At 70.2% G+C, this 230,686-nt stretch carries 203 protein-coding genes, 4 tRNA genes, 3 pseudogenes, 1 CRISPR repeat array and 1 riboswitch (1 of these 212 cut by a window edge); of the genes and pseudogenes, 134 read left to right on the top strand and 76 right to left on the bottom strand.

All coding sequences use genetic code 11. The features are described from left to right. Window positions 1-688, top strand: partial view of a sulfite exporter TauE/SafE family protein gene (locus ABD169_RS14180; RefSeq protein WP_425560975.1) — the 3' portion only. The gene continues 92 nt to the left of window position 1, outside the view; only the last 688 of its 780 coding nucleotides appear in the window; its start codon lies off the left edge, out of view; the stop codon is at window positions 686-688. Between the two features lie 12 nt (window positions 689-700). Here the strand turns inward: ABD169_RS14180 and ABD169_RS14175 are convergent, their stop codons facing one another. Next, window positions 701-1,705, bottom strand: a complete 1,005-nt coding sequence (locus ABD169_RS14175; protein WP_344033247.1) for an Lrp/AsnC family transcriptional regulator — start codon at window positions 1,703-1,705, stop codon at window positions 701-703. A 161-nt stretch (window positions 1,706-1,866) separates the two neighbouring features. On the opposite strand from ABD169_RS14175, the gene ABD169_RS14170 reads away from it, so the two are divergent. From ABD169_RS14170 to ABD169_RS14145, 6 genes are all read left to right on the top strand, one after another. Continuing rightward, window positions 1,867-3,288 carry an amidase gene (locus tag ABD169_RS14170; RefSeq protein WP_344033245.1) on the top strand — a complete coding sequence of 474 codons (1,422 nt, stop codon included), beginning with the start codon at window positions 1,867-1,869 and terminating at the stop codon, window positions 3,286-3,288. Between the two features lie 32 nt (window positions 3,289-3,320). Beyond that, a complete protein-coding gene (locus ABD169_RS14165) occupies window positions 3,321-3,629 on the top strand; it encodes a hypothetical protein (protein ID WP_046456802.1) in 309 nt (102 codons plus the stop codon). Beyond that, a complete protein-coding gene (locus ABD169_RS14160; protein WP_046456803.1) occupies window positions 3,626-5,071 on the top strand; it encodes a sodium:solute symporter family protein in 1,446 nt (481 codons plus the stop codon). Before ABD169_RS14165 ends, ABD169_RS14160 begins: the two co-directional genes overlap by 4 nt. Window positions 5,072-5,096: 25 nt before the next feature. Beyond that, entirely contained in the window at window positions 5,097-6,305 is a 1,209-nt protein-coding gene (locus ABD169_RS14155) for an amidohydrolase (RefSeq protein ID WP_344033242.1), read from the top strand. 99 nt (window positions 6,306-6,404) lie between these two features. Further along, window positions 6,405-7,628, top strand: a complete 1,224-nt coding sequence (locus ABD169_RS14150; protein ID WP_344033240.1) for a CaiB/BaiF CoA transferase family protein — start codon at window positions 6,405-6,407, stop codon at window positions 7,626-7,628. Further along, a complete protein-coding gene (locus tag ABD169_RS14145) occupies window positions 7,625-9,163 on the top strand; it encodes a carboxyl transferase domain-containing protein (RefSeq protein WP_344033238.1) in 1,539 nt (512 codons plus the stop codon). The genes ABD169_RS14150 and ABD169_RS14145 overlap by 4 nt, the downstream gene beginning before the upstream one ends. On the opposite strand, the gene ABD169_RS14140 is transcribed toward ABD169_RS14145, so the two are convergent. From ABD169_RS14140 to ABD169_RS14125, 4 genes are read right to left on the bottom strand one after another with little or no spacing between them, the layout of a single operon-like run. Further along, on the bottom strand, window positions 9,142-9,783 hold the full coding sequence (locus ABD169_RS14140; protein WP_344033236.1) for a VanZ family protein: 642 nt from the start codon (window positions 9,781-9,783) through the stop codon (window positions 9,142-9,144). The genes ABD169_RS14145 and ABD169_RS14140 overlap by 22 nt on opposite strands. Continuing rightward, entirely contained in the window at window positions 9,783-10,955 is a 1,173-nt protein-coding gene (locus ABD169_RS14135) for a sensor histidine kinase (RefSeq protein WP_344033234.1), read from the bottom strand. Before ABD169_RS14135 ends, ABD169_RS14140 begins: the two co-directional genes overlap by 1 nt. Continuing rightward, complete coding sequence (locus tag ABD169_RS14130; RefSeq protein ID WP_344033232.1) at window positions 10,948-11,637, bottom strand: response regulator transcription factor; 690 nt, start codon at window positions 11,635-11,637, stop codon at window positions 10,948-10,950. Before ABD169_RS14130 ends, ABD169_RS14135 begins: the two co-directional genes overlap by 8 nt. 50 nt (window positions 11,638-11,687) lie before the next feature. Next, on the bottom strand, window positions 11,688-12,431 hold the full coding sequence (locus ABD169_RS14125) for an HAD-IIA family hydrolase (RefSeq protein ID WP_046456953.1): 744 nt from the start codon (window positions 12,429-12,431) through the stop codon (window positions 11,688-11,690). 186 nt (window positions 12,432-12,617) lie between these two features. Between ABD169_RS14125 and pgm the strand changes: the two genes are divergently transcribed. The 5 genes and pseudogenes from pgm to ABD169_RS14100 all read left to right on the top strand — a co-directional run bounded on the left by pgm (window position 12,618) and on the right by ABD169_RS14100 (window position 17,453). Beyond that, window positions 12,618-14,270 (top strand): phosphoglucomutase (alpha-D-glucose-1,6-bisphosphate-dependent), encoded by a 1,653-nt coding sequence (pgm, locus tag ABD169_RS14120; RefSeq protein ID WP_344033230.1) that lies wholly within the window; start codon window positions 12,618-12,620, stop codon window positions 14,268-14,270. Between the two features lie 60 nt (window positions 14,271-14,330). Next, entirely contained in the window at window positions 14,331-15,290 is a 960-nt protein-coding gene (gene pheA, locus ABD169_RS14115; protein WP_344033228.1) for a prephenate dehydratase, read from the top strand. A gap of 104 nt (window positions 15,291-15,394) precedes the next feature. Then, window positions 15,395-15,703 (top strand): annotated as a pseudogene (locus tag ABD169_RS14110) (PadR family transcriptional regulator); the annotation flags it as partial. A gap of 119 nt (window positions 15,704-15,822) precedes the next feature. Further along, window positions 15,823-16,986 carry a DUF1700 domain-containing protein gene (locus ABD169_RS14105; RefSeq protein WP_344033224.1) on the top strand — a complete coding sequence of 388 codons (1,164 nt, stop codon included), beginning with the start codon at window positions 15,823-15,825 and terminating at the stop codon, window positions 16,984-16,986. A gap of 116 nt (window positions 16,987-17,102) precedes the next feature. Then, window positions 17,103-17,453, top strand: coding sequence for a YciI family protein (locus ABD169_RS14100; protein ID WP_046456812.1), 351 nt, complete (start codon window positions 17,103-17,105; stop codon window positions 17,451-17,453). Window positions 17,454-17,483: 30 nt separating this feature from the next. Here ABD169_RS14100 and ABD169_RS14095 read toward each other — a convergent pair whose 3' ends face one another. Continuing rightward, a complete protein-coding gene (locus tag ABD169_RS14095; protein WP_344033222.1) occupies window positions 17,484-18,491 on the bottom strand; it encodes a diacylglycerol/lipid kinase family protein in 1,008 nt (335 codons plus the stop codon). An 81-nt stretch (window positions 18,492-18,572) separates the two neighbouring features. Here ABD169_RS14095 and serS point away from each other — a divergent pair, with 81 nt between their 5' ends. The 6 genes from serS (at window position 18,573) to ABD169_RS14065 (ending at window position 23,254) form a co-directional block, all read left to right on the top strand. Beyond that, window positions 18,573-19,844, top strand: a complete 1,272-nt coding sequence (gene serS, locus ABD169_RS14090) for a serine--tRNA ligase (protein WP_344033220.1) — start codon at window positions 18,573-18,575, stop codon at window positions 19,842-19,844. Between the two features lie 3 nt (window positions 19,845-19,847). Beyond that, window positions 19,848-20,714, top strand: coding sequence for an HAD family hydrolase (locus ABD169_RS14085; RefSeq protein ID WP_052961572.1), 867 nt, complete (start codon window positions 19,848-19,850; stop codon window positions 20,712-20,714). Between the two features lie 10 nt (window positions 20,715-20,724). Beyond that, window positions 20,725-20,812, top strand: a tRNA-Ser gene (locus tag ABD169_RS14080). Window positions 20,813-21,004: 192 nt separating this feature from the next. Then, window positions 21,005-22,255, top strand: coding sequence for an LCP family protein (locus tag ABD169_RS14075; protein ID WP_344033218.1), 1,251 nt, complete (start codon window positions 21,005-21,007; stop codon window positions 22,253-22,255). Between the two features lie 109 nt (window positions 22,256-22,364). Then, window positions 22,365-22,456, top strand: a tRNA-Ser gene (locus tag ABD169_RS14070). A 108-nt stretch (window positions 22,457-22,564) separates the two neighbouring features. Next, window positions 22,565-23,254: an SOS response-associated peptidase family protein gene (locus ABD169_RS14065; RefSeq protein ID WP_344033215.1), complete on the top strand. Its 690-nt coding sequence runs from the start codon at window positions 22,565-22,567 to the stop codon at window positions 23,252-23,254. Here ABD169_RS14065 and ABD169_RS14060 read toward each other — a convergent pair. From ABD169_RS14060 to upp, 4 genes are all read right to left on the bottom strand, one after another. Then, the gene (locus ABD169_RS14060) at window positions 23,251-24,468 is read right to left on the bottom strand and encodes an aminotransferase class I/II-fold pyridoxal phosphate-dependent enzyme (protein WP_344033213.1); all 1,218 of its coding nucleotides are present in this window, start codon (window positions 24,466-24,468) and stop codon (window positions 23,251-23,253) included. The genes ABD169_RS14065 and ABD169_RS14060 overlap by 4 nt on opposite strands. A 113-nt stretch (window positions 24,469-24,581) precedes the next feature. Then, entirely contained in the window at window positions 24,582-25,247 is a 666-nt protein-coding gene (locus ABD169_RS14055; RefSeq protein ID WP_344033211.1) for a magnetosome magnetite crystal formation protein family, read from the bottom strand. A gap of 156 nt (window positions 25,248-25,403) precedes the next feature. Next, window positions 25,404-26,129, bottom strand: a complete 726-nt coding sequence (locus ABD169_RS14050; protein ID WP_052961574.1) for a winged helix-turn-helix domain-containing protein — start codon at window positions 26,127-26,129, stop codon at window positions 25,404-25,406. Window positions 26,130-26,505: 376 nt separating this feature from the next. Beyond that, window positions 26,506-27,141 (bottom strand): uracil phosphoribosyltransferase, encoded by a 636-nt coding sequence (gene upp, locus ABD169_RS14045; protein ID WP_344033208.1) that lies wholly within the window; start codon window positions 27,139-27,141, stop codon window positions 26,506-26,508. 97 nt (window positions 27,142-27,238) lie between these two features. Between upp and ABD169_RS14040 the strand changes: the two genes are divergently transcribed. Continuing rightward, window positions 27,239-27,673, top strand: a complete 435-nt coding sequence (locus tag ABD169_RS14040) for a nucleoside deaminase (protein WP_344033286.1) — start codon at window positions 27,239-27,241, stop codon at window positions 27,671-27,673. Window positions 27,674-27,703: 30 nt separating this feature from the next. On the opposite strand, the gene ABD169_RS14035 is transcribed toward ABD169_RS14040, so the two are convergent. The 5 genes from ABD169_RS14035 to ABD169_RS14015 all read right to left on the bottom strand — a co-directional run bounded on the left by ABD169_RS14035 (window position 27,704) and on the right by ABD169_RS14015 (window position 32,987). Next, window positions 27,704-28,783 carry an ABC transporter ATP-binding protein gene (locus tag ABD169_RS14035; protein ID WP_344033206.1) on the bottom strand — a complete coding sequence of 360 codons (1,080 nt, stop codon included), beginning with the start codon at window positions 28,781-28,783 and terminating at the stop codon, window positions 27,704-27,706. Then, entirely contained in the window at window positions 28,773-29,669 is an 897-nt protein-coding gene (locus ABD169_RS14030; RefSeq protein ID WP_344033203.1) for an ABC transporter permease, read from the bottom strand. Before ABD169_RS14030 ends, ABD169_RS14035 begins: the two co-directional genes overlap by 11 nt. Continuing rightward, window positions 29,666-30,511 carry an ABC transporter permease gene (locus tag ABD169_RS14025; RefSeq protein WP_344033201.1) on the bottom strand — a complete coding sequence of 282 codons (846 nt, stop codon included), beginning with the start codon at window positions 30,509-30,511 and terminating at the stop codon, window positions 29,666-29,668. Before ABD169_RS14025 ends, ABD169_RS14030 begins: the two co-directional genes overlap by 4 nt. A 183-nt stretch (window positions 30,512-30,694) precedes the next feature. Beyond that, a complete protein-coding gene (locus tag ABD169_RS14020) occupies window positions 30,695-31,837 on the bottom strand; it encodes an ABC transporter substrate-binding protein (RefSeq protein WP_344033199.1) in 1,143 nt (380 codons plus the stop codon). A 187-nt stretch (window positions 31,838-32,024) separates the two neighbouring features. Then, window positions 32,025-32,987 (bottom strand): cation diffusion facilitator family transporter, encoded by a 963-nt coding sequence (locus ABD169_RS14015; protein ID WP_344033197.1) that lies wholly within the window; start codon window positions 32,985-32,987, stop codon window positions 32,025-32,027. Window positions 32,988-33,091: 104 nt separating this feature from the next. Between ABD169_RS14015 and proC the strand changes: the two genes are divergently transcribed. Next, window positions 33,092-33,955 carry a pyrroline-5-carboxylate reductase gene (proC, locus tag ABD169_RS14010; protein WP_344033195.1) on the top strand — a complete coding sequence of 288 codons (864 nt, stop codon included), beginning with the start codon at window positions 33,092-33,094 and terminating at the stop codon, window positions 33,953-33,955. Between the two features lie 7 nt (window positions 33,956-33,962). On the opposite strand, the gene ABD169_RS14005 is transcribed toward proC, so the two are convergent. Together ABD169_RS14005 and ABD169_RS14000 are read right to left on the bottom strand one after the other, a co-directional pair. Next, window positions 33,963-34,628 carry a potassium channel family protein gene (locus tag ABD169_RS14005; RefSeq protein WP_046456825.1) on the bottom strand — a complete coding sequence of 222 codons (666 nt, stop codon included), beginning with the start codon at window positions 34,626-34,628 and terminating at the stop codon, window positions 33,963-33,965. Further along, entirely contained in the window at window positions 34,621-35,994 is a 1,374-nt protein-coding gene (locus tag ABD169_RS14000) for a TrkH family potassium uptake protein (protein ID WP_046456959.1), read from the bottom strand. Before ABD169_RS14000 ends, ABD169_RS14005 begins: the two co-directional genes overlap by 8 nt. Window positions 35,995-36,153: 159 nt before the next feature. Between ABD169_RS14000 and ABD169_RS13995 the strand changes: the two genes are divergently transcribed. The 5 genes from ABD169_RS13995 to ABD169_RS13975 all read left to right on the top strand — a co-directional run bounded on the left by ABD169_RS13995 (window position 36,154) and on the right by ABD169_RS13975 (window position 39,533). Next, entirely contained in the window at window positions 36,154-36,609 is a 456-nt protein-coding gene (locus ABD169_RS13995; protein WP_046456826.1) for an ArsR/SmtB family transcription factor, read from the top strand. Between the two features lie 106 nt (window positions 36,610-36,715). Continuing rightward, the gene (locus tag ABD169_RS13990) at window positions 36,716-36,814 is read left to right on the top strand and encodes a 30S ribosomal protein bS22 (protein WP_005504750.1); all 99 of its coding nucleotides are present in this window, start codon (window positions 36,716-36,718) and stop codon (window positions 36,812-36,814) included. Between the two features lie 162 nt (window positions 36,815-36,976). Then, a complete protein-coding gene (locus ABD169_RS13985) occupies window positions 36,977-37,273 on the top strand; it encodes a glutaredoxin family protein (protein WP_046456827.1) in 297 nt (98 codons plus the stop codon). Between the two features lie 57 nt (window positions 37,274-37,330). After that, entirely contained in the window at window positions 37,331-37,633 is a 303-nt protein-coding gene (locus tag ABD169_RS13980) for a Dabb family protein (protein ID WP_046456828.1), read from the top strand. Between the two features lie 130 nt (window positions 37,634-37,763). Further along, window positions 37,764-39,533 carry a cell wall-binding repeat-containing protein gene (locus tag ABD169_RS13975; protein ID WP_344033191.1) on the top strand — a complete coding sequence of 590 codons (1,770 nt, stop codon included), beginning with the start codon at window positions 37,764-37,766 and terminating at the stop codon, window positions 39,531-39,533. Window positions 39,534-39,547: 14 nt separating this feature from the next. Here ABD169_RS13975 and ABD169_RS13970 read toward each other — a convergent pair whose 3' ends face one another. Beyond that, window positions 39,548-40,372, bottom strand: a complete 825-nt coding sequence (locus ABD169_RS13970; protein ID WP_344033189.1) for a helix-turn-helix domain-containing protein — start codon at window positions 40,370-40,372, stop codon at window positions 39,548-39,550. A 121-nt stretch (window positions 40,373-40,493) separates the two neighbouring features. Here ABD169_RS13970 and ABD169_RS13965 point away from each other — a divergent pair, with 121 nt between their 5' ends. Next, window positions 40,494-41,003 (top strand): VOC family protein, encoded by a 510-nt coding sequence (locus ABD169_RS13965; RefSeq protein WP_344033186.1) that lies wholly within the window; start codon window positions 40,494-40,496, stop codon window positions 41,001-41,003. Window positions 41,004-41,018: 15 nt separating this feature from the next. On the opposite strand, the gene ABD169_RS13960 is transcribed toward ABD169_RS13965, so the two are convergent. Next, on the bottom strand, window positions 41,019-41,588 hold the full coding sequence (locus tag ABD169_RS13960) for a helix-turn-helix domain-containing protein (protein ID WP_344033184.1): 570 nt from the start codon (window positions 41,586-41,588) through the stop codon (window positions 41,019-41,021). An 81-nt stretch (window positions 41,589-41,669) separates the two neighbouring features. Here ABD169_RS13960 and ABD169_RS13955 point away from each other — a divergent pair, with 81 nt between their 5' ends. Both ABD169_RS13955 and ABD169_RS13950 read left to right on the top strand, forming a co-directional pair. Continuing rightward, window positions 41,670-42,677: an NAD(P)/FAD-dependent oxidoreductase gene (locus ABD169_RS13955; RefSeq protein WP_344033182.1), complete on the top strand. Its 1,008-nt coding sequence runs from the start codon at window positions 41,670-41,672 to the stop codon at window positions 42,675-42,677. After that, complete coding sequence (locus tag ABD169_RS13950) at window positions 42,674-43,387, top strand: class I SAM-dependent methyltransferase (protein ID WP_344033180.1); 714 nt, start codon at window positions 42,674-42,676, stop codon at window positions 43,385-43,387. The genes ABD169_RS13955 and ABD169_RS13950 overlap by 4 nt, the downstream gene beginning before the upstream one ends. Here the strand turns inward: ABD169_RS13950 and ABD169_RS13945 are convergent. The 3 genes from ABD169_RS13945 to aspS form a co-directional block, all read right to left on the bottom strand. Continuing rightward, window positions 43,384-43,794 (bottom strand): type II toxin-antitoxin system VapC family toxin, encoded by a 411-nt coding sequence (locus ABD169_RS13945; protein ID WP_344033178.1) that lies wholly within the window; start codon window positions 43,792-43,794, stop codon window positions 43,384-43,386. The two genes, ABD169_RS13950 and ABD169_RS13945, sit on opposite strands and share 4 nt — an antisense overlap. Beyond that, window positions 43,794-44,030 carry a type II toxin-antitoxin system VapB family antitoxin gene (gene vapB / locus ABD169_RS13940; protein ID WP_344033176.1) on the bottom strand — a complete coding sequence of 79 codons (237 nt, stop codon included), beginning with the start codon at window positions 44,028-44,030 and terminating at the stop codon, window positions 43,794-43,796. The genes ABD169_RS13945 and vapB overlap by 1 nt, the downstream gene beginning before the upstream one ends. A 128-nt stretch (window positions 44,031-44,158) precedes the next feature. Continuing rightward, the gene (gene aspS, locus ABD169_RS13935; protein ID WP_231580921.1) at window positions 44,159-45,502 is read right to left on the bottom strand and encodes an aspartate--tRNA(Asn) ligase; all 1,344 of its coding nucleotides are present in this window, start codon (window positions 45,500-45,502) and stop codon (window positions 44,159-44,161) included. 279 nt (window positions 45,503-45,781) lie between these two features. Between aspS and ABD169_RS13930 the strand changes: the two genes are divergently transcribed. From ABD169_RS13930 to resB, 21 genes are all read left to right on the top strand, one after another. Continuing rightward, window positions 45,782-46,768 carry an ABC transporter substrate-binding protein gene (locus ABD169_RS13930; protein ID WP_344033174.1) on the top strand — a complete coding sequence of 329 codons (987 nt, stop codon included), beginning with the start codon at window positions 45,782-45,784 and terminating at the stop codon, window positions 46,766-46,768. Between the two features lie 12 nt (window positions 46,769-46,780). Beyond that, window positions 46,781-47,563 (top strand): ABC transporter permease, encoded by a 783-nt coding sequence (locus ABD169_RS13925; protein ID WP_344033172.1) that lies wholly within the window; start codon window positions 46,781-46,783, stop codon window positions 47,561-47,563. Then, complete coding sequence (locus ABD169_RS13920; RefSeq protein ID WP_344033170.1) at window positions 47,524-48,333, top strand: ABC transporter permease; 810 nt, start codon at window positions 47,524-47,526, stop codon at window positions 48,331-48,333. Before ABD169_RS13925 ends, ABD169_RS13920 begins: the two co-directional genes overlap by 40 nt. A gap of 35 nt (window positions 48,334-48,368) precedes the next feature. Beyond that, a complete protein-coding gene (locus ABD169_RS13915) occupies window positions 48,369-49,226 on the top strand; it encodes an ABC transporter ATP-binding protein (RefSeq protein WP_344033168.1) in 858 nt (285 codons plus the stop codon). Then, window positions 49,223-49,717, top strand: a complete 495-nt coding sequence (locus ABD169_RS13910; RefSeq protein WP_344033166.1) for a MarR family winged helix-turn-helix transcriptional regulator — start codon at window positions 49,223-49,225, stop codon at window positions 49,715-49,717. Before ABD169_RS13915 ends, ABD169_RS13910 begins: the two co-directional genes overlap by 4 nt. Window positions 49,718-49,719: 2 nt before the next feature. Next, entirely contained in the window at window positions 49,720-50,847 is a 1,128-nt protein-coding gene (locus ABD169_RS13905) for an aryl-sulfate sulfotransferase (protein ID WP_344033164.1), read from the top strand. Then, window positions 50,844-51,725, top strand: coding sequence for an MBL fold metallo-hydrolase (locus ABD169_RS13900; RefSeq protein WP_046456841.1), 882 nt, complete (start codon window positions 50,844-50,846; stop codon window positions 51,723-51,725). The genes ABD169_RS13905 and ABD169_RS13900 overlap by 4 nt, the downstream gene beginning before the upstream one ends. A gap of 1 nt (window position 51,726) precedes the next feature. Then, complete coding sequence (locus ABD169_RS13895) at window positions 51,727-52,587, top strand: alpha/beta fold hydrolase (protein WP_344033160.1); 861 nt, start codon at window positions 51,727-51,729, stop codon at window positions 52,585-52,587. 8 nt (window positions 52,588-52,595) lie between these two features. Then, complete coding sequence (locus ABD169_RS13890) at window positions 52,596-53,405, top strand: IclR family transcriptional regulator (protein ID WP_344033157.1); 810 nt, start codon at window positions 52,596-52,598, stop codon at window positions 53,403-53,405. Between the two features lie 126 nt (window positions 53,406-53,531). Continuing rightward, complete coding sequence (locus tag ABD169_RS13885) at window positions 53,532-54,659, top strand: cupin domain-containing protein (RefSeq protein WP_344033155.1); 1,128 nt, start codon at window positions 53,532-53,534, stop codon at window positions 54,657-54,659. After that, complete coding sequence (locus ABD169_RS13880) at window positions 54,656-55,513, top strand: fumarylacetoacetate hydrolase family protein (RefSeq protein WP_344033153.1); 858 nt, start codon at window positions 54,656-54,658, stop codon at window positions 55,511-55,513. Before ABD169_RS13885 ends, ABD169_RS13880 begins: the two co-directional genes overlap by 4 nt. Beyond that, window positions 55,497-56,267 carry a maleylpyruvate isomerase family mycothiol-dependent enzyme gene (locus ABD169_RS13875; RefSeq protein ID WP_344033151.1) on the top strand — a complete coding sequence of 257 codons (771 nt, stop codon included), beginning with the start codon at window positions 55,497-55,499 and terminating at the stop codon, window positions 56,265-56,267. Before ABD169_RS13880 ends, ABD169_RS13875 begins: the two co-directional genes overlap by 17 nt. A 124-nt stretch (window positions 56,268-56,391) precedes the next feature. Then, the gene (locus ABD169_RS13870; protein ID WP_344033149.1) at window positions 56,392-57,258 is read left to right on the top strand and encodes a transporter substrate-binding domain-containing protein; all 867 of its coding nucleotides are present in this window, start codon (window positions 56,392-56,394) and stop codon (window positions 57,256-57,258) included. A 9-nt stretch (window positions 57,259-57,267) separates the two neighbouring features. Further along, entirely contained in the window at window positions 57,268-58,068 is an 801-nt protein-coding gene (locus tag ABD169_RS13865; protein WP_344033147.1) for an amino acid ABC transporter permease, read from the top strand. Next, a complete protein-coding gene (locus ABD169_RS13860; RefSeq protein WP_344033144.1) occupies window positions 58,065-58,826 on the top strand; it encodes an amino acid ABC transporter ATP-binding protein in 762 nt (253 codons plus the stop codon). The genes ABD169_RS13865 and ABD169_RS13860 overlap by 4 nt, the downstream gene beginning before the upstream one ends. A gap of 55 nt (window positions 58,827-58,881) precedes the next feature. Further along, entirely contained in the window at window positions 58,882-59,919 is a 1,038-nt protein-coding gene (locus ABD169_RS13855; protein WP_344033142.1) for an LLM class flavin-dependent oxidoreductase, read from the top strand. Further along, a complete protein-coding gene (locus ABD169_RS13850; protein ID WP_344033140.1) occupies window positions 59,916-60,437 on the top strand; it encodes a GNAT family N-acetyltransferase in 522 nt (173 codons plus the stop codon). Before ABD169_RS13855 ends, ABD169_RS13850 begins: the two co-directional genes overlap by 4 nt. A 59-nt stretch (window positions 60,438-60,496) precedes the next feature. Beyond that, on the top strand, window positions 60,497-61,141 hold the full coding sequence (locus ABD169_RS13845) for a histidine phosphatase family protein (RefSeq protein ID WP_046456850.1): 645 nt from the start codon (window positions 60,497-60,499) through the stop codon (window positions 61,139-61,141). Continuing rightward, window positions 61,138-61,773 carry a TlpA family protein disulfide reductase gene (locus ABD169_RS13840; RefSeq protein ID WP_046456851.1) on the top strand — a complete coding sequence of 212 codons (636 nt, stop codon included), beginning with the start codon at window positions 61,138-61,140 and terminating at the stop codon, window positions 61,771-61,773. Before ABD169_RS13845 ends, ABD169_RS13840 begins: the two co-directional genes overlap by 4 nt. Before the next feature lie 4 nt (window positions 61,774-61,777). Continuing rightward, window positions 61,778-62,554: a cytochrome c biogenesis CcdA family protein gene (locus ABD169_RS13835; RefSeq protein WP_344033137.1), complete on the top strand. Its 777-nt coding sequence runs from the start codon at window positions 61,778-61,780 to the stop codon at window positions 62,552-62,554. A 46-nt stretch (window positions 62,555-62,600) separates the two neighbouring features. After that, complete coding sequence (gene resB, locus ABD169_RS13830) at window positions 62,601-64,274, top strand: cytochrome c biogenesis protein ResB (RefSeq protein WP_425560974.1); 1,674 nt, start codon at window positions 62,601-62,603, stop codon at window positions 64,272-64,274. Window positions 64,275-64,405: 131 nt separating this feature from the next. Next, window positions 64,406-66,667: a CRISPR direct-repeat array (repeat unit 29 nt; unit sequence CTCAGCTCCGCGCGTAGCGCGGATGGTCC). Between the two features lie 246 nt (window positions 66,668-66,913). On the opposite strand, the gene ABD169_RS13825 is transcribed toward resB, so the two are convergent. Continuing rightward, the gene (locus tag ABD169_RS13825; RefSeq protein ID WP_344033133.1) at window positions 66,914-67,147 is read right to left on the bottom strand and encodes a hypothetical protein; all 234 of its coding nucleotides are present in this window, start codon (window positions 67,145-67,147) and stop codon (window positions 66,914-66,916) included. 498 nt (window positions 67,148-67,645) lie between these two features. On the opposite strand from ABD169_RS13825, the gene cas3 reads away from it, so the two are divergent. The 7 genes from cas3 (at window position 67,646) to ABD169_RS13790 (ending at window position 76,683) form a co-directional block, all read left to right on the top strand. Then, window positions 67,646-70,522, top strand: a complete 2,877-nt coding sequence (gene cas3, locus ABD169_RS13820; protein ID WP_344033130.1) for a CRISPR-associated helicase Cas3' — start codon at window positions 67,646-67,648, stop codon at window positions 70,520-70,522. Continuing rightward, window positions 70,512-72,161, top strand: coding sequence for a type I-E CRISPR-associated protein Cse1/CasA (gene casA / locus ABD169_RS13815; protein ID WP_344033128.1), 1,650 nt, complete (start codon window positions 70,512-70,514; stop codon window positions 72,159-72,161). Before cas3 ends, casA begins: the two co-directional genes overlap by 11 nt. Beyond that, window positions 72,158-72,844, top strand: coding sequence for a type I-E CRISPR-associated protein Cse2/CasB (gene casB / locus ABD169_RS13810; protein ID WP_344033126.1), 687 nt, complete (start codon window positions 72,158-72,160; stop codon window positions 72,842-72,844). Before casA ends, casB begins: the two co-directional genes overlap by 4 nt. 66 nt (window positions 72,845-72,910) lie before the next feature. After that, window positions 72,911-74,041 (top strand): type I-E CRISPR-associated protein Cas7/Cse4/CasC, encoded by a 1,131-nt coding sequence (cas7e, locus tag ABD169_RS13805; RefSeq protein WP_344033124.1) that lies wholly within the window; start codon window positions 72,911-72,913, stop codon window positions 74,039-74,041. A gap of 2 nt (window positions 74,042-74,043) precedes the next feature. Beyond that, the gene (gene cas5e, locus ABD169_RS13800; protein ID WP_344033121.1) at window positions 74,044-74,805 is read left to right on the top strand and encodes a type I-E CRISPR-associated protein Cas5/CasD; all 762 of its coding nucleotides are present in this window, start codon (window positions 74,044-74,046) and stop codon (window positions 74,803-74,805) included. Further along, on the top strand, window positions 74,806-75,504 hold the full coding sequence (gene cas6e / locus ABD169_RS13795) for a type I-E CRISPR-associated protein Cas6/Cse3/CasE (RefSeq protein WP_344033119.1): 699 nt from the start codon (window positions 74,806-74,808) through the stop codon (window positions 75,502-75,504). A 696-nt stretch (window positions 75,505-76,200) separates the two neighbouring features. Then, a complete protein-coding gene (locus ABD169_RS13790; protein WP_344033117.1) occupies window positions 76,201-76,683 on the top strand; it encodes an SRPBCC domain-containing protein in 483 nt (160 codons plus the stop codon). Window positions 76,684-76,923: 240 nt separating this feature from the next. Here ABD169_RS13790 and ABD169_RS13785 read toward each other — a convergent pair whose 3' ends face one another. From ABD169_RS13785 to ABD169_RS13770, 4 genes are all read right to left on the bottom strand, one after another. Next, window positions 76,924-77,730, bottom strand: a complete 807-nt coding sequence (locus ABD169_RS13785) for an ABC transporter permease (RefSeq protein WP_344033115.1) — start codon at window positions 77,728-77,730, stop codon at window positions 76,924-76,926. A 15-nt stretch (window positions 77,731-77,745) separates the two neighbouring features. Further along, window positions 77,746-78,660, bottom strand: coding sequence for an ABC transporter permease (locus tag ABD169_RS13780; RefSeq protein ID WP_344033113.1), 915 nt, complete (start codon window positions 78,658-78,660; stop codon window positions 77,746-77,748). An 81-nt stretch (window positions 78,661-78,741) separates the two neighbouring features. Further along, complete coding sequence (locus ABD169_RS13775) at window positions 78,742-79,926, bottom strand: ABC transporter substrate-binding protein (RefSeq protein ID WP_344033111.1); 1,185 nt, start codon at window positions 79,924-79,926, stop codon at window positions 78,742-78,744. 104 nt (window positions 79,927-80,030) lie between these two features. Continuing rightward, a complete protein-coding gene (locus ABD169_RS13770; RefSeq protein ID WP_344033109.1) occupies window positions 80,031-81,077 on the bottom strand; it encodes an ABC transporter ATP-binding protein in 1,047 nt (348 codons plus the stop codon). Between the two features lie 117 nt (window positions 81,078-81,194). Between ABD169_RS13770 and ABD169_RS13765 the strand changes: the two genes are divergently transcribed. From ABD169_RS13765 to ccsB, 3 genes are read left to right on the top strand one after another with little or no spacing between them, the layout of a single operon-like run. Beyond that, window positions 81,195-81,950 (top strand): GntR family transcriptional regulator, encoded by a 756-nt coding sequence (locus ABD169_RS13765; protein WP_344033107.1) that lies wholly within the window; start codon window positions 81,195-81,197, stop codon window positions 81,948-81,950. Between the two features lie 13 nt (window positions 81,951-81,963). Further along, a complete protein-coding gene (locus ABD169_RS13760; RefSeq protein WP_052961579.1) occupies window positions 81,964-82,767 on the top strand; it encodes a cache domain-containing protein in 804 nt (267 codons plus the stop codon). Between the two features lie 42 nt (window positions 82,768-82,809). Beyond that, entirely contained in the window at window positions 82,810-83,784 is a 975-nt protein-coding gene (ccsB, locus tag ABD169_RS13755; RefSeq protein ID WP_231580923.1) for a c-type cytochrome biogenesis protein CcsB, read from the top strand. Window positions 83,785-83,862: 78 nt separating this feature from the next. On the opposite strand, the gene ABD169_RS13750 is transcribed toward ccsB, so the two are convergent. The 4 genes from ABD169_RS13750 to ABD169_RS13735 form a co-directional block, all read right to left on the bottom strand. Continuing rightward, window positions 83,863-86,250: a cell wall-binding repeat-containing protein gene (locus tag ABD169_RS13750; RefSeq protein ID WP_344033104.1), complete on the bottom strand. Its 2,388-nt coding sequence runs from the start codon at window positions 86,248-86,250 to the stop codon at window positions 83,863-83,865. 152 nt (window positions 86,251-86,402) lie between these two features. After that, window positions 86,403-86,735, bottom strand: a complete 333-nt coding sequence (locus tag ABD169_RS13745) for a metal-sensitive transcriptional regulator (RefSeq protein WP_344033284.1) — start codon at window positions 86,733-86,735, stop codon at window positions 86,403-86,405. A gap of 51 nt (window positions 86,736-86,786) precedes the next feature. Beyond that, on the bottom strand, window positions 86,787-87,704 hold the full coding sequence (gene rarD / locus ABD169_RS13740; RefSeq protein ID WP_344033102.1) for an EamA family transporter RarD: 918 nt from the start codon (window positions 87,702-87,704) through the stop codon (window positions 86,787-86,789). Window positions 87,705-87,809: 105 nt separating this feature from the next. Next, entirely contained in the window at window positions 87,810-88,262 is a 453-nt protein-coding gene (locus tag ABD169_RS13735; protein WP_344033101.1) for a GNAT family N-acetyltransferase, read from the bottom strand. A 136-nt stretch (window positions 88,263-88,398) separates the two neighbouring features. Between ABD169_RS13735 and ABD169_RS13730 the strand changes: the two genes are divergently transcribed. From ABD169_RS13730 to ABD169_RS13720, 3 genes are all read left to right on the top strand, one after another. Beyond that, window positions 88,399-89,838, top strand: a complete 1,440-nt coding sequence (locus ABD169_RS13730) for a sugar porter family MFS transporter (RefSeq protein ID WP_046456863.1) — start codon at window positions 88,399-88,401, stop codon at window positions 89,836-89,838. A gap of 70 nt (window positions 89,839-89,908) precedes the next feature. After that, a complete protein-coding gene (nagB, locus tag ABD169_RS13725) occupies window positions 89,909-90,679 on the top strand; it encodes a glucosamine-6-phosphate deaminase (RefSeq protein ID WP_344033099.1) in 771 nt (256 codons plus the stop codon). Window positions 90,680-90,866: 187 nt separating this feature from the next. Then, window positions 90,867-92,081: an NADP-dependent isocitrate dehydrogenase gene (locus ABD169_RS13720; protein ID WP_046456864.1), complete on the top strand. Its 1,215-nt coding sequence runs from the start codon at window positions 90,867-90,869 to the stop codon at window positions 92,079-92,081. A 72-nt stretch (window positions 92,082-92,153) separates the two neighbouring features. Here ABD169_RS13720 and ABD169_RS13715 read toward each other — a convergent pair whose 3' ends face one another. Continuing rightward, window positions 92,154-92,969, bottom strand: a complete 816-nt coding sequence (locus ABD169_RS13715) for a heme ABC transporter ATP-binding protein (protein ID WP_344033097.1) — start codon at window positions 92,967-92,969, stop codon at window positions 92,154-92,156. Then, entirely contained in the window at window positions 92,969-94,045 is a 1,077-nt protein-coding gene (locus tag ABD169_RS13710) for a FecCD family ABC transporter permease (RefSeq protein ID WP_344033095.1), read from the bottom strand. The genes ABD169_RS13715 and ABD169_RS13710 overlap by 1 nt, the downstream gene beginning before the upstream one ends. 133 nt (window positions 94,046-94,178) lie before the next feature. Between ABD169_RS13710 and ABD169_RS13705 the strand changes: the two genes are divergently transcribed. From ABD169_RS13705 to ABD169_RS13690, 4 genes are all read left to right on the top strand, one after another. Beyond that, the gene (locus ABD169_RS13705) at window positions 94,179-95,318 is read left to right on the top strand and encodes a heme/hemin ABC transporter substrate-binding protein (RefSeq protein WP_344033093.1); all 1,140 of its coding nucleotides are present in this window, start codon (window positions 94,179-94,181) and stop codon (window positions 95,316-95,318) included. Window positions 95,319-95,422: 104 nt separating this feature from the next. Beyond that, window positions 95,423-96,100, top strand: coding sequence for a LytR C-terminal domain-containing protein (locus ABD169_RS13700; RefSeq protein ID WP_344033091.1), 678 nt, complete (start codon window positions 95,423-95,425; stop codon window positions 96,098-96,100). A gap of 182 nt (window positions 96,101-96,282) precedes the next feature. Then, entirely contained in the window at window positions 96,283-97,902 is a 1,620-nt protein-coding gene (groL, locus tag ABD169_RS13695) for a chaperonin GroEL (protein ID WP_046456867.1), read from the top strand. Between the two features lie 337 nt (window positions 97,903-98,239). Next, entirely contained in the window at window positions 98,240-99,067 is an 828-nt protein-coding gene (locus ABD169_RS13690; protein WP_344033089.1) for a DUF559 domain-containing protein, read from the top strand. 41 nt (window positions 99,068-99,108) lie between these two features. Here the strand turns inward: ABD169_RS13690 and ABD169_RS13685 are convergent, their stop codons facing one another. From ABD169_RS13685 to ABD169_RS13665, 5 genes are all read right to left on the bottom strand, one after another. Then, entirely contained in the window at window positions 99,109-100,659 is a 1,551-nt protein-coding gene (locus tag ABD169_RS13685; RefSeq protein ID WP_344033087.1) for a sensor histidine kinase, read from the bottom strand. A 1-nt stretch (window position 100,660) separates the two neighbouring features. Beyond that, the gene (locus ABD169_RS13680) at window positions 100,661-101,362 is read right to left on the bottom strand and encodes a response regulator transcription factor (RefSeq protein ID WP_046456869.1); all 702 of its coding nucleotides are present in this window, start codon (window positions 101,360-101,362) and stop codon (window positions 100,661-100,663) included. 148 nt (window positions 101,363-101,510) lie between these two features. After that, window positions 101,511-103,151: a DNA repair helicase XPB gene (locus ABD169_RS13675; RefSeq protein ID WP_344033084.1), complete on the bottom strand. Its 1,641-nt coding sequence runs from the start codon at window positions 103,149-103,151 to the stop codon at window positions 101,511-101,513. Between the two features lie 57 nt (window positions 103,152-103,208). Next, entirely contained in the window at window positions 103,209-105,128 is a 1,920-nt protein-coding gene (locus ABD169_RS13670; RefSeq protein ID WP_344033082.1) for a helicase-associated domain-containing protein, read from the bottom strand. Window positions 105,129-105,135: 7 nt separating this feature from the next. Then, on the bottom strand, window positions 105,136-105,402 hold the full coding sequence (locus ABD169_RS13665) for a hypothetical protein (protein WP_052961582.1): 267 nt from the start codon (window positions 105,400-105,402) through the stop codon (window positions 105,136-105,138). 179 nt (window positions 105,403-105,581) lie between these two features. Here ABD169_RS13665 and ABD169_RS13660 point away from each other — a divergent pair, with 179 nt between their 5' ends. From ABD169_RS13660 to ABD169_RS13640, 5 genes are all read left to right on the top strand, one after another. After that, window positions 105,582-105,962 (top strand): cold-shock protein, encoded by a 381-nt coding sequence (locus ABD169_RS13660; protein WP_046456879.1) that lies wholly within the window; start codon window positions 105,582-105,584, stop codon window positions 105,960-105,962. Continuing rightward, window positions 105,955-106,809 carry a DUF3027 domain-containing protein gene (locus tag ABD169_RS13655; protein ID WP_344033078.1) on the top strand — a complete coding sequence of 285 codons (855 nt, stop codon included), beginning with the start codon at window positions 105,955-105,957 and terminating at the stop codon, window positions 106,807-106,809. Before ABD169_RS13660 ends, ABD169_RS13655 begins: the two co-directional genes overlap by 8 nt. 305 nt (window positions 106,810-107,114) lie before the next feature. After that, the gene (locus ABD169_RS13650; protein ID WP_344033077.1) at window positions 107,115-110,618 is read left to right on the top strand and encodes a SpaA isopeptide-forming pilin-related protein; all 3,504 of its coding nucleotides are present in this window, start codon (window positions 107,115-107,117) and stop codon (window positions 110,616-110,618) included. Between the two features lie 104 nt (window positions 110,619-110,722). After that, window positions 110,723-112,186, top strand: a complete 1,464-nt coding sequence (locus ABD169_RS13645) for a SpaH/EbpB family LPXTG-anchored major pilin (protein WP_344033075.1) — start codon at window positions 110,723-110,725, stop codon at window positions 112,184-112,186. A 76-nt stretch (window positions 112,187-112,262) separates the two neighbouring features. Further along, a complete protein-coding gene (locus ABD169_RS13640) occupies window positions 112,263-113,297 on the top strand; it encodes a class C sortase (protein WP_344033073.1) in 1,035 nt (344 codons plus the stop codon). Window positions 113,298-113,383: 86 nt separating this feature from the next. Here ABD169_RS13640 and serC read toward each other — a convergent pair whose 3' ends face one another. Beyond that, the gene (gene serC, locus ABD169_RS13635) at window positions 113,384-114,502 is read right to left on the bottom strand and encodes a phosphoserine transaminase (protein ID WP_344033071.1); all 1,119 of its coding nucleotides are present in this window, start codon (window positions 114,500-114,502) and stop codon (window positions 113,384-113,386) included. Between the two features lie 107 nt (window positions 114,503-114,609). Here serC and ABD169_RS13630 point away from each other — a divergent pair, with 107 nt between their 5' ends. From ABD169_RS13630 to ABD169_RS13610, 5 genes are all read left to right on the top strand, one after another. Further along, window positions 114,610-115,320 (top strand): iron-dependent transcriptional repressor DtxR, encoded by a 711-nt coding sequence (locus tag ABD169_RS13630; RefSeq protein ID WP_344033069.1) that lies wholly within the window; start codon window positions 114,610-114,612, stop codon window positions 115,318-115,320. A 78-nt stretch (window positions 115,321-115,398) separates the two neighbouring features. After that, complete coding sequence (gene gdhA, locus ABD169_RS13625; RefSeq protein WP_344033067.1) at window positions 115,399-116,748, top strand: NADP-specific glutamate dehydrogenase; 1,350 nt, start codon at window positions 115,399-115,401, stop codon at window positions 116,746-116,748. A 270-nt stretch (window positions 116,749-117,018) separates the two neighbouring features. After that, complete coding sequence (locus tag ABD169_RS13620; RefSeq protein ID WP_052961585.1) at window positions 117,019-117,759, top strand: NlpC/P60 family protein; 741 nt, start codon at window positions 117,019-117,021, stop codon at window positions 117,757-117,759. A 104-nt stretch (window positions 117,760-117,863) separates the two neighbouring features. Then, window positions 117,864-117,936, top strand: a tRNA-Arg gene (locus ABD169_RS13615). A gap of 127 nt (window positions 117,937-118,063) precedes the next feature. Continuing rightward, on the top strand, window positions 118,064-118,906 hold the full coding sequence (locus ABD169_RS13610; protein WP_344033065.1) for a cytochrome c oxidase assembly protein: 843 nt from the start codon (window positions 118,064-118,066) through the stop codon (window positions 118,904-118,906). On the opposite strand, the gene ABD169_RS13605 is transcribed toward ABD169_RS13610, so the two are convergent. After that, window positions 118,903-119,475 carry a hypothetical protein gene (locus ABD169_RS13605; RefSeq protein ID WP_344033063.1) on the bottom strand — a complete coding sequence of 191 codons (573 nt, stop codon included), beginning with the start codon at window positions 119,473-119,475 and terminating at the stop codon, window positions 118,903-118,905. The two genes, ABD169_RS13610 and ABD169_RS13605, sit on opposite strands and share 4 nt — an antisense overlap. Before the next feature lie 58 nt (window positions 119,476-119,533). Here ABD169_RS13605 and ABD169_RS13600 point away from each other — a divergent pair, with 58 nt between their 5' ends. The 8 genes from ABD169_RS13600 to ABD169_RS13565 all read left to right on the top strand — a co-directional run bounded on the left by ABD169_RS13600 (window position 119,534) and on the right by ABD169_RS13565 (window position 129,292). Continuing rightward, entirely contained in the window at window positions 119,534-120,499 is a 966-nt protein-coding gene (locus ABD169_RS13600) for an EamA family transporter (protein ID WP_344033061.1), read from the top strand. A 44-nt stretch (window positions 120,500-120,543) separates the two neighbouring features. Next, window positions 120,544-121,335: a CYTH domain-containing protein gene (locus tag ABD169_RS13595; protein WP_344033059.1), complete on the top strand. Its 792-nt coding sequence runs from the start codon at window positions 120,544-120,546 to the stop codon at window positions 121,333-121,335. A gap of 16 nt (window positions 121,336-121,351) precedes the next feature. After that, a complete protein-coding gene (locus ABD169_RS13590) occupies window positions 121,352-121,528 on the top strand; it encodes an HPP family protein (protein ID WP_156174901.1) in 177 nt (58 codons plus the stop codon). A 237-nt stretch (window positions 121,529-121,765) separates the two neighbouring features. After that, window positions 121,766-123,187, top strand: a complete 1,422-nt coding sequence (locus ABD169_RS13585; protein ID WP_344033057.1) for an NAD(P)/FAD-dependent oxidoreductase — start codon at window positions 121,766-121,768, stop codon at window positions 123,185-123,187. Between the two features lie 34 nt (window positions 123,188-123,221). After that, on the top strand, window positions 123,222-123,596 hold the full coding sequence (locus tag ABD169_RS13580; protein WP_344033055.1) for a cupin domain-containing protein: 375 nt from the start codon (window positions 123,222-123,224) through the stop codon (window positions 123,594-123,596). 109 nt (window positions 123,597-123,705) lie between these two features. Then, window positions 123,706-125,082 (top strand): uracil-xanthine permease family protein, encoded by a 1,377-nt coding sequence (locus ABD169_RS13575; RefSeq protein WP_344033053.1) that lies wholly within the window; start codon window positions 123,706-123,708, stop codon window positions 125,080-125,082. A 207-nt stretch (window positions 125,083-125,289) separates the two neighbouring features. Further along, complete coding sequence (locus ABD169_RS13570; protein WP_344033052.1) at window positions 125,290-129,021, top strand: AAA family ATPase; 3,732 nt, start codon at window positions 125,290-125,292, stop codon at window positions 129,019-129,021. A 4-nt stretch (window positions 129,022-129,025) separates the two neighbouring features. Continuing rightward, window positions 129,026-129,292 (top strand): hypothetical protein, encoded by a 267-nt coding sequence (locus tag ABD169_RS13565; protein WP_344033050.1) that lies wholly within the window; start codon window positions 129,026-129,028, stop codon window positions 129,290-129,292. A 40-nt stretch (window positions 129,293-129,332) separates the two neighbouring features. On the opposite strand, the gene mscL is transcribed toward ABD169_RS13565, so the two are convergent. The 3 genes from mscL to ABD169_RS13550 all read right to left on the bottom strand — a co-directional run bounded on the left by mscL (window position 129,333) and on the right by ABD169_RS13550 (window position 130,703). After that, window positions 129,333-129,728 carry a large conductance mechanosensitive channel protein MscL gene (gene mscL / locus ABD169_RS13560; protein WP_046454137.1) on the bottom strand — a complete coding sequence of 132 codons (396 nt, stop codon included), beginning with the start codon at window positions 129,726-129,728 and terminating at the stop codon, window positions 129,333-129,335. A 79-nt stretch (window positions 129,729-129,807) separates the two neighbouring features. Next, window positions 129,808-130,101 (bottom strand): FmdB family zinc ribbon protein, encoded by a 294-nt coding sequence (locus tag ABD169_RS13555; RefSeq protein ID WP_344033048.1) that lies wholly within the window; start codon window positions 130,099-130,101, stop codon window positions 129,808-129,810. Between the two features lie 11 nt (window positions 130,102-130,112). After that, window positions 130,113-130,703 carry a 5-formyltetrahydrofolate cyclo-ligase gene (locus tag ABD169_RS13550; RefSeq protein WP_344033046.1) on the bottom strand — a complete coding sequence of 197 codons (591 nt, stop codon included), beginning with the start codon at window positions 130,701-130,703 and terminating at the stop codon, window positions 130,113-130,115. A 122-nt stretch (window positions 130,704-130,825) separates the two neighbouring features. Here ABD169_RS13550 and ABD169_RS13545 point away from each other — a divergent pair, with 122 nt between their 5' ends. The 4 genes from ABD169_RS13545 (at window position 130,826) to ABD169_RS13530 (ending at window position 133,775) form a co-directional block, all read left to right on the top strand. After that, entirely contained in the window at window positions 130,826-131,755 is a 930-nt protein-coding gene (locus tag ABD169_RS13545; protein ID WP_344033043.1) for a UTP--glucose-1-phosphate uridylyltransferase, read from the top strand. 7 nt (window positions 131,756-131,762) lie between these two features. Beyond that, window positions 131,763-132,401 carry a GNAT family N-acetyltransferase gene (locus tag ABD169_RS13540; RefSeq protein ID WP_344033041.1) on the top strand — a complete coding sequence of 213 codons (639 nt, stop codon included), beginning with the start codon at window positions 131,763-131,765 and terminating at the stop codon, window positions 132,399-132,401. A gap of 5 nt (window positions 132,402-132,406) precedes the next feature. Beyond that, window positions 132,407-133,435, top strand: coding sequence for a hypothetical protein (locus tag ABD169_RS13535; RefSeq protein WP_344033039.1), 1,029 nt, complete (start codon window positions 132,407-132,409; stop codon window positions 133,433-133,435). A 264-nt stretch (window positions 133,436-133,699) separates the two neighbouring features. Further along, window positions 133,700-133,775, top strand: a tRNA-Ala gene (locus ABD169_RS13530). Window positions 133,776-133,837: 62 nt separating this feature from the next. On the opposite strand, the gene ABD169_RS13525 is transcribed toward ABD169_RS13530, so the two are convergent. Next, window positions 133,838-135,016 (bottom strand): MarP family serine protease, encoded by a 1,179-nt coding sequence (locus ABD169_RS13525; protein ID WP_344033037.1) that lies wholly within the window; start codon window positions 135,014-135,016, stop codon window positions 133,838-133,840. A 120-nt stretch (window positions 135,017-135,136) separates the two neighbouring features. Between ABD169_RS13525 and ABD169_RS13520 the strand changes: the two genes are divergently transcribed. From ABD169_RS13520 to ABD169_RS13505, 4 genes are all read left to right on the top strand, one after another. After that, window positions 135,137-138,070 carry a DNA polymerase III subunit gamma and tau gene (locus ABD169_RS13520; RefSeq protein ID WP_344033035.1) on the top strand — a complete coding sequence of 978 codons (2,934 nt, stop codon included), beginning with the start codon at window positions 135,137-135,139 and terminating at the stop codon, window positions 138,068-138,070. Window positions 138,071-138,081: 11 nt separating this feature from the next. Beyond that, window positions 138,082-138,678, top strand: a complete 597-nt coding sequence (gene recR / locus ABD169_RS13515) for a recombination mediator RecR (protein ID WP_344033033.1) — start codon at window positions 138,082-138,084, stop codon at window positions 138,676-138,678. Between the two features lie 114 nt (window positions 138,679-138,792). Further along, window positions 138,793-140,070, top strand: a complete 1,278-nt coding sequence (locus ABD169_RS13510) for an aspartate kinase (RefSeq protein WP_046453792.1) — start codon at window positions 138,793-138,795, stop codon at window positions 140,068-140,070. Window positions 140,071-140,085: 15 nt separating this feature from the next. Next, window positions 140,086-141,153 (top strand): aspartate-semialdehyde dehydrogenase, encoded by a 1,068-nt coding sequence (locus ABD169_RS13505; RefSeq protein ID WP_344033031.1) that lies wholly within the window; start codon window positions 140,086-140,088, stop codon window positions 141,151-141,153. A 363-nt stretch (window positions 141,154-141,516) separates the two neighbouring features. Here the strand turns inward: ABD169_RS13505 and ABD169_RS13500 are convergent, their stop codons facing one another. Next, a complete protein-coding gene (locus tag ABD169_RS13500; RefSeq protein ID WP_344033029.1) occupies window positions 141,517-142,473 on the bottom strand; it encodes a metallophosphoesterase in 957 nt (318 codons plus the stop codon). A gap of 2 nt (window positions 142,474-142,475) precedes the next feature. Continuing rightward, entirely contained in the window at window positions 142,476-145,067 is a 2,592-nt protein-coding gene (locus tag ABD169_RS13495) for a transglycosylase domain-containing protein (RefSeq protein WP_344033027.1), read from the bottom strand. 127 nt (window positions 145,068-145,194) lie between these two features. On the opposite strand from ABD169_RS13495, the gene sp36 reads away from it, so the two are divergent. Together sp36 and ABD169_RS13485 are read left to right on the top strand one after the other, a co-directional pair. Continuing rightward, on the top strand, window positions 145,195-145,371 hold the full coding sequence (gene sp36, locus ABD169_RS13490) for a Sp36 family protein (protein WP_143469771.1): 177 nt from the start codon (window positions 145,195-145,197) through the stop codon (window positions 145,369-145,371). 3 nt (window positions 145,372-145,374) lie between these two features. Next, window positions 145,375-145,848, top strand: a complete 474-nt coding sequence (locus tag ABD169_RS13485) for a RidA family protein (RefSeq protein WP_099723943.1) — start codon at window positions 145,375-145,377, stop codon at window positions 145,846-145,848. A 75-nt stretch (window positions 145,849-145,923) separates the two neighbouring features. Here ABD169_RS13485 and acs read toward each other — a convergent pair whose 3' ends face one another. Next, complete coding sequence (gene acs, locus ABD169_RS13480; RefSeq protein WP_344033024.1) at window positions 145,924-147,906, bottom strand: acetate--CoA ligase; 1,983 nt, start codon at window positions 147,904-147,906, stop codon at window positions 145,924-145,926. A gap of 215 nt (window positions 147,907-148,121) precedes the next feature. Between acs and ABD169_RS13475 the strand changes: the two genes are divergently transcribed. The 8 genes from ABD169_RS13475 (at window position 148,122) to ABD169_RS13440 (ending at window position 155,967) form a co-directional block, all read left to right on the top strand. Next, complete coding sequence (locus ABD169_RS13475; RefSeq protein ID WP_344033023.1) at window positions 148,122-149,117, top strand: TadA family conjugal transfer-associated ATPase; 996 nt, start codon at window positions 148,122-148,124, stop codon at window positions 149,115-149,117. Between the two features lie 32 nt (window positions 149,118-149,149). Beyond that, complete coding sequence (locus tag ABD169_RS13470) at window positions 149,150-150,055, top strand: type II secretion system F family protein (protein ID WP_344033021.1); 906 nt, start codon at window positions 149,150-149,152, stop codon at window positions 150,053-150,055. 370 nt (window positions 150,056-150,425) lie between these two features. Next, window positions 150,426-150,560, top strand: coding sequence for a DUF4244 domain-containing protein (locus ABD169_RS16195; RefSeq protein ID WP_231580878.1), 135 nt, complete (start codon window positions 150,426-150,428; stop codon window positions 150,558-150,560). Further along, window positions 150,557-151,039, top strand: coding sequence for a TadE family type IV pilus minor pilin (locus ABD169_RS13460; protein ID WP_344033017.1), 483 nt, complete (start codon window positions 150,557-150,559; stop codon window positions 151,037-151,039). Before ABD169_RS16195 ends, ABD169_RS13460 begins: the two co-directional genes overlap by 4 nt. Continuing rightward, on the top strand, window positions 151,036-151,833 hold the full coding sequence (locus ABD169_RS13455; RefSeq protein WP_344033015.1) for an Rv3654c family TadE-like protein: 798 nt from the start codon (window positions 151,036-151,038) through the stop codon (window positions 151,831-151,833). Before ABD169_RS13460 ends, ABD169_RS13455 begins: the two co-directional genes overlap by 4 nt. Window positions 151,834-152,056: 223 nt before the next feature. Further along, on the top strand, window positions 152,057-154,885 hold the full coding sequence (gene topA, locus ABD169_RS13450; protein ID WP_344033013.1) for a type I DNA topoisomerase: 2,829 nt from the start codon (window positions 152,057-152,059) through the stop codon (window positions 154,883-154,885). Next, entirely contained in the window at window positions 154,885-155,517 is a 633-nt protein-coding gene (gene tmk, locus ABD169_RS13445; RefSeq protein WP_344033011.1) for a dTMP kinase, read from the top strand. Before topA ends, tmk begins: the two co-directional genes overlap by 1 nt. Window positions 155,518-155,601: 84 nt before the next feature. Beyond that, window positions 155,602-155,967: a hypothetical protein gene (locus ABD169_RS13440; protein WP_344033009.1), complete on the top strand. Its 366-nt coding sequence runs from the start codon at window positions 155,602-155,604 to the stop codon at window positions 155,965-155,967. A 99-nt stretch (window positions 155,968-156,066) separates the two neighbouring features. Here ABD169_RS13440 and ABD169_RS13435 read toward each other — a convergent pair whose 3' ends face one another. Both ABD169_RS13435 and ABD169_RS13430 read right to left on the bottom strand, forming a co-directional pair. Beyond that, complete coding sequence (locus ABD169_RS13435) at window positions 156,067-156,987, bottom strand: universal stress protein (RefSeq protein WP_046456239.1); 921 nt, start codon at window positions 156,985-156,987, stop codon at window positions 156,067-156,069. After that, a complete protein-coding gene (locus ABD169_RS13430) occupies window positions 156,984-158,411 on the bottom strand; it encodes an APC family permease (protein ID WP_344033007.1) in 1,428 nt (475 codons plus the stop codon). Before ABD169_RS13430 ends, ABD169_RS13435 begins: the two co-directional genes overlap by 4 nt. 236 nt (window positions 158,412-158,647) lie before the next feature. Between ABD169_RS13430 and ABD169_RS13425 the strand changes: the two genes are divergently transcribed. The 6 genes from ABD169_RS13425 (at window position 158,648) to ABD169_RS13400 (ending at window position 164,835) form a co-directional block, all read left to right on the top strand. Then, window positions 158,648-159,682, top strand: coding sequence for an iron-siderophore ABC transporter substrate-binding protein (locus ABD169_RS13425; protein ID WP_344033005.1), 1,035 nt, complete (start codon window positions 158,648-158,650; stop codon window positions 159,680-159,682). Window positions 159,683-159,761: 79 nt separating this feature from the next. Continuing rightward, the gene (locus tag ABD169_RS13420) at window positions 159,762-160,799 is read left to right on the top strand and encodes an iron-siderophore ABC transporter substrate-binding protein (RefSeq protein ID WP_344033002.1); all 1,038 of its coding nucleotides are present in this window, start codon (window positions 159,762-159,764) and stop codon (window positions 160,797-160,799) included. Between the two features lie 74 nt (window positions 160,800-160,873). Continuing rightward, window positions 160,874-161,959, top strand: coding sequence for a FecCD family ABC transporter permease (locus ABD169_RS13415; RefSeq protein WP_425560973.1), 1,086 nt, complete (start codon window positions 160,874-160,876; stop codon window positions 161,957-161,959). Beyond that, a complete protein-coding gene (locus ABD169_RS13410) occupies window positions 161,956-162,999 on the top strand; it encodes a FecCD family ABC transporter permease (protein ID WP_344033000.1) in 1,044 nt (347 codons plus the stop codon). The genes ABD169_RS13415 and ABD169_RS13410 overlap by 4 nt, the downstream gene beginning before the upstream one ends. Beyond that, window positions 162,996-163,796: an ABC transporter ATP-binding protein gene (locus tag ABD169_RS13405; protein WP_344032998.1), complete on the top strand. Its 801-nt coding sequence runs from the start codon at window positions 162,996-162,998 to the stop codon at window positions 163,794-163,796. Before ABD169_RS13410 ends, ABD169_RS13405 begins: the two co-directional genes overlap by 4 nt. Beyond that, complete coding sequence (locus ABD169_RS13400; RefSeq protein ID WP_344032996.1) at window positions 163,786-164,835, top strand: siderophore-interacting protein; 1,050 nt, start codon at window positions 163,786-163,788, stop codon at window positions 164,833-164,835. Before ABD169_RS13405 ends, ABD169_RS13400 begins: the two co-directional genes overlap by 11 nt. Window positions 164,836-165,158: 323 nt before the next feature. Here the strand turns inward: ABD169_RS13400 and purL are convergent, their stop codons facing one another. After that, a complete protein-coding gene (purL, locus tag ABD169_RS13395; RefSeq protein WP_344032994.1) occupies window positions 165,159-167,489 on the bottom strand; it encodes a phosphoribosylformylglycinamidine synthase subunit PurL in 2,331 nt (776 codons plus the stop codon). 142 nt (window positions 167,490-167,631) lie between these two features. Here purL and ABD169_RS13390 point away from each other — a divergent pair, with 142 nt between their 5' ends. From ABD169_RS13390 to ABD169_RS13370, 5 genes are all read left to right on the top strand, one after another. Then, window positions 167,632-168,585 (top strand): hypothetical protein, encoded by a 954-nt coding sequence (locus ABD169_RS13390; protein WP_344032991.1) that lies wholly within the window; start codon window positions 167,632-167,634, stop codon window positions 168,583-168,585. Window positions 168,586-168,658: 73 nt separating this feature from the next. Continuing rightward, a complete protein-coding gene (locus tag ABD169_RS13385; RefSeq protein WP_344032989.1) occupies window positions 168,659-170,359 on the top strand; it encodes a deoxyguanosinetriphosphate triphosphohydrolase family protein in 1,701 nt (566 codons plus the stop codon). 153 nt (window positions 170,360-170,512) lie between these two features. Further along, a complete protein-coding gene (locus tag ABD169_RS13380; RefSeq protein WP_344032987.1) occupies window positions 170,513-173,008 on the top strand; it encodes a M1 family aminopeptidase in 2,496 nt (831 codons plus the stop codon). Between the two features lie 378 nt (window positions 173,009-173,386). Next, the gene (locus ABD169_RS13375) at window positions 173,387-176,101 is read left to right on the top strand and encodes a choice-of-anchor A family protein (RefSeq protein WP_344032985.1); all 2,715 of its coding nucleotides are present in this window, start codon (window positions 173,387-173,389) and stop codon (window positions 176,099-176,101) included. 285 nt (window positions 176,102-176,386) lie between these two features. Further along, window positions 176,387-179,008, top strand: a complete 2,622-nt coding sequence (locus tag ABD169_RS13370; protein ID WP_344032983.1) for a LuxR C-terminal-related transcriptional regulator — start codon at window positions 176,387-176,389, stop codon at window positions 179,006-179,008. 18 nt (window positions 179,009-179,026) lie between these two features. Here ABD169_RS13370 and ABD169_RS13365 read toward each other — a convergent pair whose 3' ends face one another. Beyond that, complete coding sequence (locus ABD169_RS13365; protein ID WP_344032981.1) at window positions 179,027-179,974, bottom strand: diacylglycerol/lipid kinase family protein; 948 nt, start codon at window positions 179,972-179,974, stop codon at window positions 179,027-179,029. Window positions 179,975-180,154: 180 nt separating this feature from the next. On the opposite strand from ABD169_RS13365, the gene ABD169_RS13360 reads away from it, so the two are divergent. Then, complete coding sequence (locus ABD169_RS13360; protein WP_344032979.1) at window positions 180,155-180,781, top strand: class II aldolase/adducin family protein; 627 nt, start codon at window positions 180,155-180,157, stop codon at window positions 180,779-180,781. A 107-nt stretch (window positions 180,782-180,888) separates the two neighbouring features. Here ABD169_RS13360 and ABD169_RS13355 read toward each other — a convergent pair whose 3' ends face one another. Continuing rightward, window positions 180,889-183,015, bottom strand: a complete 2,127-nt coding sequence (locus ABD169_RS13355; RefSeq protein WP_344032977.1) for an alkaline phosphatase family protein — start codon at window positions 183,013-183,015, stop codon at window positions 180,889-180,891. Between the two features lie 402 nt (window positions 183,016-183,417). Here ABD169_RS13355 and ABD169_RS13350 point away from each other — a divergent pair, with 402 nt between their 5' ends. Further along, window positions 183,418-183,915 (top strand): hypothetical protein, encoded by a 498-nt coding sequence (locus ABD169_RS13350; RefSeq protein ID WP_344032975.1) that lies wholly within the window; start codon window positions 183,418-183,420, stop codon window positions 183,913-183,915. A gap of 120 nt (window positions 183,916-184,035) precedes the next feature. Here ABD169_RS13350 and ABD169_RS13345 read toward each other — a convergent pair whose 3' ends face one another. From ABD169_RS13345 to ABD169_RS13315, 7 genes are all read right to left on the bottom strand, one after another. Then, window positions 184,036-185,586 (bottom strand): hydantoinase/oxoprolinase N-terminal domain-containing protein, encoded by a 1,551-nt coding sequence (locus tag ABD169_RS13345; protein WP_344032973.1) that lies wholly within the window; start codon window positions 185,584-185,586, stop codon window positions 184,036-184,038. Further along, window positions 185,583-186,710: an S-methyl thiohydantoin desulfurase family protein gene (locus ABD169_RS13340; protein ID WP_336653391.1), complete on the bottom strand. Its 1,128-nt coding sequence runs from the start codon at window positions 186,708-186,710 to the stop codon at window positions 185,583-185,585. The genes ABD169_RS13345 and ABD169_RS13340 overlap by 4 nt, the downstream gene beginning before the upstream one ends. Further along, a complete protein-coding gene (locus ABD169_RS13335) occupies window positions 186,707-188,146 on the bottom strand; it encodes a cytosine permease (RefSeq protein WP_344032971.1) in 1,440 nt (479 codons plus the stop codon). Before ABD169_RS13335 ends, ABD169_RS13340 begins: the two co-directional genes overlap by 4 nt. Continuing rightward, window positions 188,143-188,745, bottom strand: a complete 603-nt coding sequence (locus ABD169_RS13330) for a TetR/AcrR family transcriptional regulator (protein ID WP_344032969.1) — start codon at window positions 188,743-188,745, stop codon at window positions 188,143-188,145. The genes ABD169_RS13335 and ABD169_RS13330 overlap by 4 nt, the downstream gene beginning before the upstream one ends. A gap of 77 nt (window positions 188,746-188,822) precedes the next feature. Then, window positions 188,823-189,509 (bottom strand): NUDIX hydrolase, encoded by a 687-nt coding sequence (locus ABD169_RS13325; protein WP_344032967.1) that lies wholly within the window; start codon window positions 189,507-189,509, stop codon window positions 188,823-188,825. Between the two features lie 8 nt (window positions 189,510-189,517). Next, entirely contained in the window at window positions 189,518-189,793 is a 276-nt protein-coding gene (locus tag ABD169_RS13320) for a hypothetical protein (RefSeq protein WP_344032965.1), read from the bottom strand. Between the two features lie 13 nt (window positions 189,794-189,806). Continuing rightward, complete coding sequence (locus ABD169_RS13315; protein WP_099723973.1) at window positions 189,807-191,417, bottom strand: acyl-CoA carboxylase subunit beta; 1,611 nt, start codon at window positions 191,415-191,417, stop codon at window positions 189,807-189,809. A 122-nt stretch (window positions 191,418-191,539) separates the two neighbouring features. Here ABD169_RS13315 and ABD169_RS13310 point away from each other — a divergent pair, with 122 nt between their 5' ends. Further along, complete coding sequence (locus ABD169_RS13310) at window positions 191,540-192,379, top strand: biotin--[acetyl-CoA-carboxylase] ligase (protein ID WP_344032963.1); 840 nt, start codon at window positions 191,540-191,542, stop codon at window positions 192,377-192,379. 171 nt (window positions 192,380-192,550) lie between these two features. On the opposite strand, the gene ABD169_RS13305 is transcribed toward ABD169_RS13310, so the two are convergent. Next, window positions 192,551-193,990 (bottom strand): APC family permease, encoded by a 1,440-nt coding sequence (locus ABD169_RS13305; RefSeq protein WP_046456259.1) that lies wholly within the window; start codon window positions 193,988-193,990, stop codon window positions 192,551-192,553. Window positions 193,991-194,034: 44 nt separating this feature from the next. After that, entirely contained in the window at window positions 194,035-195,666 is a 1,632-nt protein-coding gene (locus ABD169_RS13300) for an amidohydrolase (protein ID WP_344032961.1), read from the bottom strand. 194 nt (window positions 195,667-195,860) lie between these two features. Here ABD169_RS13300 and ABD169_RS13295 point away from each other — a divergent pair, with 194 nt between their 5' ends. After that, entirely contained in the window at window positions 195,861-196,583 is a 723-nt protein-coding gene (locus ABD169_RS13295) for a TetR/AcrR family transcriptional regulator (RefSeq protein ID WP_344032959.1), read from the top strand. A gap of 6 nt (window positions 196,584-196,589) precedes the next feature. On the opposite strand, the gene purU is transcribed toward ABD169_RS13295, so the two are convergent. Further along, window positions 196,590-197,474 (bottom strand): formyltetrahydrofolate deformylase, encoded by an 885-nt coding sequence (gene purU / locus ABD169_RS13290; RefSeq protein ID WP_084821177.1) that lies wholly within the window; start codon window positions 197,472-197,474, stop codon window positions 196,590-196,592. Between the two features lie 103 nt (window positions 197,475-197,577). Then, window positions 197,578-197,663: riboswitch (ZMP/ZTP riboswitch) on the top strand. A 53-nt stretch (window positions 197,664-197,716) separates the two neighbouring features. Here purU and glyA point away from each other — a divergent pair. From glyA to ABD169_RS13260, 6 genes are all read left to right on the top strand, one after another. Then, entirely contained in the window at window positions 197,717-199,000 is a 1,284-nt protein-coding gene (gene glyA, locus ABD169_RS13285; protein ID WP_046456261.1) for a serine hydroxymethyltransferase, read from the top strand. A 3-nt stretch (window positions 199,001-199,003) separates the two neighbouring features. Further along, window positions 199,004-199,891 carry a bifunctional methylenetetrahydrofolate dehydrogenase/methenyltetrahydrofolate cyclohydrolase gene (locus ABD169_RS13280; protein ID WP_099723978.1) on the top strand — a complete coding sequence of 296 codons (888 nt, stop codon included), beginning with the start codon at window positions 199,004-199,006 and terminating at the stop codon, window positions 199,889-199,891. Window positions 199,892-199,931: 40 nt separating this feature from the next. Next, window positions 199,932-200,054 (top strand): hypothetical protein, encoded by a 123-nt coding sequence (locus tag ABD169_RS13275; protein ID WP_255350870.1) that lies wholly within the window; start codon window positions 199,932-199,934, stop codon window positions 200,052-200,054. Window positions 200,055-200,235: 181 nt separating this feature from the next. Next, complete coding sequence (locus ABD169_RS13270) at window positions 200,236-200,940, top strand: VTT domain-containing protein (protein ID WP_344032954.1); 705 nt, start codon at window positions 200,236-200,238, stop codon at window positions 200,938-200,940. A 137-nt stretch (window positions 200,941-201,077) separates the two neighbouring features. Further along, complete coding sequence (locus ABD169_RS13265; RefSeq protein WP_344032953.1) at window positions 201,078-201,422, top strand: ArsR/SmtB family transcription factor; 345 nt, start codon at window positions 201,078-201,080, stop codon at window positions 201,420-201,422. A gap of 83 nt (window positions 201,423-201,505) precedes the next feature. Then, the gene (locus ABD169_RS13260) at window positions 201,506-202,501 is read left to right on the top strand and encodes an SRPBCC family protein (protein WP_344032952.1); all 996 of its coding nucleotides are present in this window, start codon (window positions 201,506-201,508) and stop codon (window positions 202,499-202,501) included. A gap of 63 nt (window positions 202,502-202,564) precedes the next feature. On the opposite strand, the gene ABD169_RS13255 is transcribed toward ABD169_RS13260, so the two are convergent. The 5 genes from ABD169_RS13255 to ABD169_RS13235 form a co-directional block, all read right to left on the bottom strand. Then, entirely contained in the window at window positions 202,565-203,803 is a 1,239-nt protein-coding gene (locus ABD169_RS13255) for a cation:proton antiporter (protein ID WP_344032951.1), read from the bottom strand. A 13-nt stretch (window positions 203,804-203,816) separates the two neighbouring features. Beyond that, window positions 203,817-204,986 carry a low temperature requirement protein A gene (locus ABD169_RS13250; RefSeq protein WP_344032949.1) on the bottom strand — a complete coding sequence of 390 codons (1,170 nt, stop codon included), beginning with the start codon at window positions 204,984-204,986 and terminating at the stop codon, window positions 203,817-203,819. Between the two features lies 1 nt (window position 204,987). Further along, on the bottom strand, window positions 204,988-205,557 hold the full coding sequence (locus ABD169_RS13245) for an HhH-GPD-type base excision DNA repair protein (protein WP_046456266.1): 570 nt from the start codon (window positions 205,555-205,557) through the stop codon (window positions 204,988-204,990). A 64-nt stretch (window positions 205,558-205,621) separates the two neighbouring features. After that, window positions 205,622-206,884: an MFS transporter gene (locus tag ABD169_RS13240; protein ID WP_344032946.1), complete on the bottom strand. Its 1,263-nt coding sequence runs from the start codon at window positions 206,882-206,884 to the stop codon at window positions 205,622-205,624. 37 nt (window positions 206,885-206,921) lie between these two features. Further along, entirely contained in the window at window positions 206,922-208,403 is a 1,482-nt protein-coding gene (locus ABD169_RS13235; protein ID WP_344032943.1) for an MFS transporter, read from the bottom strand. Window positions 208,404-208,576: 173 nt separating this feature from the next. On the opposite strand from ABD169_RS13235, the gene ABD169_RS13230 reads away from it, so the two are divergent. The 3 genes from ABD169_RS13230 (at window position 208,577) to ABD169_RS13220 (ending at window position 213,202) form a co-directional block, all read left to right on the top strand. Further along, window positions 208,577-209,851, top strand: coding sequence for a thioester domain-containing protein (locus tag ABD169_RS13230; RefSeq protein ID WP_344032941.1), 1,275 nt, complete (start codon window positions 208,577-208,579; stop codon window positions 209,849-209,851). Window positions 209,852-210,122: 271 nt separating this feature from the next. Further along, window positions 210,123-212,495, top strand: a complete 2,373-nt coding sequence (locus tag ABD169_RS13225; RefSeq protein WP_344032939.1) for an ATP-binding protein — start codon at window positions 210,123-210,125, stop codon at window positions 212,493-212,495. After that, on the top strand, window positions 212,492-213,202 hold the full coding sequence (locus ABD169_RS13220; protein WP_344032937.1) for a response regulator transcription factor: 711 nt from the start codon (window positions 212,492-212,494) through the stop codon (window positions 213,200-213,202). The genes ABD169_RS13225 and ABD169_RS13220 overlap by 4 nt, the downstream gene beginning before the upstream one ends. Before the next feature lie 201 nt (window positions 213,203-213,403). Here ABD169_RS13220 and ABD169_RS13215 read toward each other — a convergent pair whose 3' ends face one another. From ABD169_RS13215 to ABD169_RS13205, 3 genes are all read right to left on the bottom strand, one after another. Further along, window positions 213,404-214,069 (bottom strand): GntR family transcriptional regulator, encoded by a 666-nt coding sequence (locus tag ABD169_RS13215; RefSeq protein WP_344032935.1) that lies wholly within the window; start codon window positions 214,067-214,069, stop codon window positions 213,404-213,406. An 80-nt stretch (window positions 214,070-214,149) separates the two neighbouring features. Beyond that, window positions 214,150-215,271 (bottom strand): sensor histidine kinase, encoded by a 1,122-nt coding sequence (locus ABD169_RS13210; RefSeq protein ID WP_344032933.1) that lies wholly within the window; start codon window positions 215,269-215,271, stop codon window positions 214,150-214,152. A gap of 35 nt (window positions 215,272-215,306) precedes the next feature. Next, complete coding sequence (locus tag ABD169_RS13205; protein WP_344032930.1) at window positions 215,307-215,981, bottom strand: response regulator transcription factor; 675 nt, start codon at window positions 215,979-215,981, stop codon at window positions 215,307-215,309. Between the two features lie 246 nt (window positions 215,982-216,227). Here ABD169_RS13205 and ABD169_RS13200 point away from each other — a divergent pair, with 246 nt between their 5' ends. Genes ABD169_RS13200 through ABD169_RS13185 form a run of 4 tightly spaced genes read left to right on the top strand, consistent with a single transcriptional unit; the run spans window position 216,228 to window position 219,768 of the window. Next, window positions 216,228-216,728, top strand: coding sequence for a hypothetical protein (locus ABD169_RS13200; RefSeq protein ID WP_344032928.1), 501 nt, complete (start codon window positions 216,228-216,230; stop codon window positions 216,726-216,728). Window positions 216,729-216,731: 3 nt separating this feature from the next. After that, window positions 216,732-217,868, top strand: a complete 1,137-nt coding sequence (locus ABD169_RS13195) for a peptidoglycan-binding protein (RefSeq protein ID WP_344032926.1) — start codon at window positions 216,732-216,734, stop codon at window positions 217,866-217,868. Beyond that, the gene (locus ABD169_RS13190) at window positions 217,865-218,581 is read left to right on the top strand and encodes an ABC transporter ATP-binding protein (RefSeq protein ID WP_344032924.1); all 717 of its coding nucleotides are present in this window, start codon (window positions 217,865-217,867) and stop codon (window positions 218,579-218,581) included. The genes ABD169_RS13195 and ABD169_RS13190 overlap by 4 nt, the downstream gene beginning before the upstream one ends. Next, window positions 218,578-219,768 (top strand): ABC transporter permease, encoded by a 1,191-nt coding sequence (locus ABD169_RS13185; protein ID WP_344032922.1) that lies wholly within the window; start codon window positions 218,578-218,580, stop codon window positions 219,766-219,768. The genes ABD169_RS13190 and ABD169_RS13185 overlap by 4 nt, the downstream gene beginning before the upstream one ends. Here ABD169_RS13185 and ABD169_RS13180 read toward each other — a convergent pair. The 4 genes and pseudogenes from ABD169_RS13180 to ABD169_RS13165 all read right to left on the bottom strand — a co-directional run. Continuing rightward, window positions 219,762-219,986, bottom strand: a pseudogene (locus tag ABD169_RS13180) (sensor histidine kinase); the annotation flags it as partial. The gene ABD169_RS13185 and the pseudogene ABD169_RS13180 overlap by 7 nt on opposite strands. A gap of 194 nt (window positions 219,987-220,180) precedes the next feature. Beyond that, window positions 220,181-220,746: pseudogene (locus ABD169_RS13175) on the bottom strand (Pr6Pr family membrane protein). 368 nt (window positions 220,747-221,114) lie between these two features. Then, entirely contained in the window at window positions 221,115-221,339 is a 225-nt protein-coding gene (locus tag ABD169_RS13170) for a hypothetical protein (protein ID WP_344032918.1), read from the bottom strand. A 325-nt stretch (window positions 221,340-221,664) separates the two neighbouring features. After that, window positions 221,665-223,620, bottom strand: coding sequence for a carboxypeptidase regulatory-like domain-containing protein (locus tag ABD169_RS13165; protein ID WP_344032916.1), 1,956 nt, complete (start codon window positions 223,618-223,620; stop codon window positions 221,665-221,667). 217 nt (window positions 223,621-223,837) lie between these two features. Between ABD169_RS13165 and ABD169_RS13160 the strand changes: the two genes are divergently transcribed. Continuing rightward, window positions 223,838-224,434: a GntR family transcriptional regulator gene (locus tag ABD169_RS13160; RefSeq protein WP_344032913.1), complete on the top strand. Its 597-nt coding sequence runs from the start codon at window positions 223,838-223,840 to the stop codon at window positions 224,432-224,434. 46 nt (window positions 224,435-224,480) lie between these two features. Here the strand turns inward: ABD169_RS13160 and ABD169_RS13155 are convergent, their stop codons facing one another. Then, window positions 224,481-225,386: an ankyrin repeat domain-containing protein gene (locus ABD169_RS13155; protein WP_344032911.1), complete on the bottom strand. Its 906-nt coding sequence runs from the start codon at window positions 225,384-225,386 to the stop codon at window positions 224,481-224,483. Window positions 225,387-225,512: 126 nt separating this feature from the next. Here ABD169_RS13155 and ABD169_RS13150 point away from each other — a divergent pair, with 126 nt between their 5' ends. From ABD169_RS13150 to ABD169_RS13140, 3 genes are all read left to right on the top strand, one after another. Then, the gene (locus tag ABD169_RS13150) at window positions 225,513-226,181 is read left to right on the top strand and encodes a GntR family transcriptional regulator (RefSeq protein ID WP_344032909.1); all 669 of its coding nucleotides are present in this window, start codon (window positions 225,513-225,515) and stop codon (window positions 226,179-226,181) included. Between the two features lie 61 nt (window positions 226,182-226,242). Beyond that, window positions 226,243-228,372, top strand: coding sequence for a hypothetical protein (locus ABD169_RS13145; RefSeq protein WP_344032907.1), 2,130 nt, complete (start codon window positions 226,243-226,245; stop codon window positions 228,370-228,372). Next, window positions 228,369-229,298 carry a DUF4436 family protein gene (locus ABD169_RS13140; RefSeq protein WP_344032905.1) on the top strand — a complete coding sequence of 310 codons (930 nt, stop codon included), beginning with the start codon at window positions 228,369-228,371 and terminating at the stop codon, window positions 229,296-229,298. Before ABD169_RS13145 ends, ABD169_RS13140 begins: the two co-directional genes overlap by 4 nt. A 72-nt stretch (window positions 229,299-229,370) precedes the next feature. Here the strand turns inward: ABD169_RS13140 and ABD169_RS13135 are convergent, their stop codons facing one another. Further along, on the bottom strand, window positions 229,371-230,174 hold the full coding sequence (locus ABD169_RS13135; RefSeq protein ID WP_344032903.1) for a carbonic anhydrase: 804 nt from the start codon (window positions 230,172-230,174) through the stop codon (window positions 229,371-229,373). Window positions 230,175-230,686: the final 512 nt, after the last annotated feature.

Below are 230,686 nucleotides of genomic sequence, written 5' to 3'. Positions count from 1 at the left end.
CATCGTCCTCGTGCCGCTGCTCGTCCTCCTGCTGCAGTTCCCGCAGCGGCTCGCCGCGGGCACCTCGGTGGCCGCGATCCTGCCCGCGGCCATCGTGGGCGGCATCGGGTACGCGGTGCAGGGCAACGTCGACTGGATCGCCGCGCTCTGCCTCGCGATCGGCATCGTCATCGGCGCGCAGATCGGCAGCTACCTGCTGTCGAAGGTCCCCACGGGATTCCTGCGCTGGATGTTCATGGTGTTCCTCGCGGCGGTCGCCGTCAGCCTCTGGTTCGTGGTGCCCCAGCGCGATTCCGAGATCGGGATCACCTGGTTCTCGGCCGTGATGCTCGTCGTCACCGGCCTCATCACCGGCGTGCTCTCAGGCCTCCTCGGCGTCGGCGGCGGTGTCGTCGTGGTGCCGATCCTGATGTTCTTCTTCGGCGCCTCGGATCTGATCGCGAAGGGCACCTCGCTCATCATGCTGATCCCCGGATCGATCTCGGGCACGCTCGGCAACTTCCGCCGGCGCAACGTCGACCTGCGCGCCGCGGCCGCGCTCGGGATCTCGGCGAGCGTGCTCTCGCCGCTCGGATCGGTGCTCGCGACGCACATCTCGCCGCTCTGGTCGAACATCGCCTTCTCGATCCTGCTCGCCTTCGTGCTCGTGCAGATGGCGCTGAAGATGCGGAAGCCGAAGACGAAGTAGGCGCTCGAGCCGCTACGGGGCGGGGTCGCCCGCGACGGGGAGCACCACGTCGCTGCGCTTGTAGTGGGTGAGGAGCGGGCTCGACTCGATCCGCAGCGCACCCCGGTCGGCGAGGCCGGCCTCGAGGTCGTGGAGCAGCCCGAAGAGTTCCCGACGCGATGACAGGGTGAGCAGCGCGCGCACGCTCGGCCCCGTCGGCAGCTCGGCGGCCCAGCGGGTGCGCCAGTCCTGGGCGAGGAACGCCGCGACCTCGTCGACGCGCGACGCCGGCGCGTGCACGGTGATCAGCGACTCGAGCGGGAACCCCAGCAGCGCGGGATCGATCACGGCGCGGATGCTCAGGTAGTCGGTGCGCTGCATCTGCGCGATGCGCTTGCGCACGGTCGGCTTCGCGATCCCCACCGCGCTCGCGATCGCGTCGATGCTCAGTCGGCCGTCGACGCTCAGCAGGCGGATGATCTCGGAGTCCGTCTGATCCGGTTCGAGGCCCTCGTTCCGGTGCTCCGCGGCGGCCCGGAGCGCCCGGCTCTCGTCCTCGCCGAGCATGTCGAGCTGCTCGGAGCTGAGGATGTCGGGGTGCCAGCCGCGCACGGTGCGGCGGAAGCGATCGATGTACTCGAAGGAGTACCCGGTGACCGGCTGGGTCGCGAGCTCCTCCTCGATGAACCGGGACCTGTCGTCCGAGCGGATGTAGACCTCGGAGATGATCGCGCTCTCGCCGATGAGCGTGGCGACCCACAGCGTTTCGGGTCGGTGCGCGAGCCAGCCGGCGACGGCGCCGAGGTCGGCCGGACGGCACTCGATCCGGGCGAAGTAGCCGTCGCCGCGGTCGATGAGGTGGGGCTGGGACAGCCCCCGGACCCGCACGAGGCCCTGCTCGATGAGCCGCGCGCCGCGGCGTGCGACGGTGCGTTCCTGCAGGCCCGTGGTCTGGGCGATGAGGCGCCACGAGGCGCGCCCGTTGCGCAGCAGCGCGGCGCAGATCTCGCGGTCTGCCTGGTCGAGCGGCTCGGTCATCGCGCACCTCCTGCTCAGGAGCCTAACGGCTCGAAAGGTGGCTTTTCGGACACGAAAGCTATTCGAGGTTGACAGAATCGCCACGATGTCCCACGATCAATACCTAAAGAGGACACTTCGGGGGCGAAAGTTTCCCGATCTACTCATTCAAGGAGGAGTGAGTGACTGAAACGGACATCGATCTCTGCCGCGGCAGCGCGCTGGAGCAGATCGAAGCACTCGACCGCGGCGAGCTCTCGGCACGCGAGCTGCTGAGCGAGACGCGCGAGCGCTACGAGCGGATCAACCCCGTCATCAACGCCGTCGTGACGGTGGACTTCGACGCGGCGGAAGCCGCGGCCGCCGAGTCCGACCGCCGACGCGCGGCGGGCGAGCCCGTGCGCCCGCTCGAGGGCCTCCCCATTGCCGTCAAGGACCTCGAGGACACCGCCGGCCTGCGCAGCACCTACGGCTCGCAGCTGCACGCCGAGCACGTGCCGGTCCGCGACAGCCTGGTGGTCGAGCGCATGCGCGCGGCGGGCGCCGTGATCTACGGCAAGACCAACACCCCCGAGTTCGGCACCGGATCGCACACCTACAACCGGGTGTTCGGGACGACCACGAACCCCTACGCGCCGGACCGCAGTGCCGGGGGATCGAGCGGCGGTGCCGCCGCCGCGCTCGCCGCGGGACTGTCCTCGGTGGCCGACGGCTCGGACATGGGCGGCTCGCTGCGCAACCCGGCGGCCTTCTGCAACGTGGTCGGCCTGCGCCCCTCCATCGGGCGCGTGCCGAACTGGCCGTCGAAGGACGCCTGGGAGTCCCTCGCCACCAACGGTCCGATGGGCCGCACCGTCGGCGACGCGGCGCTGCTGCTCTGGGTGCTCTCGGGCGGCGACGCCCGGTCGCCGCTCGCGTTCCCCGACGCGCTCGCACCCGGGATCCCCGAGCTCGCGGGGCCGCTGCGCATCGGGTGGAGCCGCACGCTCGGCGGTCTCGACATCCAGCCGGCGGTGACCGAGGTGCTCGACGGCGAAGGACTGCCCGCGCTGCAGCGGCTCGGGCACGCCGTCGCGGATGTCGAGCCCGAGCTCGCGGAGGCGGACCCCGCGTTCCGCGTGCTGCGCGGTATCGGCTACGCCCGGGGCTTCGGCGCGCTGATCGACGAGCACCGCAGCATCCTCAGCCCCGAGCTCGTGGCGAACACCGAGTACGGGCTCGGACTCGGGATCGCCGATTTCACCGAGGCGCGCGAACAGCGCACTCGCGTCTACAACGGCATGGTCGAGCTGTTCGAGCGCATCGACGTGCTGGCCGCTCCGGTCACCACGGTGCTCCCGTTCCCCGCCGAGCAGCACTGGCCGAGCGAGATCAACGGCGTCGCGCAGGCGGACTACCTCGACTGGATGCGAGCGAGCTGGAGGATCTCGGTGACCGGCTTCGCCGCGATCAGCGTGCCCTGCGGGTTCAGCCCCGAGGGGCTTCCCGTCGGCCTGCAGCTCATCGCGCCCCCGCGCAGCGAGGCGCTGCTGCTCTCCCTGGCCCGCCAGTTCGAGCGCGAGCTCCCCGTCTGGCGCAGCGCACCGATGGCGCTCTCCCGCTGACCCGAACCGCCCAGCTATTGCAAAGGAGCAATATGAAACCCCGACTGCTGACGCCCGGACGGGCCGCCATCATCGGCATCCCGATCCTCGGCTTCTTCTCGACCCCGTTCTGGACCTTCGCGCAGGAGCCGACCCTGTGGTTCGGCCTGCCGGCCGTGCTCGTGTGGATCGCGGTCCTCGTGGTCCTCACCGTCGTGAGCATCCAGATCGTCGAGTCCCTGTACCTGCGCAACGGCGGCCGCGAGGCCGACCTCGCCGAGAAGGAGCGTCTCGAGACCCAGCAGATCCAGCTGCTGCGCCTCGAGCGCATCGCCGCCGAGGAAGAGGAGGGGATCCGATGACCGTCGCGATCATCATCATCGTCGGGATCCTGATCATCGGGGCGCTCGGCATCGGCCTCCGACGCAGGCAGACCAGCGCCTCGCACTGGGTCGTCGGCAAGCGCGACATCCCGAAGTGGACCACCTGGTTCCTGCAGGCGGGCGAGTCGCTGACGACCTTCAGCTTCCTCGGCCTCGCGGGCCTCGCCTTCGGCGGCGGCGCGAGCGCGGTCTACGCCATCGGCTACCTGACCATGGCCTGGCCGATCAACTACTTCGTCGCTCCGCGCATCCGCGAGCTCGCACAGCGCCGCGGCTACCTCACCATGGCCGACTACTTCGAGGACCGGTTCCGCGCCCGCTGGCTCGGCAAGGTGGTCGCGATCATCGGCGCCATCACGCTCATCCCCTACCTGCAGCTGCAGATCACGGGGCTCGGCATGATCGTCGAGCTCGCGACCGGCAGCTCCAGCGCCCGCGGCCTGAGCATGGTCATCGCGAGCATCCTGGTCGCGATCTTCGTCGCCTGGTCGGGCATCAAGGGCATCGCACGCGTCGCGATCCTGAAGGACATCCTGATGGCGCTCGCGCTCATCGTCGTGATCGCGGGGGTGGCGATCAGCTTCAACGGCATCAGCCCCGTGTTCGCCGAGATCGCCGACCGCACGCCGACGCTGCTCACGCTGCAGGCCGACGGCTTCGGTCCGGTCTGGTTCGTCACCTCGATGCTCGTCACCGTGATCGGCGCGGGCTTCGCGACGCTGCCGCACCTGTGGCCGCCCATGCTCGCCGCGAAGAGCGGCGAGGTGCTGCGGAGCAACTCGAAGTGGCTGCCGATCTACCAGCTGCTGCTGTTCATCCCGATCATGGTCGGCATGGCCGCCGTGCTGCGGCTGCCCTCGGACACCCCCGGCAACGCGGTGCTGCTCACCATGACCGGCAACATCGTGCCGGACTGGGTGCTCGGCCTCGTCGCAGTCGGAGGCGCCTCGGCCGCGATGGTGCCGGCCGCCGGCATCGTGATGGGCATCTCGACCCTCGTGAGCTCCAACGTGCTGCAGAACGTGAGCCCCGCGCGCAAGATGACCGTCAACTACGTCGTCATCGTGGTCGCGCTCGGACTGTCGCTCGCCTTCGGCCTCGTCCGCTCCGACATCGGCGCGCTGCTGCTGCTCACCTACGGCGGTACGACGCAGCTCGCGCCGGGCATCGTCCTGGCGCTGCAGCGGAAGGTGCGCGTGGGGGCCTGGCCCGTCGGACTCGGCGTCCTCGTCGGCGTGGTCACCGTCGCGACGATCACCTTCGCGGGGATCCCGACCGGCGGCATCGACTCCGGCCTCATCGCGCTCGTCCCGAATCTCGTGGTGCTCGTCGTCGCCGAGGCGATCCGACGCGCGCGCGGCGGCACGGCGGTCGAGCAGGTCGAGTTCGAGGACGACGCGGCGGTCCCCGTCGCGCGATGACCCCGGATCACGGAAGGAACCGAGCATGCTGAACACCCGCCTGACCGACGCCGAACGCGACACGCTGCACGCGGACTACCGGCACCTGCACGCGAACCCGGAGCTGTCGATGCAGGAGCACCGCACCGCCGAGTTCATCGAGGCGCGCCTCGGCGAGCTCGGGATCGAGCACTTCCGCTGTGGCGGTACGGGGGTCGTCGGCATCCAGCGCAACGGCGACGGCCCGGTGATCGGGTTCCGCGCGGACACCGACGGGCTGCCGATCCGGGAGGACACCGGGGCCGACTACGCCTCGTCCGCGACCGGCACGCTCGCGGACGGCAGCGTCGTCCCGGTGATGCACGGGTGCGGCCACGACACCCACGTCGCGGTCGCGCTCGCCGCGGCCGCCGCGATGGCCCGGCAGCCGGGCTCCTGGGCGGGGACGGTCGTCTGGCTGTTCCAGCCCGGCGAGGAGACCGCCGCCGGTGCCGCGGCGATGGTCGCCGACGGGCTGTGGGATCGGGCTCCGGTGCCGGAGCTCGTGCTGGGGCAGCACGTCTTCCCCGAGACCCCAGCGGGAACCGTCGCGCTCGCGACGGGCCCCGCGATGGCCATGGCGGACTCGCTGCGGGTCACCGTGCACGGCAAGCAGTCGCACGGATCGCAGCCGCAGGACTCGATCGATCCGATCGTGCTCGGCGTGCACATGGTCGCCCGACTGCAGACCATCGTCTCGCGCGAGCTGCCGCCGCAGTCCCCGGCGGTCGTCACCTGCGGCACGTTCCACGCCGGGCTGAAGGAGAACATCATCCCGGACCGGGCGGAGTTCACCCTCAACATCCGGACGCTCACGGAGGACGTGCGCGAACGGGTGCTCGCCGCGATCGTCCGCATCGTGAACGCGGAGGCCGACGCCTCGGGTGCCCCGCACCCCGAGATCGAGGAGCTGTACCGGTTCCCCCGTCTGCACAACGACGAGGTGCGTGCGGAGGAGGTGCGCGCAGCCCTGCGGGAGGAACTGGGCGAGGAGAACGTGTTCACGGCTCCGCCCGCGATGGGGTCGGAGGACTTCGGCACGCTCCCCGACAGCGCCGGTGCACCGGGCGTCTACTGGGTCTTCGGCGGCTTCCCGGCGGACCTCCCGGCCCCGCCCGTGAACCACTCGCCCCACTTCCTGCCCGTGCTGGAGCCGACGCTCAGCACCGGGGTACGCGCGGCGCTCGCCGCGCTGGGGTACTCCCTGGGCCGCTGAACCGGCCCGTCGGCCGCCGGGCCGGGCCGGTTCCGGACCCGGGCCGGTGGCCGGCACCCACGACGCAATCGAAACGCAGAAACGCAGAGAGGACGCACCATGAACGAGGGCTCGCTCGAGGACCTGCTGGTGGTCGATCTGTCCCGCGCGCTCGCGGGACCGCACGCCGGGCAGATGCTGGGGGATCTCGGCGCCCGGGTGATCAAGGTCGAGTCGCCGGGCAGCGGGGACGACACCCGGTCGTGGGGGCCGCCGTTCGTCGACGGCGCGGACGGCCGGTCGTACTCCACCTATTTCCTGTCGTGCAATCGCAACAAGGAGTCGATCGCGCTCGACCTGAAGAGCGACGACGGTCGCGCGGTGCTGACCGGCCTGCTCGAACGCGCCGATGTGCTCATCGAGAACTTCCGCACCGGCGTGATGGACCGCCTCGGCTTCGGCACCGCCGCGCTCGCGGCGCTGAACCCACGGCTGGTGCAGCTCTCGATCACGGGCTTCGGCCACGACGGGCCCGAGGGCGGGCGTGCGGGCTACGACCAGATCGTGCAGGGCGAGGCGGGGCTCATGTCGATCACGGGACCGGGCCCCGAGGACCCGCAGCGGGTCGGGACCCCGATCGCCGACCTGCTCGGCGGGATCCATGGCGTGGTCGGCGTGCTCGCCGCGCTGCACGAGCGCGAGCGCACGGGCCGTGGGCGCGTGGTGCGCACCTCGCTGCTGTCGTCGATCGTCGGCGTGCACGCGTTCCAGGGCACTCGGGTCACCGTGGCCGGCCAGACTCCGCAGGCGCAGGGCAACCACCACCCGTCGATCGCGCCGTACGGCCTGTTCCGCTGCCGCGACGGCGCGGTGCAGATCAGCGTCGGCAGCGAGCGGCTGTGGCAGGCGTTCTGCGCCGAGTTCGGCCTGGACCCCGAGACGCCGGGGCTCGGGACGAATCCGGAACGCGTCGCGCGCCGCGGAGAGACCATCGCGTTCGTCGAGGACGCCTTCGCGGTGCACGATGCGGTCCCGCTGCTCGATCGGCTGCGTGCCGCGGGGATCCCCGCGGGCAAGGTGCGCGATCTCACCGAGGTCTACGAGTGGGATCAGGTCCGCTCGCAGGGGCTCGTCGTCGACGTGGAGCACGCGGCGCTCGGCAGCATCTCGCTGCCGGGGCCGGCGATCCGCTTCTTCGACGTCGATGCGGCGGGGGAGACGGAGCGCGCGCGGACCGAGCACCAGGCGCCGCCCGTGCTGGACCAGCACGGCGAAGCGATCCGCGCCTGGCTCGCGAGTACTCCCGTCGCGCCGAGCGCTCCGGTCGCGGAGGAGGCGGCATGAGCGCCGTGGTCGGCGGCGCCGCCGCCGAGCGTCCGCGCCGCCTCTCGGCCGCGCAGCTCATCGAGCTCATCTCGGATCCTGGCAGCTACGTCTCGTGGGACGCGCCGCCGGTCGAGCCCGACCTCGGCGAGGCCTACCGCGACGAGCTCGCCCGCGCGGCCGAGAAGAGCGGGGCCGACGAGTCGATCATCACGGGCGAAGCGCTCATCGACGGACGCCGGGTCGCGCTCATCGCCTGCGAGTTCGCGTTCCTCGCGGGGTCCATCGGGGCGGCATCGGCCGAGCGATTCGTCGCCGCGATCGAGCGGGCCACCGCCGAGCGGCTGCCGGTGCTCGCCTCGACCGCGTCGGGCGGCACCCGCATGCAGGAGGGGACGGTCGCGTTCGTCGCCATGGTGAAGATCGCGGCGGCCGTCGCGGCGCACCAGGCCGAGGGCCTGCCGTACCTCGTCTACCTCAGACATCCGTCGACGGGCGGCGCGCTCGCCTCGTTCGGCTCGCTCGGGCAGGTCACGGTGGCCGAGCCGGGCGCGCTCGTCGGCTTCCTCGGCCCGCGCGTCTACGAGGCGCTGTACGGCGAGCCGTTCCCGGCCGGGGTGCAGTCCGCCGAGAACCTCGCGCGGCTCGGGATCATCGACGGCGTGCTCCAGCCCGACGCGCTGCGCGAGGTCGTGCAGCGGACGCTGCGGTTGCTCGAGCGGCCGACGCACGCGGCGCTCGTGGAACGCGCCGCCGATCCCGGGACCGCTTCGGCCGATCCCGCTGGGTCCGCGGCGACCTGGGAATCGGTCACGCGCACGCGGGATCGCAGACGGCCTGGCCTGCGCGAGCTGCTGCGCCACGCCGCCAGCGACATCGTCCCGCTGTCGGGCACGGGGCAGGGCGAACGGGATCCGGGCCTCTCGCTGAGCCTCGCCCGGTTCGGCGGCATCCCAGCGGTGGTCGTCGGGCAGGATCGCCGCGCGCAGCGCGCGTACGCTCCGCTGGGCCCGGGTGCGCTCCGTGCCGCCCGCCGAGCGATGCACCTGGCCGAGGAGCTCCGGCTGCCGCTCGTCAGCGTCATCGATACCCCGGGGGCGGCGTTGTCACGCGCCGCCGAGGAGGGCGGGCTCGCGAGCGAGATCGCCCACTGCCTCGCCGACCTCGTGAGCCATCAGGGCCCGACGCTGTCGGTGCTGCTCGGCGAGGGGACCGGCGGCGGGGCGCTCGCGCTGCTGCCGGCCGACCGGACGATCGCCGCCGAGCACGCCTGGCTGTCCCCGCTCCCGCCCGAGGGCGCATCCGCGATCGTGCACCGGGACACGGCGCACGCGGCGGAGCTCGCCGAGCAGCAGGGCGTCGCCTCGGCGGCGCTCCGCGCGAACGGCATCGTCGACCGGATCGTAGCCGAATCGCCCGACGCCGCGCGGGAACCGGTCGACTTCTGCGGGCGGATGCGCGACGCGATCGCGCAGGAGCTCGCGGGGCTCATGCTGCAGCAGGGCGACCGGCGCCGGGTCGCACGGCTCGACCGCTACCGGCGGATCGGGGTCTGAGGGGCGGGGCCGGACGCCGCGACGCAGCTGGCGGGATCACCCGGGACGGCGCAGGAGACGTCCCGCTGCCGGAAATGGAGCGGCGAGACGAGCACCGCGACGGCGAGCACCAGCGCCAACGCGGTGCCGGCGACGCACGCGCGGCCCAGAACCGGATCGGCTCGTCCGCCGAGCGCCCGGCGGGCGAGCTCCAGGATCCCGAGCCCGGCGAGCCCGCCCGCGGTGTTCACCAGCACGTCGGTGATGTCGGAGACGCCGACCGCGAGGGCGAACTGGGCGGTCTCGAGCAGCAGGCTGATCGCTGCGGAGACGCCCGCGGTGGCCCGGAACAGGTGCCGCTTCGACCGGCGCCGCGGTGCGAGGAGCCCGAGGTGCCACCCGAGCGGGAGGAAGAGCACGAGGTTCGCGAGGATCTCGAGCGGGAAGCTCGCCGTCGCCTCGTTGTCGGCCCCGAACGGGACCAGTTTGATCACGCGCAGCCCGCCCGCGCCGATGTGCGGGACCTCGAACTTCCACAGCACGGCCCAGGTCAGCACGAGCAGATAGACGCCGAGGCTCGCGATCAGCGCGTTGCGCGAGACGGGACGCCGGGCCGCACGGTCGGCCGGACGTGTCGGCATCAGCGCTCGCGGTCCGGTGCGTTCGGGCGCGACGTGCGGTGCGCGCCGGCGGGATTCCCCGTCGGCAGCACGACGGTCGCGCGCAGGCCGCCGTCCGGCAGCGCGGTCAGGTCGAGGGCGCCGTCGTGCGCCGTGACGATGCTCTGCACGATCGCGAGGCCCAGGCCGACTCCGGCCTGATCGCTGCGGATGCGCCCGGTGCCGCGCCGGAACGGCTCGGTGAGGGTCGACACGAGCTCGGGGCTAATCTGCTCGCCCGTGTTCTCGACCGAGATGCGCGAGGTTTCGGCGCCCGCGGCCGTGCGGATCAGGACGGTCCCGCCCGACGAGAGGTTGTGCACGATCGCGTTGTGCACGAGGTTCGTCACCGTCTGCAGGAGGAGCGGGGGAGAGCCGAACGCGAGCGCGATCTCGCCCTCGGTCTCGACCGCGACGCCGTGCTTCTCGGCGAGCGGCAGCAGCGTCTCGGCGGCCTCCTCGCCGAGCAGCGACAGGTCGACCCGTTCGCGATCGAAGGATCGCCGGTCGGCGCGGCTCAGCACGAGCAGCGCCTCGGTCAGCTCGATCGCCCGTGCGTTGACGGTGCGGAGGCGTTCCAGCAGTTCGTCGTCGGCGCGGGCGGGCTCGCTCTGGGCGACCTCCAGCATGGTCTGGGTGATGGCGAGGGGCGTGCGGAGCTCGTGGGAGGCGTTCGCCGCGAAGCGCTGCTGCTCGGCCACCTGGGCCTCGAGCCGATCGAGCATCGAGTCGAAACCGTCGGCGAGCTCGCGGAACTCGTCGCGGCGGCCCTCGAGTTCGATGCGGTGCGAGAGGGATCCGTCGGAGACGCGACGGGTCGCGGCGGTGATCCGGCGCAGCGGGCCCAGCATGCGACCGGCGAGGACCCAGCCGCCGACCAGCCCGATGACGAGGAGGGCGATGAGCGCCCAGATCGCGGCGGGGACGAATGCGCGGATCAGATCGTTGCGCCCCGGGAAGAACATGCTCGGGAACTCATCGGGCGAATCGGAGTGGGAGCCGACGAACGCATCGGCCGGCACATAGCGCAGCAGGAAGACCCAGACGACCGCGAGCAGCAGCGCACCGGTGAGCAGCACGACGGCCGCGTAGCTGAGGGTGAACTTCAGCCGGACGCTCAGCCCGGGCTCGCGATCCACCGCCGGTCTAGGCACCGCCGGGCCCTTCGGTGCTCGGCTCGACGTCGATGCGATAGCCGACGCCCGGGACGGTCGCGATCAGCCACGGTTCGCCGAGCCGCTTGCGCAGCGCCGACACCGTGATCCGTACGGCGTTCGTGAACGGGTCGGCGTTCTCGTCCCATGCCCGCTCCAGCAGCTCCTCGGCGCTGATCACGCCGCCCTCGGCGGCGACGAGCACCTCGAGCACGGCGAACTGCTTGCGGGTGAGGGCGACATAGCGGCCGTCGCGGTACACCTCGCGGCGGAACGGGTCGAGGCGGAGCCCTGCGATCTCGCGTACGGGCGGCCGGTGGTGCGCGCGGCGACGGTCGAGCGCGCGCAGACGCAGCACGAGCTCGCGCAGCTCGAACGGCTTCGTCAGGTAGTCGTCGGCGCCGAGCTCGAAGCCCGAGGCCTTGTCGTCGATCCGGTCGGCCGCGGTGACCATCAGGATCGGGATCCCGCTGCCGGACTCGACGATGCGCCGGGCGATCTCGTCGCCCGACGGGCCGGGCACGTCCCGGTCGAGCACCGCGATGTCGTAGCTGTTGATGCTCAGCAGTTCGAGCGCGGTGTCGCCGTCCCCCGCGATGTCGGCCGCGATCGCCTCGAGCCGCAGACCGTCGCGAACGGCCTCGGCCATCAGGGGCTCGTCTTCGACGATCAGTACGCGCATGCCCCCATGCTAGGAGCCCGCGCGTATCGTCGGCGTATCGGATCCGAGCGCTACGCGATCGGGTCGAGCAGCTCCGCGACGGATCCGAGCACCTCGTCGGGGCGGAACGGGAACCGCTCGATCTCCTGCTGATCCGAGATGCCGGTCAGCACGAGCACCGTGTGCAGGCCCGCCTCCATGCCCGCGACCACGTCGGTGTCCATCCGGTCGCCGATCATGGCGGTGTTGTGGGAGTGCGCGCCGATCCGGTTGAGGGCGGAGCGGAACATCATGGGGTTCGGCTTGCCCACGATGTAGGGCTCGCGCCCGGTCGCCTTGGTGATGAGCGCGTTGATGGCGCCCGTCGCGGGAAGCGGCCCCTCGGGGCTCGGCCCCGTGGCGTCGGGGTTCGTCGAGATGAAGCGCGCGCCGCGCTCGATCAGGCGGATCGCCTTGGTGATCGCCTCGAACGAGTAGTTGCGGGTCTCGCCGACCACCACGAAGTCGGGATCGGTCTCGGTCATCACGTAGCCCGCATCGTGCAGCGCCGTGAGGATCCCCGCCTCGCCGATCACGAACGCCGAACCGCCGGGCTTCTGCTGCTTGAGGAACGCCGCGGTGGCGAGCGCGCTCGTCCAGATGCGATCCTCGGGGACGTCGAGGCCCGACGCCGAGAGCCGGGCGCTGAGATCGCGGGCGGTGAAGATCGAGTTGTTCGTCAGCACGAGGAACGGAGTGCCGTCCGCCTGCCAGCGCCCGATCAGCTCGGCGGCGCCCGGGATCGCGCGGTTCTCGTGCACGAGCACGCCGTCCATGTCGGTGAGCCAGCACTCGATCCGGGCGCGGGGGTGCTCCTCCGCGCCGGCGGGGGCGGTCTCGGCCGAGGGCTGCAGGACGGCGTCGCGTGCTTCGCTCATAGCCACAGAGTAGTCCCGGCCGGTGAACGCGCGGTGCCGCGCGGCCTCACCGGTTCTGCGGGGGACCGGTGGGAGACTGGATCCATGCACGACCGAGCCGCCGCACCCGCGCGCCCCGAAGACCTCGTCGACCTCGAAGCGCTGCTCGCCGCGTTCGACGAGCGCGTCCCCGACCCGAGCGATCCGGCGCAGCGCGTCGTGTTCGGCACCTCCGGGCACCGCGGGTCCTCGCTCGACGGGTCCTTCAACGCCGCCCACATCATCGCGATGAGCGCGGCCATCGCCGAGTACCGCGCCGAGCAGGGCATCGCGGGGCCGCTCTTCCTCGGCGCCGACACCCACCCGCTCTCCGCGCCCGCCGAGCGGATCGCCCGCGAGGTGCTCTCCGCCGCGGGCGTCCGCGTGCTCGCCCGCTCCGGAACGGGCGATGAGATCTACGTGCCGACCCCCGCGGTGAGCCACGCGATCCTCACCCACAATCGCGGCCGCGACGCCGCCGATCCCGATCGGGCCGACGGCATCGTCGTCACCCCGAGCCACAACCCGCCGCGCGACGGCGGCTTCAAGTACAACCCGCCGCACGGCGGCCCCGCCGACACCGACGCGACGGGCTGGATCGCCCGCCGTGCGAACGAACTGCTCGAGCGGGGCGTCGACGCGATCCCGCTGGCCGGCCGCGACTCGGTCGCGGGAGAGCCCGTCGGCCGCTACGACTTCCTCGGCGAGTACGTCGAATCGCTCGACCGCGTCATCGACCTCGACGCGATCCGCCGCTCGGGGCTGCGCATCGGTGCGCACCCGCTGGGCGGTGCCAGCGTCGCCTACTGGGCCGCGATCCGCGACCGCTACGAGCTCGACCTCACCGTGCTCGGCCCCGGGGTCGACCCGCGCTGGTCGTTCATGCACCTCGACTGGGACGGCAAGATCCGCATGGATCCCTCCTCGGCGCAGGTCATGTCGACCGTGACCGGCTACCGGGACGACTTCGACCTCGTCACGGGCAACGACGCCGACGCCGACCGCCACGGCATCGTCACCGCCGACGCCGGCCTCATGAACCCCAACCACTTCCTCGTGGTCGCCATCGACTACCTGCTGAGCCACCGGCCCGACTGGGCGCCCGAAGCGGGCATCGGCAAGACCCTCGTCTCCTCCGGGCTCATCGACCGCGTCGTCGCCGCGCACGGACGCACGCTGCTCGAGGTGCCGGTCGGATTCAAGTGGTTCGTCCCCGGGCTCGTCGACGGCTCGGTCGTGTTCGGCGGAGAGGAGAGCGCCGGCGCCTCCTTCCTGCGTTTCGACGGCGCACCCTGGAGCACCGACAAGGACGGGATCCTGCTCTGCCTGCTGGCCGCCGAGATCCAGGCCGTCACCGGGCAGTCGCCCTCGCAGCGCTACCGGGAGCTCGCAGACCGACTCGGCGACCCCGCCTACGCGCGCGTGGACGCCCCCGCGACGCCGGAGCAGAAGGCCCGCCTCGCGGCCCTCGCCCCGTCCGACGTGACCGACACCGAGCTCGCGGGAGATCCCATCACCGCCGTGCTCACGACCGCTCCCGGGAACGGGGCGGGCATCGGCGGCCTCAAGGTGCAGACCGAGCACGCCTGGTTCGCCGCGCGCCCCTCGGGCACCGAGCACGTCATGAAGATCTACGCCGAGTCGTTCCGCGGCCCCGAGCACCTCGCGCAGGTGCAGGAGGCCGCGCGCCGACTCGTTGACCGGGTGCTCGGCGCATAACCCGAACGACTGCGGCGCTCGCCGCATGTTCGCCGCCGCGGGATGGGTACGCTTGACCCCATGAACGAGCGCCCCGCAGGATCACGCCGGTACAGCTACCTGGGCCCGGCCGGAACCTTTACCGAGGCCGCGCTCAAGCAGGTGCCCGAGGCGGTCGGCGAGGACTGGCGACCGGTGGCGAACCTCGGCGAGGCGCTGAACGATGTCGTCACGGGCGTGAGCGACGCCGCGATGATCGCGATCGAGAACTCGATCGACGGCGGCGTCACCGTCGCGCAGGACGCGCTCGCCACGATCCCCGATCTGCGGATCGTGGGGGAGTACCTCGTGCCCGTCAGCTTCGTGCTCGTGGCGCGGCCCGGGGCCCGCCTCGAAGACGTCGAAGTCGTCGCCGCGCACCCGGTCGCTTACGGGCAGTGCCGCGCCTGGCTCGACGGCAACGCTCCGGGGCACCGCCACCTGCAGGCCACCTCGAACGTGCAGGCGGCCGCCGACCTGTTCGACCCTGAGAAGGGGATCGACGCCGCGATCGCGCCGCCCGGTATCGCCGACCACTACGACGTCGAGGTACTCGCCGAGGGGATCGCCGAGAACCCCGACGCCGAGACCCGCTTCGTGCTCGTCAGTCGCACCGTGCCCGTCGGCGAGCCCACCGGGGCCGACAAGACCTCGCTGATCGTCGAGCTGCCCGACGATCGGGCGGGCGCCCTGCTCGATCTGCTCGAGCAGTTCGCGACCCGCGGGGTCAACCTGACGCTGCTCGCCTCGCGACCCGTCGGAGACCGGATGGGACGGTACCGCTTCGTGATCGACGCCGAGGGGCACGTGAAGGACGAGCGGGTCGCCGACGCGCTGCTCGGCGTGAAGCGTTTCAGCCCCAACGTGGTGTTCCTCGGCTCGTACCCGCGAGCCGACCGCATCGCCGCGTCGATCCGCGATGCGCACGACGACGGCACGTTCCGCGATGCGCGCGACTGGCTGCGCGGCGTGATCGAGGGCACCGCCGACAGCGAAGGGTAGCCGCCCGCTCGCGCCGTCCCGGGGTCGGTGTCTTCAAGAGTTCTTGACGGCACACTATTGTGTAATGCACACTAGTGCGCAACAGAAGAAACGTGAGGAACGCGATGGATCCCACCCAACTGCTCAAGGGCGTGCTGGATGCCGCGGTGCTCGCCGTCGTGCAGCACGAGGACGGCTACGGCTACGACGTCGTGCGGCGCCTGCGCGACGCGGGCCTCGAAGAGGTCGGCGACGCCTCGGTGTACGGCACGCTGCGCCGGCTCTACGCCGCGGGCGCGCTCTCCACCTACGTGGTGCCGTCCGAGGGCGGCCCGCACCGCAAGTACTACAGCATGACCCCCGCGGGTCGCGCCCTGCTCGACGAGCAGCGTGCCGGGTGGCTCCGATTCTCCGCCGTGCTCACCGAGCTCGTGGCGGGCGACCCGCGATCCGGTCGGCCGGCTGCCGCGCCGCAGCAGACCCCGGAACCTCAGATCGTTTCAGAACCCCAGCACGTTCCAGAACCGCAGCCGCTCACGACGGGAGTCGACGCATGAACGCCACCACCGCCTCCGACCAGACCGCGCCGACGCGACCGATCGCCGGGATCGGGGCCGAGACCGGATCCGGGACTGAAACCGGCTCCGGGTCCGCCACCGACCGCGCGGCGGCATTCGCCGACGCGGTGCGCGACCAGCTCGCCGATCTCCCCGCCGATGAGCGGGACGAGCTCCTCGACGGGCTCGAGGCCGACCTCGTCGAGCGCATCTCGGACGGCGGGGAGCCCGGTGACCCGATCGCCTACGCCGAGGAGCTGCGCCGGGCCGCGGGCCTGCCGCCGCGCGGCGAGGCGGTGGGCACCTGGACCCGGCCCACCCTCCGGGAACGCGTCGACGCGATCGAGGCGCGGCTCGGTACCTGGGCCGAATCGACGGCGGCGCGCCGGGGGATCTGGGGCTTCGTGCGCTCGTTGCGTCCCGCATGGTGGGTGTTCCGCGGGCTCGGGGTGGCGTTCGCCCTCATGTTCTTCGCCGGGTTCATGGTGTACCTGAACGGGTTCCCGTACCCACGGTCGATGACCATTGCGGTGCTGCTCAGCCTGGTGACGACCTTGCTCAGCGTGCAGTGGGGGCGCGGTGAGTGGCTCCCGAAGCGATGGATGGTCTGGCTCCGTCGTATGGGCGATGTGATCGCTGTGTTCGCACTGGTGTTCCTGCTCGGGAGCATCGCGAATCTCGGAGCCGTTTCCTCGGACGTCTCGGAACAGCCGCAGGGGCAGCCCGGCCTGAACGCGAATGCGGACCAGCGCATCTCGAACATCTACGCCTACGACTGCTCGGGCAAACTGCTCGACGGTGTCCGGCTCTTCGACCAGGACGGTCGGCCGCTGACCACGACCACGGGCGGCCCTTGGGGCGACGGGCAGCAGGTCGACGGAGGTTGGGACGAGCAGAAGCAGCAGAGCATCGAGTACGGCGTGAACCGTCTGGCCGACCCGGGGGCTTGGAATGTGTTCCCGCTCGCCGAAAAGCGGATCGATACGCAGGGGAACGCCGTATCCGACGATGCGGGCCCCATCGCAGCGGCTCCGCGCGATGCGGTGGCCCCGTTGTCGACGAGCTGCCCGGCGCCAGGCGCGACGCAGGAGCAGGCTGGGGCCGGTACGAGTGCGACTCAGACCCCCGCACCCTCCGCGACGCCGACGTCGAAGCCGTGATCCCGCCGCCTCCGGGTTCGTTCCGCGAGCCGCCCCTCGACAGCGCCGGACCCCGCTGGGAGGATGGGAACCCCGGGGCGCGGCCCGGCCGCCCCGGACCGACGGAGGAGGCGACCATGCGCTACCTGCTGCTCTGGCACACCGACGAGACCGAGCTCCGCGAACGCAGCCCCGAGTGGCACGAGGAGATCGCGGCGTTCCTGACCCGCTTCGAGGACGAGCTGGCGAGCACCTCCGAGCTCGAGTGGACCGAGGTGCTCGCGCCCGAGTCGCAGGCCGTGGTGGTCGGCCCGGGGCCGGTGGCCCGCGACCGCGACCCCGCGGTCGAGGGGAAGCCCCTCGGGCGCGTGTGGGCGGTGCGCGCCGAGACCCGCGACCGCGTCGTCGAACTCGCCTCCGAGCTCGCGGGCGAGCTCGACGCCTGGATCGAGGTGCGCGCGGCGCTGCCCGGATCCCAGCGCCCGTAGGCGGAGCCGGCGCCGAGGCGCGGGAGCCCGCTAGCGTTCGAGCGCGGGCACGCTCCAGCCCGGGAGCACGCGCACGGTGAGCGCGCCCGGATCGACGGCGCCGCTCGCCGCGAGCGCGAGCCCGAAGTCGTCGCCGTCGAGCTGGATCGGCTCGGGCGATCGCACCGACAGCGCGTACTGCTTGGCGCGCAGGTAGCTGACGCTGCGGGTGTCGTGCACGAGGTCGATGATCCGGCGCCCGGCCTTCGTCTTGCGCAGCACGCCGTTCTCCCAGCCGATCTTGTTCCAGATGCGCAGCCACGAGAACGGGCCGAGCGGCCGCAGCGCGACGACGTCGAGCCGCCCGTCGTCGATCTGGGCGTCGGGGATCAGCAGTACTCCGCCGGGCATCAGCCCGCAGTTGCCGATCATGACGGTGTAGACGGAGAGCGACTTCGAGGCCTTGCCGTCGACGGAGTAGAGGATCTGCAAGGGGGACTCGCGGATCATGGTGCGGAGCCCGGCGTCGACGTAGGCGAGCCAGCCGACGCGCTTCTTGAGCGACGAACTGGTCGAGCGGATCGCGCGCGCGTCGAGCCCCATCCCCGCGAGCACGAGGAACACGTGCTCGTCCTCGCTCTCGTCCTGGCGGATGATCGTCATGACGCCGAGGTCGATGGGGCGGTTCGTGCCGCCGAAGGCCGCGCGCACGGCCGCGCCGAGATCGTTCAGCGGGATCCCGATGTTGCGGGCGAGGAGGTTGCCGGTGCCCTGCGGGATCACGGCGAGCGGGACGCCGGTGCCGCGGAGGGCCTCCGAGACGGCGCGGATCGTGCCGTCGCCGCCCGAGCCGAGGATCACGCTCGCCCCGTCGGCGATGGCCTGCCGGGTCGCGGCGACCCCGGCGTCGTCCGCGTCGGTCTCGTACCACCGGGTCGGCGCCCAGCCGGCATCGGCTTCCTGCCGGCCGACCTCGCGGCGGAGCGCGACGATGTCGGTCTTGAACGGCTGGTAGACCACCGCCGCGGCGGGCTGCGTGCGCGCGGGCGTTCGGGTCATGCGCCCAAACTACCGCGCCGGGAGCCGTCCGCGCCTGAGCGCTCCGCCCGGATCAGGCGTCCGGCTGGCTAGACTGGGGTCGTGATCGATCCAGTACTCCTCCGCACCGATCCCGAGCAGCTCAAGCGCTCCCAGCGCGCGCGCGGAAACGACGAGGCGGTGGTGGACCGGGCCGTCGCCGCAGACGAGGCCCGGCGCAGCGCCCTCTCCGAGTTCGAGCGCCTGCGCGCCGAGCAGAAGGAGTTCGGCTCCCGGGTCAAGTCCGCCTCGAAGGACGAGAAGCCGGCGCTGATCGCGCAGGCTCAGGAGCTCGCGGCCCAGGTCAAAGCGGCCGAAGCGCTGGCCAAGACCCGCGACGAGGAGTTCTCGGCGGCCGCGATGCGCATCGAGAACATCGTCGTCGACGGCGTGCCCGTCGGCGGCGAGGAGAACTTCGTGACGCTGCGCGAGGTCGGCGAGGTGCCCAGCTTCGACTTCGAGGCGCGCGACCACCTCGAACTCGGCGAGATGCTCGGGGCGATCGACATGCAGCGCGGGGCCAAGGTCTCGGGCGCTCGCTTCTACTTCCTGAGCGGCATCGGCGCGCGCCTCGAGATCGCGCTCATGAACATGGCGCTCGACCGCGCGCTGTCGCACGGCTTCACGCCGCTCATCACGCCGACGCTGGTCAAGCCCGAGATCATGCAGGGCACGGGCTTCCTCGGCGAGCACGCCGATGAGGTCTACCACCTGAAGGATCAGGACCTGTTCCTCACCGGCACGAGCGAGGTCGCGCTCGCCGGGTTCCACTCCGACGAGATCATCGATCTCGATGGTGGGCCGCTGCGCTACGCCGGCTGGTCGACCTGTTACCGCAGCGAGGCGGGCTCGCACGGAAAGGATACCCGCGGGATCCTGCGCGTGCACCAGTTCAACAAGCTCGAGATGTTCGTCTACGCCGACCCGGCCGAGGCCGAGGCCGAGCACGACCGCCTGGTCGGCTGGCAGGAGGAGATGCTGCAGGCGCTCGAGCTGAGCTACCGCGTGATCGACGTCGCCGCGGGCGACCTCGGTTCCAGCGCGGCGCGCAAGTTCGACATCGAGGCGTGGATCCCGACCCAGGGCACCTACCGCGAGCTCACCTCGACGAGCAACTGCACGACCTATCAGGCGCGCCGGCTCTCGACCCGGTTCCGCGGCGAGAGCGGCAAGACCGCTCCGGTCGCGACGCTGAACGGCACGCTGGCGACCACGCGATGGATCGTCGCGATCCTCGAGACGCACCAGCAGGCGGACGGCAGCGTGCGCGTGCCCGAAGCGCTGCGTCCCTACCTCGGCGGACTCGAAGTGCTGACCCCGATCGCGGGAGCCTAGACCGTGGCGGCCGGCATCGCGGCGAACGAGCGCCACCTCATCGCGCTCGATCTCGACGGGACCGTGCTCGACAACGAGCACCACGGCACCGCCGGGACCGACTGGGACGACCAGATCCCCGAGCGGGCCGGGAACGCGATCCGTGCGCTGCACGCCGCCGGGCACGAGGTCGTCATCGCGACCGGGCGCTCAGTCGACGCGACGCTGCCGGTCGTCGAGGCGCTGCGGATCAAGCCCGAGTGGGTGATCGCCGCGAACGGTGCCGTGACGCTGCACCGCGACGCGCTGGCGCCGCGTGCCTACCGCCGCGAGTACGTCGAGGCGTTCGACCCGAGCGAGGCGCTCGTCAAGATCCGAGCGCAGCTCGTCACCGCGCGGTTCGCGGTCGAGCTCGCGAGCGGCGGGTTCCTCTACACCGAGCCGATCCCCACGGGGACGCTGCCGTCGCAGCAGCGGCAGGTGCCGTTCGAGGAACTGCTCGGCGTGCAGGCATCGCGCGTGGTCGTCGTCTCGCCCGACCACCGCCTCGAGGAGTTCCTGAGCGCCGTCGAGACGCTCGGGCTCACCCACGTGTCGTACGCGGTCGGCCGCACCTCGTGGCTCGACATCGCGCCGAGCGGGGTGACCAAGGCGAGTGCGCTCGAGGTCGTGCGCTCCCGCGTCGGCATCGACCGCTCCCGCGTCTTCGCGGCGGGCGACGGTCGCAACGACATCGACATGCTGCAGTGGGCCGGGCGCCACGGCGACTCGGTCGCGATGGGCCAGGCGGTGGCCGATGTGCGCGCCGAAGCGGGTCGCGTCACGGCTCCGGTCGACCAGGACGGCCTGTTCGAGGCGCTGCGCGACCGGTTCCCCGCGCTCCTCGGCTAAGCTCTTCTGCGGTGGGTTGTCCGAGCGGCCGAAGGAACTTGTCTTGAAAACAAGCAGGCGGTAACCCCGTCTCAGGGGTTCAAATCCCCTACCCACCGCTGCGAACGCCCGGTCAGAACACAGTTCTGGCCGGGCGTTCCCCGTTTCCCGGGCGTTCGCCGTGTTCGCCTGGGAGCTCACCCGGGGCGGGCCGACCCCCAGGATCCTCCGGTACTCTCGTTCTGACGTATGCGCGTCTCCGCCGGAAACCTGCGGCGGCGCGCGATCCGACAGGTGGGGAATCGAACGGCATGGCGAAACGGCGGCGGGACGCGGCAGGGGAGTGGGCGAGCGCTCGGCACGGCAAGCTCCGGCGCTCGAGCGCCTGGCTGAACTCCGGCCGGATCCTGCTCACCATGGCCGTCGTCGTGCTGCTCAGCGGCGCCTCCATCGCCGCCTACGCGGTCTGGGGTCTCGCGACCAGCGTGCACACGGTCGACGGCCCCGACGCCGTCGCCGCGGGCGAGGACTCGTTGAAGGGCGAGGTCAACATCCTGCTCGTCGGATCCGACTCCCGGCAGGGCCAGGCGATCAACGACGGCGAGACGGGCGAGCTCAACGACGTGACGCTGCTGCTGCACGTGTCCGCCGATCACAAGAGCGCGACCGTCATCAGCTTCCCCCGCGACCTCATGATCGGGATCCCGGCCTGCCCGGCGCCCGGTGGCGGCGAGATCCCGGCGATGAGCGAGCAGCAGCTGAATTCCACGCTCTCCGAGGGCGGTCTGCCCTGCGTGATGCTCACGATCGAGAAACTGACCGGTCTCGACATCCCGTACGGCGGGCTCATCACCTTCGACGGCGTGATCGGCATGTCGAACGCGCTCGGCGGCGTCGAGGTCTGCCTCGCCGAACCCATCGTCGACCCGAACACCGACCTCAACCTGCCGAAGGGCGAGGTGACGCTCAAGGGCATGGAGGCGCTGCAGTTCCTGCGCACCCGCCACGGCGTCGGCGACGGCGGCGACACGAGCCGCATCAGCAACCAGCAGATCTTTATGTCGAGCCTCGTGCGCAAGATGAAGAGCGCCGACACGCTGTCGAACCCGCTGAAGGTCTACGCGCTCGCGAAGGCCGGCGTCGAGAACATCAAGCTCACCAGCAACATGGCGTCCGCCGGGTTCCTGCAGGCCCTCGCGGGCACGGTGAAGGACATCGACCTGGATCGCATCACCTTCGTCCAGTACCCGAGCTTCCCGCACCCGTACCAGCAGGGCCGCCTCACTCCCGACGAGGCGTCGGCGACCACGCTGTTCGACATCCTCAAGAGCGGCAAGCCGTTCGAGGTGGCGAAGGTGGGCGAGGGCGTCCAGACCGAGGGCGGTACGCCGACGCCCACGACGACCGCGCCCCCGGCGACCACGCAGGCGCCGAGCACCACGGCCCCGTCGACGACGACGCCCTCGACGACCACGCCGCCCACCACCACGAAGCTGCCCGACAACATCTCGGGGCAGAGCAGCGCGACGCAGACCTGCTCGCAGGGGCGGACCGTCCTCTAGCGCGAGATCCGTTCCGGCGCGGAATCCCGCGCCGGAACGGTCGCCGCGCCGCGCCGATTTTTCGTGGGGCCTCCTCCTCCCCTATGATGGAGTTCGCGTGCAAACGCTAGGAGACGTGCCGGAGCGGCCGAACGGACTTCACTGCTAATGAAGGGTCGGGCTTAAACCTGACCGGGGGTTCAAATCCCCCCGTCTCCGCCAACACCATCGAAGAAGCCCCCGCTCAGGCGGGGGCTTCTTCGTGTTCCGGCTGGACGAACAGCGGCTCGTCGCGCGTGGTCCGCGCCCGAGTCCGCATACGCTGGCGGCATGTGCGGCACCTACGGATTCGATGAGGTGCGCGCGAGCGGGGCCGGGCAGCGCCGCGTCTCGTTCGTCGCGGTCGACGAGGCCGTCCACTCGGAGCGGCTCGGCCAGTGGGCCACCGCGCTCGGCGGAACCGCGCAGATCACCCGGCGGAAGGCCCGCAACCTGAACCCGCTGGTGCACGAGATCGCCGGCGAGCGGCGCGTGGACCCGGCCTGGTGGTGGCTGTGGCAGAACGGCGCCCCGGCGCCCTTCAGCGCCTTCAACTCGCGCGACGACGCGCTGATGCGCAGCTGGCGGGCTCCGTTCCAGCAGCGGGCGATCCTGCCGGCCACCTGGTACCGGGAGCAGGGGGTGCGGTTCGGGTTCGACGGCGAGCCGTTCGGGATCGCCGCGATCACGAGCACGGTGCCGCAGCGCGACGGGAGCCCGCTGGTCACCTATTCGATGGTGACGCGCGCGGGCGTCGGAGCGGCCGCATCGGTGCTGTCGTCGCGCGGCCAGGCGCGCATGCCGCTGATCCTGCCCGAGTCGATGCACGACGAGTGGCTCGCCGCGGATCGACCCGGCGACCAGGAGCTGGTCGCGCGCGCGGTCGCGTCCTCCGAAGCCCTGTGCCGGACGATCGTGGGCGCGGAGCCGGAACCCGAGGCCGAGCGCCAGGATCGGGTCCCGGCGCTCTTCGAGCTCTAGCGGGACGCGGAGGAGGCGACCAGGCGCTCCACCGCGGTCTCGAGGGTCGCCCGATCCTTCACGAAGGTGAACCGCAGCCAGGGTGCGAGCGCGAGCGCGGTCGGGGAACCCGGCACGCAGAACGCTGACAGCGGGACCGTCGCGACTCCCGCGGCCTCGGGCAGCGCCCGGGCGAAGGCGGCGCCGTCCGCGTGCGACCCGAGCAGCGCCGTGGCGTCCGCGCAGACGAAGTAGGTACCCGACGGGACCACCGCGTCGAAGCCGACCCGTCGCAGGCCGTCGACGAGGAACGCCCGTCGAGCGTCGAGGTCGTCGCGCAGCGCCGCGACATCGGGATCGCCCTCGTCGAGCGCGCGGGCGACCGCCGGTTGAAAGGGCGCGCCGCCGACGAAGGTCGTGAACTGCTTGATCGCGAGCACCGCTTCGATCAGCTCGGCCGGTCCCGAGATCCACCCGATCTTCCAGCCGGTGAGCGAGAAGGTCTTGCCCGCCGACGAGACGGTGAGCGTGCGCTCGCGCATCCCCGGAAGGGTCGCGATGGGCACGTGGGTCGCGCCGTCGAAGGTGAGGTGCTCGTAGACCTCGTCGGAGAGCACGATCGCGTCGGCGGCGACGGCCGCTCGTGCGATGGCCGCCAGCTCGTCCGCGCTCAGTACGGCTCCGGTCGGATTGTGGGGCGTGTTCAGCAGGATCAGCCGGGTGCGCGGGGAGACGGCGCGTTCCAGCGCCTCGAGGTCGACGCGGAATCCGTCGGGGCCCGGGACGAGCGGAACGGTGACGTGGGTCGCGCCGGCCATCGCGATGTTCGCGGCGTGCGAGTCGAAGAACGGCTCGAGGGTGACGACCTCGTCGCCGGGGCCCGCGAGCGCGAGCACGGCGGTCGCGAGGGCCTCGGTCGCACCGGCCGTGACGAGCACCTCGGTATCGGGATCCAGTTCCAGGCCGTAGTGCCGCTGCTGGTGCCGTGCGATCGCGGCCCGCAGCTCGGGGATCCCGCGTCCCGGCGGATACTGGTTCGCGCCCGAGCGGATCGCGGCGACCGCGGCCTCCCGGATCCACTCCGGCCCGTCGGCGTCGGGGAAGCCCTGCCCCAGGTTCGCGGCGCCCGTGCGCGCGGCGAGCGCGCTCATCTCGGCGAAGATGGTCGGCCGGGTCGTGCCGTCGGGAGCGGCGAGGCCGGTGGCTGCTGCGACGGTGCGCCAACGTTCGGTCATCGCCCCAGTCTAGGAGCCGGGTTCTGCCGCGCCGGGCACGCGCGTCGCACGGAGAAATGCGAACGGGCGCCGAACCGCGAGGGTTCGGCGCCCGGAGCGCGTGGGGCCAGTGACTACTTCACCATCGGGATGTTGAAGAGGAAGCCGGGCTGCTGGCCGGTGCGGTAGTTCTCGGGAGCCTTCACCGCGGCGATGATGTGGAAGACGAACAGCACGACCGAGCCGATGCCGAGCAGCGGCGCGAGGACCCAGCCCAGGTAGGGGATCACGCCGAGGATCCAGGTCGCGACGATGACCATCACGCGGAGCAGCGAGAAGTTCAGGTTCGCGGCGTGGTAGGCGCGGGCCTGGGGGTTGCCCTTGTCCTTCTCGATGAGGAAGAAGATGAGGGCCGGGAGCCAGCTGAAGAACACCGACAGCCAGTAGTTCAGCGTGATGTTGCTCACCGGATCGGCGACCGGCTGCGCGTAGCCGGGCTGCTGGTAGCCGCCGGCCGCGGGCGGCGGGGTCTGGTAGCCGCCGGCCTGGGGCGCGGCGTAGCCGGGCTGCTGCGGCGCGGCGTAGCCGGGCTGCGGGGCCGCGTAGCCGGGCTGGGGCGCTGCGGGCGGAACCTGCGGAGCCTGGGGGGCCGCGGCCGGGGGCACCTGCGGTGCGACCGGGGGAACCGGGGGAGCCGCGGGCGGCGGAACCGGTGCACCGGCGGGGGGAGGGACTGCGGCGCCGGAGCCGTTCTCGGGGCCCTGCTGGCCGTCGTTGGCCTCGGGAGGCAGCGTGGTCATGTGAGTCTCCTCAACTTGGGTGCTTGCTATGTGCTCCCCGACGCTACTCCTGCTTGCGCCGAAACGGGAGAGCAGCACCGAGAATTCGTCTGATTGGCAGCAGATCGTGACCCGTCGGGCCGGCGCTGCGCGGCCGCGGGGATCGGACCGGGACGATCAGAACAGATCGGGGCTCGGCGCCGAGGTGTGCAGGATCGAGACGTCGGCGTGCCGGTCGAAGCGGTAGCCGATGCCGCGCACGGTGCGCACGATGTCCTGGTACTGCGCGAGCTTCACCCGCAGGCGGCGCACGTGCACGTCGATGGTGCGCTCATTCGGGATCTCGCTCTCGGGGGCGTCGGCCCAGAGCGTCGTGATGATCTCCTCGCGGCTGACCGTGCGGCCCTCGCGGAGCACGAAGTACTGGAGGAGCTCGAACTCGCGGAAGGTGAGGGGCGCGGCGACGTTGTCGAGCAGCACCCGCTTGCGGGTGAGGTCGATCGTCACGCCGCTGGCGGCGCGATCCTCGTCGACGGGCTCGTCCTTCTTCTGCCGGGCGATGGCGGCGGGATCGCCGAGCGCGAGGCGGACGACGTCGACGTCGCGCCCGCCGGCGCCCTCGGGTGCCAGCGCCACGGCGGCGTAGGTCTCGGCCGCGGGGGAGAGCTGCGCGACGAGGTGCTTGATCTGCGCGACGATGGCGCCGAGCGCGGGGTCGCCCGCGGCGATCTTCTCCTCCGACAGGCCGACGTAGAGCGCGAAGCCGCGGACTTCGGTGCCCTCGGGGACCCGGCGGGCCGGGGCGGCCTGCGGCTCGGCGTCGCGCGGGGCGAGGTCGGGGCGGGCGGCGCGCAGATTCTGAGCGGTCGAAGCGGTGCGAGCGGGAGCGGTGAGCGTGGTCATGATGATGTGCGTCCTTGCGGTGCGCCGAAAGCGGTTCGGCGGAATGTGCCTCGTCGGTGACGAGCGGTGCGGCGGATCCTCGTTGAATCGGATCTCACCGGGGAGTGCAGGCCTGCTCCCGATCGGGGCGGCGTGCGAGGGCACCTGCGGTTCGCGTCACTGCGCAGAACCTCGGTGCGGCTACCGGTTTCTCAGATGCACATTCGACAGCGCATGACACCACGGCGGCACATCATCATGCCGTTCATCCCAAAGTTCACCTCGAGGGCGGACTGGGGTCGCGTGGTTGCGGTCATAACGCAAAGTTAAGCAAAGTATTTCGCCCCGTGTCAAGCAGAATGCTCGGCACGGGGCGAAAAGGCGGTCTGACCTGGGATCAGTCGGCGGTTCCGTAGAGCCGGTCGCCTGCGTCGCCGAGGCCGGGAACGATGTACGCGCGGTCGTTGAGGCCCTCGTCGAGCGCCCCGAGCACGAGCGTCACCTTGCGGTCGCCGGCGGCTTCGCGGATCGCCTCGACGCCCTCGGGGGTGCCGAGCACGCAGATCGCGGTCACGTCGTCGGCGCCGCGGTCGAAGAGGAACTTGATGGCCGCCGCGAGCGAGCCGCCCGTGGCGAGCATCGGGTCGAGCACGAAGCACTGGCGCCCCGCGAGCGACTCGGGCAGCCGCTCGGCGTAGGTGGTGGGCTGCAGCGTCTCCTCGTTGCGAGCCATGCCGAGGAATCCGACCTCGGCGGTCGGGACGAGCTTGACCATGCCCTCGAGCATGCCGAGGCCCGCCCGCAGGATCGGGACGATGAGGGGCAGGGGCTCGCTCAGACGCACGCCGGTGGTCCTGGTGACCGGGGTCGTGATCTCGACGGGCTCGACCCGGACCTCGCGGGTCGCCTCGTACGCGAGCAGGGTCATGAGCTCCTCGATGAGGAGCCGGAAGGTGGGCTGCGGGGTCCGCTCGTCGCGGAGAACCGTAAGCTTGTGAGTGATGAGCGGGTGACCCGCAACGACGACGCGCATACCTCGATTCTAGAGGGCGCGGAGCTGCGAGGGGAGTGGGATGCCGAGCACCGCATCTGCCGCGCCGATTCCCCCGACCGCCGAGGAGCTGCGTCTCATGGGGCTCGCCCTCGCCGAAGCGCGACGGGCGTCCGCCGAAGGAGAGATCCCCGTCGGCGCGATCGTGGTCGACGCGACGGGCGCCGTCGTGGGGACCGGCCGCAACGCGCGCGAGGCGGTGCCGGATCCGACGGCGCACGCCGAGGTGCTCGCGATCCGCGCGGCGGCGGCCGGCATTGGCGACCGCGTGCTCGACGGGTGCACGCTCGTGGTCACGCTCGAGCCCTGCGCCATGTGCGCGGCGACGATCCTCGCCGCCCGGATCCCCCGCGTCGTGTTCGGCGCCTGGGACGAGAAGGCGGGCGCGGTGGGCAGCGTCTACGACCTGCTCCGCGACGGCTGGCTGCCGCACGCGGTGCCCGAGGTCGTCGCCGGCGTGCGCGCAGACGAGGCCGTCGAGCTGCTGCGCGATTTCTTCGAGCAGCGCCGGTAGCCGATCCCGATCCCGGGCAGCGGCCCTGCGCTAGCTCCGCGGAGCCACCGTCACGGCCTCGGGCGCGAACGTGACCCGCACCGAGTCCCCGGGGCGCAGCACCGAGTCGGCGCCGTGCTGCGAGGCGAGGGTCGCCCCGTCGGCGAGCTGCACGACCGTGCGACGGATCGAGCCGAGGAACCCGCTCGAGACCACGACGGCGTCGAGCGGGTCGATCCGCTCGGTCACCGGCTCCAGCCGGACGTGCTCGGGGCGGACGTAGGCCGTGACCTCGGCGCCGACGCCGGTGAGCTGCGGCGCCTCGAGCACGGGGATGCTCGCGCCGTGCACCCGCACCACGCCGCCGTCGAGCCGGCCCTCGACGCGATTCGACAGGCCGACGAAGTCGGCGACGAACGGCGAGACCGGGCGGCGGTAGAGCTCCTCGGGCGTGCCGAGCTGGGCGATCCGGCCGCCCTCCATCACGGCGACCCGATCCGAGACGGCGAGCGCCTCCTCCTGGTCGTGGGTGACGAACACGGTCGTGATGCCGAGCTCGGTCTGGATCGCGCGGATCTGCTCGCGCAGGCGCACCCGCACCTTCGCATCGAGCGCCGACAGCGGTTCGTCGAGCAGGAGCGCGCGGGGGCGGGTGACGAGCGCGCGGGCGAGCGCGACGCGCTGCTGCTGGCCGCCCGAGAGCTCGTGCGGGAACCGCTCGGCGAGGTGCTCGAGCCCGACGATCTCGAGCATCTCGCCGATGCGCGCGGTGCGCTCCGGCTTCGAGATGCGGCGCATCTGCAGCCCGAACTCGACGTTGCGCGCGACCGAGAGGTGGGGGAACAGCGAGTACTGCTGGAACACCATGCCGACGTCGCGCCGGTTCACCGGCACGTCCGTGACGTCGTCGGAGCCGATGGTGATGCGACCGCCCGACACCTGTTCGAGGCCGGCGATGCAGCGCAGCGCGGTGGTCTTGCCGCAGCCGGACGGGCCGAGGAGGCAGATGAGCTCTCCGGGCGCGAGCGACAGGTCGACGCCGTGCAGGACCGTGGTCGAGCCGTAGGACTTGGTGACGGACTCGAGGCGGACGGGCGAGCCTGCGGAGGAGGAGCGGGGATCAGCGGACACTGGGGGACTCTTTCGACGGGACGGGTGCGGTGGCGGATCCGGTGACGGCGGGCGCGGGCAGCGCGGGGGACGCCGCCCGACGGGCGCGGCGGCCGCTGCGCCGAGCCGAACCGGTGGCGCTGACGAGCAGCAGCACGACGAACGCGCCGACGAGCGAGAGCAGCGACACGATCACGGCGACGAAGGGATCCGATTTGGAGATCTGCAGCAGGGCGGTCTGCAGGGTGGTGCGGTTGAGCAGCGACGACACGGTGAACTCGCCGAGCACGATCGCGACGGTCAGCAGCGACGCGGCGAGCAGACCGCGGCGCACGCCGGGCGCGATCACCCGGGCGAGCACGGTGCCCCAGCCGGCGCCGAGCGATCGGGCGGCCTCGGCGCGGACCCGCGCGTCCATGCCCTGCAGATCGGAGACGATCGCGCGGTAGGCGAACGGGAGCACGAGCACCCCGTAGGCGAACGCGAGGGTCCAGACGCCGGATCCGAACACCTGCCCGATGCTGCGGTAGATCGGCGCGAACCCCACGACGAGCACGATCGCAGGGATCGCGATCGGCAGCACCGTGAGCAGGTCGAGCGCTCGCTCCAGCTTCGGGAAACGGAGGTGCACGAGCACGATCGTCGGGAAGAACAGCACGAGCACGATCCCGAGCGTGATCACGGCGAGCAGCACCGAGTTGCCGAGGCCCTGGAACAGGATCCGGTAGCCGCGCGACTTCTCGGGGTCGAAGAGGGCCGCCCAGTGCTCGAGCCCGTAGCCGCCGGAGGTCTGGCGCAGGGTGAACTCGACCATCGCGCCGAGCGGGATCAGGAAGACGAGGCCGATCACCGTGACGACGGTGATGGCGAGCCCCTTCGAGGGGCGACCGGGGACGCGCGCGCTCATCGCTGCCACCTCGCGGCACGGGCCATCAGGCGGCCGTAGGCGAGCATGACCGCGGTCATGACGATGATCATGCCGAGGGCGAGCACACCCGCGGTCGACGCCGTCGTGCCGCCGGTCTCGCCGATCAGGGCGGCGCGGATCTGGAGGGGGACGATCTGCGACCCCTGGCTGATGAGGGCGGCGGCGGTCGCGTACGAGGAGAACGCGTTCGCGAACAGGAGCAGCAGGGAGCCGAGGAAGGCGGGGGCGAGCACGGGCAGGCCGACGCGGGTCCAGTAGCTCCAGCTGGAACCGCCGAGGGTGGCGACCGCCTCGGCCCAGCCCGGGCGCAGCGCTGCGACCGCGGGCAGGAAGGTGATCACCATGAGCGGCACCTGGAAGTAGAGGTAGGGGAGGATCAGGCCGGGCAGCTCGTAGAGCCACACGCCCTCCTCGAAGATGTTCACGCCGAGGTGGTCCTTCAGCAGCACCGTGATGACGCCCTGGATGCCGATCGTGGCGATGAACGCGAAGGCGAGCATGACGCCGCCGAACTGCGCGAGCACCGAGCTCGCGGAGTCGATCACGCGGCGGATCGCGCCGCCTTCGGGGAGCGCGGCGAGCGCCCAGCAGAGCACGGCACCGACGGCCGCGCCGACGACGGCGGTGAGCGCGCTGACCCAGACGCTCGCGCCGAAGGCCTGCAGCGTGTCCGGGTGCACCAGCACCGAGAGGCTGGCGAGGGAGAAGCCCTGCGCGGTGCTGAAGCCGCTCGCGACGGCGAGCAGCGTGGGAACCGCGAGGAAGAGCAGGATGTACGCGCCGAACGGCGCGAGGCCGAGGGCGGGGAGCAGTCGTTTCATGGGGTCCGTCTGGTCGGAGGCGGTGGGAGTGGAGATCCTGCGACTCGCAGGCTCGCGCAGGATGACGAACGGGATCGCGCAGGATGACGAACGGGGTCGCGCAGGATGACGAACGGGGTCGCGCAGGATGACGAACGAGCGGGTCCGTCATCCTGCGCGAGGAACGAGTCGCAGGATCGGCGACTACTTGACGGCCGCGGCCCAGCGGTCGGCGAGCACCTTGTTGGCGGCCTCGACCTGCGTGGCGTCGGGCGAGATCCAATCGCTCGACTGGGTGCCGAAGGTGGCCTGCTCGATGAGCTTCTCGTCGGCCGAGCCGGCCTTCTTCAGCGCCTCGACGCGCACCGGGACGGCGTTCGCCTCGAGGTAGAGGGCCTGCGCCTCGTCCGAGAAGATCCACTCCTGCCACAGGCGCGCTGCGGCGGGGTTCGGGGCGTCCTTGCTGATGGCCTCGTTGTAGAACGAGACGTAGGCGGCGCCGGGGAGCACGGTGGTCTTCCAGCTCGGCTTGCCCTTGGCCGCCGCGACGTTGTTGAACGACCAGTCGAAGACGACCGGGGTCTCGCCCGAGGCGATGGTCGCGGGGGTCGGGTCGACGGTGAGGAAGTTGCCGGCCTGCTTGAGCTTCGCGACGAAGTCGACGCCCGGGCCGAAGTCCTTCACGCCGCCGCCGTTCTGCGCGGCGATGAGACCCACCGCGGCGAACGCGGCACCGGCCTGCGTCGGATCGCCGTTGAGCGCGACCGCGCCCTTGTACTTGGCGTCGAGCAGGTCGTCGAGCTTCTTGGGCTCGGGCACCTTGGCCGAGTCGTAGCCGATCGACATGATGCCGGAGTAGTTGTTGACCCAGAGGCCGGTCTTCTCCTTGTTGGCGTCGGGGATCTCGTCCCACTTCTCGACCTGGTAGGGCGCGAACTTCGCGGTGTTCGCGAGGGCGACGGCGGCGCCGAGGTCGAAGACGTCGGGCGCGGTGTCCTGGCCCTTGAGGTTGTCGGCGGCCTGGATCTCCTCGGCGCTCGACGCGTCGGGGGAGGCCGAGTTCACGGTGATCCCGTACTTGTCCTCGAAGCCCTTGATGATCTTGCCGTAGTTGGCCCAGTCCTCGGGGAGGGCGATGACGTTGAGCTGGCCCTCCTTCTTGGCGGCCTTCACGAGGCCGTCGATCCCGCCGAAGTCGGCCGCGCTGATCGCCTTCGCTGCGTCGACCGAGCCGCCCTTGGCGTCCGAACCCGAGTCGGACGACGAGCAGCCGACGAGCGTGCCGCCGAGGATGAGCGCTGCCGTCGCGCTGAGGGCGACCGTTCGCAGCATCGCGCGTGAGTTCACGTGGAGTTCCTTCTATCACCAGAGGGGCCACCCTGGCGGGTTCGATCCGGCGATGCCGGGTCGGTCGGCGATGCCGGGCCCGGGATCTCAAGCTACGTTCGGCGAGTAGCCGGAGTGCGAAGCCCGGGTTACGGGAAGGTGACCGCTCGGTGCGGTCTCAGCGCGTCGTGGGAGCGGCCGGGGCGACTCAGTCGCTCGACAGCATGACGATGGAGCCCGTGGTGGGCTGCACCGTGTTCGGATCGAGGTAGACGTCGGGCTCGACGTAGATAATGCGGGCCGCGGGCACGGCCTCGCGGACCCGGCGCTCGGCGAGGTTCACGATCACCGAGACTTCGCGCATGGTGCGGTCGGCGGCGACGCCGATCTTGGCGCCCACCATGAACTCGTCGGGGCCGAGGTAGAGGGTCTTCATGTGGACGATGCGCTCGACCTCGGAGTTGGCGAGCAGGGCCTGCTCGATCTTCGCCACGTCCTCGTCGCTCGCGCCCTCGCCGACGAGGAGGCTCTTCACCTCGATGCCCACGATGATCGCGACCGCGATGAGGAGCACGCCGATGAGGATCGTCGCGATGCCATCGAAGACGCTCTCTCCGGTGATGATGGTGAGCCCGACGCCGAGCAGGGCGATGACGAGGCCGGTGAGCGCGGCGAGATCCTCGAGCAGCACGATCGGGAGCTCGGGGGCCTTCGACCGGCGGATGAACGAGAACCAGCTGGCCGTGCCCTTGTGCGGACGGCTCTCTGCGATCGCGGTGCGCAGCGAGAAGCTCTCGAGCCCGATCGCGATGAGGAGCACGAGGATCGGCAGCCACGGGGCTTTGAGGTCGTGCGGGTTCTGGATCTTCGAGATGCCCTCGTACACCGAGAACACGCCGCCGATCGAGAACAGCACGATCGCGACCACGAATGCGTAGACGAAGCGCACCCGGCCGTAGCCGAACGGGTGCTCCTTGTCGGGGCGCTGCTTCGCACGGCGGCCGCCGAGCAGCAGGAGGAGCTGGTTGCCGGAATCGGCGAGGGAGTGCACGCCCTCGGCGAGCATCGAGGAGGAACCCGAGAACGCCCAAGCGATGAACTTGGTGACGGCGATCCCGAGATTCGCGAGGAATGCCGCGATGATCGCCTTGTTGCCGCCGGTCGCGCTCATCGCCGGATCCCCTCCACACTGACTCCACCGGATCCGCGGCCGCGCGCTGGGCGGCGACCGTCGACTCCGTTCGCCCCGTGCCGGAGCGGTGCATCCATCCTAGGATGGGCGGCGTGAGCGACTCGAATACTTCCGCCGTGCGTCTTCCTCGAACCGTCCTCCTCGGAGTCGGATCGATGGGCGGCGCGATCCTCGAAGGCCTGCGCGCACCCGAGGTGCGCATCGACGGCCCCATCACCGTCACCACCCGATCCGCGGCCAGCGCTGCGGCGTTCGACGGTGCCGACGACGTGCGCGCGTTCGCGAGCGAGACCGACCCGGAGGCGAACCGGATCGCCGTGCGCGGCGCGCGCATCGTGATCCTGGCGGTCAAGCCGTGGATGATCCACGACGTGCTGCGCGAGATCGCGGGGGACCTCGAACCCGGCGCGATCGTCGTCAGCGTCGCCGCGGGAACCACGATCGCGAGCATGGAGGCCCTCGTGCCCGCCGTGAACCCGGTCGTGCGCGCCATGCCCAACACCCCGTCGGTGATCGGCAAGGGCGTCACCGGCATCGCGGGCGGAGTGGCCGCCGACGCCGAGGTCATGGACACGGTGCGAGCGGTGTTCGAGACCGTCGGCCGGGTGCTCGCGGTCGACGAGGATCGGATCAACGCCGTCGCGGCCGTCTCGGGATCGGGGCCCGCCTATCTCTTCCTGTTCGTCGAGGAGTTCGTCGCCGCGGCGAAGCGGCTCGGTTTCGACGATGACGCGGCGAAGCTCCTCGCGGAGGGCACTGTCGCGGGCGCCGCGGCGCTGCTCGAATCCTCCGGTGAGGATCCGGCCGAACTGCGCCGCCGGGTCACGAGCCCGAAGGGCACGACCGAACAGGCCGTGCTCGTGCTGCAGTCGGGCGGCTGGGCCGATCTCTTCGATCGCGCGCTCGCCGCGAACATCCGCCGCTCCGAGGAGCTCGCGGCGGGCTGATCCGCGACTACGCGATCGCGGCGAACCGCTCCACGTCCGACGCAGTCCCGGACACGATGATGAGGTCGTGGGACGACACCACGGTGCTCGGCGTGGCGTAGGTGAACGGCTGACCGGGCGTCTTCACGCCGACCACCGTGACCCGGTAGCGGGAGCGCACGCCGCTCGACTCGAGGTCGAGGCCGCGGATCGAGCGCGGCGGGTACATCTTCACCAGCACGAAGTCGTCGTCGAACTGGATGAAGTCGAGCATGCTGCCGCTCAGCAGGTGCGCGACGCGTTCGCCGGCCTCGCGCTCGGGGTAGATGACGTGGTGCACGCCAATGCGCTCGAGGATCTTGCCGTGCGAGAACGAGATCGCCTTCGCCCAGATCTGCGGCACCCCGAGGTCCACGAGGTTCGCGGCGATGAGCACGCTGGCCTCGATCGAGGATCCGACGGCGACGACGGCGATCTGGAACTCGTCCGCGCCGATCTGGCGGAGCGCCTCGATGGACCGCGCGTCGGTCTGCACGGCGTGGGTGACGCGGTCGGCCCACTTCTGCACCAGGGTGGCGTCGGTGTCGACCACGAGCACCTCGCGGTCCTGGCGGTCGAGCTGGCCCGCGGTCGCGGCGCCGAAGCGTCCGAGTCCGATCACCAGCACGGGGGCATCGCTGCGGATATCAACCAACGATCGGCCTTTCTTCGGGGAGGCGGAACATGCGGGAACGGCTGGTCGCCGCGACCGCGGCCGCGAGGGTGACGGTGCCGACGCGGCCCGCCCACATCGTCGCGGCGAGCACGTACTTTCCGGCGTCGGGCAGGTTCGCCGAGAGGTCGGTGGAGAGGCCACACGTGCCGAACGCCGAGATCACCTCGAACAGCACGATGTCGAGCGGTTGGCCGGTCATGTGCATGATCGTGATCGAGGCGATGGCGACGATCGTCGCGCCCCAGATCACGACCGAGACGGCGACGCGCAGCACCTCGTTCGGGATCCTGCGGCCGAAGGCCTGCATGTCCTGGTACCCGCGGGCCTCAGCGTACGCGGCCAAGAACAGGACCGCGATCGTCGTCACCTTGATGCCGCCGGCGGTCGATGCGGAGCCGCCGCCGACGAACATCAGCATGTCGATCACGAGCAGGGTCGAGCCGTTCATGTCGAGCGGATCGACGATCCCGAGGCCGCCGGAACGCGTCATGACCGACATGTAGCCGGAGCTGAACAGCGTCTGCCCGAGGTTCTGGGAACCGAAGGTCGACGGGTTGTTCCACTCGAGCCCGGCGATGGCGAGCCAGCCAAAGATGACGAGCACGATCGTGGTGGTCAGCGTGAGCTTGGCGTGCAGGCCGAGGCGCTTGTGGGCGCGCCAGCCGCCGCCGGCCAGGTAACGGTAGAGCGCGAAGATGACGGGGAAACCGATGCTGCCGAGGAACACGCCGATGGCGAGCACCGACAGCAGGTACCCGTCGGTCTCGTAGGGCGCGAGGCCGCCCGGGAGCGGCACGAAACCGGTGTTGGTGAATGCCGAGGCCGCGAGGTAGAAGCCGTTGCCGAGGGCGTGCGGGAGCGAGTAGCCCTCGAGCAGCAGGCGGGGCGCGATCATCAGCGTCAGGGCGGCTTCGATCACGAGGAGGCTGATCGCGACGGCGCCGAGCAGTCCGCCGATGTCGCCGAGGCCGACCGCCTGGCTCTCGCTGACGCCGCGACCCGTGCGCATGGGGTTCGTGTCGGTCGCGGCGAGGAGACGCTGGCGCAGGCCCAGGCGCCGGGTGACGGTGAGCCCGAGGATGCTGGCGAGCGTGAGCACGCCGATGCCGCCGATCTGGATGCCGGCGAGGATCACGAGATCGCCGAAGATCGACCAGTGGCTGGCCATGTCGACGGTCGAGAGGCCGGTCACGCAGATCGCCGATACCGCGGTGAACATGGCGTCGGCGAGCGGGGTGATGGTGCCTGCCGCCGAGGAGATCGGCAGCGAGAGGAGCGCGGTCCAGAGCAGGATGAGAGCGGAGAAGACCAGGATCGCGAATCGCGCGGGCGACGACTGGATCATGCTCTGGATCCAGGACTTCTGCGCCAGCGGAGCGGACGTCCTGCGCATCGCGCGCTGTGCCCTCACGTCTCCTTCTTCCGACTCGCCCGACGATTCGGTGCAACGGCCCCGAGGTTCGCGGTTGTCATGCTACACACCCGGCGGGCTACCCTGGTGGCTATGCCTGACATTTTCGGAGTCATCGCCGACGCGACCCGGCGCGACATCCTGCAGATCCTGCTCGAGCGGCATCTGGAGGGTACGGAGATCAGCGTCTCCGAGATCGTCGCCCGGCTCGAGATCAGCCAGCCCACGGTCTCCAAGCACCTGAAGGTGCTGCGGGACTCTGAGCTGGTCACCGTGCGCGAGGAGGGGCAGCACCGCTTCTACTCGCTGGATCCCGAGCCGCTCGAGATGATCGAGGACTTCGTGATCCCCTTCCTCTCGGCCGGGTTCGAGACCGAGGTGTCGGTCGAATACCTGACGGAATCGGGGGAGCCGGTGCCCGGCCCGGACTCGGACGAGGAGGTACTGCCCGAGGGCGTGGCGGCCGCGGCAGAGGGGATCGGTCGTGTCGCGGCCAAGGCCGAGCACCAGGTGAAGGAGCTCGTGGCACGCTTCCGGCTCCGCGGCTGAGCGCATACCTGCGGCCCTCGGTTGGCTTCATGCGGCGCGCCGATGTTAGGATGTGTGTTTTGTGGGCCATCGACCCGATGCGACCCTGAGACGTTGTGAGGTACCGATGGGTTCAGTTATCAAGAAGCGCCGCAAGCGCATGTCGAAGAAGAAGCACCGCAAGCTGCTTCGTAAGACTCGTCACCAGCGTCGCAACAAGAAGTAGTCGACTCGCGCCACGAGGCGCATGATCGACGAAAGGCGTCGGGCTCTGCCCGGCGCCTTTCTTGCGTCTCGGCCGCTTCGCCCGGTCATCCTGCGCGTTGACCGGGCGGTCCCACCCGGTCATCCTGCGCGAGGGACGAGTCGCAGGATCTACACTGGCTGAGTGCCGAATCCCGTCTCGATCCGACTGCTGAGCAAGCCCGGGTGCCACCTGTGCGATGACGCGCGAGCGGTGGTCGAGACCGTGCGATCCGAGACCGCGGAGCGGGGGATCGCCTCCGAGCTCGAGGAGCTCGACATCCTGCAGGATCCCGAGCTGGCCCGACGACACTCGGAGGACATCCCGGTCGTGCTCGTGAACGGCCGGCGGGTGGCGATCTGGCGCGTCGATCCGGCGAAGCTGACCGCCGCGATCGAACGCGCGGCGAACGGCCCGAGACTCGCGCTGTTCCGGCGCTGAGCTCCGAGCGACCGTCCCGAAATCCGAACCATCGATCCCGAACCGAGGAGAACTCGAATGACCCTGCGCCATGTGGTGAGCTGGAAGCTGAACGGCGAGACCCGCGAGGAGCGCGATGAGCAGGCCGCTCGCGCGATCGCCGCGATCGAGCCGCTGCGCGAGAGCGTTCCGACGGTCCGCGCGCTCGACGTGCGTCGCAACGAGCTCTTCGACGGCGACAACTTCGATGTCACCCTCATCGCCGATTTCGATGACGCCGAGGGGCTGGCCGTGTACGCCGGTCACTCCGAGCACCTCCCCGTGGTCGCGCTGATGAAGCAGATCACCGCGGCCCGGGCCGCGAGCGACTTCACCGTCTGAGCGACCGGGGCGAGCGCGGGGCGCCGCTGTTGGTTGAACCGTCCACTAAGGTGAGTCGTGTACGCGACTGGCGCGTGCGTCGATCCTGGAGGCAAGGGTGCCCGTACGACCGATCCGCAGACTCACCGGCTTGGCACTGAGTCTCGCGCTGGTGCTGACGGGCGCGGCGACCACTGCGCCTGCGTTCGCCGAAGACGCTCCCGCCGCCTCGGCTGCCGAATCGGGAACCTCGAAAGCGTCTCGCGCGGACGCTCCGGCGGAGCAGACTCCGACGAAGGCGCTCGAAGACGCTCGCGAGCGCAAGCTCAAGAAGCGGCCAGTCGCGAGCATCGCGGGCGGAACGGCGCTCCACGGCACCATCGACGTGCCCGCGGGGTTGCTCGATCCGGATACGGACATGGCTGCGGTATTCCTCGCCTCGACCGACGGGACCGAGTACTTCGTCGGGTCCCCGATCGAGGCGAACGGCGGCTACGAATTCCAGGGCATCGAGCCCGGCGACTACGTGCTCATCGCGTCGGGGCTCTGCGACTGCGAGCAGGGCTGGTTCAGCCAGCTGCTGCTCACGAAGAACGGTTCGGCGACCGTTCCGGTCGCCGACGGAGTCGACACCGCATGGGACACTGCGATGGCCATGCCCGACGCGCAGATCGAGGGGAATGCGACCGGTCTGCTCGATTCCTTCGACGCCGATGCCATCACCATCCCCTACGCGAAGGCGGAAGGCCGCTGGATCCAGCTCGACGCAGGATTCGTGGCAGAAGGCCCGTTGTCGTCCCGTCCCTACGCGCTCCCGATGCTGCGCGGCGGCGAATACACCGTCGGGCTCGGAGAAGGTGCAGCCGGTACCGGCATCGATCGCATGGTCTGGCTCGGAGGGGCATCGGAGCTGCAGTCAGCCAAGCCCGTCGCGCTCGCGGCGGCGCAGAAACGCACCGGCGTCGGTCTCGGGTTCCCGGGCAGGCCGGTCGTGACCGCCGCGAACCTCGCGGTCAAGCGGTTCTCCGGGGCGGATCGCTTCGATACCTCGGCGGCGATCTCGCGGGCGGCCTACCCGTTCGGTGCGTCGACTGTGTACGTCGCGAACGGGAACGCGTTCCCCGATGCGCTCGCCGGTGCGGCGGCGGCCGGTGCGGAGGGTGCGCCGGTGCTGCTCGTGCGGTCGGGCTCGATCCCCGCATCGGTGCGCACGGAGCTCTCCCGGTTGCGGCCCGACAACATCATCGTGCTCGGCGGAGCCGGGGCGGTCAGCGTCTCCGTGCAGGTCGAGCTCGAGCAGTACGCCGACTACGCCGTGCGACGCATGGCGGGTGCGGACCGCTACCAGACTGCGGCGACCATCTCGCGGAAGACCAGCGGGACTGAGGTGCCCGCGGCCTATGTGGCGAGCGGCATGAACTTCCCCGACGCGCTCGCCGGAGCAGCCGCGGCCGGCGCGGCGGGCGCTCCCGTGCTGCTCGTGCCGCAGGGGACGATCCCGGCGGCGGTGAAGACCGAGCTCGCTCGGCTGCGACCGGAGCAGATCATCGTGCTGGGCGGAACCGGTGCGGTGAGCCGCACGGTCGAGTCCCAGCTGCGGCGGTACGCGAGCGGTGAGGTGGCGCGGATCGATGGCGCCGACCGCTTCGAGACCTCGGTCGCGATCTCGGAGTCGACGGTGGAACCGGGCGTCCCGATCGCGTATGTCGCGGACGGCATGAACTTCCCGGACGCGCTCGCCGGGGCCGCGGTAGCCGCGGCGCAGGGCGGCCCGATCCTGCTCGTACGACAGGGATCGATCCCGTCGACGATCGGCTCGGAGCTGTCGCGGCTCCAACCGCAGCGCATCGCGGTGCTCGGCGGAACGGGCGCGGTCGGATCCGGCGTGCAGGCGCAGCTGAAGCAGTACCTCGTCCCCTGAGCCGGGGCCGCCGCTCAGCTCCGTCCGGTGTCCGAGGCCGCGCGTCGGTAGACGCTCGGGGTGCGGCCCAGCACCGCGACGAAGTCACCCGTGAAATGGGCGTGGTCGGCGTAGCCGAGCTCGATCGCGAGGTCGGCGATCCGGAGCTCCGGGTGGTCCCGCAGCCGCTGCGCCGCTTCCTGCAGACGGCGGCGGCGGATCAGCGCGAGGGGCGGAACGCCCAGGAAACGATCCGCGAGGCGCTGCAGACTCCGCACCGAGAGGTGCATCCGTTCGGCGAGCTGCTCGACGCGCGTGATCGAGGGATCCTCGACGAGCGCCGCGAGGTGATTCGCGAGGGCGCCGTCCGACCCGGGCGCGGGGGCGGGGACGCGGTCGGTGATCCACTCGATCAGGAGCGCCGCGGCTGCGGCACGACGCGCGGCGCCGTCCGTCGTCGGCGCGGTCATCGCGCGGACGACCCGATCGCGGAGCTCCTCCGCTCCCGGCGCGGTGAGGGGGATCGCACGGTCGCGGAGCTCCGCGGGACGCCCGAGCAGCGTCGGCTGCGCGGCGGGCCTGAGCAGCGCGCCCACCGCCCAGCCCCGGCCGCGCAGCACGCGCTCCGAGCGGCGGGTCGGCGGGCCGACGAGTATCGAGCCCTCGGATTCGATCACCAGGTTGCCCGCGGGGAACGGCAGCACCTCCTGCCGGGACTCCTCGCCGGGGGTGAGATCCCACTCGGGGATCCAGATCCAACGCATCGCGTAGGCCGCTGCGGGCGGCGCGGGCACGCGGTGGAACTCGGGGAGCCTCGACGGGAACAGGGTCCCGCGCTCTGCGTCGTCGCGTCCGGTCATGCTGCTCCGAGGGGTGTCCGGCCGAGGGCCGCGGCGCCGTTCGGCGAGCCGGTTCCCAGTGTCGCGGGATCTGGCGCGAATGTTCAAGTACGGCGCGCGGCGGCGGATCTACGCTGGCGCCATGACTGAAGAACTCACCCGGGCTGCGACCGGATCCCACACGACGAACGGCATTCCCCACGGCGTGACCTCGCTCACGCCCTTCCTCGCGATCCCGCGCGCCGGCGAGGCGCTCGCCTTCTACCGGGACGTGTTCGGCGCGCGCGTCGTCGACACGACCGAGTTCGGCGGAGTCCTCGCGCATGCCGATCTCGACTTCGGTAACGGCCGCCTGCAACTCGGCGTGCCGATGCCGGACTACCACCTGGTCGCCCCGCCGGAGGGTGAGGACGACGTCTGCTATTCGATCGCGCTCTACGTGCCCGACGTGGACGCGGTGGTGGAGCGGGCGGTGGCGGCCGGTGCGGTGGTGCGCGAGCCGGCTGCGCACTTCGTCACGGGAGATCGGTTCGCGAGCATCCGCGATCCGTTCGGCGTGCGGTGGTCGATCATGACCCGTGTCGAGGACCTCTCCGAGGAGGAGAGCGTGCAGCGGGTACGCGATTGGGCGAGCTCGTTCGAGGCCGAGTAGCGAGAACGCGGCTCCCTACTCGGGTTCGGCCGCCGCGGCGGGCGCGTGCAGGTGCAGGCGCTCGCCGCTCGTGTTGAGCAGGCTGATGGTCTCGGCCGGCCGGTCGCCCTCGGCGCGCATCGCGTGCGGGGTCCGCGTGTCGAACTCGGCGGCCTCGCCGCGTTCGAGCACGAGCTCCTGATCGCCGAGCAGCAGCCGGAGCCTGCCGGACAGCACGTACATCCACTCGTGGCCGTCGTGCGTGCGGGGCGTCATCCGGGGAGCGTCGGGGTGGTAGGTGATCTTGAACGCGCGAACCTCGGACTCCTCGCGGGTGAGCGGAGCGATCGTCATGCCGTCCCGCTGCACCGATGGTCGACGGACCCGGGGGTCGCGATCCCGCGGGTCGAGCAGGTCGTCGATGCGGATCCCCAACTGCCGAGTGAGGGGGAGCAGGAGTTCGAGGCTGGCCTGGCGCTTGCCCGATTCGAGCCGTGAGAGCGTGCTGGGCGACATCTGCGCCCGCCCGGCGAGCTCCTCGAGGGTCCATCCGCGGGCCTGGCGCGCGGCCCGCAGGCGGGGGCCGAGCCGGTCGAGTTCGGGCATGGAGTCTCCTCGTCGGGGAACGTTCTTGCTGCTTTCGCAAACATGATTGCAGAACCTGGATGCCCCGGCAACCCTGGAAGCATGACAGCAGAGTGGATCGAAACCATCATCGTCGGCGGAGGGGCCGCGGGCCTCAGCGCCGCGCAGTCCCTCGGCCGGGCCCGTCGCGGCGTGCTCGTGCTCGATACCGGGAGGCCCCGCAACCGCTTCGCGGACCGCATGCACAACGTGCTCGGACACGACGGGATCGCCCCCGGGGAACTGCTCGAGATCGGCCGGCGCGAGGCGGCCGGGTACGGCGTGCGGATCGAGGCGGTCGGCGTGCGCGCCGTGCGGGAGCCTCGCCCGGACGAGGCCGCCGACGGCGCGGGCGGACCCGACCGTCCGGGCGCGGGCGAGACCCGACTGGTCGTCGAGCTCGAGGACGGCCGGAGCATCGGTACGCGCGCCGTGATCCTCGCCTCGGGCGTCACGGACGTGCTGCCCGAGATTCCCGGCCTCGCAGGGCAGTGGGGGCGCGGTGCCGCGCACTGCCCCTACTGCCACGGCTGGGAGGTGCGCGGCGAGCGGATCGCCGTGCTCGGGACCTCGCCCATGAGCCTGCACCAGGTGCAGCTGCTGCGGCAGTGGACCGACGAACTGACGGTGTTCACCGCCGGGATCGGGGAGCTGGCGGACGCGACCCGAGCCGAGCTGCTGGCGCGGAACATCCGCCTGGTCGACCGGCCCGTGGCCGAGGTCGTCGGCGATGAGGACGGGGTGCTGCGGTCCGTGCGCACGGACGACGGGCGGATGCACCTCATCGACGCACTGTTCACCTTCGGTGCGATCCGCCCGAACGACGACGCGATCGCCGCGCTCGGTCTGGCACGCACGGAGGCGCCGTTCGGCAGCTTCCTCGCCGTCGACCCGCTCGGACGGACCAGCCACCCGCGCATCTGGGCCGTCGGCAACGTGGTCAATCCCTCGGCGGCGGTGCCGCTCGCGGTCTCGAGCGGCAGCATGGCCGGAGGCGGGGTCAACCTGGCGCTCGCGGAGGCGGACTTCGCCCGCGCGGCGGAGACGGCGGAGACGGCGGTCGTGCGATGACCGCGTCGCACGGTGCCGGGCACGGGCATGGGCACGGCTCGGCGGCGGCCGACGGTGGAGCCGGGGACGGAGAAGCGCCCATCGCGTTCTGGGAGCGCCGCTACTCGGGTGCCGAGCCCATCTGGTCGGGACGGGTCAACGCGACGCTGGCCGCCGCGGTCGGCGATCTCGCGCCGGGGTCCTCGCTCGATCTGGGCTGCGGAGAAGGCGGTGATGTGCGCTGGCTCGCCTCTCGCGGGTGGCGGGCCGTCGGGATCGAGCTCTCGCCGACCGCGGTGTCCCGCGCGGAGGCCGCCACGGTCGAGGCCGGGCTCGGCGGCGACCGGGCGCGATTCGTCGTCGCCGACCTGGGGGAGTGGGCCGGCGACCCGGCCGGGATCGACGGCGGGGAGGATCGCGGCTTCGACCTCGTGACGGCGAGCTTCTTCCAGTCGCCCGTGGAGCTCCCCCGTCAGCGGATCCTGCGAGCGGCAGCGGGTCGCGTGGCTCCCGGAGGGCGCCTGGTGCTCGTTTCCCACGCAGCGGCACCTTCGTGGGCCCCGGGTCACGGCGGCGACTTCCCGTCGCCCGAGTCCGAGCTCGCGATGCTGGATCCGGCTCCGGACGGCTGGGAGACCGTGACCGCCGAGGTGCGCACCCGGGCCATCACCGGGCCGGATGGAGCACCCGCGACGCTCGACGACACCGTGGTGGTGCTGCGCCGCCGCTAGGACTCGGTGCGCATCCAGTCCGCGGCGCGCAAGCCGGGAACCCGCGCGAACTCCCGCTGGTTGCCGGTGACGACCGTGAGGCCGCGGGCTCGAGCGATCGCGGCGATCTGCAGATCGTACGCACCGATCGGGGTTCCGGCTCGGGCGAGCTCGGCCCTGATCTCGGCCGCGTGCGATGCCGCTTCCGTGTCGAAATCGATCAGGGAGACCAGGGAGAGGAACTCGTCGACGGCGTGACGGTTGCGTACCGGATCGCTCGACCGCTCGGCGCCGAACCAGAGTTCGAACGCCGAGACCGAGGAGAACGCGATCTCGTCCGCGTGCTGTTCGCACCGGGCGACGAGATCCGGGGTTCGCCGACGGAGCAGCTCGATCGCGATGTCGGTATCGAGCAGAAAGCGCAGCATCAGGCCTGCCAGCTGCGTTCCTGCGGAGCCGGCTGGTCGCGGTTCGCGCAGAAGTCGGCGGTGACCTCGGTGCCGTTCTCGGCCCAGTAGCTCCAGTCGGACCCGGCCGGGGTGAGGACCCGGGCGTTGCCGATCACGCGCACGTCGACCACCTGGACCTCCTCGGGAAACGCTGCGGCCTTGGGGAGCCGGACGGCCTGGGTCCGGTTGTTGCGGAAGACCGTGGTGCGGGTCATCGTTCCTCCTTGCTGTTGGGATATACATCGAGTATATCCCAACAGCAAGGAGGAACGGGAAGCGAGTCGAGGCCCGTCCCGCTGATGCGGGACGGGCCTCGACTCGTGCTTCGATCGCGCGCTGCGGGCTAGGGCAGCAGGCGGTTCGGGCCGCGGAACAGGTAGGTGACCTCGCGGATCGACGACTGCTGCAGCATGAGCATCAGCACGCGGTTCAGACCCATGCCGAACCCGCCGTGCGGCGGCACGCCGTAGCGGAAGAAGTCGAGGTAGAACCCGAGCTCGGCGGGATCCATGCCCTTCTCGACGGCCTGCGCCTCGAGCACCTCGATGCGGTGCTCGCGCTGCGCGCCCGTCGAGATCTCGGTGCCGCGGTAGACGAGGTCGTAGCTGTTGGTCAGCTGCGGGTTCTCGCTGTTGCGCATGTGGTAGAACGGGCGGATCGACACGTCGTAGTCGGTGAGGAATACGAAGTCATGGCCGTACTTCTGCTTGACGTGCGCGGCGATGCGGCGCTCGCCCTCGGGGTCCATGTCGGCGTCGGCGCGCGGCACCTCGTAGCCCTCCGCCTTCACGATCTCCTTCGCCTCGGCGAGGGGGATGCGCGGGAACGGGCGGGACGGGACCTCGAGCTCGATGCCGAAGAGCTTCTGGATCTCCTCGCCGTGCTTCTCCTTGACCGCGGAGAGACCCGCGACAATGAGCTCCTCGTGGAGCTCCATGACGTCCTCGTGGGAGTCGATCCAGCTGAGCTCGGTGTCGATCGAGGTGAACTCGGTCGCGTGACGCGACGTGAAGGAATGATCCGCGCGGAACGCCGGGCCGACCTCGAAGATGCCGCCGAAGCCGGCGGCCTGGGCCATCTGCTTGAAGAACTGCGGGCTCTGCGCCAGGAACGCCTTGCCCTCGAAGTACTCGACCTCGAACAGCTCGGCGCGGGACTCGGACGCCGAGGCCATGAGTTTCGGGGTCTGGATCTCGATGAAGCCGCGGTCGACCCAGACGTTGCGCAGCGCGTGCAGGAACGTGGTCTGGATGCGGAACACGAGGTTCTGCTCGGGGCGGCGCAGGTCGAGGAAGCGCCAGTCGAGGCGCACGTCGATGCCGCTGTCGGCCGCGATCGGGTTGTCGGGCAGCGCCGCGGTGACGACCTCGATGGTCTCGATCTGGATCTCGACGCCGCCGAGCTTGACGCGCTCGTTGTGCTGCAGCTCGCCCTCGACGGTGACGAAGGTGCCCTGCGTCAGCTCGGAGATGGTGGTCGTGCGCGGGACCAGGATGTCGGAGCGCGGGTTCTCGGGGTCGGGCTCGCGCAGCACGCCGCCGTTCACCAGCTGCACCGCGCCGCTCTCGTCGCGGAGCACGACGAACTGCACGTACCGCTGGTCGCGCACCTTCTCGACCCAACCGGAAACACGTACGGGGCCGTCCTCGCGGGCGGCGAGATCCTTGATCAATACACGCTCAGTCACCCGGCCAGTCTAGTCGCGGCGGAGGGTGGCGATGCGCGGGGGAGGGCCTCGGGGGACCTGCTGCCGGGCGATGCGTCTCCGCGGCGTGGATGGTGGGCTCGAAGCGACATGAAGGTACGTGTACGAACCTCCTGATTCTTTGCGCAGAATTCCCTTTGACAGAGCGCATTTCGGCACGTATGGTGAGGGAAGTTCGCAGATGGTACGTATACGTACTAGTTCGAAATCGCGGTACGCGAGATCGAAAGCGGCACACCCCTGAACTCAAAGGAGAGGTTCATGTTGAACGTACGTGGAGCGGCGCTCGTCGCCATCGCGGCGGCGGTCGCGCTGCTCGCCTCCGGCTGCTCGAGCGCCGGAGAACCGGCCGGCGGCGGGAGCACCGCGGTCGATCAGGTCAAGGTCGCCTCGATCGACGTCGAAGGCACCATTCCGCTGCTCATCGGCGAGGAGCAGGGAATCTTCAAGAAGCACGGGATCCAGGTGACCTCGACCATGTCGCCGGCCTTCGATGGCACCCTCGCCTCGGTGATGAACGGCCAGGCCGATGTCGGGTTCGCGGCGTCCCCGCCGATGATCCGGGCGATGGTGAAGGGAGCGCCCATCACCGCGGTCGCGCAGACCGCGATCATCAGCGGCGAGGAGCAGCAGGCCGCCGTCGTGGCGAAGGACCCGTCGCTCAAGTCCCCGAAGGATCTCGTCGGCAAGCGCGTCGCGGTCGCCTCCCTCAACGATCTGGCATCCATCGGCATTCGCGTCGCGGTCGCGAAGGACGGCGGCAACCCGGACGGCGTGCAGTTCGTCGAGTTGCCCGGGCCGCAGCGGCTCCCCGCGCTCACCGACGGCAAGGTCGACGCGGCGATCTTCATCGGGGCTCCGGCCGTGTCCGCACTGAAGATCGACGGCGTCCACCTCGTCTTCCAGTACACCGAGGCGCTGCCGGCCGGCAGCCCGCTCGACATGTACTTCTCGAAGGCCGACTTCGCGACGGGCAACGCCGATCTGCTGAAGCGGTTCCGCGCGGCGATGACGGAGGCCTGCGAGTACGCGAACGCGAACCCCGATCTGGTGCGCGAGCACATCCGCAAGCTCCTCACCGATGTTCCCGAGCAGGCGGGAGTCGTGGATCAGCTGGAACTCACGAAGTACCGGACCGACATCAACCCGAAGGCGCTCATGGAGCTCCAGGACGCGCTGGTCCAGTACGGAGGGCTCGAGAAGACCGTGTCCGCGGATCGCTTCTTCTCGTTCGAGAACGGCAAGTAGGAACGGAACCCCATGGACAAGCGAGTGCGTGCGCTCTGGCTCGGTGCGGTCGGCATCGTCGGCGCGATGCTGCTGTGGGAGGCGATCGCCCGCCTCGGGCTCGTCTCCGAAGCATCGCTGCCGCCGTTCACCACGGTGTTCGGCAGGCTGCTCGGTGAACTCGGCAAGGCAGCGACCTGGGGCGCGACCCTGACGACCCTGCTGCAGGCCGCTGCGAGCGTGGTGATCTGCACGGTCGTGGCCGTACCGCTCGGGATACTCATCGGACGGGTCCCCGCCGCCGACCGGTATACCCGATCGACGATCGACTTCCTCCGTGCCGTCCCGGGCGTCGCGCTCGTGCCGCTGTTCCTGCTCTTCATCGGGGCGACGAACGAGATGGTGGTGCTGCTCGCCTCGTTCGTCGCCTTCTGGCCGCTGCTGATCCAGGTGACGGAGGGCGCACGCTCCGTCGAGGAGCAGACACTCGACATGGCGAGGAGCTTCCGGCTCGGGGCGAGAGTCCGGTTCTTCCGGGTCGTGCTCCCCGCGACCATGCCCTCCGTCATCACCGGGCTCCGGCTCGCGGTGACCGTCGCGCTGCTGGTCTCGATCGGCGCCGGGCTGCTCTCCGGCGCTCCCGGGGTCGGCCAGCTGATCTCCGTGGCCAACGTGAACGGCGACGGGCTCGGAGTCTTCGCCTTCGCCGTGTGGTCGGGGGTCCTCGGTATCGCGGTGCTCTCGGCGCTGCGCCGGCTCGACAGCAGGATCCTCGCGTGGCACTACGCGCGTACTCGGATGGAACGGACGGCTTGACCATGAAACGGATCCTCGGATCGCCCGCGATCGCCTTCCTGGCGCTCCCGGTGCTGCTGCTCGTCGCGGTGACCGCTTACGCCGCGCTCGCGAACAACATCTTCATCTCGACCCCCGCGGACGTCTGGGCCCGATTCCAGGAGTGGTGGCCCACCGGTCTCCAGCGTGATCTCCTCCCGAGCCTGATCAACGTGGCGGTCGGCTTCGCGGCGGCGGTCGTGGTCGGCACGGCCGCCGGACTGGTACTCGGCCTGTTCCCCACGGCACGGGCGCTCTGGAGCCCGCTCATCGACTTCATCCGCGCGATCCCCGACGCGGCGATCGTGCCGGTGCTGCTGCTCATCTTCGGTCTCGGCCCGGGAACCAGAATGCTCGTCGTGTTCCTGAGCTCGGTCTGGCCGATCCTGATCGGAGCGATGGATGGGGCCCAAGCCATCGACCCGAGGCAGCGGGAGATGGGGCGCGCCTTCCGCGTGCCGCGTACTCGCGGCTTCTTCGCCGTGATCCTGCCCGCGACGAGTCCGCAGATCCTCGCGGGGATCAAGATCGGCCTGTCGGTCTCCTTCATCGTCGTCATCATCAGTGAGATGTTCGGATCGACCGAGGGCATCGGGCACTTCGTGATCGCGTCGCAGCGCCAATTCGACATCGCGGGCGTCTGGGTCGGCACTCTGGTGATCGCGATCATCGGCTACCTCCTGAACACCGTATTCGGCCTCGTGCAGCGGCGGATCCTGCACTGGCACCCGTCATCCCGGAGCCTCGCATGAGCCCCGAACTCGCACATCCCCTCGAGGAGAGAGAAATGAACACTTCAGCGGAATCCGCAGGAGCGGCGGTGCTCGAAGCCGTCCACCTGAGCAAGGCGTACGGCTCGGGGGATCGGCGGCGTACGATCCTGTCCGACGTGAACTTCGCGCTGCACGACCAGGAGTTCGTCTGCGTCGTCGGTCACTCGGGAACCGGGAAGACGACGCTGCTGCGCTGCCTCACCGGACTGCTCGCGCCGACCGACGGAGAGGTCCGCTTCCGCGGTGACCGGGTCGCTGCGCCGCCCGAGGGGCTCGCGATCGTCTTCCAGGACTATTCGCGGTCCTTGCTCCCCTGGATGAGCGTCGCGCACAACGTCGCCCTTCCTCTCGAAGGGAAGGGCCTGCCGAAGTCGGATCGCGCAGTGCGCGTCGAACGTGCGCTCGAAGCGGTCGGGCTGTCGGCCCACGCGAAGAAGCTGCCGCACGAGCTCTCCGGCGGGATGCAGCAGCGCGTCGCGATCGCCCGGGCGCTCGCCTACCAGCCCTCGGTGCTCGTCATGGACGAGCCCTTCGCGAGCGTCGACGCGCAGACGCGCGCCGAGCTCGAGGATCTGACCCTGCAGCTGCGCGAGGAGTACCGGACCTCGGTGCTGCTCGTGACCCACGACGTCGACGAGGCCGTCTATCTGAGCGACCGCGTCGTGGTTCTCGGCGGCTCGCCGGCAGGTGTGGTGCGCGTCGAGGAGACGGGACTCGGTCGAGAACGGGATCAGATCGAGACGAAGACCCTGCCTCGCTTCGGCGAGGTGCGCGCGGAGATCCTCCGGGAGATCCGCTCGCAGTCGGCGCAGACTTCGCCGACAGAATTGTTGCAGGTGGCCTTGGGCGGAACGAAAGCAGGACAGCGATGAACGAGACGAACACGACCGACGGGACGACGGTGCCCCGGGCCGAGCAGACCGTGGGCGGGACCGACCCCACCTGGGCCTTCATGCTGCGGTTGCGCCGCCTGACGCAGCTCTACACGGCATCCTGGGGCCGGGCGGTCTCCGCCGAGGTGACCTCGACCCAGTTCGGTGTGCTGACCTTCCTCGAACGGTTCCCCGGAGAGAGTCAGAAGGACATCGGCGCGCACCTCTCGATGGACAAGTCGAACATGACCGACGTCGCGAACCGTCTCACGCGGCGCGGCTACGTGCGCGTGCTGAAGGACCCGCGGGATCAGCGGCGCAACGTGCTGGTGCTCACCCCCGAAGGGCGGAGCCTGCTCGCGGAACTACGTCCGCGCGTCGACGCACTGCGAGCGGACACGTTCGCGGAATTCTCCGGCGGGGAACTGCTCGAGTTCCTCGGCGGCATGGATCGGCTGATCGCCCGCCTCGAGACCTTGAGCGGGGAGTGACGATGGCATTCACCGCGGTTCCGGAACGGAGGCGGCTGGGCGGCGTCACCCTGCTCGACCCCGAGCGCGTGGACAAGGGGCTGACTCTCATCGCCTCGAGCTGGGGCGGGACCCGAGTCCGGCTCGTCGACGAGGCCGGTGCGGAAGTGCACGGGTGGGATCTGCCGTGGCCTCCCGGGCTCGGACAGACGATCACGAGCCGGGGCACCCTGCTCGCGAACGGCAAGGTCCGCGACGACCATCCATTCCTCTCGGGGCTCCCGTTCCAAGCCGGTGCGATCGCCGAGTTCGACTGGGATGGGCGCAAGCTCTGGGAGGTCCGGCACTCCGGCCATCATCATGACGGGATCCTGCTCGCCAACGGGAACGTGCTGCTGCTCGGCATCGGAGCGGTTCCCGAGGAGATCGCCGCGCGGGTGCGCGGGGGAATCGGGGAGCCGGGAGCGACGATGTGGGCCGACACCCTGGTCGAACTCACCCGGGAGGGCGATCAGATCTGGGAGTGGCGCAGCTGGGAGCACCTCGACCCCGAGGTCGACGTGATCGGTCCGGGACCCATGGACCGCGAAGAATGGTTGCACGGCAACGGGATCGCCGAGCTGGAGACGGGGGAGATCCTGCTCAGCGCGCGGCAGACCTCGACCGTGCTGCGCATCTCGCGGGAGACGGGGGAGATCACCCGTCGCTACGGCTCAGGAACCCTCGCGGGGCAGCACTCGCCGTGGATCACCGACGACGGAACAGTGCTGGTCTTCGACAACGGCTTCAACCGCCTCGACGGCGCCCCGCCATACTCCCGCCTGATCGAGTTCGATCTCGAGACCGGGGAGGAGGTGTGGCGGTACACCGACCCCGTGCCGTGGGAGCTGTTCAGCGCGCTGCAGTCGTCGGTGCAGCGTCTGCCGAACGGCAACACCCTCGCCTGCGAGGGCCTGGCCGGACGGGTGCTCGAGGTGACCCGCGATGGCGACACCGTCTGGGAGTACGTCAACCCGCACATGGAGTTCCGGGCCTTCCAGGACTCCGGGGTGCGGTCGAACCGCATGTTCCGTGCGCGCAAGTTCCCGCGGGACCTGTTCCGTACGGCCGGGGTGACCCTGCCCGAGTCCGAACGAGGAGGAACGCGATGAGACTCGTCATGCTCGGTACGGCGGGCGGGCCCCGGCCCGTCCCGAAGCGTGCCGCACCGGCTCAGGCCATCGTCCACCGCGGTGAGGTGCACGTGATCGATTGCGGCAACGGCGTCGCCAGGCAGATGGCGATGGCCGGGATCGCGCGCAGCGATCTCGCGGCCACCTACATCACGCACCACCACGCAGACCACATGCTCGACCTCGGTGCGCTGCCGCTCATCGCCTGGACCGACGGGCGTGAAGAGGTGATCGACCTTTACGGGCCCCCCGGCACCACGGCGATGACGCACGATTTCCTCAGCATGGCCGCCCCCGAGATCGCCGCGAGGACCGCGACCACCGGCAGGCGAGCGTTTCCCGAGATGCTGCGCAACACCGACATCCACGATGCGCGTGTGGTCCGGGAGCGCAACGGCCTGCGGGTCTCGACCGCGCTCGTCGACCACCCGCCGTTCGAGGTGGCGCTCGGGTACCGCTTCGACAGCGATCAGGGGTCGGTGGTGTTCTCAGGGGACACGTCCTACAGTCCGGCGCTCATCGAGCTCGCCCGGGGAGCCGACGTGCTCGTGCACGAGGCGATCTTCCCGGAGGCTCTCGCCGCCCAGACAGAGGGAGCGAACGCGGGGACCCTCATGGATCACCTGCTCGGCTGCCACACCACGGCCGCCGATGCGGGACGCGTCGCGGCGGAGGCCGGGGTGGGCACGCTGGTGCTCTCCCACCTCGTACCGGGTGGGGACGTGGTGTCCGAGGAGATGTGGCGCGATGCCGCCGCATCGACGTTCGATGGACGGATCGTGGTCGCCCGCGATCTGCAGGAGATCCCGGTCGGCAGCGGAGCCGACCGGATGATGACGACAGCGAAGGAGCGTTGACATGGACGGATACGGGAAGCGGATCGGGACGGCGAAGGTGCCCGGCGCGGAACTGCACTACGAGCTGCGGGGGTCGGGCCGGCCGCTGCTGCTGATCCCGGGGGCCAGCGGTGACGCCGGCATGTACGAGCGCGCCGCCGCGGCGCTCTCGGGCGAATATACCGTGATCACTTACGACCGCCGAGGCAACTCCCGCAGCGCGGTCGCGGGCGGGCTGGGGCCGACCGACATCGATCAGCAGGCGGACGATGCGGCCGCGCTCATCGAGACGGTGGGCCTCGGTCCGGCCCTCGTGTTCGGCAACAGCAGCGGGGCCACGATCGCGATGGACCTGTGCCTGCGCCACCCGGACGTGCTCCGAGCGGTCATCGCGCACGAGCCGCCGAAGATCGGCACGCTGCCGGATCGCGACGCGTTCCTGCGCGGTCTGCAGGATCGGATGGAGGCGGCGGTGGCCCGAGGCGGCTACCCGGAGGCCGTTCAGGACTTCCACGGGTGGCTCGTCGGCGACGACAGCGATGTGCCCGAACCGGAGGGACTGCGCGAGCGCGTGCGCGGCAACGGCGAGCAGTGGGTACGTCATGAGCTCGGCGTGCTCGACCGCTACGACGCGCCCGACGAGCTGATCGATGCGCGGCGGACGCCGCTGCTGATCGGGATCGGCACTGTCGGCGGCACGGAGCAGCACACCGAGCTCCTCGGGATCTACCGCGAGAGCCTGCGGCGCATCGCCGACCGCTACCGTGCCGACTTCGCCGAGTTCAGCGGTGCCCACGTGCCGTACGAGACGATCCCCGAGGTGTTCGCCGCCGAGGTCACCGCGGCCTTCCGCGCGCTGGAGAGCGCGGAGACCCCGGTCTAGAGGCGCCCATGCGCGACGTGCCGCTGCGCCGGGAGGCGCCGTCCTACCCGATCGCCTCCGTCGACCACGCGCTCACGCTCATCCAGCTGCTGCGCGACACCGGTCCCCTGCGCGTCGCGGATGCGGCATCCGAGCTCGGCGTCGCGCACTCGACCGCACACCGTCTGCTCGGCATGCTCGTGTTCCGGGACTTCGCGTTCCAGGACGAGGAGCGCCGCTACCACCCGGGCCCGGCGGTGGGGCAGCGGCCCATCGGACAACCGTGGACCCGCGAGCTCTGCCGCCTGGCTCGGCCGCACCTCGAACGCCTGACCGACCGGGTCGGGGAGACGAGCAACCTGATGATCAGGGTGGGCGCGCGGGTCCGGTTCCTACTCACGGTCCAATCCCTCGACGGCGGCGCCGTCGGCGACCGGCGGGGCATCGTGCTGCCGGCGATCTACACGGCGGGGGGCCGCGCGATGCTCGCGAGCCTCTCTCCCGCGTCGGTCGAGACGCTGCTCGGCGGCGAGCGGGCCGGCCGATCCGGCGATGCGCTGCCCGAATCAGAACGCGCCAGGCTCCGCCGGGAGCTGGCCGCCGTGCGCAGCAGCGGGTACGCCCGCAACCTCGACGATTCGGAACTCGGGCTCAGCGCCCTCGCCATGCCCGTCCGCGACGGCGAGACGCGCGTCGTCGCGGCGGTCGCGGTCGCGGTGCGCTCCTCGCGCGTCGCGCGTATGCGCTCCGGACGCGTCGTCGAGGAGCTGCGGAGCTGCCGCGACGCCGTCGAGGACGCGCTCGCCGCCGAGGGGTTCCACGGGAGCGGCGGGCACTGATCTCCCCCTGGGATTCTGCTCTGCGGAATCCCGACCCGTCCGGCCGAGGGCGCGCCTACGTTCGGAGTCGTCGAGACCGACGCCGCCGCGGGACACCGCTCGGCGGGCACGAGGAAGGAGTCGCCGATGAGCGCCGACGAGTTCGAGGAACTCTCGCACGATGAGGTGCGGAACACCATGCTGCCGCCCACGCCGGAGGAGGAGGCCGGCCTTGCCGATCTCTACGGGCGCATGGAGCGCGAGCACATGATCCCGCTGTGGACGCAGATCGGCGACCTCATGCCGAACCAGCCGTCGCCGCAAGCGGTGCCGCACGTCTGGCGCTGGACCAGCATCCTGCCGGTGGCCGAGCAGGCGGGCGAGCTGGTACCGGTGGGACGGGGCGGGGAACGTCGAGCGATCGCCCTGGCGAATCCGGGCCTCGGCGGGCGACCCTACATCACCCCGACGCTGTGGGCGGCGATCCAGTACCTCGGCGGTCGCGAGATCGCCCCGGAGCACCGGCACTCGCAGAACGCCTTCCGCTTCGTCGTCGAGGGTGAGGGCGTGTGGACGGTCGTCAACGGCGATCCGGTCGCGATGCGCCGCGGCGATCTGCTGCTGACGCCCGGATGGAACTTCCACGGCCACCACAACGAGACCGACCGGCCGATGGCCTGGATCGACGGGCTCGACATCCCCTTCGTGCATTACACCGACACCGGGTTCTTCGAGTTCGGCATCGACCGCGTGACCGACGAGGCGACTCCCGACATCTCGCGCTCGGAGCGTCTGTGGGGTCATCCCGGCCTGCGGCCGCTGTCTGCGCTGCAGCCCACCGTGAACTCCCCGATCGGCGCATACCGCTGGGAGCACACGGATCGGGCGCTCGCGCAGCAGCTCCTGCTCGAGGACGAGGGAGTGCCCGCGACCATCGAGCCCGGCCACGCCGCGGTGCGCTACGTCAACCCCACGACCGGGGGCGACATCATGCCCACCATCCGGGCGCAGTTCCACCGGTTCCGCGCCGGCACGCAGACCCGCACGGTGCGCGAGGTCGGCTCGACCGTCTACCAGGTGTTCGCCGGGCGCGGCGAGTTCGTGCTCGACGGCGAGCGCATCGTCGTCGAGACCGGGGATCTCGTCGTCGTGCCCTCGTGGACGGCGTGCCGGATCGGCGCGGAGACCGACTTCGACCTGTTCGCGTTCGGGGATCAGCCGATCATCGAGCGCCTGCACTTCGACCGCCGCTTCATCGAGGAGGAGAACGTATGAGACTGGCAACGATCCGCACCGCATCGGGGAGCACCGCGGCGAGGCGAGGCGAGACCGGGTGGATCCCGATCGCCGGATTCTCCGATGTCGGCGAGCTGCTCGCCGATCCGGACTGGCGTGCGCGGGCCGCGGGCGCAACGGCGGAGCGGGGATCCGAGGTGCCCTTCGATGCGGCCGAGCTCGAGACCGTGGTGCCGCGTCCGGCAAAGATCCTCTGCTGCGGGTTGAACTACGCGAGCCACATCCGGGAGATGGGGCGCGAGCTGCCGTCGCATCCGACGCTCTTCGCGAAGTTCGCGCAGACGCTCACCGGACCGTTCGCCGACATCGAGATCCCGGCCGAGGACTCCGCGATCGACTGGGAGGCGGAGCTCGCGATCGTCGTCGGCCGAGCCGGACGGCGGATCCCGCTGGAGGAGGCCGGAGCATACATCGCCGGCTACACGATCGCCAACGACGTATCGATGCGCACTTGGCAGTTCCGCACGATCGAGTGGTTGCAGGGCAAGATCTGGGATGCGAGCACACCGCTCGGCCCCGAGCTGGTGACGGCCGACGAGATGCCGGCCGATGCGCGCATCCAGACGCTCGTGGACGGCGAGGTGATGCAGGATGCGACGCTCGGGGATCTCGTGCACGGTCCCGAGTTCCTGATCTCGTACATCTCGACGATCACCGAGCTCCTGCCGGGCGACGTGATCCTCACGGGGACGACCGGCGGAGTCGGTCGGGCTCGGGATCCCGAGCGATATCTCCGCCCGGGCGAGGTGCTCGAGACCCGCATCGAGGGCATCGGGGCGCTCGTCAACCGCGTCGTCGGGAGCGAGGGGAGCGATCGTGGTCGCTCGTCATGATCTCGCGACGGATCCGCGGGTGCGCTCCGAACTGCTCGAAGCGCGGCGCGCGACGGCGTTCTTCGCGCGAAAGCTCGCGGAGCTGAGCGACGCGGAGCTCGACGCGTCGACGCGGCTCCCGGGCTGGACCCGTCGGCACGTCGTGGCGCACGTCGGCTACAACGCGCGGGCGCTGTGCCGGCTTGCGTTCTGGGCGCGCACCGGCGTACCGCACCCGATGTACGCGTCTCCGGGCGCGCGGGATCGGGAGATCGCCCGCGGCGCGACGCTGCAGGCGCACGCGCTCCGCCACCTCTTCGATCACTCGGCCGTGAGTCTGAGCGTCGAGTGGCGCGATACCCCGGATGCGGCCTGGCGTGTGCCGGTGCGCACCGCGACGGGTCGCGAGGTGGCATTCTCGGAGACGGTCTGGATGCGGTTGCGCGAGCTCTGGTTGCACGCGATCGACCTCGACAACGGGGCGCGATGGGACGATGTCCCGGCCCCGATCGTCGAGCGGCTGCTCGTCGACATGGTGGGGACCTGGACGGCGCGGGGAGAAACGCCGGGTTTCGTCCTGTCGGATCCGGTGAGCGGCTTCTCCGCGGCCGCGCCTGCGCCCGGTGGGGCGCCGTCGATCCGGATCGCGGGGCCGCTTCCCGCCCTGCTCGCCTGGGCCTCGGGCCGCGGTCGCGTCTCGGAAACGGCCGGGCTCGACGTGACGGGAATCGACGGTGCTCCGGTTCGGCTTCCGGAGGCGCCGCGCTGGCTGTGACGGCCTGGTGCAAGGCGGATGGGCGCGCAACGCATGCATAATGCGTAAGAATGAGACACATAATTTGGACGCATGTGTCTCTGGTTCCTAACGTGGGCCTGTCACCCACGAAAGGACCCCGCTCATGACGCGCTCCGCCCGCACCGCCGCCCTCGTCGGCGCCCTCCTCGTCGTCGGCCTCGGCGCGACCGCCTGCTCGGGCACGGCCGGCGCGAGCGGCGACGGGGCGAAGGACGGCAAGGTCCAGAAGATCGTGGTCGCGACGGGCGCGAGCCCGAAGCCCTACACGTACCTCGACGACAGCGACAAGCTCACCGGCTACGACATCGAGATCCTCCGCGCGGTCGACAAGAAGGTCGCCGACCTCTCCTTCGACTTCCAGGTCGCCGAGTTCCCCGCCCTGTTCGCGGGGCTCGACTCCGGCCGCTTCAACATCGTCGCCAACAACCTCTCGGCGAACGAGGAGCGCAAGAAGAAGTACGACTTCACCGATCCCTACCTCGAGGCCCAGTTCGGCGTCGTGGTGAAGCAGGACTCGGGCGTCTCGAAGGTCGATTCGCTGCAGGATCTCGCCGGCAAGAAGGTCTACGGGGAGCCTGGTCTCAACTTCACCAAGATCCTCGAGAGCTACAACGAGCAGCACCCCGACAAGAAGATCAACATCGAGTACACCGAGCTCGACCTGCAGAGCCAGTACAACAACCTCGCCGCAGGCCTCGTCGATTTCGAGTTCAACGAGCGGGTCGTGTTCGACGGCTACGGCAAGAAGCCCGAGCTGAAGCTTACGTTCGTCCCCATCGACGGGCAGTACCTCACCAAAGACTTCGGCACCAACCTGCAGTCGGCCTTCGCGGTCTCGCGGCAGACCCCGAACCGCGAGCACGTCGAGAAGGAGATCAACACGGCGCTGCAGGAGCTGGCGAAGGACGGCACGCTGAAGAAGCTCAGCGAGCAGTTCTTCGGCGCCGACTACTCCGTGCCCAAGCAGTAGCGGGTCCGCGTGACCATCATCGACTTCGGGGCGGTCGGCAAGTACGCCGTCGGTCTGCTGCCCTACATCCCGATCACCCTGGCGCTCAGCGTGCTCGCCACGCTGCTCGGCACGGCGATCGGGCTGGTCATGGCGCTCATCAAGATGAGCCGGATCCCGGTGCTGCGCCAGGTGAACGCGGTCTTCGTGTCCTACCTGCGCGGCACCCCGGTGCTCGTGCAGCTGCTGCTCAATGTGAACGCGGTGCCCATCGCGGTGCTGATGATCAACCAGGCGGCGGGCACCAGCTTCGACGCGCTCGCGCTCTCCCCCTTCCTGGTGGCGGCGATCACCTTCGCCTTCGCGGAGGCCGCGTACGCCTCCGAGACGATCCGTGCGGCGCTGCTCTCGGTGGACCGGCGCGAGATCGAGGCCGCGCAGTCGCTCGGCATGACCCCATGGCAGACCCTCACCCGCATCACGATCCCGAACGCCAGCGTGGTCGCGTTCCCGACCCTCGTCAGCCAGTTCATCGGCATGCTGAAGCAGTCGTCGCTCGCCTTCGTGGTCTCGGTGATCGAGGTGACGGCGTACGCCAAGATCCTCGGCGGGCGCGACTACCACTACTTCGAGGCGTACCTCGCGACCGCCATCATCTACTGGGGGCTGACCGTCGTGATCGAGCAGGTGACGCGCGTCGTCGAGCGGCGCATGCAGCGCCCGATCCCGCGCTCGAGGCGCGGGCGGGGCGGGGCCGACCCCGCGGGGATCCGCGGGTCGGGCGGCCGCCCGGCCGCACTCGACCCGAAGACCGCGGAGGTGCCCGCATGATCGCGCTCGACGACGTCCGCAAATCGTTCGGGGATCGCACGATCCTCGACGGAGTGACGCTCCGTTTCGAACCGGGGACCGTGACCGCCGTGGTCGGCCCCTCGGGGGCCGGCAAGTCCACGCTGCTGCGCTGCATCGACTTCCTCGAGCACCCGGACTCCGGGCGCATCACGGTCGGCGATCTCACGGTGGACGCGGCGACGGCGAAGCGGTCCGAGATCCTCGAACTGCGCCGGCGCACGGCGATGGTGTTCCAGCAGTTCCAGCTGTTCTCTCGCAAGACCGCGCTCGAGAACGTCGCCGAGGGCCTGCGGGTGATCCGCGGTCTCGACCGGCGCACGGCCGAGCAGCAGGCGCTCGACCACCTCGATCGCGTCGGCCTCGCGAGCCACGCGGCGCACTACCCCGCGCAGCTCTCGGGCGGTCAGCAGCAGCGGGTGGGCATCGCCCGCGCGCTCGCCATGGAACCGAGCGTGCTGCTGCTCGACGAACCGACCTCGGCGCTCGACCCCGAACTGGTCGGTGAGGTGCTCGCCACCATCCGGGGCATCGCGGCCGACGGGCAGACGATGGTGATCGTCTCGCACGAGATGCACTTCGTGCGGCAGGTCGCCCAGCGCGTGCTGTTCTTCGACGGCGGCGACGTGATCGAGGACGCGCCGCCCGAGACCTTCTTCGGCCCCGCCGTCGGCACCCGCACCCGAGCCTTCCTGCGCGAGTACCACCTCGCGCTCGGCACCCCCGACTACCAGATCTGATCGCGCCGCCGCGCCGATCCCGCCCCGCTTCAGCCAGCTCAGAAGGAGACTCCCCATGACCGCCTCGCGCCCGCTGCGCCACCTCGGCTTCATCCACCTCGTCCCGTTCGACCGCGACGACCCCCGTGCCGGGTTCGACGATGCGATCGAGCTGTTCCGCTACGCGGAGGAGCTGGGGCTCGACAGCGGCTGGACCCGCACCCGTCACCTGCAGCACGGCGTCTCGGCGCCGGCGGTGCTGTTCGGCGCCATCTCGCAGCGCACGGAGCGGATCGGGCTCGGCAACGCCGTGATCCCCGTCGGTTTCGAGAACCCGTTCCGCCTCGCCGAGGACCTCGCGACGGTCGACGTGATCTCGGGCGGACGCGCGCTGCCCGGGCTCAGCGTGCACCCGCCGGCCTACGACGACGCGGCGAACGACCTCGTGCACGACACCGGCTGGCGCGACGAGGACTACGGCTACGGACGCATCGAGCGGCTGCGCAGCCTGCTCGCCGGGGACCGCGTGCGCGAGGTGCCCGAGTACAACGGGATCGGCGGCGACTTCGACTCGGAGCGCGTCGAACCGCACAGCCCGGGCCTCTCGGACCGCCTCTGGTACGGCGGCGGATCGCTGCGTTCGGCCGAGTGGGCCGGATCCGCGGGCCTCAACTGGCTGGTCAGCAACATCAGCTCGGCCGAGAACGGCGTGACCGACTTCGCGCAGGCGCAGCGCAACCAGATCGACGCGTTCCGCGCGGCCCACCCCGCGGGCGATGCCGCGCGGGCGACGGTGGCGCGCGTGATCGTGCCGACCGACGGCGCGACGCCCGAGCAGGAGCGCAAGTACCGGGCGTACGCCGAGGCGCGCAACCCGCGCACCGAGCAGGTGCACGGACGCAACACGATCATCGCGAAGGACGTGCTCGGCTCGCAGGACGAGATCATCGAGTTCATCCGCGGCGACATCGCGTTCCAGGCCGCCGACGACTATCTGTTCGAGCTGCCGTTCGAGTTCGAGCTCGAGGACTGGAAGCAGATCCTGCACCAGCTCGCGACGCGCATCGGCCCCGCGCTCGGGTGGACCCCCGCGAACGCCCGGTCCGGCGCATGACCGTGGGGACCGAGACCCGGATCCGGGCGGCTCTGCCGACCGAGTACGCCGAGATCGACCGCCTCATCGACGCCGCGTACGCGCACGACTACGGCGAGGACGAGCACGACGACGACCCGATGCACCGTTCCGCCGTGCGGGCCGAGGCGTTCGACGTCTGGGTCGCGACCGACGAGCACGGCGAGCTGCTCGGCAGCGTCACCACGCGGCGGGCCGACGGCCCGCCGCTGCACGAGGACGTGGCCGACGACGAGCTCGACCTGCGCCTGCTCGGCGTCGCGGTGCAGGCCCGCAGGCGCGGGATCGCCGCCGCGCTCATGCGGCACGTCTTCGCGGAGGCGCGGACGCAGGGCTTCGGCGCCGTGGTGCTCAAGACGGCACCGAACATGCGCGGCGCCCACCGCCTCTACGACGCGCTCGGCTTCGAGCGCGCACCCGAGCGCGACGGACTCTGGATCGACGGCGTGCGCGTGCTCGACCTCTTCACCTACGCCCAACGCCTCGACGACCTGGGCTGAACCCGGGGTGACCGCGGTCACCGGCAAACGCCCAGACGAGTCGAACGTAGAATGAAGGAGTGAGCGACAAACTCCTGCATTTGGTGCGCCACGGGGAGGTGCACAACCCCGACCGCGTCCTCTACGGACGCCTGCCCGGGTACCGCCTCTCCGAGCTCGGTCACCGCATGGCCGAGGCCGCGGCCCTCGAGATCGCCGGCAGCGACCGCGTGGTCGCGAAGCTCGTGGCCTCCCCGCTGCAGCGCACGCAGGAGTCGGCGCGACCCGTCGCCGCCGCGCTCGGGCTCGAGATCGTCACCGACGAGCGCATCATCGAGCCGACCAACCGCTTCGAGGGCCTTCCCAACACGGGCCCCGAGGCCGCCTTCAAGCAGGCGCGCAACTGGCCCAAGCTGTGGAACCCGCTGCGGCCCAGCTGGGGCGAGCCCTACCGTCAGATCGCCGGCCGTGTGCGCGAGGCGATGGACGAGCACTGGGACTCGGTGCGCGACGGCGACATCGTCATGGTGAGCCATCAGGCTCCCATCTGGATCGCCCACCTCGACATCGCGGGCCGGTCGCTCGCGCACAACCCCGCGAAGCGGCGCTGCGCGCTGTCGAGCATCACGACGTTCGAGCGGCGAGGGGAGCGGTGGTTCGAAGTGGACTACCGCGAGCCCGCCGCAGACCTGGTGGAGGATTCCGTGGATGTAGGTGCCGTGTGACCGGTCGATCGAAGAACCGGCGCGGTGCCGCGAGGATCGCCGCGATCCTCGCGCTCCCGCTCGCGGCGGCCGTCGCCCTGACCGGCTGCAGCGGCGGCAACGACACCCTTCCCGAGCAGTGGAAGGACGGCGGCGGCAAAGGCTACATCTCGGGCGACGGCTCCTCGGTGAGCATCCCTCCCGAGAAGCGCAAGGCCCCCGTCGAGTACTCGGGCAAGACCGAGGACGGCTCGACCTTCGGCTCGAAGCAGACGCTCGGCCACGTCACGGTCGTGAACTTCTGGTACGCCGGTTGCGCTCCCTGCCGAGTCGAGGCGAAGGACCTGAACACGGCCCAGAAGGAGTTCGCGCCGAAGGGCGTCGAGTTCGTCGGCGTCAACACCCGAGATCAGGCGGCTCAGGCTCAGCAGTTCTCCGAGGAGTTCGGTGTGCAGTACCCGTCGATCCTCGACGTCGAGGGCGATCGCGGCGTGCAGCGGGCCTTCGCCGGTGCGATCCCGCTGAACGCGACCCCGGTGACCCTGGTGCTCGACGCCGAGGGCCGCGTCGCGCACCGCGTGCTCGGCCAGCTCGCCGACGCCGGGCAGCTGCGCTCCATGCTCAACGAGACCCTCGCTGAGAAGACCAAGTAGCGTCGTGGGGGAGATCGGCAGACTCGTCGCGGACGGCCAATTGGTCGTGGCTGTGGCGATCGCGCTCGCCGCAGGGCTCGTATCGTTCCTCTCGCCGTGCGTGCTGCCGCTCGTGCCCGGCTACCTGGCGTACGTCTCCGGCACCTCCGGATCGGACTCGGGCAGCACCGCCGCGGCGGACCCGAAACGGGCCGGTCGTCGCGAGCGCGGTCGCATGCTGCTGGGATCCCTGCTCTTCGTGCTCGGCTTCACGCTCGTCTTCGTGCTCTTCAATCTGTTCGCCGGTTCGATCGGGCTCTGGCTCTGGGACTGGCAGGACACGATCACTCGGGTGATGGGCGTCGTCGTGATCCTCATGGGGCTCGTGTTCATGGGCGTCTTCTCGCGCATGCAGCGCACCACCAAGCTGAAGCTGAAGCCGCGGGTCGGGCTCATCGGCGCGCCGCTGCTGGGCATCGTGTTCGCCGTCGGCTGGGCGCCCTGCATGGGCCCCACGCTCGCCGTGGTGCTCTCGCTCAGCTCGCAGTCGGGATCGATCGGCCGCGCCGTGATCCTCGCGATCTTCTACTGCCTCGGGCTCGGGATCCCCTTCGTGCTCGCGGCCTTCGGGTTCGGCTGGATGACCCAGACCATGGGCTTCTTCAAGCGGCACATCCGCGTGATGAACCTCATCGGCGGCGGCCTGCTGATCCTGATCGGACTTCTGATGGTGACCGGCCTGTGGAGCCGGATGATGTTTGCGTTGCAGGCGGTGATCTCGAGCTATGCCCCGATCCTCTGACCCTCGATCCCGGGACTCCCGCGGAGGCGGGCGGGAATCCGAGAACCTGAGCCGACCGAGCGACTACGACGACGGCAACAGCGGCCGCGTCGCGTCGCAGAAGATCGAGTCGCCCGAGCTCGGCTTCGTCGGCTGGTTGCGCTGGTTCTGGCGCCAGCTCACCAGCATGCGCGTCGCGCTCGTGCTGCTGCTGCTGCTCGCCGTCGCCGCGATCCCGGGATCCCTCGTGCCGCAGCGCAGCGCCGACCCGAACGGCGTGCTGCAGTACCAGCAGCAGCACCCCGAGCTGTTCAAGTTCCTCGACGCGTTCCCCATCCAGGCGTTCGACGTCTACGGCTCCGTCTGGTTCTCGGCCATCTACCTGCTGCTCTTCATCTCGTTGATCGGCTGCGTGCTGCCCCGCATCCTGCACCACTGGCGCGCGCTCCGCGGACGTCCGCCGAAGACCCCGGCCCGCCTGCAGCGCATGGCCGGGTTCTCCGAGGTCCGCATCTCGAACCCCGACGCCTCCGACGCGGAGCGCGACGAGTTCGCCGAGCGGGCGGTCGCCGAGGCCGCGAGCGTGCTGAAGAAGCAGCGCTACCGCACCGAGATCCGGCGCGTCGAGGGGCGCGGCTCCCGTCCCGGGTCCGTGTCGGTCTCGGCCGAGCGCGGCTACCTGCGCGAGACGGGCAACCTCGTGTTCCACCTGTCGCTCGTCGGCGTGCTGGTCAGCGTCGCCCTCGGCGGCGCCCTGAGTTTCAACGGGCAGAAGGTGCTGGTCGAGGGTGACACGCTGCTGAATCAGCTCATCGACTACGACTCGGCGAACTCGGGTCGATCCTTCGACGACTCCACGCTCTCGCCGTTCCGCATGCGGCTCGATGACCTCGATGTGAAGTACGTCACGCCGAACGACAAGAACACGAAGGCCATCGGCCAGGTGCTCGACTACATCGCGCACGTCACGCTCATCGATCCCGACGGGTCGACCTCGAAGGACGAGATCCGGGTGAACCATCCGCTGCGCGTGCACGGCTCGCCCATCTACCTGATCGCGAACGGCTACGCGCCGACGATCACGATCAAGGATCCGAAGGGCACCGTCGTCTACAGCGAGTCGATGCCGTTCATCCCGCAGGACAACAGCACGCTGACCTCGCTCGGCGTCCTCAAGGTGCCTTACGGGCTGAAGGACACGGACGGCAAGTCGACGCAGGTCGGCCTGCGCGGCTTCTTCTACCCGACCAAGGCGGACCTCGAGAGCGGGGCGTTCACGTCGAACTACCCCGACCTGCTGAACCCCGTGCTCACGCTCGACGTGTTCTCGGGCGACCTCGGCATCGACCAGGGGATTCCGCAGTCGGTGTACGCGCTCGACACGAGCAAGATGACGCAGCTCACGGGCCGCGCGATCGACAAGAAGTCGATCGAGCTGAAGCCCGGGCAGACGACCGAGCTGCCGAACGGCATGGGCACGATCACGCTCGACAAGGTGCCCCGGTACGCATCCTTCGACGTGATGCAGAACCCGGCGCAGAACTACGTGCTGATCTTCGCGCTCGCGGCGCTCGGCGGACTGCTCACCTCGCTCTTCGTGCCGCGCCGACGCATGTGGGTGAAGGCGCAGGCGACCGAGGACGGCGTCGTGCTGCAGTACGCGGGCCTCGCCCGAGGCGACGACCCGACGCTCGAGCGCGCGGTCGCGGAGCTGCGCGAACAGCACCGATCCCGGTTGTAGGGGTCGGGCTGGGCCTTGGGGCCTGGGGCCTTGGGGCCTGGGGCCTTGGGCCTGGCGCCTCCGGCAGGCCTGTGCCGTCGTAAACTGAAGCGAAAGCAGGTTCCGGGTCAGGAAACACCTGATCACGGAGCCTCAGCTCCGCGCGTAGCGCGGATGGTCCGTACGGCATCATCCAGGCGAGCCGGACGTTCCACTCAGCTCCGCGCGTAGCGCGGATGGTCCCTTGCCGCGGGGCACGCTGAACATGCCCAGGTTCTCAGCTCCGCGCGTAGCGCGGATGGTCCCCATCCCGCCATGACGGTGGCTGACTCGGCGTCCTCAGCTCCGCGCGTAGCGCGGATGGTCCCACGACGTCGCCGCGCTTGATCGTGCCCGGCCCCTCAGCTCCGCGCGTAGCGCGGATGGTCCGGTCACCGCGTATGCGAACGAACACCCTGCAGACTCAGCTCCGCGCGTAGCGCGGATGGTCCCTCGCGCGGCTGCTCCTCGATCGGGATGCACGACTCAGCTCCGCGCGTAGCGCGGATGGTCCCCAGAGCATCGAGACCCCCGGTCGCAGCCTCGACTCAGCTCCGCGCGTAGCGCGGATGGTCCTTGCCTGCCGATGGCGCAGACCGTCGTCGGTGCCTCAGCTCCGCGCGTAGCGCGGATGGTCCCTCGCCGCCGACGGTCTCCTCGTGGTAGAGGTTCTCAGCTCCGCGCGTAGCACGGATGGTCCCACGAAAGCCCCGGGGCCGAGTACGGCACCGGGCTCAGCTCCGCGCGTAGCGCGGATGGTCCGTTGGGGGTGCTGCCAAGGTCTCCGGTCCAGAGCCTCAGCTCCGCGCGTAGCGCGGATGGTCCCTCTTCGAGCCACTGAGTGCCGGGAGCGGTGTGCTCAGCTCCGCGCGTAGCGCGGATGGTCCGCACGCACGCGAACTCATCGCGGAAGCCGAGGCCTCAGCTCCGCGCGTAGCGCGGATGGTCCGGCGTTCCAGCGTTGGGCGTGCCCGGAGTGCTACTCAGCTCCGCGCGTAGCGCGGATGGTCCCGATCACCTGGTCCATCACCGTCAAGAACTTCGCTCAGCTCCGCGCGTAGCGCGGATGGTCCCTTCTCCGGATCGGCGGTGTTGTGGGTGATGTTCTCAGCTCCGCGCGTAGCGCGGATGGTCCCGACGAGGGCGGGGTGCGCAGCGCCGCGAGGAGCTCAGCTCCGCGCGTAGCGCGGATGGTCCTGAGCATGCCCTCGACGATACCGTCCGGGTACGCTCAGCTCCGCGCGTAGCGCGGATGGTCCCCCCGGATGCGGACTCACGATCGCCCAGCTCGCCTCAGCTCGGCGCGTAGCGCGGATGGTCCCGGGCCGTGCGGGTTCACGATGTGTCCACTGCGCTCAGCTCTGCGCGTAGCGCGGATGGTCCGTGCGGGTTCTGCTCCATCCAGTCCCAGAGCGACTCAGCTCCGCGCGTAGCGCGGATGGTCCCGCGGACGGATCCCAGATGACGACATGCCCCCACTCAGCTCCGCGCGTAGCGCGGATGGTCCCGACGACTACTTCGAGAGGGAGCAGCCGCTCCGCTCAGCTCCGCGCGTAGCGCGGATGGTCCTCACACCTGGATGGACGCATTGTCCGGGCTCAGCTCAGCTCCGTGCGTAGCGCGGATGGTCCCAGCACCCCGGCTGCGGTGACGGCTGCCGCGCCCTCAGCTCCGCGCGTAGCGCGGATGGTCCCGCGACCGGCACGCCTGCCGGGTAGCGCTTCGACTCAGCTCCGCGCGTAGCGCGGATGGTCCGAAGTCTCCGGACTTCGCTCAGGCCGCGACCGACTCAGCTCCGCGCGTAGCGCGGATGGTCCCACGACCAGCGAGCAGGCGAGCACGAGGACGGTCTCAGCTCCGCGCGTAGCGCGGATGGTCCCTCCGGGGAAGTGCCGCTCGAGCGATTCATCATCTCAGCTCCGCGCCTAGCGCGGATGGTCCCTGGGAGCCCGAGCACTCGCGGGGCTTGAGCCGCTCAGCTCCGCGCGTAGCGCGGATGGTCCCAGGAGGCGACCGTCCGCGTCGGCGAGGGTCGCCTCAGCTCCGCGCGTAGCGCGGATGGTCCGCGGTTCATGTGATCGAGCAGGCCCGGGTGCCGCTCAGCTCCGCGCGTAGCGCGGATGGTCCCGCCTCGAGCTTGAACCACGGCGTGCCCATCGGCTCAGCTCCGCGCGTAGCGCGGATGGTCCCCAGGCGGGCACGGGCTTCGGCTGGTGGCTGCACTCAGCTCCGCGCGTAGCGCGGATGGTCCGTGCGCGTGCTCGCCCTCGTCTCCGGGATCCGACTCAGCTCCGCGCGTAGCGCGGATGGTCCCGACGGCAACTTCGTCATCACCTCGAGCAACGGCTCAGCTCCGCGCGTAGCGTGGATGGGTTTTGAGGTCTGGGTGGTACCTCGGGCGCCCCGGACTCGGCTGGCGCTATCGACCGGTCCCAAAACCACCCCTTCCTTCGTTGAAAAGGATGATTTGGGTCCTGTCGATGCGCCTCCGGCGAAGCCGCCGACCTTGCCCTGCAGCTCATCACTGGGCGTAGCGCGGGCGCATCGGAGTGTGCCCCATCTGGCTTGGAAACGACGAAACCTCGCACCGGAGTGGTCTGGGGTTTCGTGTGTGCGGTGCGCTATGCGGTGGTGTACGTCTGGGCTTGGCGGATCGCCTGCCAGAACACGACTTCGCTGACCTCGTCGGTCAGACCATCGCCGGAGTCCAGCTTGTAGGAGATCGGGAATCCCTCGAGCTGAGTCCAAGACCCGGAATTGAGCTCGTAGCGGTATTCGGCGTCGGCGTCGATTCGGAAGAACGCATGCGGCAGCCCGTCCATCTGGACGCGTTGCACGAGCTTCGGATCGGTCACAGCTCCAGTTTACGGCGCTTCCGTTCCTGGCGAGTTGGGGATCTTGGCACCCTCGTGTCGCATCTGCTCGCGCTTGGCAGGGCTGGTCGAGGTGCGGCGCGGGAGCTCCGCGCGCTGGCCACCTTGGAGATCATCGGGACGTTCGCGCCGTCGCGGGAGAGGCTGGGGTCCAGCCCGGAGACGGACCCCAGCAGCCGCGCTTCGCGCGGATGGAAGTCCGTGTGCTGCTAGGAAGTGTGCGGAGCATCTGGACCATCTCGTGGAAGCAAAAGCTGCGTCGAGAACCACAGGCGAGTGTAGGAGCGAGACCTGGTTTCGTGACAAGGGCAGGCCGAGTGGAGCAAGGTTTGCGGAGTTCGGTTGTTCAATGTTTTCAAAATTCCGAATGATGTACCGCACACTGCTTAGATTTTACTAATCTTGCACTTCGCGTCAGAGTTGGATATGGTTCCCATAGCCGACGCACCGATGCCTCGGCCCAGAGCATAGGAGCCACCTGTGACATCCAGCACCGCAGCGCGATCCGTGTGGGCGAAGAGCCTCCGCGGGGACGAGGAGGTCGCCAGAGGCGCTGAGGGTGGCCAGGGCCCGATCACCCACTGGCTCTCCCTTCCGCAGCACTTGGAAGATACCGGCGAGATCGCGGCTGAACTCTGGGACCGTGGATTCTGGGCGTCGTCGATCTGCAACCGTCTCGCGGAACGTCTGGGGAGTCCAGAGGCCGCCAGGGGGCTGGTCCGACTGCTCGCAGGGACCCACGACGTAGGGAAGGCCTCCCCCGCCTTCCTCGCCCAGGAGCCGGCGCTGGCCGATGCGATGGCCGAACACGGCATGAGGATCGACGCCTCCGTGCGCCACGATCCGGATCGCTCCCAGGTGCGCCACGAGCTCGTCTCCTTCTGCTCGCTCCGGGATTGGGCGATCGCTTGCGGTGCCGACCAGACGCTGGCCCTTCAACTCGGGAGTATCGTCGGCGCCCACCACGGCCGCCCGCTGGATCCGAAGCTGGTGATCAGAACCGAGCATCTTCCGAGACTTCGTGGGATCGGTGCCTGGGAGGAACTCCGGCAGGAACTGTTGGACCGCGCGGCGTCCCGCCCGGACGTCGAACCCCACCTCGACCGGATCCTGCGGGCAGAGTTGCGGCAGAGCGACCTGGTGCTCTTGACCGGGATGCTCATCATCGCCGACTGGATCGCGAGCAATATCGACTTCTTTCCGCTGGCCAGGGTGGGGGAGCAGATCGCGCCGAGTGCGGATCCCGAGGCTCGCTTGCGGGCAGCATGGGCCGCGTTCGCACCGGCGCCGAACTGGGCGCCACGGCTCGAAAACGACCAGGATCCTGACGATCTCTTCACGACCCGCTTCGAGCTCCCCGCGGGTGCGAGCCCGCATCCGGTGCAGCGGGAGTTCGTCGAGCTCGCTCAAACGATCCGGGATCCCGGCCTCCTGATCCTCGAAGCGCCGATGGGGGCTGGAAAGACTGAGGCCGCGCTCGCCGCGGCCGAGATCCTCGCCGCTCGATTCGGTCGGAATGGTCTGTTCTTCGCGCTACCGACCCAGGCCACCAGCGACGCGATCTTCACGCGTCTGCACGCCTGGGCCGATCGGGCGGGAATCGGTACGAGCGTGTTCCTCGCCCACGGTCGCGCCAAACTGAACGAAGAGTTCTTCGAACTCATGCGCGCGGCCCGCTTCGGATCAATCGATCCGGGGGAGCGCGGTGCGCAGGCCGGATCCGTGGTCGCGCACCGCTGGTTCTCCGGGAGCAAGAAGGGGCCGTTCGCGAGCCTCGTCGTCGGCACGATCGACCAGGTGCTCTTCGGTTCGCTGGCGAGCCGGCACCTCGCGCTCCGCCAGCTCGCGCTCGCGGGCAAGGTTGTGGTGATCGACGAAGTTCATGCGTACGACACATATATGGGCGAATTTTTGCTCCGCGCGGTCGAGTGGCTCGGCGCGTACGGCGTGCCGACGGTGATGCTCTCCGCGACGCTTCCTTCCGAGCGCAGGCAGGATCTTGTCGCCGCATACGAGCGGGGCCGGGCCGCGGATCGCGGTGTGACGCTCTCGAACACGGACCTGGCAGCGCTGAGCGCGCCGCTCGCCGGCGACATCGGGTATCCGGTGCTCGTCGCGAGCGGAGGTCCGACGGTCGAAGCCCGTCTTCCCGGGTGGACGGGGTCCGAGCGGTCCGTCGCGGTGGAACGGATCGACGACGAGCTCGCGACGCTCTCAGCCCTGCTCGGCGACCGCCTCAGCGACGGCGGGTGCGTCGCCGTGATCCGGAACACCGTCGGCCGCGCGCAGGAAACCGCGGCCCACCTGCGGGCCGCGTTCCCCGAGACGCCCGTGATCCTCGCGCACTCCCGCTTCCTCGCCGAGGATCGGGTCGCGCGGGACCGAGAACTCCTCGACCGCTTCGGTTCTCCGAGCCGCAGCACCGGGCGCCCGGAGCGGTCGATCGTGGTCGCCACCCAAGTGATCGAGCAGTCGCTCGATCTCGACTTCGACCTGATGGTCTCGGATCTCGCCCCGATCGATCTGCTGTTGCAGCGCACGGGGCGGCTGCATCGGCACGAACGGCCCGAGGGGAGCCGGCCGAGGAAGGTCGAGGATCCCCGTCTCGTGCTCGCCGGGGTCGACTGGGCGGCGGAGCCACCGGGGACCGTCGCGGGCTCCAAACGAATCTACGGGGAGCACCTGTGTCTGCGCACGCTCGCCGTGCTCGAGGGCCGCGACCGGATCGCGCTGCCCGACGACATCGCGCCGCTCGTGCAGGCCGCCTACTCGGATCGAGAGCCTGCTGTGAGCGGCGAGTGGGTCGCGCCGCTCGCCCGAGCGAAGGGCGACTTCGAACGGAAACGAGCGAAGGATCGCCACACGGCGGAACCGTTCCTGCTGCGCTCGGTGCCGCGAAGCCGGACCAGCCTGGTGAAGTGGGCGCTGAACTCTGTCGGAGACGCGGAGTCCGGCGAGCGTCGTGGGCGGGCTGCGGTGCGGCTCTCCGGGGAGAGCCTCGAGATATTCGCGCTCTTCGGGAGCGAGGACGAGCGGCTGCATACCCCGGACTGGTGGGGCGACGGGCCGGCGGAAGTACCGCTGAACAGCGTGCCGGATCGAAAGACGGCGCGACGGATCCTCCGCGCGGCGGTCCGGATTCCGGAGGGCCAATGTCAGAGGTACGGGATAGAACAACTGATAACCGATCTTGAGAATCTGCCCGTGAACGCCCCGCAGTGGCTGCAGCAGGCGATCGAACTGAGAGGAGAGCTCATGGTGGTGTTCGACCGTGACGGGCGATGCGTGTTGCCGCGGGCCGTGCTTCGATACTCGGAGCGCGACGGACTGATCGTGGAGGCGCGCGATGACTGCTGATCGTCCCACGTTCTCACTGATCACGGAGCCGTGGATCCCCTGCCTCATGGCCGATGGCTCGGAGCGCGAGCTCTCGCTCACCGGCGTGTTCCGTGAGGCGGACGGCGTCCGCGACATCCTCGGAGAGGTGCCGACGCAGACCTTTGCGATCGTAAGGCTTCTGCTCGCGATCCTGCGCCGGGCGTTCGTCGATCGCTTCCGGGATCCCGACGACTTCGAGGGGTGGGCCGAGCTCTGGTCCCAGGGGATCCCTGCGGAGCCCGTGCTCGACTACCTCGACGGTTTCGCCGACCGTTTCGACCTGCTTCATCCGGTCACCCCGTTCTTCCAGGTCGCCGATTTGCGCACCGCGAAGAACGAGGTGAAAGACATCACTCCGCTGCTGTTCGACGTGCCCTCGAACAGTCGACTGTTCACCGGCCGGGCCGGGTCCGCGCTCGAGCGCCTGCCCTTCGCCGAGGCTGCTCGGTGGCTCGTGCACGCGCAGGCCTACGACCCGTCCGGCATCAAATCGGGCATGGTGGGCGATGCGCGCGCCACGAGCGGCAGGGGGTACCCCATCGGTACCGGATGGGCAGGCGCCATCGGTGGGATTCTCGTCGAGGGGGAGTCTCTCGACCGCACCCTGCTGCTCAACCTGCCGCCCGACCCCGGGGATCGGGCGAACATCGATCTGCCACCCTGGGAACGGGAACCGGACACGGCGGCGGCCCGTCCGAACGAGATGCCGACCGGGCCCGTGGATCTGCTCACCTGGCAGTCCCGTCGCATCCGGCTCGTCTCCGATGACGACTCGGTGGTCGGTTGCGTGCTCGGCAACGGAGATCGGATCGCCCCGCAGAACCAGTGGACGAGCGAGTTCCACTCGGCCTGGCGGTACAGCAAGCCGCAGACCGACAAGCTCAAGGCCGGCCCGGTCTACATGCCGCGGGCGCACCAGCTCGGTCGCGCGTTCTGGCGTGGGATATCGGGCCTGATCGTACGCAGCAGTTCAGCCGGATCCGCGGGGGAGCCTGCGGCGGCGTTTCCGCCGCAGGTGCTCACCTGGCACGCGGATCTGATGCTGAACGGAATCCTGCCGAAGGGGACCCGGATTGCGCCGCGGGCCTTCGGCGTCGAGTACGGCAGCAACCAGTCCGTCGTCACCGAGATCCTCGACGACCGCGTCTCGGCGCCGCTCGCCGCGCTGATAGAGGCCGGCGGCGAGCTCTCCGGCGCCGTCGAGCGCTCGGTCGAGGCCGCCGACCGCGCGGTCCGAGAGCTCATGGGCCTCGCAGGCAATCTGGCGCTCGCCTCCGGGGGATCCTCCGAGGGTCCGCGGTCGCGTGCGGCCGAAGACGGATACGCGGCGCTCGACCGGCCGTTCCGAGTATGGCTGAGCGGGCTGAAACCCGATGCCGACGCCGAGGCGCAGCTCGACGAGTGGAAGGCACAGGTGCGGGTGATCGTTCATGCCCTCGCCGACGAGCGCGTGCGGGCCGCCAGCGCGGCCGCCTGGCAGGGACGAGACGTGCAGATCGGTGGCCGGACGGTCACGATGAAGACCAACATCGCGGAGCAGTGGTTCCGTGCCGGACTCAGGCGCAGCCTCGTCCGGTCGACCGCACACGGCGAGGCAGCCGGGGAAGGAACAGCATGAGCGCGCAGCATGGCAGCGAGGTCGAAGAGGGACCGCTCTCGGGTCTCGACGACGACACGGGACCCGGGCCCGGCGGGGCCGGCGACGAGCCGCGCACCGGCCTGGGGCAGGCGGTCGCCGCGCAGGTGACGAAGATCCAGCGGGGGTATCTCGATGACGAAGCATGGGCGGTCCGGGCGCTGGCGAAGCTGAGACGCGGCGTCGGCAAGGAGCCCGGCGAGTCCATCGAACTACTCGAGTGGACCAGCCCGGGCATCTACGTTTCCGGTTATCGGAGCGACGTCATCAACGACGAGGAGCGGGCCGCGCATCTCGCCCTGACGCTGTATGCGATGCATCAGCAGAGCCAGCGGGAACGCCCCATGCACGTCGCGGGCCAGTCCTTCGGCGACGCGGCGCAGAAGCTGCGTATCGGGCTTGGCGAGCACGGCGAGGCCGGCGTGCTCCGGAGGTTCAACGCTGTGGGGACTGCCACCGATCAGGCGGAGCTCGTGCGGCACGCCAGGGGCCTCATCCAACAGTTCCGGGCCGAGAAGATCGCGCTCGACTACGGGCTGTTCGCCGAAGACCTCCGCAAGCTCTCGGATCTCCGCTCCGCGGCGCTCGTTCGGCTCAGATGGGGACGTCATTTCCACCGTCCGGGCCGGTCGCAGAAATCCGATCCCGGGCCAGGGAACGAATAGCCGCCGCACCCCTCGCCGATGCCCACACTTCACGCGGCCGAGCCCGCACGACCCGAAAGGGAAACCATGTCCCGCACCATCATCGACATCAACATCCTCCAGACCGTCCCGCCGAGCAACTTGAACCGAGACGACACCGGCAGCCCGAAGACCGCTGTCTACGGCGGCACGCTCCGGGCCCGGGTCTCGAGCCAGGCCTGGAAGCGAGCCACCCGTCTCGGCTTCGGAGACGTGCTCGATCAGAGCGATCTCGGCCTGCGCACCAAGCGGTTGGTCGAGACGCTCGCGGACCGCATCGCGGACCGCGGCGAACTCGCCGAAGAAGAGGCCGGCAGGATCGCGGCGGCGGTGTTGCAGGCCGCCGGCGTGAAACTGAAGGCCCCGCGGGCCAAGAAAGATCAGGCTGTTGGACCGGCTGAATCCGAGTTCCTGTACTTCCTGAGCAACAGCCAGCTCGATCGGCTCACGAGCCTCGCCCTCGAGGCGCTCGGCTCGGAAGATGAGGCGGCCGCGATCAAGGCGGGGGCGCCGAAGAAGGTGCTCGCCGAGGAATCCTCGATCGACATCGCACTGTTCGGGCGCATGGTCGCAGATCACACCGACCTCAATGTCGATGCGGCCGCGCAGGTGGCGCACGCCATCAGCGTGCACGAGGTGCAGAACGACTTCGACTACTTCACAGCGGTCGATGACGCGAAGGATCGGAACGCCGGCGACGACGCGGGCGCGGCGATGATCGGCACCGTCGAGTTCAACTCCTCCACGCTCTACCGCTACGCCACCGTCGACGTGGATCGGCTTCGGGACAACCTGGGCGACGACGCGGTGACCCGTCGGGCGGTTGAGGCCTTCATCCGGGCCTTCACCACGAGCATGCCGAGCGGGAAGCAGAACACCTTCGCGAACCGGACGCTGCCGGACGCCGTCGTCGTGACGGTGCGCGACACGCAGTCCGTGAACCTGGTGGGTGCCTTCGAGACCCCGGTGGCAGGGCCGAACCGGATCGCTGCCTCCGCTGAGCGGCTCGCGGAGCACGCTGAGGCCATCGATTCCGCATTCGGGACGACCCCGCAGCGCGGGTGGGTGGTCAGGGTCGGGGCAGGAACCGAACCGCTCGATGTGCTGGGCGAGACGGTGAGTTTCGCCGAGCTCGTGTCGGGTGTCGGTGAAACCGTCGCCGAGCGCCTCGCGGAGTAACGATGCCGACTCTGCTGCTCACACTCTCTGGGCCGTTGCAGGCTTGGGGCTCCCGAAGTCGCTTCTCGGCGCGCACGACCGAACCGGCGCCGACGAAGAGCGGTGTGCTCGGTCTGGTTGCCGCGGCCAAGGGAGTGAGGCGCACTGAGGAGCTGACTGACCTCGCCGGGCTTCGTTTCGGGGTCCGATCCGATCAGCCCGGACGAGTAATCCGCGAATTCCAGACCGCGCGCTCGTTGGACGGCCGGGATTCGATGCCGCTCTCGGATCGGTACATGCTCGCGGACGCGGTGTTCCTCGCCGCCCTCGAGAGTTCAGACCGCGAGTTTCTCGAACGGCTCCGGGATCACCTGCGGAGTCCGGTGTTCCCGCTCTCGCTCGGGCGGCGAGCCCTTCCGCCTGCCGGTCCGATCCCGACCGAGATCCTCGAGGGCACGATCGAGACTGCCTTCGAAACGTCCGTCTGGCGAGCCGGGCCGGTCGAACGATCGCGGCACCGCGAGAGTCCCCAGATCATGCTCGAGACGCGGATCGATGCGGCTCCCGGCGAAATCGGGGAGGAACGGATCCGGGACGTTCCCGTGAGCTTCGATCCCGAGCGTCGGGAGCATCGCTGGCGCGAGGTCGCGGTGTCTCGGGTGTGGCTGTCCAACCCGGATTTCGCCGGCGTGGACGACGATGAATCCGGGGAGGACGACGGGCCCGCGCTGGCCTTCCCCGACGGCGCACACGATGTGTTCGCAGCGATGGCCGAAGGAGCCTAGATGTACCTCACGAGATTTCAGATCAATCCGCGGCGTCGGGGGGCCATGAAACTACTCGCGAATGCGCAGGCCATGCACGCTGCGGTGCTGCACGGTTTCCCCGACCCGTCTCCGACGGACACCGGGCGCGTGCTCTGGCGCCTGGATCGGGTTGCGGAGCAGAGCTACCTGGTGATCTCGAGCCCAGCGAAGCCAGATCTGACCCACCTCGTCGAACAGGCCGGGTGGCCGGCACTCGAGAGCGGTTGGCAGACGAAGAACACTGACGAGCACCTGGCCCGCATCTCGACCGGTCAGCGGTGGGGGTTTCGCCTGACCGGCAACCCGGTGCACGCATTGAAGCCGGAAGACGGCGCGAAACGAGGGAAGATTGTTGCGCACCGGACCTCCGCACACCAGCTGGGATGGTTGGAACGGCAGGGAGAAAAGCACGGTTTCGCGCTCGCAACGCAGGAGGTCGAAGCGGTGGACGCGGAGAGCGGTTCCGTGGTCCTGAGCCAGGCACAGACGGTTCGGGTTGCGCGGAGCGAGTTGCGCCGTTTCCCGCGCGAGGGAAAGACCGTGACCGTGCAGGCGGTCGAATTCGACGGCGTGCTCGAGGTGACTGACGCCGATCGCTTCCGCGACGCCCTGCGGCACGGTGTTGGCCCGGCTCGTGCATACGGATGCGGGCTCCTGACGGTCGCACGGATCGGATGACTTCGTGGCGATCCCCGGTGCGCGTCCCGCTGAGATCGGCGAGCTGACGCGCGCCGAGGATCGGTCCGGACTGAACAGGGCCTTGACGTTCGAGCGCACGGGCACCATTGGGAGCCGATCGACATTGACGGAATTACTCTGATGCTGAGGCCGAACGCCGAACGCCGAACAGATGGACTCGGCCCAGCCGCCAGAACACGCAGGAATCGTGTTGAGTCGATCCTCCGCCGGAGAGGCGAACATTGCCGGGTCGCAGCAGTCTGCTGGGCCGGCGCGGCGCGGCGGATGGAGCAAAGCGGCGAAACGTCACCGATATGGTCGATAGAAGGCCTCACTCGAGATTGAACTGAAGCGATATTTGGTTCTTCTTTGCGAAAAGCCTGATCACGTAGTCTCGGCTCAGCGCGTAGCTCGGATGGTCCCGGGAGCTGCTCGTGGTACTCGCGGCGGATGAGCTCAGCTCCGCGCGTAGCGCGGAGGGTTCGCTGGCCGCGACCACGCGATCGACCGGGCCCAAATCATCCTTTCCCTCGGCAAAAAGGATGATTTGGGCCCGGTCGATGCGCCTCCGGTGAGCATCCGGCGGGTGGGCCGCCGGTGGTAGGCAGATCGTGCCGGCCCCCCGGCCCGAGGGTGACCCGAACGGGAACCGCGCCGAGAACGGACCCGCGAAGCCCGGCTTGCTACCGTCGAGGCATGCCCCGCACCGATACCGCCGCCCGCCCGATCGCAGCGACCCCCGCCGAGGTGTATCGCGCCTTCGTCGATCCCGAGCTGCTGCTCGCCTGGCTGCCGCCGCAGGGCATGAGCGGCTCCTTCGAACGCTTCGACGCGACGTCCGGCGGCGGGTACCGCATGACGCTCGCGTGCGAGAATGCGGCGGAGCCCGGCCGGGGCCCGCGGGGAAAGACCACGGACGGCACCGACGTGGTCGAGGGCCGCTTCGTCGAGCTGATCGCAGGGGAGCGGGTGGTGCAGGAGGTCGACTTCGTGTCCGACGACCCGGCGTTCGCGGGCACCATGCTCATGACCTGGCGCGTGCGCGAGGACCCCGCGACGCTGGGAGGCAGCATCGCCGAGATCCGGGCCGAACGGGTGCCGAACGGGATCTCCGCGGTGGAGCATGCCGTGGGTCTCGCGTCGTCGCTCGCGAACCTGGCGCGCCTCTTCGCCGCCTGACCCGGGTCACGGCCCCGCTCCACCCACCCCAGAAATGCGTCGAGTGGCGGCAAACGCTTCTGAAGGGATCTCCATCAGATGGGTTTGCCGCCACTCGGCGGAACCGGCGGAACCGGCGGAACCGGCGGAACCGGCGGAACCGGCGGAACCGGCGGAACCGGCGGAACCGGCGGAACCGGCGGAACCGGCGGAACCGGCGGAACCGGCGGAACCGGCGGAACCGGCGAAGCCAGGCGTCCTCTACTTCCCCTTCACCTCGCCGACTCCGTTGCCGAGCTTCTGCGCGATGGCGATCGGCACGATCGAGATGACGATCAGCACGACGGCGATCACTGCGATGATCGGCGCCTGCGCCGGGCGCAGCATGTTGTTCATGATGAAGATCGGCAGCGTGGTCACGCCCTCGCCCGCGGTGAACGTGGTGACGATGATCTCGTCGAACGACAGCGCGAACGCGAGCAGCCCGCCGGCGAGCAGAGCGGAGCGCAGCTGCGGGAACGTCACCAGCCGGAACGTGGTCCAGACGCCGGCCCCGAGGTCGGCGGAGGCCTCCTCGAGATTGGTCCCCATGCGGCGCAGACGCGCGATCACGTTGTTGAACACGGTCACGATGCAGAAGGTGGCGTGCGCGACCGCGACGGTCCAGAGCGCGAGGTCCACGCCGAGGATGGTGCGGAAGAAGTTGTTCAGCGCGATACCGGTGACGATGCCGGGCAGCGCGATCGGCAGGATCACGAGCAGGTTCACCGCCTCGCGTCCGAAGAACTTGAAGCGCTGCAGCGCGAGGGAGATGAGCGTGCCGAGCACGAGTGCGATCGCGGTCGCGATCACCGCGATGAGCAGGCTCGTCCCGGTCGCCTGGATCGCGCCCGCGTTGGTGAAGGCGCGGCCCCACCACTCGAGCGTGAAGCCGGGCGGCGGCCAGGTGAGGGACTTCGAGGTGGAGAACGAGTTCAGCACCACGACGAGCAGCGGCAGGTAGATCGCCGCGAGGATCACCCCGGTGACGATGCCGAGGGTGAGACGCGAGGGCTTCGAGAGTCGCATGTTCGGGCTCCTGCTCTAGAGGTTGTCGAGCGCGCCGGTGCGGCGCACGATGAACAGGTAGATGAAGATGATCACCATCGGGATCAGCGCGATCGCGGACGCGAGCGGCAGGTTGTTGGCGCTGCCGACGTTGTCGTAGACGAGGTTGCCGAGCATCTGGCTGGTGCCGCCCACGATGCGCACGGTGATGTAGTCGCCGAGCGAGAGCGAGAAGCTGAAGATGGTGCCGGCGATGATCGCGGGGACCGCCATCGGCAGCACGACCGAGCGGATCGTGCGCCAGCTCTTGCCGCCGAGGTCGCTCGACGCCTCGAGCAGCGAATCGGGCACGCGTTCGAGTCCGGCCTGGATCGGCAGGATCACGTAGGGCAGCCACAGGTAGGCGAGGGTGATGATGGTCGCGGGGAGCCCGTATCCGGGGGTGCCTCCGCCGACGGGGGTGAGCAGCCACGAGAGCAGGCCGTCCTCCGACAACACGGAGCGCCAGGCGTACGCCTTCACCAGGTACGACGCCCAGAGCGGGGTGAGCACCAGGATCATCAGGATCCGCTGCGTGCGCGGCGAGGCGACCTTCGCCATGTAGAAGGCGATGGGGAGCGCGAGCGCCACATCGATCACGGTCACGCAGAGCGCGACGAAGACGGTGCGCAGGGTGACCGTCTGGTAGAGCGAGTCGGTGACGACGCCGATGATGTTGTCGAGCGTGAACGTGGTGTTGATCGCACCGGTGAAGCTGTCCGTGGTCCAGAACGCGGTGACGAGCAGCAGCACGAGGGCGACGATGTAGACGAGGCCGAGCCAGAAGAGCGGCGCGGTCAGCAGCATGGTGAGGCGGAAGCGCGGGTGCGCGTACAGGAAGGAGGAGAAGCGTCGGGCGATGCTCGGCGGACGCGCTGCGATGGCGGCGGGGGCTGCGGTGGAGGTGCTCATGGGGTCTGGATCCTCTCGGGTGGGACTGGGGGCCGGGCGGGGAGGCGTTGCACGCCTCCCCGCCGTGGGACGCCGTGCGTCCTAGCCCTTGATCTCCTGCCAGGCCTTGGTCCAGGCCGCGTAGTCGATGCACTTCACGTCGGTGCGTCCGTCGACGCAGTCGGCGATGGGCGTGGTCCAGTACCAGATGTTCTTCGCGTACTCGGCGTCGCCCGCGTGGTACGCCTCGCAGTCGTCGCGGAACTTGCAGGCCTCCTGGCTGGAGGGCGCCTCACCGAAGTAGGAGGTCGCTTCGGCGTTGGCCTTCGGGCTCGAGATGTAGTCGAGCCACGCGTACGCGCAGTTCGGGCTCTTCGACTTGGACGAGATCATCCAGGTGTCGCTCCATCCGGTGGCGCCCTCCTTCGGGATCGTCACAGCGGTGCTGCCGCCCTCGCCGGCGAGCACGTTCTGGATCACCTGCCAGCTGGTGCCGACGACGCTGGTGCCGGACTTGAACGACTGCACCTCCTTCAGGTAGTCGCCCCAGTACTCGGAGATGTTCGGCTTCTGCTCCTTGAGGAGTTTCACGGCCGCGTCGAACTGCTTCTGGTCGAGCGCGTAGGGGTTCTTGATGCCGAGGTCGGGCTGGTGCGCCATCAGGTACATCGCGGCGTCCGCGATGTAGATGGGCGAGTCGTACGCGGTCACCTTGCCCTTGTGCTCACCGGCCTTCTCGAAGACGACGTCCCACGAGTCGGGCGCGGTCGGGAAGGTCTTGGTGTCGTACATGAGCACGTTCGCGCCGTAGCCGTGGGGGACGCCGTAGGACTTGCCGTCGACGGTGTTCCAGGCGCGGTCCTTCAGGAAGCTGAAGATCCCGTCGTAGTTCTTCAGGAGCTTTGTGTTGACGGGTGCGACGGCACCGGAGGCGACGAGGCGCAGCGAAGCGTCGCCCGAGGCGGAGATCACATCGTAGTTGCCGGTCTTCATGAGGTTGAACGCCTCGTCCGAAGTGCCGAAGGTCTTCGTGGTGACGGTGCAGCCGGTCTCCTTCTCGAACGGCGTAACCCAGTCGACCTTCGGGTCGTTGGAGCCGTCCTCGACGTAGCCGGGCCAGGCGAGGATCGAGACGGACCCCTCGGTCTTGCCGAGCTTCTCGGCCTCCTTCACGGTGCCTCCGCCGCCACCGCTGTTCGCGGTGCCGCATCCGGCGAGCATCAGGGTCAGCGCTGCCGCACTCGCCAGGGCGATTGCGACGCGACGCTGCGTCATCTTGCGGGTCATGGGTTCCTCTCCTCGAGGGTGTGACGGATCGGCGGCTTCGCCGATCCTGGGTCGGATCGAAATGTGGATTGGGTACGGGGGCCGGGGCCGGTCCGGGGACCGGGTCAGGCGGCGAGCGGGGCCGGGACGTCGAGCGCGACGATCGCGCTCTCGTGCCACTCGACGAACACGTGCTGGCCGCGCAGGTCGCCGCGGTCGCCGCTCGCGTTCTGCTCGAGCACGCTCACGCGCTGGCCTGCCTCGAGATCGACCACGACGCGGGTCGAGTTGCCGAGGTAGATCGACTCGACCACGGTGCCCGGGGCGCTCAGCGTGCCGGGATCCGCGGCCCGCTCGGCGGCGAGGCGCATCTTCTCGGGCCGGATGGAGTGCTCGCCGGCGCGCGCGAGCAGCCGCTGCGAGAGCTCGGCGTCGAACAGATTGGTGGTGCCGACGAAGTCCGCGACGAAGCGGGAACCCGGGCGTTCGTAGAGCTCCGCGGGGGTGCCGAGCTGCTCGATCCGGCCAGCGTTGAACACCGCGATCCGGTCCGACAGGGTCAGCGCCTCCTCCTGATCGTGCGTGACGAAGATGAAGGTGATGCCGAGGTCGCGCTGGATCTGCTTCAGCTCGACCTGCATCTGCTCCCGCAGTTTGAGATCGAGCGCGCCGAGCGGCTCGTCGAGCAGCAGCGCCGCGGGTTCCACGACGGTGGCGCGGGCGAGGGCGACGCGCTGGCGCTGCCCGCCGGACAGCTGCGACGGCATGCGCTCGGCGACGTGCTCGAGCCGCACCGACTCGAGGGCCTTCATGGCGCGGGCCTTGCGCTCGCCGCGGGAGACGCCGCGGACGCGGAGTCCGTAGGCCACGTTCTCGAGCACGTTCATGTGCGGGAACAGCGCGTAGTCCTGGAACACGGTGTTGACGTTGCGATCGAACGGTGCCTTCGCGGTGACGTCCTCGCCGAAGAGCTCCACCGTGCCCGAGGTGGGCTGCTCGAATCCGGCGATGAGCCTCAGCACGGTGGTCTTACCGGAGCCGGAGGGGCCGAGCATCGAGAAGAACTCGCCCCTGCCGATCTCGAGGTCGACGTGGTCGACCGCGGTGACGGTGCCGAATTCGCGGGTGAGGCCGGTGAGCCGGATGGCCGGTTCGAGCTGCGGTGCAGTCATGAACATCTCCTTTGATGTGTGGATAGCGACAATCATATGACTCCAGATGTTTAACGCAAGTCGGTCATGTTACGGTGAAGCAACGATCGACGAACGGACCGACGGAGGTGAGGCCGGATGCCGCGGGATCTCGCGCAGGCGGACGCCGCACGCGCCGTCGTGTTCACTCCCCTCGACGGCGTCGGCCGCGGGGAGCGCGTGGCCCAGCGCCTGCGCGACGCGATCCTCTCGGGGATCCTGCGCGACGGCGAACGGCTCCCCAGCGAGAGCGAGACGGCGCGCCGCTTCGGCGTGGCCGTCGTGACCGCGCGCGAAGCGCTCGAATCGCTCCGCGAGCAGAAGCTCGTGCAGACCCGACGCGGACGCGAGGGCGGCAGCTTCGTCACCTTCGACCGCGAGCGCGCCGCGCGCCTCATGGACGAGCGGGTCTGCGGGATGAGCCGCGGCGAGCTGCGCGATTTCGCGCTCTACTACGCGGCGATCGCGGGAGCCGCCGCCGAGGCGGCCGCGGATCGCGCGGGGCCGGAGGATCTGGAACGGCTCGCCGAACTCGAGGACGGACCCGTCGAGGAATCCCTCGGGGCCGCGCGTCGAGCCGTCGGGCGATTCCAGCTCGAGATCGCCGCGCTCTCGCAGTCCCCGCGACTCGTCCGCGCCGAGCTCACGCTGCAGGTCGAGGCGGGCAGCCTGCTCTGGCTCTGGCTGCGCGAACCGGAGGGGCGCGAGCGCAGCCGCCTCGCCCGTGCGAAGATCCTGGAGTCGCTCGTGCGCGGACCGGAAGCGGCCCGCGCCGCCGCGACGGCGCACATCGAAGCGGCTGCCGACTGGCTCATCGAGGAGAAGGAACGGCTCGAAGCCGCTCTCGAGGGATGAAAGGACATCACTCATGATCGGAGACAACGGGGACTCCGCTCGTCACGCCGCGCAGGAGGTCGGAGAAGCCTTCGGCGCGGTGTTCCGCACGGTCGACGACTGGGGCGCGGAGATCCGTCGCGCGCTGGAAGCGCCGGGACAGGCGCCGCCCACGGCGAAGCGGCTCGACCCGATCGTGGGCGACCTCGCGATCCCGCAGCTGCTCGACGACGGGCTCATCACCGGAGCGGGTTTCGTCTCCGCCCCGGGGTTCCTGGGGGACGCCGCGTGGCACCTCGCCTGGTGGCTGCGGCGCCTCGAGATCCCGGCGGAACGCGGGCCCGACGCCGCACTGCGCCGGCTCGCGACCGTCGACGACCCCGAGGCCGAGCAGTTCCGCGACTACACGACGCTCGAGTGGTGGAAGGTGCCAGCGACCACGGGGCGCAGGCACGTCACCGGGCCCTACGTGGACTACCTGTGCACCGACGACTACACCGTCACCATCACCGCCCTGGTCGGCGAGGTCGGTCGGCCTTCGGGCGTGGTCGGTGCGGACGTGCACGTCTCGCGTATGGAGCGCGCGCTGATGCCGGTGCTGCGCTCGGTGCCCGGGGCGGTCACGATCGTGAGCCACGCGGGCCGGGTCATCATCTCGAACGAGACCCGGCGCGCACCGGGATCGCTGCTCCGCATCCCCGGCGTCTCCGAAGCGCTCGCGGACCTGCTCGCGGAGGATCCGGAGGCCGGGCGCGGGGCGGGGATCGAGCTCGATCTGCCCGACGCGAAGGTGCTGCGGTGCGGCGACGCCCCGCTCGGGCTCGTGTTCCACGACTGAGCCGGTTCGCGCGCTCAGGCTCAGCGGATAGAATGCGGAGCTGTGCTCGATTCGCTGGAACTGAACTCCACTCTCGCCCTCTACTCGGCGATGATCGTCTACGCGATCGCGTTCGTGTTCTACGCGGTCGATCTGGCCAACCGCAGCGGTGATGCGACCCGCCTCGCGGCGGCTCAGCCGGCCGCGGCCGAGCAGTCGGCCGGGGGCGGCGTCGCGACGCTGACCCGCACCGCGGCCCCGACCGAGGCGCCCGGGCGGCGCTCCCGTTCGCTCCGCATCGGGTTCTCGCTCACCGTGCTCGGATTCCTGCTGCACCTCGCGGCGACCATCATGCGCGGCATCGGTGCGGGGCGCGTGCCGTGGTCGAACATGTACGAGTTCGCGCTGACCGCGACCTGCGCGATCGTGCTCATCTTCCTGCTCGTGCAGATCTTCGTCGACCTGCGCTTCCTCGGTACCCTCGTGACCGGTCTGACCGTGCTGTTCCTCGGCCTCGCCAAGGTGAACTTCTACGTGGCGATCGTGCCGCTCCCGCCGGCCCTGCAGTCCTACTGGCTGGTCATCCACATCCTTGTCGCCGTGCTCGCGACCGGATTCCTCACGCTCTCGTTCGGGCTCTCGGTGCTGCAGCTGCTGCAGACCCGACGCGAGAACCGGGTGATGGCGGGCTCCGGCGAACCGATGAAGTTCCTCGCGACGTTCCCGAACTCGACCCGCCTCGAGGACCTCTCGTACCGCATGGCGATCATCGGCTTCGTGTTCTGGAGCTTCACCCTGATCGCCGGGTCGATCTGGGCCGAGTCCGCGTGGAGCCGCTACTGGGGCTGGGACACCAAGGAGGTCTGGACCTTCGTCATCTGGGTGCTCTACGCGGGCTTCATCCACGCGCGGGCGACGCGCGGCTGGCGCGGTACCCGCTCGGCCTGGCTGTCGATCATCGCCTACGCCGCAGTGCTGTTCAACTTCACCATCGTGAACGTGTTCTTCAAGGGCCTGCACGCCTACTCGGGACTCTGATCCGGCACCGCGTGACAACGGAGCGGCCCCCGAACCGGAAGGTTCGGGGGCCGCTCCGTTGTCACGCGGACGGCTCGTTCAGCAGCGCTTGAGCGATCCGACCGCGGAGGAGACGACTCCGGTCCCGCCGAGCAGCCGCACCTGGGTGACGCCCTGGTTCAGCGCGTCGGTGATCATCGACCCGGGCACGCAGGAGCCGGGGACGATGAACAGCGGCGTCTGCCGCGCGCCGGCGATCGCGGATCCCGCGAGCGCGTCGGCGAAGCCCTGCCCCGTGGCGAAGTACATCGTCTTGAAGGTGGGGAAGGACACGCGGCCGATGGCCTCGGAAGTGGCGTAGCGATCGCCGCCGGAGACTCGCGTCGTGGAGATCCCCGCCGCCTTCAGATCGTTCTGGATCCGGGAGGAGACCGCGCCGGTGCCGCCGGTGATGGTGGCGCTGGTGGTCTTCAGACCCTTCAGGAACGACTTGGTCGTCGCATCCAGCGGACGGGCGCCGTTGACGAGCAGCACCGGACGGGCCTTGGCGCCGGCCGCCGCGCCGGTCGACAGCGCATCGGGGAAGTTCATGCCGGTGGCGACGTACACCGCGGGTGCCGACGTCGGGAACCCGCGCTTGACGAGCTTGCGCGAGGTATCGAAACGATCCTTGCCGGCGAGACGGGTGACCTTCTTCGCGTACTTGCCGAGGGCCTTCCCGACGGACGTCGGGACCGCTCCGGTGCCGCCCACGATGACGATCTCGCTCGGCTTCAGCCGGGTGAGCTCCGCCGTGACGCTCGCGGGGAGCGTCTTCCCCGTCAGGAGCAGCGGTGCGTGCTCCTTCGCCGCGATCGGACCGGCGCCGAGCGCGTCGGGGTAGTTCGCACCGGTCGCGATGAAGACCGTCTTCGCTCCGCTCGGGTAGGCCGCCTTCGAGATCGCCACGCTGGTCGCGTAGCGATCCGCGCCCGCGTATCGCGCGACGGACGGCTTCGCGATGATCCGCAGCGAGCCGGAGACGTGAGCACCGATCGACCACTTGCCCCAGGCTCCGCGCATGGTGAAGCTCTTCGTGCCCGGGGTGAGTCCGGCCAGCGAGACGGACCACTTGCCGTTCACGATCTTCGCGGTGCGGACCTTGGTCTCTCCCGAGAACTGGATCTTGAGGTAGTTGCCCGACGCGACGTTCGTGGCGGTGCCCGAGAGGGTCCCGCCGGCGAACACGCGAGTGTTCGCGGGGAGGCTCGTGACCTTCGGCACCAGAGCCACCGTCACGAGGGGTTCCCAGTTGCCGCCGAGGCGGCCCGAGACGCTGTTGTTGGCTCCGGCGCGCTTGGAGACCATCGGTGCGTAACCCGACTGGTAGCCGGACTGGCCGCAGGAGGCCGACGTGGTCGTGGAGGAGTTCACGCCGACGGCCGAGGTGCCGACGACCGCGGCGCCGCCGCTGTCGCCGGGGATCAGGCAGGCGGTCGAGCGGATCGAGTTCACGAGATGCCCGGCGACGTTCGTGGTCTGGTCGACCGAGGTGACGCGGCCGCAGGTCCAGCCGCTCGTGGAGCCCGTCTTGCAGATCGGGGCTCCGGCGACCGTCGAGGTCGAGGTCGTGACGAGCTTCTTCGCGCCCGAGTTCGGCGCGCCCTTCCCGCCGCCCCAGGCCAGCAGGCCCGACTTCGGCGAGAAGTTCCCGGTGGCGATCGAGATGAGCGCGGTGTCCGCACCGTTGCCGTACATCGGCGACCCCGAGACCCAGGATCCGAGCGTGGCTCCGACGGTCACCTTCGGGGAGTTCTTCGGGTCGTCGTCGTTGGCCTTCGTGAAGTTGAGGGCCTTGAGCGTCGGGTACGCCGACTTGTAGCAGTGTCCGGCGGTGAGGGTCTGGTAGGCGCCGGAGCCCGAGAGCGCGCGGCCGTTGAACGCGGTGCTGCAGCGGTACCAGGAGTTGTTGGTGACCATGCTGCCGTACGGCTGGCCGCTGTACAGATCCGCCGCGGGTTCGAATTCGGCCTCGGGCGCGGTCGGAGGAGCGTCGTAGCTCACCCGGGCGCCGGTGGACTCCGCGAGCGCCGCGGCCTCCGGGTCGGTGACGTAGACGGTGAGCTCGGTGCCGGTGACCCGGCCGCCGACGACCCCGGCGCTGCGCTCCTGGAGCGCCTCGAGCACCGTCGTGCCATCGGTCGCGGCCTCGCCCTGGGCGAGGTACTCCTCGGTGCTGAGGCCGAGGTCGCGCTGGGCCGCCTCGGCGAGCTCGGGGTCGATCTCGGCGGCCGCTGCGGAGAACTCCGAGACCGCGTAGTCGCCCATGACCGGGAGCTCGTCGGGCGTGGCGTTCGCGTCCACCGTCGGGGTCGACTCGTCGAAGACGGGGGCCGCGGGGACGGGTTCGGGCGCCGCGGCTTCCTCGGCGGAGGCGGGCGCGAGCCCGAATCCGACCAGGGATGCCGCGAGGACGAGGGAGAGTGTGGAAGCTAGGCGAGTTTTCACGGGATCCTTAGCTGATTACCGAGCAGAAATCAGGAGGCTCCTGTATGAGAGGAAGCTCCCTGGAGGGTAATAGTAAGCAGTTTCCGGATCGTTGTCTTGTTTGGTTGAAACGGCGAGCAAATCGCCGGAGCCGTCTTCGTGCGTCGAACGGCTCAGCGGACGAGGCGCGCGATCGCGTCCGAGGCTTCCTTGAGCTTCCCCTCGGCGATCGCCCCGCCCTTGGTGGCGGCGTCCGAGACGCAGTGGCTCAGGTGGTCGTCGAGCAGCGCGAGTGCGACGCGCTCGAGCGCCTTGGTCGCCGCGCTCACCTGCGTGATCACGTCGATGCAGTAGGAGTCCTCCTCGACCATGCGCTGGATGCCGCGCACCTGGCCCTCTGCCCGGCGCAGCCGCTTCAGCAGGTCGTCCTTGTGCGCGTCGTAGCCGTGCGTGTGCCCGTCCGTCGGCTCGGCCGGCTCGGTCGTCCCGATCTCCGCGATGCTCATGTGCGCCTCCCGCGTTTCGTGCATGGCGGCAGAGTACACCCCCGAGGGGTATCAGTCGAGGCGGGTTCGCCGAGCGCGCAGCAGCTCGCCCAGACCGCCGAGCACCAGGATCGCGACGGCGAGCCAGATCGCGATGTAGGTCGGCCATTCGCCCGACGCGATGGTCTCGCCGAGCAGCAGCGAGGCGACGACGAGCAGCGCCGGTTCCGCGTAGCTCAGCAGTCCGAAGAGGCTCATCGAGAGGAGCTTCGACGCGAGGATGTAGAGCAGCAGCGCGAACGCGGCGAACAGCGCGAACAGCGGCGCGGTCCACTGCAGATCCGGGTGCTCGGAGAACGCCGTACCGTTCGCGATCTCGATGCCGAGCACCGTCGCCGCGAGCGGGAGCACGGTCAGCAGCTCCCAGAACATCCCGCCGATGTGTCCGGTGCCGAGCGAGCGGCGCAGCACGAAGTAGACCGGGTACCCGAGCGCGACGAGCAGGGTCTCCCAGGAGACCCCGCCCATGCGGACGATCTCCCAGACGACGCCGATCGCGGCGACCCCCGCGGCGACCCACTGCCACCAGCGCAGGTGGTCGCGGTACAGGAACTTGCCGATCACGACGAGCACGAGCGGGAGCAGGAAGTACCCGAGGGCGACCTGCAGGCCGCGTCCGTGCAGCGGCGCCCAGCCGAACACCCACAGCTGCGCGCTGAGCATCAGGCCGCAGATCAGGATCCCGAGCAGCGCGATCGGTCGGCGCCGCACCAGGGAACCGACCTCGACGATGAGCGAGCGGCGGCGCATGGCGAGCAGTGCGAGCCCGACGAACGGCAGCGTCACGAGTGCGCGGACCGCCCAGATCGCCTCGGCCGGCAGCGGGGAGAGCATGGGCGTCGCGAAGTAGAGGATCGCGAAGCTCACCGACGAGCCGAGCGAGACGAGCACACCGCGCGAGAGCGGCGGCGCTGCGGCGGAGGAGTTCATGGGCGATCCAAGGAGGTCGAACGGGAGCGGGGACGTGCGCGGGCCCGGAACGCACCGGCGCCCCGGCCCTGATCGGGCCGGGGCGCCGGTGTGATCCGGACCGGATCAGAGATCGATGGCGCCGATGACCTCGCCGTACTGGGTCTCGCCGACGGGCACGAAGCCCATGCGCAGGAAGAAGACCTCGGGGCCGTCCTCGCCGCGCTCCCAGAGCACGGTCAGGCGCCCGACGCCGCGCGTGCGGGCCTCATCGAGGAGTGCGGCGACGGCGAAGCGGCCGACACCCATGCCCTGGGCCTCGGCGTCCACGTTGATGCGCCACAGCGCCGCGCGGAACTCCTCCTCCTTGGCGTCGGGGTCGAAGTTGCCGTGCACGAAGCCGACCACCCGATCGCCGTCGAGCACGACGCGCTGCCAGGCGGACCCGATCGGGGTGACCGCTGCGGCTGCGGAGTAAGAGACGGGCGTGACGAATTGCTCCTGCCCGGGTTTCAGGCCCAGGCTGTTCACGGCCACGATCGTCGCGGCGGACAGTTCTTCGAGTCGCAGCTGGCTCATGTACTCAGGCTAGCGCTCCCGACGCGATGCGCAAGTGGTGCGCGGCAGACATGCAGGATCGCCGTACGATGAGTGGGTCTCCGAGCCTTCGGCACGGATTCGCGCCGAAGAACCGAAGCACAAGAAGGGTGCGCGCATGGGGCTGCTGCACGAACTCAGAACCTCGTCGAAGACCGCGCTGCTCGTCGCGGTCGCCGCGGCGACGGTCGGGATCATCTACGGCTACGACTCGTCGAACATCGGCGGCGCGCTCGACTTCATCGCCAAGACCTTCGACATCCGCAGCGAGGCCGAGAAGGGCGTGCTCACCTCCTTCGTCATCTTCGGCGAGATCGGCGGCGCCCTCATCGGCGGCTCGCTCGCCAACCGCTTCGGGCGCAAGCGCATGATGGTGCTCGTCGCGGCCACCTTCGCGATCTTCTCGCTCGCCTCGGGCCTCGCGTGGGACGTCCCCTCGCTCGCGATCGCCCGCGTGCTGCTGGGCGTCTCGATCGGCATCTCGATCGTGGTCGTTCCCATGTACGTGGCCGAATCCGCGCCGACCAAGATCCGCGGCGCGCTGCTCGTCATGTACCAGGTCGCGACCGTGGTCGGCATCATCTTCGGCTACCTGCTGGCCTGGGCGCTCGCCCCGACCGAGAACTGGCGGATCATGCTCGGCGCCGCCGCGGTGCCCGGAGTGCTCATCACCCTGCTGCTCCTGCGCGCCCCCGACACGCCCCGCTGGTACATGATGCGCGGACGCGTCGCGGACGCGACCCGGGTGCAGGCGCTGATCGAGCCGGACGGCGACACCGCGGGCGAGATCGCCTCGATGCAGCGCGAGCTCGACAGCGGATCGGGAGTCCCGTCCGTCCGCAAGGGCCTCGCCGAGATGCTCCGCAAGCCCTACCTGCGGGCGACCGTGTTCGTCGTGCTGCTCGGCTTCTTCGTCCAGATCACCGGCATCAATGCGATCGTCTACTACAGCCCGCAGATCATCAAGGCGATGGGCTTCGCCGAGACCGACCACATGGCGATCTTCGGACTGCCCGCGCTGGTGCAGGTGATCGGCCTGATCGCGGTCTTCGTGTCCATGTCGCTCGTGGATCGCATGGGCCGGAGGCCCGTGCTGCTCACCGGCATCGGGATCATGGTCGTCGCCGGGATCCTGATGGTCGCGACCTTCGGCTTCGGCGCCGCCGGCCAGGATCCGACGAACGTGCGCCTCGACGGGGGCTTCGTGGCGCTCGGCTTCCTCGGCCTCGTGCTCTTCAACGTCGGGTTCACCTTCGGATTCGGATCGATGATCTGGGTGTACGCGGGCGAGGCGTTCCCGTCGCACCTCCGCGGGCTCGGGTCGAGCACCATGCTCACGAGCGACCTCGTCGCGAACTACATCGTCGGCGTCGCGTTCCTCCCGCTGCTCAAGCTCACCGGCGGAGCGGGGGTGTTCGCGGTCCTGGGCGTCTTCGCCGTGCTCGCGTTCCTGTTCGTGCTCAGGTTCGCGCCCGAGACCAAGGGGCGTCCGCTCGACGACATCCGCCTGTTCTGGGAGAACGGCGGCAAGTGGCCCGCCGAGAATCGCGCCGACTGAAAATCGGGCAGACTAGAGGCACGCCGGGCCTGGGCAGAGCGCCCGGCACCACTACGAAAGGCATGTGCGCATGCAGGTCATCATTGTCGAGACGCCCGAAGAGGTCGGGCGCGTTGCCGGCGAGCGCATCGCCGCGGTCATCCGTCGGAGCGCGTTCGCCGTGCTCGGCGTCGCGACGGGATCGTCGCCCCTCGGCGCCTACGCCGAGATCGCGCGCCAGGTCTCGGACGGGTCGCTCGACACCGCGGGCGTCACCGCCTTCGCGCTCGACGAGTACGTGGGGCTCCCGCTCGAGCACCCCGAGAGCTACCACTCGGTGATCCACCGCACCGTGACCGAGCCGCTGCGGCTCGATCCGTCCCGGGTCCACGTGCCCGACGGCACGGCTCCCGATCTCGAGGCGGCCTGCGCCGACTACGAGCGCCGCATCCGCGAGGCCGGCGGCGTCGACCTGCAGCTGCTCGGCCTGGGTGCGAACGGGCACATCGGCTTCAACGAGCCGACGTCGTCCTTCGGATCGCGCACGCGCCCCAAGACCCTGGCTCCCAAGACGCGTCAGGACAACGCCCGCTTCTTCGACTCCGCCGATCAGGTGCCGGTGCACTGCCTCACCCAGGGGCTCGGCACGATCCTCGACGCGCGCGAGCTGCTGCTAGTCGCCCAGGGGGCTGGCAAGGCCGATGCGGTCGCCGAGATGATCGAGGGCCCGCTGTCGAGCCGCTGCCCGGCGAGCGCGCTGCAGCTGCACCCGGAGGCGACCGTGATCATCGACCGGGCGGCTGCGGCGAAGCTGGAGCTCACCGAGTACTACGAGCACGTGCTCAAGCACCTGCCGGCCTGAGCCCTCGCGCTCGTCGTCGCCAAATATCTCGACGTCGAGATACCCCGGAAACTTGGGTAGACTGTCGGTGGTCCCAACGGATCCACCGACGACGGCGATCCGGAAGGCGCTGTTGTGCGCGGTTCCGGACGGAGCGACACGCGCCCGCCGCCGTCCCACACCACTCACCACAGAACTGGGAGACGCGTTGGCGAAGATCAAGGTTGCAGGCACGGTCGTCGAGCTCGACGGCGACGAGATGACGCGGATCATCTGGCAGTTCATCAAGGACCGTCTGATCCACCCGTACCTCGATGTCACGCTCGAGTACTACGACCTCGGGATCCAGCACCGCGATGAGACCAACGACCAGGTCACGGTCGACGCGGCGCACGCGATCCAGAAGCACGGCGTCGGCGTCAAGTGCGCCACGATCACCCCCGACGAGGCCCGCGTCGAGGAGTTCGGCCTCAAGCAGATGTGGCGCAGCCCGAACGGCACGATCCGCAACATCCTCGGCGGCGTGATCTTCCGCGAGCCGATCATCATCTCGAACATCCCGCGCCTGGTGCCCGGCTGGAACAAGCCGATCATCATCGGCCGTCACGCCTTCGGCGACCAGTACCGCGCGACCGACTTCCGCTTCGCGGGCGAGGGCACCCTCACCGTCGAGTTCACCCCGAAGGACGGCGGCGAGCCGCAGAAGTTCGAGGTCTACCAGTCGCCGGGCGACGGCGTCGCGCAGGTGCAGTACAACCTCGACGCGTCGATCCGCGACTTCGCCCGGGCCTCGCTCAACTACGGCCTGTCGCGCAACTACCCGGTGTACCTCTCCACGAAGAACACGATCCTGAAGGCCTACGACGGCCGCTTCAAGGACATCTTCCAGGACATCTACGACACCGAGTTCAAGGAGCAGTTCGAGGCTGCGGGCCTCACCTACGAGCACCGCCTCATCGACGACATGGTCGCCTCGGCCATGAAGTGGGAGGGCGGCTACGTCTGGGCCTGCAAGAACTACGACGGCGACGTGCAGTCCGACACCGTCGCGCAGGGCTTCGGCTCGCTGGGCCTCATGACCTCCGTGCTCGCGACCCCGGACGGCAAGGTCGTCGAGGCCGAGGCGGCGCACGGCACGGTGACCCGTCACTACCGTCAGCACCAGCAGGGCAAGCCGACCTCGACCAACCCGATCGCCTCGATCTTCGCCTGGACCCGCGGGCTCGCGCACCGCGGCAAGCTCGACGACAACCAGGCGCTCATCGAGTTCGCGCACACCCTCGAGGACGTCGTCATCAAGACCGTCGAGTCGGGCAAGATGACCAAGGACCTGGCGCTCCTCGTCGGCCCCGAGCAGAGCTTCCTCACCACCGAGGAGTTCCTCTCCGCGATCGACGAGAACCTGCAGGCCCGCCTCGCGTAAGCGAGCGAGCACACGGTGAAGGGCGCGCCCCTCGGGGCGCGGCCTTCACCGTTTCCGGAGCCGATCGGCGCGCTAGGCGCGCAGCGGCAGGACGATCCCGCGACCCGTCGTCGGGTGGGGGATCACCTCGACCGGCGTGCCGTAGACCGCGGACACCGTCTCGGCGGTGAGCACGTGCTCGGGCGTATCGCAGGCCACGATCCCGCCGTCCTTCAGCAGCGCGATGCGGTCGGCGTAGGCCCCGGCCAGATTCAGGTCGTGCAGCACGACGAGCACGGCGTCGCCCGCCCGTGCGCGTTCGCGCGCCATCGAGAGCACCGCCTCCTGGTGCGCCAGGTCGAGCGCGGCGGTCGGCTCATCGAGCATGAGCACGCCGGTGCGTCCCGCGAGCACGCGCGCGAACGCGGCGCGGGCCCGTTCACCGCCCGAGAGCGACGGCACTCGGCGGTTGCCGAGGTGCGTCACGTCCGCGGCCGTGAGCGCCTCCGCGATCGCAGCGTTGTCGTCGTCCTCGCGCGGGGTGCGGCGCCAGGGCGCGCGACCCATCTCGACGATCTGATGCACGGTGAAGGGGAAGAGCAGCTGCTGGTCCTGCAGCAGTACGCTGCGGCGCCGCGAGAGCTCGGGCAGCGACCAGTCGCCCAGCGGACGGTCGCCGAAGCGCACGTCGCCGCCGTCGGGCTCGACGTCGCCGCAGAGCACGCTGAGCAGCGTCGACTTGCCGGCTCCGTTCGGGCCGAGCAGCGCGAGCACCTCGCCGGCGCGCAGCTCGAGCGAGACCCCGTCGAGCAGGGCGCGGCCGCCGCGCACGAGGCGCACGGATTCGGCGGCGCAGACGATCCCGCCGACGGGGGTGCGCTCGGGCAGCACGAGGGCGCGGGCGGCCATCAGCCCCACCCCCCGCTCCGCTTGCGCGTTCGTCGCAGCAGCCAGAAGAAGAACGGGCCGCCGACGAGCGAGGTGAGCATGCCGATCGGCAGATCCGACATCGGCACGATGGTGCGGGCGCCCAGGTCGGCGAGGGTGAGCAGCAGTGCGCCGCCCAGCGCCGACGCGGTGACGAGCGGCAGATGCGCCGGCCCGAGGATCATGCGCATGAGGTGCGGGATCACGAGGCCGACGAAGGCGATGATGCCGACGAACGCGACGGCCACGCCGACGAGCAGTGCGACGAGCACGATCACGCCGACGCGGAGCAGCTCGACGTTCACGCCGAGGTGGCGGGCGTTGCGCTCGCCGAGCGAGAGCAGGTCGAGCTTGCGCGCCACGAGCCACGCGACGATCAGTCCGATCGCCACGACGGGAGCCACGATGAGCACCTGGGACCAGCGGCTGCCGGCCATGCTGCCGAGCTGCCAGAACACGATCTGCTCGCGCGACTGGGTGTCTCCGAGGAACGTGAGGAGGGCGATCCCCGCACCGGCGACGGCGTTGACCGCGATGCCCGTGAGCACGAGGGTGACGACCTCGGTCTTCCCCTCGGACCGGCTCATGGCGTAGACGAGCAGGGTGGCGGCGAGGCCCGCGGCGAAGGCGAACACCGCGATGGTCCACTCGCCGAAGATCGAGATGCCGAACACGATGCAGAGGCCGGCGCCGACCGCGGCGCCCGACGAGATGCCGATCACGCTCGGCTCGGCGAGCGGGTTGCCGAAGATCGCCTGCATGAGCAGGCCGGACACGGCGAGCGCCGCACCGACGAGCGCGGCCATGGCCACGCGGGGGAAGCGGATCGCCCAGAGCGTCTGGTCACCGGCGGGGTGGCTCGGGAGCGGCAGCCAGTCGATCCCGATCCGGTGGAGCAGGGAGCCCACGACCTGGTCCGGCGGGATCGCGAGCTGGCCCGTTCCCGCGGACGCGATGAGGGCGACGATGAGCGCGACCCAGAGCCCGACGAACAGTGCGGTCGTGGTCGCTGCATGCCGCGATTTCCGCGTGGAAGCGGGTTCGTGGTGCAGGTTCATTTCTGGGGGAGGGCCTTACTCGGCTGTGCGCAGCGATCCCTGCTCGGGACCGGGAACCCGGTCCCGGGTTCCTCATATCTATCTTAGGCTAGGCTAACTTGGTCGTCAGATCTGGAGGTGTGCGATGCCCCCGATGCGCCGAACCACCCGTGCGCACCGATCCCGAACGCGGGCAACCGCGCTCCTCGCGATCGCGCTCGCCGCCTCCCTGGGCCTCGCAGGCTGCCAGACCGGCGGCGACCCGAAGGCATCGTCCGGGCAGCAGAAGGTCGACCTTCCGCCGCTCTCGACGCTCACCCCTGTCGCGAACCCGCGCACGGTCGAGGGGCCGGCCACCGCCGTGATCGGCGGCCCGAGCCTGCCCCCGCTCTCGGCGAAGGCCGAGGCGAAGCTCCCCGTGACCGTCACCTCGCACGATCCCGGCGGCGACCGCCGGGTCGAGGTGAAGGACACCTCCCGCGTGATCGCCCTCTCGCTGACGGGCACCGTCGCCGAGCTGGTCTCGGCCTACGGGCTCACCGACCGGCTCGTGGGACGCGACGTCTCGACCGAGCTCCCGGGCACCGAGGACCTGCCGGTGGTGACCAAATCCGGTCACACGATCGACGCCGAGAGCGTGCTCGCGCTGAACCCGACCCTGATCCTCACCGACGGATCGATCGGTCCCACCGACGTCGTGCTGCAGTTGCGCGACGCCGGGATCACGGTCGTCACCGTGACCCGATCCACCGATCCGAAGAGCACCGACGTCGCTGCGAAGGAGATCGCGGCGGCGCTCGGCGTCGCACCGCTCGGCGACGAGCTCACCGCGGAGCTCGATGCCGCCATCGCCGCGAAGGAGGAGGAGATCCGGCCGCTGGTGCCGAAGGATCCGGCCAAGCGCCCGCGCGTCGCCTTCCTCTATCTGCGTGGCACCGCCGGGGTCTTCTACTTGTTCGGCGAGGGCAGCGGCGCGGACAGCCTGATCCAGGGGATCGGCGCGGTCGACGTCGCGAAGGAGATCGGCTGGGTCGGCGAGAAGCCGATGACCAGCGAGGCCCTCATCGCGAGCGACCCAGATGTGCTGCTCGTCATGACCGGCGGGCTCAAGAGCGTCAAGGGCGTCGACGGCCTGCTGGCCGCCCAGCCGAGCATCGCGCTCACGCAGGCCGGCAAGCACCGTCGCATCATCGACGTCGACGACACGCTCGTCTTCGCGGGAGGCACGCGCTACCCCGACGTGCTCGACGGCCTCGCGCGGGCGATCTACACCGACGGATCCGCCAGGTCGTAGACCGCGGTTCCCTACCCGGAACCTGGCAGATTCCACGTGTACGCTGTGCTGAGTGCTGGGCCGCTGCTGGCCGCCCGACACCGGACGACTAATGGGAGACACGCGTGACGGGTGAACTGACGGAGGCTTCGAGTGCGACTCGACGCCCCAATCGGCTGCCGGAAGACCGCTTCGACCGCGTCCAGCACACCCGCAGGGCGGGTGCGCATCGGCTGACCGCGCGTCCGCGCAGCTTCTGGACCTATGCGGTCGCCGCACTCGTCGGCACCGCCATCTGCGCCACCGCCGGCATCTTCGCGCTGCAGGCTGCGAGCAGCACGGGCGAGGTCCGCCTGCCCACGGGGAAGACGACGACCACGGCCACCGAGGCAGCCAAGCTCGATCCGAAGGCGACGGTCGCCGTCATCAACGGCACCTCCACCGACGAGCTCGCGGGCGGCGTCGACAGCGTCATCACGAAGGAGAAGTGGGGTCAGGTCAGCTTCTCGGGCGATGCGGCGAAGCGCGACGTCAAGATCTCGGCGATCTTCTACTCCGACGACGCCGATCGGCCCGCGGCCGAGGGGCTCGCGAAGAAGCTCGGCGGTCTCTCCTCCTACAAGTCGTCGAGCTACGACAGCTACCAGGTGAAGCTCGTGGTGCTGCTCGGCGCCGACTACGCGGGGCCGGGCAAGGCCGAGGCCGCGAAGATCGTGAGCGGGCAGACCACGGCTCCGGATCGCGGTGCGGGGACGACCACTCCGTCGACCGGCGCCGGCGACGAGCAGGCTCCGGCCCAGTAGCCGCAGGGGTTCGCCCAGCGTTCTCCCGGTGTTCGCCGAGCGCGAGCGTCTCCGCTTGCACTCCCCAATGGTGAGTGCCAAGATTGGCTTAGCACTCGGTTCTCCCGAGTGCTAATACCCAAGTGCTTCAGGCGACGCACCACCGCGCGTCGCCCACCACGACCGACCGGGAGGGTCGACACATGGCAAAGATCATTGCGTTTGATGAGGAAGCGCGTCGCGGACTCGAGCGGGGTCTGAACATCCTCGCCGACACCGTCAAGGTGACGCTCGGCCCGCGCGGCCGCAACGTCGTGCTCGAGAAGAAGTGGGGCGCCCCCACGATCACCAACGACGGCGTGTCCATCGCCAAGGAGATCGAGCTCGACGACCCCTACGAGAAGATCGGCGCCGAGCTCGTCAAGGAGGTCGCGAAGAAGACCGACGACGTCGCAGGCGACGGCACCACCACCGCCACCGTGCTCGCTCAGGCGCTCGTGCGCGAGGGCCTCCGCAACGTCACCGCCGGTGCCGACCCCATCGCGATCAAGAAGGGCATCGAGAAGGCCGTCGCGGCCGTCTCGGCTCAGCTCCTCGAGAACGCCAAGGAGATCGAGACCACCGACCAGATCGCGGCGACCGCTTCGATCTCGGCCGCCGACGAGCAGATTGGCAAGCTGATCGCCGAGGCGATCGACAAGGTCGGCAAGGAGGGCGTGGTCACCGTCGAGGAGTCCAACACCTTCGGCACCGAGCTCGAGCTCACCGAGGGCATGCGCTTCGACAAGGGCTACCTCTCGGCGTACTTCGTCACCGACGCCGATCGCCAGGAGGCGGTCTTCGAGGATCCCTACATCCTCCTCGTCAACAGCAAGGTCTCCAACATCAAGGACCTGCTCCCCGTCGTCGATCCCGTGATCCAGTCGGGCAAGCAGCTCCTCATCATCGCCGAGGACGTCGAGGGAGAGGCGCTCGCGACCCTCGTGCTCAACAAGATCCGCGGCATCTTCAAGTCCGTCGCCGTCAAGGCTCCGGGCTTCGGCGACCGTCGCAAGGCCATGCTGCAGGACATCGCGATCCTCACCGGCGGCCAGGTCATCTCGGAGGAGGTCGGCCTCAAGCTCGAGAACGCCACCCTCGACATGCTCGGCACCGCCCGCAAGGTCATCATCACCAAGGACGAGACCACCATCGTCCAGGGTGGCGGCGAGGAGGAGGCGATCCAGGGTCGCGTCCAACAGATCCGTCGCGAGATCGACAACACCGACTCGGACTACGACCGCGAGAAGCTCCAGGAGCGCCTCGCGAAGCTCGCCGGCGGCGTCGCCGTCATCAAGGCGGGCGCTGCGACCGAGGTCGAGCTCAAGGAGCGCAAGCACCGCATCGAGGACGCCGTCCGCAACGCGAAGGCTGCGGTCGAAGAGGGCGTGCTGCCCGGCGGCGGTGTCGCGCTGATCCAGGCCGGCAAGGACGCGTTCGCGTCGCTCGAGCTCTCGGGCGACGAGGCCGTCGGTGCCAAGATCGTGCAGGCGGCCATCGAGGCTCCGCTGCGTCAGATCGCGCTCAACGCCGGCCTCGAGCCGGGTGTTGTCGCGGATCGCGTCGCCAACCTGCCCACCGGTCACGGCCTGAACGCCGCGACCGGCGAGTACGGTGATCTGGTGGCCCAGGGCATCCTCGATCCCGCCAAGGTCACCCGCTCGGCGCTGCAGAACGCCGCGTCGATCGCCGGCCTGTTCCTCACCACCGAGGCGGTCGTCGCCGACAAGCCCGAGCCCGCCGCCGCGGCTCCGGCCGATCCCGGCGCGGGCATGGACTTCTAAGTCTCAGCCTCTGCGCGAAGCGGGGTCGCACCTTCGGGTGCGGCCCCGCTTCGCGTTTGACGGGCGTCTTGCGTCTTGCGTCTTGCGTCTTGCGGCTTGTGTTGCGGGTCTTGGCGTTCGTGCGGTGCTTTTGCGCTGGCGCGGTGCTTGAGGAGCGCATTCTGTCCGACTGAGTGCAAATTCACTGCCCGACTGGTGCAGCCGGGCGCCCCAGCGGAGGAGGGTGGGCGCTGCGTTTGCCGCTCGCAGGGCGCATCGAGGGCAGATCCCGCGTCTGCGCGCCTCTCGCCTGTGGAATCCTCATGCACCGGCCCCGCGACCCGTCACACTGTGGGGCATGAACCTGCATTCAATTCTTCGCGAAGCCGGCGGCGTGATGCGAGTCGGCGAGCTCGACCGTCTCGGTGTCCCGCGCTATCGCGTGAAGCTCGCACTCGAGCGCGGGGAAGTCACCCGGCCGCAGCGCGGATGGGTGGCGGCTCGCAGTGCAGACCCCGAACTCCTGTTCGCCGCACGGTACGGGGTGATCCTGAGCTGCGTCACGGCCGGCAGGCGGGCTGGGCTCTGGCAGGTCGACGAGCCGGTTCCTCATGTGTCCGTCCGTGCGCGGGGTTCCCGTCGCCCGGTGGTTGCCGCGACGGTGCACTGGGGCCGACCGGTCCGCTGCAGAGAGCCATTCCTGCTCGTCGATTCTCTCGAGAACACGTTGGCTTGCCTCTCGATCTGCCAGCCCCATGAGACCGCCTTCGCGATCTGGGAGTCCGCGTTGAACCGCAGGCGGACCACACGGCGAGCCCTCGAACGCTTCCCGTTCACCGGGCGCGCACGAAGCCTTCTCGAATCAGTGACCGCGCTCTCGGATTCCGGGTACGAGAGCGCGGTGTTGGGACGTCTTCGCGCACTCGGATTGCGAGTGGTCGCGCAAGCTCGGGTGCTCGGTCATCGGGTCGATTTTCTGATCGGAAGCCGACTGGTGCTGCAGATCGACGGCAGCACTCACACCGGGCGGCAGCGCGATAGCGACAACCGGCACGATGCGCTTCTGCAGCGGAACGGATATCTGGTGATCCGAGTGAGCCCGCGCGAAGTGAATGAGGAGTGGCACCGGGTGCAGAACGAGATCCTGGATCTGTTCTCGCAGCTCGAGCCGAGGCATCGCGCATGACGTGGTCGGATCGATGCGGGATGCCGCTGGCGCGGCCCGCGCTAGGCGCCGGCCGCGGGCTCCGTTCCCGTGCCGGAGGGATTCGCCGAGCCGTCCGCAGCGCGTTCGTTCGAGCGATCCGCGGTGCGTTCGAGCGAACCCGTGGTGGGCGCGACCGGCAGATCGACTCGGAACGTGGCTCCGCCACCCTCCGTCTCGTGCACGCTCACCGAACCGCCGTGGGCGTCGACGATCGACTGGACGATCGACAGTCCGAGGCCGGAACCGCCCGTCTCACGGTTGCGCGAGGTGTCCGCCCGCCAGAAGCGATCGAAGATCTTGGTGCGGAGCTGCTCGGGCACGCCCTCACCGTGATCGATGATCTCGAAGTGGCCCGAATCCGGGCCGGAAGCGACCGCGATCTCGATGGGGCTGCCCTCGGGGCTGTACCGCAGGGCGTTCCCAATCAGGTTGGTCATGAGCTGCCGCACCTTGTGCTCATCGCCCAGCACCGTCGGGCGCGACGGATCCTCGACCACGCTGATCGTGCGATCCGGGGCCTGAGCAAGCGCGTCGAACGAGGCATCCGCCGCGAGCGCGTTCAAATCCAGCGTCTTGAGCTCGAGCGGACGCCGCTCATCCAGCCGGGCCAGCGAGAGCAGATCCTCAACCAGGGAAGTCATGCGGATCGCCTCCTTCTCGATCCGGCCCATCGCCTGGCCGACCTGCTCCTCGTCCTGCAGCGCCCCCATACGGTAGAGCTCGGCATAGCCCCGCACCGACACCAGGGGCGTACGCAGCTCATGGCCGGCGTCGCCGACGAAGCGGCGCATCTTGTCGATGGTCTGGGCGCGCTCCGCAAGGGCGACATCGATGTGGTCGAGCATCACGTTGAGCGACTCGCCCAAGTGACCGACCTCGGTGTGCGGATGCGCGACGTGGATGCGCTTCGAGAAGTCGCCCTTCGAGATCTCCATCGCCGTCCGCTCCACCTGGGCGAGCGGCACGAACGTCGTGGTCACAAGGATCCGCGTGAGCGCAGCGCCCAGCAGGATCACCGCGATGCCGAAGCCGCCGAAGATCAGGATGAACTGCGCCGTGGTCTGACCGGTGTGCGCGGTCGACGCCGCGATCAGCAGCGTGCCGGTCTGCCCCGGCTCCGCCCCGTTGATCGGCAGTGCGGTCGCCCGCCACTCGAGGCCGGCCGCATCCGTGATGGTGAACGTGGAGCCGCCCACCCGAGTCTCGACGACGGCCCCGGTGAGGCCCGCCGGGATCCGCGGAACGTTCTCGGTCGGCCAATCCGTGGCGTTGTCGTAGCGCTTCTTGCCCGTCGAATCGAGCATCGCGACGTAGTACGAACTGCTCGCGCCCTGCACATCGTAGGGAGTCAGTGCGCGCAGATTCACCCCCGAGGCCAGTGCCCGGGTGGGATCCTTGCTCAGGCTCTGCAGATCGCTATCGACCACCTGCACGAGGTACGGGCGCAGGAAGGAGAGCGTGCCGACCCCCGCGACGATGAGCCCGAGCGACAGGATGAACACGGTGACACCCGTGATCTTCGTGCGCAGCGAGACATCGGCCCAGCGCTGCGCGGGCGACCGGCGCGCCACCCTACTTCGCTTCGGTCTTCAGCATGTAGCCGAAGCCGCGCTTGGTCTGGATCAGCGAGTCGCCCGTCAGCGGGTCGAGCTTCCGGCGCAGGTACGAGATGTAGGACTCGACGATACCTGCATCGCCGTTGAAGTCGTACTCCCACACGTGATCCAGGATCTGCGCCTTCGACAGCACGCGGTTCGCGTTCTGCATGAGGTACCGCAGCAGCTTGAACTCGGTGGGGGAGAGCTCGACCGACGTGCCGTCGACGGTCACCTCGTGGGTGTCCTGGTCGAGCACGATCGGGCCGGCCGAGAGGACGGCCTCCTCGTCCTCCTGGATGGTGCGGCGCAGGATCGCCTTGATGCGGGCGATGATCTCGTCCAGGCTGAACGGCTTGGTCACGTAGTCGTCGCCGCCGACGGTCAGGCCGGTCACCTTGTCCTCGGTGTCGTCCTTCGCGGTGAGGAACAGGATCGGGGCCGTGTACCCCGCCGAACGCAGCCGCTTGGTCACGCTGAAGCCGTTCATGTCGGGGAGCATCACATCGAGGATGATGAGATCCGGCTCCTCCTCGAGCACGGCGGAGATGGTCTGCGCCCCGTTGCCCACGGCGCGCACGCCGAAGCCCGCGAAGCGGAGGCTGGTGCTGAGCAGCTCGCGGATGCTCGGCTCATCATCGACGATCAGGATCCTGGGGCCCTTGTGCTGCGTGTTCATGCGACCAGTCTCTGACCGTTTGCTATGGGTTCCCTGGAAGTCCCTCGGTGTGCCGCGCGTTCCAAGGCGGCCCGGCGCACCCGCCGCGTGAGACGGCGACGGCCCCGGTCAAGCGCGAGCTCGATCGGGGCCGTCGTGACGGAACCGCCTACTCCGCGTTGGTGATCGTGTACGCGTAGCCCTGCTCGGCGAGGAACCGCTGACGGTTCTGCGCGAAGTCCTGATCCACGGTGTCGCGGGTCACGATCGTGTAGAAGGACGCGGTGGCGCCGTTGCTCTTCGGCCGCAGCAGACGGCCGAGGCGCTGCGCTTCCTCCTGACGAGAACCGAAGGATCCCGAGATCTGGATCGCGACCGAGGCGTCCGGCAGGTCCACCGAGAAGTTCGCCACCTTCGACACCACGAGGATCCGATCCTCGCCGGAGCGGAACGACTCGAACAGCCGCTCGCGCTCGTCCATCGGGGTCTGCCCGGTGATGAGGGGCGCGTTCAGCGCCTCCGCCATCGACTCGAGCTGGTCGATGTACTGGCCGATCACGAGCACGCTCTCGTCGGGGTGCTTCGCGATGATCTCGCGGGCCACCCGCTGCTTCACCGTCGCGCTCGCGGCGATCCGGTAGCGGTCCTGATCCTCGGCGACCGCGTACTCGAGCCGCTCGGACTCGGGCAGCTCGACCCGGATCTCGAAGCACGCCGCGGGAGCGATGAACCCCTGCGCCTCGATGTCCTTCCACGCGGCGTCGTAGCGCTTCGGCCCGATGAGGCTGAACACGTCGCCCTCGCGGCCGTCCTCGCGCACGAGGGTGGCGGTCAGGCCGATGCGGCGACGGGCCTGCAGCTCGGCCGTCAGCTTGAACACGGGGGCGGGGAGCAGGTGCACCTCGTCGTAGACGATGAGGCCCCAGTCGTGCGCGTCGAGCAGTGACAGGTGGGCGTACTCGCCTTTTCGGCGGCTCGTCAGGATCTGGTAGGTCGCGATCGTGACCGGCCGGACCTCCTTCACCTGACCCGAGTACTCGCCGATCTCGTCCTCGGTGAGGGAGGTGCGGCGCAGCAGCTCGGACCGCCACTGGCGCGCCGACACCGCGTTCGTCACGAGGATCAGGGTTTTCGCGCCCACCGCGGCCATGGCCCCGGCGCCCACGATGGTCTTGCCGGCGCCGCAGGGGAGCACGACGACGCCCGAGCCGCCCGCGTGGAACTTCTCGACCGCCGCGCGCTGGTAGTCGCGCATCTGCCAGCCGTCCTCGGCCAGCTCGATGTCGTGCGGATCGCCGGGCGTGTAGCCGGCGAGATCCTCCGCGGGCCAGCCGCGGGCCACGAGCTGCTGCTTGAGCTCGCCGCGCGCCCAGGCTTCGACGGGGAACGTCAGCTCATCGATGCGGTTGCCGAGCAGCGGAGCGATCTTCTTCGCGCTCGAGACCTCCCGCAGGATCATCGGCTCGTCGGAGCGCAGCACGAGCTCGCCCGCGCGGTCGCCGTCGGCGATGCGCTCGATGGTGAGGCGCCCGTAGCGCTGCATGGTGTCGGAGATCTCGCCGGCGACCCCGCTCGGCACGGGGAACTTCGCGTACCGGTTGAGGGTGTCGAGGATCTCGGCGTCGGTGTGGCCGGCCGCGCGGGCGTTCCAGAGCCCGAGCCGGGTGATGCGATAGGTGTGGATGTGCTCGGGGGCGCGCTCCAGCTCCGCGAAGACGGCGAGCGCGTGGCGCGCCTCCTCCGCGTCGGGGTGCGCGACCTCGAGCAGGACGGTCTGGTCGCTCTGCACGATGAGGGGGCCGAGGGTCATAACCATCCAGTTTACGCGCCTCGGGCGAACGCCGGGAGGGGTTCGCTCAGGGCCGGATCAGTCGAGGATCTCGACGCCCGTGATCGCGGAGACGGGCAGGGTGCGCTCCACCCCCGCGGTCTGATCGCTCGCGCGCAGCCGCCCGCCCGAGAGCGAGGCCGGGAGCAGCCGGAACGTGCGGACGTCGGACCCCGCGGCGGCGGTGATCTCGATCGCCCGCTTCTCGCGGATCGCCAGCTCGATGCGTCGGGTCCACTCGCCGGAGCCCGGCTGCTCGGCGCCGGCGAGCACGCGGTCGACCAGGTCGGCGACGGCGGGGTACGGCCCGCGGGCGAGCGATCCGGTGGTGGGCGCGGGTTCGCCGCCCGGCTCCGATCCGTCGTCGCCGGCGGCGGGCGCAGCTGCCGGTGCCGGTGCCGGGACGACGGTGCCGGGTTCCGCGGGTGCGGCGGGCGCCGCATCGGGATCCGAGCCAGCTATGGCCGCGTAGCGCGCGTCGACCAGCGCCGCGAGTACGTGCTCCGGACGCAGGCGGGAGAGCAGTACGTAGGCGAGCGCGCCGGGATCCCGCTGCAGCTGCAGGTGCAGGAGCGCTCGATCGACGAGCATCGCGTCGCCGACCGCGGGGTCCGCCACCCTGACGCGGGTGCGGCTGGTCCCGGCGAAGACGATCACGCTGCCGTGCTTGGATTCCACGTCCGAGAGCAGGAAGTCGAGGGGCTGCGGGATCCCGGTGAGCGAGAGCCGTTCCAGCAGCGCCCGCGCATCGGCGATGCCGACTCCGCTCTCGAGCGCGCGCGCGAGCGACGACGGGGTGATCCGGAGGCTCGAGGCGACGCCGAGCTGCTCGATGTCGGCCACCCCGAACAGGGCCGCCTCATCGTCGGTCGAGAGCGGGCCGGGAACGATGATGCTCAGGTCGGGCTGCACGTAGACGCCCGGAGCGATCGGGGGCAGCGCGGCGCGGATGCTCGCGAGCGGCTCCTCGGGATCCGATGCGAGGTCGGGATCGCGCTTGAGGAGAGCGGACGCGATCGGCGTCAGGGTCCCGTCGACGGTGAAGCCCAGATCCTCCGCGGCGTCCGCGAGTGCGCGCGCGTCGGTGAGGCGGGTCTCGGACAGCAGCGGGAACTCGACCGGCAGGACCTCGTCCACGGCCGTGGCGAGCGCGCCCTCGGAGATCCGCAGGGCGGTGGCCAGCGGGCCCGAGATGCGCCCGGCGAGCGCCTCGGCGAGCGCGAGCCAGCGCTCCGCGTGCGGGAGCCCGAGCCACGCGATCCCCGCGGGAGAGATCGCGAAGCGATCGCCGTGCGCCGCCGAGACCACTCCGTGGATCAGGCCCGCGGATCGCAGCATCTCGACCACGCGCTCGGCCTGCTCGTGACCGGTGCGCAGCGCTTCGGCGAGGGTCTTCACCCCGGTCTGCGAGGTGCCGCCGCGGCGGTTCCGCTTGACCGGTTCGAGGGCGAGGGCGCGCAGCGCCGCTGCGGCGCGCTGGGTGGTGGTCTGCGCGGCACCGAACCAGGCTGCGGAGGTCGGTTCGCGCGGCTCGGTCCGGGACGGGACCGGGACGGATCGCTCCAGGCGCTCCTGCGCGTCGGCGGAGTCGATCAGGATCCGCAGCTGATCGGCGACCTCGTCGAGCGGGACCGGTTCGGGACGGGGGCGGACGTCGTTCCCGGGCTGCGCGGCGAGCCCCGCGAGGCCCAGTGCGAGAACGGAGGGCCCCGCATCCTCCTGCCCGGGATCGGGGCCGGTAGACGACGCCGTCGTGAGCGCGAGCAGTGCGCGGATACCCGATCGGTCGAGGGTCTCGAGCGCGCGCGCCACGGAATCCGGGCGGAGCAGCTCCAGCGCCAGACTCAGGGGGTCGCGGACCGCGGCGGGGTTCGCGATCCAGCGGCGCTCGAGCAGCGCGGTCAGGTCGGCGCGCTCCATTCCCGCGATCGACGCGGCAAGGGGGAGCGACCCGCTCATGCTGCGGCTACTTCCCGTCGCCCCGTCGCTGCGCCGCGCTGCGGCGGCGCATGCTGACGATCAGCAGGACCATGAGGAGGACGAAGCCGACGGGCAGGCCCACGTAGGCGACCCAGGCGACGAACACGAAGAAGCCGTGCGCCAGGGCGAAGCGGTCGACGAGCCCGATGATGAGGGTCGTGAGGTAGGACACCACCGCGAGCGCGATGAGCGACAACGAGGAGTATGCGAGAACGCGCTCGAGGCGAGTGGGCTGGGTGGCATCTGCGGACATCCTCACCAGAATACCCCGGACCGGAGCACGACGCCCGCCCTTACCCCGAGCGGGATGCGGATGCTCCCGGCGACGGTCGGCGCCACGGCCTAGACTGGAGGGCACGATACGGCGCCGCGACCGGCGCGATCGGAACACGTGCCGGTGGCCGAGAGCCGCCGAGAGAAGAGGGACGACACATGCCGAGCGGCAAGGTCAGGTTCTACGACGAGGAGAAGGGCTTCGGCTTCATCCAGGGCGACGACGGGCAGCAGGTCTACCTGCACGCGTCGGTGATCCCGGACGGCGCCGACATCGCCGCGGGCACTCGACTCGAATACGGCATCGCCGACGGGCGCCGCGGCCCGGCCGCGCTGTCCGTCCGCGTGATCGACACTCCCCGTCTCGCCCGTCGGGGAAACCGCAAGTCGGCCGACGAGATGTCGGTCATCATCGAGGATCTCGTCAAGCTGCTCGACGCGGTCGGCGGGCGTCTCAAGCAGGGGCAGTACCCCGAGCGGGCCCAGTCGCGCCAGATCGCGACCATGCTGAAGAAGGTTGCGGAGGACTTCGATGTCTGACTTGGAACCGACGACCGAGGAATCGGTCGAGGCCGTCGCTGCCGTCGAGGCCGGAGCGCGCTCCGAGACCGTCGAAGCGCCGGCCATCGACCCGGAGGCCGCGGTCGAACCGGTCGAGCCTGCGGTCGAAGCCGAGCCCGCGTCGGGCGACGAGCCTGCCGTCGACGCCGAGCCCGCCGAGGACCCCGAACCGGTGACCGAGGTGCCGGAGGCGCCCATCGAGCCCGATCCGGTGCTGCTCGCGGCGCGCGACCGCGCGCGCGAAGCGCTCGCCGAGATCACCGACCCGAAGACGATCGGTGCGGACGAGGGGCACGAGGTCCACGGCGAGCACGTGCTGTCCCTGTTCTTCGAGTGCCGCCTGGCGGGCTACCCGGGGTGGCACTGGACCGCGACGCTGGCCCGCGTCGACGAGAACTCCGAGATCAACGTGCTCGAGGTCGAGCTCCTTCCCGGTGCGGGAGCGGTGGTCGCCCCCGAGTGGGTGCCCTGGTCCGATCGTCTCGCGCAGTACCGCGAGACCCAGGCGAAGCAGGCCGCCGATGAGGCCGCAGCCGCCGAGGACGCGGCGGAGGAACTGGCCGAGGAGGACGAGCTGGATCCCGAGCAGGATCCGATGGAGAACGACTTCAGCGATTTCGACGACGAGATCGACGGCGTCGACCTCGAATCCGACGAGGACGACAAGGACTCGGACGACGAGGACGACGCCGGCTTCGACGATGACGACCTGGACGACGACGAGGACGAGGACGAGGACGACGAGTTCGACCACCTCGACGACGACTCGGATCACGACATCGAGACGCTGACGGGCATCGCGGACGGCTCCGACGACGAGGAGTGACCGCGGCTGACGCTGCTCGAGGCCGGCACCCGGAAGGGTGCCGGCCTCCTCTGTTTTCCCCTCCCTCGTCGTCGTGCGATCGGATCCCGGTCGTGTCGGAGACGCCTCCCGGGGCGTCGAGCGCGCACGGTCCGCATCCGGAACTTCCCGCTGACCAGCACTCCTGCAGAAATACGTAATTTGCACGGATGCTCCGCCCGCCCCCGCGTCACTAGGTTCAACGCGACAGCAACCAGGGGCGTTTGCACTGCAGGGGGAAGAACTGCATGCGGAGCACACCGCCCTTCTGCCGAAGGGGGCGGACGATGCATGCTCAACGGGGACCGAACACGGCCGGCGGCCGCGGACTGCGGCGGATCGCGGGTCTCGCCGCCGCTGCAATGCTGCTGCTCCTCGGAGCAGGGCCGCTCCTGATCGCGTCCTCGTCGCCCGCCCAGGCCGAGGAGACATCCGCACCGACTGAGCAGGCGTCGGACGCATCCGCCGGGGCACCGAGCACATCGCCGAGCCCGACTTCGACGCCGACCGCAACGCCGGCACCGACCGCAACGCCGCCGGAACCCACGAGCGGGACGCCCGCGACGCCCGGATCCGACGGCTCCGGCGCTGACCCGAGCAGCGATCCCGCGACCCCGACGCCGACCCCGACGCCGAGCACGACCCCGACCCCGACGCCGAGCACGCCCGCGGTCCCGACCGCCAGGGCATCCGCAGCCCGCTCAGAGATGGCGCCGGCGGCGCTCGGCCCCGACGGGCCAGGGGTCGCCCCGCCCTACGTGTACTGGAACCTGAAGGACGGCCAGAGCAGCGCGCTCGTCGGTGGGGCGACGTTCTCGATCCAGGGTCCGCGCACCGGCACCTCCAACGATGGGAACACCAATGGGTGGACGGGTGCGGCGGTCTCCGTGGTCGACAACACCGGACAGCCCGGATACTCGGGACTCGACCTCGATCCCGATCCCGGCGAGTTCGTCGTGAAGGGGCTGCGCACCACGGGCGCCGAGCAGACGGTGCGGGCCACCGCCCGATACCGCGTGCAGCAGATCGCGGCCCCGGCCGGCTATTCGACCGGGTTCGATCAGACCTGGCGGCTGATCCCGGCGGCGAGCAACAACTCGGCGACCCCGGCGACGACCGCCTGGGTCGGTCAGACCTACGACTTCGGAACCTTCCTCAACGACGCGATCCTGCCCGCCGTGATCACGGTCAAGGTCGGCGCCGATCGCACCGGTGTCAGCGGAGTCACCGGGCTCGCGGGTGTCGCCCTCGTGCTCAACACGGGCACCGGGTCGCCGAGCGGGACCCGGCCGGACGGCGTCGCCGGGTCGGGTACCGGATGGGCCCGATGCGCCTCCGACGCGAACGGCGACTGCGTCTTCAACGTTCCGAATACCGAGGTCGGCGGCGCGAACCGCGACCAGCGGTACTGGGTCGTGCAGCAGTCCGTGCCCTCCGGCTGGTACGCGAATCCGCAGCTGCGCACCGGAGGACCGAGCGGCGACGGCATCGCCGAGAACTACGTCTTCCGCACCGGCACCCTGCTGCGGTCGGGGACGACCTATTCCTCGACCTCGTCGTTCATGTACTCCACCTCCGATTCGCTGAGCACCGCTTCGGGCGGGATCTGGCAGCAGTCGCGGGTCAACCCGGCGGCGCTGCAGACCTGCGGCACCGATATCGCGCTCGTCCTCGACCTCTCGGGCTCGGTCGCCGACTCCGAGGGCGACCTGAAGGCGGCCGCGAACACCTTCGTCAACGCTCTGGTCGGGACCCAGTCGCGGATGTCGCTGTTCTCCTTCTCGTGGGACTCCCCGGCGAGCGGGGCGACGCAGAACTACCCGACGCTCACCCCGGTCGCCACGCAGGCCCAGGCCGACGCCTTCAAGGCCCGGTACTCGGGTTGGAGCGCCGCCGGTGGCACCAACTGGGATCGCGGACTCGCGTCCGTCGCCTCGGCGAACACCCCGGGGAACCGGTTCGCGGTGACCGTGGTGATCACCGACGGGAACCCGACCGCGTTCGGCCCCAACACGGGGCAGGGCGGAACGACCAACCGCTTCGTCGAGACCGAGAACGGGATCTTCTCGGCGAACGCGCTGAAGGCCAGCGGTTCGCGCGTCATCGCTTTCGGCGTGGGAGCCGGCGCCAACGGCACGAACACCGCGCTCAACCTGCGAGCCATCTCGGGTCCGACCAAGGGGTCCGACTACTACCAGACCACCGACTACGCGTCGGTCGGGAGCACGCTGCGTCAGCTCGCGCTCGGCGCCTGCGCGAGCAACGTCACCGTCACTAAGATGATCGTCCCCGGAACGGCGGCCCCCGGATCCATCGCCGGCGCGACGCCGGCACCGGCGGGCTGGCGGTTCGACGCGAGCGCGGCCGATACCGGTGTGACGCTGCCGAGCCCGGCCGATCGCACGACCATCGCGGACGGCACGGGAACAGTGGCCTTCCCGCTGAGCTTCGGCGCCGGGGTGTCGACGGGCGGGGTGACCTTCACCGAGACGCAGCAGCCCGGCTACACGCTGGTTCCCGTCGGCGGGCACAACGCGGTATGCACCAATCTGACGACGAACACCGCGGTCGTGCCGAAGCAGGACCCGACGAACGGCTTCCGCATCGACGCACCGAGCGGGCAGAGCGTCAACTGCATCGTCTACAACCGGGCCCCGAACCCGGCGGCGACGGTCAGCGCGACCAAGACCTGGATCCTGAAGGATGCCGGCGGTGGGAGCCAGACCTTCCACCTCCCGGGGGACGAGCAGACGCTCCCGGCCGGGCTCTCGGGCCAGCTGACGCTGCAGGCCGGCGGGGATCCCGCTCCGATGAACCAGGGGTGGGGCGTCCCGCGCAGCGGGCTCCAGCAGGGCGCGTCCGTGACCCTCGGGGAGAACGCCTCCGTCGATCCCGCGAAGCTGCCCGGCTGCATCATCACCTCGCAGCGGGTGACCCAGGCGAACGGCATCGGCGTCTCCGCGACGCTGCCCTACCAGGCGACCCTCGCGAGCGGCACGAACACCTTCGAGCTGACCAACGAGGTGACCTGCACCAGCAGTCTCACCCTGGTGAAGCTGGTCTCGAACACGCACGGAGGTACCGGATCCGCCGCCGACTGGACGCTCTCGGGCATCGGAACGGGCCCCGGCGCGAGCAGCGTGACCGGAGCCACGGGCGCGACCGGAACCGTCGCACCCGGCGACTACACCCTGAGCGAGAGCGGCGGGCCGAGCGGATACCAGGCCGGCGCCTGGAGCTGCGTGAGCGGCGGAACTCCGGTCCCCGCGGTCCTGGGCATCGTCCACGTGGGGCGTGGCGCGCAGGTCACCTGCACCGTCACGAACTCCGACCTGCCCGGCGCGGTGAAGTGGAGCAAAGTCGCGAAGGGGACGACCGAGCTGCTCGCCGGTTCCGTCTGGCGGATCGTCGGCCCCGCCCCCTCGACCGCGGCGGTCACGGTGACCGACTGCACCGGTTCCCCGTGCACCGGTGCAGACACCGACCCCGCTGCGGGCCGCTTCGCCCTCGCCGGGCTCGCCTGGGGCAGCTACACGGCGACCGAGACGACGGCCCCTCCCGGGTACATCGGCGGGGCGACCTTCGCCTTCGCGGTGAACGCGTCCAACGCCGGCACGGTCATCGACCGGGGCGCCATCGCGAACGATCCGCAACCGGGAGTGGCGCTCCCGCTCTCGGGCGGCTCGAGCACCGACGCGTTCATGATCGCGGGCGGCGGGACGGCGGCGATCGCCGCAGTCGTCGCGGCGCTCGTCTGGCGCAGGACCCGCAGGCAGGAGGCGGACGCATGACCACCGCAGCCGAACCGAGCGGCGAGCTCCCGGCCCGCCGATCCCCGAGATCAGCAGAAGACCACCGGCGACTCGAACACCGCCGCGAGGAGAGGAACACCACCATGAGTCAACAGAGCTGGGGGCGGCGCGCACGGCGCCCGTTCGTCGCCGCGCTCGCGGTCGCACTCGCCGTGCTCGGCGCGGCGGCCGGTGGCGCGGCAGCGCAGGCCGCCGACGAACCGAGCCCCGCGAACATCACGGGCACCACGGGAACACTGGTCATCCACAAGCACGCGGGCAACCCATCCACCGCGGGCAACGGGCGGGCGATCAGCGATCCCGCCCAGGTCACCGCGCTCGGCAGCGGACTCGGCGGTGTCGTGTTCAGCGTGCAGCGCGTCACCTCGGGCGGCACCCCGATCGACCTCACCACCGCCGCCGGGTGGGACCTCGCGACGCAGGCGACGCTGCCGCGCGTGCAGGGCCACACCGACGGCTTCGACGTGATCGCGCAGACCACGGCGACCACGCTCCCCGACGGCTCCGCGACGATCCCGAACCTGCCCTACGGCCTCTACCTCGTCACGGAGACCTCCCCGGGCCCCAACCCGGTCGTCTCGCCGGGGCAGCCGTTCCTGGTCTCGGTGCCCTACCCCAGCAGCACGGACAGCACCTGGCTCTACACGGTGAACGTCTACCCGAAGAACAAGCTGAACACCACGACGCCCGAGAAGACCGTGAGCGATCCGAACGCCCCCGTGCTCGGATCGACCGTGCACTGGACCATCACCGCACCTATCCCCGAACTCGCTGCGGGCGACACCTACCGCAAGTTCGTCGTGACGGACCAGCTCGACCCCAGGCTCACGCTCACGGGAGCCGTACTCACCCTCGACGGTGCTCCGCTCGCCGCGGGCACCGACTACACCCTGAGCCCGACGACGCTCCCGGCGGCTTCCGGACCGAACGTGGTGATCACCTTCACCGCCACCGGCCTCGGCAAGCTCGCGGGGAAGACCGCGGTCGGCGTCGACCTCGCCACCACCGTCGACTCCCTGGGAGACGGCAAGATCACCAACACCGCGTTCGTGAACGTCAACGACTCGGTCCGTCAGACCGGCACTCCGCAGACCAACTGGGGTCCGCTCCAGATCATCAAGGTCTCGGCCGCCGACACGAGCAAGACCCTGGCCGGCGCGCAGTTCACCCTGCACGAGACCAAGGGCGGCCCGCAGGTGGGCGGAGTGCTCAACACCGACGGGCAGGGCAGGATCTCGGTCGCCGGACTCTGGGTCGGCAACGGGGGCACGCTGACCCGCAGCTACTGGGTGCACGAGACCCAGGCACCGGCCGGGTACGCGCTCCCCGCGGGGGACGCGGCCTGGACCCAGGTGACCGTCACCGCGGGCGACGCGGCCAGCGTGGTCCCGGTGCAGGTGCAGAACGCGCAGCAGAACGGCCCGAACCTGCCGCTCACCGGCTCGACCGGAACGGCGATGTTCCTGGGCGGCGGAGCCGCGCTGATCCTCGCAGCGGCCGGAGGGGCCATCGTGCTCGCCCGACGCCGCCGCTCGGCGGCCGAGTAGCACCCCGGAGAGGCCCGGTGCGGGACTTCGGTCCCGCACCGGGCCCGCACGAACCCCACGAGCGGAGGAGGATGCGATGATCACCGACACCCGAGTCGCGCCCGACCCCGCCTCGGGTACCCCCGCGTCCCACGGGATCGACCGCGCTCGCCGCAGGAGCCCGTGGGGTGCGCTCGTCGTGGGGCTCATCGGACTGGTCGGGCTGTTGGTGCTGCTCTATCCGAGCACGGCCGCCTGGTGGTCCCAGTACACCGAGTCCCAGGTGATCCAGCAGCTGAGCGGCTCCTCCGAGGGGACGCCGCGGAACGCGCTCGACGGCGAGCTGCAGCGGGCGCGCGCGTACAACTCGGCGCTCGTGGGCGGCGCACTGCTCGCGCCGAACACGAACGTCCCCACCGGAACCGGGGTCGAGGGCGGAACGGATCCCTATTCGGACCTGCTCCGCGCGGATGCCGACGGTGCGATGGGTCGTCTGCGGATCCCGGCGATCGCGGTGGACCTGCCGATCTACCACGGGACTTCGGACGACACGCTCGCGCGAGGCGTCGGGCATCTCGAGGGAACGTCGCTTCCCGTCGGTGGCGAGTCCCAGCACTCCGTGCTGACCGCGCATCGGGGCCTCGCGAGCTCCGAACTCTTCACGAACCTCGACCGGCTGAAGGCCGGAGACACGTTCACCATCGAGGTGTTCGGCGAAGTCCTCTCGTACCGGGTGTTCGATACCCGGGTCGTCGACCCGAGCGAGACCCGGACCCTGGCGCCGGTCTACGGGAAGGACCTCGTGACGCTCGTCACCTGCACGCCGCTCGGGATCAACACCCAGCGGATCCTGGTGACGGGGGAGCGGATCTCGCCGACCCCCGCTGCTGACCTGGCTCGCGCCGGTGCGCGGCCCGATGTGCCTGGCTTCCCCTGGTGGGCGGCCGGGCTGCTGCTCGGGCTCACGGTCATCGGCGGCTATCTGTGGGGCGTCCTCCGCGGAGGACACGGAAGACGACCATCGCACGTCCAACCCCTGGCGGAAGGCGATGGCCCCGAGGATCGCGCGAATGTCGAGCTCGTTCGCTCGCGCACCTCGGTCGGCGGAAGGAGTCGTGCGTCGGAGCGGTGAGGCCTTCCCTCGCCGCTCCCACCGACCGGATTCCGCCGGTGCCGGGCTCGTGGTCCCCCTGCGAGTCCGGCACCCGCCCGCCGGGTTCAGCCCAGGCGCTCGAGCACGTAGTCGATGCTCGCGGTGAGCGCGCGCACGTCGTCGGGCTCGATCGCGGTGAAGGTCGCGACGCGCAGCTGGTTGCGGCCCAGCTTGCGGTACGGTTCGGTGTCGACGATGCCGTTCGCGCGGAGCGCGGCCGAGATCGCGGACGCGTCCACCGAATCCTCGAAGTCGATCGTGACGACGACGTTCGAGCGGTGCGCGGGGTCCGCGACGAACGGGGTCGCGACCGAGGTGCGCTCGGCCCAGTCGTAGAGCACGGCTGCGGACTCGGCGGTGCGGGCGGCAGCCCATGCGAGGCCGCCGTTGGCGTTGATCCAGCGCACCTGCTCGTCCATCAGCGCCAGCGTCGAGAGCGCGGGGGTGTTGAGGGTCTGGTCCTTGCGCGAGTTCTCGATCGCGCCCGCCAGGTTCAGCGTCTCGGGGATGTAGCGGCCCGAGGCGGTGACCCGCTCGATCCGCTCGATCGCGGCCGGCGAGACGAGGGCGAACCAGATGCCGCCGTCGGAGGCGAAGTTCTTCTGCGGCGAGAAGTAGTAGACGTCGGTCTCGTTCGCGTCGAAGTCGAGGCCGCCCGCGCCGCTCGTGGCGTCCACGACGGTCAGCGCGCCGGCGTCGCCGTGCACGCGCTTCACCTCGGCCATCACGCCGGTGGAGGTCTCGTTGTGGGGGAACGCGTAGACGTCGACGCCCTCGACGGCCTCGGCCTGCGCGCGCGAGCCGGCATCCGCGGTGCGCACGTCGGGATCCTGGAGGAACGGTGCGGCCTGGGCCGCCTTGGCGAACTTCGCACCGAACTCGCCGAAGGCGAGGTGCTGGCTGCGCTGCTCGATGAGCGAGTGGACGGCCGAATCCCAGAACGTGGTCGCCCCGCCGTTGGCGAGCAGGATCTCGTACCCCTCGGGCGCGCGGAACAGTTCCGCGAGACCGGCGCGCACGCTGCCGACCAGGTTCTTCACGGGCGCCTGGCGGTGCGAGGTGCCGAGCACCCCGGGCTGCAGGGTGGCGAGGAAGTCGAGCTGTTCGGTGCGGACCTTCGAGGGGCCGCAACCGAAGCGACCATCGGCGGGCAGGAGCGAAGCGGGGATCGTGATGTCGGCCATGACGCGATTCTATCCGCGCACGGACACGGCCCGAGGCGTCGGAGACGCCGCATTGCACCGCGCTCATGTCATAGGCTGGAGGTCGCGAGCGACGAGGAGGAATGCCGATGGCCGATCTCATTGACACGACCGAGATGTATCTGCGCACGATCCTCGAACTGGAGGAGGAGGGCATCGTCCCCCTGCGCGCACGGATCTCGGAACGGCTCGGCCACTCCGGTCCGACGGTGTCCCAGACGGTCGGCCGCATGGAGCGCGACGGCCTGGTCGTCGTCTCGGGCGACCGGCATCTCGAGCTGACGGCCGACGGCCGCACCAAGGCCGTGCACGTGATGCGCAAGCACCGGCTCGCCGAACGGCTGCTGGCCGACGTGATCGGACTCGAGTGGGAGTACGTGCACGAGGAGGCCTGCCGCTGGGAGCACGTCATGAGCGAGCAGGTCGAGCGCAAGCTGCTCGACATCCTGCACCACCCCACCGAGTCGCCCTACGGCAACCCGATCCCGGGCCTCGACGAGCTCGGCTCGATGCCGACCGCGCCCTTCCAGTCGGGCGTCGTGTCGTCGGTGGACCTGCCGATCATCGACGGGGACCCCGGCGTGCAGACCCGAGTGCGCCGACTGGCGGAACCGGTGCAGACCGATCCCGAGCTGCTGCGCACCCTCGGCCGGGGCGGCATCCGGCCGGGTACGCCGGTCCGCGTCAGCCGGGTCTCCGGCTTCCTGCGGTTCGAAGTCACCGCGGAGGGCGACCCGATCGATCCGATCGAGCTCTCGCCCGAGGTCGCCGCGCACATCTACGTGTCGCGCACCTTCTGAATCCGCGGGTCGAACCCGCTGCAGGCCGGACGGCCTGCCCCCCCCAGCACACGAAGACGTGACCCCGCGAGGAGCCCCATGCCCGTTTCCCCCGAGGCCCACCTGCGCCGCATCGCCGAGACCGTCGAGGCGCGCAACCCGCACGAGCCGGAGTTCCTCCAGGCGGTGCACGAGGTGCTCGAGTCCCTCGTGCCGGTGCTCGCCGATCACCCCGAGTTCGTCGAGGGCGGGGTGCTCGAGCGCATGGTGGAGCCGGAGCGGCAGATCGTGTTCCGGGTCCCGTGGCTCGACGACCGCAACCGGGTCCAGGTGAACCGAGGATTCCGCGTGCAGTTCAACTCCGCGCTCGGCCCCTATAAGGGAGGACTGCGGTTCCACCCGAGCGTGAACCTCTCGGTCGTCAAATTCCTGGGGTTCGAGCAGATCTTCAAGAACGCGCTCACCCGGCAACGCATCGGCGGCGGCAAGGGCGGATCCGACTTCGATCCGCGGGGGAGGAGCGATGCGGAAGTGATGCGCTTCTGCCAGAGCTTCATGACGGAGCTCGTGCGCCACATCGGCGAGCACACCGACGTCCCCGCGGGCGACATCGGCGTCGGTGGGCGCGAGATCGGATACCTCTTCGGCCAGTACCGCCGGCTCACCGGGCGCCACGAATCGGGCGTGCTCACGGGCAAGGGCATCGGATGGGGCGGCGCGGAGGTGCGCACCGAGGCGACCGGGTACGGCGCGGTCTTCTTCGCCCAGGAGATGCTGCACCGTGCGGGCCAGGGCATCGGGGGTCGCCGGGCGGCGGTATCGGGATCGGGCAACGTCGCCATCTACGCGATCGAGAAGATCGGGCAGCTCGGCGGCACGGCCATCACCGCATCGGACTCCTCGGGCTACGTCGTCGACGAGGCGGGCATCGACGTCGCGCTGCTCAAGCAGATCAAGGAGGTCGAGCGCGAGCGCATCTCGGTCTACGCCGAGCGGCGGCCGGGTGCGCGATTCGTCGCCGGTGGATCGGTGTGGGATGTCCCGGTCGAACTCGCGTTCCCCTGCGCGACGCAGAACGAACTCGACGAGAACGCGGCGCGCACCCTCGTTGCGAACGGGGTGCGCGCGGTGGCCGAAGGTGCGAACATGCCGACCACGCCGGGAGCGGTCGCGCTGTTCCAGCGGGCCGGCGTGCTCTTCGCGCCCGGCAAGGCGGCGAACGCCGGAGGCGTCGCGACCTCCGCGCTCGAGATGAGCCAGAACGCGGCACGGGAGCGGTGGGGCTTCGAGACCAGTGAGGAGCGGCTGCACGCCATCATGCGCGATGTGCACGACGCGTCCTACGATGCCTCGGCGCGGTACGGGCGGCCCGGCGATTACGTGCTCGGTGCCAACACGGCGGCGTTCGCGACCGTGGCTCGCGCGATGCTCGACCAGGGCGTGGTCTGAAGGATCGCGAGCGCCACGGTCAATCACTGGTCAGGGGTGGTTTCCGCTGCCCGGCGGAGGAGTATTCCGGGGTCAAACTATCTCGATATCGAGATACAGCTGCGGGCGGGCGCTCTCGAATCCCCGCGGAATCACGCCATTCTTTCGCCATGTTCAGTCGGATCGCAGCTCAGCGTGACAATTCCGTGATCTTGGGTTAGGCTGGTCGAGATTTTGGTCCAGACGGGCCGTACCTCGCAAGAGAACGATTACGTAAGGCAGACACCACTCGTGACTCAGCACCCCGGCTCAGCTCAGACCCCCGGCACCGACGTGGCGATCGCAGCACCCGCTGCACGCCCCGCTCGTCCGGCGCGCAGGCGCCTCGTGCGCATGCTCGGCGCAGGCGTCGTCAGCGCGGGAATGGTCAGCGTGTTCGCTCTGCCTGCGTACGCGACCGACATCCAGACCGAGGGCTACCGCGCCCCCGCCGCGATCCAGGTGAACCAGGTGCTGACCACGGCCGACGCCGAGGGCGCGCTGCAGACCGAGGCGCCGAGCACCGAGCTCGCCCCGGCCCCGAAGCCCGTCGTCCCCGCCAAGAAGGCCGACGACGCGACGACCGCGACCGTCGAGTCGGGCAACACCCAGACCGAGGCCCCGAAGCTTCCCGACATCCCCGCGGGTAAGGGCGCTGCCGGCCTCGTCGCCGCGGCTCGTGCCCAGATCGGCGTCAACCAGGACTGCACCGACCTCGTGCAGAACGCTCTCGCCGCGATCGGCATGTTCGAGCGTCGCGACCAGGGCGGTTACGACCTCGGCCCCATGGACTTCGGTCGCTTCGGCACCCAGGTCTCGCCCGACGCGGTCAAGTTCGGCGACATCATGATGCGCGGCGGCCACGTCGCCATCTACACCGGCGACGGCGTCAACCACCGTGCGGTGCACGGCGGCTTCGGCGGCAACCAGACGGTCGAGACCGACGTGGACTCGAACCCGGGCAACTACGCGGTCATCATCCGCATCCCGTAAGCGGATCCAGAACCTTCGACGTGAGGGGCGCGGCCGTCGGCCGCGCCCCTCACGCGTTTCTCGCGTCGCGTCGCCGGCGCGCAACCGGATAATATGGAAGCTCCGCCTCAGTAGCTCAGTGGATAGAGCACTTCTCTCCTAAAGAAGGTGTCGGAGGTTCGATTCCTCTCTGGGGCACTCGCTCGCTGCGCTCCCTCGGGCCCCATCGTGGAATCCCGATGAACCTTGACGCGACTCGCAGGCTCGTCGCGCGCCGCGGCAACTCCCACATCCCGCCCTCAGACGACGGGCGGATACTCGTCGGGTGACCCCCGTCGAACTGCTCACCGCGTGGAAACCCACCCCGCTCGGGATCGGCCTTCCGGTACTGCTCACCCTCGCCTATCTCGGCGCGGTGCTGCGCCTCCGGAGACGCGGCGTCCGCTGGTCGCGTTCGCGGCTGCTCTGGTGGATGCTCACCTGCCTGCTCATGGCCTGGACGCTGTGCGGCGCTCCGTGGGCGCTCCGCACCCGCAGCGACTGGATGGACGGGATCGCGCTCGGCATGGCGGCGGCCGTGCTGCCGCTCGGCGCCGCGCTCGGCGACCCCGTCGGCCTGCTCGAAGCGGTGCGCGGTCGCGGCTCGCGAGTGATCCGCGGTCGGATCGCCCGCGCGCTCATGTATCCCGGGATCTCCTCGGCGATCAGCGCGGTGTTCCTCACCGTCGCGCTGCTGTCGGGCTGGTTCGTGCCGCACGGCGCGACGCCGGCTCCCGGGTGGGGCCTGCTGATGCTCTGCGCCTTCGTCACCGGCCTCCTGGTGAATCTGCCGCTCTTCGCCGAGGGGCTGCTGCCCCCGTGGGCGAACCCCGCGGTGAAGACGCTCATCGCGTTCCTCGACGGTCTGTTCGATGCGATCCCGGGCATCGTGGTGATGCTGCTCGTGAACCTGCGGGCGGGCGGGGCGCTGCTCGGTATCGCCGAGGCGATCGGGATCCCCATGATCGCGGCGACCCTGGTGCACTGGGTGCGCTCCGACGCGGTCGCGACGCGCGAGGTCGATGCCGCGCTCGACGCGGAGGAACCGGGGGACGGGCTCTGGTGGCGCGCGGATCCCCGGTTCGAGGGGCGCTACGGGCGGGTCGACGCCGCCGAGGAGCGCCCCTAGGCGCCCTCGCGCTCCGCGATGAGCCGCACGCGCTCCTCGAGGAACGCCTCCAGCGTCGGCGCGGTCGAGAGGTCGGCTCCCGCGCGCCAGCGGACGCGCACCTCCTCCGTCGGCGCCGCACCGGGACCGCCCTCGACGGAGAGGACCCCGACGGGGGCATCGGAACCGAGTGCGCGCAGCCCGTCCCCGTCGAGGGGGAGCGGAACGGCGTCGAAGCTCACGGAGGACCCCTCGGCATAGCCTCCGCGCAGCGCGGCCGCGGCGATCTCGCGGCGCTCCTCGCGCGACACCGACTGGTATCCCGGCCGGCCGCGCTCCGCGGCCCGGGTCGCGGTCCCTCCGGTGAACCATTCGTTCCGATCGGCCGAGATCAGTAGCGAGCCCACCCGCCAGACCTCGCCGAGGGGGCGCATGGTCGGAGCGAGTCGGATCAGCATGCGCCGTCGGGCCGGCACGAGTTCGGCGAGCGCCTCGGTCGGGACCGCGGCGGCGCGGAGCGCGGCGGCCGCGCCGGCGAGGGCCTGCTCGACGAGGATCCTGATCGGGTCGGGGCCGTGTGCTGCAGTCACGCGAGCAGTGTATCCGTGCGCGTGCGCACGGCGGCCTCTCCGGCGATAGGCTGTTCCGATGCCCTCCGTCACCGATGACACCGTCGCCGGCGCGCCGCTGCGCCGCACCGCCCCGGCCGCTGCGAGCGAGAGTCGCCGATCCACCTTGCAGGCCGCGGGCCTGATCGTCACGGGCGCGCTCGGCGTGCAGTTCTCGGCGGTGCTCGCATACGGGCTGTTCGACGAGGTCGGCGTGCTCGGCACGAGCGGGGCGCGACTGCTCATCGCCGCGGTGCTACTCGTCCTGATCTTCCGCCCGAAGCTGCGCGGCCGCAGCCGACGCGAGTGGGGCGGTATCGCGCTCTACGGCGTCGCGATGGCCGCGATGAACCTGTTCCTGTACCTGGCGATCGCTCGGATCCCGCTCGGCATCGCGACCACGATCGACTTCCTGGGGCCCTGCCTCGTCGCGCTCATCGGCTCCCGCCGACTGCGCGACGGTCTGCTGGCGCTCCTCGCGTTCGTCGGCGTCGCCCTCATCGCGGGGCTCGGCGGGCCGCTCGATCCGATCGGCGTGCTGTGGGCGGTCGCGGCGGGGACCTGCTTCGGCCTCTACACGCTGCTCGCTTCGCATGTCGGCAAGGAGGGCGGCGGGCTGCCCGGCATGGCGCTGTCGGTCTGCATCGGCGCGATCGTCACGCTGCCGTTCTCGCTCCCGGCGCTGCCGCACATCGCTCCGGGCTCCCTCGGCGTGCTCCTGCTTTCGGCGGTGCTCGGCACCGCGCTCGCGTTCACGGTCGACACCCTGGCGGGCAAAGTCACGTCGGCGCGGATCATCGGGGTGCTCTTCGCGTGCGATCCGCTCGTCGGGACGCTGCTCGGTGCGCTCCTGCTCGGTCAGGCGCTGACGCTGCCCGCGCTGGCCGGTATCGCGCTGGTCGTGCTCGCCGGGGCCGGGATCGTCTGGTTCTCGGGCGATCGGGGGTCGGCGCCGGAATCGGCTCCGGCGCCCGGGCCGGTCGTGGAGCGCCCCGGAACCGCGTAGGCCGTCTCCGCCGCGCGTCCTCGTCCAGCGCCTAGGCTGGGTCCGTGACTGAACAGGGTGCCGCCTCGCTCGAGATCGAGCGCAAGTACGAGATGATCGGCGCATCGGCGCTGCCGGATGCCGACGTCTGGGCCGCGGCGGGGCTGCGCGCCGGCGAGCCGCGACGGGTCGAGCTGCACGCGAGCTATTTCGACACGGAGGACCGTGCGCTCGCGACCGCTCGCCTCGCGATGCGCCGCCGGGCGGGCGGGGCCGACGAGGGCTGGCACTTGAAGGAGCGCACTCCCGGCGGGGTGCATGAGCTGCACTGGCCGCTGAGCGACGAGCTGCCCGACGGACTGCGCGCCGAACTGCGATCCCGGATCGGCGACGCGGCGGATCGGGTGGTGCCCGCGGCGACCCTCGAGACGGCGCGAGTGACGGTCCGCCTGGCGGAGTCGGGAGCGGACGCGGTCGAGCTCGCCGACGACACTGTGCTCGCGACCGATCATCGCGCAGGGGTGAGCCGCCTCTGGCGCGAGTGGGAGGCCGAACTCGTGGGCGGAGCCGATCCGGCGGTACTCGACCGCGTGGAGCCGCTGCTGGCGGCGGCAGGGGCCGTGCCTTCCCCGAGCGAGGCGAAGATCGCCCGCGCGACGGGGCGCCTGATCGATCTCGCGATCGCGCACGACGGTTCGGCTCGGCTGCTCGAGGCGCTGGCGGTGATGGACGCGGCCGACCGGCTGGCGGCGACGCTGCGGCGCGACGGCGGGGAAGCGCTCGGGGATCCGCGGGTCGCCGAGCTCCGCGCGCGGGCTCAGGCGCTGCTGACGATCCCGGCCGCCGCTCACGAATGACCCGTAGGCTGGACCCATGAGCGAAGTGAGCCCCGAAGCGCGGCGCAAGCAGATCATCGTCGGCATCGTGATGGGCGCGATCATGGGCATCGTGATCAGCGCGCTCACCCAGTTCTGGCTGTGGCTGCCCGCCGGCCTCGCCCTCGGCCTCGCGACGGGGGCGATCATGAAGCCGCCGGCCGACAAGGGCTGAGCGGGAGCCGCTGCGCGGGAGCGGTGGGCCGCGACGTCAACGAGAATGTCAATGCGACTGACTCGTGTGGTCCACCATGCTCGTTTCTGCTGATTTCGTAGAAATGTTCCCGATTGGCAACTGAATGAGTGGCGAAATCGGCATTTTCGGCACTGAAAGCGCGCAGGTGGGGATGCGGTTCCGTGGTGAGTGTGCGAGGATCTCAGCAGACCTCATCGAAGGCGACCCGAGGGAATCATGGAACCCACCATTTTCGAGAAGAACCGTCCGGCTGCAGCGATCATCGACGCATCGCTCGCGAACACGAAGCTTGAGTGCTTCTGGATCGACGACATCGCGGCCACGGCCGCACGCTACCCGTCGCTCGGGGGTGATGCGCGCGTCGACGATGCGGTCGTCGGCGGCGGGTTCGCGGGACTCTGGACCGCGATCAAGCTGAAGACCGAGCACCCGGAGCGCCGCGTGATCCTGCTCGAGGGCAAGCGCGTCGGTTGGGCCGCGTCCGGACGCAACGGCGGATTCTGCGAAGCGAGCATCACGCACGGCGAACCCAACGCCGAATCCCGCTGGCCCGACGAGGTCGGAACGCTGCGCCGCCTCGGCTACGAGAACCTCGATGCGATCGAGCGCTTCATCGCGGAGCACGATCTCGACGTCGAGTTCGAGCGCACCGGCCAGCTGGCCGTCGCGAACAACGACTACCAGGTCGAGTGGCTCGGCGAGAGCGACGATCCCGAGGTCGTGACCCTCGACGCCGAGCAGGTGCGCGCGCGCATCAACTCGCCGACCTTCCTCGGCGGCGACTTCTCGCCCCGCGAGAACGCCAACGTGCACCCCGCGAAGCTCGCGGCGGAGCTCGCGCGGCACGCGAGCGCGATCGGGGTCGAGATCCACGAGGATACGCGGGTCGATGCGCTCGACGGCAGCGCGGACGATCCGATCCGGCTCACGACCGCGCACGGCACGGTGACCGCCGACCGGGTCGCGCTCTGCACCAACGTGTTCCCCTCGCTCCTGAAGCGCTACCGCTTCCACACGATCCCCGTCTACGACTACGTCCTCATGACGGAGCCGCTGACCGACGAGCAGCTGGCCTCGATCGGCTGGGAGGGGCGCGAGGGCCTCGCCGACATGGCGAACCAGTTCCACTACTCTCGGCTCACCAAGGACAACCGGATCCTCTGGGGCGGCTACGACGCGGTCTACCACACCGGCGGCCGCATCCGGCAGAAGTACGAGGACCGGATGGAGAGCCACCGCAAGCTCGCCAGCCACTTCTTCACCACGTTCCCGCAGCTCGCAGGGGTCAGGTTCAGCCACCGCTGGGCCGGCGTGATCGACTCGAGCACGCGCTTCTGCGCCTTCTTCGGCCAGGCGCACGGCGGTCGCGTGCAGTACGTCGCGGGGTTCACCGGCCTGGGCGTCGGCGCGACCCACTTCGCCGCGGACGTGATGGTCGACCGCTTCGAGGGGCGCACGACCGAGCGCACCGAGCTCGAGATGGTCAAGCAGATGCCGCTGCCGTTCCCGCCCGAGCCCGCCGCCGCGATCGGCGTCAACATGTTCCGCTGGTCGTTCGACCGCGCCGATCACAACCGCGGCAAGCGCAACCTCTTCCTCAAGGTCATGGACGCCGTCGGCTTCGGCTTCGACTCCTGATCGCCGCCCAGACGAGACAGAACGGATCACGACCATGAGCGAACTGCTGCCCGCGGGCACGAACGCCGCCGTCCGGGCCACCGAGACCGGGATCGAGCTCGAAGCGGTGCCGGCCGCCGATGTCGTCGCGGGCGATCCGCGCCAGGGCATCGCCGAGCTCGGCATCATCGGCGACTGCGAGGCCGGCATCTGGGAGCTGCGCGAGGGGACCACGACCGACACCGAGGTCGACGAGCTCTTCGTGGTGCTGTCGGGCGGCGCGACCATCGAGCTGCTCGACGGCCCCGGTGTCGAAGCCGGTACGGTCTTCGAGGTGGCGGCGGGCGACGTGATGCGTCTCGTCGCCGGGACGCGCACGAAGTGGACCGTGCCCGACCACATCCGCAAGGTCTACTTCTCGGAGCAGTAGCCGAGGGCTCGTCCAGCGGGCTCCGAGGCGCATAGGATATTTCCTTGGCGCGGCAGCGCCTCGGGGTCGAGGCGCTGGACCTGCGCCTCGACAGGGAGAAGGAACCCCGATGGCGCTGCCTTGGAAGCTGCACGGCGACGGACGCACGGTCGCGAACGACGCGATCGTCCTCCCGGAGGAACGACTCGGCTGGGTCAAGACGATCGGCTTCGGCGCGCAGCACGTGGTCGCCATGTTCGGCGCGACGTTCCTGGTGCCCCTGCTCACCGGGTTCAGCCCGACGGCCACGCTGTTCTTCTCGGGCCTCGGCACGCTCCTGTTCCTGCTGCTGACCGGCAACCGGCTGCCGAGCTACCTCGGCTCCTCCTTCGCGTTCATCGCGCCGGTGCTCGCCGCGACGGCGGGCGGCGGCGACCTCGCGCGGGCCTCGTTCGGGATCCTCGCCATCGGCGTGCTCATGGCCATCATCGGCCTCATCGTCGTGCGCTTCGGCGCGGGCTGGATCAACGCCCTCATGCCGCCGGTGGTGATGGGCGCGATCGTGGCGCTCATCGGCCTCAACCTGGCTCCGGCCGTGCGCAATAACTGGAACGGCGGCGTGAACGCGCCGCCCGAGACCGTGGTCCCCTCGGCCGTCGTCGCGTTCATCACGATCGTCTCGATCCTGCTGATCACGGTGCTGTTCCGCGGCCTCGCCGGGCGCCTCGCGATCGTGCTCGGCATGGCCGTCGGCTACGTCGCCGCGGCGTGCTTCGGGCTCGTCGACTTCGAGAAGATCGCGCAGGCGGACTGGCTCGGTCTGCCCGAGTTCCACGCGGTCGCGAACCCCTTCGCCGACCCCTCGCTCTGGGGCCTGCTGCCCGCCTTCCTCCCGGTCGTGCTCGTGCTGATCGCCGAGAACGTCGGGCACGTGAAGAGCGTCGGCCTCATGATCGGCCGCGACCTCGATCCGCTCACCGGCCGCGCACTGCTCGCCGATGGCATCTCGACCGTCCTCGCCGGCTTCGGCGGCGGATCCGGCACCACCACCTACGGCGAGAACATCGGCGTCATGGCGGCGACCCGCGTCTACTCGACCGCGGCCTACTGGGTCGCGGGCATCGTCGCGATCCTGCTCGGCTTCTCGCCGAAGGTCGGCGCGGTGATCTTCTCGGTGCCGAGCGGTGTGCTCGGCGGTGTCACCGTCGCGCTCTACGGCCTGATCGGTCTCATCGGCGTCAAGATCTGGCTCGACAACAAGGTCGACTTCTCGAAGCCGATCAACCAGTTCACCGCGGCCATCCCGCTGATCGTCGGCATCGCCGACTTCACGATCAAGGTCGACGCGGTGGTGTTCAACGGCATCGCGCTCGGCACGGTCTCGGCGATCCTGATCTACCACCTGATGAACGGCCTGGGCCGACTGCGGGGTACGGTCGCGGCGCCCACCGCGGTTCCGGCTCCGACGGAGGGCGGCGCGGACGCGTCTTCGGTCACGGATCGATAACCCGCTGCGCGGGGACTTGCGCAAAACTCCGCGGATCCTCCGGGGATTTTCGGCTCCGCACCTTAGTGTGGCGATGTGTGGAGTGTGGATCGACGTCGGCGACCCGACGAGACGGAGCGAGGGACGGGTGCGCCCGCTGATCGCTCGGCGCCGAGCGCGCCGCGCAGCGAGGGATCGCTCGCGCCCAAGCACGAACCGGACGCGCAAATGACCGAGCAGCAGCCAGAGGTGGTGAATCCGACCATGATGACCGTGGTCGATCCGCACACCGTCGAGCACGCGGCCTGGCGCGAGGAACTCGCGGCGCTCGGCGGGGAGAACCCGCTGCTCCACTTCGCCGACGAGCACGCCAACCGGATCGAGCTCTCGACCACGCACCCCGGCGGGCTGCCGCAGTTCATCACCGGGCAGAAGATCCTGCTGTCGGCGCTGATCCGCGACGACCTGGCCCTGCGCCACGCGCGCCTCGCGGCCGGACGGGTGACCGACAAGGCGGTCGAGATGCGCGCGGTGCGCGGCCTCGAGACCGTCCACCTCGGCATCGGGATCGCGAAGTGGGAGTTCGAGGGGCAGGAATTCTGCGCCCCCGTGCTGCTGCGCCCGCTGGCGATCCGCCGCTACGGCCGGGACTTCGAGCTCAAGCTCAAGCAGAACCCGGCGGTCAACCCCGCGCTCGTGCGGGTGCTGCACGAGCAGTTCGGCATCCGCGTCGACGCGCGCTCGCTCATCGAGCTCTCGCAGTCCGAGGGCGTCTTCAAGCCGCAGCCGGTGATCGATCGCCTGCGCCAGATGGTGGTCGGGGTCTCGGGCTTCGTCGTCCAGCCGCGCCTCGTCGTCTCGTCGTTCCACGACGTCGCGTACGCGATGGTCGCCGACGCCGAGGATCTCGACACGCCCGTGCTCTCCGCCGTGTGCGGCAGCGAGGTGGCGAAGCGACGGCTCTCCGAGGCGTACCGGCCCGTGACGGCGACGCCGAGCAACACCCGCTCTCCCGAGACGGATCGCGATCTCTACGACGTCGACGCCGAGCAGGAGGACGTGCTCGCACAGGTCGCCTCCGGCCACTCGCTCGTCGTCCGCACGCTTCCCGGGACCGGTGGAACGCAGACGGTCGTCAACGCCATCGGCGGGCTCGTCCGCGCCGGCAAGCAGGTGCTGGTCGTGTCGCCGCGACGCGCGACGCTCGACGGCATCACCCACCGACTCTCCCGCGTCGGGCTCTCCGGGCTCGCCGCGACGCCGCGCCTGCTGCGCCGCAACCTGGTCGAGTCGATCAGCCGCAACGAGGGCGCACGGAGCGAGCAGCTGCGCGAGGTCGACGAGGCGCTCGTTCGCCTGCGCGGTGTGCTGCTCGACTACCAGACCGGGCTCGGCGCGAAGGATCCCCGGTTCGGCGTCTCGCCGCTCGAGGCGCTGCGCGAGCTCACCCGACTCGCGCTGCGCGAGCACTCGCCGACCACCACGGTGCGGCTCGACGATCACGCGCTGGGCCAGCTGACCCTCGACCGCTCCTCGATCGCCGAGGCGCTCACCGAGGTCGCGCGCCTCGGCCAGTTCCAGTACGGTCCCGAGGACTCGCCCTGGTACGGCGTGAGCTTCTCGACCACCGAGGACGCGCGCAAGGCGTACTCCACGGCCGTGAACCTGGCGGAGTCCCAGCTGCCCCGGCTCATCACGATGGCCAACGAGGTCGTCGAGCAGACGTCGCTGCGGCCCTACGAGAGCATCGCCGAGCTCGGCATCTACCTGCGGCTCCTCATGGGGATCCGCGAGACGCTCGACCGCTTCGTGCCCGAGGTCTACGACCGCTCGCTCACCGAGGTCATCGCGGCGCACGCGCCGCGCGGCGGCGACGAGATGTCGAACGCCAACAAGCGGCGCCTGCGCAAGCTCGCCCGGGAGTACGTCCGTCCGGGCGTTCACGTCACCGATATGTACGCCCGGCTCCTGCAGATCCAGCAGCAGCGGGTGCTCTGGCAGCGATACTCGACCGTGGTCGGCGCGCGTCCCGAGGTCCCCGTCGGCATCGCCGACGTCGTGGTCGCCTACCAGTCGGCCTACCAGGATCTCGACGCGATCGACCGGGTGCTCGGCCACGACACCGACGCGCAGCGGCTCCGCTCGCTCCCGCTGACGGTGCTGGCGCGCGACACGACCGAGCTCGCCCGCGAGTCCGAGGTGCTGCAGAACATCCAGGAGCGCACCGCGATCGTGGAGCGCCTGCGCGCCGCCCACCTCGAACCGCTGCTCGACGACCTCTCGGCGCGCCACGTGCCGTCGGATCGGGTCGCGGCGGAGCTCGAACAGGCCTGGTGGCAGTCGGCGCTGGAGCGCATGCTGCAGACCAATCAGGCCCTGCTGAGCGCGAACACCGGGGTCATCGACCGGCTCGAGGCAGACTTCCGCCTGGTCGACGACGCGCACGCCGGATCGAACGGCCCCCAGCTCGCCTCCAAGCTCGCCGACGCCTGGCGCGTCGCGGTCCTCGACCATCGCGACGAGGCGCTCGCGCTGCGCGAGGCGCTCCGCGCGGGCGAGAACTCCATCGACGCGCTCGTGCAGCGGGCGCCGTCGCTCCTGGCCGTGCTCACCCCGGTGTGGGCCATGTCGCCCTACGAGGTCGCGCAGCTGCCCGACACGCTGCGCTTCGACACGGTGCTGCTCGTCGACGCAGGCGCGACGACGCTCGTCGAGAACGTCGGTGCGATCCGTCGGGCCAAGCAGGTCGTCGCGTTCGGCGACCCCATGACCCAGACCCCCGCTCCGTTCGAGATCGCCGTGCGGCAGCGCGGGGAGGCCGTCGCGGCCGATCCCGAGCTGCACGAGCAGTCGGCGTACGCGCAGCTCCGCTCCGTGCTGCCCGAGCTCGCGCTCACCCGCAGCTACCGTGCGGGCGGCGAGGACCTCACGCAGCTCGTCAACACGCGCTTCTACGACGGGGAGATCTCGTCGCTGCCGTGGGCCGGCACGTTCCTCGGGCACTCGAGCATCTCGCTCGAGTTCGTCCGCGGCGGCCAGGGGCTCCCAGACCAGCACACCGGCGCGGTCGAGAGCACCGACGCCGAGGTGGAGCGGGTCGTGCAGCTCGTGCTCGAGCACGCGGCCGACCGGTCCCGCGAGTCGCTCATGGTCATCACCGCGAGCGAGCGGCACGCGGTCCGGGTCAACCAGGCCGTGCTGCAGACCTTCGCGAAGTTCCCGCAGTACCGCGACTTCCTGCTCGGCGAGCGCGCCGAGCCGTTCGCGGTGCTGACCCTCGAACAGGCGATGGCGCAGAGCCGCGATCGCGTGATCTTCTCCATCGGCTACGGCCGCACCCCGCACGGCCGTGTGCTCTCGAACTTCGGCAGCCTCGGGCAGCCGGGCGGAGAGCGGCTGCTCGCGGTCGCGATGACGCGCGCCCGCCGCGCGATGACGATCGTCAGCTGCTTCCGGCCCGCGGATCTCGACACCGCGCGGATCAAGCACGGCGTCGTCGAGCTGGCCGAGCTGCTGGCGATGGACCACCAGGAGCCTGCACCCGCGGCGCTCCCCGCCGAGCGCGATCCGATGCTCGGCGAGCTGGCCGACCGGCTGGAGCAACTCGGACTGTCGGTCGCGCTCGACTACCGCGGCGCGATCCCGCTCGCGGCCTCGCTCGACGACCGCGCGATCGCGGTCGACGTCGATTTCGCCGGCGGCGAGGACAGCCTGCGCGATGCGCTCCGGCTGCGCCCCGCGGTGCTGCGCCGGCTCGGCTGGCACTACCACCGGGTGCACAGCTTCGACCTCTTCAGCGATCCGGAGCAGGTCGCGCTGCGGATCGCGCGGATCGTCGGCTACGACGAGGGTTCCGCGGGGGACAGCGGTCCGATCGAGGTCGCGCCGACCGAGGATCTGGACTCGCTCCGGGTGCGTTCCGACGCACCCGCGGATCCCGACCTCGCCTTCGACGAGTAGTCCGATGAGCGACCGGATGCCGGAGCCCGCGGACGCGGCTCCGGGCCGTGGCGCGCGCCGGTCGAGGCGTGCGAGCCGTCCCGCGCCGGAGGGCGTGGATCCCCGGCCTTCGAGCCATCCGCTCGGCGACCGGGCGGCCGAGGACCGTCCCGAGTCCTGGGGCGACGGGGCACGCGGAGGATCCGCGGCGAAGCGGGTGCGCGACGGCGGCTCGAAGCCCGGCGAGAACGACGAACGGCTGCGTCGCGATCGTCCGCCCCACTGGGGCTGAACGTCGCGACGCAGCCGTTCGGTCGGCGTCGAGCGCGCGGTTACTTGCCGGCGCGCTGCTCGCGCAGCAGATCGCGGATCTCGGCGAGCAGCTCCTGCTCGGACGGGGCCGCAGGCTCCTCCGGCGTGTTCTTCGCGGTGCGCTCGCGCATGTGGTTCATCGGCAGCACGAACACGAAGTAGACCACCGCGGCCACGATCACGAAGTTGATGATCGCGCCGATGAGCGCGCCGAATGCGAGCGCGCCGCCACCGGGCAGTTCGACCATCAGTGCCTTGTCGAGCGAGTCGGCCTTGAAGACGACGCTGATGAGCGGATTGATGAGCGACGAGACGACCTTCTCGACCACGGCGTTGAACGCCGCGCCGATGACCACCGCGACCGCCAGATCGACGACGTTCCCGCGGAGCAGGAACTCCCGGAATCCCTTGAGCATGGTTCCCCTTCCCCAGAGTGTTGTTTCCTCGTGGGCAAGGCTAGAGCATGGTCCCCGGGGAACCGCGGCGATTCGCCGGTCAGGCGGCGGAACCGCCGCTCGATGAGCCCGATCCCGTGGACGATGACGACGATGACGACGACGAGCCGGTACCGGAGCCGCCCGTTCCCGCAGCGGAGGAGGATCCCTTCGCGCCCGCGCGCGAGTCGGTGCGGTAGAACCCGGATCCGTTGAAGGTGACGCCGAGGGATCCGAACACCTTGCGCAGGGTCCCGCCGCACTCGGGGCACTCGGTCAGGGCCGAGTCCGAGAACGACTGGTAGATGTCGAAGGCGTGGCCGCAGTCGGAGCAGCGGTAAGCGTAGGTGGGCACGAGGAAGAAGTTTACCGCTCCGTGCGCACGTACTCGATGCGGGTCGGCGTCACGATGCCCGTGACCGGGATGTCGTGCAGCTCGCTGGGGAGGGTCTCGAAGACCTCCTCGTCGTGGACGATGGCGAACACCGGAGGGCTCTGATCCATCGACCCCAGGTTGCGGTCGAAGAAGCCGCGCCCCCAGCCGAGGCGCACGCCCGAGCGGTCGACGGCGCACGCGGGCACCAGCATCAGGTCGACATCGCCCACCGCGAGCGGGCTCAGACATTCTCCGAGCGGTTCGGGGATCCCGAACGCGCCCCGCACGTTGCCCTCCCAGCTCGGGCGGATCCAGTCGAGCAGACCGTCCTCCCGGGCCGCGGGCAGCAGGACATCGATGCCCTGCTCGCGGGTCCACGCGAGGAAGGCGGAGGTGTCGGGTTCGCCGGCGACGGGCATGTAGCAGGAGACGGAGCGCGCTCCGCGCCCGGTCACGAGGGTGATCAGCTGGGCGGTGATGCCGTCGCGGATCTCCGCCCGTTCCACCTCGGTGGTCGCGGCTCTGCGCTCCCGGACCAGTCCGCGGATGCGCTGCTTCTCTCGGTCGATCTCATCGGCCATGCCGCCCAGTGTATGCGCACCGGCTGCGATTCTCCGGTCGGAACGGGCTCCCGGAACGCGTGCGAGCCTCGAATCGCCTCGGTGATTGGCCGTGCGGGCGAGTGCGGCATAGGCTATGCCCCATGTCTCACGAAGCGAACGGCGCCCACCCCCGCGTCACGAAAGCAGTGATCCCGGCGGCAGGACTCGGGACCCGGTTCCTGCCGGCGACCAAGGCGATGCCGAAGGAGATGCTGCCGATCGTCGACAAGCCGGCGATCCAGTACGTGGTGGAAGAGGCGGCCGCGGCCGGTCTCGACGACGTCCTGATCATCACGGGGCGCAACAAGGGCAACCTCTCGAACCACTTCGACAGCGTGCCCGAGCTCGAGTTCACGCTCGAGAAGAAGGGCGACGAGGGCCGCCTCGGTCGCGTGCACAAGTCGAGCGAGCTCGCCGAGGTGCACTTCCTGCGCCAGGGGCAGCCGCTCGGGCTCGGTCACGCGGTCGGACGTTCGCACCGTCACGTGGGCGAGGAGTCCTTCGCGGTGCTGCTCGGCGACGACCTCATCGACGAGCGCGATCCGCTGCTCACGCGCATGATCGAGGAGCACGACCGCCGCCAGGCGACCGTCATCGCGCTGATGGAGGTCCCGCAGGAGTCGATCCACCTCTACGGCTGCGCCGCGGTCGAGCCGACCGACGATCCCGACGTCGTGAAGATCACCGAACTCGTCGAGAAGCCCGACGCCGCCGAGGCGCCGTCGAACCTCGCCGTGATCGGCCGCTACGTGCTCCGTCCCGAGATCTTCGGCCTGATCGAGAACCTCGAGCCGGGTCGCGGCGGCGAGTACCAGCTGACCGACGCGCTGAACGAGCTCGCGCAGGGCCACGGCAAGGACCCGGTCTACGGCGTCATCTTCCGCGGCCGCCGCTACGACACCGGCGACCGCGCGGACTGGATCAAGGCGAACCTCCTGCTCGGCGTCGACCACCCCGAGCTGGGAGCGGAGCTCACCAGCTGGGTGCAGGAGTTCGCGGAGCGCCTGCGCGCCCGCGACGCGGAGGGCTAGGCCGCACGTGCCGCTCGGGACGCCGATCCCGGTACCCGCCCCGCGCTCGAGCGGACCGGTGGGGATCCGGGTGATCCGGCTCTCCGACGCACCGGTGCTCGAACAGCTGCTGCGCGAGAACCGGGACTGGCTGCAACCCTGGGAGGCGACGCACCCGAGCGGGGCCGGCGCGGTCCCGGGATCGGTCTCGATGCGCCCCACGATCAAAGCGATGCGGCGCCAGCTGCGCAGCGGATCCGGAGCTCCCTTCGTGATCACGATCGGCGGCGCGGTCGTCGGGCAGCTCAGCGTCTCGGAGATCAGCGGGGGAGCGCTCCGCTCGGCGCAGCTCGGCTACTGGGTCGCGCGGAGCGCGGCGGGTCGGGGAGCGACGCCGACGGCGTGCGCGCTCGCGATCGACTACCTGTTCGGCGAGCTGGGAATGCACCGGGTCGAGATCTGCATCCGCCCCGAGAACGCGCCGTCGTTGCGGGTGGTCGAGAAGCTGGGCCTGCGTTACGAGGGCCGGCGCGCGGCGTACATCCACATCGACGGCGCCTGGCGCGATCACGACTGCTTCGCCATCACCGTCGAGGAGGCGGAACAGGGGATGCTCTCGAGACTCGGCGCGTCACTCGATGCCGGAGCGCGTCCGCCCGTACAGTAAGGCGCATGACGGGTGGCGGTGCGTTCGGCGGCGGGGTGATCTTCGTGGTCGCTGCGCTGCTCTGGGGCGCCGTCCTGGTGCCCGGGTGGATGCGCCGGCGCGAGTTCCGCGCGGCGGAGCGCAACGCGATGCGCCTGCAGCGCACGCTGCGCATCCTCGCCGAGACCTCCGAGGTGCCCGCCGAAGTGCGGGCGGAGGCGACCGCCCGCGAAGCGCTCGCGCACGAGAAGCTCGTCCGTTCGGCCGAACGTCGACAGGCCGCCGACCGCGAGACGGAGCTGGCCGAGGCCCGCGCCGCGGAGGTGCGCGCCGAGATCCGCGCGCAGCGCATGCGGCGCAAGCAGGCCGCCCTCGCGCGCTCCGCGCGTCTGCGTCGACCGGCCGCCCGGCGGATGCGCGCCCTCGCCGCGCTCGTCGCGGTGCTCTGCATCGCCGGCGCGCTCGTTGGTACGGGCCTCGCGATCGCAGGTCTCGGAACCGTGACCCTCGTGGGTTCGGCCCTCGGCCTGCTCACCGCGGGCGGAGCGCTCGTGCTCCTCGCGCCGGGCCGGGTGCGGCTCGCCGAGATCCCCGAGGAACGAGTGGCAGAGCCGGTACGGGTGCAGGCTCCCGCGGCCGCGACCGCGGACGCGGAGGATCCGTCCGTGGGCGAAGCGGCCGCTGCGGCCGCTCACGCGGCGGCGCAGGCCGTGGCCGCGGCGCGCATCGAGCGCGCCAAGGCGCTCGCCCGCGCTCGCGAGCGGGCCCGCACCGCTGCCGCGCAGACTGCGGCCGCGCAGGCCCGGCCTCGCGAGAACCAGGCCGACTCGATGCTGCTCGACGAGGCGCGTGCGCAGGTCGCCGCTGCGCGGACCGCCGAGGTCAAGGCGGACGCCACGGTCGACGCGCAGCGCACCATCGAAGCTTCGGTGCGCGCGCACGCGCCGGTCGATTCCACCGCGGATCGCCTGCGACGCATGGGCGTGATCGGCGACACCGCCGAGGGCATGCCCGACCTCGACGCGGTGCTGCGCCGCCGCCGCGCAGCCGGCTGATCCCGGATCGTAGCCCGACCCGCCGGTTGACCCGGTCCCGCATGGGGTCGGGCTCGTCTCTGCCCGCGAAACACCGCCCTGCCCGCGAAACACCAGGCAGCAACAAGGTGTCTCGCAGGTGAAGTGGTGCTTCGCGGACCGCGCCGCCTTGCTGCTCCCCATCCGGGCGCACCGTGCGGCCGCTCCGTGCAACTCGGACTCCGGATCCGGCGTGTCGTGGATTTCGCGTCGCCGATCGCGCGCTGCTATGCTGGACGGGTTCACGGGTCCTTAGCTCAGTTGGTAGAGCGCGTCGTTCGCAATGACGAGGTCAGGAGTTCGATTCTCCTAGGATCCACCACATCGAAAAGCCCCGCTCAGGCGGGGCTTTTCGCGTTTCCTGCGCTTCGTCGTTAGAGGTGACTACTGCGCGACGCAGCTGCCGGTGCTCACCGGGGCGGTCAGGGCGGGCGCCTGCTGAGCGAGCGGATCCAGTACCGAGGTCGGCACCGCATAGCCGAGGTTCGCGTTGGTCTCGGACTTCGCGAACACCACGCCGATCACGCTGCCGTCGGCGCCGAGCACCGGACCGCCCGAGTTGCCGTGGTTCACCGTCCCCGCGAGGGAGGTGACCTCGCGCACCGAGCGGCGCCCCTCGATCGTCATGTCGGCCGAGGCCGTGCCGATGACCGAGGCGGTGCCGACGGTGAGCGGGCCGCCGAACGGATAGCCCGCGATCCATCCCGTAGTGGCGGGCGCGGGCACCGGGGCGACGGGCAGCGCGGGAACGTCGAAGCCGTTGACGGCGATGACCGCGAGGTCGTGCTCGGGGTCGAACGCGACCACTCGGCCCGAGACGGCGGCTCCGCTCGGGGCCTCGAGGACGGGACGGTCCACCCCGGCGACGACGTGCGCGTTGGTCACGATGCGGTCGGGGGCGACGACGAAGCCCGATCCTGAGAGCGAGGTGCCGCACTGGAACGCGGCGCCCGAGACCCGCACGACCGACCCCAGCGCGCGCTGCACCGCGGCGGTCTCGGACGCGGCGGGCGGGGCGGCGACGTCGACCGGTTCGTTGAGGACGCGGGCGACCCAGGGTGCTGCGCCGTCGAGCGCGGTGTCGCGCGCCTGGGCGAGGAACGACTGCACGGGCTTCGGTGTGAGACGATCCACGGCAGCGACGATGCGCGAGCCGGCGATGGCGGGGGAGAGCGTCGGGACGCCGAGCCCCTGCACGGTCGTGGCGACCAGCACAGCGATCAGGATCGCGACGACCAGGTTGCCGAGGGCGCCCGTGATGCGATCGAGCCAGCCGAGGCGGATCCGCTTCGCGCCGCGGCGCAGCAGCCTGCCGATCGCGCCGCCGAGCGCGGTGCCGACACCGAGCAGCAGCACGATCGCGCCGATCGCCGCGGGGATCCGCCACTCCGGCTGCGTCACCTGCGCGGTGAGCCAGGGCACGAGGAAGAAGGCGGCGACGCCGCCGGCGACGAGGCCGGCCAGGCCCGCCGCGGTGCGCAGCAGTCCCGCACGGTAGCCGTTGACGAGCGCTCCGATCCCGATGGCCGCGAGGAGCAGGTCGACCAGCACGCTGCCGTTCATCGCGTCCTCCTCGTGTGGGTCGTATCGGGTCCCGGTGCTCCCAGCCTGCGGCAGTCCGCCTCGGAGGAGCCTGTGCGACGGGCCGGGTCGGTTGTCGGTGGCCGCCGCTACCATGGACGGGTGGCTACCGCACTGTATCGCCGTTACCGGCCAGAGTCCTTCTCCGAGATGATCGGACAGGAGCAGGTGACGGCACCCCTCATGACCGCGCTGCGCTCGGAACGCATCGGCCACGCCTACCTGTTCAGCGGACCGCGCGGCTGCGGCAAGACCACCTCGGCCCGCATCCTCGCGCGCTGCCTCAACTGCGCCGAGGGCCCGACCGACACCCCGTGCGGCGTGTGCCCCAGCTGCGTCGAGCTCAGTCGTGCCGGCGGCGGTTCCCTCGACGTGGTCGAGATCGACGCCGCGAGCCACGGCGGCGTCGACGACGCGCGCGACCTGCGCGAGCGCGCGGTGTTCGCTCCGGCGCGCGACCGCTACAAGATCTTCATCATCGACGAGGCCCACATGGTCACGGCGGGCGGCTTCAACGCGCTGCTCAAGATCGTGGAGGAGCCGCCGCCCCACGTGAAGTTCATCTTCGCGACGACGGAGCCCGAGAAGGTCATCGGCACCATCCGCTCCCGCACGCACCACTACCCGTTCCGGCTCATCGCCCCCGCCACACTCATCGAGTACGTGCAGTCGCTGTGCGACAGCGAGCAGGTCGAGGTCGAACCCGGCGTGCTGCCGCTCGTCGTGCGCGCCGGCGGCGGCTCGGTGCGCGACACCCTCTCGATCCTCGACCAGCTCATCGCCGGGTCCGAGGGCAACCGGGTCACCGCCGAGCGCGCCACGGGCCTGCTCGGCTACACCCCGAGCGAACTGATCGACGAGGTCGTCGTGGCGATCGGCGCGGCCGACTCCGCTGCGGCCTTCCGCGCCGTCGACCGCGTGGTGCAGACGGGTCAGGATCCCCGCCGCTTCGTCGAGGACATGCTCGAGCGTCTGCGCGACCTCATCGTCGTCAGCGCCACCACGGTCCAGGGCGCGTCCGCCGTGTTCCGCGGGGTGCCCGAGGACCAGCTGCAGCGCATGTTCGAGCAGGCGCAGGTCTTCGCACCGGGTCGCCTCTCGCGCATCGCCGACACGGTGAGCGAATCGCTCGACCGCATGGTCGGGGCCACCGCGCCCCGACTGCACCTCGAACTCATGATCGCCCGCGCCCTCGTCGCCGAGGCGCCCGCGGCCGGCTCGGCGAACTCGGCCGGGCAGGCGGCGGAGCCGCAGATGTCGCTGCGCGCCGCGATCACCGGTCAGACGGCACCTGCGGCTCCGCAGCAGCGTGCCGCCTCCGCGCCGGCGACGGCCCAGGCCCCGGTGGCGGCCCCGGCCCCGACTGCGGCCCGGCCCGTGCAGCAGCCCAACGGGGGAACCGCTGCGCAGCAGCCCCCGGTCGAGGCCGCCGAGGCGCCGGCTCCCGCGGCGCAGCCCGCGCCGGCTTCTGCCGCTCCCTCCGCTCCGGCGGCCTCGGCGAACGCCGCCCAGACCGCCCGTGCGGTGCGCGAGTTCCTGCGCGAGGACTCGGCGGGTGCCGCGCCGTTCGGTCGCCCCGTCTCCGACGTGCTCGCCGGGGTCCCGCGTGAGCCCCTCAACGTGAGTGCGGAGCCGAGCGCTCCCGCTCCGTCCGCGGCTCCCACCGCACCGGCTGCCGCGAGCAGGCCCGCTCAGCCCGCCGCTCCCGCTCCCGCTCAGGGCCCGGTGGGCGACGGTGCCGAGGCCGGCTCGGACGACGCCTCCGCAGACGAATCGGGCGAGGCGACGCTCGAAGACCTCACCGAGATCTGGCCCGACCTGCTCGAGGAGCTGCTCGAGGGCGACCGGGACGCATGGAACGCGGTCCGCGAGATCACGCCGCTCGGACTCGACGGCGACGTGCTGTCGCTCGGTTTCCCCTCGAAGTCGAGCCTCGACGTCTTCAAAACGGCCGGGGCCGGGCCGCTGCGCGAAGCGATCCTGTCGGCGGTCGGGGTGCAGGTGCGCTACCAGCCGAAGCAGATCCCCTCGGGTGCGAGCCCGCGCGAATCCGCCCCCTCGTCGACCGGAGAAGGCGGTGCCCCGCAGCGCTCGGGCACGCCCGACTCCGACGATTCGGACCCTCACCGAGCCGGATCCGTTCCCAGCGCCGAACCCGCACGGCCCGAACCGGAAGCGTCCCGGCCCGAGGCGTCCCGGCCTGAGGCGGAGCCCGCTCCTGCAGGTGCGGAGCCCGCTCCTGCTGCGCCTGAGAAAGCGGCACCGAGTCCGGAACCGATCGACCGGGCTCCGGCGCCCGCGGCGGACCCGACTCCCGCGAAGCCGGCCGCCGCAGGGCCGGCCGTTCCGGCACCGGCGCCCGGATACGGCGACGACCCCTACGCGAACGACGACGGAATGCCGAGCGACGACGACGGCGAGGGAGACCCCTACGGAGATCCGTACGCCGGCCGCCGCGCGGTCCCGGCCGCCGCGCCGCAGACGGCTGCACCCGCAGCCGCGACCGAGACCCCCGGAGCTGCGCCCGCGCAGCTCCCCGAGGATCGTGCGTCCAGCCGGCTCGCCGCTCTCGCCTCCGCGATGGCCGCCCGCGAGTCCGCTCCCGCGACGGCGCCCGCGCCGTCGAACGGTGCTCCCGCGCACGAGCGACCCGCTCCCATGACCGAGTGGGCCGTGCCCTCCGCCCCCGATGCCGCGGCCGCCGTGCCGACCGCCGAACCGGCCCCGGCCCCGATTCCCGCCGCGCCCGAGCGGGAGGCCCGGGTCGAGGCCCCGCCCGTTCGCTCGAGCGAGCCGCAGGCCGCTGCCGGGAACGGGTCGCCGGAGCGCGCACCCTCGCGCGTCGGCTTCGCCGCCGCAGGGCAGGGCGCCGCGGCCCCGAAGGCGCCCGCTGCCGAGGCGGCGATCCCCGCGCCGGGCATCGCGGACCCCGACACCGGTCCCGAACTCGTCCGCTACGGCGAAGCCGTGGTGCGCGAAGTGCTCGGAGCCCGATTCGTCGAGGAGCGCCCGCTCCCCGGACAACCCGAAAGTTGAGCTGCTGAACCATGTACGACGGCATCGTTCAAGACCTGATCGACGAGTTCGGTCGGCTCCCCGGCATCGGCCCGAAATCTGCCCAGCGCATCGCCTTCCACATCCTCCAGACCCAGAACTTCGACGTGTCCCGGCTCGCCGAGCTGCTGAGCGAGGTGCGCGAGAAGGTGCGGTTCTGCGAGGTCTGCGGCAACATCACTGAAGAGACGCGCTGCTCGATCTGCCGTGACCCTCGTCGCGATCAGGCGCTCATCTGCGTGGTCGAGGAGCCGAAGGACGTGGTCGCGATCGAGCGCACCCGGCAGTTCCGCGGGCTCTACCACGTGCTCGGCGGGGCGATCAGCCCCATCGACGGCATCGGGCCCGACGACCTCAGCATCCCCGCGCTCATGCGCCGACTCGGCGACGGCGAGGTGAAGGAGGTCATCCTCGCCACCGACCCCAACCTCGAGGGCGAGGCGACCGCGGCGTACCTCTCGCGATTGCTCACCGCGATCGACGTTCCCGTCTCGCGGCTCGCATCGGGCCTCCCCGTCGGCGGCGACCTCGAGTTCGCCGACGAGGTCACGCTCGGCCGGGCGTTCGAGGGCCGCAGGCAGGTCGAATAACGCCCGCTTGCCTCGGAGCGCACCGATCCGCGTAACGCAGGCATCCCGCAGGCGTCGGCGCGATAGACTGGACGCTCGCATATATTCCGTCCCTGACTGCTGGAGGTCTCCGACGTGGCATTGATCGTGCAGAAGTTCGGCGGCTCGTCGGTTTCGGACGCCGAGAGCATCAAGCGCGTCGCCAAGCGCATCGTCGAGACCCGTCGCGCCGGCAACGAGGTCGTCGTCGCCGTCAGCGCCATGGGCGACACCACCGACGAACTGCTCGATCTGGCGGCCGCGTGCACGCCGATCCCCGCCCCGCGCGAGCTCGACATGCTGCTCACCGCTGGCGAGCGCATCTCGATGGCGCTGCTCGCCATGACCATCAAGGGCATGGGCGTCGAAGCGCTCTCCTTCACCGGAAGCCAGGCGGGCATGATCACGACCGCGGAGCACGGCTCCGCCAAGATCGTCGACGTGACCCCGGGCCGCGTGCGCGAGGCGCTCGACGAGGGGGCCGTGGCCATCGTCGCCGGCTTCCAGGGCTTCAGCCGCGACTCCCGCGACATCACGACTCTCGGCCGCGGCGGATCCGACACGACGGCCGTCGCGCTCGCGGCAGCGCTCGGTGCCGACGTCTGCGAGATCTACACCGACGTCGACGGGGTGTTCACGACCGACCCCCGCATCGTCCCGCGCGCCCGCAAGATCGACGCGATCACCGCGGAGGAGATGCTCGAGCTCGCCGCCTCCGGCGCCAAGGTGCTGCACCTGCGCGCCGTCGAGTACGCGCGCCGGCACGGTGTCGCACTGCACGTCCGCTCCTCGTTCTCCAACGAGACGGGCACCATCGTCTACGACCCCGCGAAGGGGCACCCGAAGGGAGCACAGGTGGAAGAGCCGATCATCACCGGGATCGCCGCCGAGAAGAACGAGGCGAAGGTCACCGTCGGTGGCGTGCCCGATGTCCCGGGCAAGGCCGCGCAGATCTTCGAGATCGTGGCGAAGACCAACGCCAACATCGACATCATCGTGCAGAACGTGTCGGCCGCCGACACGAACCGCACCGACATCTCGTTCACCGTGCCCCTCGAAGAGGGCCGCCGCGCGGTCGAGGCGCTCGAGGCCGAGCGCGAGTCCGTCGGGTTCCTGAGCCTGCAGTACGACGACCAGATCGCCAAGGTCGCCGTCGTGGGTGCGGGCATGCGCACCAGCTCGGGCGTCTCCGCTCAGCTGTTCCGCGCGCTCTACGACGCGGGCATCAACATCGAGATGATCTCGACCTCCGAGATCCGTATCTCCGTCGTCACGCGCGCCGACCTCATGGAGCAGACCGTGCGCGTGCTCCACACCGCCTTCGGTCTCGACTCCGACACCGAGGCGACCGTCTACGCCGGTACCGGCCGATAGGCCCGAGAGGAACACATGGCAGAGCAGCAGGGTTTCAACGTCGCCGTCGTCGGCGCCACGGGTCAGGTCGGCGCGGTCATGCGCAGGCTCCTGGTCGAGCGGGAATTCCCGATCGCGTCGATCCGCTTCTTCTCGAGCGCGCGCTCGGCGGGAACCGTCATCGAGTTCCGCGGTGAGCAGATCACCGTCGAGGACGTCGCGACCGCCGACAAGAGCGGCATCGACATCGCACTGTTCTCGGCGGGCGGCGCCGCATCCCGCGAGTACGCGCCGCAGTTCGCTGCGGCGGGCGCCATCGTCATCGACAACTCGAGCGCGTGGCGCCTCGCCCCCGAGGTGCCGCTCGTGGTCAGCGAGGTCAACCCGCACGCCGTCGACGGCATCGTCGAGGCCGGCCAGGGCATCATCGCGAACCCCAACTGCACCACCATGGCCGCGATGCCGGCGCTGAAGGCGCTCGACGCCGCGGCCGGCCTCGAACGCCTCATCGTGACCACCTTCCAGGCCGTCTCCGGCTCCGGTCTCGCCGGAGCCCGCGAGCTCGCCGGCCAGGTGACCGCCGCCGTCGAGGCGGGCGGCATCGAGGGCCTCGTGCACGACGGTGCGGCGGTCGAGTTCCCCGCTCCCGAGGTCTACACCAAGACCATCGCGTTCGACGTGCTGCCGCTCGCGGGCTCCATCGTCGACGACGGCGAGGGCGAGACCGACGAGGAGAAGAAGCTCCGCAACGAGAGCCGCAAGATCCTCGAGCTGCCCGAACTGCTCGTCGCGGGCACCTGCGTGCGCGTGCCGGTGTTCACCGGGCACTCGCTGTCGGTGCACGCCGAGTTCGCGAACGACATCACGCCCGAGCGCGCCACCGAGGTGCTCGCAGCGGCTCCCGGCGTCGAACTGAGCGATGTTCCGACCCCGCTCGAAGCTGCAGGCCAGGATCCCTCGTTCGTCGGCCGTATCCGCCAGGACCAGTCGGCTCCCGCGGGCCGCGGCCTCGTGTTCTTCGTCTCGAACGACAACCTGCGCAAGGGCGCCGCGCTCAACGCGGTGCAGATCGCGGAGCTCGTGGCCGCGAAGCGTTCGGCGTAGCCTCGGCGCATCGACGCATTCGGCCCCGGCACTGGATCCAGTGCCGGGGCCGAACGCATTCCGGGCGCTTCGCCGGTCCCGCCGTTTGCCGCTTTGCCGGCCGTTTCGTCGGCCCCCGCCAGCGACCACCGCCGGCGACCACCGCCGGCGACCACCGCCGGCGACCACCGACGAGTGGACGCCTTCCCGACGGTCGGACGGCGTGCCGCACGGCGAGTAGGCGTCCACTCGTCGGGAAGGCGTCCAACCGTCGGACGGACGTTCACTTGTGGAGGAACGCGGCGTGAAACCCCCGAACGCGATTGGGCCCGGGCACCGTTTCGGTGCCCGGGCCCAATCGCGTCCGCGGATGCAGGGCGGGAGCTACCGCGCGGCTTCGAGGGTGAGCAGGGTCACCTCGGGCTTGCAGCAGAAGCGCACGGGCGCGTAGATGGAGTTGCCGAGGCCCGCGCTGACGTTGAGGTAGGCGGCGCGTTCTGCGTCGTACCAGACGCTCAGGCCACGCGCCTGGCGCACGGGCAGGTCGCAGTTGGCGGTGAGCGCGCCGACGCCGGGGACGCGCACTTGGCCGCCGTGGGTGTGACCGGCGAGGATCAGTTCGGATCCCTCGTCGAGCAGTGCCCCGAGTGCGCCCTGGTACGGCGCGTGGACCACGCCGAGACGCACGGGGGAGCCGGCCTGCGGTGCTCGCTTCGATGCGCGCGCCTCCATGGGCTCGGCAGTGCGCGCTGCGCGCATGCGCTCGGCATCGTCGTAGCGGATGTGCGGGTCGTTCAAGCCGAGGAGCTCGAAACGGGTGCCGGCCAGCTCGAGCCATTCGGCTGAGTTGTTGAGGTCCGTCAAGCCCAGATCCTCGGTGAGCGAGCGGGTGAGCGCGGCGTTGTCGATGTCCTGCGCGCGAGTGCTCAGGCGGCTCGGTGTGCTGAGGTACTTCAGCGGGTTCTTGAACCTGGGGCCGTAGTAGTCGTTCGACCCGTGGACGAAGACGCCGGCCCGAGCCCGAGCAGTGAGTGGCTGGAGCGCGTGGACGAGCGAGGGTCGCGCGTCCGCGTGCCCCATGAGGTCGCCGGTGAGCACGAGCAGGTCGGGGTTCAGCTCGGCGAGCGAACGGACCCAATCGATCTTGCTCTCCTGCCAGGGAGCAAGGTGCAGGTCGGAGAGCTGCAGGATTCGAACCGGTGCCGCGCCTCGGGGGAGCAGCGGCAGGGTATGCCGGCGCACGGTGAAGAGGCGACGTTCGATGAGCGTCGACCAGACCGCGACGCCGGCGGCGGCCGCCCCGAGGGCGACCGCCGCGCGGGCGTTCTTGCGTCGTGCCATCCCTAGTTCTCGCAGCTGAGGGTCAGCGTGATCTGGGAGCTCTGCTTGGCTTCCTTGCCGCTGCCGGGGCTGACGGACTTGACAGTGTCCTTGCCCGGGTCGGGTTTGCCGCTTCCGGTGTCGCACTGCAGCACGACCTTGGTGAAGCCGGCACCGGCGAGTGCGCTCTGAGCGTCCGCGCCGGTCCGTCCGGTCAGCCCGTCGGGGACCTTCGCGAGGTTCCCGCTACTGCGGAAGATCTTCACGTCGGCGCCGGCCGGTGCCGAGCTGCCGCCGGCCGGGTCGGTCTTCGCGACCATGCCCTTGGGCACTGCGGAATCCGTGTTGCCGCCGTCGACCGGAGTGAAGCCGGCCGTGGTGAGCGCCTTCACCGCTTCGTCGTACGACTTACCGGTGAGATCCGGGACGGTCTGCGTGGTCACCCGCAGCGCCGAGCTGGAGGGCTCGGGGAACGCCGTGCCGCCGTACTTGAGGTCGGCAGCGCGCATCGTGTCGCGCCAGACTTGCGAGTCGGCGGTCTGGAAACCGTAGCCGAGCGTGGAGCGCTTGCCGGTCACGTTACCCACCCAGGTGGAGGTGGCGACGGTGGTGCTGGCGCCGGTGGTCCAGTTGTCGACCACGTCGTCGGTGGTGCCGGTCTTCGCCAGGTGCGGGACGCCCTGATCGGGAGATGCTGCGGATCGGGCGAGGCCCTGTTCGGCGGTGTACTGCAGCGTATAGGCGACGCCCGCGGCGACCTCGGGGGAGATCGCGTTGGTGCACTTGCTCTTGGTGAAGTCGACGGGCTTGCCGTCGGGGCCCGTGATGGACTCGATCGGCACGGGCGTGCAGACCTTGCCGCCGCCGGCGAACGCGGCGTAGGCGGAGGCCATGGTGATCGGGGCGATCTCGTCGACGCCGCCGAAGGTGTTCGAGGGCACCATCGAGAGGCTGCGGAAGCTGCCGTCGATCGTCTGGATGAACGGCTTGCTGGGGTCCTTCGGATCCTTGGGGAGGTCGGATGCGCGGTGGATGCCCAGGTCCTTCGCGGTCTGGAAGATCTCGCACAGGTCGAGCTTCTGCGCCATCGAGGCGACGCCACCGTTGATCGAGAAGCCGATCGCGGTCTTGACGGACTGGTTGCCGCGGATGCCGGTGTTGTCGTTCGAGAACGTCCAGTTGCCGTAGCCGTAGACGCCCTCGGGCATGCACGATGCCTGGAAGGACTGCAGCTGCACGGTGCGGCCGTTGACGTTGACGATGTCGTTCACCGAGTGGCCGCTCTTGAGCCACTGGGTCAGCGTGATCGGCTTGAACGTCGAGCCGACCTGGAAGCCGCCGGAGCCGCCGTACTCGAAGTCGGTGTTCCAGTTGATGCTCGTGTAGTTCGGATGGTCCTTGAGGAAGGTGCCATCGTCGCTGAACGGGCGGCTCTGCACCATGGCGAGCACCTTGCCCGTGCCGACCTGCACCGAGGAGCTCGCGCCACCGACGTCGATGCTGTCGACCGGTTCCTGCGGAACGCGCTCGTGCATAGCAGCGAGGCCGGCCTTCTGCAGGTCGAGGTCGATGGTGGTCATGATCTGGTAGCCGCCGCGACGGAACTTGAACATGCGCTCCTCAGCCGTCGCGCCGAAGCTCGCGTCGGTGCGGATGTAGCGCTGGACGTAGTCGCAGAAGTGGCCGAGGCCGTAGTTCTTCTCGGCGACCGAGCAGCCCGGCGTGCGCGGGGTGATCTTCGGAACGATCGGCGCTGCGACAGCCTCGTCGTACTGGGCCTTGGTGATCTTCTCGGTGCGGAGCATCGATCCGAGGATCTTGTCGCGGCGCTGCTTGTTGCGCTCGACGTTCTCCGGCAGGTCGATCTGCAGCTGCGCCGGGTTGTTCACGATCGCGACGAGGCTCGCGGCCTCGGACAGCGTGAGGTCCTTCGCCGTCTTGCCGTAGTAGTAGTGCGCGGCCGATTCGATGCCGTAGACCTGTCGGCCGAACAGCGCGATGTTGAGGTAGCCGAGGAGGATCTCGTCCTTCGAGTACTTCTTCTCGATGCTGATCGCGAGCTTCATCTCCTTGAGCTTGCGATCGGCATCCTGGCGGGTCGCCTCCTTGTAGGCGGCCTCCCGCTCCTTCTCATTGACGATCGCCTGCGACTCCTGGATCAGCACGTTGCGCACGTACTGCATGGTGATGGTCGAGGCGCCCGAGAGGTTCTGCCCGGCGACGTTCTGCAGCATCGCGCGGCTGGTCGCGATGACGTCGACACCGCCGTGCGAATAGAAGCGCGGGTCCTCCTCGGCGACCGCGGCATCCTTCACGTACTGGGAGATGTCGTCCCACTTGACCTCTTTGCGATCCTGATCGTAGAAGGTCGCCAGCTGGACGGTCTTGCCGCCCTTCTTCGCGTACAGGGTCGAGGGCTGCGCGAGCTCGCCGGGGTTGATGTGATCCGGCAGATTCTCGAAGATCTTGATCGCCGAGGTCGCAGCGGCACCGCTGACGGCGACGACGGGAGTGATGGCTGCGGTGAGCAGCACGCCGGCCACGACGCTCATTGCGATGGCTCCGAAGAAGCCGGCGAGCGCGCCACCCGCGCTCCGCGGCTTCACCGTACGCACGCCGGAAGATTTCGCGCGCGAAGACGATGGGGTCTGATGGGTCATACAATCAAGGGTACGCGACACGCCTGACAATCCTGATCGCGCGGCGCTCCTGCGCGCGCTGCGATCGAGCGAGGAGCCCTGTATGGACAACGCATCCGTGCCCGCCGAGCCGCAACGCTGGGAATATTTCGTGACCCCGCTGCTGCTCCACAACGAGGCCCAGATCCTCAACAACTGGGGCGCTCAGGGCTGGGAGCTCGTGCAGATCATCGAGGGCCCGGCCGGCGGCAACGTCGCGTACCTCAAGAGAAAGGCCTGACACATGTCGGTTATCGAAGAACGACTGCGCGAACTCGGCTACGAGATCCCCGAGGTCGCGGCGCCCGTCGCCGCCTACGTCCCCGCACTGCGGCAGGGACGCCACGTGCACACGAGCGGGCAGCTGCCCTTCGTGAACGGTGCGCTGCCGGCGACCGGCAAGGTCGGCGAGGGCGAAGGCCTCGTCTCCCCGGAGCAGGCTGAGGAGCTCGCCCGCATCTGCGCGCTGAACGGTCTCGCTGCTGCTCGCGGCGTGCTCGGTTCGCTCGACAAGATCACCCAGGTCGTCAAGGTCACCGCGTTCGTGGCTTCCGATCCTTCGTTCACGGGGCAGCCCGCGGTCGCCAACGGAGCCTCGATGTTCCTCGGCCGCGTGTTCGGAGACATCGGGATCCACGTCCGCTCGGCGGTCGGCGTAGCGGTGCTCCCGCTCGATGCGCCGGTCGAGATCGAGTTCACCTTCGAGGTCGAGAAGTAGCCGCTGGCGGCTTCGCTCGAACGAGCAAGGGGCGCGGGATCACGATGATCCCGCGCCCCTTCTGCGTCCGGCGGACTACTTCGCGCCCTGGTCCGAACGCATCCGGAGCGAGATGGTCTGCATCACCGCGGTGTCGGCGAGGGTCGTGGTGTCGCCGATCTCGCGCCCCTCGGCGGCGTCCCGGAGCAGCCGTCGCATGATCTTGCCGGAACGGGTCTTGGGCAGCTCGTTCACCACGAAGACCTGTCGGGGGCGCGCGATGGCGCCGATCGCTTGGGCGACGTGCCCGCGAAGCTCCTGCTCGGCCTCCTCCGGTGTGAGCAGGTGCTGCTGGCTCTTCAGGATCACGAACGCGACCACGGCCTGGCCGGTCGTCTCGTCGCTCGCACCGACCACGGCGGCCTCCGCGACCGCGTGGTGGCCGACGAGCGCCGATTCGATCTCGGTGGTCGAGAGGCGGTGCCCCGACACGTTCATGACGTCATCGACGCGGCCGAGCAGCCAGATGTCCCCGTCCTCGTCGAGACGTGCGCCGTCGCCTGCGAAGTACTGATCGCCGAACTTCTCCCAGTAGGTCTCGACGAAGCGATCGGGATCGCCCCAGATGGTGCGGACCATGCTCGGCCAGGGGCGCTGCACGACCAGCAGGCCGCCCTGGCCGCGATCCACCGCGTTCCCCTCGTCGTCGACGACCGCGATCGAGATCCCGGGCAGGGGCACCTGGGCGCTGCCGGGCTTCAGCGTGGTGAGTCCGGGCAGCGGCGAGATCATCATCGCGCCGGTCTCGGTCTGCCACCAGGTGTCGACGATCGGGGCGGTGCCCGCGCCGATCACGTCGCGGTACCAGCGCCACGCCTCCGGGTTGATGGGCTCGCCCACGCTGCCGAGCACCCGGATGCTCGAGAGGTCGTGCTGCTCGGGGACCTGGCGGCCGACCTTCATGCAGGCGCGGATGGCGGTCGGCGCGGTGTAGAGGATCGTGACGCCGTACTTCTCGATGATCTGCCACCAGCGGCCCCAGTCCGGGGTCTCGGGGGTGCCCTCGTAGACGACCTGGGTCGCGCCGTTGGCGAGCGGGCCGTAGACCACGTAGCTGTGCCCGGTGATCCAGCCGATGTCGGCGGTGCACCAGTAGACGTCGGTCTCGGGCTTCAGATCGAACACGTTGCGGTGCGTGCTCGACGCCTGGGTGAGGTAGCCGCCCGAGGTGTGCAGGATCCCCTTGGGGCGTCCGGTGGTGCCGGACGTGTAGAGGATGAAGAGCGGGTTCTCGGCGGGGAACGCCTGGGCGGTGTGCTCGCCGTCGTACGAGGTGATCTCCTCGTGCCACCACAGATCGCGGCCCTCCTGCATGGAGATGTCGTTGCCCGTGCGCTGCACGACGAGCACCCGCTTCACGCTGAGCTCGGTCCCGTTCTGCAGGGCCAGCGCATCGTCGACCGTCGGCTTGAGCGCCGAGACGCGGCCCTTGCGGTTGCCGCCGTCGGCGGTGATCACGAGCTCCGCCTGTGCGTCGTCGATCCGCGCACGCAGGCTCTCCGCGCTGAACCCGCCGAAGACGACCGAGTGGATCGCTCCGAGGCGGGCGACCGCCAGCATCGAGACGATGGCCTCGGGGATCATCGGCATGTAGATGGCGACGCGGTCGCCCTGCTTCACGCCGAGGCTCGTCAGCATGTTCGCGGCGCGCTTCACCTCGTGCGTCAGCTCGGCGTAGGTGATCGTGCGGGTATCGCCGGGCTCGCCCTCGAAGTGGATCGCGACCCGGTCGCCGAGCCCCGCGGCGAGGTGACGGTCGAGGCAGTTCGCGGCCACGTTCAGCGTGCCGTCCGCGAACCACTTCGCGAACGGGGGATTGCTCCAGTCGAGCGTCTCGGTGAAGGGACGGCTCCACTGCAGCTTGCGCGCTTCCTGCGCCCAGTAGTTCTCGGGGTCTTCGGCAGCGCGCCAGTAGACCGACGAGTCGTTGAGGCTCGCCTGCGCCGCGAACTCCGCGCTCGGCGGATAGGTCTCGGTGTCGAGCGGGTGGCTGTCGATGGTGCCGTGCTGGTCAGTCATTGCGGCTGCTTCCCAATCTGTGCGCTTCCGGTCAGGCATCCTTGCTCGGACCGGTTGCCGCCAGCGTAATATATAACTCCCGCTCCCGGGGGAATCCGGTGCTGAGCGGGGCAATCTCCCCTCACAAGCGGCGTGTGCGACCGATTCGGTGGGTCGGCAACTGAGCGTCGGTGGACACGGATCGTTCTGCGCCGGCGCGCGACCACACTGGCCGCATGCCCGAACCCGCTCGCCCCGACTTCGACCCTCCGAAGCTCTCGACACGTCTCCCTCCCGGCGCTCGCCGTGCCTTCGGCGATCTGCTCCCGATCCTCGATCTTCCGGGAGCGCGGGATCTGTTGATCCAGGTCACCGGGAGAACCGGTCGTGCCTGGGTGGACCGCGCGGGAGCGTTGCAGGCCGTCCCCGGTTGGCGGGCGAGCCCGGAGCGGGTGCGGCGGCTCGCGGTGGATCTCGTGTCGGCCGGCAACCGTCAGCTCGACGAGCTGCATCCCTGCGCCGATGTCGCGATCGGTGCGGGGGTCCGGGTGCACGCCGTACTGCCTCCGATCTGCGTGGCCGGAGCCGCGGTCTCGATCCGCCTCCCTGCGGCGGCGCAACCGCAGCTGCACCGGCTGATCGAGGCGGGTCTCTGTTCCGGACGCATCGCCGACGAACTGACCGCGCTCGTCCCGGATCGCCGCAACGTTCTGATCTCCGGGGGAACCGGCAGCGGGAAGACGACGCTGCTGGGTGCGCTGCTCGATGAGGCTCCTCCGGGTGAACGCGTGGTCACCATCGAGGATGTCGCCGAACTGCGGCTCCGGCGGGAGAACTGGGTGGCCCTCGAAGCACGGACCCCGAACGCGGAGGGCTCCGGTGCGGTGTCGCTCGATCGGTTGCTGCGGGAATCGCTGCGCATGCGGCCGGACCGGATCGCGCTGGGCGAGTGCCGAGGGGCCGAGGTGTCGACGCTGCTCGCTGCGCTCAACACCGGCCACGACGGGAGCGCCGGAACAGTGCACGCCAATCGGCTGGGGGATCTTCCGGCGCGGTTGGAAGCGTTGGGAGCCTTGGCCGGTCTGAACCCCGGTGCGCTCGGGCGGCAGGCGGTGGCGGCGTTCCACACGTTCGTCCATCTCGAGCGCGGGCCCGACGGCCGTCAGTGCGTCGGAGCGATCGGGAGGCCGGTCCTGGCGCGTGATCGGCTCGAGATCGGCCCGCTCCGATGACCTCGGCCGGCGACCCTCGGCCGGCGGACTTCGTGCCTTGGCCCGCCGGGGAGTTCGCGCTCAGGTGCGCGGTGCTCCTGCGCGGGGGTCTGCTGGCCGCTCGCGCGATCGAGGTTCTCGCCGACACGGATCCCGGAGAAGTCGGGACCGCCGCCGGTCGTATCTTCGACCGGATCGCTCTCGGGCGGCGACCGTCGGCGGCGATCGCGGCCGAGAACGGTCCGGACTGGCGGTATCTGGCGGCAGCGTGGGAGGCTGCAGGGCTCAGCGGAGCGCCGCTCTCCGACGCACTGACCCGGCTGGCAGAGGCGCTCGACGGGCTGCGTCGGCTCGCGGATCGCCGAGGAGTGCTCCTCTCGGGTCCCCGCGCAACCGTGCGTCTGGTCGCGGTGCTGCCGCTCCTCTCGCTGCTGCTCGGGATCATCCTGGGTTTCGACCCGCTACCGGTGCTGCTCGGTCCGGTCGGGGGCGCGTCAGCGGCGGTGGGGGCGGCACTGCTCTGGGCCGGAGTCGTGTGGGCGAGAGCATTGGCCGACCGGGAGCTCGGAGCGGAGCGGGTCGCGGGGCTCGAACTCGAACTGCTCCGCATTTCTGCGCACGGAGGAGCCGACCTGCGCGCGGGTGTTCGCCGAGCAGTCGACTGCGCCGACCTGCACGGAGTCGAGTGGGTGCGGTTCGACGATCTCTGCCGGGGCAGCAGGGTGCGCCGGGCCCTCGAATCGGCGTCGGAGACCGGGGTCGGATTCGGGGACGCGCTGCTCCGCTTCGCCGTCGAACGGCGGGAATCGGCGCACGCCGCCCTGGAACGCAGCGCGGAGCGGCTCGGCGTCCGGATCCTGGTCCCGCTGGCGACCTGCGTGCTTCCGGCCTTCGTACTGCTCGGAGTCGTGCCCGTGCTGATCGCCGTGCTCGGTGGCGTGCTCGAGAGCGGTCGATGAGCGGCTGCCCTCCACAGCGGGCTTCGTAGCACCCGCCCTGTGCACAACCCCGAGAACAGCCACCGCCGCGCCGAGACTTGATCCACTTCACCCCGCTGAACCTCGAACCCTTTCCACCAGAAGGAGGCCCATGCCGAACCGAATCGACACCGCCCGAAGCAGATCCGAGATCAGATCCCGCGCTGCCCATCCCGCGTCCTCCGCTTCCGGACGGGCACCAGACAAGAACGGTACGCGCCGCGTGCCGATCCCTCGCCCTCATCGACCGAACCCCTCCTTGCGCTCGAACGACTTCGATACGCTCGGGGAGCACGCCGAGACCCGCGCCGCTCCGGACGCGAGGGGGCTTCTTCGCGACGAGCGTGGAGCGGTGACCGCCGAATACGCGGTCGTGATCCTGGCCGGAGTGGCGTTCGCCGGGCTGCTCATCGCAGTCATCCGATCGGAAGAGGTCCGTACGATGCTGGTCGACCTCGTGCAGCAGGCCCTGGGGTCCGCCGGATGAGCGTCGCCACACGGGCCGGATCGTTTCGTCACGATGAGCGGGGCAGCGTCACCGCGGAGTTCGCGGTCGTGATGCCGGCGATCCTCGCCGTGCTCGCGCTGGTGCTCGGCGGCATCATGCTCGCCGGTCGGCGCATCGAACTCGTGTCCGCATCCGCCGAACTCGCCCGTCTCGAAGCCCGCGGCGACATCGGGCTCGCGGCCGAACGCGAGCGGCGGTTGCCTCGGGGGACGAACGTCTCGAGAGAACGCGCCGGGCAACTGCTCTGCGTGAACCTGCGCGCCGCACCGGGCAGCGGCATCCTCTCAGTCCTCGGGATCTCCGCGCGATCGTGCGCGGCGGCGCACGCTTCGGGTCCGGCACACGGGGCTGCTTCGGTCGACGAACCGGGCCTCTCTTCGGCCGCGCGGTCGGGCCCGGCCGCGCGCCTGGTCTCAGCTGCACGATCGGGTCCGCTCCCCGGCCGGCGCCGTCGATGAGCGTTCCCGTTTCCGTGGGCGTGGTCGCTGCGGTGCTCGCCCTCGGGGCACCGGTGATCACCGCTGCAGTGCGTGCCGAAGCCGGCCATCGTGCGCTCGGCACGGCGGACGCGGCCGCGCTCGCCGCAGCGGACGCGAGCATCGGTTTCCTCGACGGCGAGCCCTGCGCGGCCGCGGAGCAGGTGGCGAGAGCCGCCGACGCCCGGCTCTCGGAATGCGAGACCGACCGGGACGGATTCGAGGTCCGGGTCGTTATCGAGACCGCCGCACCGTTCGGGTCCGTCATGGGTCGAGCTCGGGCCGGTGCGCAGCCGAACGCTGCGGCCCCGGTCGGCAGCGGGCCGATCGGCGCGAACGGATGGGCGTGGCCCTCAGCAGTCCGGGCGGTCACCCAGGGGTCGCACGACGGGCATGCGATCGATCTCGCCGTCGACGCTTCCGGAGTGCTGTACGCGCCCTATCGAGGCATCGTCGTGCGCGTCGGCGACGATGGGCACGGGATCCCGGCGGAGTGCCGGGCCCGTCCGGACTGGTGGCACGGTCCGAACCAGACCGTCCTCATCCGGCACGAATACCTCGGGCGCACGTTGTACAGCTCGCACAACCATCTCGTGGCGGGATCATCCGCGCGAGCGGGCATCGGGGTCGGCACCGCCGTCTCGGCGGGCCAACCCGTCGGTGCTGCCGGGCGCAGCGGATGCACCTCCGGACCCCACTCGCACTTCACGCTGGCGAGCGCTCCTCGCAACACGAATCCCGATCTCGACCCCTACCTCTATATCGGGTCACCGTGAACTGCTCAGCGGACCTCCGGTACCATGACGCGAAGCAACCCGGAATGCTGGGCTGTGTATCGTTGCGAAGCAGGAACCTCTCGACGGTGGAACTCCGAAGAGGGGTGCGCACGATACGCAGCGCACTTGCGGGCGCTGGACCAGAACCGCGCGAAGCGCGGATCACCCGGCGAACCGGCACCGCGAGACGGTGCGAACGAACGCCACAGAAGAAGGAGTGCCCGTGGGGGCCGCGAAGAAACTCGTGATCGTCGAGTCGCCGACCAAGGCGAAGACCATCGGCGGATATCTCGGCGATGACTACGAAGTGATCGCCTCGGTCGGGCACGTGCGCGACCTGGCGGAGCCGTCGGAGCTGCCCAGCGAGCTGAAGAAGGGACCCTTCGGCAAGTTCGCCGTCGACGTCGACAACGGGTTCGCCCCGTACTACGTCGTCGCCGACAACAAGAAGAAGACGGTCAGCGAGCTCAAGCGCGCGCTCAAGGGAGCGGACGAGCTGTGGCTCGCCACTGATGAGGACCGCGAGGGAGAGGCGATCGCCTGGCACCTGCTCGAGGTGCTCAAACCCAAGGTTCCCGTGCGCCGCATGGTGTTCCACGAGATCACCAAGGAAGCCATCGAGCAGGCCAAGGCGAACACGCGCGACCTCGACATCGCGCTCGTCGATGCTCAGGAGACCCGCCGCATCCTCGACCGGCTGTACGGCTACGACATCTCGCCCGTGCTCTGGCGCAAGGTCGCCCCCAAGCTCTCCGCAGGGCGCGTGCAGTCCGCCGCGACCCGGCTCGTAGTCGATCGCGAGCGCGAGCGCCTCGCGTTCGTCTCCGCCGAGTACTGGGACATCACCGCGACCTTCACCCCGGAGGCCGGCTCCGACGACACCACGCCGTTCGCCGCACGACTCGTGCGCGTCGACGGCAAGCGCCTCGCCACGGGCGGCGACTTCGCCGACGACGGCACCCTGACCCCGCGCGCGGCGAAGGCCGGAGTCGTCGGCCTCGAACAGGCGCGCGCCGAACGACTGGCGTCCGCGCTCGCCGCCGGAGCGCCGGCACGGGTCCGTTCGGTCGAGACCAAACCGCACACCCGTCGCCCGGCCGCACCGTTCACCACCTCGACCCTGCAGCAGGAAGCCTCTCGCAAGCTCCGCTACAGCTCGCGCCAGACCATGTCGTTCGCCCAGTCGCTCTACGAGAACGGCTACATCACCTATATGCGAACCGATTCGCCGTCCCTGTCGGGGCAGGCGATCCGCGCCGCGCGCACTCAGGCCGCGGAGCTCTACGGCTCGCAGACGGTCCCCGAGAAGCCGCGCGTCTACACGGGCAAGGCCAAGGGTGCCCAGGAGGCGCACGAGGCCATCCGACCCGCGGGTGACGCCTTCCAGCGTCCCAGCGCACTGAAGGGCAAGCTCACCCAGGGGGAGTACGCCCTCTACGAACTGATCTGGAAGCGCACCGTCGCCAGCCAGATGGCCGATGCCAAGGGCTCGACCGACACTGTGACCGTCGGCGTCGAGGTGTCGGAGCCCGGCGAAGCACGAGCGACCGACACCGAGTTCACGGCGAGCGGCACCGTCATCACCTTCCCCGGCTTCCTGCTGGCGTACGAGGAGGGCCGCGACGAGAAGCGCGGTGACAACGAGCAGAACGTGGCGCTGCCGCAGCTGGCAGAATCGCAGGCGCTCGGCGTGACCGAACCCGAGGCCAAGGGCCACGAGACCAGCCCGCCGCCGCGCTACACCGAGGCCAGCCTCACCAAGCGGCTCGAAGAACTCGGCATCGGTCGACCCTCGACCTACGCAGCGATCATCAGTACGATCATGGATCGCGGCTATGTAGCCAAGAAGGGTCAGGCGCTCGTGCCGAGCTGGATCGCCTTCTCGGTGGTCCGCCTGCTCGAGGAGCACTTCGCGGCGCTCGTGGACTACGACTTCACCGCCGAGATGGAGAACGACCTCGACCGGATCGCCTCCGGCGAAGCCGACCGTAGCAGCTGGCTCACCGAGTTCTACTTCGGCAGCGATGCGCACCCCGGCCTGCGCGGCGTCGTCGACAACCTCGGCGAGATCGACGCGCGAGCCATCAACACCATCAAGATCGACGATTCGATCTCGCTGCGCAACGGCAAGTACGGCCCCTACCTCGAAGTCTTCGACGACAAGAGCGAAGTCGGCGAGGACGGGACGCTCAAGCCGCGCAGCGTCAACATCCCCGACGGCATGGCCCCCGACGAGCTCACGCCCGCGAAGGCGCACGAACTGGCCGACGCCGAGCCGGCCGAAGACCGCGTGGTCGGCCTGCACCCGCAGACCGGCAAGCGCATCGTGGCGAAGAACGGTCGCTTCGGCCCCTACGTCACCGAACTGCTCGACGACGGCGAAGAGCTGCCCAAGGGGCAGAAGCCGCGCACCGCCTCGCTCTTCAAGAGTATGGACCCCGCCACCATCGAACTCGACGCAGCGGTCGCCCTGCTCGGTCTGCCGCGCGTCGTCGGCGTCGACCCCGAATCGAACGCCGAGATCACCGCGCAGAACGGGCGATACGGCCCCTACCTCAAGAAGGGCACCGACACCCGGACGCTGCCGAGCGAGGACGCGATCTTCTCGATCGACCTCTCCGGAGCTCAGGAGCTGTTCGCGCAGCCCAAGTACGGCGCACGCAAGGCGTCCAGCGCACTGAAGGAGTTCGACGCCGACCCGGTCAGCGGCAAGCCCATCAAGGTCCGCGACGGCCGCTTCGGTCCGTACGTCACCGACGGTGAGACCAACGCGACGATCCCGCGCGGCGACAGCGTCGAAGACATCACGTTCGATCGCGCCGTCGAGCTCCTCGCGATCAAGCGAGCCAAGGGCCCAGCAAAGCGAAAGGCCCCGGCAAAGAAGGCGCCCGCAAAGAAGGCTCCGGCCAAGAAGGCCGCCACCGCGAAGAAGACCACAGCGGCTTCCGGCGCGAAGAAGACGGTCGATCCCGCCCGATCCGCAGCTGCGAAGAAGGCCGCGGCGACCCGAGCCGCGAAGAAGGCCGCCGAGCAGGCCGCCGCCGGAGCGTGATGGACGGACTGTTCATCACGCTCGAGGGCGGCGACGGCGCGGGGAAGACCACCCAGGCCGAGATGCTCGCGAGCTGGCTCGAAGCACGCGGGCTCGAAACGCTGCGCACGCGTGAGCCGGGCGGAACACCGCTCGGCTCCGCAGTGCGCGGCATCCTCCTGCACGGCGGCGACGAGCTGGGAGCGGTCGACCCGCGTGCGGAAGCACTGCTCTACGCCGCGGACCGAGCGCAGCACATCGCCCAGCTCGTGCGCCCCGCGCTCGACCGGGGGATCGTCGTCGTGCAGGATCGCTACATCGACTCCTCCCTCGCCTATCAGGGCGCCGGACGCGTGCTCGACACCTCCGACGTGCGCCGCATCAGCGAGTGGGCCAGCGGCGGGCTGTGGCCGGCGCTCACCATCCTGCTCGACGCGAGCCCCGAACTCGCCGCCGAACGCCGCGCCGCGCGCGGCGGAACCGCGGACCGGCTCGAAGCCGAAGCCGCCGCATTCCACGCCGCGGTCCGCAACGGGTTCCTCGACCTCGCCGCCGCCGAACCGGGACGTTTCCTCGTGCTCGACGCCTCCCGACCCGTCGACGAGCTGCACTGCGAGATCATCACCCGCGTCGAGGAGCTGCTCGCGCGGTAGCGACAGAAAGCCGCAACGGCGGAAGCGCCGCAACGGTGGCCCGCCGCAACAGCAGGAGCACCAGATCAGCAGAGGAGGGCGCGAATGGTCGTTCCCTACCCTCGGATGCCGAAGAACCCCGTCGGTCGCTGGCTCTGGATCGGGCTGAGCAGCGCGATTGTCCTCGCCTTCCTCTCGCTCTCCGTGGCGCTGATCGTGTCTGCAATCGCCATGAGCAACCCGAGCAACCCGAGCAACTCGAGCAACTCGGCAGACCGACCGAACGGCGGCGAACTGCTCCTCTCGATCGCCATGCTCCTCGCCTGCCTGCTCGGCACCGCGCTCTTCACCTGGATCCTCGCCGACGGGCTCCGCACGATCAGGCGTGAACGCGCCGAGCAGCGACGCCTCGAATCCAGCATCCGAGAGACACGCGCCCGCATCGAACAGCTGCGAAACCGCCGGCGCTGACCGCGCCACCGCCGACGGCGAACACACGCCAGAGGCCCGGATCGGCGAGCGATCCGGGCCTCTGGCGTACGGTGCTGGCGGAGTCCCGCCCTCGGAGGGCTAGAACTCCCCGCCGGCCGCGTACTCCTCGGCGGCGCGGCGCGGCACCACGATCACGGGGACGACCGCGTGGTGCACGATCTTGCGGGCGTGCGAGCCGAGCGTGACCCGCGAGAACGGGCCGCTGCTGCTCGAGCCGAGAACGAGCACATCGCCCTGGCCCCACTCGACCGCGGCCATCGCCTCGTCCCAGTCGTCTCCGACGCCCAGCACCACCTCGGCCGCCTTCGGCAGCTCGGTCTGGGCCGCGGTGGCCTCGAGCGCCGCGTTCGCGTCGGTGAGCAGCGTCTGACGCCACTCCGCGAACACCTCGGTCTCGTAGTCCTGCCCGATGCCGGACGACGCCATGCGGCGCGGTCGCACGGCGAAGGAGGCGATGCGCAGGCGAAGGCCGCTCTCGGCGGCGATCGTCGCGGCCCCGAGGATCAGATCGCTGTCGGCCTCGGTGCCGCGGTACGCGGCCGTGATCTGCTCGATGTCCTGGCCGTCGCGCAGCCGGAAGCCGCGCGGCGCGATGGCGACGGGCACGGGCGAGGTCTGCATGAGGCCGGAGTCGACCGAGCCGAGCGAGATGCGGCCGATCGGCGACGACTTCGCCGCCCCGACGACGAGCCGCTGCCCGCCGACCGCCTCGACGATATCGATGAGACCCTGGCGCACCGAGGACGGATCCTGATGCACCATCGTGCGGGCGGACACGTCCGCCGGGACCTGCTTCAGCGCCTCGGCGAGGGTGGCCTCCGCCTGCTCGACGAGACGGTCCTGGTAGTCCTGGTCGCCGCGGCTGAACGCGAGCGGCCAGCCCGTCGCGGTGACCGCGGCGATGACGAGCTCGAGCTTCATGCTGCGCGCGAGGAGCGCGCCGAGGTGCACGGCCGAGCTGGAGCTGTGGCCGGGGGCGATACCGACGACGATGGTCACGATGCGACCTCCTGGGAGTTCGGGCCGGGCTGCGCGAGCACCGAGCGCTTGCGAGCGTAGAAGAAGTAGTAGAGGAGGAAGAGCGCGGTCCAGACCGCGAACACCGCGATCGTGATCAGCTGCAGGTTCGTGATGATCCAGAGGCAGCCGAGGATCGACAAGACGGGGATCACGTAGCCGCCGGGAACCTTGAAACCGCGCTCCAGGTCGGGTTCGCGTCGCCGCAGGATGATGACGCCGAGCGAGACGACGATGAACGCGGCGAGCGTACCGATGCTCGTCATCTCGGCGAGGAAGTTGATCGGGATGACGCCCGCGAGGATGCCGGTCGCGATCGCGACGATGATCGTGTTGGGGATCGGGGTCATGGTGCGCGGGTTGACCTTCTGGAACACCTTCGGCATCATCCCGTCCTTCGACATGGCGAAGAGGATTCGGGTCTGGCCGTAGAGCACCACGAGGGTGACGCTGAAGATCGAGATCACGGCGCCCGCGGCGACGAGGGTGCCCGGCCAGGACGCGCCGACGAGGTTCTCGATGATCGCGGAGAGTCCGGCGCTCTGGTCCTTGAACTGCTCGGGGGCCTGGGCACCGAGGCCGGCCATGGCGACGAGCACGTAGATCGCGGTGACGATGACGAGAGCGAAGATCAGCGCGAGCGGCAGGTTCCGCTTCGGGTTCTTCGCCTCCTCGCCGGCTGTCGAGACGGCGTCGAGGCCCACGAAGGAGAAGAAGATGATGCCGGCGCCGGACATGATGCCGGCGAAGCCGAAGGGTGCGAAGTTCGCGAAGTGGTCGGCGTTCCAGCCGGTGAATGCGATGGCCGCGAAGAAGACGAGCACGACGAGCTTGATGACCACCATGATCGTGTTGGTGATGACCGATTCCTTCGTCCCGCGGATCAGCAGCAGGGCGCAGAGCGCGATGAGGATCACGGCGGGCAGGTTGATGATCCCGCCTTCCTCGGGCGCGTTGGAGAGCGCGGCGGGGAGTTCGAAGCCGAAGAGATTGTGGAACAGCTGGTTCACGTACTGCGACCAGCCGACCGCGACCGCGGCCGTCGAGACGCCGTACTCGAGCAGCAGACAGGCGGCGACGCCCATTGCGGGCATCTCGCCGAGGGTCGTGTACGCGTAGGAGTAGGAAGATCCCGAGACCGGGACGCTGCCGGCGAGCTCCGCGTAGCAGAGGGCGGTGAGGCCGGCGACGACGCCTGCGATGAGGAAGGAGATGATGACCGCGGGCCCGGCGGTGGGGACGGCCTCGGACAGGATGAAGAAGATACCGGTTCCGACGGTGCCGCCGACGCCGATCATGGTGAGTGAGAACAGGCCGATGCTGCGCGAGAGTTTGGGGCCGTGCGTCTCGTCCCCTTCGCGTGGGATCGGCTTGCGGCGCAGAAGCTGCTGCGGCATCGAAGTCATGCGTGTGAGTCCTTCGGACGTCGTTGTCGGGTGGGTGCATGACAGTGTCCCCCCAGAGTGCCCGTGTCCACAAATCCCCGACACGTTGAGAGCCCGTGGGGGAGGGAGCCCCTGTCTGGAACGAAACGGTTTCTGACCGATCCGATACACATCTGATGTAGTTAAGGGTAGGCTAACTTCGCACCTTCGACGAAGCGGGTCCACCGCGCGCCGGTCGGGCCCTGGAAAGGACCCTCGTGCGCACTCGTCGCCTCCTCGGCCTCGCCGCAGCCGTCATCGCGGCCGTCTCGATCTCCGCCTGCTCTTCGGCGGGTCCGTCGGGATCCGGCGACGCCGGCGGATCGGGATCCGGGAACGACGCGACGGGTGCGTTCCCCGTCACCATCGAGCACGCGTTCGGCAAAACCACCATCGAACAGCAGCCGAAGCGCATCGCGACCGTCGGCTGGACCAGCCAGGAGGTGCCGCTGGCGCTCGGCATCGCGCCGGTCGGCATGGCGAAGATCACCTGGGGCGACGACAACGGCAACGGCATGATGCCCTGGGTCGAGGACAAGCTCGCCGAGCTGAAGGCGCAGACGCCGAAGCTCTATGACGAGACCGACGGCGTGGACTTCGAGGCCGTCGCGGCGACGAAGCCCGACGTGATCCTCGCGGCGTACTCCGGGATCACGAAGGAGGACTACCGGACCCTCTCCAAGATCGCTCCGGTCGTGGCCTACCCGCACACCGCGTGGGGCACCAGTCTCGACGACCTCGTGCGCATGGACTCCGAGGCGATCGGTAAGAAGGCCGAGGGGGAGGCGCTGCTGAAGCGCCTGCACGAGGAGTCCGCGGCCTCGCTCGCGAAGCACCCGAAGCTCGCGAACGCGAAGGTGCTGATCGCGAACATCGACCCCAAGAACCTCAGCCAGGTCACGATCTACACCTCGCACGACACGCGGCCCCGGTTCCTGAAGGAGCTCGGATTGCCCGAGCCGGCGATCGTGACCGAGGAATCGAAGAAGACCGATGCCTTCTTCGCAACGGTCAGCGCCGAAGCCGCCGACCGCTTCTCGGACGTCGACCTGATCGTCTCGGCCGGGACCCCGGACCTGCTGAAGCGCATGCAGGCGGATCCGCTGCTGAACAAGATCCCCGCCGTGGCGAATGGGCACGTCGCGATCCTGCCCGATGCCTCGCCGCTGGCCGTCTCGGCCTCGCCCTCCCCGCTCTCGATCGGCTGGGGCGTCGATCGCTACTTCGACGCGCTCTCGGCGCCGCTGCAGTAGCCCCTCCCAGAACGACCCGACGCCCACCCGGGCACCCGCGCACCGCGATCGGCGCGCGTTCCGACGAAAGGACACCCCCGTGCGACGCACTCGCATCCTCGGCCTGGCTGCGGCCGCCCTCATCGCCCTGACCGCCACCGCATGTTCGGCACCGGGCGGTGCTTCGGAGGGATCCGGCTCCGCCGACGGCGCGAGCGCGAAGAACGGCTTCCCGGTCACGATCGAGCACGCCTTCGGCAAGACGACCATCGAGCAGCAGCCGAAGCGGGTCGCGTCGGTGGCGTGGATGAACCACGAGGTGCCGCTCGCGCTCGGTGTCGTGCCCGTGGGCATGAGCAAGGCGGCCTGGGGCGACGACGACGGCAACGGGGTGCTGCCCTGGGTCGAGGACCAGCTGACGCAGCTCGGCGCCAAGACCCCGACGCTGTTCGACGAGACCGACGGGATCGACTTCGAGGCCGTCGCCGCGACGAAGCCGGATGTGATCCTCGCCTCCTACTCGGGCCTGACGAAGGAGGAGTACGAGACGCTGTCGAAGATCGCGCCGGTGGTGGCCGAACCCGGCGTCCCGTGGGGAACGAGCCTGTCGGACATGATCCGCATGAACTCCGAGGCGATCGGCAAGAAGGCCGAGGGCGATGCGCTCATCACCGAGCTCGATCGGAAGACCGAGGCGGCGCTCGCGAAGCACCCGAAGCTGAAGACCGCGAAGGTGCTCATGGCGTACATCGACCCCAAGGACTTCAGCAAGGTCGGCTTCTACACCTCGCACGACACGCGCCCCGGGTTCCTCAGCGACCTGGGCATCCCCGTCCCGAAGGTCGTCACCGAGGAGTCGAAGAAGACCGAGCAGTTCTACGTGACCGTCAGCTCAGAGGCCGCCGACCGGTTCTCCGACGTCGACCTCGTCGTGCTCAACGGCGATACCAAGGGCGAACTGGTGAAGCGTCTGCAGGCGGACCCGCTGCTCTCCAAGATCCCCGCGATCAAGGCCGGCCGCATCGCGGTGCTGCCGGACCAGACCCCGCTCGCGGCCTCGGCGAACCCCTCGCCGCTGTCGATCGGCTGGGGCATCGACCGCTACTTCGACACGCTCGCCGCGCCGCTCGAGAAGTGAGCGGGAGAGTGTCCGTCGCCGTAAGTGGAGAAGGAGCGGGAACGGCGCCCACGCGCGGCGCTCGCGGGGGATCCGTGCCCGCTCCGACCGCCGCGTCGACGGACGTGGCCCGGGCGACGGCAGCGGATCCTCGTGCCGCCGGGCGCCTGCCGCTGCGCCTGACCTGGATCCTCGCCGGCCTCGCGCTCCTCGTGCTGCTGAGCGCAGCGTCGCTCGCGTTCGGCGTGCGAGGCGTCTCCCTCGACGACATCCTCGCGGCCCTGAGCGGACGCACCGCGACGGTGTCCGAGGCCGCGATCGCGGCCCGGATCCCGCGCACCGTGCTCGCGCTGCTCGTCGGGGCGGCGCTCGCGATCGCGGGTACCGCCATGCAGGCCGTCACCCGCAACCCGCTCGCGGACCCCGGGCTCCTCGGCATCTCGGGAGGAGCCTCGCTCGCCGTGGTGATCGGGCTCGCCTTCTTCGGCCTCTCCGCGCCAGTCAGCACCCTGTTCATCGCGATGGCCGGTGCCGCGGTCGCCGCGGTCTTCGTCTACGCCGTGGGCTCGCTCGGCGGCGGGGGCGCGACTCCGCTCAAGCTCGCGCTCGCCGGGGCGGCGACCTCGGCCGCGCTGCTCTCGCTCGTCAGCGCGATCCTGCTGCCGCGCGTGGATGTGATGGCGCAGTTCCGCTTCTGGCAGATCGGCGGCGTCGGAGGCGCCGACTGGGGACGCATCGCGCTGGTCGCCCCCGGCCTCGTCGTCGGGGCGCTGATCTGCTTCGCGACCGCGCGGGGTATGAACGGGCTCGCGCTCGGCGACGAACTCGCGACCGGTCTCGGCATCAACGTGCTCCGCACCCGCCTGCTGGCGGGGCTGGGCTCCGTGATCCTGTGCGGCGCGGCGACCGCGGTCGCCGGTCCCATCGGCTTCGTCGGGCTCGTCGTACCGCACCTCTGCCGTCTGCTCTTCGGGTCGGACCACCGGTGGCTGCTGCCGGCGAGCGCGATCGCCGGGTCGGCACTGCTCGTCGCCTCCGATGTGGTCGGGCGGCTCATCGCCCGCCCCGCGGAGGTCGAGGTCGGCATCGTCACCGCCGTGATCGGAGCGCCGGTGTTCATCTGGATCGTGCGTCGCGGTGCCACGGGGCGCGGCATGAGCGGAAGCGGGCGCGCACGATGAGCGTCGGAACCGTCGCGGCCGCAGTCGCTATCAGTCGCGGGCGCCGCACCCGTCGCGGGCGTCGCGTCGCGGTATCGGCGACGCTGGCGCTGCTCGCGTTCGCGCTGAATGCGTTCACGCTCATGATCGGCGATGCCTGGGCGACCCCGGGCGAGGTGCTCCGCGTGCTCGCCGGGGAGACCGTGCCCGGCGTCTCCTTCACCGTCGGCGAGCTCCGCCTGCCGCGCGCGACCCTCGGGCTGCTCGCCGGCTTCGCGTTCGGCGCGGCCGGCGTGACCTTCCAGACCATGCTGCGCAACCCGCTCGCGTCGCCCGACATCATCGGGATCAGCGCGGGCGCGAGCGCCGCCGCGGTGTTCGGGATCGTCGTGCTCTCGGTGAGCGGGCTCGTGCTCTCGGCGTTCGCCCTCGTCGGCGCGATCCTCACGACCCTCGTCATCGCCCTGCTCGCGCAGAAGCGCGGCTTCTCGACCATGCGCCTCGTCCTCATCGGGATCGGCGTCGCCGCGCTGCTGCAGAGCGCCATCTCCTACCTCATCTCGAAGGCCGGGGAGTGGGACCTGCAGACGGCGATGCAGTGGATGACCGGCAGCCTCAACGGAGCGAGCTGGGAGAAGATCCTGCCGCTCGCCGGCGCCGTCCTCGTCTGCGCCCCGCTGCTGCTCGCGAACGGACGCGGGCTCGACCTGCTGCGCCTCGGCGACGATGCGGCGATCGCGCTCGGCGTGCGCGTGGGGCGTGTGCGGATCCTCGCGGTCATCGCCGCCGTCGGGCTGCTCGCCTTCGCCACGGCCGGCAGCGGGCCCATCGCCTTCGTCGCATTCATGGCCGGCCCCATCGCGGCCCGACTCGTGGGGCCGGGGTCCCGCCTCACCGTCCCCGCCGGGCTCGTCGGGGCGTGTCTCGTGCTCGGTGCCGACCTCATCGGACAGAACCTGTTCGACAACCGATACCCCGTCGGCGTCGTCACGGGTGTCCTCGGCGCGCCCTACCTCGTCCTCCTGCTCATCAGGATGAACCGCTCAGGAGGCTCCCTGTGACCATCGACCACCGCCTCGCCGCCGAAGGGCTGCGCCTCGGCTACGACGACCGCGTGATCCTCGACGGGCTCGACCTCGAGATCGAGCCCGGCCGGATCACCTCGATCGTGGGCGCGAACGGCAGCGGCAAATCGACGCTGCTCCGTGCCTTCGCGCGCCTGCTGAAACCCCGTTCGGGATCCGTGCTGCTCGACGGGACCGAGATCCACCGGCGCCCTTCGAAGGAGCTGGCGCGACTGCTCGGCCTGCTGCCGCAGAGCCCCATCGCGCCCGAGGGGATCACGGTCTCCGACCTCGTCGGCCGCGGACGCCACCCGCACCAGGGCGCGCTCGCGCGCTGGAGTGCCGCCGACACCGAGGCCGTCGCCGAGGCGCTCGACGCCACCGGCACCACCGAGCTCGCCGACCGCGCGGTCGACGAGCTGTCGGGCGGACAGCGGCAGCGGGTGTGGATCGCGATGGCGCTCGCGCAGCAGACCGACATCCTGCTGCTCGACGAGCCCACCACGTTCCTTGACGTCGCCCACCAGATCGAGGTGCTCGATCTGCTCGCCGACCTCAACCGCAGGCGCGGCACCACGATCGTCATGGTGCTGCACGATCTGGGGCTCGCCGCCCGCTATTCCGACCTGCTCGTCGCGATGAGCGACGGCGGAGTCCACGCGGCCGGAGCGCCCGCCGAGATCGTCACGCCCGACCTCGTGCGCGAGGTGTTCGGGCTCGAAAGCCACGTGCTCGCCGACCCCGTGTCGGGAGCTCCCATCGTCTCGCCCATCGGGAGGCATCATGTCCGCTGAGTCCACCTGGTGCGAGACCTCCGAGACCATGCGAGCCGAGGTGCCCGAGCCGCCCGGGTTCGTGATCGCGCGGGCCGCGGTGGATCGGATCGACCTCGTCTCGCCTACCTTCGCCCGGATCACCTTCACGGGCGCCGAGCTCGAGGCCTTCGGCACCCCGGGGCGCGTGCTGGATCAGCGCATCAAACTGATCTTCCCGGGCGCGAGCGGTCGCGTTCCCGATCTCTCGGAGACCGACGACTGGTACCGCGGATGGCTCGACCTGCCCGAGGACGAGCGCGGTTCGATGCGGACCTACTCGATCCGGGAGCTTCGGGTGGAGCCGGGCGGCACCCGGGTCGTCGTCGATTTCGTGCTGCACCTGCAGCCCGGTGCGACCGGTCCCGCATCCTCCTGGGCGGCCGCGGCGAAGCCGGGGGACGAGCTCCTGCTCGTCGGGCCGCGACGCGGCGGGCCCGACTGGGGCGGGATCGAGTTCGACGACGCGGTCGACGGGCCCGTGCTGCTCGCGGGCGACGAGACGGCCGCGCCGGCCATCGCCCGGATCCTCGAGGACGTCGCGCCGGGCACCGTCGGAACGGCCTGGATCGAGGTCCCGCACGCCGAGGACCGGCTGCCGATCGCGGCGCCCGCCGGCGTCGAGGTGCGCTGGCTCCTGCGTGGCGACGACGCGCACGGTGCAGCGCTGATCCCCGCGCTGCTCGCGCACGTGGGGCTCGACGGGCCGGCCGGTGCCGGCGCCGACGCCGATACCGAGGCACCCGTGTGGGAGACGCCCACCTACTCGAACCTCGAGGAGGCCGGGTACCGGCCGACGCACTCGCCCACCTCGCAGGCCTGCATCATCGGATCCTGCGCGGAGTGCGTGCGCTCCTTCGACGCCCGGATCCTGCGGGCGCGCGAGTGCCGCTACTGGATCGCGGGCGAGAGCGGCGTCGTGACGACGCTGCGCCGGCACCTGGTGCGCGAGTGCGGCGTCGACCGCTCCCGGGTCGCCTTCATGGGCTACTGGCGTCGCGGCGTCGCGATGCGCGGGTAGCGCGGGGCCGGTTTCGGCCCGAGGGCCGGTGCGCCCGTCGATGCGCGGTACGTCTGCCGAGGGGCGGTGTTCCTGCCGAGGGGCGGTGTTCCTGCCGAGGGGCGGTGTTCCTGTCGAGAGGCGGTGCGACTGCCGAGAACGGGGCTGAAACCGCAGAAGTTTCCCCGTTCCTCGACACTGGAACCGTTCCTCGACGCCGGGTGCGACCTCGAGCAACCGGTCACGTCCGCGAATCCGGCACGGCCCGGCGTACCCACCCCGCGCACGCGAAAGGGCGCCGGCACGGAATCCCGTGCCGGCGCCCTTTCGCTGATGTGCAGCGGTTACTCGCCGACGACCGGCCCGAAGCGCTCGGGCAGCGTCGCCTGCGATGCGGCGCGCAGCTCGGCGAGCGGCAGCTCGAAGCGGTCCTGGACCTCGATCGAGGCCTCGTCGCCCGCGCGATCGGTCACGCCGATGCGGAGCACGGGGAAGCCGCGGCCCTCGCAGAGCCCGCGGAACTTGACCTCCTCCTCGTGCGGCACGGCGACGAGCACGCGTGCCTGCGACTCCGAGAAGAGCGCCGCGGTCGCGTCGACGCCGTCGCGCGAGACGATCTCGTCGATCCAGACGCGGGCACCGACACCGAAGCGCAGCGCGCCGTCGGTGAGCGCCTGGGCCAGGCCGCCCTCGGACAGATCGACCGCGGCCGACAACAGGCCGCCCTGGGCCGCCGCGTGCAGCAGCTCGGCGAGGGCTCGCTCGTCGTCGAGCACCGCGACCGGCGGACGGCCGCCGAGGTGCTGGTGCACGGTCTCGGCCCAGGCCGAGCCGTCGAGCTCGTCGCGGGTGGTGCCGAGCAGGTAGAGGTGCTCGCCCTGATCCTGCCAGCCGCTCGGGATGCGGCGGGCGACGTCGTCGATGATGCCGAGCACGCCGACCACGGGGGTCGGGTGGATCGGGGTGTCGCCCGTCTGGTTGTAGAGCGAGACGTTGCCGCCGGTGACGGGGACCTCGAGCGCGAGGCACGCGTCCGACAGGCCCTCGACCGAGCGCGAGAACTGCCACATGACCTCGGGGTTCTCGGGGCTGCCGAAGTTCAGGCAGTCGGTGACGGCCGTGGGCACGGCGCCCGAGGTGGCGACATTGCGGTACGCCTCGGCGAGGGCGAGCTGCGATCCCACGTAGGGGTCGAGCTGGCAGTAGCGGCCGTTCGCGTCGGTCGCGATGGCGACGCCGAGGCCGCTCTCCTCGTCGACGCGGATCATGCCGGCGCCGTCGGGGAACGAGAGCGCGGTGTTGCCGAGCACGTACTTGTCGTACTGGTTGGTGATCCAGTCGACCGAGGCCTGGTTGGGGGATCCGGCGATCGCGACCATCTGGGCGCGCAGATCGTCGCCCGCGGCCGAGCGCGCGAGGCCCGCCGCGTTGACCGAGTCGGCCTGCAGCGCGTCGATCCAGCTCGGGTAGGCGACGGGGCGCTCGTAGACGGGGCCGTCGACCGCGACGGTCGAGGGATCCACGTTGACGATCTCCTCGCCGCGCCAGTTGATGACGAGGCGGCCGGTGTCGGTGACCTCGCCGAGCACGCTCGTCTCGACGTCCCACTTCTTCGTGACCTCGAGGAACGCGTCGAGCTTGTCGGGGTGCACGACCGCCATCATGCGCTCCTGGCTCTCCGACATGAGGATCTCTTCAGCGGTGAGCGAGGGATCGCGCAGCAGCACGCTGTCGAGCTCGATGAACATGCCGCCGTCGCCGTTGGCCGCGAGCTCCGAGGTGGCGCAGGAGATGCCGGCCGCGCCGAGATCCTGGATGCCCTCGACGAGTTCGCCGCGGAACAGCTCGAGGCAGCACTCGATGAGCACCTTCTCGGCGAAGGGGTCGCCGACCTGGACGGCGGGGCGCTTGGTGGGGCCGCCCTCGCTGAAGCTGTCGGACGCGAGGATCGAGGCGCCGCCGATGCCGTCGCCGCCCGTGCGGGCGCCGAACAGCACGACCTTGTTGCCCGTGCCCGACGCGTTCGCGAGGTGCAGGTCCTCGTGGCGGAGCACGCCCACACCGAGTGCGTTGACGAGCGGGTTGGCCTGGTAGACGCCGTCGAAGACGGTCTCGCCGCCGAGGTTCGGGAGCCCGAGGCAGTTCGCGTAGGACGAGATGCCCGAGACGACGCCGTGCACGACGCGGGCGGTGTCGGGATCGTCGATGGCGCCGAAGCGGAGCTGATCCATGACGGCGACGGGGCGCGCGCCCATCGAGATGATGTCGCGGATGATGCCGCCGACGCCGGTCGCGGCGCCCTGGAACGGCTCGATGTAGGAGGGGTGGTTGTGGCTCTCGACCTTGAAGGTGACGGCCCAGCCCTCGCCGATGTCGATGACGCCGGCGTTCTCGCCCATGCCGACGAGCAGGCGCTCCTTCATCTTGTCGTTGACCTTCTTGCCGAACTGGCGCAGATAGATCTTCGAGGACTTGTAGGAGCAGTGCTCGGACCACATGACCGAGTACATGGCGAGCTCGCCCGAGGTGGGGCGGCGGCCGAGGATCTTGCGGATCTGCTCGTACTCGTCGGCCTTGAGCCCGAGCGCCTCGAACGGCTGCTCCTTGTCGGGGGTCGCGATCGCGTCCGCGACGGTGTCGGGCGCGGGGATCGAGGCTGCGGTGGTGTCGGTCACGCTCGTGTGCTCCGAAGGGTCGATGGCGGGGCCCGGGCGCGGAGGACCGGGCGGCTCGGCGAGCCGGAGGCCGATCCCAGTCTACGCGGCCCGGAGCACTCGCATGTTGGCGCTCGCATGCATCTCGGGGGAGACTGGGGGCATGAGCACCCCCACTCCGCAGAACCAGCCCAACGGCCAGGCGCCGCAAGCGCCCCAGCCGACCGCAGAAGCGCACGCGGCCGTTCCGCACGGTCAGGCCGCCGGACGCCCCGCCCGCAAGCTGTCGACCTTCCTGAAGGTCAGCATCATCCTGCTCGCCGTGCTGTCGGTCGCCTCCATCGGGCTGCTCTTCATCGGCGACTTCGAGGGCCGGTTCGAGCGCGTGTTCTCGACCTTCGTGCTCTTCGCGGTGTTCGTGGGCCTCACCGCGCTCGACACCCGACGCGACCTGAAGTCCGACTGGTACGCGCCCGTCGCGCTCATCGCCAACGCGTACATCCTCGGGCTGCTCCTCATCGTCATCTGGATCTCGGACTACGACCGCTACTGGCTCGTCTGGGACATCTTCTGGAAGTCGGTCGTGGTCATCGGCGTCACGCGCGCGGTGCTCGGCTGCTGCCAGCTGCTGCTGGGCCTCGGGCGCGGACGCCCCGAGACGCTCAACCGCTTCGCCTTCATCACGAGCGTGTTCGCCGTGCTCTCGGGCATCCTCTTCACCGCGCCGATCGCGATCGATTCCTTCGGCGTGGTCGTGCCCGAGCTGTACTGGAAGATCGCGGTCGCGACCCTGATCCTCACCGCGCTCGGCCTCGCCATCACGCTGCTGCTCCGCTGGTCCTACTCGGCGGGCGACCGCGAAGCGGCGCGCGTGGCGCGCGCCGCCCAGGCCGAGGCCTACGCGGCCGCCCAGGCTCAGCAGGCGATGCAGGCGCAGCCGCAGCCGTTCGCGGGCCAGCCCGGAGCGCTCCCGGCGCCGCCCGCCCCGCCGGCCGCCCCGGTCGCGCCGCAGCCGAACGCGCAGGGTCTGCTGCCCTGGCCGACGTTCCCCGATGGCCGTCCGCTCCCCATGGGACCCGACGGCCAGCCCGATTTCTCGGTGCTGAACGGTCGCTGACCCGCGACCGCCTTCCACGGGAGGGGGCCGAGCCGTTCGTCGGTTCGGCCCCCTCCCGTGCTTGAATACGGGCATGAACGAAGCAGTCGAGGTCGATCCGGTATCCGCCCCGAACGGGGCGAGTGCGAGCACCGGGGAGGCCGCCCGCGAGGCGCGCGAGCACCCCGAGATCGAGACCTCGCAGCATCGCCCCGAATCCCGCAGCGACGCCGGGACCTCCAGCGATGCGGCCGCCGAGGCGGAGGCGGAACCGGTGCTCGCCCTGCGCCCCGAGCCCGTCGAGTTCCGCGTCGATCTCGAACGGATCCGCTTCTCCTCTTACTTCGCGAGGCTCTCCGCGGTCACGCAGGTCGTGCCCCAGAGCGGGGTCGGGCCCGTGATGCACAACCGGCTCACCCACTCGCTCAAGGTGAGCGCGGTCGCCCGCGTCATCGCCGGCCGTCTCGCCGGGCAGCAGGCCCGGCACGAGGCGTACGCGGCGGGCGCCGCCGTCGCCGACGACCCGACGGGCGCGATCATCGCCCGCCTCGGCGGCTGCGACACGATCGTCGCGCAGGCCGCCGCCCACGCCCACGACCTCGGGCACCCGCCCTTCGGGCACCTCGGGGAACGCGTGCTCGATCGCGTCGCCCGCGAACGACTCGGCCTGCCCGAGGGCTTCGAGGGCAACGCCCAGACCTTCCGGATCCTCACCCGCCTCGACACGCTCGGCCGGGACTTCTCAGGGCTCAACCTCACCGCGGCCGTGCGCGCGGCGGTGCTCAAGTACCCCTGGACCCGTTCCCGCTGGATCGGGGTCACCGCCGAGGAACTGCCCCTCGACGAGCGTCCTCGTGGAGTCGGCGGGGACCCCGTGAACGGAGCCGAGAAGTTCTCGGCCTACGGCACGGATGCGCCTGAGATGGAGTCGGCGCTCGCCGCGTTCCCCGACATCGCGCCCGGCCTCCAGACGATCGAGTGCGGCGTGATGGACCTCGCCGACGACATCGCCTACGCGATCCACGACCTCGACGACTTCGCCCGCGCCGGAGTGCTGCAGCAGGCCGCCGTCTCGGGGGAGTTCCGCGCCTGGCTCGCCGAGTCGGAGGAGCTGGCTCGGGTGTCGAGCGCCGAGCTGAGCGCCGAATGGCGCAGGCCGGGCAACTCCCTCGAACTCCTCTGGCGTCGCCTCACCCGAAAGGACGACTGGATCGCGGAGCGCGAGACGTTCCGCGACGCCGTGGTGCGCGTCGGCGGCGAACTGCGCGACGAGCTGCTCGCCGCCCCCTACGACGGCGGGATCGAGAGCGAGCGCGCCGTCTCCCGCTTCACGAGGCGTTGGATCGAGCACCTGCGCAGCTCGATCGTGGTCGAGGAGTTCCCGCACCTGCGCGGCGGGCACATCCGACTCGAACGGTCGGCCTGGCACGAGGTCGCGATCCTCAAGTTCGTGCACCAGCGCTTCGTGCTCGAACGTCCCGAGCACGCGCTCGCCCAGCGCGGCATGGGTCGCGTGGTGGAGGATCTCGTGCTCGGCTTCGACGAGTGGCTCGCCGACCGTGAGATCGCCGACCGGGCGCCCCGCCGTCTGATCGAGTGGGTCGACGAGTCGACCGAGAGCCTGTTCGAGCTGCGCGCGCAGCGCCCCGAACTGCTCACCGGCGACACGAGCGACGCGGGTCTGCGCCGGCAGGGCCGGTCCCGCGCGGTGCTCGACTACGTCTCCACCTTCACGGATCAGCAGGCCGTCGCGACGCGCGATTCGATGACCGGAGCCGGTACGGCGATCGTCTGAGCCGGTTCCCTGCGCAACCCTTGTCTGGGAATCCGCTGTCAAGTACGGTGAGACACGTGGCTCCGGGGGGAGCCCTTACTCTCGACACACCTCGACTTCGTCGATCCACGCCTGGGCAATGCTGCCCGCGGGGACGATGGAAAGGCGCGATCAATGAAGCTCACCATACCCACGCGCGCTCGCCGCACCGCTCTCGCGGGCGTTGCGGCGGCCGCACTCGCCGCGCTCGCGGTCTCCTCGCCGATCGGACTCCCGGCGGCGCAGGCCGACGCGGCGCCGATCGACGGCGCCCCGAGCATCGGCGACTCGCTGTTCGCGGGCATCGGCAACGGCGGCTACGACGTCAAGCACTACGACGTGAAGCTGCGGTACCAGCTCGACAACACGATCTCGGCGACCACGACGATCACCGCGACGGCGGCCGTGCCGCTGAAGACCTTCACCCTCGACTTCGAGGGGCTGAACATCGACTCCGTGAAGGTGAACGGCGCCGACGCGAGCTACGCCCGCAGTTCGGATCCGAGCCGGACCTCGTACAAGCTGCAGATCAGCCCCCAGGGTCCGCTGCCTGCCGGCGACTTCACCGTGGCCATCGCCTACTCCGGGACGCCCTCGACCCACACCGATCCCGACGGGTCGAAGGAAGGGTGGGTCAAGACCGCCGACGGCGCGACCGCCCTCGGCCAGCCGGTCGGCACGATGGCCTGGATCCCGAGCAACAACACCCCGGCCGACAAGGCCACCTACGACTTCGCGTTCACGATCCCCACGCAGATCGGCGGCGTCGACGCCGCGGCGGTCAGCAACGGCGAGCTCGTCTCGAAGACCCCGGTCAACGGCGGCGCCGAGACGACGTGGACCTGGAAGCAGGAGCGGCCGATGTCGACCATGGCCACCATGGTCTCGATCGGCAAGTACCTGTCCTACGAATCCCAGGTCACGCTCGACAGCGGGCGGACGATCCCCGAGTGGAGCTTCGTGGACCCGACGGTCACCGCGCCGCGGCAGGCGACGATCCAGACCCTCCGCGCGAAGATCCCCGCGATCCTGAATTTCCTCGAATCGAAGTACGGACCCTACCCGGGTGGCAGCACCGGTGTCGTCGTCGATGTGACGACCCTCGGCTACGCGCTCGAGACGCAGGACCGTCCGTACTTCGAGCGCGGGATCAACGAGAGCACGCTGGTGCACGAGCTCGCGCACCAGTGGTTCGGCGACGCGATCAGCCCCGCCGACTGGAACAGCATCTGGCTGAGCGAGGGCATGGCCAGCTACTCCGAGTACATGTGGGACGAGCACAATGGAGGGGACAGCACGCTCGACTCGACCTTTGCGGAATGGAACCGGATCGCCGCGGGCAATGCGTTCTGGCAGATCCCCCCGGGGGCCATGGAGGACCCTGCCGATCTCTTCGGGGACCAGGTCTACAACCGCGGATCGATGACCTACGAGGCGCTGAAGCAGACCATCACCCCGCCCGTCTTCGCCGAGCTGCTGAAGCAGTGGAACGCTCGCAACACCGGTACCAGCAAGACCACGGAAGATTTCCACGCGCTCGCTGAGGAGGTCTCGGGCAAGGATCTCGACGCCTTCTTCCAGGACTGGATCTTCGACGCGGACAAGCCGGCCTGGCCGTCCACCTGGAGCCTCGCGCTGACGAGCGATCCGGCTGCGGGTCAGATCGCGGCGGGCGACTCGGTCACCTACACGCTGACCGCGAAGAACACCGGCAAGGTCGCGCTCGCCGGCCGCAGCGTGACGGTCGACGTCGCCGCCCTGCTGAAGCGCGGCACCATCGACGAGGCCGCGCTGCCCGCCGGGCTCGTGCTCTCGGGCACGACCCTCACCTGGACCGTTCCCGAAACCGCCGCGGGGGCCGACGCGACCGTCGAGTTCACCGGCAAGCTGAAGACGAGCGCACACGGCGTGAGTATCCCCGTGACCGCGAAGTCCGACTCGCTCGGCTTCACCTGCACCGCGTGCACGGTGACCCACACGACGCAGGCGCTGCCGAAGCTCACCGAGGCGGATCTGACCGACGAGAACCGGGGCGGCATCGAGGCTCCGGCGACTGCGAAGCAGGGCGAGACCATCACCGTGCAGCTGGGCACCGGCGACTACAACGCCGAGCCCGTCACCGGCACGCTCTTCTCCGACCCGACGGATCTCGGTTCTCCGACCGTGAGCGACGGATCGATCGAGCTGACGATCCCCGCCGACGCCGAGGTGCGCGCCCACAAGCTCGCGATCACGAGCGACACGGGTGTGCTGATTGGCTGGGCCCCGATCGAGGTGCAGAAGGCCGGCGACAGCGCCGCGACCGCGGGCTCCGATGGAACCAGCGCAGCGGGCGGATCGAACACCGGGGCGAACGGCAGCAGCACAGCCGACGGTGCCGGTGCGAACGCGAGCGCCGGCTCGAACGCCAACGCGAACGGCACCTCGGGCGCTGACGGGACCGGCCTGCCGACGACGGGCGGCGCAGCGCTGACGCCGATCCTCATCGCAGGTGGCGCAGTGATCCTGCTCGGCGCGATCGTGCTGGCCTTCGCCGCGGCCCGCCGCCGCAAGAATGCCGGATCCGATGCGGGCGAAGCCGATGCGGAGGAGAACGGCCCCGGCGTCGAGAAGTCGGGGGACCTCTCCTAGTCCGGAACGACTCGTCCGACGAACGCCCGGGAGCACCATCGTGCTCCCGGGCGTTCGTGCGTCGACGCGCGAGGAGCAGGGGGTAGGGTTTCGCGCGCCGAGGGGTAGTTTTTGTTCTCCGATCGTTTACAAAAGCTGCCCGCTTCGTAGGCTTGACCCCGAGCGGATTTCCTAGGGGAGGGAGTCCGCAACTCGGGTGAGAACCGCCGCAGTGCGTTCTCCGGACCGGCATCGTCACCGCTTCCGCGGGCTCCTTCGCGAGCCCGAACGGAAGGGTGCAGTCGATGCTGCGACCGATCCCGAGTTCTCGGATCCGTGATCCTTCATCGGTTTCCGCATGCCCCTCAACGACCGATATTGAGAGGAACTCGTAACCGAATGAGCATTCGCAAGTTGATCGCCGGTGCGCTCGGCGCGCTCGTGGTGACGGGCGGCATCGTGCTGCCGACCACGGCGGCGACCGCCGCGCCGAAGGCGGCACCGAACCAGAACGCGGGCGCGCTGTCCGCGAAGGTCTGCGTGCCCACGGCCGGTGTCGGTGTCGTGCACCCGCAGTTCCCGGTGAAGCCGCAGCCCGTCGACGAGAACGTCAGCGTCTACGTGGGCGGGGACTTCACTCGCGCCCGGGGCGCCGAGCTCGAAGGCCAGCTCGTGGTCAACGGCAACGCCCTGATCCAGGGCAACGGCATCTACAACCTCGGCACCGTCGGCGCCGGATCCGGCATCGTTCCGGTCGAGGGATCGAACGCGCTCCGCGTCGGGGGCAACCTGACCATCGAGGCCGGCGGCAGGATCCTCTTCAGCACGCAGTCGACCTCCGGGCTCCCGGCTCCCGCCAATGCTCGTATCGGCGGCACCCTGGCGGACGCGAAGCTGTTCGAGAATCAGAACGCCTCCAACACCGTCTCCACCAACGTGGGGCGCACGAGCGCACTCGGCTCGCCGTCGTTCTCCGACTGGCCCAACGACAACTTCTCGGTGCTGCGCGACATCGCCGATCGCAACTGGACCGGCACCCCGGGCAGCTTCACGGTTGATAGCGGGGTGCTCACCCTCACCGGCGCGACCGGGGCTTCGCGGCACCTGTTCGAGATCCCCGCTTCCGCGCTGACGAACGGGCTGACGCTCAACCTCGGCGCGAACATCAAGGCGACCGACCCCGTGATCGTCAAAGTCACCGGCACTTCGGCGACGCTCGACCTCATCGACGTCCAGGCCGGCGGAGTCCAGGTTCCCATGGGCGACAAGCGATTCGGCCAGATGGCGTCCCAGATCCTCTGGACCTTCCCGACCGCAACGACCGTCAACGTCACGGGCGGGCAGGTGCCCGGCTCGGTGGTCGTGCCGACCCCCGGCTCGAACACCACCGTCGCCGCTGGTGGCGTCAACGGCCGCTACTGGGTCGCCGGCAACCTCACGCAGAACTACGGTGGATCCGAGTTCCACGCCTTCCCGTTCATCGGTGAGCCCGACATGACCTGCGGTGAGCCCCCGGTTCCCCAGGTGACCCAGACCGCGACCCCGGTTGCTCCCGAGGTCGTCCAGGCGACGTGCGATGTCGACGGCAAGACCGTCGACCCGAAGGTGACGCTCGCGTCGACGACCGGGATCGATTACACGCTGTCGAAGACTGCTCCGAAGGCCGGCGACACCGTGACCGTGACTGCGACGGCGAAGGACGGGTACGTCTTCCCGAAGACCGTCGAGGGTTGGACCGTTGCTGCTGACCAGAAGTCGGCGACCAAGGACCTGACGCTGGACGAGGTCGATTGCAAGAAGCCGGACACCGTGGCGACTCCGGTTGCTCCCGAGGTCGTCCAGGCGACGTGCGATGTCGATGGTAAGACCGTGGATCCGAAGGTGACGCTCGCGTCGACGACCGGGATCGATTACACGCTTTCGAAGACCGCTCCGAAGGCCGGCGACACCGTGACCGTGACTGCGACGGCGAAGGACGGGTACGTCTTCCCGAAGACCATCGAGGGTTGGACGGTTGCTGCTGACCAGAAGTCGGCGACCAAGTCGGTGAAGCTGGACGAGGTCGATTGCAAGAAGCCGGACAGCGAAGTGGCTCCGGTTGCTCCCGAGGTCGTCCAGGCGACGTGCGACGTCGATGGCACCGTGGTGGATCCGAAGGTGACGCTCGCCGTGACCGAGGGTGTCGCGTACGAGCTGTCGAACAAGGCCGCGAAGGCCGGCGACACGGTCACGGTGACTGCCACGGCGAAGGACGGGTACGTCTTCCCGAAGACTGTCGAGGGTTGGACGGTTGCTGCTGACCAGAAGTCGGCGACGAAGTCGGTGAAGCTGGACGAGGTCGATTGCAAGAAGCCCGACACCGAGGTGGCGCCGGTTGCTCCCGAGGTTGTCCAGGCGACCTGCGACGTCGATGGCAACGTGGTGGATCCGAAGGTGACGCTGGCCGAGACTGCCGGGATCGACTACACCGTTTCCAACAAGGCCGCGAAGGCGGGCGACACGGTCACCGTGACTGCCACGGCGAAGGACGGGTACGTCTTCCCGAAGACCGTCGAGGGTTGGACCGTTGCCGCTGACCAGAAGTCGGCGACCAAGGACCTGACGCTGGACGAGGTCGATTGCACGAAGCCGGACACCGTGGCGGCTCCGGTTGCTCCCGAGGTCGTCCAGGCGACGTGCAACGTTGATGGCACCGTGGTGGATCCGAAGGTGACGCTCGCGTCGACGACCGGGATCGACTACACGCTTTCGAAGACTGCTCCGAAGGCCGGCGACACGGTCACCGTGACCGCGACGGCGAAGGACGGCTACGTCTTCCCGGAGACCGTCGAGGGCTGGACCGTTGCTGCCGATCAGAAGTCGGCGACCAAGGACCTGAAGCTGGACGAGGTCGATTGCAAGAAGCCGGTTGTCCCGGTCGATCCCGAGAAGCCGGTGAACCCCGAGAAGCCGGTGACCCCGGAGACGCCCAAGACTCCCGCGAACCCGGCCCAGCCGAAGACCGGCGAGCACCTTGCCGAGACCGGCGGATCCTCGATCCTGCCGTTCGTCGGGATGGGCGCCCTGCTGCTGGCGGCCGGTGGGCTGCTGGTGATGCGCCGCCGCGCGAGCTAGCTCGGCGACGGCCGGCCGGGACTCCGACGGGATCCGCACCCCCCAAGCGGTCCGTTCCGAGCCCGGCCGACACACGGCGGTGAGGCCCCTCCTCCCGCTCCGGACCCCCGTGCGGTTCGATTTCGATCGATCCGCACGGGGGTCTTCGTGCATCCGCACTGCGGATCCGGGTCGCCCGTGGAGTACGCTCTGCCGCAGGACAGCGATTCTCGATCGCTCCGAACGGCCTCGGAACCGGGGTCGAGGGGGAGGGCCAGTGGTTCGAGCACCGAGCGGAAACCTGTCGTGACCGAGCCGCGCCGCGCGGTTCCGGTGCCCCGCTTCTTCAGCGTCGAGCGCGAACGGCTGTTCCCCCGCCCGGCCGAGGACGGCGAACCGGCGCCGCTGACGATCTTCTGCGCGCCGATGGGCATGGGCAAGACGGTGCTCGCATCCCAGTGGCTGCGCAGCGACGTCTTCGACGGTGTCGAGGTGCACTGGACGAGCTGTCTCGATGCCGACGGCGACGCGGGATCCCTGTGGCGCTTCCTGGCCGAGGCGCTGCGACCGGATGCCCCGCTCGGCGGCGGATCGGGGAGCCCGCGGTCCGCCGCCGGGCCCGGCGACTGGTTCCGCGCGGCCCAGCGGGCGGTCGAGCGGCTCGACCGCCGGGTGATGCTCGTGATCGACGACTACCAGGAGCTCACCTCGATCCGGACCGACCGGGACCTCGCGAGACTCATCTCGATGAGCCCGCTCCTGCTCGTGACGGTGCTGTCTCACACCCTCGCGGGGCTCGACGGGCCGACCGTTCTGAGCGGGTTGACCGCTGTCGAGGTCGATGCCGGGCAGCTCCCGTTCACGCTCGAGGAGACGCGCGAGCTCGCGGCCCGCTACGGGATCGACGCGGACTACGCTGCGAGGCTGCATCACGAGGCCGCGGGGTGGCCCCTCCCGATCCGGGAGGTGCTGCAGCAGATCGCCGGCGGTGCGACCGAGGGGAGGATCGCGGCGCGGGTGCGACGGTTCCTCGAGGAGTACGCGGCCGCACCGATGTCCGAGCTCGGTCTGCGCGTCCTCACGCTGTCCGCCGTGTGCGACCGCATCAGTCTCGACCTCCTGGCGTCGGCCGTCGAGTCGTCCGCCGTCGAGCTCGAAGCCGCTCTGGATGAGCTGGGCCGTCTGGGCCTGATCACCCGCCACTGGTACCCGGAACAGACGAGGCTCAGGTGCCACCCCGGACTCCGCGCCGTGCTGCGGGCGCGGGCCGTCCGTGAGCTGGACGAACCCGAGCTGCACCGCTTGCGGTTCCGGCACGCGATGGATCTGGGCGGGGACGACCCGTCGCGGGCGGTCGCCCTGCTGCTCGAGATCGAGGAGTACGGCGATGCGGCTCGTCTGCTCGCCTCGTTCTACCCCGAGGGGATCGGGCCGAACGGGGAGGCCCTGATCCCGCTCCGAGGGATTCCGCTCGCCCGCCTGCGCGAGCATCCGTACCTCATCGGCGCGCACCTGCTGACGGAGATCGGGCAGGGACGCTGCACGCGATCGGAGGCCGAGGGCATGCACCGGGCGCTCCTCGACGCGATCGCGGGGCGGGAAGCGGTGGGGGATACCGAGCTGGCGATCCCCACGGGAGCGCTGCTCATCACGGTGGAGCGCATGCGCGGCGACGTCGGCGAGGCGCTGCGCCGGGCGCGGGAGCTCGCGCAGCGGATGGAGCGCGCCCGGCTCTCCGACGATGAGGCGGGCGCTGCGGGGATCCCGCCGGAGGGCGTCTCCGTGATCTACTCGGCGATCGCGATCTCGGCGCTGCTGTCGGGCGACGCCGATCTCGCGGAGCGCTGTTTCGCACGGGCGCTCGACGCGGCGGAGCGGGCGGGGAGCGGTGCGAAGCAGCACCGAGCGCTGAACGGGCTCGCGTTCGCCGCCGCGGCGAAGGGCGAGACCAGACGCGCGCGGGGGTATCTCGCGCGGATCGAGTCGCTGGAGCTGGTGATGGACGGTGCGCCGTCGCAGTTCAGCGTGATGAGCGGCGTCTCCGCCCGGTTGATGATCGCGATCGAGGATCGGGACCTGGATACGATCGCGCGGCTGCTCGACACGGTCGAACCGGTGCGGAACCGGACCTCCGAGTGGTCGTTCTTCGCGATGGCGGAGGCGGAGCTGCTCCGGCAGGAGGACGTGCTGGCGGCGGTCGCGCGACTGGACCGACGGGTGCGGGACGCCGAGCGCATCTTCGACACCTCGTCGTTCACTGCCGTCTGGCTCGACGCGTACGCCGCGCGGATGCTCGCGAAGGCCGGGAACCTGGGCGCTGCCGAGCGGCGTCTCGCCGCACTCGATCCGGAGCACCCCGCGGTCCTGGTGAGCCGCGCGGCGCTGTCGTTACTCGAGGAGGATCTCGCCGCGGCGGTCGCGGTGGCGACCCGGTTCCTGCGGTTGCGACTGCCCGTGTGGGAAACGATCGCCGGGCAGGCGGTGCGCGGCGTGGCCCGCTGGGAGCTGGGTGCGCGGGACGCGGCGGTCGCCGATTTCACCGTCGCCGCGGGGCTGGTGCTCGAACACGCGTCGACGAGCGCGCTCGAGATGCTGCCCTACGAGTCGCTGCGCGAGCTCGCCGCCGAGACCGCGCGGCGCGGCGGCCCGGACCTCGGGGCAGTGGTCGACGCGATCCCCGAAGCGCTGCGCTACCGGCAGTTCGAGGCGCTGACGCCGGCGGAGCTGCGCACGCTCGAGGCGCTCGGCGCGGGTCCGCGCACCATGGCCGAGGTCGCCGAGGAGCTGTTCGTCACGCCCCACACCGTGAAGTTCCATATGCGCAGCGTCTACCGCAAGCTCGGCGCCGGCGGGCGGGACGAGGCGCTGCGCCGCGCGCGCCAGATGGGGCTCATCGCGCCGGAGCGGGCGCCCGAGTACCACCTCTGACCGCGGGCGCCCCCCGACTCAGCGCACGCGCAGCGCCGACGGCAGGATCGTGGTCTCGAATCCGCTGATCTCGCCGACCTCTTCCCCGTCGATCTCGAAGACCACGGGTGCGTCGAGGTCGACGGCGATGCGGCCCGCCTGCCGGTGCGCGGCGGTCTCGCTGCTCTCGGCCGAGTCCGCGCCGGTGAGCAGCCGTTTCAGTCCGTTGTCCCAGACCAGATTGCGCATGGTGTCGAGCCAGGCGCCGACCCCGTCGGCGCTGAGCAGCAAGAGGTCGAGCCGGCCGTCGGACGGATCCGCATCCGGGAGCAGCGTGATGCCGCCCTGGATCGTGCCGCAGTTGGCGACGAGCAGGGTGTGGCCGCGGTGCGGCTCCGCATCGCCGGAATCGAGTGCGGCGGTGAACTCCCGCACCCCCGCGCCCGAGACCGCGCGGCCGAGGGACTCGACGTACGCGAGCCAGCCCGCGCGATCCTTGAGGTCGTCGTCGGTCTCCGCGATCATCTGCGCGTCGATGCCGAAGCCCACCATCACGGCGAAGCCGTGCCGTTCGGTGCCGCCGTCCGGGCGTCGCAGCTCGACGATCCCGAGGTCGAGCGGCGATCCTTCGCCGGTGACGACCCGTGTCAGCGCGGCGGAGTGGTCGCCGAGCGGAATCCCGAGGTTGCGGGCGAGCAGGTTGCCCGTGCCGAGCGGCAGGATCCCGAGATCCGGCGCACCGTCGTGCTCGCCGAGCACCTCGGCCACCTCGCGCACGGTGCCGTCCCCGCCCGCGGCGACCACGACGGTGCAGCCGGCCTCGATCGCGGCTTCGGTCGCGCCGCGGCCGGGATCCTCCGCGCTGGTCTCGAAGAGTCGGAACTCCGGCTGGGATGCGCCGGGTTCGGAGGCCGCGTCGATGGCCGCGTGCAGTTCCTCCTCCTCGATCTTGGTGGGGTTCCAGACGATGCCGATCAGATCGTTCACGATGCTCCTTCGGGGTCGGATGCTTCCATCCTCTCCGCTTCGCGACTCCTGCGCCCGGATATCCGTGCTCGGCCGGACGGATTCACTGCATTCGTCCGGCCGAGCGAGGATGCCCGGCCGAACGGGGGTCCCGCGCCGCACGGATAGTCTGAGTGGGTCGGACGAAGCGGGAGGAAGAGCATGGGACGGGATCTGGACGCGCGTGTCGCGGAGCTGATCGAGGTGGGCGCCGATGCGGTGTCGCGCGGCCTGGTGCTCGCGAGCGGCGGAAATCTCTCGGCCAGGCTCGACGACGACGCGTTCGTGGTGACCGCCTCGGGCACCTGGCTCGATCGGCTGAGCCCCGCGGACTTCAGCGTCGTCGGCCTCGACGGCGAGGTGCGCGGCGGCAACCCGACCCCGTCGAGCGAGTGGAAGCTGCACCAGCGGGCCTATCTCGCGCGTCCCGACGCCGAGTGCACGATCCACCTGCACCCGCAGCACGCGGTGGTGCTCGCGAGCCTCGGCAAGCCGATCCGGCTGCTCACTCTCGACCACGCCTTCTACGTGCGTTCGGTCGGCGTGACGCCCTTCTTCCACAACGGATCCGACGAGCTCGCCGACACCGCCGCCGAGCAGCTGCGCGAGCACGACTGCGTGGTGATGCGCCATCACGGCTGCTCCGTCGTCGCCGAGTCGGTGCGCATGGCCTACCGGCGCGCCCTCAACCTCGAGGACGCCGCGAAGGCGAGCATCCTGGCGCTGCAGCTGGGCGACACCGACACGGTGTTCCCGCCCGAGGCGCTCGCCGATATTTATCACGCCTGAGCTTCCGCACCGGCTGTCGTCATCGAGAGGGCCCGTTTCCACCCGCACGAGTATTCGAACGGTGGAAACGGGCCCTCTCGATGAAGGAGAGACCTCGGGGCCTCGGCCTATGCGGCGGCGCGGCGTGCTCGGCGCACGCTGCGAGCGCCCAGCGCGACGCCCGCACCCGCGAGCGCGAGGAGCGAGCCGGCGAGGATCGCGGCCGCGGCGGGATCCTCGGCGCCGGTGACGGCGAGACCGTCGACCGTCGCGCCGGTGCCGCCGTTCGCGCCCGAGCCCGAACCGTTCGCGCCTGCGCCGGCGGTTCCCGTGCTGGCGGCGGTGCCGCTGCCGGAAGCGGTGCTCGCGCCCGAGGCGGCGCTCGTGCCGCCCGCGGTGCTGCCGTTGCCGGAGGCGGTGCTGCCGCCGTTCGCGCCGGACCCCGCGGTGCTGGACCCGGTGCCGTCCGAGCCGGTGCTCGGCGCCGCGGTGACGGAGAGCGGGATCGACACCTCGGATCCGTCGGCCCGCTTCGCGACGAGCGCGTGCTGGCCCGCGGCGGTCCCGGCGGGAATCGTGACGGCCTGCGAGAAGGAACCGTCGGTTCCCGCGGTCACGGTGCCGAGCGGGACGGGGGTGGAGTGCAGCTCGAGTGCGAGCCGCTCGCCCGCCTCGAAACCGGTACCGGACACGGTCGCGGTGCCGCCGGCGACGACCGAGGGGGCCGAGACCGAGATCGCGGCGGGGTCGGGAGTCGGAGCGTCGGGCTGCGAGACGCGCACCTGGTCGATGACCCAGAACGCGCTGTTGATGCCGCTGTACGAGAAGTTCAGGCGGATGCTCTTCGGCAGCTGCCCCTTCGCGTCGCGGGGCAGCTCGTAGCTGAAGTGCTCGACCTGGTTCACCGGGTTCGCACGGGTGCCGTTGGCCGGGTAGTCGACGAGCTTCTGCGGCTGCAGGCCGGAGGCCTCGTCGAAGCTCACGCGCACGCCCGCGCCCTGGGGGTCGTCGACGGCGTAGTCCGAGACGAAGGAGATATCGACCGTGGCCGCGCCGTTGAGGGTGTACTCGGGGGTGACGAGCGTGGAGTCGAAGTTGCGGCCGCTCTTCGGGCTCACGTCGTCCCACTCGTCGGAGTCGGCGACGGCGAACACGTTCCGCGAGCGCACGTTGTTCTCGCGGTGCTGCCCGAGCTCCGCGTTCGAGAAGAAGTCGTCGGTCATGAAGGTCCAGCCGCGGAACTCGGTCGATCCGCCGGTGGGCATCTTCGAGTTGTCGACGGTCCACCCCTCGGGTGCCTCGTTCGTCCAGCCGGTGATCCCGACGAGACCCTTCTCGTCGACGGCGCCCCGCAGCTTCGGGCGGAGCGCGTCGAAGGCGTCGGGAACGATGTCGGTCACGGCCTCGCCGTCGAGCTCCCAGGCGGAGTCCCGGGCGATGCCGTCGTGCGCGAGCACGGTCGGTGCGATGTCGGCGATCTTGACGTCGTCGCGGACGGTGCCGGCGGGGAACTCCGACCCCTTCGCGATCACGAAGGTCTTGCGCTCGAGGCGCGAAGCCCCGCCGTGGCCGCCGGTCGGGGTGTGCCCGTGGTCGGCGGTGACGACGATCAGCCAGTCCTCGTTCGCGTACCCGGGGCGCTGCTCGACGGCGCCGACGATCTTGGCGATCTGCTGGTCCGCGGTCTGCAGCGCGGTCCGGTAGGCGGCGGAGGAGGATCCCGTGCTGTGTCCGGCGCCGTCGACCTCGTCGAGGTGCACGAACACGTCGTCGGGGTTGCCCTTCGACAGCCGATCGATGGTCTTCGCGGTGGTGTCGGCGTCGTCCTTGCCCTGGATCCGCTCGTCGACGGCGGACCCGAAGACGGTGGTCGAGATCGGGCCCCAGGTGCCGACGACCAGGGTGCTGCGCTGCGGCGCCGCCCGTTCGATCCGCGTGAGGTAGTCGGGGAACTGCGCGTAGTTGGGGTTCGTGAAGTTGTTGTCGGTCACCCGGTGCTTGTCGGGCCAGACGCCGGTCGCGATGGTCGACCAGCCCGCGCCCGAGACGGTGGGGGCCATCGGGGACGCCGGCAGGTTGCTCGTCGCGGTGAGGCCGCCCTGCTGCAGCGCGTGGATCGCGGGCGTCTCGGCCTGCGCCAGGACGTCGTAGGAGGCGCCGTCGACGCCGATCACCAGCGTCTTCGGGGTGCGCGGCGCAGCGGTCTGCGCCGGGGGATCGGTGGGGGCCGCGCTGGCGGCGGTTCCGGCGCTCACGCCGGTGATTCCGAGCAGGACTGCGGCGGCTGAGGCCGCGACCGCGTGTTTCCTCACAGTGGTTCTCTCCAAAGAGTGGGGGATCGGGTGGGGGAGTTCGGCTGGCCGGGCGAGGGGGAGGTGCGCGGCCGCACACCAGTCTGGGAAGCCGCCGGTGCGCGCGCAGCGACACGCCAGGCGGCCACTCGCGCTTCCGCGCGGGGCAACCGCGGGTTCACCGCCGACGCGCGTCGGCTCGGGTGCCGTCCGTCCGTCCACCGGCCGGCCCGACGGGGAAAACTCCTGATCAATGCCCGAACGACGTGTCGCGGGGAAATCGTCAAGCGGGCCGGGCGAACTCGGCGGTTCGCGACTTCGCCGCCGGATGAACACTGGTGAAACGAGTCGGAGTACGCTTCGAACGTGCCCCTCGAATCACTGTTCCGTCGCCTCGACCGCCTCGCCGGAGGCCGGAAGTCCGGCGAGCTGATCCCCGAGCAGATGTCCGCGCATCCGCGCACGCGGCGCGCGTTCCGGTGGATCGGCTGGCTGCTCGCCGTCGAGCTCCTGATCGGCGTCGGCGCCGTCGTCGTCGCACTGCTGCTGACGGGCAACGGCGAGCAGGTGCCGTTCGCGGTCTGGATGCGCACGCTCGTGGTGCTCGGCATGACCGCGACGCTCTTCTACTTCGCCTGGCGCGCATCGCTCGGCTGGCGCTGGGCGTATCAGCGCCTGCGGCTGTTCGCGCAGATCTTCCCCGTGATCACGCTCGTGATGGCGGCGATCCCCGGGCTCTACCCGACCTGGATGGTCACCGAGCAGATCGTCTTCAGCCTCATCATGATCGGGATCGCCGACTTCCTCACGAGCGACCACATGCGCGAGGCGTTCCGTGCCCCGGTGGAGCGTCCCGCCGACTGAGTCGGATCGACCCCGTCATCCTGCGCGAGCCTGCGAGCCTGCGAGTCGCAGGATCGAGATCCTGCGGCTCCTTCGTCGCGCAGGATGACGGGGCTTGCCGCGCAGGATGACGGCTCGGGATCAGACGAGCCGCCCGGCCGCGCGGGCGCGGACGATCACGGTGTCCTCCATGTAGGCGACGGGCAGCTCCTCCAGCGCGAGCACCTCGACCGTCTCGGCGGCCGCACCGGCCGCGACGGCGCGCTCGACCGCCTCGGCGCGGACGGCGTCCACGGCCTCCTGGCGGGAGGTCTCGCGCAGCGAGAACACCCGTTCCCCCTGTCCGGCGACGTCGCCGAGGGCCGCGCCCACGGCGTTCGCCGCGCCCGCGTGGTCGGGTCGGATCACCGCGGAGACGCCTGCGAGGCCGTCGGGGGAGATCACGGATCCGCCGCCGACGAGCACGATGGGCACGGGGGCCGCGCTCGGCTTCATGCGGTCGATCGACTCCTCGAGCAGCGCGCGGATCGCGGCCTCGCTCGCCTCGCGCAGCCGCGGCTCGACCGAGACCGGACGTCCGCCGTCGATCTCGAGGCGGCCGCCCGCGACCGCGATGTCGGTCGTGGTGAGCGTGCCGCCGCCGAACACGAGCGCCTCGCTCGTGATCCGGAAGCCGACGCTGTCGGGACCGAGCACGACGGGATCTCGGTCGGCGGCGCCGGTGCCGCGCACGACGGTTCCGCCGCCGAGCCCGACCGAGAGCACGTCGGGCATGCGGAAGTTGGTACGGATCCCGCCGATCTCGGCCGCGTGCGCCGACTGGCGGGGGAAGCCGCCGACGAGCACGCCGATGTCGGTCGTGGTGCCGCCGATGTCGACCACGAGCGCGTCGCTGACTCCGCTGAGGTGCGCGGCACCGCGGATCGAGTTGGTCGGCCCGCAGCCGATCGTCAGCACGGGGAACCGTAGCGCGAAGTCGAGTCGCATGAGCGTGCCGTCGTTCTGGCCGAAGTAGATGTCGGCGTCGATCCCGTGAGCATCGAGCGACTCGCGGAATCCGTCGGCCATGCGGCCGAGCGTGCGCACGAGCGCCGCGTTCAGGATCGTGGCGTTCTCACGCTCCAGAAGCCCGATGGATCCGATCTCGGCCGAACGGGAGACGGGCAGCCCGAGCTCCTTCTCGGCGATCTCGGCCGCGCGCAGCTCGTGCCCGTCGGCGACGGGGGAGAAGACGCCGACCACGGCGACCGCGTCGACGGCCCCGCGCATTTCGGCGCAGGCGGCCCGCACGGCGGCCTCGTCGAGCGCGCTGATCTCGCGTCCGTCGAACTCGTTGCCGCCGGCGATCACGAAGGCCGGGCCCGCGACGGCGTCGCGGAGCTCCCGAGGCCAGCCCTCGAACGGCGGCACGGCCGTGGTCGCGGGGCCGCCGATGCGGAGGACCCCGACCCGGCCGAGTCCGCGACGCTCGACGATCGCGTTGGTGCAGTGGGTGGTGCCGAGCATCGCCGCACGCACCTCGGACGCCGGGATCCCCGAAGCCTCCAGCACGCGGTCGATCGCTCGGGCGACGCCGTCGCCCGAGTCGGCCTCGGTCGGCGACTTGATCGAGGCGACGACCTCCAGCCGCTCGTCCAGCACGACGGCGTCGGTGTTGGTGCCGCCGACGTCGATCCCGATCCGGTAGCTCATGCGCGGGCCTCCTCGGCCCGCAGCGCGAGCTCCTCGATCGGCTCGTACGCGACGTCGTAGCCGAAGTACTGCGGACCCGCGGTCGCGAGCCCGATCTCGGTGCGCCACTGCGGGTGGCACGGGAACGCCACGACGGTGACGCGGGCGCCGTAGCGCAGCGTCTCGGTAGTGATGGGGTGCCCGGTCGACTGATCGAGCACTGCGATGAGGTCGGGGGTGACCGCGGCGAGCACGCCGTCGCGGCGGCCGAGCAGCATCTCGTTCTGGAAATCGAGTTCGAAGCCCGCGCCTCGATCGTCCCCGGTCCCGGCGAGGATCGCACGGCCCCGGGTGAAGCCGCCCGAGACGGCGCGCTCGATCTCGCTCACCTTGCCGTCGAACAGGCGGGTGCCGCCGAGCTCGTCGAGCATGCGGCCGATGCGCTCCTCGTCGCGCAGCTCGGAGCCGAGCAGCAGTTCGCCGATGCGGCGCGCGGTGCTCAGCGTTCCGGGGATCGCGACGTCGCGCACCACGGAGCCCGGGTACGCGTAGTCGATCATGGTGGCGGATCCGCCCATCTCGAACGACAGCACGCGCGCGAGCCGCTCGGACCAGGCGCCGTTCACCGGTCGCGAGAGCACGGCGTTGCCCTGCGCGTCGACGAGCACTGTGGCGCCCGGGCCGAGGCCGGCGAGGTGGTAGGTGACCATCTGCGCCTCGGGGAAGGCGCGGCCCATGGCGTCGCCGTCGACGATCGGCAGTCCGCGCTCGGCGGCGGCCGCGATCGGGATCAGCGAGTTGCCCCCGCCGATCTCGATCGGCATGATCGCCGCGACGCGCTGCCCCGTGCCCTGCTCGAGCAGGTCGATGGCGGCGACGAGCTCCTCGGCCGCGGCGATCTTCTCGATCGAGACCGAGGGCGCGCCGATCATGCCGACGGGCGCGACGATCCCGTCGTCGTCCAGGTCGGTGACGGCGATGACCGGCACGGGGCCGTGCTCGCGGATCGCGCGCTTCGCGTGCAGCGCGCCGACGTGCGGGTCGCCGCCGCCGCCCGTGCCGAGCACGGCGGCGCCGATCGCGATCGCGTCGATGTCCTCCTCGGTGATGCGGGTCAGGGCGGTTCCGGTGCGGGCCGCGGTCATCGATCGATCCCCTTCGCGATCTCGGCGGCCGCGTGCAGGTCCGGCGCGGTCGCCTCGGTGATTCCGGTGGTCTCCGCGGTGCGCGCCTCCGCGTCGCCCGCGTCGTCCGTGGCGGCGGTGCCGCGGTCGCGCCGCACGAGCCCGATGAGGGCGTGCGCGACGAACGCCGCGAGGATCGCATCGAGCGCCGGGATCGTGGTCAGGCTGAAGAGCCCGAGGCCGAGCCCGTTGCCCGGCTGCGTGGTGCAGACGCCCACGAGGCCGCCGATCGCCCAGGAGACGAAGGCCCACGGATCGACGGCGGGCACGGCCGCGCTGCCCGCACGCAGTCGGCTCGAACGGCGGGCGAAGAACTCGGCGAGGTACACGCCGCCGTAGGGGGCGATGAACGTGCCCATGACCGAGATGAACGGGATGAACGCGTCGTAGATGCCGAACAGGGCCGCGGCGATCGCCACGATCCCGCCGATCACGGTCAGCGTGCGGCGGCTCATCCGGGTGAAGATCGTCGACAGGTTGAGGGCCGCCGAGTAGAGGTTGTTGGTGTTCGTGGTCCACTGCGCGAGCGTGAGCACGACGACGGCGATCACGCCGAGGCCGAGCATGAAGAACATGCGCATGAGGTCCTGGGCGCCCATCACGCGCGACAGCACGAGGGCGACGATCACGATGAGCGAGTTGCCGATGAAGAAGCCGATGAACCCGGCCGCCATCGCGTGCTTCGGGGTGCGCGCCCAGCGGGCGATGTCGGGGGAGATGACGACGCCGAAGACGAAGATGCCCATGACCAGCGAGACCGCGCCGCCGAAGGTGAACTGCGGGGTCACCTCGGCGAAGAGCTGGCCGCTGCCGAACTGCACGAAGGCGAGCACCACGGCGAGGCCGAGCAGTGCGATGAGCAGCGGGACGGCCCACGAGCTGAGGCGCTCGATCGAGCGGTAGCCCCAGAGCGCGGTCAGCACCATGAGCGCGCCGCCGATCACTGTGAACACCTGCACGGGGACGTCGACGTGCAGGAGCTCGTCGACCGCGATGCGGGCGTTGTCGGCGAAGAATCCGGTCTGCACGCCGAACCAGCCGAGCGACGAGATCGCCATCGCGATCGAGATCACGCGACCGCCGGCCCGTCCGAAGACGGTGCGGGCGATGACCGAGCTGGTGAAGCCCGTGGCCGCGCCCACGTAGGTGCAGGCCATGGCCAGTACGCCCAGCAGGATCGAACCGATGATCGTCGCGGCGAGGGCCTCGCCGAAGGGGAGACCGGCGCCGAGCTGGACGCCCATGATGGTGCCCGAGAGGTCGATGCCGATGGCGATCCAGATGCCGGCGATGGGCAGCCAGCCCTTGCGCTCCTCGGCGGGGACGACGCCCTGCTCGTAGTCGGAGCGGCCGCTGCTCTGCGGCGCCTCTGCCGGGGTGGACGGGGAAGTGGTCATGGTCGGTTCTCCTGAACCGGGATCCCGAAGCCGAGTGCGGCGGCCAGCAGGTCCCAGGTGCGCGTGAGGTGCTCCGCGTAGAGCACGGGTTCGTAGTGCTTGAGCTGCAGGAACAGGCCGTCCATCAGACAGGTGAAGTGCGCGGTGAAGGCGTCGGGATCGACGCGCGCGAACCTGCCCGCATCGCGTCCCTCGATGTAGGTGGCGCGGATGGCTTCGGCGAGCTCCTCGTCCCAGCGGCGGAAGACGCCGGAGGGATCGGTGCCGGCGGGGATGCCGCCGGTGATGGACCGGAGATGGAAGTCCACGAGTTCGGGGCGTTCCTGGTAGAACGCGGGAACCCCCGTCAGGATCTTGTGGAGCCGTTCGAGCGGGTCGAGCTCGCGCGATTCGGCGAGCAGTCGGGTGAAGTAGTCGCGGTGCTCGGCGATGGACCGGGTGTAGACCTCCACGTAGAGCTCCTCCTTGCCGGAGAAGTGCGCGTAGATCGACGGGGCCTTGATCCCGACGTCGGCGGCGATCTCCTTGAGGGAGGTCTCCGCATAGCCGGCTCGGGCGAATCGCTCGCGCGCGGCTTCCAGGATCTGGGATCGGGTCATCTTCGAACCACCTAACTAACCTTCGTTAGGCAACGGTAAGACCACTGGACCGCGTTGTCAACACGGGGATTGGGCGACTACGGGAGGACGGGGAACTCGCGACCGCGATCCCAGTCGCCGCCCCAGCCGACCTCGGCGAAGAGCCGGGCGAGCAGCATTCCGGTGAAGCCCCAGACCACGCGGCCGCCGAAGCGTTCGTCGAGCCGGAACGCCTCGCCGCGGAACTCGTCGCCCGCACGGCGCAGCACCGAGGTGCCGCGGGCCGCCGGGTCGAGCAGTTCGGCGACGGGCACGCGGAACACCTCGACCGATTCCGTGCGGTCGGCGGCCACCGCGCTCGGCAGACGCCACCATCCGACCACCGGGGTCACGAGATTGCTGCTGACCGGCACCCAGATCTCGGGGAGCGTGCCGAGCACGTCGACGCCCGCGGGGTCGAGGCCGGTCTCCTCCCACGCCTCGCGCAGGGCCGTCGCGGCGCGGTCGGCGTCGCCGGGTTCCACTCCGCCGCCCGGGAATGCGATCTGGCCCGCGTGATGCCGCATGCCGTCGGCGCGGCGCGTCAACAGCACGTCAAGGGTCGGCGGCACCGCGGGGTCGGGCACCCGGCAGGGCACGTCGTCGAGGGCGCCGAACAGGATCAGGACCGCCGATCGCCGCGCGGGCCGTCCCGATTCGAGGGCTTGCGGGGTGATCGAGATGTCGAGCCCGGACGCGAGGGCGCGCTCGAGCTCGGCTCGCGCGTCCTCCGGGGTGTTCGGCACGGTCTCGATCAGCCCTCGTGCAGCAGCTCGCTGATCCCCTCGGGGACCCGCTGGGAACGGGCCCAGGGCTCGCGGTCGCGGCGGGCGACCCGCTTCACCTGGGCGGTCTCCTCGGCACGCGACTCGGTCAGCACCGCGATCGCCGCGGCGCGCTCGTGATCGCGCACGTCGCGGGTCACGAAGCGGAAATCGTCGCCGTGCAGGGTCGGATCGGGCGCGCCGATCTCCTCGCGCTTGGCGGCGTCGCGGGCAGCAGCGTCTGGCGGCAGCAGTTCGTCGTTCACGTCGTCCTTCGGCCTAGAGCGGGATGTTGCCGTGCTTCTTGGCGGGCTGCTCGGTGCGCTTGCCGCGCAGTCCGCGGAGCGACTTGATGACCGCCAGGCGGGTGCCCGCGGGCTCGAGCACGTTGTCGAGCTCGCCGCGCTCGGCGGCGAGGAACGGGCTCGTCACGTCGGCCGTGTACTTCGCGGTCAGCTCGGCACGCAGCGCCTCGACGTCCTCGCCGCGCTCGGCGGCTGCGGCCAGCTCCTTGCGGTAGAGGATGTTGACGGCGCCGGATCCGCCCATGACGGCGATCTCGGCGGTGGGCCACGCGATGTTGAAGTCGGCGCCCATCTGCTTCGAGCCCATCACGATGTACGCGCCGCCGTAGGCCTTGCGCGTGATGATCGTGACGAGGGGAACGGTCGCCTCGGCGTAGGCGTAGAGCAGCTTCGCACCGCGGCGGATCACGCCCTGCAGCTCCTGGTCGGTGCCGGGCAGGTAGCCGGGCACGTCCACGAGGGTGAGGATCGGGATCGAGAACGCGTCGCAGAACCGCACGAAGCGCGCGGCTTTCTCGCTCGCGTCGATGTTGAGCGTGCCCGCCATCTGTGCCGGCTGGTTCGCGACGATGCCGACGGTGCGACCCTCGACGCGGCCGAAGCCGATCAGCATGTTGGGGGCGAACAGCGGCTGCACCTCGAGGAACTCGCCCGAGTCGAGGATCGCCTCGATGACGACCTTCATGTCGTAGGGCTGGTTCGGGCTGTCCGGGATGATCGTGTTGAGGCGGCGGTCGACGTCGGTGATCTCGAACGCGGTGTCGCTGTCGTAGACCGGGGCCTCGGCCAGGTTGTTGTCGGGCAGGTAGCTGATGAGCGACCGTGCGTAGTCGAGCGCGTCGTGCTCGTCGCTCGCGAGGTAGTGCGAGACGCCGCTCGTCTTGTTGTGCGTGAGCGCGCCGCCCAGCTCCTCGAATCCGACCTCCTCGCCCGTGACGGTCTTGATGACGTCGGGGCCAGTGACGAACATGTGGCTGGTCTGGTCGACCATGATCACGAAGTCGGTGAGGGCGGGGGAGTAGACCGCGCCGCCGGCCGACGGGCCCATGACGATCGAGATCTGCGGGATGACGCCCGAGCACATGGTGTTCAGGCGGAAGATGTTCGCGTACTTCGAGAGGGCGACCACGCCCTCCTGGATGCGGGCCCCGCCCGAGTCGAGGATGCCGAGCACGGGGGCGCCGGTCTTGAGGGCGAACTCCATCGCCTTGACGATCTTCTCGCCGGCGACCTCGCCGAGCGATCCGCCGAAGGTCGTGAAGTCCTGCGAGTAGACGACGACCTGGCGGCCGTGGATGGTGCCCGCGCCGGTGACGACGGAGTCGCCGAACGGGCGGCTGTTCTCCATTCCGAAGCCCTGCGTGCGGTGCTTGACGTACTTGTCGAACTCGACGAAGCTGCCCGGATCGAGCAGCGCGGCGATGCGCTCGCGCGCCGTCATCTTGCCGCGGGGGTGCTGCTTCGCAGCTGCGGCGGCGTCGCGGTCGCCCACGGCCTCCTGGTACTTGCGCCGGTGGTCCGCGATGCGCGAGGCGGTCGTGGCGGCCGAGGGCTCGGTGGTCTCGGTGGCGTTCTCTGCAGTCACGGGTGTCAGCCTAGCGCGCGACCCATGCCGCAGGTTGGAGGAGCGCTCTCAAGGAACCGGCGATTCCGCTGGAGGATTCCTCCATCGGGCGGTGAGGAGGCCGCGCCGCTACGCTCGTTCGCATGGACCTGCCCCGCACCCGCGCCCTGCTGCCCCGCGTCGAGTGGCGCGAGTCGTCGCCCTCGACCAACGCCGAACTGCGCGAGCTCGTGGCGAGCGAGCCGTGGCTCCCGAACGGCACGCTGCTCGCGACCACCGATCAGACGGCGGGGCGGGGGCGTCTCGGTCGCGGCTGGGTCACGCCGCCCGGCACGTCGATCGCGGCGTCGCTGCTGCTGCGCGGCCCGGGGATCCGCGAAGTCTCGGCCGCGCTCGGGCCGGGCTGGACGCCGCTCATCGCCGGTTCCGCGGTGACGGACGCGCTGCAGGCCCGCTTCGCCGCGGACTCGGGGCTGCGCGTCGGCGTGAAGTGGCCGAACGACGTGCACGTGCGCGACGAGGAGGACGCGATCGCGGGCCGACCGGGACGCAAGCTGTGCGGGATCCTCTGCGAGATGCTGCCCGACGGATCGGTGATCGTCGGCACCGGGCTCAACCTGCTGATCCCCGAGTGGGAGCTGCCCACCGACCGGGCGTCATCGCTGCTGGCGGCCGGCGCCGACGTGGGCGGCGCCGAATCGCTCGACAGCGACGCCGGTCGGCATCTCGCCGACGAGATCCTCGCCGCGGTGACGGGCGGGCTGCTGCGCCTCGTCGAACGCGCCTCGCAGGATCCCGGCGCGGTGCGCGCCCGGGTGCTGCGGCACTCGCTCACGCTCGGTTCGGAGGTGCGGGTGCACCTGGCCGATCGGGTGATCGACGGCCGCGCCCGCACCCTGTCGGATGACGGCTCGCTCGTGGTCGATCTGCCGACCGGCGGCGAACTCGTCGTGTCGGCGGGCGACGTGGAGCACCTGCGGTAGATCGATCGCGCCCGCCGGTCGGGCGAGCTCGCTCGACCGGCGGATCCCGTCATCCTGCGCGACGGAGGAGTCGCAGGATCCTGCGACTCGCAAGCTCGCGCAGGATGACGGAGGTGCGACTCGCGCAGGATGACGGAGGTGCGACTCGCGCAGGATGACGAGACTTACCGACTAGCGGTTCGGCTCCAGCGGGAACTCGTCGCCGAGCTGGTCGATCTGCTCGGTGGTCGGCTCGCCCTCCGAGAAGTCCATCTTCGGCACGGGCTTGCGGAAGCCGCCGGTCACGATCGCGATGATGATGACGCCGACCACGAGCCAGATCGCGCCCACGAGCCAGGTGAGGGCCTGCAGCGAGGTCCACAGCCAGATGGTCAGCACGAAGCCGATCACGGGCATCACGAGGTAGCGAATCCACTTCCAGAATCCGAACTGCTCGCGGCGGCCGCCCTTCGGGAACACGTAGGTGCGGATCACCGAGAGGTTCACGAGGGCGAACGCGGCCAGCGCACCGAAGCTGATCATGAAGGCGACGGTGTCGAGCGACAGGAACAGTGCCGAGAGCGCGAAGATCGAGACCACGCACGCGGCGACGATCGGGGTGCCGAAGCGGCGGTGCAGTCGCGCGAGCGGCTTCGGCAGCATGCCGTCGCGGCCCATCGCGTAGAGGATGCGCGAGACGGAGACCTGGCCGGTCATGCCGGAGCCGAACGCGCCGACCACGTAGATCGCGACGAAGAACGCGGTGAACCAGCTCACTCCGAAGCTGTCCATGACCGTGGTGCCGGCGGCGTCGATCTGCTCCTTGTTCAGGGTCGACCAGTCCGGGTTGAAGGCGAGCGCCCCCGACCACGAGACGAGGATGAAGAAGAAGCCGCCGACCAGGGTCGAGAGCAGGATCGCGCGCGGGATGTCCTTGCGGGGGCGCTTCGCCTCCTCCGACAGGGTCGAGACCGCGTCGAAGCCGAGGAACGAGAGCGCGAGCACCGCGGCGCCGGACGCGATGGCGCCGATGCCGCCCTCACCGAAGGTGAAGGGATCGATGAGTCCGACCGACTGGTCGCCACCCAGGTACTCCTTGAACGCGAGCGCCATGAACACGACCACGAGCACCACCGACAGCGCGATGATCACGAAGTTCACCTTGTTGACGAGGTTGATGCCCAGGATGTTGAACAGCAGCACGAGCAGCAGCGACGCGAGGGTGAAGACCCACACCGGGACCGCGGGGAACTGCGTGTTCAGGTAGATGCCGATGAGCATGAAGTTGATCATCGGGATGAAGAGGTAGTCGAGCAGCATGACCCAGCCGGTGAGAAAGCCGATGGCCCCGCCGAAGGACTGCTGAGTGTAGGTGTACGCGGATCCCGCGACCGGGTAGCGGCGCACCATGGCGCCGTAGCTCGCCGCGGTGAAGAGCATGGTGACGACGGCGACCACGTAGGCCGCGGGCAGGTGGCCGTCGGTCACCTGGTTCACGATGCCGTAGGTGGTGAACACCGTGATGACCGTCATGTAGGTCACGCCGAAGAGCGTGAGGCCGGTCAGGCCGAGGGCGCGCTTGAGGTGCGGGCCGCCCGTTGTGCTGGTGGACACGGTTGCTGGATCGGACACGGGTTTTCTCCTTTGAAAAGGTCCGGAAGGGGTGCCTGGGCGCCCTAGGAGGATGATCCCACGAAGGTCGCGCGACCCGCGAGCCACGTGCCGCGGATCGTGATCTCGGGGATCCGGTTCGGGTCGACCGCGAGCGGGTTCTCCGATAGCCAGACGAGGTCGGCGGTCATGCCGACGTCGAGGGTGCCGCGGTCGGTCGCGAGCGCCTGACGGGCGATCCCGCGGGTGTAGGCGGCGTACGCCTCCCCGGCGGAGACGCGCTCCTCGGGCAGCCACGATTCTGCGTCGGGTTCGAGGTGGCTGTGCCGGGTGATCGCGGTCGAGATCGCGGGGCGCCAGTCCTTCGTGGTGACGGGCCAGTCGCTGCCGAACGAGACGGTCGCGCCGCCGCGCAGCACCGAGCCGATGAGGTACTGCCAGCCCTCGCGGTCGTGCCCGATGTGCGGGATCGTGAGCGACTCCATCACGGCGTCGCACTGCGCCCAGTAGGGCTCGAAGTTCGCGATGATCCCGATCGCGGCGAAGCGCTCGGCGTCGCCGGGGGCGAGCATCGCGACGTGCGCGATCACGTGATGCCGTTCGCGCGCCGGATCCTGTGCCTGCGCGGCCTCGAGCGCGTCGAGCGCCGATCGCACCGCGGCGTCGCCGATCGCGTGCAGGTGCAGCTGGAACCCGAGCGCGTCGAACGCGGCGGTGGCCGCCCGCAGCTCGGCCTCGTCCCAGTTGGGCAGGCCGCGGTCGTCGGGGCGGTCGGCGTAGGGGTCGGTCAGCGCCGCCGTGTGGTTCTCGATCACGCCGTCGACGAAGACCTTGATCGTCTCGGCGCTCAGCCGCGGGTGCGCGAGTGCGCGGATCTCGTCGCGGACCGCGGCGAACTCGTCGAGCTGCTCGCGCCAGTGCATCGGGTCGGCGCGCAGCGCCAGGTTGACCCGGGTGTGCAGGCGATCCTCGCGCACCGCGGCGCGGTAGGTCTCGACGTCTCCCGCGTCGACCCAGGCGTCCTGGATCCACGTAGTGCCCTGCTCGGCGTAAGAACGGGTCGCGGCCTCGATCGCGTCGACCCGGGCCTCGAGCGAGAACCCGGGCACCACGTTCGCGAGGAAGTCGTTGGCCGCCGCCTCCTGCAGGGTGCCGAGCGGGCTGCCGTCCTCGCGGCGCACGATGCGGCCGAGGTGCGGATCCGGAGTGTCGGCGGTGATGCCGCCGGCCGCGAGGGCCGCGGTGTTCACCCAGGCGGTGTGGTAATCCCACGCGCGCAGCACGGTCGGGGTGTCGCCCGTGACCTCGTCGAGCCAGCGGGCGTCGAAGCGGCCGCCGGGGGCGAAGGTGGCGTCGTAGCTCGCGCCGACGATCCATTCGGCCTCGGGATTTTCGGCCTTCCACTCGGCGACGGCGCGGAGGATCCCGTCGAGATCGCTCGCCGCGCGCACGGCCGGCCCGGCCGCTTCGAGGCCGCCGAGCACGGGGTGGGCGTGCCCGTCGCCGAGCGCGGGAGCCAGGGTGCCGCCGGCGAGGTCGACGACCTCGGTGCCGGACTCCTGAGCGAGCGTGCGCGCTTCGGCTCCGTGGGCGATCACGCGGCCGTCGCGCACGGCGAGCGCGTCGCTCGTCTCGGCCGGTCCGGTCGCGGGCGCCGGGTCGATGATCACGGTGCCACCGGTGAAAACGGTCGTCATCTGCTGCGTCCTTGCTGCTGAGGGGTGATCCGGCCGCTCGCGGTGCACGCGCGGTGCGGGCCGCGAGCGGAAGTGCCAAAATGAACAGGGTTCGTTTGTGCGCTGGGCAAGAGAATAGTACGAATGCCGTGCGGATGCGAATGAGTTTTGCGATCCGGCTCGACCAGGGCCAGGATGAACCCGGGGAGGCGAAGATGACGACGACCGCGGACGAGGGCGACCGCGCCGGCACCGGTGGCGGCACCGGGCCTTCGCGCCGTCGCGCGGGTCGTCCCGCGCAGGGGATCCTCTCGCGCCGGCTCATCTTCGAGACCGCGCTGCGCCTCGTGGATCGCGGCGGAGCGGAGGCCGCCGGGATCCGGGCGGTCGCAAAGGAGCTCGGCGTGCAGCCCTCCGCGCTCTACAACCACGTCGACGGGTATCCCGACCTGGTCGCCGGGATGCGCGAGCTCATCAGCGACCGGATCCCGCTCGACATGTTCGATCGCAGCCCGTGGGACGAGGCGCTCGTCGAGTGGTCGGGACACTACCGCGACACGTTCGCGGCGCATCCGTCGACCGTCGCGCTGCTCGCCGTGCTGCCGCTCGCCGAGGAGTCCTCGACGACGCTCATGTACGACGGGGTGATCCGTGCGCTCGTGCGGGCCGGTTGGCCCGAGGAGCGGGTGTTGGTCCTGCTCGTCGCGCTCGAATCGTTCATCCTGGGATCCGCGCTCGACCTCGGTGCCGACGAGCAGATGCTCGATCCCGGCCCCCGTGAGGACGTGCCGGTCTTCACCTCGGTCTACCGGGCCCGTGCCGCGATGCTCGCCGCGAAGCGGCAGAGCACGGCCGACGCCTCCTTCGAGTTCGGCCTGCGGGCCATGCTCACCGGCTTCCGCGCGGAGTTCGAGTCGCTGCGAGGCGACGGCGCCTGATCCCGCCTAGCGGAAGATGATGGTGCGGTCGCCGTCGGCGAGGATCCGGTTCTCGGCGAACCACGTCACCGCGCGGCGCAGCGTGCGCGCCTCGCCGTCCTGGCCGAGCTGCATGAGCTCCTGCGGGGAGTACGCGTGATCGACGCGGGTGACATCCTGCTCGATGATCGGGCCCTCGTCGAGATCGGTCGTCACGAAGTGCGCGGTCGCGCCGATCAGCTTCACGCCGCGCTGGTGCGCCTGACGGTAGGGGTTCGCGCCCTTGAAACCAGGCAGGAACGAGTGGTGGATGTTGATCGCACGGCCCGCGAGCGCCTCGCATAGCTCGGGCGACAGAATCTGCATGTAGCGGGCGAGCACGACGAGCTCGATGTCCTGCTCCTCGACGACCTCGAGCACGCGGCGCTCGAACGCCGCCTTGTCGTCGGCGCCGGCGACCGGGCGGTGCTCGAACGGCACCCCGTAGAAATCGGCGATGTCGCGCACGGTCTCGTGGTTCGACAGGATCAGCGGCACCTCGATGGGCAGCTGGCCGCCGCGCTGGCGGTAGAGCAGATCGTTGACGCAGTGGGTCGCGGTCGACGCGAGGATCAGGGTGCGCACGGGGCGCCCGACCACGTCGAGGCGCCAGGTCATGTGGTAGCGCTCGGTCACGGGCGCGAGCGCCTGCTCGAAGCGCGCCTCGAAGGTCTCGGGCTGGGCCACGGCCTCCACCTGCAGGCGCATGAAGAAGCGACCGGTGTCGTGGCTCGCGAACTGCTGGCTCTCGGCGATATTGCCGCCCGCCGCGACGATCGCGCCGCTGATCGCGTGCACGATCCCCGGTCCGTCGATGCAGCTGAGGGTGAGCACCCACTGGGTGCCGGAGGAGTCCGTCGCGATCGTGTTCACGGGGTCCAAGAGTACTGGATCCGCGAACCCGCCCGCGGGCCGCGCTCCACCGGTGACCGCGTGTGACCGGCGGCGTTCCGTTCCGAGCCCGGATTGCTACACTGTCGAACGTCGTGACTGGCGTGCAGATGGGACACCATCGGGAAACGACACCCCCTCTCGGAACGGCCGCTCGCCTGGGTCGAAAAACCGAACCGATGTCTTCCGCGCGCGCGGAACGAGAACACCGAGGAGTACACCGGATGTCGAACCAGTCAGCCTTCTTCAACGAGCCGCTCGAGGTCGTCGACCCCGAGATCGCGGAGGTCCTGAAGAACGAGCTCGGCCGCCAGCGCGGCACGCTCGAGATGATCGCGAGCGAGAACTTCGTTCCCCGCGCGGTGCTCGAGTCCCAGGGCTCCGTGCTCACCAACAAGTACGCCGAGGGTTACCCGGGCCGCCGCTACTACGGCGGCTGCGAGTTCGTCGACGTCGCCGAGGAGCTCGCGCGCGAGCGCGCCAAGAGCCTGTTCGGTGCGAAGTACGCGAACGTGCAGCCCCACTCGGGCGCATCGGCCAACGCCGCAGTGCTGTCGGCCATCGCCGAGCCGGGCGACACGATCCTCGGCCTCGAGCTGTCCCACGGCGGACACCTCACCCACGGCATGAAGCTCAACTTCTCGGGCAAGCTCTACAACGTCGTGCACTACGGCGTCGACCCCGAGACGTTCCTCATCGACATGGACGTCGTGCGCGAGAAGGCGCTCGAGCACAAGCCCAAGGTCATCATCGCCGGCTGGTCGGCGTATCCCCGCACCCTCGACTTCGCGAAGTTCCGCGAGATCGCGGACGAGGTCGGCGCGACCCTCTGGGTCGACATGGCCCACTTCGCGGGCCTCGTCGCCGCGGGCCTCTACCCGAGCCCGGTGCCGCACGCGCACGTCGTGTCGTCGACCGTGCACAAGACCATCGGCGGTCCCCGCTCCGGCTTCATTCTCACGAACGACCTCGAGCTCTTCAAGAAGCTCAACTCGAACGTGTTCCCCGGCCAGCAGGGCGGCCCGCTCATGCATGTGATCGCCGCGAAGGCGACCGCGTTCAAGCTCGCGGCGACCGATGAGTTCAAGGAGCGCCAGGTGCGCACGCTCTCGGGCGCGAAGCTCGTGGCGGACGCGCTCACCAGCGAGGCCTCGAAGGCCGCGGGCGTCGACGTGCTCACCGGCGGCACCGACGTGCACCTCGTGCTCGCCGACCTGCGCAACTCGGAGCTCGACGGCCAGCAGGCGGAGGACGCGCTGCACGCCGTCGGCATCACCGTCAACCGCAACGCGGTGCCCTTCGACCCGCGCCCGCCGATGGTCACGAGCGGCCTCCGCATCGGCACCCCGGCCCTCGCGACCCGCGGCTTCGGCGACGTTGAGTTCGCCGAGGTGGCCGACATCATCGCCCTCACCCTGCAGCAGACGGGCGACGTCGAGGCGCTCAAGGCGCGCGTGACGGCGCTCGCCGACGCGTTCCCGCTGTACCCCGGCCTCGAGGAGTGGTGATCCTTGACCGCTGAGAAGCTCGACGGGACCGCCGCTGCGGCTTCGATCAAGCAGGAGCTCGCGGGGCGCGTCGCAGCGCTCCGCGAGCGCGGCGTCACCCCCGGTCTCGCCACCGTGCTGGTCGGCGAGGATCCCGGCTCGAAGTGGTACGTCGCGGGCAAGCACCGCGACTGCGCCGAGGTCGGCATCGCGTCGATCCAGCGCGAACTGCCCGACACGGTCACGCAGGAGGAGCTGGAGGCGGTGCTCGACGAGCTCAACGCCGACCCGGCCTGCACCGGCTACATCGTGCAGCTGCCGCTGCCGAAGCACATCGACACCGACCGGATCCTCGAGAAGATCGACCCGGATAAGGACGCCGACGGGCTGCACCCGACCAACCTCGGGCGCCTCGTGCTGAACGCCAACACCGAGATCACCTCGCCGCTGCCGTGCACGCCGCGCGGCGTGATCGAGCTGGTCGAGCGCAACGGCCTGTCGTGGGCGGGCAAGAACGTCGTGGTCGTGGGCCGCGGCGTGACCGTCGGCCGTCCGATCGGGCCGCTGCTCACCCGCCGCGAGTTCAACGCGACCGTCACGCTCACGCACACGGGCACGGCGGACCTGGGCGCCGAGCTGCGCCGCGCCGACGTGATCGTCGCGGCCGCGGGCGTCGAGGGCATCGTGCGCGCCGAGGACGTCAAGCCGGGCGCGATCGTGCTCGACGTGGGCGTCTCGCGCAAGGTCGATCCCGAGACCGGCAAGAGCCGCGTCGTCGGCGACGTCGACCCGGCCGTGGCCGAGGTCGCTGCCTGGATCTCGCCGAACCCCGGCGGCGTGGGCCCCATGACCCGCGCCCTGCTGCTGAAGAACGTGGTCGAGATGGCGGAACGCGCGGCCGACGCCGCCTGATCCGTTCGCTCGCGACACCACACCGACCGAGGAGAATCACATGTGCTCACCCGTGCGCTGCGCCGACTGCGGCAAGACCACCTGGGCCGGGTGCGGCCTGCACATCGAGGAGGCGCTGGAGGGCGTGGCCCAGGCCGACCGCTGCTCCTGCCCTCGCGACTGAGTCCCTGATCCGGTGCCGAAGCGCCGCGGGTCCGTTCCGACGGGCCCGCGGCGCTTCGTCGTACCCGGGGCGGACGTGCCAGCCGGGTGCCAGGCCGGTGCCAGAACCGCAGTGCATACTGGACTGCGGTGCCGAGATCCCGGTCGCCAGCCCACCCCCGTGAACTGAAAGTCGGACCCCGGTGCTCCACTCCGCGCTCGCCTCGCTCGCAGGCTTCCTCACGCCGGCCCTGCTCGGCATCGACTGGCTCGATCCCGAGGCCCTGCTGAAGGCGGGCGGCTGGGTCGCGCTGGTGCTCGCGTGCGCGTTCGTGTTCCTCGAGACCGGCGTGCTCGTACTCGCGTTCCTGCCGGGCGACTCCCTGCTGTTCACGGTCGGGCTGTTCACCGCGACGGGCATCATCGACGTGCCCATCTGGATCACCTGCATCCTCCTCTTCATCTTCGCGTTCGCCGGCGACCAGGTCGGATTCATGATCGGGCGCAAGCTGGGTCCGGCCGTGTTCAGCCGCGAGAAGAGCAAGCTCTTCAACCCCGAGAACGTGCAGCGGACGCACGCCTTCTTCGAGAAGCACGGCCCGAAGGCGATCATCATCGCCCGCTTCCTGCCGGTGTTCCGCGCCTTCGTCCCGGCGGCCGCCGGCGTCGGCAAGATGGAGTACCGACACTTCGTCGCGTACAACGCGATCGGAGCCCTGCTCTGGGGCGTCGGCGTCACGCTGATCGGCTTCTTCCTCGGCCAGATCCCGTTCGTGCACCAGTACTCCGAGGTGTTCATCATCGTGCTCGTGCTGCTGCCGGGCATCCCGATCCTCATCGAGGCGATCCGCGCCTTCAACTCGTGGCGCCGCAAGCGCCGCTCGCCCGAGGGCGCGTCCGCCGAGTAGGCCGCCGCCACCTTCATCGAGGTGCCCCGTGTCGGGGATGCGGAATCCCATACCCCCGACACGGGGCACCTCGACGTCGGAAGACGTCTCACCCAGGGGGTTGACGCGCGCGCATTCGCGTCGTAATGTACAACCAAATGGTTGTACAAGAACTCTCCGACGCGCAGATCGACCGGATCTTCCGGGCGCTCGCCGACGCCACGCGACGCGACATCGTCCGCCGCACGCTCACCGGCGAGGCCTCGGTGTCCGAGCTCGCCCGCGACTACGACATGAGCTTCGCCGCAGTGCAGAAGCACGTGGCCGTGCTCGAGGCCGCCGATCTCGTCGCGAAGATCCCCAGAGGAAGGGAGCGCATCATCCGAGGCAACCCCGAGACCATCCGACGGGCCCAGGAACTGCTGGGCTATTTCGAGCAGCTGTGGCGCGGGCGCATCGATCGACTCGACGCGCTCCTCGCAGAGGATCCGCCCGGGCACTGATCCCGCGGCGGGCCCGAGCCGAACGACGCGACTCACGAACCGCACGAACACCCCGAACACCTCGATCCGAAAGGCTCAGCATCATGCCGGTCACCGCATTCATCACCGATCCCGAGGCGCTGACGATCACCGTCGTCGCCGACTTCACCGTCCCGGTGCGCAGGCTCTGGGACGCCTACGCCGACCCGCGCCAGATCGAGCGCTTCTGGGGTCCGCCGGAGTTCCCGGCGACCTTCCGTCGGCACGACTTCGCGCCGGGCGGGCTGAGCCTGTACCGACTGACGAGCCCCGAGGGCGAGTCGCACGGCGGCTACTGGAAGTGGGTCTCGGTCGACGAAGGCCGCTCGTTCGAGGTGCGCGACGGCTTCGCGCTCGAGGACGGCACCCCGAACACCGAGATGCCCGACATGCGCATGGTGTTCGAGTTCCAGCAGACGGCCCTCGGGTCCCGCCTCACCACGACCAGCTACTTCGACTCGCTCGAATCGCTCGAGCAGCTGCAGGCGATGGGCATGGAGCAGGGCACCCGCTCGGCGATGGGCCAGATCGACGCGGTGGTCGAGGACCTCGCGTCCTACGCCGCGGATCTGCCGACGCAGTTGCAACTGGTCGGCGACACCCAGGCGCGCGTCTCGCGCGTGATCCGCGGCACCGCGGATCAGGTGTGGCGAGCCCACCATGAGGCCGAGCTGATGCGTCGCTGGATGCTCGGCCCCGACGGCTGGGAGATGCCGGTCTGCGAGGTCGCGAGCGAGCCGGGCCAGCGGTACCGCCAGGAGTGGCGCAACCTCGAGAGCGGCGAGAGCTTCGGCTTCACCGGCGAGTTCGTCGAGGGCGAGCGTCCGGTGCGGGCCGTGACCACCGAGGCCATGGTGACGCCCCAGGATCCCGAGGGCGCGCAGAGCCCCGTGACTCGCAACGAGCTGACGCTCACCCCGGTCGAGGGCGGCACGCTGCTCACGCTGCTCATCACCTACCCCGACACCGCGACCCGCGAGATGATCCTCGCGACCGGCATGGTCGACGGCATGGAGACGAGCTACCTGCGGCTCGAGCGCGAGGCGCTCACGGCGGTCTGACCCGCCGGCTGAACCGTTCGCCCCGGCCCCGCGCATCGACGCGGGTCCGGGGCGAACGCGCGTCTACTCGTGCGCGGGGGCCAGCAGTTCGGGATCCGCGCCGGGATCCTGCTCGGGATCCGCGCCGGGCCCGGTGCCCGGCCGCCCGCGACCGATGAGCGCGATCACCGGGAACAGGAACACCGTGAGCATCGCCGCGCCGACCATCGCGGCGGCGGTTCCGGCGTCGAGCACGCCGGTCTTGGTGCCGATCCCCGTGACCGCGATCACGAGCGGCAGCGTGGTCGCGGTGAAGAACGCGCTGCTGCGTCGGTCGGCCGCGGAGGATCCCGGATCGACCGTCCACAGCGCGGGCAGTCCGCGCACGAGCAGCATCGCGACGAGGAACACCGGGATCAGGAGCAGCGCGCGCTGATCCCGCAGCAGCGAGGCGAGCGGGAACGAGACGCCGGTCGCGACGAAGAAGATCGGTACGAAGAATCCGAAGGCGATCGATTCGAGCTTCGCCTCGACGACCTCCAGGTGCTCGGGATCCCCGCCGCGCAGCACGACGCGGGCGAGCAGGCCGGCGGTGAACGCGCCGAGCAGGAAGTCGACGCCGAGCAGCAGGGCGAGCACGACGAGCACCGCGAGGATCGCGATCACGAGCCGCACCGCGAATTGACCGCTCGTGCGGAGCGTCGCCGAGACCACCCGGTGCAGCCAGGCGCGGCTGCCGCGCGACGCGAGGCGGAATGCGAGCCCCGCGACGCCCGCGAAGACCAGCAGGGTGAGCAGGCCGGCGACGGGCTGTCGGCCGCTGAAGAAGATCGAGATCGCGACGAGGGGCGCGAACTCGCCGATGGCTCCCGCCGAGGAGAGCGCCGATCCGAGCGGGGTGCGCAGGATCCCCGAATCGCGCAGCATGGGCATGATGGTGCCGAGCGCGGTGCCGGTCAGCGCGATCCCGATGAGCAGCGCGGCGCCGGGCTCCGGCGCGATGAGGAAGCCCGCGCCGAGCGCGAGGACGGCCGAGACGCCCCACCCGGCGAGGGCGCGCTTGCCGCGACGACCGAGCAGGGAGGCCGGCTCGATCTCGTTCCCGGCCATGAAGAAGAGCATCGCGAGACCGAGCTGCGAGAGCGCGTCCAGCAGCGGACCGTCGGCCACCCAGCCGAGGCCGCTCGGGCCGACGAGCATGCCGAGCGCGACCTCGAAGACGACGAGCGGGACGACGAGCGCGCGCGACACGAGGCGCGCGAGCAGCGGCGCGACCACCGCGATGAGCGGGACGACGAGCAGCGTGACGGGAGCGTTCTCCATGGGACTCCCTGGCTCAGTGCGAGACGCGGTGGCGCTCGACGAGCACCACGAGTCCGGCCATGACGAGAGCGGCGAAGATGATCGCGCCGGGCAGGAACGCGCAGGCGGCGATCACGAATGCGCCGACGGGGACGATGATGCGCGTGACGCCCTCGAGGTTGTGCCGGAGGATCAGGAACCAGACGCCCAGCACGAAGATGCCGACCGGGATCGTGAGGGTCGCGGCCGCGGCGACGGGGCTGAGGTCGCTCGTGTCCATCTGGGACGAGAGCAGCACCGTGATGCCGGCGGAGAACGCGCCGGCTGCGGCGAACACGGCGTAGTGCCCGTAGCCGAAGGGGAGCGCGGTGCGGATCTCGTCGAGGCGCTCGGTGACCTCGGTGGCGAAGTAGAGCCACCACATGCCGGCGGCGAGCACGAGCCCCGCGAAGCCGGTGATGACGAGCTGGCCGAGGTGGTGGGAGTTGTCCGCCGCGCTCACGACGGCCGAGGTCGACGCGAGCACGGACTCACCGAGCACGATCAGGGTGAAGGAGCCGTAGCGGTCGGCGATGTGCGCGGAGTGCCACGGGGTCTTGCGTGCCGATTCGGCCCACACGGGTACCGCGAGTTCGCAGGCGACGAGCACCAGGAACACCGGGATCTGTAGGCTCGGCGAGATCCAGGGGAAGCCGATCCAGAGGATCTGGCAGATCACCACGCCGACGGCGTAGCGCAGCGCCGTGCGGCGCAGCTCGGGGTGGCTGCGCGAGGCGCGCAGCCACTGCGTGACGAGTGCGAGGCGCATGATCACGTAGCCGAGGATCAGGATCCGGTAGTCGCCGTGCGACATGGCCGACTTGATGCCGGTCGCGAGCACGAGCACGCCCGCCATCTGGGTGAGCGTGAGTATGCGGTAGAACCAGTCGTCGACGTCGAAGGCGCTGGCGAACCACGTGAAGTTCATCCACGCCCACCAGATGCCGAAGAAGGTCAGCACGTAGGCGAGCACGCCCGACCAGAGGTGCCCTTCGGCCTCGAGCTCGTGCAGCTGCGCCGAGCTGAACGATACGGCGACCACGAAGATGAGGTCGAAGAACAGCTCCAGCGGGCTCGCGGCGCGGAACACCTGCGTCGGATCCCGCGGCCGCATGCGGGTGAGGCCGAAGGATCCCCGCTCGGCGGTGGGAGATTCGCCGCTCACATCAGGCCTTCTTGGCGGCGGCCTTGGCGGCGCGCTTCGCCTCGCGCACGCGCGCGAGGGTCTCGGGGGAGACGATGTCGGCGACGCTGCGCATCGACCCCTCCTCGCCGTAGGGCGCCGACGCTTCGCGCCAGCCCGCACCGTCGAAACCGCACTGCTTGCCGAGCAGCGCGAGGAAGATCCGCGCCTTCTGCTCGCCGAAGCCGGGCAGCGACTTGAGACGCTTCAGCACGGTCGCGCCGTCGGGATCGCCCTCGGTCCAGAGGGTCTCGGCGCGACCGCCCCAGTCGTCGACCAGGACCCGGCAGAGCGTCTGCACGCGTCCCGCCATGGACCCGGGGAAGCGGTGCACCGCGGGGGACTCCCGGAACGCCTCGAGCACCGTGTCGGGGTCGGCTCCCGCGAGGGCGGCGGCATCGATGGATCCGAGCCGCTGCTTGATCTTGAGCGGGCCCGAGAAGGCGACCTCCATGGCGACCTGCTGGTCGAGCAGCATGCCGATGAGGAGCGCCGTCGGCTCGTCGCTGAGCAGGGTGTCGGCTGCGGGATCGTCGGTGAGGTGGATGGTCATGGGAACAGTGTGGCACCGGATCCCCGCGCCGACCAGCGCCGCGACCCCCGCGCGGGCGACGCGTTCACCGCACCGAGCGCACCTTGGCGACCGCGAGCGCGCCCGCGAACGCGAACACTCCCGCCATGAGGAACAGGCCCGTGAAGCCCGCGACGAACACCATGAGTGCGCCGAGCAGGGGAGCCGCCGCCTGCGGCACCGCGGTCGCGATGTTCATGATCCCGAGGTCCTTGCCGCGGGTCTCGGGGTCGGGCAGCACCTGCGTGGCGAGCGCCTGGTCGACGGCGAGGAAGCAGCCGTAGCCGAGGCCGAGCAGCCCGGCCGCCACGAGCGTCGTCGCGAACGTCGGCACGAAGGCGAGGAGCAGTGCCGCGACCGCCTGCAGCGTCGACGAGAGGAAGACGAACGACTTGCGCCGTCCCAGCGCGTCGGAGAGCCGGCCGAGGGTGAGCGCGGCGATGATCACGAACACCATGTACACGAGCACCGCGATCACGAGGTCGTCCTCGGCATTCTTATCGCCGAGCCCGAACTCCAGGAAGTAGAGCAGCAGGCTCGTGCCGAACGCGTTTCCGAAGTTCACGAGCACCCGGCTGAGCAGCGTCCACCCGAAATCGGGGTACTGCCGCGGACTGATCCAGAGCGAATCGAGCATGCCGCGCAGGGTCCAGGGCTCCCGCTGATCCGGCCGCAGCACGGCGTCGGGGCGCAGCAGGAACGGCACCACCAGCACGAGCAGCAGGATCGCGACCACCGCGTACCCGAGGAACGTGCCGAGCGACAGCATGGTCACGAGCAGGATCCCCGCGATGATGCCGATCGCCTGCGGAGCCGAGAGCCACCCCGACACGGTGCCGCGCTGACCGACGGGCACCTGGTCGCTGATGGTGGCGGTGAGCGCCGCGGTCAGCACGCAGAAGCCGATGATCGCCAGCGACCAGAACACCCCGATCCCGACGAGGGTGTGCTGCGTACCGAGCAGCAGGAGCGAGAGCGCGAACAGCAGCGCCCCGGCGGCGATCCACGGGCGGCGCCGACCGAAGCGGCTCGTCGTCCGATCCGAGAGGGCACCGGTGACGGGGAACGCGACGATCGCGCACAGCGCCGAGATGCCCGAGATCACCCCGAAGGCGAGCACGTTCTGCACCCAGTCGGTCGTGCGCAGCTCCGCCTGAATCTGCGCCGGCAGCAGCAGCTGCACGGGGGTCAGCTGCGCCATCCACACCCCGAACCAGGCGAGCGCGAACGCGGCCACCCATCCGCCGCTCACCCGACGGGTGGGCTCGGCGAAGACATCGACGGTCGTCCGATTCGAAGAAGAGGCCACGGGCTGCTCCTGCACATCATTGGGCGGAGCCGCGCGGCTACGCTGGCGACAGCGTACTCCCCGAACGCAGCGAACGGGTCGCTCGCAACGCCGTGCCCACCCCGATGAGCGCGAGCACGGCGACTCCGGCACCCATCACCGCGGCGGAGGTCGCGGCCGCGCTCGCCGCAGTCGCGGCGGGGGCAGCGGTTCCGAGGACGGATCCGAGCGAGACGAGCACGCCGATGAGTGCCGAGAACACGGCGTTCGCGATGAGCTGGGCCGTGCTCACGCCGGCGGCGGCCTTCGCGCTCTCCTCGGGCGAGGCTGCACTGCGCAGCGCGGCGACGCTGAGGTGCGGGAACGCGAGGCCGATGCCGGATCCTGCGAGGACGAGTGCCGCAGCCCACCCCCAGACCGTGCCGGCGCTCGCGCCGGCGAGCTGCAGCAGTGCGTAACCGCCGAAGCCGAGCACCATGAGCACGGGACCGAGCACCATGGCTCGGCGGCGGCCCCGATCCGATTCGATGCTCACGCTGAAGATCTGGACGAAGCTCCAGCCGACCGAGACGGTCGCGCCGAGGAGGCCCGCGGGCAGTTCCGGCAGGGCCGCGATCTCCTGCCCAAATCGGGGCAGGTACACCTCGAGCATCGCGCCCGCGCTTGCGATGCCGAGGGTGAGGTAGATCCACTTCAGCGGATTGCCCCGGCGGTAGGTGATTGCCGGCAGCACCGAGGACGACGCGCGTCGGTCGAGCAGCACGAATCCGAGGATCAGGGCGGTGCCCGCGAGGATCGCGACGGCGGTCGCGGGGCCGGGCGGCACGATCGAGGCGACGCTGAAGGCGGCTGCCGCGAGTACGAGCGCGACGAGCGGGGCGACGGGGAATCGGCCGCTCGGGTGCGCGGGCCCGCGGCCGGCGGGCAGGGCGCGCAGCGCGAGCGCGCCGAGGAGGAACGAGACGGCGGCGAGCAGCGCGAACGCCCAGCGCCAGATCCCGAGCTGCGCGAAGAGCCCGCCGAGCGCGGGACCGATGAGCGTTCCGACGCCCCACATCGCCGAGATGAGTCCGGTCGCGCGGGTCCAGAGGTGCTCGGGCAGCGCCTGCCGGATCACGGCGTAGCCGAGACCGGCGAGGAGCCCGCCGCCGAGTCCCTGGGCGACGCGCATCGCGAGGAAGAACTCCATGTTCGGTGCGAGGGCGGCGCCGAGCGTTCCTGCGCCGAACACCGCGAACGCGAGGAGGTAGCCACGTGCGGCGCCGAAGCGACCGAGCAGGCGCGTCACGAGCATCGATGCGAGCACGGAGGCGATGAGGAACGCGGTGACGACCCAGGCGAAGTACTCGGATCCGCCGACCTCGGCGATCGTCGAGGGGAGCAGCGCGGCGGTGAGGAAGGTGTTCATCGCGTACATCGCGACGCCGCCGGCGAGCACGAGGGCGGCTGCGAGGTGGGCTCCGCTGAAGAGCTCGCGCCAGCTGCCGCTGGAGCTGATTCGGGGTTCGGCGATCGGGATCGTGCGGGAGGGAGTGGCCATGGGGACCACGGTAAAACCTCAAGTGAAGTTGAGGTCAAGTCCGAGGCGGAGAATGCAACCCGCGGGCGCGTCCCCCGTTCGGGGGTCATTCGCCTCCGAGCCGATGCGATCGGCGCCGTCCCCGATTAGTTTCATCAGCGACCTCGGCTGTTGCACGGAATCGGAGACCACTCATGGCACGCGGAACACTCTCGTCCCCCGCGCGGGGAAAGCGTCGTTGGGCGGTCGCCCTGCTCGCTGCCGCCGCGCTGCTCGCCCCGGCCCTCGCGAGCCCGGCGGCCGCGGAAGCGGATCCTGCGGCAGCGGCGAACACCCCGGTGTGGGTCGGCGGAAAGCAGGGATACGGCGGCACCGGCGTCTTCCCGATCTACTCCAGCACGCCGGAGGATCCCGCGAACCCGGGCGACCCCGATTTCTGGGCCTACTGCATCGAGCACGACGTGCACGCGAAGACCCGGACTCCGGCGATCATCGGTGACGCTGCGAGCTACCTCGGCAGCAACCACTTCTCCGACCCGGTCGTGCGGGGGCGCGTGCTCTGGGTGCTGGCCCACGGATACCCGGCGCTGAGCCTCGCCGACTTCGGCGCTGCGGCGGGCACGCCCGGCATCTCGCGCAACGACGCGATCGAGGCGATGCAGTACGCGATCTGGCGCTACACCGACCTCGACTTCGACGCTGACTGGGCTTGGGAGAGCGAGGACTCGAAGAACGCCTACTGGTACCTCGTGAACGGCGCGAACGCGAGCGCTGGGGTGACCCCCGCCGACTTCGCCGGGACCGTCTCAGTGACCGGGCCGACCGGCTCGGCGAAGCCCGGCGAGCTCGTGGGTCCCTTCACGGTCCACACCGACCGGGCGCCCGCTCAGGTGACGGTGGATCCCGCTCTCGCGCTGACCGACGCCGCCGGCAACGCCATCGACGCGAACGCGGTGACCGACGGGCAGCAGATCTACCTGGATCTGCGTGCTTCGACCACCTCGGGTTCGGCGACCCTGACGGCGTCCATCGCCGGCTCCGGATTCACCGGAAGCGTGATCTCGGTGCCGAACACGGCGGACGGGACCCCGAACTCCGAGGATCATGCGCAGTCGCTCGTGCTGGTCGCCGGTTCCGGCACCCGCACGTCCGCCTCGGCGACCGCCCAGTGGATCGCGTCCTCGACGCCGACCACCACCCCCGGTCCGACGACCACACCGACCCCCACGGTGCCGACGACCCCGACGACTCCCGCGACGCCGACGCCCTCGACCGGGCCGACTCCGTCGCAGCCCACGACCCCGACCGCGGGCGGAACGACCGCCCCGAAGCCGGTGGCGTCGGGCAGCGATGACCTCGCGGTCACCGGCGCTCTGATCCCGCCGGCACTGATCGCAGGGCTGGGACTGTTCGCCGTGCTGGGCGGCGGCGCCCTGCTGCTGGCGCTGCGCCGGCGCGCGGACGCCTAGAACTCCGGTGGATCGGCGCGGGCCCACGTCCGCGCCGATCCACCGGATCGATCGCCGGGACCGTCCCCGAGACGGGACCGGCGGCGACTCGGCCGTGTCAGGCACCCCCTCTGCGCAGCACGGCCATGAACGGTCGACCGATCCGGCACCCGCCGGAGCGGTCGACCGTTCATCTCTTCGGGAGCGCCGTGCTCCCGGAACGAAGCCCCGCTGCGGTACTGTCCAAGCGGGGCACTGGTGCGCGTGGGGACGCGCCGATGCAGGGGGATACATGGTGGTTCGCGCGCTGCGGTCGGTGATCGACGACCTGTTCGACGATCACGCCGCGCTCACCGATGGCGATGGGTGGGCCATGCGCTCGGTGCTGCGCGCGATCCGACGCGTGGCATTGCTCGTCGCGGCCGGCTGGCAGGTGGTGATGCTGCTGGCGTCGTTCGCCTCGCTGGGGGGTTCGGCCTGGCCGCTCGCACTGGCGCAGCTCATGCTCGGCGGCCTCGCGCTGCTCGGACTCCGGCGGCGGATCCCGACCCCGGTGATCCCGCTCGGCATGCTGGGCATCGGGCTCTGGAGCTATCTCGCCAGCGGGGATCTGGGTTCCACCCTCGTGTTCGCCGCCTGCTGGGAGATCGACTTCGCGAGCTGCCTCATCGGCCTGCTCGTGCTGCGGCGGATCTCGATGGCACTCGTGATGGGGCCGGCGGTCGTGATCTCCGCGACGCTGTTCGTCGCGCTCCCCGAGTGGGGCGTGCAGTTGCCGGTCGCGATCATCGTGACCCAGGCGTCCATCATCCTCGCGATCCGGGCGGGGCTGCCCTGGTTGCTGCGGATCGCCGCCGACGCCGATGTCGCCGCGGGGAGCGCCGAGGCCGCGGGGCTGCGTGGGGAGACCGCCCGCAGGGTGGGCGCTCGCCTCGCCGAGGAGTCCCGGACCCTGCACGACACCGCGATCAACACGCTCGGCGCGATCGCGAACGGCGGCGCCGGTGTGGCGGATCCCGCGCGGGTCCGGGCGCAGTGCGCGAGGGACGTCGAGCTGCTGCGCGTGCTGCGCGGCGAGCAGCGGGCGGCGGCGCACGACGGCCTGCGGGCCGTGTTCGCGCATGTCGGACTCCCGGTGACCCGCAGCGGGCTCGGCGATGAGGAGCTCGCTCGAATGGACCGGGTGCTCGGGGAGGACCGATCCCTTGCGGTGGCGGCGTGCGTGCGCGAGGCCACGACCAACGCGGTCAAGCACTCGGGTGCGGACTCGGTCGGGATCGAGTTCACCGCGACCGATGACGAGCTGCGCGTGGTCGTGCGCGACGCCGGGCGCGGGTTCGCGGGGTCCGCACCGCAGGGTCGGGGCATCGACTCCTCGATCCTCGCCCGGGCGCGCGCCGCGGGATTCGCGGCGGAGGTCACGAGCCGCGAGGGGAGCGGCACCTCGGTCGAGCTGCGCGTGCCGCTCGGTGCCGCAGGGGCGGTGCAGACCGGGAGTGCCGGATCCGACGGATCCGCCGATGGCCCCGGCGGCCTGGCCGATTGGGACGGCGGGGGCGTGCGTGCGTCCGTCGCCTCGCTGCACGCCCGAGCGGGAAACCTGTGGGCGCTCGGCGTGACCGCCGTCAGCGTTGCGCTGACCCTCGGCGGCGGTACGAACCGCTTCTTCGCCCTCTATCCGATGCTCGGCATCATGGTGCTCGCCTGGGCGGTGTCGCGCGCTCCGCGGCTCCGCCGCTCCCGTTGGCTGCTGAGCGGCACGCTCATCGTCTGCACCTGCGCCGTGTTCTTCCTGTCGGCGGCCGCGACCGCGTTCGGAGCCGAGGGCGCGGTCAACTGGCAGGCGCTGGCACCGACCGGGGCCTTCGTGCTCCTGCTCTCCCTCGGCGGCCGCGCGGCGCCGCTGATCGGTGCGGCCGCGTGGATCCTGCTCGCCGCGACCATCGCGGTGCTCGTGTGGCCGGTGTCGCCGACGGCGGGGCAGATCACGATCGTCGCCGCGGCCGTCGGGCTCGGGTTCACGATCGTCTGGACGATCTTCCGGGCCTGGGTCACGCGCCTGGCAGAGGAGGCGGACCGCTCGCGGCAGCTGGCGTTCGAAGCGAACCTCCGGACCGAGCTCGAAGCCGCGGCCCAGGACAGCTACCGGCGCTGGGTGGACGCGGGACTCGAGTCGGCGGTCGAACTGCTGCGCGCCGTCGCCGAGGGGGATCGCGATGCCGCGGAGCCCGGGATCCGCCGCGCCTGCGGGGCCGAGGAGCGCTACCTGCGGCAACTCGTGCAGCTCAGCCCGGAACTCGTGCACCTGAGCCGCGCGCTCGTGCCGGCACTGCGCACCGCGCGCGAGCGGGAGGTGGACTTCTCGCTCCGGCTGGGCGGCTTCGACACCGGCGACGAGGCCGATGCGCGCGACATCGCCGACACGGTGCTCCACGGGCTCGCCGCGCTGCCGCAGGGAGCCGCGCTCACGGTGTCGATCTTCCCCGTGGGCGAGGCGTTGCAGCTGACGATGCTCGGGCCGAGCCTCGTCCCGCCGGGATCGTCGGGAGCTCCCGGGGCCCGGGAGCGGGCCGGGGCCCGGTACGAGCGGCTCGGATCCCTCGACCTGGTGGAACTGACCTATGCCCGCGACGCGGTCGCGGCCGGAACGACGGAGGACTCATGAGTCGGAAGGATCCCGCGGTGTGCCGCGTCGCGATCGTCGAGGACCACGCGCTGCAGCGGGCCCGCACCGAAGAGCTGCTCGGCCGGGACGGCGAATTCGAGGTGGTGTTCAGCGGCACGACCGCGCCGGACTTCGTGGCCTGGGCCCGATCCGTGCCCCGCGAGCGGCGCCCCCACCTGCTGGTGCTCGACCTGATGGTGGATCGGGAGCCGAGCGTCGACGTCGAACTCGTCGCGTCCCTGCTCGCCGCAGGCCTGCGGATCGTCGTGCTGTCGGCGCTCGCCTCGCCGCCGCTCGTACGCGGCATCGTGCGCGCCGGAGTCTCGGGCATCGTCGGCAAGCGCGACAGCGAAGCCGACATTCTCACCGCGATCCGGGCCGTGCTGCGCGGCGACGAGTGGATGACGCCCGAGCTGGCGTCGGTGATCGCCGGCGACCCCGAACGGCCGAGCCTCAGCGTGCAGGAGGAACGCGCCCTCGTGCTCTACGCCTCGGGACTCACGGTCGACCAGGTGGGCGAGGCCATGAACATCGGGCGGGAGACCGCAAAGCAGTACCTCGACCGAGTACGCAAGAAGTACGCGTCGGTCGGCATCACCGTAAGGTCGAAGCTCGACTTCGGCCGCATCGCCTGGGTCGAGGGCTACCTCGAACCGGGGTTCCCGGCCGCGGGTCCAGCCGGGGTCGATGGATCAGTTTCGGAATGAGGGAACCCGGCGATGGGCTCGTCGGGAAGGCGGGAGATCGCGCACCGCGAGCTCCGCTCCGCCAATATCAGTACCGCCCCGCTCAGCGCCTTTCGGCCAGCTACGACGCGATGTGGGTGCTGGCGTTCAGGTTGGCTGTGCCGATGGAGAAGCTGCAGCGCCGGGACCGGCACTGGTGTATGCGCCGAATCAGCGCGCGTTTCAGGCAGTCGCGGGCATCTCCGGCGAGAGCACCTGGATCGTCTCCACGAGGTGGCAGGCGGTATCGACCTCTCCCGCTCGAATGGCGACGGCGAGTTCGATGTACAGCTTCGCGAGCGTGTCCCACTGGAATTCGCCCTCTCTGGCGGCGACCGCGAGGAAGTATCGGAATTTGATCGTGACCGAGTCGGACACCTGCTGCAGGATCGGGTTCCGGCATTCCTTGCGCATCAGATTGATGAGAAGAGTGGCCTCGCTGAGCATGCCCTCCCGGTCGCGGGAGGCGGCATAGCCGGAAACGCTCTCCGCGAGTTTCGCAGCGGCTTCTCGCCCCTTGGGAGCCAACAGGGGGATCGCCTGGCGTGCCATACCGGAGACGAGGACCCCGATCGTGCTGAGCACGTACGGCACGTCGGCAGGATCGGGGGTGACCACCCGCGTGTGCGCGTGCGCCGCGATTTCGACGAATCCCTCGGCGGCAAGAGCATCGAGTGCCTGCCGCACCGGAGTGCGCGAGACGCTGAGCCACTCCTGGACGGCTCGATCATCGATGCGCTCACCCGGGAGCAGATCACCGTTGATGATCGCGGTCCTCAGCGCATCACGGACTTCGTCTCGGAGGAGGCGGCGTTCGGGAATAGCTGCGGTGCGTTTCGGAATCGGCATGTATGCAGTATGTCAGCCCCTCTCGATTGGGAAGAAGGGGAATCATCTGATAAGTGGCATCGAGGGGGACCGGTCTGGCCTCAGGGTAGGGGCAGCGTCAGTTCGGCGATGAGTCCGCCGCCGGGTCGCGCGGCGAGCGTCAGCTCCGCGCTGTGGGCCTCGGCGATCGACCGCGCGATCGCGAGCCCGAGCCCGTTGCCCGGAGCGTTCGAACGCCGCGCGCGGTACATGGGCTCGGTGAGGCGGGCGAGCTCGTCCTCGGCGATCTCCGGCCCGGTGTTCTCGATCCTCAGCCAGGCGTGCACTGAGCCGTTGGTGGAGATCTCGAGGAGCCCGCGCTCGTCGTTGTGCCGCACCGCGTTCTGCACCAGGTTCTCTACCAGGGTCTCGAGCAGGAGCGGGTCGGCCTGCACCGTTGTCGGACGAAGCCGGAGAACGGGGGAGATCGCCTCGGGGACGGCGCGGGCGACGACCGTTTCGAGGAGCTCCGAGAGGTCGACCGACTCGGTCTCGATCCGCGCGGCTTCCGCGCTCGTGAGGTCGAGCAGCGCCTGCACCGTGCCGATGCTGCGATCGTTGTTCCGCCCGATCTGCTCGAACACGGTGGCCGCATCGACGGAGCCGGGGTGCGCCCGCGCGATGTCAAGGATCGTCTTCGTCGCGGTGAGCGGGGTGCGCAGCTCGTGCGCGGCGTTCGCGGCGAAGCGCTCGTGGGCGGAGAACGCGCGTTCGAGCCGGTCGAGGGTGCGGTCGAACGTGTCGGCGAGGTCCTGGATCTCGTCCTGCGGCCCGGTGAGCGCGATGCGGTGATCGAGTCGGCCATCGCCCGCGCGCTTCGCCGCTTCGGCGATTCGGGCGAGCGGGCGCACCATGCGGCCCGATACGACCCAGCCGACCCACGACGCGAGCGCCGAGATGACCAGGAGAATAGCGATCCCCGCCCAGAGCAGCGTGTCGAGGATCGCCGAGACCTCGGTGATCTGCAGCGCGTCGGAGAGATTTCCGCCGGGCACCGCGGGTTTAGCCCGACCGAAATCGCCGGTCCCGCCTTCGGGGGGAGGTGTTCCTCCGGCGGTGATGTAGGTCGGTACGAACCGCATGAACAGGTAGAGCGCAGCGATGATGAGGGCGCCCGAGCCGAACGCGATGGCGCCGAACGCGACCGTGAGGCGCCGCCGCACCGTCAGGCGCGGCAGGGGCACGCGGGGCTTGCATGTTTTGCGTGACCGGTGCGCACTCATGGGGTCTCTTCCGGGGCGGGGACTCGGTAGCCGCTGCCGGCGACGGTCTCGATGATCCACGGCTCACCGAGCTTCTTGCGCAGCGAGCTCACCGTGACCCGGATCGAGTTGGTGAACGGGTTCGCGTTCTCGTCCCAGGCCTTCTCGAGCAGGTCCTCGGCGCTGACGACTCCTCCGTCAGCGCGCAGCAGAACTTCGAGCACCGCGAGCTCCTTCTTCGTCAGGCGGATCGTGGCCCCGTCCCGGCGGACCGTGCGGCGGAACACATCGAGTTCGAGCGGACCTCGGCTGAGTACGGGCGGCACGGCCACGGCACTCCGTCGACCGAGGGCGCGCAGGCGAACGACCAGCTCCGAGAACTCGAACGGTTTCGGTAGGTAGTCGTCGGCTCCGAGCTCGAATCCCGAGATGCGTTGGGTGAGGGTGCCGGCCGCCGTCAGCATCAGGATTCGCGGAGACCCGGGGTCGTTCGCCAGGATCCGGCAGACCTCGTCGCCGTGGGTGCCCGGAAGATCCCGGTCGAGCACGAGCGCGTCGTACTCCGTGACCTCCACCGTATGGAGTGCGTCGGTGCCGTCTACCACCAGGTCGGTGCTGAAGCCCTCCAGGGCCAGACCTCTCTGCAAGGCGGGACCGAGTACGGGGTCGTCTTCGACGACGAGTATGCGCATCGTCTTCATCCTTTCTGTCGTACGGGGTGTTCGTGGCCGTGCCCAGTACAGCAGGGCGGGTGTAAGTGAAACGTAAAACTCCGCCTTACAGGCGTGCAACCCAAGCTTTGCTCGAATGGTCTCAGCCCACCGCCGACTCGGAAGGGTGGACCGGGCGCCGATCGTAAGATATTCTACATTCTGAAACTTCAGAGCATTAAGCCCAAAATATGGTGCGACGCAGGTCGCCCAGGAAAGAGGAACACCATGTCCAAGCTCACCACTCGTATCGCAGCCGTCGGCGCCGCAGGATTCGCCGTGCTCGGCCTGCTCACCGCCTGTGCCGCACCCAACAGCGGCTCGAACGACTCGGGTGCCCCGAAGAAGGACCCGAGGTCTTCCTCAGACAACCAGACCGCCGATCAAGCCTTCACCGAATGGCAGGTGAAGTTCGCGCAGTGCATGCGTGAGGAAGGGATCGATATGCCCGATCCCAATAGCAGCGGTCAGGTGCAGATCGGCGGCGGTATCGATGCTGAGGCGTTCACGAAGGCCGACGACAAGTGCACGTCCAAGATCGGCAGCCCGCCCGTGCAGGACGGAAAGGGTGCCGAGCAGGCTCAGAAGGACGACCTGAAGCTCGCGCAGTGCCTGCGTGCGGCGGGGTACGACTACAAGGATCCGGAGCCCGGTGGAGCCCGCGAGATCAGGGACGACATCCCGCAGTCCGCGTTCGAGAAGTGCAGCACCGAGCAGAAGAAGGGCTAAGCGATGACAGACCAGACCGTTGGACTCACTCCGAGCACCGCCGCCGGTCGACACGAGCCGAGCGAACAGCCCGGCACGCCGAAGCGCAAACGTTGGGTTCTTACCGCGGCGATCGCCGCCACTGCTGTGGTGGCGATCGCCGGGGGCGCGGTCGCTTGGCAGACCCTGACCCCGACACCGTCGGCGCAGGCCGAGGTGCAGAAGCCCCACACCGTCCCCGCAACGAACTCTCCGCTGACCTGGTCGATCCGGACCACGGGCGCGGTCACATACGCCAACACGCGTGATCTCACCGCCACCCTCGGTGGAACCCTCACGCAGCTGCCCAAGCCGGGCACCGTCGTCGGTTCCGGTGGCGTGCTCTACTGGGCCGACGACAAGCCGGTCATCGCGGTGGACGGGAAGCTCCCCGCCTGGCGTGAATTCAAGCAGGGCATGGACGACGGCCCTGATGTGGAGCAGCTCGAGCGGTATCTCACCGATCTCGGCTACTTCGAAGGCTGGGTCGATGAGCGCTTCTCCGATCTCACCGAGAAGGCCATCAAACAGTGGCAGGAGGCCAACGGCCTGAAACAGGACGGAGTCATCCCGCTGGGCCGGATCGTGTTCACACAGGACGGCATCCGTGTCGGTGCTGCAAAGGCGACGGTCGGCGCGACCATCGCACCGGGCGCCGCGGTCTACACCGCGAGCGGGTCCGCGCCGATCGTGACGGCGAAGATCTCCGTGTCCGATCGGGCGAGCGTGCCGGTCGGTACCGTGGCGACGTTCTCGCTGCCGTCGGGAGAGTCGGTGACCGGCAAGGTCACCGTCGCAAGGGACCCGACCGAGGAAGAGGACGCGTCGGGCAAGAAGACGGTCGTCATCCCGATCACGATCACGCCTGACGACCCCAAGAAGCTGGACGGCCAGATGGCGCTCAGCGTCCAGGTTTCGTTCTCGCACCAGGCCAAGGGCGATGTGCTCCAGGTGCCGGTCGCAGCCCTGCTCGCGGCGGCGAACGACACGTTCACCGTCGAGGTGTACCGCGGCAAGAAGATCGTCACGGTCCCTGTCGAGACCGGACGCTTCGCCGGCGGCATGGTCGAGATCACGGGCGGCAAGCTCAACGCCGGCGACCTCGTGGTGGTGCCGGAATGACCGCCGCCATCGATCTGAGGGAGGTCACCCGCAGCTACGGTTCCCCGCCGGTGCAGGCGCTGCGCGGGGTCTCCCTCCGCATCGACGAGGGCGAGTTCACCGCCATCGTGGGTCCCAGCGGCTCCGGCAAGTCGACGCTGCTCAACATTATCGGTTCGCTCGACCGGCCGACGACCGGCACCGCGATCATCGATGGGCAGGACATCGCCTCGCTCACCGACAACCGTCTCGCTGCGCTGCGCTCGCATCGGCTCGGCTTCGTGTTCCAGCAGTTCCACCTAGCCGACGGGCGCTCCGCACTGCAGAACGTCGCCGACGGGCTGCTCTATCAGGGCATCGCCGCCAAGGAGCGTCTGCAGCGGGCGGAGCGGGCTCTGCTCACCGTCGGTCTCCGGCACCGCTTGAACAACAAGCCGCACCAGCTCTCGGGCGGCGAGCGCCAGCGCGTCGCCATTGCGCGCGCCATCGTCGGGGAACCGACGGTGCTCCTCGCCGACGAGCCGACCGGCAACCTCGACTCCAAGTCGGGCGCCGGCATCGTCGAGCTGCTCTACGAACTCAACGCGAAAGGAGCGACCGTGGTCGTCATTACTCACGACAACGAACTCGCCGAGCGGCTCCCGCGCAGGATCCGCGTCGTCGACGGGCTCGTCGTCGAAGACATCGGCGCGCCGAGCCGGCAAGCCCCCGAAGGATCGGAGAGGGCCGCATGAGCGCCCCGGCCTCACGCCTGCGCTTTCGGGACGCACTCGCGCTCGGCGGCAACGGCCTGCGTGCGAGGCCGACCCGGGTCTTCCTCTCGGCGCTCGGCATCGCCATCGGCATCGCCGCGATGATCGCGGTGGTCGGCATCTCGACCTCGGGTCAGGCCCGTCTGAACGAGGAGTTCTCGAAGCTGGGCACGAACCTGCTCACGATCACTCCCGGCAAGAGTCTGTCCGGAGCCGAGACCAAATTGCCTCCGACCACTGCGGGCTCCGTCGCGCGACTGCCGCAGGTATCGTCCGTCTCCGCCGTGGGGAAGCTCGAGAACACTCCCGTGTACCGGAATGAGCACATCGACCCGGCCCAGACCGGCGGTCTGGAGACCGGCGTCGCGGACAAAGATCTGCTCGGCACGGTGAGCGGTGAACTAGGCGCGGGCACCTGGCTGAACGATGCGACCGCGCAGTACCCCACGACAGTGCTCGGCGCCACGACGGCGAAACGCCTCGGTGTCACCCAGGTCGGGACGCAGGTGCTCATCGGCGGGGTCTCCCACACCGTCATCGGTATTCTGAAGCCGCTCGCGCTCGCTCCCGAGCTCGACACGTTCGCGCTCATCGGTGCGGAGAACGCGAAGCAGCGATTCGGCTACGACGGATCCCCGACCGCCGTCTACGAGCGTTCCGCCGATGACGCCGTCGATACCGTTCGGGGCCTGCTGCCGCGCACAGTCAACCCCGAGAACCCCGAGCAGATCTCGGTCAGCCGCCCCTCGGACGCACTGGCCGCTCGCATGACCACCGATCAAGCCTTCACAGGTCTGCTGGTCGGACTCGGTTCGATCGCGCTGCTCGTCGGAGGCATCGGTGTGGCCAACACGATGATCATCTCGGTGCTCGAGCGGCGCCGCGAGATCGGCCTGCGGCGCGCGCTCGGCGCGACCCGACGGCACATCCGCGTGCAGTTCCTCACGGAGGCGCTGCTGCTGTCGGTGCTCGGCGGGGTCGCGGGAGCAGTGATCGGATTGGGCGTGACTGCGATCTTCGCGGCGGTGAATGGTTGGCTCCTCTCGGTGCCACCGGAACTGTTCGCCGCGGCGATCGTGGCCACGATGGTGATCGGCGCGATCGCGGGCCTCTACCCTGCGATTCGGGCGGCCCGGCTGCCGCCGACGGCCGCGCTCTCCGCTCAATAGCCGCCCACAGGGAACACGACGCGCATCTCGGTGCCGCTGTCCTCGGGCCACGCTGCCTGCAGCTGTGCACCGGGCTCGTGCGCGATCTGCTGCACGAGCGCGAGCCCGAGGCCGGATCCCGGGAGCCGCCGGGCCGAATGCGAGCGGTAGAAGCGATCGAAGAGGCGCTCCCGCTCGCCCTCGGGAACTCCCGGGCCCAGGTCACGCACGAGGAGCTCGACGTGCGTTCCGTTCGAGGTCGGCTACTCCTGCACCAGGTCCTATGGGTTTGCGAAGTCGTTGCCGACGCGCGCTAGCTGTACCCGGTCAGGACGTTGAGGACTGACAGATAGGGAGAAGGCCTCATACGCTCGGAGCAGCAGATGAACGACAGGCAGATCGCCAAGGTGCTCAGCGTGGGACGCTCGATGGTTCAACGTGCCCTCGAGCCGCTGGTTCGTGAAATCTGACCCGCTCCGGGGGTGCGGGAGCTATTGAGCTCGGGGCGTGTGTTCATCAGGGGTCTGTGGGTGTCGTCCGGGGCGGTCAGGCTCGGTAGCCAGAGGTCGATCGCGACGACGATGACGGTGATGACTAGGGCGTAGGCGATGACGGCCAGTGCGTCGAGCGCTGCTGCGTTGAGACCGAGGTGTCCCGCGTTGAGGATGAAGTGGGGGTACCAGTTCGTGACCGCGCCGTGGAGAAACGTGCAAGTGAGCCAGGCGAGCGGCCAGACAAAGGCGAGAGCAACGACTTTCCACGGGAATCGACGGTGGGGGCCCACACGAGCCAGAGCAGGACGAAGCCGATCGGGCCGATGGTGCGGAAGATGGCGTTCACGACAACCGCGAGATCGCGCAGTTCGATGCTGGGATTGAGGAGGAGGGAGAAGGCGGTGCCGGTCACTGTGATGCTGAGCAACGCTGCCAGATGCATGGCTTTCCTCACCATCGTGGAACCTTGCCGGCCTATCGCGAACAGGATCGATACGGCGAGCACAAGGATGTTGCTATCGACGGTGAAGAAGCTGAACAGGCGAACGAATCTCGTGCCGAGCGGCGTCTCGGTCCCGGATTCTCCCGAATTCACGTCGGCCCCACCGGTGAACAGGAGGTAGAGCTGGGGAACGAAGCCAACCAGGACGATCGCGGCGAGCACCGCGTAACTGAAACGATGTAGTCCTATTCGGTTGGGCCAGAGTGGTGGGCGAGCATGGCGGAACCCCCGGTTTGGGGCCGGGAGTTCCGTAGCGCATCGAGGCCAGATGATTACGCGACATGACTCACTCACACGCCCCAATGCGCCTGGCGGGCCTCCAACCCAGTGCAGAATTGGAGGCCCAGTCTCAACCGGCTAGCGCCGGATAGTCACTCGTTGCCGACAGCCTTATCGATGTCGTCGCGCACGCCGTCGATCTGCTCACCCGCAGCGGGCGCGACCTTCTTCGCGAGATCCGCAGCGCCATTGAGCACGTTGTCGCTCACCTGCTCGACCTGCTCGCTGTGCAGCACGTCATCGATCTTGTCCTTGCTGCCCTCGAAGAGTTCTTTGCTCTTCTCGAACGCTCCGCTGAGCGCGTCTCCGATACCCATACTGGTCCCCCCCCCTCATCGCGAGACCGGCCCTGAACAGAACCGGCATGACGCCATTGTGCACCGAACAGGTTCCGTGCGAAAGGCCCCCAAAGAACCCGACCCGGAGAAGACGATCTGTTGCGCGAGCCGGCTGCCCCCCCCCGCGGCACTTCGCGCTTGAGACTCGACTTCGGCCGCATCGCCTGGGCCGATGGCTACCTCGATCCAGGCGTTCCCGGCCGTGACAGCCGCGACAGCCGAAGCGGACCCGACCGCCGGATCGAAGCGAGCGGGTCCGGGTCTCGTCGTCGGTCCTGGCGAAGGATCCGGGCGGATCAGCGGATCAGCGGGTGCGGCGCCGGCGCACGAGGAGCAGCAGCGATCCGCCGAGCAGCAGCGCGGCGGCCGCTGCGACGATCATGCCTATCGCCGCGGACTCCGTACCGGTGTCGGCGAGCGCGCCGGATCCCGGGTGGGCTGGGGGCGCGGTCGGTGCGGTGCTGGTCGGCGGAGTCGTGGTCGGCGGAGTCGTCACCGCGGCGAACACGAAGTCCTGATCGATCACGGCCTCGCCCGCGGCGGTGATGATCACCGTGCGCGTCGGGCTGCCCACGATCCGGTATCCCTTGGGCGCGGTCGCGGTGATCGTGTAGGTGCCGGCGGGAAGCGCGCCGAGGTCGTAGACCCCCTCTTCGCCCGACGAGAAGCTGTCGTCGAAGCCCGGCCCCTGTACGTGGAGCATGACGTTCGGCAGTGGCTTGCCGTCCGCGGTCGTCGCCCCGGTAATGGACCCGAGCCGGGCGAAGGCGAAGTCGACCCCGGTGAGGTTCGATCCGGCGACGGTCTCGTTGCGTGAGACGGGTCCGTCGGCGACCGTGCCCGCGGGTGCGGTCACCGCGACGGTGTAGGCGCCGTCGACGAGACCGGGGAACGAGTAGGCGCCGTCGGCGCCGGTGACGGTGCGGACCGTGCCTGACGGGCCGGTCGCGGTGACGGTGACGCCCGCGGTGCCGGTGCCCGCCGTGGTGACCGTCCCGCTCAGGCTCGGCAGCGCCGAGACGATGAAGTCCTCACCGGTGATGGGCACCTCGGATCCCGGCGGGATCGTGAAGGACGGCGCACCGGTCGTGAGGTGGTACCCCTTCGGCGCCGTGAGCTGAGGCTGGTGGGTGCCCACCGGCACGGTGTCGAACAGGTAGCTGCCGTTGGGCGCTGTGGTGACGCTGCCGACGCCCGGGATGGTGACGGTGGCGCCGGGGATCGGCTTCCCGTTCGCGTCCTTCACCGTGCCCGACACGGCCACGGGCACGATGTCGCGCACCGCGAAGTCGACCACGGCGTCGGTGTTCGAGAGGTTCGCGGGCTTCGATGCCGGACCGTCGACGATCTGGCCGAGCGGCGGCTGCGCGGTGACGGTGTATCCGTCGGACGCTTGGATCCCGGGGAAGCTGTAGGTGCCGCCGGGGCCGGTGGTGACGGTCGCGACGACGTCGCCGTTCGGGTCGGTGAGCGCGACCTGCACGCCGCTGCCGTTGCCGGTCTGCGCGGTGACGGTGCCCGAGACGTCGCGGGTGAGCGAGGCGAACCAGGTCTGGTAGACCGGGAAGCCGGAGCGGCGGGTGAAGGTGAAGCTGAGCGAGCTGATCGGTGCGGTCGGCTCGAACCAGGCGGAAGAGCCGTTGGTGTCGGACGCCGCCGCGTTGCCGATCAGTGTCGTGGCTTGGGCGTTCCAGACCGGCACATCGGTCGCGTCGCCGGTGCAGGACGGCTTGCCGGCCACTCCGGGAGCGCAGTAGTTGAAGCCGCCGCGGAAGCCGAGCTGCGCGGCGGTGAGCGCGACGCCGTCGGGGCCGACCGCGCGGACCTGGAGCTGGTCGGCGTCGATGTCGCCGATCACGAACGTCCAGTTCGCGGTCGGTGTCGGCTTCGCGAAGGTATACGTGGTGGTCGATGGAGCGACTACGGTGTCGGCTTTCGGCCGCAGGTTCAGGTACGGGCGGTTCTTGCTGGATCCGTACTTCTGCCCGACGGGCGTGCCCTCGGACAGCCACGTGCTCGCGCCCGAGATCACGCCGACCTGGCCTGCACGGGAGTCGGTCGTGGCCTCGGCGGTGATGGCCGGGGCCCCCGCGAGCGCGAAGCCGGTGGTGTAGTTCCCGCCGGTTCCGGCGAGCGGATCCCAGTCGGCCCAGGACCCGGCGGTGGCCGCTCCGGCCGGAGCCGCGGCTCCTCCGAGCGCGAGCCCCACCAGTGCGAATGCTGCAAAAGACGCACGCCAGCGTCGTCTGTTTTCCCCCATGGAGGTCATCGTATGGCGAAACGGCGGCGAGGGATACGGGCGGAACTCAATATTTCACGACGGCGCATGCCGGAGCGCGAACCGCGGCTTTCGGTACACCTCTTCCGTTTTAAATTCTGATGCATTAAATTTGAGTCATTGAAACGACAGGGAGGCGTCTATGCCCGTTCCGCTCGAGAGATCCCCGATCGCGCCTCGCAGGCATCTGCTTCGGGAGATGGTGGAGGAGCGCATTCGTTCGGCGATCCTTGCCGGGACGCTCGCTCCGGGCGAGCTGCTGCACGACGCAGAGCTGCAGGACTGGCTCGGAGTCTCGCGCACGCCGATCCGCGATGCGCTGAACGAGTTGGCGCGAGCCGGCCTGATCGAGATGGAACCGAACCGGTACACCCGGGTGGCCGAAGTGTGCGAAGCGCACGACGCGCTCGACGCGCTGCAGGCGTTCGGGGTGCTGCTCGGCGGGGTGATGCGGCTCGCCGTTCCTCGCATGGGAGACAAGGATCGGCGCCGGATCGCCCGTGAGGTCGAACGGGTTCGCGACGGGCTGCTCGGGGATGCGCCCGGTGCGGCGCGAGACCGTGCGTACGAGATGTGCGATCGCATCGCGGAACTCGCCTGCAACGAGCATCTGCTGCAGATGTACCGCGGGGCCAGCGCGGGGTTCTTCCACAAGCTCCCGGTCGAGACGTTTCTGCTGCAGGCGGACCCCGTGGTGCTGCGCGGGCACCTGGAAGCGCTGGCTACGGCGGTGCGCGACGGCGACGGTGTGGCGGCTGAGCTCGCCGTCGAAGCGATCTATCAAGTGCCTCGATAGTCGGTGTGCGGTGGCCGAGCGCTCCGCTCGGACGCCGCGCACCGGCTCAACCGCCGAGCGCTCGGAGGACCTGCGCCGACTCGAAGTGTCCGCCGGCCTCCGCGAGCTGCAACGCGGTGCGGCCGTCGGCCGCGGTGCTCCGTGGATCAGCCTTCGCGCGGAGCGCGACGGTGACCGCGTTGGGGTTTCCTGACTCCGCCGCTGCGAGCAGCGCGGCCTTCGGGTCCTTCGGCACGGGCGCCTGCAGGATCGCGCGGAGCACCCCTGCGCTGCTCGCGTAGCCCTTCGACTCGGCCATCTGCAGCGGCGTCAGCCCTTCGGTCACCGAGGGGCGGTCGAGCTGCACGCCTCCGGCGGCGAGCACGCGGATCGCCGCGCGGTAGGTGGCGTCGTCCCGCCCGAACCAGACCACTTCGTGGATCGCCTGGTAGCCGACGCGATTGACGTGATCGAGGGGAACTCCGGCCCGGATCAGTTCGCCCTCGACAGCCCAGTGGCCCCGCTCGGCAGCGCGGATCAGCCCGGTCCCGTTCCATGTGTCGAGATCCTTCACGTTCGCCCCGTGCGCGAGGGTGAGTCGGAGGAATTCCGTGTAGCCCTCGCTCGTGGCGATCAGATAGGCCGACTGCACGGTGGAATCCTTCGCGTTGACGTTCGCCCCCTGCGCGATGAGCGACTTCGCGGCCTCGACGTCGTTCGCCCACGAGGCTCCGCGCAGGCGGCTGTCGAGCTCCGCCTGGCTGAGCTTCGGCGGTGCGGGGGTGGGCGCCGCGGTTTCCTGGGGCGGCGCCTCGGAAGTGGTCTTCGGCGCTGCGCTCGGCGAAGCGGCGGGCTTTGGAGCCGACTCGGCGGCGCAACCCGAGAGCAGCAGCGACAGGACGAGCAGGGCGATGAGCGCGGTGAAGGCCCAAGCGGCGCGGACCGGGCTCCGAAGAGTGAAAGTGGGGCTCATGCTGCTCACGCTACGGATCCCGGAGTCGGCGCGAATCGATCGATCGATTGATTGGGGAGAGGGGTGAGGCGGAAAACACGCAGCGCGTGACATGCCGCATTCAGCACATCGAATTCGGAGTGACATATGGCCACGCATTGGCACATGCATGTACTGAAGAAGCCCTCCGCCACCGCGACCAGGCGACTCCTGCGCGACGAAGTTCGGAACTCGCTGTGGGAGACGATCATCTCCGGACAGCTCCTGCTCGGGGCGCGGCTGGAAGTCACCGCGATCCAGGAGTGGCTCGGCGTTTCGCGCACTCCCGCGCGTCAGGCGATCGATGCGCTCGTCGCCGAGGGTTTCATCGAGACCGCCGCGCACTCGTACACCCGGGTGGTCAAGCCCGACCCGGACGAGGGTGCGTTCACGCTCGACACGGTCGGGGCGCTGATGTCGGCGATGACCCGCCGAGCGATCCCTCGGTTCTCCGCGAAGGCTCGCGAGAAGACCGCTGTGCTGGCCGACCGAGTCCGAGATGCGTCGCTGGCAGAGGACCGGAAAGCGCTCGGGCAAACCGCGTCGGATCTCTTCTCGGTGGTCTACCGGGAGTGCGGCAACCCGGTGCTCCAGAACGTCTGGAAGTCGACCGGCGAGGGACTCGCCTACCGACTCGCCGTCGCCATGGAGCACGAAGCCATCGAGTGGGACCGGCAGGCCGAGTTGTACGGGCGGCTCGCCGCGGCCATTCGGGCTGATGACGCCGAAGAAGCCGGTCGGATCGTCGAGGAGACGCACGCGCTCCGCATGAAGTGATCGGGGCCGGATCCGAAATATAGGATGCGGGACGGTCGAATGATTCGCTAGTCTCTGAATCATGTGTCGGGGGGCGCGCATTCGGGGGAGACGTCGACGTCTGCTCGCTGCCGCTACCGTCCTCGCGCTGGTCGGGGCCGCGTTCTCGATCCCGGCCTGGCAGGCAGAGCCCGCGGCCGCCGAAGCGAACGACTGCGCTCCGGTCGCGGGGTATACGAACTGTCGGGTGCTGAGCTACCCGACGGACCCGTCGAACGGCAATCAGACCCTCCGCGTACCGGCGGGGGTGAAGCGCGTCAATGCCCGAGTCTGGGGCGCGGGCGGCGGCGGTGCGAACGGGAGCGCGGGGAATTTCGGTGGTGGCAGCGGCGCGTTCGTCGGCGGCGATATCCCCACGCTCGGCGGTGAGGTGTTCAACGTCACCGTCGGGTGGGGCGGCTACTTCGACTTCCAGGGATCGCCGTTTGGTGGTGGCGGAGCGCCGGGTGCGCCGTCTTCGGGCGGGTCGATGGGGGGCGCGGGTGGTGGTCTCACCGCGATCTGGAGCGGTGCGCCCGGCAGCTCAGCGCCGCTGCTGCTCGCGGGAGCGGGCGGCGGGGCGTCTGCCAGCTCGGCGCCGGGAGCCGGCGGTGGTGGTGGCGGTGCGGCCGGGGGCATCGGTGGTGCGGGCTCGGGATCGACGCCGGCCGCGAACAATCCCTCGGGCGGCGGACCGGCCTCGGGCGGCGCGGCAGCCGTGAGCGCCGGCTGCGCACCCGCAGCGACCGCCGGGAGCCAGTATCAGGGCGGCTCGGGGGCCGGCGGCGGAGCCGGCGCGAACGGTGGCGGTGGCGGCGGTGCGGGCTACTTCGGCGGTGGCGGTGGGCGGTGCCGGATCGGGGCGGGCACCCCGAACTCGACCGGTGCGGGCGGTTCGTCGTTCATCGCGGCGAGTATTCTCAGCCCCACGACCTTCGCGGGATCCAGTCCGACCTCGAACAACAGCACGACCCCGCCGAACTCGGGGGATCCGGCCTACGGCTTCGCGCCGAACGTCGGCATCGGCGGCAGCGCCATCGGCGGCGGCCAGGCGGGCGGAGCGGGCATGGTCGTCGTGCAGTGGACGATGCCCGCGACGACCATCGCTTCGCCGAACTCGGGAATCTCCTCGACCGCTGCGGCGCCGGCCCTCACCGGCGCCGCAGCCCCCGGCAACACCGTCACGGTCACCGATGCTGCGACCGGGAGCACGGTGTGCACCGCAACCGCCGATTCGGCGGGCACGTGGAGTTGCACCTCGAGCGCGCTCGCGCTCGGCGCGCACCGCTTCGTCGCGAGCCAGAGCAACGGCTTCGGCGACGTCTACCCGAACAGCGCCGAGAGCGTCTACACCGTTGTGGCGAAGCCGACCCCGACTCCGAAGCCCACCCCAAAGCCGACGCCGACCCCGACGCGCACACCCGCCCCGTCGCCGAGTCCCGGGCCGTCGCCAACGCCAACGCCAACGCCAACGCCAACGCCAACGCCAACGCCTGCGCCGGTGCCGACGCCGACCGCGACCCCGGCACCCAAGCCAGCGCCCAAGCCGAAACCCGCACCGATCGCGAAGCCGGCGCCCGCACCCGCCGCGCCGACCGCGCTGCCCATGAACTTCCGCTTCGCCGCGTCCGAGATTGAACCGGGAACCGTCGCGTCGATGCGCGGCACGCTCGGCCCGAACGCCTCGGCGAAGCCGGTGACCGTCGAGCTCACCGGCCGCGTCGGCCCGGGCATGATCTACCGAGGGGTCAACACCGTGGTCGACGGCCGCGCGAACCCGTGCGAGACCGAAACTCGATCCTTCGGCTGCTCGCTCACTCTCGCGCCCGATGAGTCGGCCGACGTCGAGATCCGCCTGTTCGCCGACCCCCTCAATGCGCCCGACACCGCGGTGCAGCAGGTCTCGGCCGCGTCCTCCCTCGCGGGGCAGAGCAATTCCATCACCGTCACCACGACCGTGGCCGGCAGCCGCGACACTGACAGCTGGGCGGCTTCGCTCACGACCTTCGACATCACCACGATGCCCGGCGCCCTGCTGCCGCTGCTCGCGATGCTGCTGCTCGCGCTCGCCGCGACCCTCACCGAGCGCGGCCGGGGCGGCCGAGCCGAGGGCGCACCCGCCGCCGCAGACCCGACCCGACCGACCACCGATCCGAATCGGAGCGATTCATGACCCAGACCACCTCAGCGGCGAAGCCCAAGCGGAATCCGGCTCCCTACATCCTCGGGGTCGCGGTGCTCGCGCTCGTGATCTACTACGTGGTGGTCATGTTCTCGGGGGTGCTGCAGAGCACGACCGCGGTGAAGGTGCGCGGCGCCAACACGCCGACGAGCGATTCGTACATCACCCTGCGGGTCTCGACGCAGGACGTCGACCTCACGAACCGGGTCATCAAGGCGAACGTGCAGCCGATCCCGCACGGCGAGTACGTCGGCAAGAAGGCCGGCGAGGTCTCCGAGAGCCTGCGCATCGAGGTGAACAGCGGCGGGATCACGACCTCGGTCGTCACGTTCCCCGGCGAGTCGATCGTGGATCCGACCTCGCTGAGCCTCGCGCTCGACCGCGGCGACAGCGACTACCCCTTCGACCACCCGTTCGCGAACTTCAGCCTGAGCGTGCAGAACGACGAGACGGGCGAGGCGGTGCCGTTCAAGCTCGAGGTCTCGAACTCGGCGCGTCCCTGGATCCTCACGGCGGTCCTCGGCTCGTCGAGCGTCGAAGGGGATCGGACCCTGCACCCCGTGACGATCGAGGGGAGTCGCGACGCGCTCACGGTCACGCTGGTGCTGTTCTACGTGTTGGTGATCCTGCTCACCACGCTCATGGCGGTCGTGATCATCGGCAGCGCGATCCTGCGCCGCAAGCTCGAGTTCTCGAACGTGATCTGGCTGTCGGCCACGCTGCTCTCGTTCCCGGCGCTGCGCAGCGCCATGCCGGGGGCGCCGCCCATCGGCACCGCGCTCGACTTCCTCGTGCTGTTCCCGTGCCTCTGCCTCATCGCGGGCATGCTCGTGTGGACGGGCGGCTACCTGCTCTGGCACGAGAGCGCCGTGCTGCGACGCCGGCACCTGGCGGAAGAGCAGGCGGCTGCCGAATAGGCCCCTGCCAGCTTCGCACGAACGGCTCCTCGGGGGTTCCCGAGGAGCCGTTCGCACTGGGTCGAGAGCGGGTCAGACGCTCGGGACCTCGGTGAGCGTGCGGTCGTGCAGCGGCTGCACGGGGCGATGGTTGTCGGGGTAGACGGCCGTGTAGGCCGCGAGCTGCTCGGCCGAGATCGACACGGGGTTCAGGAAGAGGTTCCACTGCACGCCCTCGCTGCAGGGCGGGGTAGTGAGAGATCCCGCGTACTGCACGCTCTCGAGATTCTGCGGCAGGAGCGCGTGCGGGTCGATCGGCTGCTGCAGCTTCTCGCCCTCCTCGGAGGTCTTCGCGGGGATCGATTCGAAGACCTCGGCGAGGGCCGTGTTCGGGCGGCCGGTCTCGATCAGTACGCCGAGCACAAGCAGGGTGCCGTCGTCGGCCTTGTGCACCAGGTGCAGTTCGGCGGGGGTCGACTTGCCGTTGACCGTGTGTTCGCTCGTCGCGTGGAAATGGAACTGCTGCAGATAGTAGGTCTTGCCGTTCAGCTCGACCGAGTTTGCCTTCGCGTCTTCCGGCACCGCCTCGATGGTGTGGCCGTTGTTCTCGAGCTCGAACGCGGCGGCCGTGTAGTGCGGCACGACCCTCGACGAGGCGCTGCCCGGCATGAGCTTCGCCGTGTCGATGGCGATGGGGGACTCGTGCGAGGCCGAAGTCGCCTCGCAGGCGGCGCCGTACTCGCCCCAGTGCTCGGGGCCGTTCGATCCGCTGTACGACCATTCGGCCTTCGCCGAGGGTGACGGGGCGGGGGTTGCGGGCTGAGCTGCCGTGCAGCCGACGGCAGTGGCGGCGAGGATCCCGCCGAGTGCGAGCGTCAAGGTGGTGCTGCGGGTCATGGGAGAGCTTCTTTCGCGATGCGGCTCGGCGGCGCCTGCCGAAGAGGGGGGGCGGCGGAAGCCTTGGGCTTCCGCCGCCTGGCGGCTCTTGCAGGTGGGGGCCGGGGGAGGCAGGTGCAAGGAGCCGCGTGTGGGGATGATGGGCGACGGATCTTGTGCCGATCGGACGACCGCGCCATCAAGATCTAGAATACCAATTCTGAAGTTTTAGTCAAACTGATGTGGCGAACTTCGCTGGGAGTTTGCTGGGTGGGGGTGTCGCATGCGCGTTCGGGTGCCAGCGCGGGGATCGGGGTCGGCGTTACAGCTCAGGAGGCCGGAAACGTGACCGGCGGGGCCAAGATCCGAGACCGAATGGTCTCGGATCTTGGCCCCGCCGGTGCTATTCGGTTGTGTGTTGCGCTCTTCCCGGGTTAGCGGACCTGGAACGTGTGGTCGATGTGCGTGCCGCCGTTCACCACGCGAATGGTGTACGTCATTGCGACATCGAGGCGCTTGTTGACATCAACGCT

Source organism: Leucobacter iarius (assembly GCF_039530105.1).
Classification (GTDB): Bacteria; Actinomycetota; Actinomycetes; order Actinomycetales; family Microbacteriaceae; genus Leucobacter; species Leucobacter iarius.
This window is presented reverse-complemented; position numbering and strand designations above follow the sequence as displayed.

Coding starts and splice junctions, on each gene's coding strand:
- ABD169_RS13870 (WP_344033149.1), top strand. CDS start 56,392: ATGACGCGCTCCGCCCGCACCGCCGCCCTCGTCGGCGCCCTCCTCGTC.
- mscL (WP_046454137.1), bottom strand. CDS start 129,728: ATGCTCAAGGGATTCCGGGAGTTCCTGCTCCGCGGGAACGTCGTCGAT.
- ABD169_RS13855 (WP_344033142.1), top strand. CDS start 58,882: ATGACCGCCTCGCGCCCGCTGCGCCACCTCGGCTTCATCCACCTCGTC.
- ABD169_RS14130 (WP_344033232.1), bottom strand. CDS start 11,637: ATGCGCGTACTGATCGTCGAAGACGAGCCCCTGATGGCCGAGGCCGTT.
- ABD169_RS14000 (WP_046456959.1), bottom strand. CDS start 35,994: ATGATCCAGTCGTCGCCCGCGCGATTCGCGATCCTGGTCTTCTCCGCT.
- ABD169_RS13220 (WP_344032937.1), top strand. CDS start 212,492: ATGAGTCGGAAGGATCCCGCGGTGTGCCGCGTCGCGATCGTCGAGGAC.
- groL (WP_046456867.1), top strand. CDS start 96,283: ATGGCAAAGATCATTGCGTTTGATGAGGAAGCGCGTCGCGGACTCGAG.
- ABD169_RS13300 (WP_344032961.1), bottom strand. CDS start 195,666: ATGACGACCGTTTTCACCGGTGGCACCGTGATCATCGACCCGGCGCCC.
- ABD169_RS13545 (WP_344033043.1), top strand. CDS start 130,826: ATGTCTCACGAAGCGAACGGCGCCCACCCCCGCGTCACGAAAGCAGTG.
- upp (WP_344033208.1), bottom strand. CDS start 27,141: ATGCGCGTCGTCGTTGCGGGTCACCCGCTCATCACTCACAAGCTTACG.
- casA (WP_344033128.1), top strand. CDS start 70,512: ATGACTGCTGATCGTCCCACGTTCTCACTGATCACGGAGCCGTGGATC.
- ABD169_RS14025 (WP_344033201.1), bottom strand. CDS start 30,511: ATGAAACGACTGCTCCCCGCCCTCGGCCTCGCGCCGTTCGGCGCGTAC.
- ABD169_RS13910 (WP_344033166.1), top strand. CDS start 49,223: ATGAACGAGACGAACACGACCGACGGGACGACGGTGCCCCGGGCCGAG.
- ABD169_RS13990 (WP_005504750.1), top strand. CDS start 36,716: ATGGGTTCAGTTATCAAGAAGCGCCGCAAGCGCATGTCGAAGAAGAAG.
- ABD169_RS13215 (WP_344032935.1), bottom strand. CDS start 214,069: ATGCCGATTCCGAAACGCACCGCAGCTATTCCCGAACGCCGCCTCCTC.
- ABD169_RS13400 (WP_344032996.1), top strand. CDS start 163,786: ATGTCCGCTGAGTCCACCTGGTGCGAGACCTCCGAGACCATGCGAGCC.
- ABD169_RS13190 (WP_344032924.1), top strand. CDS start 217,865: ATGACCGCCGCCATCGATCTGAGGGAGGTCACCCGCAGCTACGGTTCC.
- ABD169_RS13945 (WP_344033178.1), bottom strand. CDS start 43,794: ATGCTGCGCTTTCTGCTCGATACCGACATCGCGATCGAGCTGCTCCGT.
- ABD169_RS13965 (WP_344033186.1), top strand. CDS start 40,494: ATGACTGAAGAACTCACCCGGGCTGCGACCGGATCCCACACGACGAAC.
- ABD169_RS13340 (WP_336653391.1), bottom strand. CDS start 186,710: ATGACCGCGGCCCGCACCGGAACCGCCCTGACCCGCATCACCGAGGAG.
- ABD169_RS13230 (WP_344032941.1), top strand. CDS start 208,577: ATGGCACGCGGAACACTCTCGTCCCCCGCGCGGGGAAAGCGTCGTTGG.
- ABD169_RS13440 (WP_344033009.1), top strand. CDS start 155,602: ATGGTCGTTCCCTACCCTCGGATGCCGAAGAACCCCGTCGGTCGCTGG.
- sp36 (WP_143469771.1), top strand. CDS start 145,195: ATGGACAACGCATCCGTGCCCGCCGAGCCGCAACGCTGGGAATATTTC.
- serC (WP_344033071.1), bottom strand. CDS start 114,502: ATGGCCGACATCACGATCCCCGCTTCGCTCCTGCCCGCCGATGGTCGC.
- ABD169_RS13745 (WP_344033284.1), bottom strand. CDS start 86,735: ATGAGCATCGCGGAGATCGGGACGACCGAGCCGGCCGAGCCGACGGAC.
- ABD169_RS14155 (WP_344033242.1), top strand. CDS start 5,097: ATGCTGAACACCCGCCTGACCGACGCCGAACGCGACACGCTGCACGCG.
- ABD169_RS13460 (WP_344033017.1), top strand. CDS start 150,557: ATGAGCGTCGCCACACGGGCCGGATCGTTTCGTCACGATGAGCGGGGC.
- ABD169_RS13455 (WP_344033015.1), top strand. CDS start 151,036: ATGAGCGTTCCCGTTTCCGTGGGCGTGGTCGCTGCGGTGCTCGCCCTC.
- ABD169_RS13145 (WP_344032907.1), top strand. CDS start 226,243: ATGTGTCGGGGGGCGCGCATTCGGGGGAGACGTCGACGTCTGCTCGCT.
- ABD169_RS13665 (WP_052961582.1), bottom strand. CDS start 105,402: ATGTCCGCAGATGCCACCCAGCCCACTCGCCTCGAGCGCGTTCTCGCA.
- ABD169_RS13205 (WP_344032930.1), bottom strand. CDS start 215,981: ATGCGCATACTCGTCGTCGAAGACGACCCCGTACTCGGTCCCGCCTTG.
- ABD169_RS13150 (WP_344032909.1), top strand. CDS start 225,513: ATGGCCACGCATTGGCACATGCATGTACTGAAGAAGCCCTCCGCCACC.
- ABD169_RS13550 (WP_344033046.1), bottom strand. CDS start 130,703: ATGGCCGATGAGATCGACCGAGAGAAGCAGCGCATCCGCGGACTGGTC.
- ABD169_RS13765 (WP_344033107.1), top strand. CDS start 81,195: ATGCCGCGGGATCTCGCGCAGGCGGACGCCGCACGCGCCGTCGTGTTC.
- ABD169_RS13645 (WP_344033075.1), top strand. CDS start 110,723: ATGAGTCAACAGAGCTGGGGGCGGCGCGCACGGCGCCCGTTCGTCGCC.
- ABD169_RS13955 (WP_344033182.1), top strand. CDS start 41,670: ATGACAGCAGAGTGGATCGAAACCATCATCGTCGGCGGAGGGGCCGCG.
- ABD169_RS14140 (WP_344033236.1), bottom strand. CDS start 9,783: ATGCCGACACGTCCGGCCGACCGTGCGGCCCGGCGTCCCGTCTCGCGC.
- ABD169_RS13650 (WP_344033077.1), top strand. CDS start 107,115: ATGCATGCTCAACGGGGACCGAACACGGCCGGCGGCCGCGGACTGCGG.
- ABD169_RS13260 (WP_344032952.1), top strand. CDS start 201,506: ATGCCGGTCACCGCATTCATCACCGATCCCGAGGCGCTGACGATCACC.
- ABD169_RS13850 (WP_344033140.1), top strand. CDS start 59,916: ATGACCGTGGGGACCGAGACCCGGATCCGGGCGGCTCTGCCGACCGAG.
- ABD169_RS13885 (WP_344033155.1), top strand. CDS start 53,532: ATGAGCGCCGACGAGTTCGAGGAACTCTCGCACGATGAGGTGCGGAAC.
- ABD169_RS13915 (WP_344033168.1), top strand. CDS start 48,369: ATGAACACTTCAGCGGAATCCGCAGGAGCGGCGGTGCTCGAAGCCGTC.
- cas7e (WP_344033124.1), top strand. CDS start 72,911: ATGTCCCGCACCATCATCGACATCAACATCCTCCAGACCGTCCCGCCG.
- acs (WP_344033024.1), bottom strand. CDS start 147,906: ATGACTGACCAGCACGGCACCATCGACAGCCACCCGCTCGACACCGAG.
- ABD169_RS13905 (WP_344033164.1), top strand. CDS start 49,720: ATGGCATTCACCGCGGTTCCGGAACGGAGGCGGCTGGGCGGCGTCACC.
- ABD169_RS13710 (WP_344033095.1), bottom strand. CDS start 94,045: ATGAACCTGCACCACGAACCCGCTTCCACGCGGAAATCGCGGCATGCA.
- ABD169_RS14060 (WP_344033213.1), bottom strand. CDS start 24,468: ATGACCGAACGTTGGCGCACCGTCGCAGCAGCCACCGGCCTCGCCGCT.
- ABD169_RS14145 (WP_344033238.1), top strand. CDS start 7,625: ATGAGCGCCGTGGTCGGCGGCGCCGCCGCCGAGCGTCCGCGCCGCCTC.
- ABD169_RS13575 (WP_344033053.1), top strand. CDS start 123,706: ATGGCGCTGCCTTGGAAGCTGCACGGCGACGGACGCACGGTCGCGAAC.
- ABD169_RS13890 (WP_344033157.1), top strand. CDS start 52,596: ATGCGCGACGTGCCGCTGCGCCGGGAGGCGCCGTCCTACCCGATCGCC.
- ABD169_RS13185 (WP_344032922.1), top strand. CDS start 218,578: ATGAGCGCCCCGGCCTCACGCCTGCGCTTTCGGGACGCACTCGCGCTC.
- ABD169_RS14160 (WP_046456803.1), top strand. CDS start 3,626: ATGACCGTCGCGATCATCATCATCGTCGGGATCCTGATCATCGGGGCG.
- ABD169_RS13380 (WP_344032987.1), top strand. CDS start 170,513: ATGAAGCTCACCATACCCACGCGCGCTCGCCGCACCGCTCTCGCGGGC.
- ABD169_RS13245 (WP_046456266.1), bottom strand. CDS start 205,557: ATGACCATCCACCTCACCGACGATCCCGCAGCCGACACCCTGCTCAGC.
- ABD169_RS13225 (WP_344032939.1), top strand. CDS start 210,123: ATGGTGGTTCGCGCGCTGCGGTCGGTGATCGACGACCTGTTCGACGAT.
- ABD169_RS13165 (WP_344032916.1), bottom strand. CDS start 223,620: ATGGGGGAAAACAGACGACGCTGGCGTGCGTCTTTTGCAGCATTCGCA.
- ABD169_RS14065 (WP_344033215.1), top strand. CDS start 22,565: ATGTGCGGCACCTACGGATTCGATGAGGTGCGCGCGAGCGGGGCCGGG.
- ABD169_RS14050 (WP_052961574.1), bottom strand. CDS start 26,129: ATGACCACGCTCACCGCTCCCGCTCGCACCGCTTCGACCGCTCAGAAT.
- ABD169_RS13950 (WP_344033180.1), top strand. CDS start 42,674: ATGACCGCGTCGCACGGTGCCGGGCACGGGCATGGGCACGGCTCGGCG.
- ABD169_RS13585 (WP_344033057.1), top strand. CDS start 121,766: ATGGAACCCACCATTTTCGAGAAGAACCGTCCGGCTGCAGCGATCATC.
- ABD169_RS13295 (WP_344032959.1), top strand. CDS start 195,861: ATGACGACGACCGCGGACGAGGGCGACCGCGCCGGCACCGGTGGCGGC.
- ABD169_RS14100 (WP_046456812.1), top strand. CDS start 17,103: ATGCGCTACCTGCTGCTCTGGCACACCGACGAGACCGAGCTCCGCGAA.
- ABD169_RS13770 (WP_344033109.1), bottom strand. CDS start 81,077: ATGACTGCACCGCAGCTCGAACCGGCCATCCGGCTCACCGGCCTCACC.
- ABD169_RS13980 (WP_046456828.1), top strand. CDS start 37,331: ATGACCCTGCGCCATGTGGTGAGCTGGAAGCTGAACGGCGAGACCCGC.
- ABD169_RS13360 (WP_344032979.1), top strand. CDS start 180,155: ATGGGACGGGATCTGGACGCGCGTGTCGCGGAGCTGATCGAGGTGGGC.
- ABD169_RS14165 (WP_046456802.1), top strand. CDS start 3,321: ATGAAACCCCGACTGCTGACGCCCGGACGGGCCGCCATCATCGGCATC.
- ABD169_RS13310 (WP_344032963.1), top strand. CDS start 191,540: ATGGACCTGCCCCGCACCCGCGCCCTGCTGCCCCGCGTCGAGTGGCGC.
- ABD169_RS13790 (WP_344033117.1), top strand. CDS start 76,201: ATGCCCCGCACCGATACCGCCGCCCGCCCGATCGCAGCGACCCCCGCC.
- ABD169_RS14030 (WP_344033203.1), bottom strand. CDS start 29,669: ATGAGCGCGCGCGTCCCCGGTCGCCCCTCGAAGGGGCTCGCCATCACC.
- ABD169_RS14055 (WP_344033211.1), bottom strand. CDS start 25,247: ATGACCACGCTGCCTCCCGAGGCCAACGACGGCCAGCAGGGCCCCGAG.
- ABD169_RS13235 (WP_344032943.1), bottom strand. CDS start 208,403: ATGGCCACTCCCTCCCGCACGATCCCGATCGCCGAACCCCGAATCAGC.
- ABD169_RS13705 (WP_344033093.1), top strand. CDS start 94,179: ATGCGCCGAACCACCCGTGCGCACCGATCCCGAACGCGGGCAACCGCG.
- ABD169_RS13715 (WP_344033097.1), bottom strand. CDS start 92,969: ATGGCCGCCCGCGCCCTCGTGCTGCCCGAGCGCACCCCCGTCGGCGGG.
- ABD169_RS13675 (WP_344033084.1), bottom strand. CDS start 103,151: ATGACCCTCGGCCCCCTCATCGTGCAGAGCGACCAGACCGTCCTGCTC.
- ABD169_RS13330 (WP_344032969.1), bottom strand. CDS start 188,745: ATGACCCGATCCCAGATCCTGGAAGCCGCGCGCGAGCGATTCGCCCGA.
- ABD169_RS13895 (WP_344033160.1), top strand. CDS start 51,727: ATGGACGGATACGGGAAGCGGATCGGGACGGCGAAGGTGCCCGGCGCG.
- ABD169_RS14015 (WP_344033197.1), bottom strand. CDS start 32,987: ATGAGCGCGACCGGCGGCAACAAGGCGATCATCGCGGCATTCCTCGCG.
- ABD169_RS13960 (WP_344033184.1), bottom strand. CDS start 41,588: ATGCCCGAACTCGACCGGCTCGGCCCCCGCCTGCGGGCCGCGCGCCAG.
- ABD169_RS13640 (WP_344033073.1), top strand. CDS start 112,263: ATGATCACCGACACCCGAGTCGCGCCCGACCCCGCCTCGGGTACCCCC.
- ABD169_RS13375 (WP_344032985.1), top strand. CDS start 173,387: ATGAGCATTCGCAAGTTGATCGCCGGTGCGCTCGGCGCGCTCGTGGTG.
- ABD169_RS13155 (WP_344032911.1), bottom strand. CDS start 225,386: ATGAGCCCCACTTTCACTCTTCGGAGCCCGGTCCGCGCCGCTTGGGCC.
- ABD169_RS13195 (WP_344032926.1), top strand. CDS start 216,732: ATGACAGACCAGACCGTTGGACTCACTCCGAGCACCGCCGCCGGTCGA.
- ABD169_RS13925 (WP_344033172.1), top strand. CDS start 46,781: ATGGACAAGCGAGTGCGTGCGCTCTGGCTCGGTGCGGTCGGCATCGTC.
- ABD169_RS13730 (WP_046456863.1), top strand. CDS start 88,399: ATGGGGCTGCTGCACGAACTCAGAACCTCGTCGAAGACCGCGCTGCTC.
- ABD169_RS13900 (WP_046456841.1), top strand. CDS start 50,844: ATGAGACTCGTCATGCTCGGTACGGCGGGCGGGCCCCGGCCCGTCCCG.
- ABD169_RS13170 (WP_344032918.1), bottom strand. CDS start 221,339: ATGGGTATCGGAGACGCGCTCAGCGGAGCGTTCGAGAAGAGCAAAGAA.
- ABD169_RS13485 (WP_099723943.1), top strand. CDS start 145,375: ATGTCGGTTATCGAAGAACGACTGCGCGAACTCGGCTACGAGATCCCC.
- ABD169_RS13140 (WP_344032905.1), top strand. CDS start 228,369: ATGACCCAGACCACCTCAGCGGCGAAGCCCAAGCGGAATCCGGCTCCC.
- ABD169_RS13265 (WP_344032953.1), top strand. CDS start 201,078: ATGGTTGTACAAGAACTCTCCGACGCGCAGATCGACCGGATCTTCCGG.
- ABD169_RS13860 (WP_344033144.1), top strand. CDS start 58,065: ATGATCGCGCTCGACGACGTCCGCAAATCGTTCGGGGATCGCACGATC.
- glyA (WP_046456261.1), top strand. CDS start 197,717: ATGTCGAACCAGTCAGCCTTCTTCAACGAGCCGCTCGAGGTCGTCGAC.
- ABD169_RS13200 (WP_344032928.1), top strand. CDS start 216,228: ATGTCCAAGCTCACCACTCGTATCGCAGCCGTCGGCGCCGCAGGATTC.
- vapB (WP_344033176.1), bottom strand. CDS start 44,030: ATGACCCGCACCACGGTCTTCCGCAACAACCGGACCCAGGCCGTCCGG.
- ABD169_RS13430 (WP_344033007.1), bottom strand. CDS start 158,411: ATGACTTCGATGCCGCAGCAGCTTCTGCGCCGCAAGCCGATCCCACGC.
- ABD169_RS13930 (WP_344033174.1), top strand. CDS start 45,782: ATGTTGAACGTACGTGGAGCGGCGCTCGTCGCCATCGCGGCGGCGGTC.
- ABD169_RS13570 (WP_344033052.1), top strand. CDS start 125,290: ATGACCGAGCAGCAGCCAGAGGTGGTGAATCCGACCATGATGACCGTG.
- ABD169_RS13390 (WP_344032991.1), top strand. CDS start 167,632: ATGAGCACCCCCACTCCGCAGAACCAGCCCAACGGCCAGGCGCCGCAA.
- ABD169_RS13135 (WP_344032903.1), bottom strand. CDS start 230,174: ATGACCCGCAGCACCACCTTGACGCTCGCACTCGGCGGGATCCTCGCC.
- ABD169_RS13660 (WP_046456879.1), top strand. CDS start 105,582: ATGCCGAGCGGCAAGGTCAGGTTCTACGACGAGGAGAAGGGCTTCGGC.
- ABD169_RS13760 (WP_052961579.1), top strand. CDS start 81,964: ATGATCGGAGACAACGGGGACTCCGCTCGTCACGCCGCGCAGGAGGTC.
- ABD169_RS13655 (WP_344033078.1), top strand. CDS start 105,955: ATGTCTGACTTGGAACCGACGACCGAGGAATCGGTCGAGGCCGTCGCT.
- pgm (WP_344033230.1), top strand. CDS start 12,618: ATGCACGACCGAGCCGCCGCACCCGCGCGCCCCGAAGACCTCGTCGAC.
- rarD (WP_344033102.1), bottom strand. CDS start 87,704: ATGAACTCCTCCGCCGCAGCGCCGCCGCTCTCGCGCGGTGTGCTCGTC.
- tmk (WP_344033011.1), top strand. CDS start 154,885: ATGGACGGACTGTTCATCACGCTCGAGGGCGGCGACGGCGCGGGGAAG.
- ABD169_RS13345 (WP_344032973.1), bottom strand. CDS start 185,586: ATGAGCTACCGGATCGGGATCGACGTCGGCGGCACCAACACCGACGCC.
- ABD169_RS13970 (WP_344033189.1), bottom strand. CDS start 40,372: ATGACCGGACGCGACGACGCAGAGCGCGGGACCCTGTTCCCGTCGAGG.
- ABD169_RS13680 (WP_046456869.1), bottom strand. CDS start 101,362: ATGAACACGCAGCACAAGGGCCCCAGGATCCTGATCGTCGATGATGAG.
- ABD169_RS14040 (WP_344033286.1), top strand. CDS start 27,239: ATGGGGCTCGCCCTCGCCGAAGCGCGACGGGCGTCCGCCGAAGGAGAG.
- ABD169_RS14125 (WP_046456953.1), bottom strand. CDS start 12,431: ATGGACGGCGTGCTCGTGCACGAGAACCGCGCGATCCCGGGCGCCGCC.
- ABD169_RS13535 (WP_344033039.1), top strand. CDS start 132,407: ATGACGGGTGGCGGTGCGTTCGGCGGCGGGGTGATCTTCGTGGTCGCT.
- ABD169_RS13565 (WP_344033050.1), top strand. CDS start 129,026: ATGAGCGACCGGATGCCGGAGCCCGCGGACGCGGCTCCGGGCCGTGGC.
- ABD169_RS13630 (WP_344033069.1), top strand. CDS start 114,610: ATGGCCGATCTCATTGACACGACCGAGATGTATCTGCGCACGATCCTC.
- gdhA (WP_344033067.1), top strand. CDS start 115,399: ATGCCCGTTTCCCCCGAGGCCCACCTGCGCCGCATCGCCGAGACCGTC.
- ABD169_RS13690 (WP_344033089.1), top strand. CDS start 98,240: ATGAACCTGCATTCAATTCTTCGCGAAGCCGGCGGCGTGATGCGAGTC.
- ABD169_RS13880 (WP_344033153.1), top strand. CDS start 54,656: ATGAGACTGGCAACGATCCGCACCGCATCGGGGAGCACCGCGGCGAGG.
- ABD169_RS13995 (WP_046456826.1), top strand. CDS start 36,154: ATGCCTGACATTTTCGGAGTCATCGCCGACGCGACCCGGCGCGACATC.
- ABD169_RS13500 (WP_344033029.1), bottom strand. CDS start 142,473: ATGGCACGACGCAAGAACGCCCGCGCGGCGGTCGCCCTCGGGGCGGCC.
- ABD169_RS14095 (WP_344033222.1), bottom strand. CDS start 18,491: ATGACCCGAACGCCCGCGCGCACGCAGCCCGCCGCGGCGGTGGTCTAC.
- ABD169_RS13275 (WP_255350870.1), top strand. CDS start 199,932: ATGTGCTCACCCGTGCGCTGCGCCGACTGCGGCAAGACCACCTGGGCC.
- ABD169_RS13525 (WP_344033037.1), bottom strand. CDS start 135,016: ATGAACGGCAGCGTGCTGGTCGACCTGCTCCTCGCGGCCATCGGGATC.
- ABD169_RS13410 (WP_344033000.1), top strand. CDS start 161,956: ATGAGCGTCGGAACCGTCGCGGCCGCAGTCGCTATCAGTCGCGGGCGC.
- ABD169_RS13580 (WP_344033055.1), top strand. CDS start 123,222: ATGAGCGAACTGCTGCCCGCGGGCACGAACGCCGCCGTCCGGGCCACC.
- pheA (WP_344033228.1), top strand. CDS start 14,331: ATGAACGAGCGCCCCGCAGGATCACGCCGGTACAGCTACCTGGGCCCG.
- ABD169_RS13780 (WP_344033113.1), bottom strand. CDS start 78,660: ATGAGCACCTCCACCGCAGCCCCCGCCGCCATCGCAGCGCGTCCGCCG.
- ABD169_RS13670 (WP_344033082.1), bottom strand. CDS start 105,128: ATGAGCGGGTCGCTCCCCCTTGCCGCGTCGATCGCGGGAATGGAGCGC.
- ABD169_RS14175 (WP_344033247.1), bottom strand. CDS start 1,705: ATGACCGAGCCGCTCGACCAGGCAGACCGCGAGATCTGCGCCGCGCTG.
- ABD169_RS13505 (WP_344033031.1), top strand. CDS start 140,086: ATGGCAGAGCAGCAGGGTTTCAACGTCGCCGTCGTCGGCGCCACGGGT.
- recR (WP_344033033.1), top strand. CDS start 138,082: ATGTACGACGGCATCGTTCAAGACCTGATCGACGAGTTCGGTCGGCTC.
- ABD169_RS13255 (WP_344032951.1), bottom strand. CDS start 203,803: ATGGAGAACGCTCCCGTCACGCTGCTCGTCGTCCCGCTCATCGCGGTG.
- ABD169_RS14105 (WP_344033224.1), top strand. CDS start 15,823: ATGAACGCCACCACCGCCTCCGACCAGACCGCGCCGACGCGACCGATC.
- proC (WP_344033195.1), top strand. CDS start 33,092: ATGGGCGGCGTGAGCGACTCGAATACTTCCGCCGTGCGTCTTCCTCGA.
- ABD169_RS13785 (WP_344033115.1), bottom strand. CDS start 77,730: ATGCGACTCTCGAAGCCCTCGCGTCTCACCCTCGGCATCGTCACCGGG.
- cas5e (WP_344033121.1), top strand. CDS start 74,044: ATGCCGACTCTGCTGCTCACACTCTCTGGGCCGTTGCAGGCTTGGGGC.
- ABD169_RS13590 (WP_156174901.1), top strand. CDS start 121,352: ATGAGCGAAGTGAGCCCCGAAGCGCGGCGCAAGCAGATCATCGTCGGC.
- casB (WP_344033126.1), top strand. CDS start 72,158: ATGAGCGCGCAGCATGGCAGCGAGGTCGAAGAGGGACCGCTCTCGGGT.
- ABD169_RS14075 (WP_344033218.1), top strand. CDS start 21,005: ATGGCGAAACGGCGGCGGGACGCGGCAGGGGAGTGGGCGAGCGCTCGG.
- ABD169_RS13600 (WP_344033061.1), top strand. CDS start 119,534: ATGCCCTCCGTCACCGATGACACCGTCGCCGGCGCGCCGCTGCGCCGC.
- ABD169_RS14150 (WP_344033240.1), top strand. CDS start 6,405: ATGAACGAGGGCTCGCTCGAGGACCTGCTGGTGGTCGATCTGTCCCGC.
- ABD169_RS13475 (WP_344033023.1), top strand. CDS start 148,122: ATGCCCGAACCCGCTCGCCCCGACTTCGACCCTCCGAAGCTCTCGACA.
- nagB (WP_344033099.1), top strand. CDS start 89,909: ATGCAGGTCATCATTGTCGAGACGCCCGAAGAGGTCGGGCGCGTTGCC.
- ABD169_RS13335 (WP_344032971.1), bottom strand. CDS start 188,146: ATGACCACTTCCCCGTCCACCCCGGCAGAGGCGCCGCAGAGCAGCGGC.
- ABD169_RS13160 (WP_344032913.1), top strand. CDS start 223,838: ATGGTGGAGGAGCGCATTCGTTCGGCGATCCTTGCCGGGACGCTCGCT.
- ABD169_RS13385 (WP_344032989.1), top strand. CDS start 168,659: ATGAACGAAGCAGTCGAGGTCGATCCGGTATCCGCCCCGAACGGGGCG.
- cas6e (WP_344033119.1), top strand. CDS start 74,806: ATGTACCTCACGAGATTTCAGATCAATCCGCGGCGTCGGGGGGCCATG.
- ABD169_RS13735 (WP_344033101.1), bottom strand. CDS start 88,262: ATGAGCCAGCTGCGACTCGAAGAACTGTCCGCCGCGACGATCGTGGCC.
- ABD169_RS13775 (WP_344033111.1), bottom strand. CDS start 79,926: ATGACCCGCAAGATGACGCAGCGTCGCGTCGCAATCGCCCTGGCGAGT.